Source organism: Ralstonia sp. RRA (assembly GCF_037023145.1).
GTDB lineage: Bacteria > Pseudomonadota > Gammaproteobacteria > Burkholderiales > Burkholderiaceae > Ralstonia.
The window spans coordinates 2,953,615-3,180,308 of sequence record NZ_CP146091.1 but is presented as its reverse complement, the minus strand read 5'-3'; the positions used below and the strand labels follow the sequence as shown (position 1 = coordinate 3,180,308).

Below are 226,694 nucleotides of genomic sequence, written 5' to 3'. Positions count from 1 at the left end.
ACTGGAATTGAAGGAAGAGGAAAATCATGAAAGTGCTGGCTTCTGTTAAGCGCATTTGCCGCAACTGCAAAATCATCAAGCGCAAGGGCGTGGTGCGTGTGATCTGCTCGTCGGACCCGCGTCATAAGCAGCGCCAAGGCTAATTTCGCAAAGAGGATTGACGAATGGCACGTATCGCAGGGGTCAACATCCCCAATCACCAACATACCGTGATCGGCCTGACGGCTGTGTACGGTATCGGCCGCTCGCGCGCTCAGAAGATTTGCGAAGCCACCGGTGTCCCGACCAACAAGAAGGTCAAGGACCTGACGGACGCTGACCTCGAAAAGCTGCGTGACGAAGTCAACAAGTTCACCGTCGAAGGCGATCTGCGCCGTGAAACGACGATGAACATCAAGCGCCTGATGGATCTGGGCTGCTACCGTGGCGTGCGCCATCGCAAGGGCCTGCCGATGCGCGGTCAGCGTACCCGCACGAACGCCCGTACCCGTAAGGGTCCGCGTAAGGCCGGCGTCGCGCTCAAGAAGTAATCCGTCGGGTAAAGGATAGGAACTATGGCAAAAGCAGCGAATACCGCCGCCCAGCGCGCGCGTAAGAAGGTTCGCAAGAACGTCGCCGACGGCATCGCGCACGTTCACGCGTCGTTCAACAACACGATCATCACGATCACCGACCGTCAAGGCAATGCTCTGTCGTGGGCAACGTCGGGTGGCCAGGGCTTCAAGGGCTCGCGTAAGTCGACGCCGTTTGCAGCTCAGGTCGCTGCTGAAAGTGCTGGCCGCGTGGCGCAGGACCAAGGCATCAAGAACCTGGAAGTGCGCATCAAGGGCCCGGGCCCGGGTCGTGAGTCGGCCGTGCGTGCGCTGAACAACCTGGGTATCAAGATCCAGGTGATCGAAGACGTGACGCCGGTGCCGCACAACGGCTGCCGTCCGCCGAAGCGTCGTCGTATCTAAGTGATTCGACCGGCCGCGCCAGTTGCTGGCGAGGTCGGTCCGCGGGTGCTATACTTGCCCGCTTGCCTGTCTTCCGGGTTTCTCTGGAAGGCGGGTTTCGTCTTTTCATAAGCCCACTGTTCGTCACGATTCCATTGGGAACCTGGTGATGAACCATCCGCGGAGTTTGTGCTGCGGATGACTGAAAACAAAGGAACGCAACGTGGCACGCTATACCGGCCCCAAGGCGAAACTGTCTCGCCGCGAAGGTACTGACCTTTTTCTGAAGAGCGCACGTCGCTCGCTCGCCGACAAGTGCAAGCTGGACAGCAAGCCTGGCCAGCACGGTCGCACTTCCGGCGCCCGCACCTCCGACTACGGCAACCAACTGCGCGAAAAGCAGAAGGTCAAGCGCATCTACGGCGTGCTGGAGCGTCAATTCCGCCGCTACTTCGCTGAAGCCGACCGCCGCAAGGGCAACACGGGTGAAACCCTGCTGCAACTGCTGGAATCGCGCCTGGACAACGTCGTCTACCGCATGGGCTTCGGCTCGACCCGCGCTGAGGCGCGTCAACTGGTGTCGCACAAGGCGATCCTGGTGAACGGCGTGGCACTGAACGTGCCGTCGGCACAGATCAAGTCGGGCGACGTGGTTGCCATCCGCGAAAAGTCGAAGAAGCAAGTGCGTATCGCTGAATCGCTGACGCTGGCTGAGCAAAGCGGTTTCCCGACCTGGGTGGCTGTGGACGCCAAGAAGATGGAAGGCACGTTCAAGCAAGTCCCGGATCGTGCGGACATCGCCGGCGATATCAACGAAAGCCTGATCGTCGAATTGTATTCGCGTTAATGACGACGCCCGTGCCGAAAGGTGCGGGCTTCTTGCGCTTTTTGGGGACGCTCATCGTCAACAAAATTGTGTTCGCGCGCCTGCCGTATCTTGGCGCCGTCCCAATCTGGTTCGTTACGTGCCGCAACGCGATTGCGGCACGCGCGTCTTCCGTCGCGGTGGACGCGACGGAATCTTTCCAGTCCAATCCGTCAGCCTTATCGGTGTAACGAGCCGAGGGTATTGAAACAGGACAACCTACATGCAAACAGCACTCCTCAAGCCCAAAATTATTGCGGTTGAGCCGCTTGGCGATCATCACGCGAAGGTCGTCATGGAACCGTTCGAGCGCGGCTACGGCCACACGCTCGGTAACGCGCTGCGCCGCGTGCTGCTGTCGTCGATGGTCGGCTATGCCCCGACCGAAGTCACGATCGCTGGGGTCGTCCACGAGTATTCCACCATCGATGGCGTGCAGGAAGACGTCGTCAACCTGCTGCTGAACCTGAAGGGCGTGGTGTTCAAGCTGCACAACCGTGATGAAGTCACGGTGTCGCTGCGCAAGGAAGGCGAAGGTGTGGTGACCGCTGCCGATATCGAGCTGCCGCACGATGTCGAGATCATCAACCCGGGTCATGTCATCGCCAACCTGTCGGCTGGTGGCAAGCTGGATCTGCAGCTGAAGGTCGAGCAAGGCCGCGGCTATGTGCCGGGTAACGTGCGCAAGTTCGGCGACGAGTCGAGCAAGGTCATTGGCCGCATCGTGCTGGACGCCTCGTTCGCGCCGGTGCGCCGCGTGTCGTACGCCGTTGAGTCCGCTCGTGTGGAACAGCGTACCGACCTCGACAAGCTGGTGATGAACATCGAAACCAACGGCGTGATCTCGCCGGAGGAAGCGATTCGCCAGTCGGCTCGCATTCTGGTCGACCAGCTGTCGGTGTTCGCCGCACTGGAAGGCACCGAGAGCGCTGCCGAAGCCGCCGCCGCCCGCGCACCGCAGATCGATCCGATCCTGCTGCGCCCGGTCGACGACCTGGAGCTGACGGTGCGTTCGGCCAACTGCCTGAAGGCCGAAAACATCTACTACATCGGCGACCTGATCCAGCGTACCGAGAACGAGCTGCTGAAGACCCCGAACCTGGGTCGCAAGTCGCTCAACGAGATCAAGGAAGTCCTCGCTTCGCGTGGCCTGACGCTCGGCATGAAGCTCGAGAACTGGCCGCCCGCAGGTCTCGAAAAGTAATTGCAAGTTGTCGGCCGGTGCGTGTGCATCGGCCGGTTTTCCCGCCGTTGCTGTCTGAGCGGCCTATTGTTAAAGCTACCGGCCCGCGCCTCGCAAGGGGTGATAGAAGAGCTGGTCAAACACTCTTAAGAAGGAATCATCATGCGTCACCGTCATGGTCTGCGGAAACTGAACCGCACCTCGTCGCACCGTCTCGCGATGCTGCGCAACATGTCCAACTCGCTGCTGCAGCACGAGTTGATCAAGACCACGCTGCCGAAGGCCAAGGAACTGCGCAAGGTTGTCGAGCCGCTGATCACGCTGGCCAAGAAGGACACCGTTGCCAACCGCCGTCTGGCATTCGCCCGCCTGCGCGACCGCGACATGGTCACCAAGCTGTTCACGGAACTGGGCCCGCGTTTCGCGACCCGTCCGGGCGGCTACACCCGTATCCTGAAGTTCGGCTTCCGTCAGGGCGACAATGCGCCGATGGCACTGGTCGAGCTGCTGGACCGTCCGGAAGTTGCTGAGGCAGTGGACGCCGAAGCCGCTGAGTAAGATCAGCCGAGGTTTGCCGGTGCGACACGTCGTCGCGCCGGATGCGCCGAATGTCCCTTTCGAGCGCGCATTACAATGAAGCCAGGATACGTATCCTGGCTTTTTTGTTGTCTGCGCTCGGCTATTTGGCCATGGGAGCGCATCTGTGGAGTTTCCATGTCTGCCGGAACCGATGTGCTGCTGGTGCTGACCAATCTGCCAGATGCCGACAGCGCCGACCGTGTGACCAAAGTCGTGCTCGAATCTCGGCTGGCCGCATGCATCAATCGCTTGCCTGCCTGCGCGTCGACATACTGGTGGAATGGCGCGATCGAACAGGCGACCGAGATCCCGCTGTTGATCAAGACCACGCGTGCGACGTATCCCGCGCTCGAGGCGGTGTTGCGCAAGGCGCATCCTTATGAGGTGCCAGAGATCATCGCCGTGCCGGTAGCTGTGGGCTTGCCGGCGTATCTTGCGTGGGTGGCTGACGAGACACGCCCGTCTTCTGTTTGAAGTTTGATAGCCGTTGATATGACCGCCTCTTCGTTCCTACCGATGCGACGTGTGCTGCAGTTGCTGATGCTGCTGGTCGCTGCGTTGATGCTGCACGCACCGGCGCACGCTGCCGACGATTTCCTGCCGCCCGAGCAGGCGTTCCGCTTCTCGGCCAAGCAGCTCGATGGGCAGACTGTCGAGGTCAAGTTCGGCATTGCTGACGGTTACTACATGTACCGCGAGCGCTTGGCCGTGGCGGCGGACCCCGCAACAGTCACATTCGCGCCGCTTGAACTGCCTGCGGGCAAGATCAAGCACGACGAGAACTTCAACAAGGAGGTCGAGACCTATCGCCATGCGCTCGTCTTCCACGTGAAGGCGCAAGACGCATCGGCACCGTTCACGCTGGTCGTCACCTCACAAGGCTGTGCGGACCAGGGCCTGTGCTATCCGCCGATGAAGAGCCGCTTCCAGGTGGAGCCGGCCTCTGCGTCGAGTGCGCCAACGGCACCAGGCGCCGCAGTCGTCAGCGGGACCGAGTCCTCTTCCGACGACAAGCTCGGCCGCATCGCCAGCACGCTGGGCAGTGGCAACCTTGGGGCGATTGCCTTGCTGTTCTTCGGCTTTGGTTTGCTGCTGACATTCACACCGTGCGTGCTGCCCATGTTGCCGATCATCTCGGCCATCGTGGTGGGCGAGCATGCCACGCGCATGCGTGCGGCGTTGGTGTCGGTGGCATATGTGCTGGGGATGGCGACGGTCTATACGGCGCTTGGTGTGGCGGCGGGCTTGGCGGGGCAGGGGCTTCAGGCTGCGCTGCAGAACCCTTGGGTGTTGGGCGCGTTTGCGCTGCTGATTGCATTGCTGTCGCTGTCGATGTTCGGCTTGTACGAGTTGCAGTTGCCGGCGTCGTGGCATCACCGGTTGACGCAGGCATCCAACAAGCTGAGCGGCGGCCAGATTGCGGGCGCCGCCGTCATGGGGGCGCTGTCGGCGTTGATCGTTTCACCGTGCGTGACGGCACCCTTGGCGGGGGCGCTCGCCTACATTGCACAAACCGGCAACGCGGCCACGGGGGGTACAGCACTGTTTGCCCTGTCCATGGGGATGGGCGTGCCGCTGATTCTGGTGGGCGTGGGCGCCGGCAATCTGCTGCCGCGCTCGGGGCATTGGCTGACCGTCACCAAGGCGATCTTCGGTTTCATCCTGCTCGCTGTGGCTCTGTACATCGTGCAGCCGGTCTTGCCTCCGTGGGCCGCGATGGTGGCCTGGGGCGCATTGCTGATCGGCGCGGCCGTGTTTCTGCGGACGTTCGATTCGCTGCCAGACGGTGCGAATAACGTGCAGCGTCTGGGCAAGGTGGTGGGCGTGGTATTGGCGCTGGCGGGGGCGGCGCAACTGGTGGGCGTGGCCGCAGGTGGGCGTGATCCGCTGCAACCGTTGGCCGGCGTGCTGCGCGCGTCGACCGGTGCATCCGCGCAAGCCGAGGTGCATGGCCTGACCTTCAAGCGCGTGAAGAGCACGGATGAACTCGATGCCGAGGTACGCAACGCCAGTGCGTCGGGTCGCGCGGTGATGCTCGACTTCTACGCCGACTGGTGCGTGAGCTGCAAGGAAATGGAGCGCCTGACCTTCACGGATGCGCGGGTGCGCACGGCGCTCGCCGATGTGGTGCTGCTGCAGGCCGACGTGACGGCCAACAGCGCGGATGATCAGGCGCTGCTCAAGCGCTTCGGCCTGTTCGGCCCGCCCGGTACGATCTTCTTTGATACGCAGGGCCGCGAGGCGCAGGCCCGTGTGGTCGGCTTCGAGCATGCCGACACCTTCCTCGCCAGTCTGCGCCGCGCGCTGGGCGCAGCACAGACGGCAAAAACTTCTACCTGATCAGCCGCGCAGCAAGCGGGCGGCGTCCAGCGCGAAGTACGTCAGGATGCCATTCGCCCCGGCGCGCTTGAATGCCAGCAGCGATTCCAGCACGACCTTGTCGTGATCCAGCCAGCCGTTCTGCGCGGCGGCCTTCAACATCGCGTATTCACCGCTGACCTGGTAGACGTAGGTCGGGAAGCGGAACTCATCCTTCACGCGGCGCACGATGTCGAGGTACGGCATGCCGGGCTTGACCATCACCATGTCGGCGCCCTCGGCGATGTCGAGCGCCACTTCGCGCAGCGCCTCATCCGAGTTGGCCGGGTCCATCTGGTAGGTCATCTTGTTGCCCTTGCCCAGGTTGGCCGCCGAACCCACCGCATCCCGGAACGGGCCGTAGAACGCTGAAGCGTACTTGGCCGCGTAGGCCATGATGCGCGTGTAGATGTGGTCTTCGTGCTCCAGTGCCAGGCGGATGGCGCCGATGCGGCCGTCCATCATGTCGGACGGCGCGACGATGTCCACGCCGGCCGCGGCTTGTACCAAGGCCTGCGCGGAGAGGATCTCCACCGTCTCTTCGTTCAGCACATAGCCATTGGCATCGAGCACGCCATCCTGGCCGTGACTCGTGTACGGATCGAGCGCCACATCCGTCAGGATGCCCAGCTCGGGAAAGCGCGCCTTGAGTGCCTTTACCGCGCGCGGGATCAGGCCGTCCGGGTTGGTGGCTTCAATGCCGTCGGGCGTCTTGATCGACGGCTCGATCACCGGGAACAGCGCCAGCACCGGAATGCCCAGTTGCACGCATTGCTCGGCCACGCCCAGCAGCACATCCACCGAGACGCGCTCGACGCCCGGCATCGACGGCACGGCCTGGCGCACGTTGGTGCCTTCGAGGATGAAGACGGGGTAGATCAGATCGTCGGGGGTGAGGCGCGACTCGCGCATCATGCGGCGGGAGAAATCGTCGCGGCGCATGCGGCGCGGGCGATGGTCGGGGAAGCTCGAAATCATGTCAGCGGACTCTAAGAACACACTGTGAAGTTTGAAAACTTTCGTGGCGATTATCCATCCTATGCACGGACAATGCGCCCGCGACGCTGGTGCAGCGTCCCCCGCGGCTCCTCCCTGACGCGGGTTCCCATCGATGGCTCGATGGGGTCGTTACCCCCGTTGCGCTTTTGGCGACGGGGTTTTTTTTGCCGGTTCGCTTTGCGGCGCCGGTTCCAGGGCTTCGGGCAGGCACAGCCAGCCTGCGACAATTCGCTGCGCCTCTTCGATGCCACGACGCTTCAGGCTCGAGAACAGCTGCACCGTGAGCGACACATCGCCATCGATCTGCGCGCGGTAGTCGGCCAGCACCTTGCGTGCGGCCATCAGCGCGCGCGAGGCGTCGTTGTTGGTCAGCTTGTCCGCCTTGGTGAGCAGCACATGGATCGGCTTGCCCGTCGGCAGGAACCACTCGACCATCTGGCAATCGAGGTCGGTGAAGGGGCGGCGCGCGTCCATCATGATGACTAGGCCGGCCAGTTGCTGGCGCGCCTGGACGTAGTCGCCCAGCAGGTGGACCCAGTGCGACTTGGTTTCGCCGGGCGCTTCGGCATAGCCGTAGCCGGGCAGGTCGACCAGGAAGCCGAGCGGGTCTTCCGCCTTGGCCGGCATCACCGAGAAATAGTTGATGTGTTGCGTGCGCCCGGGCGTCTTGCTCGAGAACGCCAGCCGCTTCTGATTGCACAGGATGTTGATCGCGGTGGATTTGCCTGCGTTGGAGCGGCCCGCAAACGCGACTTCCGGCACGGCGGTTGCCGGTAAATCACGCAAATGATTGACGGTGATGAAGAAACGGGCTTGATGCAGGAGCGACATGCGCGGCAGTACCTGTAGACTGCAGTTCAGAACTGCGTGGTTGCTGCGCCGCGAGGTCGCATTGCAGAGGCGTTATTGTACAATACGCCGGTTTACGGACGTCCCCACCAGATCCGTCGCAGGACCGCCCCGAGGCCCGGGCCGGTCCGTTTTCATGCACGGTTCCGGTACGAGGAGAAGGGGATGCCCGGCGCCGCAGGGTCCGGCATTGGGCGGCGCACGCAGCATTCGAAAACAATCTAAACAAGGTGTGCGAATGAACCGCATCGCGAACGTTTTTGCTGTCGCAGCGCTGTCCCTGGCTTCGGCCTTCTCCGTGGCCCACGCTGAAGAACAAAAGATTGCCAAAGCCGATGCTGCACGCGGCGAAACGCTCTTCAACGCCGGCGTCCCTGCCAATGGCGTGCCCGCGTGTACCAGCTGCCACGGCGCCGGCGGTAACAGCGCCATGAACGTCAACCCGAAGCTCGCCGGTCAGCACGCCGAATACATCGAAAAGCAACTCAAGGATTTCAAGGCCAAGACCGATCGCAATCACGCGGTCATGTCGCTGTACGCGGGCGCGCTGTCCGACCAGGACATGAAGGACATCGGCGCGTACCTGGGCAAGCAGGCCGCTTGGAAGCCGGGCTCGGCCAAGAGCAAGGACACCATCGAGCTGGGTCAGAAACTGTATCGCGGCGGTGACGCCAAGCGCGGCATCGCAGCCTGCGCAGGCTGCCACGGCCCGACCGGTGCCGGTATCCCGGCGCAGTATCCGCGTATTGCAGGTCAGTTCTCCGAATACACCGAGGCACAACTGGTGGCGTTCCAGAACGGCACGCGCAAGAACAGCGTGCAGATGCATGACCTGGCCAACCGTATGACGACCGAGCAGATCAAGGCTGTGGCCGATTACGTCGCCGGTCTGCGTTAATCTGCCGCACCCGACCGTCTGGCAGGCGGTCGCACAATCAACAAGAAGAACAGGGTGGCAATGCGCCTGGCATCGCCGCCCTGTTTTCGTTCCTGAACAGGCTTTCTTCGCATGTCTTCGGTCTCCACTTCCGGCGTCCAGATCCGCTCCCGCCGCCGCGCACTGCGCGAGACGGTCGAGCTGCTGTCGTCGATGCGTTTTGCGATCAGCCTGCTGACGGTCATCGCTATCGCCAGCGTGATCGGCACGGTGCTCAAGCAGAACGAGCCGTACCCGAACTACGTCAACCAGTTCGGGCCGTTCTGGGCGGAGGTGTTCCGCTCGCTGACGCTGCCCACGGTGTATAGCGCGTGGTGGTTCCTGCTGATCCTGGCATTTCTGGTCGTATCGACCTCGCTGTGCATCGTGCGCAATGCGCCCAAGATGCTGGCCGACATGCGTGCCTGGCGCGAGAACGTGCGCGAGGGCAGCCTGCGCGCGTTCCATCACAAGGACGAATTTGACACGCCTGCCGACGCGGCCACCGTCGCGGCGCGCCTGGCCGCACTGGCGCAGAACCGGGGCTTTCGCATCAAGGCGTTCTCGCGCGACGGCGGGGCCACGCTCATCACGGCCAAGGCCGGCGCCGGCAACAAGATCGGCTACATCCTGGCGCACTCAGCCATCGTCATCATCTGCATTGGCGGGCTGCTCGACGGCGACATGATGATCCGCGCGCAGATGTGGTTTGGCGGCAAGTCGCCCATCAAGGGCAACGCGGTCATCAGCGAGATCGGGCCGGAGCACCGGCTCTCGGTGTCCAACCCGGGCTTCCGCGGCAATGCGTTTGTGCCGGAGGGCTCGACCGTCAGCACGGCGATCCTGAACATTGCCGACGGCGCGTTGATTCAGGACCTGCCGTTCATGATCACGCTCAAGAAGTTCACCGTTGAGCATTACTCGACCGGCATGCCCAAGCTGTTCGCCAGCGACATCGTCGTGACTGACCGCCGCACCGGCAAGCAGGTCGACGCGCGTGTCGAGGTGAACAAGCCGTTCGTGTATGACGGCGTGGCGATCTACCAGTCGAGCTTTGAAGACGGTGGCTCCAAGCTCAAGCTGACCGGTTTCCCGATGTTGGGGGGCGACGCCAAGACGTTCACGCTGTCCGGCGTGGTTGGCCAAGACACCAAGCTGACCGACCACGGGGCGGATTACACGGTCGAGTTCACCGATTTCCGCCTGATGAACATCGAGACGGTGACGGATGCCTCCGGCAAGCCCGACGCGCGCGGTGTCGGCAAGAAAGGGGGCAATGAAACCGGCCTGCGCGCCGAACTGGGCAACGTCACCAAGATGACCCATGACCGCGACCTGCGCAACGTCGGCCCCTCGGTTCAGTACAAGCTGCGCGATGCAAACGGCCAGGCGCGCGAGTTCAGCAACTACATGCTGCCGGTCACGCTGGATGGTCAATCGGTGTTCCTGGCCGGCATGCGCACGCAGCCGGACGAGCCGTTCCGCTATCTGCGTATCCCGGCGGATGCGCAGGGCACTGTGAACGATTGGATGCGCCTGCGCGCCGCGCTGCAGAACCCGACGATGCGTGCGGAGGCGGCGCGCCGCTTTGCGCTGCTCTCCATGCCCGGCGACGATCGGGCCGCACTGCGCAGCCAGCTGACCGACAGCGCCCGTCGCGCGCTCGACCTGTTCGCTGGTGCGGCTGCTGACCTGAAAGACACCCCTGCTGAGGCGCAAGGTGGTTTTTCGGCCATCGCTACCTTCCTGCAGAAATCGGTGCCCGACGGCGAGCGCGAGAAGGCGGCCGACGTGCTGATGAAGATCATCAACAGCGCGATGTGGGAGCTGTGGCAACTGGCCCGCGCGCAGGATGGCCTGCCCGCGCCTACTGTCGATGCGACGAGCAGCCAGTGGCTGCAGACCGCCATCAACTCGCTGTCGGACAATGTTTTCTACGGCGCACCTGTGTATCTGCAGCTTGCCGACTTCCAGCAGGTGCAGGCCAGCGTGTTCCAGCTCACCCGTGCGCCGGGCAAGAACATCGTGTATCTTGGGTCGCTGCTGCTGGTGCTGGGCGTGTTCTCGATGTTCTACGTACGGGAGCGCCGCTGGTGGCTGTGGATCAAGCCGCAATCCGGCCAGACCAACGAAAGCACCTCCGGCGCACATGTGCTGACCGCCATGTCGACCATGCGCCGCACGCTCGACTTCGACCGGGAGTTCGAGCGCCTCAAGCAAGATGTCCGCGCCGTGACGGGCGCCCCCGCGATCCCCGGTTCTGCCAGTGCAGCAGACACCGACCCCAAACCAATGAAGTGAGCAGGTGATGGAAGCGACCAATCCTCCCCAAACGACCGTGGCGAGCGCTGATCTGGGTGCACTAGAGCGCCCGTCGTATTTCCGCCGGCTGGGCTGGTTCGACTGGCTGTTTGCTGTGTTGCTGGCCGCCGGTGCCGGTTTTGCCTTCTCGCGCTATGGCGCTTACATGGACGGCTACGAGCGCGGCATCCTGATTGCCGCTGTGCCGGCCTTCGCGTGGCTGGGGTGGACGTGGAAGCCGGTGCGGGTGCTGATGATCGGCATTGCCGTGCTGTCGCTGTTCGGTATCTCGCAGTACGGCGGTGCGAACGGCCCCGAACTTGCCCGCGCCGAGCACGCCTTCTTCCTGAAGTACTTCCTCGCCAGCCAGTCGGCCATCCTGTGGATGAGCGCGCTGATCTTCCTGTCCACGCTCTTCTTCTGGGCGGGCCTGGCGTTGCGCTGGGAAGCGGGCGGCTCGATCGGCAGCAAGCTGTGCTGGGCCGCTGTGGTGCTGGGGCTGACCGGCATGCTGGTGCGCTGGTACGAGTCCTACCTGGTGGGGGCGGATATTGGCCACATCCCCATCTCGAACCTCTACGAAGTCTTCATCCTCTTCACGCTGATCACGTCGCTGTTCTACCTGTACTACGAGCAGCGCTACAAGACGCGCTCGCTCGGTCCGTTCGTGATGCTGGTGGTGTCGGCGGCAGTGGGCTTTCTGCTGTGGTACACGGTGTCGCGCGGTGCGCAGGAGATCCAGCCGCTGGTACCGGCGCTGCAGAGCTGGTGGATGAAGATTCACGTGCCGGCCAACTTCATCGGCTACGGCACCTTCTCCCTGGCGGCCATGGTGGGCGGGGCCTACCTGCTCAAGGAACACGGCATCCTGGTGGACCGCCTGCCGTCGCTCGAAGTGCTGGACGACGTGATGTACAAGGCCATCACCGTCGGCTTTGCGTTCTTCACCATCGCAACGATTCTTGGTGCGCTATGGGCGGCTGACGCCTGGGGCGGCTACTGGAGCTGGGACCCGAAGGAAACCTGGGCGCTGATCGTCTGGCTGAACTATGCCGCCTGGCTGCATATGCGCCTGATGAAGGGCCTGCGTGGCCGCATGGCGGCGTGGTGGGCGCTGATTGGCCTGCTGGTGACGACCTTCGCCTTCCTGGGCGTGAACATGTTCCTGTCGGGCCTGCACAGCTACGGCGAACTCTAAGTCACAAAAAATCCTCAGCGGACTGGAATAACGACGCGCCTAGCGTGTTTACTGCTCTGTGAGGGCGCCTCATTTTTTCCCTTCCGGCGCCCCTCCCACCCAAGGAGAACAAGATGAGCCAGTCCGCAGCTTCCCCCCGGTTGTTTAACGCACGCCTGGCATTTGCCGGGGCCGTGGCGCTTGCCGCGTTCGGCTTGGCCGGTTGCAGCAGCATGGGCATCGGGATGTCGTCCACGCCGATGGCAGTGAAGGTGACCAACGGCGCGCTCACCGACGAGCACGGCATGACGCTCTACACATTCGACCGCGACACCATGGCCGGCAAGAGCGCCTGCAACGGCAACTGCCCCAACGTCTGGCCGCCGCTGGCCGCCAATGACGCCGACAAGCCTTCCGGCGACTACGCCATCATCACGCGCGATGACGGCAAGAAACAGTGGACTTACCGCGGCAAGCCGCTCTATCTGTTCAGCAAGGACAAGATGCCCGGCGATCAGACCGGCGATGGCTTCCTGAACATCTGGCACATCGCCAAGCCGTAAGCACGCTGACTGCGCTAGCGCGCCCATGACCGACCTTGCCGGCCGCCTGATCGCGCTGACACCGCGCTTGCGTCGTCACGCGCGTGGCCTGGTGGGTGACGCCACCCGCGCCGATGATCTCGTGCAGGACACGCTGGAACGCGCCTGGCGTTACCGCTGGCGTTTCCAGTTGCGCCCGAGGTTTGGTGCCGCGAGCGGCGAGAGCGACGGGCTGTTCGCGTGGCTGCTGACCATCATGCATCGCCTGCACCTGAACGCCGTGCGCCGGCCGGATCAAATTGACCTGACCGATACTCCACCCGACATCCCCGTCGACGAAGACCCCGGTCTGCGTCGTGATCTGCTGCGTGCGTTGGCCTCGCTGCCGGAAGACCAACGTGCCGTGCTGCTGCTCGTCGGACTGGAGCAGCTCGCCTACAAGGAAGCCGCCGACGTGCTCGGCGTGCCGCTGGGCACGGTGATGTCGCGGCTGTCGCGGGCGCGCGAGCGGATGCGTGTGGCGCTGGAAGGGGCGTCCACCGCGCCGAGGTCTTCCGGTGATGGCAGCACCGCGCTGCATCGAGTGAAGTGAGGCCGACCATGTCTGCCGATGTTTCCCACACCGCCATCCACATCGACGAGCTCCACGCTTACGCCGACGGCCGCCTGGCTGCTGCGCGCCGTGCTGTTGTGGAGGCGTATCTTGCCGCACACCCCGGCGCCGCCGCCGAGGTGGCCGGTTGGCGCAAGACCGATGCGCAGCTCCATCGCGCGCTTGATCCGCTGCTCAATGCGCCAGTGCCGCCGCGGCGCATTCCGGCAGCCATCCTGGCCGCTGCGCAGCAACCGCAGCCTGCGCGCGGCTTCGGCACGATGCGCGGTTGGAGTGTGCTGGCGCTCGGCGTGGCGTGTCTGATGATCGGTACCGGCGCGGGCTGGCTAGGCCGGGGTGCTTTGGACCACACTGTGCCGATGCAACGTTTCGCCAACGACGCGCTGGTATCGCACGTCGTCTACTCGCCCGAGTCGAAGCATATGGTGGAGGTGCCGGCCAACGAAGAGGCGCATCTCGTCACATGGCTGTCGCGGCGGTTGGATGCACAACTGCACATCCCCGACCTGACGCCGCTCGGTTATCGGCTGATTGGTGGGCGCCAGACCGTATCGGCGGATATGCCCACGGCCATGCTGATGTACGAAGGGCCGGACGGCACGCGCATCTCCGTGCAGTTGCGGCGCATGCCGAACAACCGCGATACCGGCTTCCGGCTGGAGACGCTGGCCCCAGACAACCGCGTGCTGCAAGCGATCCACCCGGCGGTCGATCACCCGCCGCCGATGGCGTTCTACTGGGCCGATCACGGGCTGGGGTTTGCCGTGTCTGGGCCGCTGGCGCGAGCGCAGTTGCTGGAAGTGGCGCAGGCGGTGTACCGGCAGTACAGCGAGTTCACGGGACCTGCGTCCAAGAAGGAATAGCACCGCAGTTTTTTTTGCCGCGCGCTGTCAGGTCGGCGGCGCTGGCACGACCAAAGCACATGGGACAGCGTTCCCGACAACGAGGACCGATCATGCTGATCAAGACCGACCGCTGGCTGCACGGTGAAGACATCCCCGCCAGCGAGATCACCCCGCAGCACATCTTCGAGCAGCGCCGCCGCTTCCTGGCCGCTGCTGCCATGGGCGCGGCTGGCGCGACGCTGGCGCCGTGGGCATCGCGCGAGGCTTTCGCCGCCAATGCGCCGCTGGCCAAGCTGGCCGCCAAGTCCAACCCGGCCTACACCACGGTCGAGAAGGCTACGCCGTACGACCAAGTCACCACGTACAACAACTTCTACGAGTTCGGTACCGACAAGTCCGACCCGGCGCGCTATGCCGGCACGCTGCGCCCGCACCCCTGGCAGGTCAGCGTGGAAGGGCTGGTGAAGACGCCCAAGACGTATGACCTGGACGACCTGATGAAGCTCGCCCCGATGGAAGAGCGCGTCTACCGCCTGCGCTGCGTCGAGGGCTGGTCGATGGTGATTCCGTGGGTCGGCTTTCCGCTGGCGGAGCTGATCAAGCGCGTGGAGCCGCAGGGCAGCGCCAAGTACATCCAATTCATCTCGCTGGCCGACAAGCGCCAGATGCCCGGCGTCACCAGCCCCGTGCTGGAGTGGCCGTACAGCGAGGGCCTGCGCCTGGACGAGGCGATGCATCCGCTCGCGCTGCTCACGTTCGGCCTCTACGGTCAGGTGCTGCCGAACCAGAACGGCGCGCCCGTGCGCGTGATCTTGCCGTGGAAGTACGGCTTCAAGAGCGCCAAGTCCATCGTGAAGATCCGCTTTGTCGACAAGCAGCCGCCCACCAGCTGGAACATCGCCGCGTCCAATGAATACGGCTTCTACTCCAACGTGAACCCGACCGTGGATCACCCGCGCTGGAGCCAGGCCACCGAGCGCCGCATCGGCGAGGACAAGGGCGGCTTCGGCGGCCTGTTCGCGCCCAAGCGCAAGACGCTGATGTTCAACGGCTACGACCAGGTCGCGCCGCTGTATGCGGGTATGGACCTGCGCAAGAACTTCTGAGGACGACATGAAACTGCTGCCGCCCATGCTGTCGCCCAAGCAACTGCGCGTGATGAAGATCGCCGTGTGGCTGCTGGCGCTCGTGCCGTTCCTGCGCATCGTGTTCCTGGGTGCGACTGATCAGTTCGGGGCGAACCCGCTGGAGTTCGTCACGCGCTCGACCGGCACGTGGACGCTGGTGCTGCTGTGCTGCACGTTGGCCGTCACGCCGCTGCGCCGGCTCACGGGCATGAACTGGCTGATCCGCATTCGTCGCATGCTGGGTCTGTTCACGTTCTTTTACGGCACGATCCATTTCCTGATCTGGCTGCTGGTGGATCGCGGGCTCGACCCGGCGTCGATGTTGAAGGACATCGTCAAGCGTCCGTTCATCACGGTGGGCTTCGCGGCCTTCGTGCTGATGATTCCGCTGGCGGCGACGTCCACCAACGCGATGGTCAAGCGCCTGGGCGGCAAGCGCTGGCAGTGGCTGCACCGTCTCGTGTATGTGACCGGCGTGCTCGGCATCCTGCACTACTGGTGGCACAAGGCCGGCAAGCACGACTTTGCGGAAGTGTCGATCTACGCTGCGGTGATGGCGGTGCTGTTGGGGCTGCGTCTGTGGTGGGCATGGCGTGGCGCGCGGCAAGGTGCGATGGCGGCCGGCGCAATGCCCGCGCGTGATTGACCGGCGCGGATCGCCAAAGAAAAAGCCTCGCAACTGCGAGGCTTTTTCTTTGCGGTGATGCTGCCTTATGCCGGGAGCAGATGCTCGCCGCGGATCTGGTCTTCAAAGCGCTCGCGTTCACGCGCCAGGTGCACCTTGTCGCCATCCACGATGACTTCCGCCGCGCGATTGCGCGTGTTGTAGTTCGAGCTCATCGTGAAGCCGTACGCGCCGGCCGACAGGATCGCCAGCAAGTCACCTGCCTGCACCGCCAGCGAACGATCACGGCCGAGCCAGTCGCCCGATTCGCACACCGGGCCGACCACGTCGTAGACGACCGGTGCGCTCTCGCCTTCGCGCACCGCAACGATGTGGTGATACGCCTCGTACATGGCTGGGCGGGCCAGATCGTTCATCGCCGCATCGACGATGCAGAAGTTCTTGGAAGCGCCAGGCTTGAGGTATTCCACGCGTGTGAGCAGCAGGCCGGCGTTGCCGACCAGCGAGCGGCCCGGCTCGAACAGCACGGTGCGATCGCCAAAACCACGCTGTTCGACGCGGTCCAGCAGCGTGCGTGCGAAGGCGGTGATGTCCGGCGGCGTCTCGTCGGTGTAGGTGATGCCCAGGCCGCCGCCCACGTCGATGTGCGACAGGCGGATGCCCTCGGCATCGAGCTTGGTCACCACGTCGAGCACCTTGTCCAGTGCATCCAGGTACGGCGACACCTCGGTGATCTGCGAGCCGATATGGCAGTCGATGCCGACCACGCGCAGGTTCGGCATGGCTGCGGCGGCGCGGTAGGTCGGCAGCACTTCGTCGAAGGCCACGCCGAACTTGTTGCCCTTCAGGCCCGTCGAGATGTACGGGTGCGTCTTGGCGTCCACGTCCGGGTTGATGCGCAGCGACACGGGTGCGATCTTGCTCATCGATGCGGCCACGTCGTTCAGGCGGTGCAGCTCGGGAATCGACTCCACGTTGAAGCACGCCACGCCGACTTCCAGCGCGAAGCGCATTTCATCCGCGCTCTTGCCCACGCCCGAGAACACCACCTTCGAGGCCGGTGCGCCGGCAGCCAGCACACGCTTGAGTTCACCGGCCGAGACGATGTCGAAGCCCGCGCCCAGTTGCGCGAAGACCTGCAGCACGGCCAGGTTCGAGTTGGCCTTCATCGCGTACTGCACATGCGCGTTGCGACCCTCGCACGCAGCGGCGTAGGCGCGATAGTTGGCTGTGAGCGCAGCGCGCGAATACACGTAGGTGGGCGTGCCGAACTGCGCGGCTATCGCGTCGAGCGCGACGCCTTCGATCATCAGGGCGCCGTCCTGGCGGATCAGGGACTCGGACATGGGTGAGGGGGCAATCAGGGCACCGTCTTGCGTAAGGCAGGCAGCGCCGGTTGAAAAGAGAAGCGGATCAGCGGTTGGCGGGCACCGCACTGGCGGCGTCTGCCGCAGGTTTGGCGCCAGGCACCGGCGGCTGCGGTACGGCGTTCGGGCCAGCGATGCCAGGGTCGGTTGTCTGGGGTGCGGTCGGCGCCGGCGGCACCTTGGGCATGTAAAGCGGCCCGCGAATCCCGCAGCCGGATAGACCTGCGGCCGTCAGGGTCAGGCCGACAGTGGCTACAATGGCGGCGATTCGTGTCATCGGATGGTGGTGCGGAAAAGAGCCACAAGGGAGCAACCTTGCGGCAATCAGAGTCACATGGGGCGAGGCGCCAAACGGTCGAAAAAGGCCGCGATGCCGCGCCCGCGCAAGATTTTGGAGTGTAGCATGCCCCCCCTGACCGAATCGGAGTTCCTGGCGCTGGCCGACGCGGAGCTTTCCCGCATCGAAAGCATCGTCGAGATTGCCGCTGACAAAGCTGACGCCGACATTGAAGTCAGCCGTGTCGGCAACGTGCTGACGCTCGAATTCGACGATGGCTCCAAGATCATCATCAACAGCCAGGCGCCGATGCAGGAACTGTGGGTGGCTGCGCGTGCCGGCGGATTCCATTTCCGCCACACCGACAGCCGCTGGACGGACACCCGTAGTGGCGAAGAACTGTACGTTGCCCTATCGCGTTATGTCAGCCAGCAGTGCGAAGTGGATGTGACGCTGGCGGCCAACTAAGCGCCAACGGCATCCGCCAGACAAAAGAAAAGCCGCCCCGAAGGGCGGCTTTTTCGTGGGTGGTCAGCCTCAGTTGCCGCGGAACATGTCGAGAATCTTCTGCTTCTCCTGTTCCGGCGTCGGCGCCAAGTTGACGCCCGGCTGCTGCTGTTGCGGCTGGTCGCCGCCCGGTGCCGAGGCGCCCGGCATCGCGTCGCCCAGGCCCACCGAGGCGATACCTTGGCCGTTGGCGTATTCCTCATAGGCCCAGTCGCCGGCCATCTGCACCACACCTTCAGGCGCTTGGCGATCCGTCTCGGGCTGGCCCTTCAGGGCGTAACCCATGTAGTTGATCCAGATCGGCAAGGCCAGGCCGCCACCGGTTTCGCGGTCGCCCAGGCTGCGCGGGTTGTCATAGCCCATCCAGGCCACGCCGACCAGCTTGGGCGTGTAGCCGCAGAACCAGGCATCGAACGAGTCGTTGGTGGTGCCGGTCTTGCCGGCCATGTCGGTACGGCCGAGCTTCTGCTTGGCAAGGTAGCCCGTGCCGTTCGCTACGACACTGCGCAGCAGCGAGTCCATGATGAAGTCGTTGCGCGGATCGATCACACGCACGGCGTCCTTGGCGGCCGTCATCGGGTGTGCCTGCTGGATGACGGTGCCGCGCGCATCAACCACGCGATCGATGATGTACGGATTTACGCGGTAGCCGCCGTTGGCGAACACCGAATAGGCACCGGCCATCTGCAGGATCGTCACCGAGCCCGCGCCCAGTGCCATCGGCAGGTAGGCGGGGTGTTTGTCAGCCTCAAAGCCAAAGCGTGTGATGTATTGCTGTGCGTACTGCGTGCCGATGGTGCGCAGGATCCGCACGGACACCAGATTCTTCGACTTCTGCAGCGCGCGGCGCATCGTCATCGGGCCGTCGTAGCCGCCGCCGTAGTTCTTCGGCTCCCACACTTGGCCGCCGGTGTCGCCGGTCGGGATCGACAGCGGCGCATCGTTGATCACCGTGGATGGCGAGAAGCCCTTGTCCACCGCCGCCGAGTAGATGAACGGCTTGAAGCTCGAACCCGGCTGGCGCCACGCCTGCGTGACGTGGTTGAACTTGCTGCGGTTGAAGTCGAAGCCGCCGACCATCGAGTAGATCGCGCCCGTCTGCGGGTCCAGCGAGACAAAGCCCGAGGCCACTTCCGGCAACTGCGTGATCGACCACTTCTGCGTCTTGGTGTCCTGGATGACGCGGATGACCGCGCCCGCACGCAGCTTGATCTTCGGCTGTGCGTTGGCCGACAGCGCAGCCTGTGCGAATTTCAGGCCATCGCCCGCCAGATCGATTGTTTCGCCCGACAGCATCGTCGCGCGCACCAGCTTCGGCGCCACGCTCACCACAACGGCGGATTGCAGATCGTCGCTGCTCGGGTGCTCGAGCAGGGCGTCGTCGATGGCCTGTTCGCGGTCATCCGCGTCTGCCGGTAGATCAATGAAGGCCTCGGGGCCACGGTAGCCGTGACGGCGCTCATAGTCGAGGATGCCGCGGCGCACCGATTGGTAGGCCACGTCCTGATCGCCCTTGCGCAGCGTCGTGTAGACATTCAGGCCGCGCGTGTAGGTCTCTTCGCGGTACTGCGCATACATGAGCTGGCGAACCATTTCCGCCACGTACTCGGCGTGCACGTCGAATTCATGGCCCTCGCTGCGCACCGGCAGTTGCTCGTTGATGGCCTGGGTGTACTGCTCCGGCGTGATGTAGTGCAGGTCGCGCATGCGCTGCAGGATGTATTCCTGACGCACCTTGGCGCGTTTCGGGTTCACCACCGGGTTGTACGCCGACGGCGCCTTGGGCAGGCCGGCCAGCATGGCAGCTTCGGCCAGGGTGATGTCCTTGATGTTCTTGCCGAAGTAGATCTGCTCGGCGCTGGCAAAGCCGTACGCGCGCTGGCCGAGGTAGATCTGGTTCATATAGAGCTCGAGGATCTGATCCTTGCTCAGGCTGGCTTCGATCTTGTACGAGAGCAGCATCTCGTAGATCTTGCGCGTGAACGTCTTCTCGCTCGAGAGGAAGAAGTTGCGTGCCACCTGCATGGTGATGGTCGACGCGCCCTGCGACAGGCCGCCGTGCAGGTTGGCCAGGCCCGCGCGCAGCACGCCAACGAAGTCCACGCCGCCGTGCTCATAGAAACGGTCGTCCTCGATGGCGAGCACCGCGCGTTTCATCACGTCGGGGATCTGCGCGATGGGCACGAAGCTGCGGCGTTCTTCGCCGAACTCGCCAATCAGGACGTTGTCGGCGGTGTACACGCGCAGCGGAATCTTCGGCCGGTAATCGGTGATGACGTCGAGCGACGGCAGGTTCGGCGCGGCCACCAGCAGGGCATAGCCCACCAGCAGCGCCCCGACGACCCCCATGGCAACGAACAGGCCGAACATCCAGAGGAGCAGGCGCGCCCACAGCGGGCGGCGGGCTTTGGGCGGCTTGGGCGAAGCTGGGGTGGTTTGGGCAGTAGCCATTACAGGTGGGCACCGGGGGTGTCAGTCAGCGTGGCGGGGATTATATCTTCGCGACCCAAGGGGGCCGCCTGATGAGGGGGTAACAGCGCGTAACGGCTGTCACGGCTGCAGCGTTTGCTGCACATGAGTGACGTATAAGTCACTGATTGTGCGCGGATTGTGCGTCTGCGATAGCCTGATTCAAGGCGGAGAAGAATCCGCCGTTAGAAGTAGACGAAGCGGAAAGCAAGTCAGACGAAAGGGGTATCCCCCGATCGTGGGGTTTTGACAACGCTTTACGAATCGGCGCCTGCGAAATGCTTCGTGGCCAGTCGGAGCGTTTGCCTGTTCTAAAGGATTTTGTGAGAATCCAGCAGCAAATCCATGCAGGCTATGGCGCACGTTGGACGTGGAGCGGGCGCCAGGGTTCAAAAATATATAAACGGTGGGGTGTCTCTGTGCGACGGGGTTTGTTGTCCGGCCTGCTGCGCCGCAATATCGTCGGGATTGATATCGGGTCTTCCAGCGTCAAAGTGGTGGAGCTATCCGCCAATGGCAAGCAGGGGGATTTCCGTCTCGAAAAATGCGCCAGCGAGCTGATTGAACGCAGTGCCGTCGCTGACGGCAATCTGGTCAATATCGATGCGGTGGGCAGCGCGCTCAAGCGCGCCATCGCCAAGGCTGGCATCCGCAGCAAGGATGCCGTATTGGCCATTCCTTCCAGCCTGACGGAATCGCAAACCGTCAGCCTGCCTGACAACCTGACCGAAGACGAGCTCTTCGTGCAGGTCGAGAGCGAGGCCAACCGGCTGTTTCCGCCCTCACAGAACGTCAATTTCGACTATGTCGTGATCGGTCCGGCCGAAACGGAGGGCGGGATCGGCGTGCGCGTGACGGCAACGGTGTCCGAGCGTGTGACCGAGCGCGTGACCGCTGCCGAGATGGCCGGCCTGAAGCCGGTTGTCATGGATGTGGAAGAAAACGCCATCCAGCGCGCCATGACCCATATGCTCGCGGTCAAGCAGGACGCCGCCGAAACCGAGATGCGCGACATGCCCGTAGTGGCGATGTTCCATCTGGGCGGCGCCCGTTCGCACGCACTGTTCTACCAAGGCTGGAAGGAGCTGTATGAGCAACCCCTGTCTGGCTCGGGCGACCAGCTCACGCAGAGCATCTCGCGCCTGTTCTCGCTCGACCTGCTCAAGGCTGAGGTGAAGAAGCGCAAGAACACGCTGCCCGACGAATACCGCAGCCAACTGCTCAAGCCGTCGCTGGAGACGCTGGCGATGGAAATCAGCCAGGCCATCCAGAACTTCATGTCGACCTCGAGCGTTGGCCGGGTCGATGAGATCGTGCTCTCGGGCGGCCATGCATCGCTACTGGGCGTGCAGACCGCCATTCAGCAGCAGACGCAGATCAACACGACGCTGGCCAACCCGTTTGCCAACATGGGGGCGGCCAAGAACGTCAATGCGCGCTATCTGCAACGCGATCTGCCGGCGTACATCGTCAGCGCGGGCCTGGCCCTGCGCGGGCTGCAATAAGGAGGGGCGATGGCCAACGAAAGCGTCAACGCGCTCCCGAGCGTCAACCTGCTGCCGTATCACGCCGAGCGACGTGCAGACAAGCGCAAGAAAGTCTTCATGAGCCTGGGCGCCGCGGCGGCTGCGGGCGCTGTGATGGTGTTCCTGGGCGGCATGGTGATCGATCACCAGACCGAAGAGGCGCAGCGTATCAATGGTGTTCTCACGCAGAAGAACGCGGAGATGGACAAGCAGATCGTCGAGGTGAACACCCTCAAGAAAGACATCGAAGATCTGCTGCAGCGCCAGCAGGCCGTCGAGAGCCTGCAGAACGAACGCAACCGCCCGGTACAGTTGCTGGAAGAGCTGGTGCGTCAGGTGCCGGAAGGTGTCTACCTGACCGCGCTTAAGCAGGACGGTGACAAGTTCACGATTTCCGGTGTGGCGCAGTCGAACGAGCGCGTGTCGGACCTGCTTCGTAACTTGGGTTCGGTGCCTTGGCTGGATCACGCCGAGCTGGGCGAATCCGTCGCCACCACGATGACGAACAACCTGAAGGAGCAGCGTCGCCTGTTCAATTTCACCGTTCGCTTTCAGTGGAAGGCTGAGCCGGCAACTCCGGCCAAGCCCGGTGCGGCCGGCGTAGGGGCAGGGAAATAATCATGGCGCTTTCGACTGATATCTCGCTGGAAGACCTGGTCAGCCAGTTCCGTGGGCTGAACCTGAACGAGCCGGAAACGTGGCCGATCGCGCCACGCATCCTGTTCATGATCCTTGCTGCTGTGCTTGTGATCGTGCTGGGCTGGCAGTTCTACTGGAGTGGCAAGTTCGACGAGCGCGATGCCAAGCGCACCGAGCAAGAGCAACTGAAGTCTGCCTACCAGAGCAAGCTCGCTCAGGTGGTGAACCTCGAGGCACTGCGCAAGCAGAAGGCCGAGGTGGAGCAGCGCGTTGCCAAGCTCGAACTGCAGCTGCCCAACAAGACCGAGATGGATGCGCTGCTGGCCGACGTCAACCACGCCGGTATCGCGCGCGGGCTGACGTTCGACCTGTTCCGTCCGTCTGCTGCTGTGGTCAAGCCGTATTACGCCGAGATCCCCGTCGCCGTGAAGGTCAACGGCCGCTATCACGATATGGCGTTGTTTGCTGCTGACGTGGCCGCGCTGTCGCGGATCGTCACGCTGCAGAACGTGTCGCTGACCGGCAACAAGGACGGCAGCATGGTGATGGAAGCGCGCGCAGAAGCGTATCGCGCGCTCGATCCGGATGAGCAGGCTGCTCAGCGCAAGGCCAACGCAGCCGCCAAGGGAGGCGCCAAATGATGGGGCAGACCATGAGCCGCCACCGGATGCCGCATCTCGCTCGCATTGCGCCGCTGTGCCTGGTTGTTGTGCTGGGTGCCTGCGGCGCGAACGCCGATGACGAATTGCAGCAGTGGATGCAGCAAGCGCGCCAGAACATCAGCACGACCGTGCCGCCGCTGCCGCAGCCCAAACCTTACGCGCCGCGCGAATACACAACCACCAAGCAGACTGACCCGTTCAGCGTGCAGAAGGTGGCGGAACTTTCGCGCGCGCAGAACGAATCGCCAGAACCGAACCGCCGTCGCGAGCCGCTGGAAGACTATCCACTGGAGGCCTTCAAGCTGCTCGGGACGATGAAACGCAACGGCGAGACGGAAGGCGTCGTGTCTGTCGGGGACAAGACGCAGCACGTGCATGTGGGGCAGTACATCGGACAAAACTATGGTCGTATCGTCCGCATCGGCGATCAGGAACTCACCCTGCGTGAGCTGGTGCGTGAAGGCACGACCGAATGGAAAGAAAAAATGACTACCCTGAAAGTTCAGGAGGGCGCGCAATGACGATGCGTCTCGTGAAGGGCCGCCTGGCGCAGGCAGCTCGAGTGGCCCGGGGGGGCGCAGCTGCATGGCTTTCGCTGTGCATGTTCATGGTGGCGGGTCAGGCGCTCGCGCAGCAGGCCGCCGTCGCTGGCAACGCTATCGAGAAGGTGGAGCAGGCCACGGCCGGTGAGTCCACCGTCGTGACCGTCACCCTGAAGGATGCACCCGCGCAGAAGCCGGTCGAGTTCAGCACGCAGCAGCCTGCGCGCATTGCGATCGACTTCTTTGGCGCCGGTTTCGCCCAGGGGCGTGCCAACTATCAATATGGCGGCAAGCTGCTGCGCTCGGCTAACGTCGTGCAGATCGGCGACCGTACGCGTGTCGTGCTCGATCTGGCGCGCCAGACGCAATACAAGTCAGAGGTTCGTGGCAACCAGTATGTGTTGACGCTGGAAGCGGCTCCTGTGGCAGCCGCCGCAGCCGCACCGACGTTCTCCGCTCCGGTACCCGTCGCAGGTGCCCAGCGTCCGGCCGTGCGCAACGTTGATTTCCGCCGTGGCGATGATCTGGCCGGCCGTGTGGTGGTCGACCTGTCGACGGCCAACTCGGCGATCAACATCGCCCAGCAAGGCCAGAATCTTGTGGTCGACTTTGTTGGCGCGACGCTGCCGCAATCGCTGCGCCGTCGCTATGACGTGAGCGACTTCGGTACGCCCGTGCAGGCCATGCGTGCTACCGATAGCGGTACCGGTGCCCGCTTGGTGATTGAGCCGCGTGGTAACTGGCAATACAGCTCTTATCAGACCGACACGCAGTTCGTGGTGGAAGTCCGCCCGACCAAGGACGACCCGAACAAGCTGATCTCGGGCCCGGGCTACCGCGGCGAACGCCTGTCGCTCAATTTCCAGAACATCGACGTGCGCTCGCTGCTGCAGGTCTTTGCTGACTTCACCAACCTGAACATCGTTACCAGCGACAGCGTGACAGGCACCCTGTCCCTGCGTCTGAAAGACGTGCCGTGGGACCAGGCGCTGCAGATCGTGCTGGACTCCAAGGGCTTGGCCTCGCGCCGCAACGGCAACGTGCTGTGGGTTGCGCCGCGTGGTGAGCTGGCAACGAAGGAGAAGGCAGAGCTGGAATCGCAGCAGCAAGTCACCGAGCTGGAGCCGCTGCGTAGCCAGGTGTTCCGCCTGAACTATCAACGTGCGGATGACGTGCGCAATATGCTGTTGGGTAGCGGGGCCGCTGGCGGCGGCGCTGCTGCAGGTGGTACGGCATCCCGGATTCTCTCCAAGCGCGGTTCGCTGACCTCGGATGCGCGCACCAACCAACTGTTTGTGTCGGACATTCCGAGCAAGCTGGAAGAGGTCCAGGCGTTCCTGCTGAAGATCGACATCCCGGTTCGCCAAGTGATGATTGAGGCGCGCATTGTCGAGGCTGATGACACGTTCAGCCGCAATCTGGGTGCCAAGCTGGGTTTTGCTTCCAAGACCAACGGTGCAGGCTACGGCAACACCTATACCAACGTGGTGTCGCCGGTGACGCAGGGCGCCACGTGGGATAACAGCCCGGCCATCAGCTTCCCGGCCAACGGTATCAACGGCGTGAACGCTGCCAGCGTGGCAGTGAGCCTGTTCAACGCCGGCGCCGGTCGATTCCTGGCGCTGGAGCTGTCTGCGCTCGAAGCCGATGGTCGCGGCAAGATCGTCTCCAGCCCGCGCGTCGTGACTGCAGACAACATCAAGGCGCTGATCGAGCAGGGCACCGAAATCCCGTATCAGCAGGCAACTTCTTCTGGTGCAACCTCTGTTTCGTTCAAGAAGGCTAACTTGAAGCTGGAGGTGACGCCGAAGATCACGCCGGACGGCAACATCTTCTTGGACGTGGATGTGAACAAAGATAGCGTGGGCATCCAGACCACCAACGGTTTCGCTATTGACACCAAGCACGTGCAGACCCAGGTCTTGGTTGAGAACGGTGGCACGGTCGTCATCGGCGGTATCTACACCCAGAATGAGCGGACCGACATCAATAAGGTGCCGCTGCTGGGCGACATTCCGGTGCTAGGCAACCTGTTCAAGAGCACGGCAAAGATCAACAACCGCACCGAGTTGCTGGTCTTCCTGACACCGCGTGTGCTGTCCGACCAGCTCTCGCTGAAGTAATCGGCAGTCCGGAACTTTTTCCGCCAAGCCCGGCCCCCCGTGTGGAGCGCCGGGCTTTTTTGTGTTCTGCAGCCGGGTTTGCGCTGGATGATGGGCAAATGCCACTACAATCAGGCTCAAATTCCTGATTTCACGCGATTTTGTCTGTTTCCAACGTTTTTTTCGTCGGCCTGATGGGCGCCGGTAAGACGACGGTCGGCCGCGCGGTGGCTCGCCGGCTCGATCTGCCGTTTTTCGACTCCGACCACGAGATCGAAGCGCGTTGCGGCGTTCGCATACCGGTCATCTTCGAGCACGAGGGCGAAAAGGGTTTCCGTGATCGGGAAACTCACATCATTGACGAGCTTACCGCGCGCAACGGCGCGGTCGTAGCGACCGGCGGTGGCGCCGTGCTGCGGCCCGAGAATCGCGCCTTCCTGCGCGAGCGCGGCACGGTTATCTATCTGCGTGCCAATCCGCATGACCTGTACCTGCGCACGCGCCACGACAAGAACAGGCCGCTGCTGCAAACCGAAAACCCGCGCGCCCGGCTCGAAGAGCTGCACGCGATTCGCGATCCGCTGTACCGCGAGGTGGCACACTTTGTCATCGAGACCGGTAAGCCCACCGTCGCCCAGCTTGTTAATATGGTGCTGATGCAACTTGAGGTGGCTGGCATCGTGGCGCCGCCTGCGGACTCCTCCACCCCCTCGCAAGTCTCCCCCCAGTCATGATTACCGTCGATGTCGACCTCGGCGAGCGCGCCTATCCGATCCATATTGGCTCGGGGCTGATCTCCCAGGCAGCGCTGTTTGCCCCCCATATTCGCGGCGCGCGTGCCGTGATCGTCACCAACGAGACCGTTGCGCCGCTGTATGCCGCCAAGGTTGAAGCGGCTGTCCGCTCGCTCGGCAAGGCTGTCGATACGGTTGTGCTGCCCGATGGAGAGTCGTTCAAGAAGTGGGAAACGCTCAACCGCATTTTTGATGCACTGCTGACGGCGGGTGCCGACCGCAAGACCACGCTCATCGCCCTGGGGGGCGGCGTGATCGGTGATATGACTGGATTTGCCGCCGCCTGCTACATGCGCGGTGTGCCGTTCATCCAGGTGCCGACGACGCTGCTGTCGCAGGTGGACTCCTCCGTGGGAGGCAAGACGGGGATCAACCACCCGCTGGGCAAGAACATGATTGGCGCATTTCACCAGCCGCAGGCGGTGCTGGCCGACATCGATACGCTGCGCACCTTGCCTGCCCGTGAACTGGCCGCCGGTATGGCCGAGGTCATCAAGCACGGCGCGATTGCCGATGCCGATTACTTCGCCTGGATCGAGCAGAACATCACCGGCCTCAACAATTGCGATACCGACCTGATGGCCGAGGCCGTGCGCGGCTCGGTGCGTATCAAGGCATCGGTGGTAGCGCAGGATGAGCGTGAGACCGGCCTGCGTGCCACGCTCAATTTCGGCCACACCTTCGGGCACGCCATCGAGGCCGGCTTGGGCTACGGAGAGTGGCTGCATGGCGAGGCTGTCGGCTGCGGCATGGTGATGGCGGCCGACCTGTCGCATCGCCTGGGCTTCATCGATATCGACACGCGCAACCGCATCACAGCGCTCACGCGGGCGGCCAACCTGCCGACCGTGGCGCCGGACCTGGGTGTCGATCGTTTCATCGAACTGATGCGCGTCGACAAGAAAGCCGAAGCCGGCGAGATCAAGTTCGTGCTGCTGCGCAAGCTGGGCCAGGCGTTCGTGACCACCGTGCCCGACAGCGACTTGCGCGCCACCCTGCAGCATGCCGTGCTGCGCCCACCCACCGAGGCGCCCGTCGCCTGACGCCAGAAGAGATGGCCCGATGAACGATCGACTCGATTTGCCGCCCGCGCCGTTCGATCTCGAGGGCCATCTTGCTCCCTACGCCGCGCATGCGGCGCAGACGCGCGGCCGCATGTACGCCGAGCCGCCATCCACCTCGCGCACCGAGTTCCAGCGCGATCGCGACCGCATCATCCACAGCACCGCCTTTCGCAGGCTCGAATACAAGACGCAGGTCTTCGTGAACCACGAGGGCGACCTGTTCCGCACGCGTCTGACGCACAGCCTGGAAGTCGCGCAGATCGCCCGCTCGATCGCGCGCAGCCTGCGGTTGAACGAAGACCTGGTCGAGGCGATTTCTCTGGCGCACGACCTGGGGCACACGCCGTTTGGCCACGCGGGGCAGGATGCGCTCAACGATTGCATGAAGCCTTACGGCGGATTCGAGCACAACCTGCAGAGCCTGTTGGTGGTGGATCGGCTGGAGGAGCGCTACGGCGGCTTTGACGGCTTGAACCTCACGTTCGAGACGCGTGAGGGCATCCTCAAACACTGCTCACGCAACAACGCCGCCACGCTGGGCGATCTGGGGCGGCGCTTTCTCGAAGGGCAGCAGCCCTCGCTCGAGGCGCAGCTCGCCAACCTGGCCGATGAAGTTGCGTACAACAATCACGATATCGATGATGGCCTGCGCTCCGGCCTGATCTCGCTGGAGCAGATGGAAGGCGTGCCGCTGTGGGCCGTCCATCGCCGCGAGGCGGAGGCTGCGTTTCCCAGCGCAGGCGGCCGACGCCTCATCAACGAGACGATCCGCCGGATCATCAATGCGCTGATCGTCGATCTGATTGCCACGACGCGCGCGGGCATCGCCGAGGTTGCGCCGCAAAATATCGATGACGTGCGTGCGGCGCCGGCACTCGTGGCGTTCTCTGAGCCGATGCGTGAAGAGGCGCGCGTGCTCAAGCGCTTCCTGTTCGACAACCTCTACCGGCACTACCTCGTGATGCGCATGGCCGCCAAGGCGCGCCGCATCATCGATGACCTGTTTGGCGCGTTCCTCGACGATCCGCGTCTGCTGCCGCCGCAGTACCAGGCCAAGGCCAACCCCGAAGAGCAGCCGCGCTGGATCGCGCACTACATCGCTGGCATGACGGATCGGTATGCCATCAAGGAGCATCGCCGCATTTTTGCGGTGGATGCGGTCTGAGTTGAGTATCGGACAATTCTGAGTGACCGGCTGCAGGGCGGCGCCTACGATGACTGCCAATCTGTCATCAAGCCAATCTCATGCGCCGTTTTCTCTTGCCGCTGTTGATCGCCTCGGCGTTCAACGCTCATGCCGCCAGCCCGGCGGATCATTTCGATTACCAGCACCAAGCCGAATGGCACGCGGTGCATGATGCATTTCAGTCGCCCATCGACATCCATACCGCTGATGCGGTGGCCGTGGATGAAGATGAGCCAGATGCCGTGCAACCGCACTACGGTACGCTTGCCGGCATGGTTGTCGATACGGGGCACGCCCTGCAGGTGAACGTGCCCGGTGGTGATGCAAAGATCCGTGGCCGTCGCTTCATGCTGCGCCAGTTCCACTTCCACGCACACAGCGAGCACACCATCGACGGCAAGGCGTTTCCGGCCGAGGTACACCTCGTACATGTGGCCAAGGATGGTCGCATGGCGGTGATCGGCGTGATGCTGGAAGAGGGCGCTGCCAACCCCGCGCTCGACGCCGTTCTCAAGGCTGCGCGCGAGGGCGCGGCGCACGAAGTGCCTGCCGTCGCCCCGGCTGATCTGCTGCCCAAGAGCGACGCCTACTATCACTACCTCGGCTCGCTCACCACGCCGCCGCTGACCGAGAACGTCGAGTGGTATGTACTGAAGCAGCCGATCACGGCGTCGCGTGCACAGCTGGATGCGCTGCGTGGCTTCTACGCAGACAACTTCCGCGCGCCGCAGCCGATCGAAGGCCGCGTCGTCACCCGGTTCGATCCGGCACCGCTCAAAAAGTAAGCGCCCAAAAAAAATGCCCGGCCGCCCCAACGCATGCCGGGCCGAACGTGCCAACCACCGTCGACGAGCGCCCCCGCCGTCGACGACCCCTGCGGCACGTCGGAAAAGTCGATCAGAAGAAGGTCTGTTCGCTGATCGTCTCCCTAAAGTTAAAAGCGGTAGCCCAGGCCGATACCCAGCAGCCACGGGTCGACCTTGACCTTGCTGATGGTCTGGCCGGCCATCTTCACGTCGGCGCTGATCCAGGTCTTCTTCAGGTCCATGTTGAAGTAGATGCGATCAGTCAGGCGGTAGTCGAAACCCACCTGCAGCGCAGGGCCGAAGCTGTTCTTGCTCAGGTCCAGTTGGCCGACGCCAGGCACCTGCAGGTTCACGTTCGAGATGCGCGTGTAGTTGATGCCGGCGCCCACGTACGGCTTGAAGCGCGGGAGTTGCGATGGCGGCGTGAAGTGGTATTGCAGCGTCAGGATCGGCGGCAGATGGCGGAAGTCGCCGATCTTGGTCGGGCCGCCCAGCGCGCTCTTCATGACCGTTACGTCCTGTTGTTGCGGATAGGTCAGGATCAGCTCGGCCGCGATGTTCGGCGTGAAGAAGTACGAAACGTCCAGCTCAGGGAATGCCTTGTTGTTGATCTGGATGGCGTCGGACGGAATGGCCAGCGCGCCGACCGGATCCGATTTGTTGGCAGCCGTCAGGTTGACGGCGCGCAGGCGCACCATCCAGTTGCCGGTGGCCGGCGGCAGGTCTGTGCTCTGCGCAAACGCGGTTGGGCTGAAGATGCCAGCAAGGGCACCGGTGATTGCCGCAGCAGTGGCGAGGCGTGCAAAAGCCATGAAACGCTCCCTCTCGATATCGTCTTGTGAATGTGACGGGAGCCAGTCTCGCGGCAATGCGGGCCGGCTGATTTGCGCGGGATCAATTCGAGGCGCGGGCCGAAGCGCTCACGCCTCGCGGTTTGATATCGGGCAAATCCGGTGGCGAATGTGGTCGATTCTCGTTGCGCTCGGGCGACAGCCGAAACGCAACCGTTTGCTTTATGAAAAATTGGGGACAGATTCCGCGCTATCACGCTAGGATGTGCGCTTTCTCTGCCCGTTTTTCTGTCATGGCACGTCTGCCTCGCCTTAGCCCTATCGATGTTCCTGTGCACGTGTTGCAGCGCGGCAACAATCGCCAGGCCGTGTTTCGCACGGACGAGGATTACGCCTTCTACCTCGACACGCTGCGCATGGCCGCGCGCGAGCACGATTTCGCCATCCACGCTTTCTCGCTGATGCCCAATCACGTGCACCTAGTGGGTACGCCCAAGGTGGCGGAGAGCCTGTCGCGCACGCTGCAAGCCGTGGGGCGGCGCTATACGCGGTACTTCAATGGCGCGGCCGACCGCAGCGGCACGCTATGGGAAGGGCGCTTCCGCTCGACTGTGCTGGACCCGGCCGAATGGGTGCTGCCGATGCTGTTGTACGTGGAGTCCAACGCCACGCGTGGGGGGCTCGTCACCTCGCCGGAGGACGACCGATGGAGCACCTATCGTCACCACGTCGGCATCCAGTCGATTCCATGGGTGAGTGATCACTACTGCTACTGGCGGCTTGGGAATACGCCTTTCGAGCGCCAATCACGCTATCGGACGCTCTGGCATGAGGGGCTCGGCTCCGATCAACTCACACAGATCCGCCAGCACGTGCATAGCGGCTGGCCGCTAGGCGGCGAGGCTTTCCTGGCCACCCTGGCGCGTTCAGGCGGTCGCCGTGTCGCGCCGCTGCCCAAAGGTCGTCCGCCACGTAAAACCGCAGAAGTGGGAGCAGAGGACGCGGCACCTGTGGAATAGCCTGGCGCCAAGGCGGGTTGGTGCAGGGCGCATCAATCCGCACCAAATTAATCTGTCCCCATTTATAAACCCGCACTGCAAACGTGCATTTATTAATTTACTCCGACCCCATTTAAAACCTTTTGCGTGTTACGGAACGCTCTTTTATATTCGTTTCACCCCGCATTCATGGTGCGGCGCGCCATTGGTTGTTTTGCCCGCATCCGCACCACTGCGAGGGCCTTCTACGGCGTGCTGTACCGACAACATCGGAAGATCGCCGTGGAACAACACTCTTTCCCCACTCAGCCGTCGGCGCCGTCGGCCCAGGGTCTGTACGACCCGACCAATGAACACGACGCTTGCGGCGTCGGCTTCGTCGCCCACATCAAGGGCAAGAAGAGCCACGAGATCGTCCAGCAAGGCCTGCGCATCCTGCACAACCTCGACCACCGGGGCGCCGTGGGCGCCGACCCGCTGATGGGCGACGGCGCGGGCATCTTGCTGCAGATTCCCGATCAGTTCTTCCGCGAAGAGATGGCCAAGCAGGGCATCAACCTGCCGCCGGCCGGCGAATACGGCGTCGGCATGATCTTCCTGCCGAAGGAACACGCGTCGCGCCTGGCCTGCGAACAGGAACTCGAGCGCACCGTGCGCCTGGAAGGCCAGGTCGTGCTGGGCTGGCGCGATGTGCCGGTCGACAAGACCATGCCGATGTCGCCCACGGTGCAGAAGACCGAGCCGGTGATCCGCCAGATCTTCATCGGGCGCGGCCGCGACATCATGACCACCGATGCGCTGGAGCGGAAGCTGTACGTGATCCGCAAGACCGCCAGCCACGCCATCCAGGCGCTCAAGCTCAAGCACGGCAAGGAATACTTCGTGCCGTCGATGTCGGCGCGCACGATCGTCTACAAGGGCCTGCTGCTGTGCGAGCAGGTGGGCCGCTACTACCAGGACTTGGCTGACCCGCGCACGGTGTCGGCGCTGGCGCTGGTGCACCAGCGTTTCTCGACCAACACGTTCCCGGCCTGGGAACTGGCGCACCCGTACCGCATGGTTGCGCACAACGGCGAAATCAACACCGTCAAGGGCAACGTCAACTGGATCAACGCCCGCACGGGCGGTATCTCGTCGCCGGTGCTGGGTGATGACTTGCCGAAGCTGTGGCCGCTGATCTATCCGGGCCAATCAGATACGGCATCGTTCGATAACTGCCTCGAACTGCTGACGATGGCCGGCTACCCGCTGGCCCAGGCGATGATGATGATGATTCCGGAAGCGTGGGAACAGCACACGCTGATGGACGACAACCGTCGCGCCTTCTACGAATACCACGCTGCGATGATGGAGCCGTGGGACGGCCCCGCCGCCATCTGCTTCACCGACGGCCGCCAGATCGGCGCAACGCTCGACCGTAACGGTCTGCGTCCGGCGCGCTACTACGTGACCGACGACGACATGGTCGTGATGGCTTCGGAAGCCGGCGTGCTGCCGATTCCCGAGTCGCGCATCGTCAAGAAGTGGCGCCTGCAGCCGGGCAAGATGTTCCTGATCGACATGGAGCAGGGCCGCATCATCGACGACAAGGAACTCAAGGACAACCTGGCCAACGCCAAGCCGTACAAGAGCTGGATCGACGCCGTGCGCATCAAGCTCGACGAGCTCGAGGCCAAGCCGGAAGACGTGGCCGCCGAAACCAAGCCGGCCGCCAAGCTGCTGGACCGTCAGCAGTCGTTCGGCTACACGCAGGAAGACGTCAAGTTCCTGATGGCGCCGATGGCCGCCAACGGTGAAGAAGCCGCCGGCTCCATGGGCAACGACAGCCCGCTGGCCGTGCTGTCGAGCAAGAACAAGACGCTCTACAACTACTTCAAGCAGCTGTTTGCGCAGGTCACGAACCCGCCGATCGACCCGATCCGCGAAAACGTGGTGATGTCGCTCGTCTCGTTCATCGGGCCGAAGCCGAACCTGCTCGAACTGAACAACATCAACCCGCCGATGCGTCTTGAAGTGAGCCAGCCCGTGCTGGACTTCAAGGACATGGCGAAGATCCGCAACATCGAGCACTACACCGGCGGCAAGTTCATGGCTTACGAGCTGAACATCTGCTACCCGGTGGCCTGGGGCAAGGAAGGCATCGAAGCACGCCTGGCCTCGCTGTGCGCCGAGGCGGTGGATGCCGTCAAGTCGGGCTACAACATCCTGATCGTGTCGGACCGCGCGGTCGACGAGAAGCAGGCCGCCATTCCGGCGCTGCTGGCCACGTCCGCCATCCACCATCACCTGGTGGAGAAGGGCCTGCGCACGAGCACCGGTCTGGTCGTCGAAACGGGTTCGGCGCGCGAAGTGCATCACTTCGCCCTGCTGGCCGGCTACGGCGCTGAGGCCGTGCACCCGTACCTCGCCATGGAAACGCTGGCCGAGTTGGCCCCGGGCCTGGGCGTGACGCCTGAGAAGGCCGTCTACAACTTCACCAAGGCGATCGGCAAGGGCCTGCACAAGGTGATGTCGAAGATGGGCATCTCGACATACATGTCGTACACCGGCGCGCAGATCTTCGAAGCGATCGGCCTGTCGCGCGAACTGGTGGACAAGTATTTCCACGGCACGGCATCGAACGTGGGCGGCATCGGCATCTTCGAGGTAGCGGAAGAAGCGCTGCGCCTGCACCGCGACGCCTTTGGCGATGCGCCGGTGCTGGCCAACATGCTGGATGCCGGCGGCGAATACGCCTACCGTGTCCGCGGCGAAGAGCACATGTGGACCCCGGATTCGATCGCCAAGCTGCAGCACGCCACGCGCGCGAATTCGTATCAGACGTACAAGGAATACGCCAACCTGATCAACGACCAGAGCAAGCGCCACATGACGCTGCGCGGTCTGTTCGAGTTCAAGGTGGACCCGGCACGCGCCATTCCGCTGGAAGAAGTGGAATCGGCCAAGGAGATCGTCAAGCGCTTTGCTACGGGCGCCATGTCGCTGGGCTCGATCAGCACGGAAGCGCACACCACGCTGGCCGTGGCGATGAACCGCATCGGCGGTAAGTCGAACACCGGCGAAGGTGGTGAAGACGAGCGCCGTTATCGCAACGAACTGCGCGGCATTCCCATCAAGCAGGGCACCAAGCTGTCGGACGTGATCGGCCGCGAAGTGGTCGAGCGCGATCTGGAACTGCAAGAGGGCGATTCGCTGCGTTCGAAGATCAAGCAGGTGGCATCGGGTCGCTTCGGTGTCACCGCTGAGTACCTGGCTTCGGCTGATCAGATCCAGATCAAGATGGCCCAGGGCGCTAAGCCCGGCGAGGGCGGTCAACTGCCCGGCCACAAGGTCACGGACTACATCGGCAAGCTGCGTTACGCGGTGCCGGGCGTGGGCCTGATCTCGCCGCCGCCGCACCACGACATCTACTCGATCGAAGATCTGGCGCAGCTCATCCACGACCTGAAGAACGTGAACCCGCGTTCGGACGTGTCGGTCAAGCTGGTGTCGGAAGTGGGCGTGGGCACGGTGGCTGCCGGTGTCGCCAAGGCCAAGGCCGATCACGTGGTGATCGCTGGTCATGACGGTGGCACGGGCGCTTCGCCGTGGTCGTCGATCAAGCACGCCGGTACGCCGTGGGAACTGGGCCTGGCCGAGACGCAACAGACGCTGATGCTCAACGGCCTGCGCAACCGCATCCGCGTGCAGGCGGACGGCCAGATGAAGACCGGCCGCGACGTCGTGATCGGTGCGCTGCTGGGCGCTGATGAGTTCGGCTTCGCCACCGCACCGCTGGTGGTCGAGGGCTGCATCATGATGCGCAAGTGCCACCTGAATACCTGCCCGGTGGGCGTGGCGACGCAGGATCCGGTGCTGCGCAAGAAGTTCTCGGGCAAGCCCGAGCACGTGGTGAACTACTTCTTCTTCGTGGCCGAAGAAGTGCGCGAAATCATGGCGCAACTGGGCATCCGCTCGTTCAACGAGCTGATCGGCCGCGCCGACCTGCTCGACACCAAGGCCGGCATCGAACACTGGAAGGCACGCGGTCTGGACTTCGCGCGCATCTTCTACCAGCCGGCCAAGAAGGAAGGCGAGCCGTGCTACCAGGTCGACGTGCAGGACCACGGCCTGGACCGCGCGCTGGATCACCAACTGATCGAGAAGGCCAAGGCTGCGCTGGAGAAGGGTGAACGCGTGTCGTTCATCCAGCCGGTGCGCAACGTCAACCGCACCGTGGGCGCGATGCTCTCGGGCGAGGTCGCCAAGCGCTACGGCCACGAAGGTCTGCCGGATGACTCGATCCACGTGCAGATGCAGGGCACGGCCGGTCAGTCGTTCGCGGCGTTCCTGGCGCACGGCATCACGCTGGATCTGGTGGGTGACGGCAACGACTACGTGGGCAAGGGCCTGTCGGGCGGCCGCGTGATCGTGCGCCCGCCGCATGAGTTCCGCGGTGAGCCGACCAACAACATCATCGTCGGCAACACTGTGCTGTACGGCGCGCTGGCCGGTGAGGCGTTCTTCAACGGCGTGGCCGGCGAGCGCTTCGCGGTGCGTAACTCCGGCGCCACCACGGTGGTGGAAGGCACCGGCGACCACGGCTGCGAATACATGACCGGCGGCACCGTCGTCGTGCTGGGCACCACCGGCCGCAACTTCGCGGCAGGCATGTCGGGCGGCGTGGCCTACGTCTATGACGAAGACGGCCTGTTCGACAAGCGCTGCAACACGGCGCAGGTCGCGCTGGAATCCGTACTGTCGGCGGCGGACCAGGAGAAGGCGCATACGCAGGCGACCTGGCACAAGGTGGGCGGCGAGCGCGTGCTCGACGAGCAGTTGCTCAAGGCGCTGGTGGAAAAGCACTTCCGCTACACCGGTTCCGAGCGCGCCAAGGAGCTGCTGGCCGACTGGAGCAACGCACGCCGCCGCTTCGTCAAGGTCTTCCCGACCGAGTACAAGCGCGCGCTGACCGAGATGTACGAGCGCGAACAGGAAGCGGGCCGCGAACAAATCGCCGCCTGAACCTGATTCCAAGCGACTGGGCGGGCGATTGATCCCACAAGACCAATCACCCGCCACTACTGAATCAACGCAACCTCACAAGACAGGCCCGAGCGCCCGGCAAGCGATGCTGTGCCGGAAAGAATCGGGTCAGGAAGGACACCATGGGCAAGGCGACTGGTTTTCTCGAATTTCCCCGCCAGAACGAGGGATACGAAGCGCCCGAAGCGCGCGTGAAGCACTACAAGGAGTTCGTGTTCGCACTGGCGGATAACGAAGCCAAGATCCAGGGCGCACGCTGCATGGACTGCGGCATTCCGTTCTGCAACAACGGCTGCCCGGTCAACAACATCATTCCGGACTTCAATGACCTGGTGTATCGCCAGGACTGGAAGACCGCGATCGAGGTGCTGCACTCGACCAACAACTTCCCCGAGTTCACGGGCCGCATCTGCCCGGCACCGTGCGAAGCGGCTTGCACGCTGGGCATCAATGAGCTGCCGGTGGGCATCAAGTCGATCGAGCACGCCATCATCGACAAGGCCTGGGAAGAAGGCTGGGTCGCACCGCAAGTGCCGAAGCACAAGACCGGCAAGACCGTGGCCGTGGTCGGCTCGGGCCCCGCAGGTATGGCTGCTGCGCAGCAACTGGCACGCGCCGGTCACGACGTGACGCTGTTCGAGAAGAACGACCGCATCGGCGGCCTGCTGCGTTACGGCATCCCCGACTTCAAGCTGGAGAAGGCGCAGATCGACCGCCGCATGCAGCAGATGGAGGCCGAAGGCGTGACGTTCCGAACCGGCGTGATGGTGGGCGACAAGACCGTGCCGGCTGGCATCGTCAACGACGCACGCGAAACCATCGCTGCGGACGACATCCTCAAGCAGTTCGACGCCGTCGTGCTGACGGGCGGTTCGGAAGTGCCGCGCGATCTGCCGGTGCCGGGCCGTGACCTGGACGGCGTGCACTACGCGCTCGAATTCCTGATTCCGCAGAACAAGGAAGTGGCCGGCGATGCGCCGAACCCGATCCGCGCCGACGGCAAGCACGTCATCGTGATCGGTGGCGGCGACACGGGCTCGGACTGCGTCGGCACGTCCAACCGCCATGGCGCCGCATCGGTCACGCAGTTCGAACTGCTGCCGCGTCCGCCGGAAGAAGAGAACAAGCCGCTGGTGTGGCCGTACTGGCCGATCAAGCTGCGCACGTCGTCGTCGCATGACGAGGGCTGCGAGCGCGACTGGTCGGTCGCCACCAAGGAACTGATCGGCGAGAACGGCCGCGTGACGGGCCTGAAGGCAGTCCGCCTGGAATGGAAGGACGGCAAGATGAGCGAAGTCGCTGGCAGCGAGTTCACGCTCAAGGCCGACCTCGTGCTGCTGGCGATGGGCTTTACCAACCCGGTCGGCGGCGTGCTGGATGCCTTTGGTGTGACCAAGGACGCGCGCAACAACGCACGCGCCTCGACCGAAGGCGACAACGCCTACGCCACCAACGTGCCGAAGGTGTTTGCCGCCGGTGACGTGCGCCGTGGCCAGTCGCTGGTCGTGTGGGCCATCCGCGAAGGCCGTCAGGCTGCACGCTCGGTGGACGCGTTCCTCATGGGCCATACGGAACTGCCGCGCTGACCACGCGGTTGACTGTCTGACCCAGGGCTCGCTTCGGCGAGCCTTTTTCTTTGCCGCGCGCGAGTTGCGTTGTGACAGGGCCGTTATGCCTCATGGTTTACATCGACATGGTTTACCGGGGTTCAGCGCGGCAGGGCGGATTTCTAGAATGAAATGCCCCCCGACCTCCAAGCCACGATGCGAGCCTGCGACAGCAACTTGCGCGCAGATGTGCCCGATACGCCCGACCCGCGGCGACGCCGGGCTATTGCCTGGCTAGGTGCGCTGCCGGTTGCACTGGCACTGCCGGCGCGCGCGGAGCTGTTGGGCTACCCCTCGCATCCGCTGCGATTGGTTGTGCCGGCCGCCGAGGGCAGCGTGTTCGACGCGGTTGCCCGGGCGCTGGCCACGCAATTGCAGCAGCAGATCGGTCGCCTGGCCGATGTGGACGACCGTCCGGCCGCCAACGGCATGGCCGCCGGTGATTTGGTCGCGCGTGCGCCGGCCGACGGCCATACGCTGTTGCTCCAGCAAACCACCTTTGTTGTTCAGCCCGCGCTGGAGCCGGCGCCATACGATCCGCTGCGTGACTTCCAGCCGGTGGCCATGGTGGCCACGCTCCCGTTGTTCCTGGCCGTCGATGCGCGATTGCCCATCACCACGGTCACCGAACTGATCGCCCAGGCGCATGGGGAATCCGTTTCCGTCAATTGCGGTTCGGACATCATCGGCACCTGGTCCCACCTCGTTGCCGAGCAGTTTGTGCGTGACTACGCCTTCCACGCACCGCATGTGGCAGTCCGCGGCGAAGCTGGACTCGTGCAGCAGGTGCTGGCGGGGCGCATGGCTGCGTGTTTCGCCTGCTATCCGAGCCTGTCGACAGGGGTGTCCAGTGGCCAACTGCGGCTGTTGGGCGTGACGGGGTCGGCGCGTTCGTCGTTCGCGCCCACCACGCCGACCTTGCGTGAGACGGGGCTCGCCGGGTTCGACTACAGCGCGTGGGTTGGGGCGTTCATGCCAGCACGCACGCCCAAACCGCTGTTGATACGCGCAGCAACGGAATTCCGCCGCGCGCTGGCTTCAAGCGATGTTATCGCCACATTGCGCGCGGGAGGCTTCGAGCCGGAGTGGAGCGCATCCGATGCCCTCGCCCAGGCCGTACGCCGCGACGCCAACCATTGGCAAGGACTGATCCGCCAAGTGGATTTACGCGTCGATACCGGCGAGTGATTTTTCCGTCGTCTCGCTTTGTGCACCACTTTCAGCGGGCAGCAAGGCCGCGCGCCAACAGCGCGGCGCTCAAGCCACACTAACTGTAGGTAAGCGTGGAGTGACTGACGGGCTGCACGGGTTTCCACCTATAATGGCGGGCCGTATCGAGCCGGTACGGCTAGCGAACATAACAAGATGCGGCCCCGCCTCAAGCGTCACCCAGGGCCGCAAATCGACCGCAAACGAGCCGAGCCCTCAGCACCGAACTCCACCGTGTCCACCCAGCCTACCAACGCCGTCGTCGAGCTTGATCAGGTCGATTTCGCCTACCAGCCAGGCGAGCGGAGCATCTTGTCCGGCCTCAGCATGCGCGTGCCCAAGGGCAGCGTGGTGGCCGTCATGGGCGGTTCGGGCTGCGGCAAGACAACAATCCTCCGCTTGATCGGCGGGCAGGTCGGGGCGGCGGCCGGCACCGTGCGCGTGCACGGCCAGGATATCGGTGCCATGGACAAGCCGGCGCTCTACGCCGCGCGCCGCCAGATGGGGATGCTGTTCCAGTTCGGTGCGTTGTTTACGGATATGTCCGTGTTCGACAATGTGGCATTTCCGCTGCGCGAACATACCGAACTGCCCGAGCCCCTCATCCGCGATCTCGTGCTGATGAAGCTCAACGCCGTCGGCCTGCGCGGTGCGCGTGACCTGATGCCCTCGCAGATTTCCGGTGGCATGGCCCGGCGCGTGGCACTGGCGCGCGCGATTGCGCTGGACCCGTCGCTCATCCTCTACGACGAGCCGTTCGCCGGGCTGGACCCGATCTCGCTGGGCCTCACTGCCTCGCTCATCCGCAAGCTGAACGACGCGCTGGGCGCGACCAGCATCATCGTCTCGCACGATGTGCAGGAGACGTTCCACATCGCCGATTACGTCTATTTCATCGCCAACGGTGGCATTGCCGCCGAGGGCTCGCCGGCCGAGTTGACGGCGTCGACGGACCCGTTCGTGCGCCAGTTTGTGCACGGCGAGGCGGACGGTCCCGTGCCGTTCCACTATCCGGGCGTGCCGCTGGCCGAGGACTTCGGCCTGGGCAAGAACGGAGGTGGGCGATGATTTCCTCCATCGGCTTCCTCGTCCGCGGGCTGATCAGCCGTCTCGGCTATGCGACCCGTACGCTGTTTGCGCTGTTCGCCGCCTCGGGCGATGTACTGCGCCGTCCGCGCCTGGTGATCGAGCAACTGCGCTTCATTGGCAACGATTCGTTCATCATCATCGCCGTGTCGGGGCTGTTCGTCGGCTTCGTGCTGGGGCTGCAGGGCTACTACACGCTTAACCGCTATGGTTCTGAGCAGGCGTTGGGGCTGCTGGTGGCGCTGTCGCTGGTGCGTGAACTGGGCCCGGTGGTGACGGCACTGCTGTTTGCCGGCCGCGCGGGTACGTCGCTCACCGCTGAAATCGGCCTGATGAAGGCCGGTGAGCAACTGATCGCCATGGAGATGATGGCCGTCGATCCGCTGGCCCGTGTGCTGGCGCCGCGCTTCTGGGCGGGTTTCATTGCCATGCCGCTGCTGGCCGCGATCTTCAGCGCGGTCGGTATTCTGGGCGGATACTTTGTCGGTGTAGGCCTGATCGGCGTGGACCCTGGCGCGTTCTGGTCGCAAATGCAGGCCGGTGTGGATGTGATGGACGACGTCGTCAACGGCGTCATCAAGAGTGTGGTGTTCGGCGTGGCCGTGACCTTCATCGCGCTCTATCAGGGCTACGAGGCCAAGGCGACGCCCGAAGGCGTGTCGCGCGCAACGACCCGTACCGTGGTGATCGCGTCGCTGGCCGTGCTGGCGCTGGACTTTGTGCTGACGGCGCTGATGTTCAGCTGACCCGTCAGACATTCAACGAGAAAGAATCATGCGTAAGAGCCTCCTCGATTTCTGGGTCGGATTGTTCGTGCTGGTGGGCATCGTGGCGCTGCTGTTCCTGGCGCTCAAGGCCGGCAACATGAGCGCGTTCTCCTTTGCCAAGACCTACCAGGTGAAGGCCGCCTTCGACAACATCGGCGGCCTGAAGGTGCGTGCGCCGGTCAAGAGTGCGGGCGTGGTGGTCGGCCGGGTGTCGCAAATCCTGTTCGACGACAAGACCTACCAGGCCAGCGTCGTGCTCGACATGGACCAGCGCTACCAGTTTCCGAAGGACAGCTCGGCCAAGATCCTGACCTCGGGCCTGCTGGGTGAGCAATATATCGGCATCGAGCCGGGTGGCGACGAGGCCATGCTGGCCAGCGGCAGCAAGATCACGATGACGCAGTCGGCGGTGGTGCTGGAGAACCTGATCAGCCAGTTCCTGTACAGCAAGGCCGCAGATGCCGGTGCGGGCAGCAACGGCAGTAGCGCTGGCGGAGCCAAGCCGGCCGAGGGCAGTGGGAGCAAATAAACCATGAGAACAACAACGTCCATCCACACATTGCGCAGTCTTGCATTGGCCCTGGCGACAGGTGCTTCGCTGCTGGCAGGCTGCGCCACGGGCCCGAACGCCAATCCGGCCGACCCGATCGAGCCGTTCAACCGCGAAGTCTTCCGTATCAACGAAGATCTCGACAAGGGTGTGCTCAAGCCCGTCGCGCAAACGTATGTTGACGTGGTGCCGTCGCCGGCGCGCACGGCAGTGTCGAACTTTTTCTCCAATGCGGGTGACGTCTACTCGGCCGTCAACAACCTGCTGCAGCTCAAAGGCACCGCCGCGCTGGAAGACACCATGCGCGTGGCGATCAACACCGTGCTGGGTCTGGGCGGCTTGATCGACATTGCGTCGGACGCCGGTCTGCCCAAGCACAAGGAAGACTTCGGCCAGACGCTGGGTGTGTGGGGCGTGCCGGCCGGCCCGTATGTGGTGTGGCCCCTGCTGGGCCCGAGCACCGTACGTGACACCGCAGGCTTCCTGGTCGACTGGCAGTTGGATCCGCTGACGTACTGGCACAACAGTACGGTCACGTATTCGTTGGCTGCGCTGCGCGTGGTGGACGTGCGTGCCAGCCTGCTCGGCGTGAGCAACGTGCTGGAAGAGGGCGCCGTCGATAAATACACCTTCATGCGCGATGCCTACCTGCAGCGCCGCCGCTACCTGATTTACGACGGCAATCTGCCGGAAGATCAGGACAACAGGACATCGTCGGACAAGTCGTCCGATTCCGGCGATGCAACCGTGTCGCCGTATCACCGCTTCACACCCAACTGGCCTGTATTCCGCCGCTGATCGCCACACGTAACAGCATCGCCTCAATGGTGACAAGGCGTAAAACTGACCGCCTTCGGGCGAACTCCCGACCGGGCGGTCTGTTCTAATCGCCAACAAGATTGTGGCCAGCGTGCTGCAAGCGATCCATAAATCACACTAGAAGGACGCGCTATGTTGAAGAAACTCCTCCGCTCCCTGTTCACTGGCTTGGCGCTGACGGCTGCCGTGGCAACCGCGCCCGTGCACGCTCAAGAGGCTGACGCGCAAACCACCGTCAAGACCGCTGTGGACGACGTGCTGACCACCATCAAGGGCGACCCGGACCTGCGCGGCGGCAACATGACCAAGGTCTTCCAACTGGTCGACCAGAAGATCGTGCCGCGCGCTGACTTCCATCGCACCACGCAGATTGCCATGGGGCGCTTCTGGAGCCAGGCATCGCCCGAGCAGCAGAAACAGATTCAGGACGGCTTCAAGACGCTGCTGATCCGCACCTACGCTGGCGCGCTGTCCAACGTGAAGAACCAGACCGTCACGTACAAACCGTTCCGTGCAGACCCGGCTGACACTGACGTGGTGGTGCGCTCGACCGTCAACAACAACGGCGAGCCGGTGGCGCTGGACTACCGCATGGAAAAGACGGCCAACGGCTGGAAGGTCTATGACATCAATATCAGCGGCCTGTGGCTGTCGGAAACGTACAAGAACCAGTTTGCCGACGTGATCAGCAAGAAGGGCGGCGTGGCTGGCCTGGTGCAATTCCTGGATGAGCGCAACGCGCAGCTCGCCAAGGGCCCGGCAAAGTAAGCCGGACTCCGGTAGAATCCGAGCAGCGGTCAATTTGGCCGCTGTTTCTTTTTCTAACTTGACCATGTTGACCTTGTCCGGCCCGCTGACTCAGCTCGAAGCGCCGCGCGTTCTGCGCGAGGGCGAGGCACAGCTCAGCCAAGCGCGCGAGGCCGGTACCGCCGCGCTGCGCGTCGATTGCGCAGGGCTGTCACAGGTCGATTCTTCCGCGCTGGCGGTGCTGCTGTCGTGGCAGCGCACAGCGCAGTCCGCCGGTATCGCCTTCGATATCGCAGGCGCCCCGGAGGCGCTGTCCAATCTCGCCACGCTTTACGGCGTCGAATCTCTGCTGGTCACCGTGCCGGCGTCTGCTGAACACCACCACCACGCACGACATTGAGGCGGCGTCCGGTGCGGGGCTGTGTCTTCCCCAACATCGCGATGCCGCGCCCCGGCCAGGGCGCCGCGCGCGCTTCTGGCAGCTCTGGTGCCATGCTGTAAGCCGCGCCGCCGTCTGTTGGTGCAGTTCCCCTATAATTCTGGGTTTGTCGCTCTGCCGTCGCCACGTGCGATGTCTGCGTCCGCGAGGATCGTGTCGATCTACAACCGCGAGATGCGCAGGGTAGTTCACTTTGTCGGCCATGAAAGCCATCGAAATCGCTGACGTCCGCAAGCGCTACAAGTCGTTGCAAGCGCTCAAGGGCGTGAGCCTGTCTGTCGAGCAGGGCGAGTTTTTCGGCCTGCTGGGCCCCAACGGCGCGGGCAAGACCACGCTGATCTCCATCCTCGCGGGCCTGAATCGTGCCGATTCCGGCAGCGTGCGCGTGCTCGGCCACGACGTCGTCTCCGATTACCGCACGGCGCGCCGCAAGCTCGGCGTGGTGCCGCAGGAACTGGTGTTCGATCCGTTCTTCACGGTGCGCGAAACGCTGCGCCTGCAGTCGGGCTATTTCGGCCTGACCAAGAACGATGACTGGATCGACGAGGTCATGGCCAACCTGGACCTGACCAACAAGGCTGATGCCAACATGCGCGCGCTGTCCGGCGGCATGAAGCGCCGCGTGCTGGTCGCGCAGGCCTTGGTACACCGCCCGCCGGTGATCGTGCTGGACGAGCCGACCGCCGGCGTGGACGTTGAGCTGCGCCAGACGCTGTGGAAATTCATCTCGCGCCTGAACCGCGAGGGCCACACTGTCGTGCTGACCACGCACTACCTGGAAGAAGCCGAATCCCTGTGCGACCGCATCGCCATGCTCAAGTTTGGCGAGGTGGTGGCGCTGGATCGCACGGCCAATCTGCTGTCGCAATTTGCTGGGCTGCAACTCGTGCTGAGCTTCTCGAACGGCACGTTGCCTGCGTCGCTCGAGGGCCTGCGTCAACCCGGCAACCACGGTGAGCGCAGCGTGCGCCTGCGTCTGTCGGGCTACGGCGAAGTCGAGCAGATTCTCTCCACCTGCCGCCAGGCCGGCTGCGAAATCGACGACATGGAGATCGCCAAGGCTGACCTGGAAGACGTGTTCGTGCAGATCATGCGCCGCGAGGGCGGTATCTCCGCCGTACCGCAAACACCCGAGACTGCGCTGGAGCCTGCCGCATGAACGCCATTCCCGAGACGCTGCCGGGCCGCTGGGTCGGCTTCCGCACGCTGCTGTACAAGGAAGTGCTGCGCTTCTGGAAGGTGAGCTTCCAGACCGTGGCCGCGCCGGTGCTGACCGCGCTGCTGTACCTGCTGATCTTCGGCCACGTGCTGGAGGACCGCGTGAAGGTGTTCGACCAGTTGAGCTACACCGCCTTCCTGGTGCCCGGCCTGGTGATGATGAGCGTGCTGCAAAACGCGTTTGCGAACAGCTCGTCGTCGCTTATTCAGTCGAAGATCACCGGCAACCTGGTGTTCATCATGCTGCCGCCGCTGTCGCACTGGGAGATGTTCGGCGCGTATGTGTGTGCGTCCGTCATTCGCGGGCTAGCCGTGGGCACGGGCGTGCTGATCGTGACGACGTTGTTCGCGCACCTGCACTTCGCACAGCCGCTGTGGATCATCGTCTTTGCCGTGCTGGGCGCTGCGGTGCTTGGCACGCTGGGGCTGATCGCCGGCATCTGGGCTGAGAAGTTTGACCAGCTCGCGGCGTTCCAGAACTTTCTGATCGTGCCGGCCACCTTCCTGGCGGGCGTGTTCTATTCGATTCATTCGCTGCCGCCGTTCTGGCAGGCGGTGTCCCACGCCAACCCGTTCTTCTACATGATCGACGGCTTCCGTTACGGCTTCTTCGGCGTGTCCGATGTGCCGGTGGCGACGAGCCTCGGCGTGATGTTGATCGCGCTGGTCGTGGTGGGGGGGATTGCCCTGCAGATGCTGCGCACGGGCTACAAGCTGCGCCATTGATACGTCCATAAAACCAACACGACGCACCACCCTAACGTTTTGCAGGAGAGGGAAGGCCATGTTGCCCACACCCGAACAAGTCAAGCAGTACATCGAAACCGGCCTGCCGTGCCAGCACCTCGAAGTCGAGGGCGACGGCCAGCACTTTTTTGCCACCATCGTCAGCGCGCAGTTTGAAGGCAAGCGGTTGATCCAGCGCCACCAGCTCGTCTATGCCGCATTGGGTGATCGCATGCGCGCGGAGATCCACGCGCTGTCCATGAAGACGCTCACCCCGGCGGAGTGGCAATCCTGATGGCTGAGCTTGATCCCGCTGTTGTTACCGCTGAACCCGATTCCGACCTTGCGCTTGCTGAGCGCCCCACCCAACGTGATCGACGAGACGTCTCGCTCATGGACAAACTGCTGATTGAAGGCAACGGCCCGCTGTCGGGCGAAATCCGCGTGTCTGGCGCCAAGAACGCTGCGCTGCCCATCCTGTGCGCCGCGCTGCTGACGCCTGAGCCACTGGTGCTGCACAACGTGCCCAATCTGCAGGACGTGCGCACGATGCTCAAGCTGCTGCGCCAGATGGGCGTGGAGGGCACGCTGGACGGCCACGAGGTCACACTCAACGCTGCCGTCATCCACTCGCCGGAAGCGTCGTACGACCTGGTGAAGACCATGCGCGCGTCGATCCTGGTGCTGGGCCCGCTGCTGGCGCGCTTCGGCCATGCGCGTGTGTCGCTGCCGGGCGGCTGCGGCATCGGCGCGCGTCCGGTCGATCAGCACATCAAGGGCCTGCAGCTGATGGGCGCCGAGATCGTCATTGAGCACGGCTACATCGAAGCCAAGCTGCCTGAAGGCGCCAAGCGCCTGCGTGGCGCACGCATCGTCACCGACATGGTGACGGTGACCGGCACCGAAAACCTGCTGATGGCCGCCGCGCTGGCCGACGGCGAGACCGTGCTGGAAAACGCCGCACGCGAGCCGGAAGTGACCGACCTCGCCAATCTGCTCGTGAAGATGGGCGCGCGCATCGAAGGCATCGGTACGGACCGCCTGGTGATCCAGGGCGTGGAAGCGCTGCACGGCGCGGCGCACACGGTGATTGCCGATCGCATCGAAGCCGGCACGTTCCTGTGCGCGGTGGCTGCTGCTGGTGGCGATGTGACGCTGCACGGCGTGCCGCCGGGCATCCTCGACGCGGTGCTCGACAAGCTGCGCGAAGCCGGCGTGACGCTCACCACGGGCGATGACTGGATTCGCGTGCAGATGTCGGGTCGCCCGAAGGCTGTGAGCTTCCGCACGTCCGAATACCCAGCGTTCCCGACCGACATGCAGGCGCAGTTCATGATGCTCAACGCCATCGCCGAGGGCTCTGCCACGGTGACGGAGACCATCTTCGAAAATCGCTTCATGCACGTGCAGGAGCTCAACCGCCTGGGCGCCAACATCGTGATCGACGGCAAGACGGCCGTGGTGACGGGTGTCGAGCACCTGTCGGGCGCGACCGTCATGGCGACCGATCTGCGCGCCTCCGCCAGCCTGGTGATTGCCGGCCTGATCGCGCAGGGCGAGACGCTGGTCGACCGCATCTATCACCTCGACCGCGGCTACGACCGCATCGAAGACAAGCTCTCCGCTGTCGGCGCGAAGATCCGACGCATCCAAGGGTAAGCAGGCCATGAACGCATTCCAGTCCGCCTCCAACCAGCTCACGCTGGCGCTCTCCAAGGGGCGCATCTTTGAAGAGACGCTGCCGCTGCTGAAGGCCGCCGGCATCGAGGTGACCGAAGATCCGGAAACCTCGCGCAAGCTGATTTTGCCGACGTCAGACCCGGCGCTGCGCGTGATCATCGTGCGCGCCTCTGACGTGCCGACGTATGTGCAGTACGGTGCAGCGGACTTCGGCGTGGCCGGCCGCGACGTGCTAATGGAGCACGGCATGGCGGGCCTGTATGCGCCCATCGACCTGAACATCGCCCGCTGCCGCATGTCGGTGGCGGTGCCCAAGGGCTTCGATTACGCCAACGCGGTGCGCCAGGGCGCGCGCCTGTCGGTGGCGACGAAGTATCTGAACACCGCGCGCGAGCACTTCGCCAAGAAGGGCGTGCACGTTGACCTGATCAAGCTGTACGGTTCGATGGAACTGGGCCCGCTGGTGGGCCTGGCCGATGCCATCGTCGACCTGGTCAGCACCGGCGGCACGCTGCGCGCGAACAACCTCGTCGAGGTGGAGGAGATCGTGCAGATCTCGTCCCGACTGGTCGTCAACCAGGCTGCGGTGAAGTTGAAGCGCGAGCGCTTGGCGCCGATCCTCGACGCTTTCGAGCGTGCTTCTGCCCAGGACGCGCTTGTTGGGGAAACCGCATGAGCTTGAGTATCCGTAAGCTGGATTCGGCCGACGCCGGATTCGCGGCGCAACTGCGCCAGGTGCTCGCTTTCGAGGCGAGCGAAGATGAAGCCATCGACCGCGCCGCCGCGCAGATTCTGGCCGACGTGAAAGCCCGCGGTGACGCCGCCGTGCTGGAAGCCACGCAACGCTTCGACCGCATCGAAGCCGACAGCGTGGCCGCGCTGGAACTGTCGCCAACCGTGCTGCAAGCCGCGTTGGATGGCCTGGAGCCGAAGCGCCGCGCCGCGCTGGAGGCCGCTGCCGCCCGCGTGCGTGCCTATCACGAGAAGCAGAAGCTTGAGTGCGGCACGCATAGCTGGGAATACGCAGAAGCTGACGGCACGGTGCTCGGCCAGAAGGTGACGCCGCTCGATCGCGTTGGCATCTATGTGCCGGGCGGCAAGGCGGCGTATCCGTCGTCGGTGCTGATGAACGCGATCCCGGCGCGCGTGGCCGGCGTCAAGGAAATCATCATGGTGGTGCCCACGCCGGGTGGCGTGCGCAATGAATTGGTGCTCGCTGCGGCCTGCATCGCCGGGGTGGACCGTGTGTTCACCATCGGCGGCGCGCAGGCTGTGGGTGCGCTGGCTTATGGCACCGACACTGTCCCCGCCGTCGACAAGATCGTCGGCCCGGGCAACGCCTATGTGGCTGCCGCCAAGCGCCGCGTGTTCGGCACGGTCGGCATCGACATGATTGCCGGGCCGTCGGAAATCCTCGTCATCTGCGACGGCACGACCGACCCGGACTGGGTGGCGATGGACCTGTTCTCGCAGGCCGAGCACGATGAGTTGGCGCAATCGATCCTGCTGTGCCCCAACGCCGAGTTCATCGCGCAAGTGGAAGCCAGCATCAACCGTCAGCTTGAAGAGATGCCGCGCCGGAACGTGATCGCCGAGTCGCTGTCGGGCCGTGGCGCGCTGGTCAAGGTGCGCGACATGGAAGAGGCGTGCGAGATCGCCAACGACATCGCGCCGGAGCATCTGGAGATCTCTGCCGAGAACCCGCGCCAGTGGGCCGAGCGCATCCGCCACGCGGGCGCAATCTTCCTTGGCAAGTACACCAGCGAATCGCTCGGCGACTACTGCGCGGGCCCGAACCACGTGCTGCCGACCTCGCGCACGGCGCGCTTCTCGTCGCCGCTGGGCGTGTACGACTTCATCAAGCGTTCGAGCTTGATCGAGGTCAGCGAAGCCGGCGCGCAGATGCTGGGCGAGATCGCCGCCGAACTGGCCTACGGTGAAGGTTTGCAAGCCCACGCCCGCAGCGCTGAGTATCGTCTGACTCCCAAATCCGAATAACGCCTGCCGCATCACAATGACCGCCGCTCCAGCCCAGCCTTCGCTTGATGATCTGCTCGCCCGTATCGTGCGCGACGACGTGCGTGCCATGGGCGCGTACCACGTGCCCGACGCTACCGGCATGGTCAAGCTGGACGCGATGGAGAACCCGTACCCGCTGCCGGCCATGCTGCGCGATGCGCTGGGCAAGCGCTTGGCCGATGTCGCGCTTAACCGCTACCCGGTGCCGACCGCCGACGCGCTCAAGGCGCAGCTCAAACGCGTGATGCACGTGCCGGCCGGCGCCGAGGTGCTGCTCGGCAACGGTTCGGACGAGATCATCAGCCTGATCGCCATCGCAGCCGCCAAGCCGGGGGCGACGGTCATGGCGCCCGTGCCGGGCTTTGTGATGTATGCGATGTCGGCGCAGTTGCTGGGCCTGAACTTCGTCGGCGTGCCGCTCAAGGCGGACCTGACGCTCGACCGCGAAGCGATGCTGGCCGCCATGGCCGAGCACCAGCCTGCCGTCATTTACCTGGCGTATCCGAACAACCCGACCGGCAACCTGTTTGACGCGGCCGACATGGACGCGATCATTCGCGCTGCGCGCGGCCCGGTCTGCCAGAGCCTGGTGGTGGTCGACGAGGCGTATCAGCCATTCGCGCAGCACAGCTGGATGCCGCGTCTGCGCGACTTCGACCACCTGCTGGTGATGCGCACGGTCTCCAAGCTGGGCCTGGCCGGTATCCGCCTCGGCTACGTGGCCGGCCACCCGAAGTGGATTGCCGAGCTGGACAAGGTGCGCCCGCCGTACAACATCAATGTGCTGACCGAGGCCACCGCCCAGTTCGTGCTCGATCACGTGGATGTACTGGATGCCCAGGCAGCGACCCTGCGCGCCGAGCGAACCAAGCTGATCGACGCGCTGGCTGCGCTGCCGGGTGTTGAAGTCTTCCCGAGCGCCGCCAACTTCATCCTAGTGCGCGTACCCGATGCAGCGGGAATGTTCGATCGCCTGCTAAAACGGCGGGTTCTCATCAAAAACGTCAGTAAAATGCACCCGTTGTTGGCCAACTGTCTGCGCGTGACGGTCAGCAACCCCGAAGAAAACGCGCAATTTCTCGATGCCTTTGCCGCATCGCTGCAGGAAGCCCCATGAGCCGTCGTGCCGAGGTCACTCGCAACACCTCTGAAACGCAGATCCGCGTCGCCCTTGATTTGGACGGCACGGGCAAGCAGACGCTGAACACCGGCGTCCCGTTCCTCGACCACATGCTCGACCAGATTGCCCGCCATGGCCTGATCGATCTGGACGTTTCGGCCACGGGCGACACCCATATCGACGATCACCATACCGTGGAAGATGTCGGCATCACGCTGGGCCAGGCCGTCGCCAAGGCTGTCGGCGACAAGAAGGGCATCGTGCGCTACGGCCACAGCTACGTGCCGCTGGACGAAGCCCTGTCGCGCGTGGTGATCGATTTCTCGGGCCGTCCGGGCCTGGAGTTCCACGTGCCGTTCACGCGTGCGCGCGTCGGCAATTTTGATGTGGACCTGTCCATCGAATTCTTCCGCGGGTTCGTCAACCATGCCGGCGTGACGCTGCATATCGACAACCTGCGCGGCGTCAACGCGCATCACCAGATCGAAACCGTGTTCAAGGCCTTTGGCCGCGCACTGCGCATGGCGGTCGAGCTGGACCCGCGTGCCGCCGGCACCATTCCGTCGACCAAGGGCGCGCTCTGATCCACCGCATCGGCCTGGCCGAGCGTTTCTGACTCTACGACCCGGCCACCGATCCCATGGATCTGACCAAGAGCTTTTTCTCGCTGCTCGCGCTGATCAACCCGATCGGCGCGATCCCGTTCTTCATCAGCCTGACCGAGAGCCAGACGGATGAAGAGAAGCGCCGCACCATCAAGGTCGCGTCGATTTCGGTGGCGATCGTGATTGGCTTGTCGGCGCTGTTGGGCGAACAGATCATCGGCTTTTTCGGCTTTTCGGTCGGTTCGCTCCAAGTGGGCGGCGGGATCATCATGATCATGATCGCGCTGAACATGCTGAACGCGCAGACCAGCCGCACCAAGGCCACGCCCGAAGAAGAGGACGAGGCCGGCGCCAAGGCCAGCATTGCCGTCGTGCCGCTGGCGATTCCGCTGCTCACGGGCCCGGGTTCGATCAGCACGGTGATCGTCTATGCAGGTAAGACCCGCCACTGGTGGGAACTGTTTCTCCTAGCCGGCGTGGGCGTGGCGATCGCGCTGGTGGTGTGGATTGTGCTGCGCGCTGCTGAGCCGATTGCCCGTGTGATTGGCCGCACTGGCATCAACGTTGGCACGCGGTTGATGGGTTTGATCTTGGCGGCGCTGGCCGTGGAATTCATTGTTGACGGGCTGAAAACCCTGTTGCCTGTTCTCAAATCATGACTACGATTGCAATTGTCGATTACGGCATGGGCAACCTGCGCTCGGTAGCGCAGGCCCTGCGTACGGTGGCTCCGGAAGCCGATGTGCGCATCAGTGCGCAAGCTGACGAGATTCGCGCGGCTGACCGCGTGGTGCTGCCAGGGCAGGGAGCCATGCCGGATTGCATGGCCGCCTTCGACCAATCCGGCTTGCGCGAAGCTGTGCTCGAAGCGTCCCGTACCAAGCCGATGCTGGGCGTGTGCGTGGGTGAGCAGATGCTGCTGGAGCGCAGCACCGAGGCGCGTGTTGGTCAGCAATACACCCCCGGCCTCGGCCTGATCAAGGGCGAGGTGATCCGTTTTGACCTCGACGGCCAGTTGCAACCGGACGGTTCCCGGTACAAAGTGCCTCAAATGGGCTGGAACCGCGTGCACCAAAGCCGGGCTCACGCCCTCTGGGAAGGCGTGCCCGATCAGAGCTACTTCTATTTCGTGCACAGTTACTACGCACGCCCGGACAATCCCGAAGAATCGGTTGGAGAGACCGAATACGGCGTGCGGTTTACCTGCGCCATCGCCCGGGATAATATTTTTGCCACACAGTTTCACCCGGAAAAAAGTGCGCAGGCCGGCCTGCAGATCTACCGGAATTTCGTGCACTGGAACCCGTGAACTCGGCCTCACAGTCGCAACCGAATCCTTTTTTGCCCGCTTCTTTTCCCGTTTAACCCCACCCCCTCAACTTTGTCGTTACGACTATGCTGCTCATCCCGGCCATCGACCTGAAGGACGGTCAGTGTGTGCGCCTCAAGCAAGGCGATATGGATCAAGCCACCGTGTTCTCGGAAGACCCCGCTGCCATGGCGCGGCATTGGGTCGAGCAGGGCGCGCGCCGCTTGCATCTCGTCGACCTGAATGGCGCTTTCGCGGGCAAGCCGCGTAACGAGGCGGCCGTCAAGGCCATCCTCGCTGAGGTGGGCGACGAGATTCCCGTGCAACTCGGCGGCGGCATCCGCGATCTGGGCACCATCGAGCGCTGGCTCGACGACGGCTTGTCGTACGTGATCATCGGCACGGCGGCGGTCAAGGACCCGGGCTTTCTGCGGGACGCATGCACGGCGTTCGGCGGCCACATCATCGTCGGACTCGACGCCAAGGACGGCAAGGTGGCGACCGACGGCTGGAGCAAGCTCTCCGGCCACGAAGTCGTGGACCTCGCCAAGAAGTACGAGGACTACGGCGTCGAAGGCATCATCTACACCGACATCGGCCGCGACGGCATGCTGCAGGGCATCAACATCGATGCCACCGTCAAGCTGGCACAGTCGGTGAAGATTCCAGTCATTGCCAGCGGCGGCCTGTCGAACTTGAAGGACATCGACCACCTGTGCGCGGTCGAAGAATATGGCGTCGAGGGCGTGATCTGCGGTCGCGCGATCTACTCCGGCGACCTGAACTTCAAGGAAGCGCAAGCCCTCGCGGACAAACTCGGCGCGGCATAAGCCGTGCTCAACGGGTGCTGTGGCACCCGACTCATCATGCTAGCCAAACGAATCATCCCCTGCCTGGACGTGACCAACGGCCGGGTGGTCAAGGGCGTCAACTTCGTCGAATTGCGCGACGCGGGCGACCCCGTTGAAATCGCGCGCCGTTACGACGAGCAGGGCGCCGACGAAATCACCTTCCTCGACATCACCGCCACGTCTGACGGGCGCGACCTGATGCTGAACATCATTGAGGCGGTGGCGTCGCAGGTCTTCATTCCGCTGACGGTGGGCGGTGGCGTGCGCGCGCTGGAAGATGTGCGCCGGCTGCTCAATGCCGGTGCGGACAAGATCAGCATGAACTCGTCGGCCGTGTCGAACCCGCAGCTCGTGTCGGACGCCAGCGCCCGCCATGGCGCGCAGTGCATCGTTGTGGCCATCGATGCGAAGAAGGTCTCGGCTGAAGGCGAAACCCCGCGTTGGGAAGTCTTCACGCACGGTGGCCGTAAGGGCACTGGCCTGGATGCCGTAGCCTGGGCACGTGAGATGGCGCAGCGCGGCGCCGGCGAGATCCTGCTCACCAGCATGGACCGCGACGGCACCAAGGCCGGCTTCGACCTCGAACTCACGCGTGCCGTGTCGGATGCTGTACCGGTGCCGGTGATCGCCTCTGGCGGCGTCGGCAACCTGCAGCACCTGGCCGACGGCATCAAGCTCGGCCACGCCGATGCGGTGCTGGCCGCCAGCATCTTCCACTATGGCGAATACACCGTCGGCCAGGCCAAGCAGTTCATGGCCGAACACGGCATTCCGGTACGGATCTGATCATGACCAAGAAGTGGCTCAACAAGGTCCGCTGGGACGACAACGGACTTGTGCCGGTGATCGTGCAGGAGCAGGGCAGCAACGACGTGCTGATGTTTGCCTTCATGAACCGCGAGGCGCTGCAGAAGACCGTGGAAACCGGCGAGGCCGTGTTTTGGTCGCGCTCGCGCAAGCGCCTGTGGCACAAGGGCGAGGAGTCCGGCCACATTCAGCAGGTGCACGAGATCCGCCTGGACTGCGACGAAGACGTGGTCTTGCTCCGCGTCACACAGGTTGGCGGCATCGCCTGCCATACTGGTCGCCACGCGTGCTTCTTCCAGAAGTTCGAAGGCAGTGCGGAAGACGGTGACTGGCTCACCGTTGAACCCGTGCTCAAAGATCCCGACGACATCTATGCCGGCAAGCCCGGCCACAACCATGAGTGACACCCTGCGCCGCCTGGGCGAGGTGCTCGAATCCCGCAAGCTCGCCAACGGCGGTGACCCGGACAAGAGCTACATCGCGCGCCTGTTCAATAAGGGCGATGACGCCATCCTCAAGAAAATCGGCGAAGAAGCCACCGAGACGGTCATGGCCGCCAAGGACGCCCGCGCCGCCGGCATGACGGACGAGGCGCGCGGCAAAGTCGTCTACGAAGTGGCCGACCTGTGGTTCCACACCATGGTGCTATTGTCGCACTTCGACCTCACGCCGGATGATGTGGTTAATGAACTGGCACGCCGCGAAGGACTCTCGGGGTTGGAAGAGAAGGCGTTGCGCAAGTCGCAGGCTCGCGACGCTGCAGGTGACTGATCGGTGACGCATCGTCGCAGGGAGGCAGCGTGGACAACTACGGATCAGCGGTGACAGTGACGACAGACGAAGAACGTCTGGCCGGGCTGCGGCGGCTGACGCATATCCTGTATGCGCTCTACGCCATTTTTTGGCTGACCGGCGGCATCACTGCATTGATTGCCATCATCGTCGGGTATGTTAAGCGCGACGATGTGCGCGGCACGCTGTACGAGTCGCACTTTCGTTGGCAGATCCGTTCGTTCTGGTGGTGCGTACTATGGGGTGTGGTCGGCGTGATGCTCATTCCGCTGGCCTTTATCGGCTTTGCGGTGCTGTGGGTTCTGGGCATCTGGATGCTGTATCGTATTGTGAAGGGCTGGCTGTACCTCAATGACAGCAAGCCGATGTACGCCAATCAGTAAAATCAACCAATGGCGCCGCCACCGTTGCGGCGTGACGGCACCAATCGCAGCCGTATTTACGTGGGAGTAGGACATGGGTTCCTTTAGCATTTGGCACTGGCTGATCGTGCTGGTGATCGTCATGATGGTGTTCGGCACGAAGAAGCTGCGTAACATCGGTTCGGACCTCGGCGGTGCCGTGAAGGGCTTCAAGGACGGCATGAAGGAAGGCGCCGCGGACGACAAGCCGGCCGCCCCGCAACAGACCGCCGGCCAGCCGCCGCGCGAATTGCACGACTCGACGACGATCGACGTCGAGGCGCGCGAAAAGTCCAAGCAAGGCTGAGCACTGTCGTACGCTGACCGATGATCGATCTCGGCATTTCCAAGCTGGCGCTGATTGGCATGGTGGCGCTCGTCGTCATCGGGCCGGAGCGCCTGCCCAAAGTGGCGCGCACGGCCGGCGCATTGCTTGGCCGCGCGCAGCGTTACATTGCCGATGTGAAGGCCGAGGTGAGCCGCGAAATCGAACTCGAAGAGCTGCGCAAGATGCGCACCGATTTCGAGCAGGCCGCGCGCAATGTCGAGCAGACCATCCACCAAGAGGTCAGCAAGCACACATCGGAAATCAACGAACGCCTGAACGAGGCGCTCGGCGATCCGGCATTGCGTGAGACCTCCACTTCCGCCCCCGACTGGCGCCCAGCACCGGGCAAGTCGCGCAACGGTCGCAACAGCTGGCGCAACAAGCAGCTCTCGATGCCCAAGTGGTACCGGCAGAAGCAGGGCGTGCGCATGTGGGCGCAATCAGGGGCGGCACGCGTTAAGCGCCATCGTCCGCCCATCGTTGCCGCGCAGTCGCGTGGGCGTTCCTTCTTCGAATGATTCTCCGAGCACCCACCGCTGGGTGCTCTGACCGCATCCCCCTTCAGCCGACATGAGTGCCGCTCCGCTCGATCCGCAATCGCCCGAGGACGGCGCGCAGGAAACCTTCATCTCGCACCTAGTAGAGCTGCGCGAGCGCATCGTCAAAGCCGGCGCGGGTGTTCTGCTGATCTTCCTGGGCCTGGTCTACTGGGCGCCGGACATCTTCAACCTGTTCTCGCGGCCGCTCATTCAGGCGCTGCCCAAGAACGGCCACATGATCGTGACGGATGTCACCGGCTCGTTCTTCGTGCCGATGAAGGTGACGCTGCTCGCGGCCTTCCTGATCGCACTGCCGTGGGTGCTGTACCAGATCTGGCGCTTCGTGGCGCCGGGGCTGTATGCGCATGAGAAGCGCATGATCATGCCGCTGGTGGTCAGCACCTACATCCTGTTCCTGTGCGGCGTGGCGTTTGCGTACTTCCTCGTCTTCCCGACCGTGTTCAAGGTGATGGCGCACTACAACGCGCCATTGGGCGCGGAGATGTCGACCGACATCGACAAGTACCTGAGCTTTGCCATGACGACGTTCCTGGCCTTTGGTATCACTTTTGAGGTGCCGGTGGTCGTGATGGTGCTGGTGCGCTTTGGCATCGTGAGCCTCGACAAGCTGCGTCAGGCGCGGCCGTATGTGGTGGTGGGCGCGTTCATCATTGCGGCCGTGGTGACGCCACCGGACGTGATGTCGCAGTTGCTGCTGGCTGTGCCGCTGTGGCTGCTGTACGAGTTGGGGCTGATCCTGGCGGCGATCTTCCTGCGCAAGACGGTTGCGCCAGAAGAGACCCCGGAGCATCTACCAGCGGTGAAGGACTAACGGGCCGATTCAACGATCGCCCAAAGAAAAAGGCAGCCTCGGCTGCCTTTCTCATTTCTGCGATGCCTGCTTACGCGGCGTACAACCAGAATTGCTCGCGCGGGAACGTCAGCGCATATTGGCCCTCGCTTGGCGCGCTGCTGGCATAGGCGCGCAGACCCGTGCCAGCATCGCCCGTTGCGCGGAACAGGCATTCCCAGCGGTCGCCAAGATACATGCGCGTCGCCAGCGGCAGGCGGATGGTGTTGTCGGCGTTATCCACACCTACGCGCACTTGTTCCAGGCGGATCACCCCGTGGGCCGATGCACCCGGCTTCAGATCGCCGCGCGCCACACCCCACAGCGACCAGCCGCCCGCCTCATCGACCAGGCGGGCCATGCCGTCACGCACCTCGGCGATCTTGCCGTTGACGCGGTTGTTGCTACCCATGAATTCGGCGGTGAAGAGGGTTTGCGGCGCGCCGTACATCTCTTCGGGCGTGCCTTGCTGCTCGATCACGCCGTTGTTCAGCAGCAGGATGCGGTCGGACATGGCCATCGCTTCGCTTTGGTCGTGGGTGACCATCAACGCCGAGAGCCCTAGACGCACAATCAACTCGCGCAGGAAGGCACGGGCTTCTTCACGCAGCTTGGCGTCGAGGTTGGAGAGCGGCTCGTCGAGCAGGATCACGGGCGGGTTGTAGACCAGTGCACGGGCGATTGCCACGCGCTGCTGCTGGCCGCCGGAGAGCTGGCTCGGGAAGCGCTCGCCCAGGTGGCCGAGGCCGAGTTGCTGCAGCACGGCTTGCACGCGTTCCTTGATCTGCGCAGACGGCGTCTTGCGTAGCTTGAGCGGGTAGGCGACGTTCTCGGCCACGGTCTTGTGCGGCCACAGCGCGTACGACTGGAACACCAGGCCCAGGTTGCGCCCTTCGGCTGGCACGTCGAGTTTCTTGGCGCCGTCGAACATGACGCGATCGCCGATCTGGACGGTGCCCTGGCTGGCTTGTTCCAGGCCGGCGACGGCGCGCAGCAGTGTGGTCTTGCCCGAACCGGACGGGCCCAGCAGCGAGACGACCTCGCCCTTCTGCAACTGCATCGAGACACCCTTGAGAACCGGGTTGTTGCCGTATTGCAGGTGCAGGTCGTTGACAGTGAGTTCAATCATGGAGCTTTACCCCGAAACGCAGTGCGATGCCGAGGCCGACGGCCACCAGCACGATATTGACGAAGGACAGCGCGGCGACGATATCGATGGCGCCGCCTGCCCACAGGGAAACCAGCATCGAGCCGATCGTCTCGGTACCCGGCGACAGCAGATACACACCGGTTGAGTACTCGCGCTCGAAAATCAGGAAGATCAGCAACCACGCGCCGAGCAGGCCATAGCGCGTGAGCGGCACGGTCACATCACGCGTGGTGCGGGCACGGCTAGCGCCCACCGAGCGCGCGGCTTCTTCCAGCTCAGGGCCGACCTGCAGCAGCGCGGCTGAGATCAGGCGCAGGCCGTAAGCCATCCACACCACCGTATAGGCGATCCACACGCTGAAGATCGTGCTGCGCAGGTCGCGCAGACTCGGCACGACGTGCTCGATGATCCAGTTGGCGAAGGGCAGGCTGCTGTCGGTCAGCAGGGTTTCGATCCAGTTCGGTACGAACAGGAACACCCACAGGAAGGCCAGACCGGCCAGCAGGCCCGGAATGGCGCGGGGCACCAGCACGCTGTAGTCGAGGAAGCGCGTCCAGCCGTCCGGCTTGCGGTGCATGGCCAAGCCGATGCACGTGTAGCAAGCCACGGCGATGGCGCCGCCGATCACGCCGATCAGCACCGTGTTGATCATCGCGCGCAGGAACTGCGGCTGCTCGAAGATCTGGTGGAACGCGGTGAGCGACACGGCTTGCGTCAGCGACACGCCTTCGCCCCAGTTCGACACGAATGCGCGCAGTGCAATGCCGGACAGCGGCACCACCACCGAGACGAAGAACCAGAACACCACGATCGCCCAGGCGGGCCAGCGCCACTTGCCCAGCGGCAGCGGGCGGCTGCGCGTGACCTTGCCCTTGACGGTGACGAAGCGGTTGGCCGAGCGCAGCATGTAACGCTGCAGCAGCACCAGCGGGAACGTCACCATCACCAGGCAGACCGCCACGGCCGCCATCAGGTGATAGGCCGGCGTGCCGAGCTTGTTGGTCAGCTTGTACAGATACGTCGCCAGCACCAGGTGGCCTTCCGGATCGCCCAGCACGAGCACCAGGCCGAACACCTCGAAGCCCAGGAAGATCACCAGCACGGCTGCGTACAGCAGCGCGGGGCGCACCATCGGCAGACTCACGTTGAGCGCCACCGACAGCGGCGATGCACCCGCGATGCGCGCGGCTTCTTCCACGTCCGAGCCCAGGCTGCGCAGCGCCGATGAGACATACAGATACACGTGCGGCACGTGCGTCAGACCCGCGATGATGATGATGCTGGTGAACGAATACACGTTCCAGGGCACGCCACCGAAGATCTGCTTGAACCAGATCGTGTAGAAGCCGACCGGGCCGGCCGACACCACATAGCCGAACGCCAGCACCATCGGCGAGACGAACACCGGGATCATCAGCATCGGCTCGATGATGCGGCGGCCCGGCAGGTCGGAGCGCACCATCAGGAACGCCAGGATGCCGCCCAGCGGCACCGAGATCACCGCCAAGCCGAGGGCCAGCGCGGCGGACTTTTCGAACGCGTGCCAGAAGTCCGGATCATCGAAGATGAAGCGGTACGCATCGAGCCCTGCCAGTGCGTCCGGCATGAAGAACGGAGCGGACAAAAAGCTCTGGTAGAAGATCAGCGCCAGCGGCGTGAAAATCGCCAGCGCCGTCAGCAGGATGACCACGCCGCGCGGCAAAGCCTGTCCCACACGCGTCCAGGGCGAGCGCTTGGGGAGGGCTTGGGCAGCGGCGGCACGGTCTTGCGCTAGGGAACGCATGGTGCCTCCAAGAGGAGCCGGCGCCAGATACGGATGGCGCCGGCAGGTCGGTCAGATAAGAGGAGTCGTGATCCGCAGGTCAGTAGATCAACGGCCGGCGGCAGTGCGCCATTGCTTGATGAAGTCGAGGCGCTTCTTCGGCTCCAGGAAGGTCAGGATCGACTCATCCACCGGAATCGGCTTGATGGTGTTGCCGAGGATTTTCTTCAGGCCGGCGGCGGTGGCTTCGCCCGTCACGTCGTCGCGCAGCGAGTGCAAGTCCGACTTGTTGGCGAGGATGTCCTGGCCGCGTTTGGATAGGATGTAATCCAGCCACAGCTTGGCGGCGTTCGGGTTCTTCGCTTTCTTGGCGATCATCGCCACGCGCGAGACCACCAGCGTGTAGTCCTTCGGATACACGATGCCGATCGACGGGTCCTTCTTGGCACGCGCCAGCGCATACGAACCGAGGATGTTGTAGGCGATCAGGTTTTCGCCCGAGGCCACGCGCTCCATCATCGTGCCGGTGGACGACTGCAGCACCAGGTTGGGCCCCACCGCCTTGATGAAGTCGAAGTACTGCGGCGAATCCTGGTTGTCCTGCGCCGCCATCATGAAGCCCACGGCGGACTTCTCGATGTCGTACGTCGTGACCTTGTTCTTGAAGCGGTCGCCCTGGCTGCCGACCAGCTTGGCGAGGTCAGCGTGGGTTTGCGGGACTTCGCTGTCCTTGATCAGGCGCTTGTTGTACAGGAACACGGCCGGCTCGTACGTCGTGCCGTAGGCCAGGCCCTTGTAGATGGCCCACTTCGGCAGGCTCGGTACTTCGGGCGAGTCGTACTTCATGGCGTAGGTCTGCGCGAGCTTGAGCTGCGAGTCCATCGACGAGTTCCACATCATGTCAGCCGAGGCGCCGCCGGCGGCCTGCTCGCTGATGAAGCGGTTGTACAGCTCGCTGCTGTTCATGTCGTTGTACTCGACCTTCACGCCGGGGTAGAGCGACTCGAAATCCTTGATCAGCGGGTCGGCAGCCTTGGTGTCGGTCGTAGCGTAGACCACCACTTTGCCTTCTTTCTTGGCGGCGGCGATGGTGTCGGCGTAGCTGGCGGGATAGCCAGCCGGGACTTGCGCGAGTGCAGCGGTGCTGAGGGTCAGAGCGGCAGCCGCAATCGAAACGAGAGCGGCGTGCGCGGGCATAGTGCGGCCACGAAGCATGGGTTTGTCTCCTGTTTGCTTGGTGATGTGGGGCCGGCTACTTATGGCGATGTGCGTGTAGCTCGGACGGATGGCCCCAGGTGCGGCGCAGTATAGAAGTCGCGCGCTTTCGTCACGCTTTCATTAAGGTTGCTGCGTTGCAGCATGCTCAGGAGATGTTGTGGATGGCGTGCGCGGCACACGAATCCGCGCAGATAGGCCCACGCCGCCATGCCCGTTGGGCTCACCATCGGCCAGTTCGATTTGCCCGCCGCTGCGCGCCGCATAAGCCCGCGCGATCGCCAATCCCAGGCCGGAGCCTTCGGCCGCATAGCGCGCATCCTTCGGCGCGCTTTTGGGCGCATTTTTCAACTTCGCCGCACGACCACCGCCTTCGTGCGCGCGCCGGAAACGCTGAAACGCGTGCGCGCGTTCGTCGGCGCTCATGCCGGGGCCGGTGTCGTCCACGCAGACGAGCGCGGTATCGCCGTCGGCAATTGCCCGCACGGTGATGCGTCCACCGGCGGGGGTGTAGCGGATCGCGTTGTGTACTAAGTTGGACAGCGCCTCACGCAGGAAGGCGGGGTAGCCCGTGACGGACAGGGTTGCAGCAAGCCCCGCATCGTCCCAACCAAGGTCCTGCTGTTTCTCGCGCGCTAGCGGCAATGCATCGACCACAACGTCGCGCGCCAATTCGCCCAAGTCGAATACCTCGGCGGGCGCGTCCTGCCCCGCATGGCGGGCACGGGCGAGCGCAAGCAACTGCGAGGTCAGCCGGTTGGTCGACTGCAACCGCGCGATGATGGCCGTGAGGCTTTCGCGCACGCGCGCTGGATCGGTCTCGCGCAGTGCGTATTCAGCCTGCGTGAGCAGCACAGCCAGCGGCGTGCGCATCTGATGCGATGCATCGGCGAGGAACTGGCTCTGGGCCTCCGCCAGTTCTGCGTAGCGCTGGATGTGGTGGTTGATCGCTTGCACCAGCGGGCGCACCTCGGCAGGTACGTCTGCGGCATCGAGTGGCCGCAAGTCGTCAGAAGCGCGGACTGCGATGCTCCGCGCCAGACGATTCAGCGGCCGCAGCGCCACGGTCACGCCCAGCCAGAGCAGCGCCGCGCTCACCACCACCAGCGCCGCATCGCGCAGCAGCGTGCCACGCCAGACGGCCTGCTGCAGCGCACGTCGCGTCTCGATGGTCTCAGCCACCTGGATCACGATGCGCGCCGGCAGCCCCGGTTGATACAGCGGCTTGGCGACGGCGGCCACGCGCACCGGTTCGCCGTGATACAGCGCGTCGTAGAAGAACTCGGTGTCGTTCTCCAGGCGCGCGGTGGGCAGCGGCAGGTCGTCATACCCGGTGAGGGCGGCTTCGGGCGCCTTACCCGGCGCGGGCTCGAAGGCAACGCGGTAATAGACGCTGCTCTGCGCGGTCGACTCGAACATCGACAACGCCACATACGGCACGTTGACCTGCACCTGGCCGCGCTCGATCGTCACGCCGTTCTCGATGGCGCGCACCGAGCCGAGCAGGGCACGGTCGTACGCGCGGTCGGTGGCGCTGCGCAGCGCCTGGTACGCGCTCACGATGTCGATTGCCAGCACGCCGATCAACCCGGGCAGCAGTAGCCACAGCAGCGTGAGTTTCAGACTGCGCGGCAGCAGGGCAAGCCGTTGCGTCATGAGGCGGTGTTGTCGCCGACGGTGCTGGCGTCACTCGCGCCCGCTTCGAGCATGTAGCCCAGGCCCCGCACCGTGACGATCTGCACGCCCGTGCCTGCCAGCTTCTTGCGCAGACGGTGCACGACCACCTCCACCGCGTCGGGGCTCGAGTCGCTGTCGAGGTTGAAGACCTTGTCGAACAGATGCACCTTGGCGATCGGCTGACCGGTCTTGTGCAGCAGCGCCGACAGCGCGGCGTGCTCGCGCGGCGTAAGCGACAGCGGCTCGCCTGACAGCAGGAACGCCTTGCGCCCGGTGTCGAACTCCAGCGGTCCGCAACGCAGACGCGGGAACGCCCGGCCGCGGCTGCGCCGAATCAGCGCCATCAGTCGCGCTTCCAGTTCAGACAGCGCGAACGGCTTGGTGAGGAAGTCATCCGCGCCCGCGTTCAGGCCGCGCACGCGCTCATCCAGCGCACCCTGCGCTGTGAGGATCAGCACCGGCGTCCGGTCATCCCGCGCGCGCATGTCGGCCAATACGGCAAAGCCGTCCTTGCGCGGCAGGCGCAGGTCCAGCACCACCGCGTCAAATTCTCCGGAGCCGAGGAAGGCTTCCGCAATCACGCCATCGGCTGCGCGCTCGATCACGAAGCCGCTTTGCGCCAGCGCGCGCGCCAGCCACGCCGCCAATTCGTCCTCATCCTCCACCAGCAAGATCCGCATCGGGTGTCTCTCAATATCGTTCTGTGTGCTTTTTCATGATAATGCGTGCGCCCGTATCTCGATTACACCGTCGAATCACACCAACTCATGGATGCGGGCGGATCTGCATGTCGTCCATCCCAAATTCCCGTCGCCGCTGGCTGTGCCAGACCGCCGCGCTGTTGGCCGCGGGTGGCGCCGTTTCGCTTGAGAGTCATGCGCAATGGCTGGCGAGCTCCGCGCCCGAGCTGCCGTCGTACTACCCGCGCGATTACGGCGCGATGATCGACGCCGCCCGACGCGAAGGCCGCGTCACGGTCTACTCGACGACGGACTTTGCCGCGGCGCACCCGCTCATCCGCGCATTCGAGGCGCGCTACCCCGGCATTACCGTCGACTACCGCGAGCAGAACAGCGACGACATCTACCGACGCTTCCTCGCAGAACTTGCCTCCAAGTCGCCCGGCGCCGACGTTGTGTGGAGCTCGGCGATGCCCGAGCAGTTCAAGCTCGTCAACGACGGCCATGCCTTGTCATATGCATCACCCGAGCGGCCCTACTTGCCGTCGTGGGCCATCTGGAAGAACGAGGCCTACGGCACGAGCTACGAGCCGGTCGTCTTCGTCTACAACGCGCGCCAGTTGTCCGCCGATCTGGTCCCCTCCACGCACGCCGATTTCGCTCGCATTCTCAACGGCCATCGCGACTTGCTGCGCGGCCGCGTCGCTGCGTACGACATCGAGCACTCGGGCTCCGCCTTTCTGTTCGCCGCTGAAGATGCGCGCACCTCCCCGGTGTTCTGGGATGTTGCCCGGGCATTGGGTGGCGTCAACGTCAACCTGTACATCACGACGGCCGCCATGCTCGAGCGCGTGGCCTCTGGCGAAAGCTTGCTCGCCTACGATGTGATCGGTTCATACGCCGCGCGCTACGCCGATCGCAATCCCGCGCTCGCCATCAAGATGCCGTCCGACTACACGCTGGTCGCCACCCGCGTCGCCTTCATTGCTCGCCGCGCTGCCCGGCCGAACGCTGCGCGCCTGTGGATCGACTTCATGCTCTCGCGTGACGGCCAGAGTGTCATGGCCGACCGCGCGTTCCTTTTCTCGCTGCGCCAGGACGTCGAGACCGGGCTGACCGCCAAGCGCCTGCTCGCCGAACTCGGCAATACGCATCGGCCCATTCCGGTTGGCCCGGGTTTACTCGCCCATCAAGATCAGCTGCGTCGTGCCGATTTCCTGAAAAGATGGCGCGCCGCACTCGGTCGCTAGGGAAAAGGGATTTAAGGGTCTCTTTTTGAGTGGGCGTGGCGAGAAGGCGACAATTTCTGTCGGCACCCGGGTGACAAAAATGGCACGTCGCCAGCCCCCGACAATAGCCCGCCAACCCCCGCGCCATCGCGCCAAAAGCCCGTCTCGGCCCCTGTCCGAGGGGGGGTCCTGCGTGTTGCCCATGAGCAACAACTTGGCCGCAAATCGTGCTCCAGAGCCAGAAAGGGTTTCCGGAATCTGTCAACGCTGGCCCATAATGCGGTCAGACGTGAGGTATCTGCGTCGTCCATAAGGACAGTCAAGATTTCCCAATCAGTTGACAAGGAAAGTGTCGATATGAAGATGAAACTGTTTGCAGCTGCTGTTGCAGCTCTGGCCGCCGGTGGCGCCTATGCACAATCCTCCGTGACCCTGTACGGTGTGGTCGACGCTGGTCTGACCTACGCAAACAAGGTGCCGGGCGCAACCGCTGGTTCGAGCGGCTCGCGTATTGGCCTGGATTCGGGCGGCCTGTCGGGCTCGCGTTGGGGCCTGCGTGGCGTTGAAGACCTGGGCGGTGGCCTGAAGGGTATCTTCAACCTGGAAAGCGGCTTCAACATCGACGACGGTCGGTCGGCCCAGGGTGGCCGTCTGTTCGGTCGTAACGCTTACGTCGGTCTGCAAGGCCAGTGGGGTCAACTGACCCTGGGTCGTCAGCAAAACCTGCTGTACGACTTCTCGCTGATCTATGACCCGATGGCAATCGCCACGCGTTACTCGCTGGCTTCGCAAGACGCCTTCTTCTCGGGTCGTGCTGACAACGCCGTCAAGTACATCGGCACGTTCGGTGGTCTGAACGTTTCGGCTCTGTACGCGTTCAACTACAACGGCAACGAAGTTGCTGGCAGCAGCAAGACCGGCCGTGAGTGGAGCCTGGGTGCTAACTACGCTGGCGGCCCGCTGGGCATCGGCGCAGTGTACGACCAAACCAACTCGACGACCGTTGGTAGCGACAACAAGGAACAACGCGCCACGATCGCTGGCACGTACGCCTTCGGCCCGGCCAAGCTGTACGCTGGCTACCGTTGGTACAAGGCTAACTACGCAACCGTTGCTGGCAATGGCAACCTGCGTTCGAACCTGTACTGGGCAGGCCTGGGCTACCAAGCTACGCCGGCTCTGACGCTGACGGGTACGGCTTACTACCAACAGTTCAAGAACAGCGGCACGGGCAACCCGTGGCTGTTCGTGGTCGGCACCGACTACGCTCTGTCGAAGCGCACCGACGCTTACTTCAACCTGGCCTATGCTAAGAACAGCGGCGGTTCGGGTCTGGGCGTGATCGGCCTGAACGACGCTAGCTACGCTGGCACGACGCTGACGAACGGCAGCCAAGTGTTCTCGGGTCCGAACAACAGCAACAACCAGTTCGGCGCTACTGTCGGCCTGCGTCACAAGTTCTAATTTGACGCGCTCGTAAGGGCGCATCGAATTAAACGGTTAAACGCCGATCCCGAAAGGGGTCGGCGTTTTTCTTTGCGTGAGCGATTTGTGTAGGTGGCGAACAGTCAGGGTAGGGCGGCAATGGGATTGTTGGTTGCGTTTGCTGTCGCAGGATGCAAGGCAGGCTCACTCGCGAGCCCCACGTGGGGTGTGGGTGGGTGGCACAGGGCGTTATTTCGCTTGCGCAAGCGTGAGTTGACCAGCCCAGAGCTCATGCTTCAGCCGCGATGGAGCATGTGCGATTGCGTGACGCCTGGGGCGAAGAGCAGGGTCTGTGCTCCGGCCGGCGCTCCAGGGGGAGCGTGCGCTGGTCGTGCCGAGCGACGATTTTCACTTTCCCGGTCGCGCGACATCTCATGGGTCGGCGTTCATAGAAAACGGCGGCACATTGGCCGCCGTTTGCGTGTTTTCACTACGTACGCTGCTTACTGCTCTTCTTCATCCTGAGAGGGCATCGGTACGTTGCGTCGTGTCGGTGCTGGGCGCTTACCGACGACGATTGTCAGTTCGACCGCCTTGCCCTTGCGCGACACCGCCACCTTGGTTTCGGCGCCAGGCTTGAGCTGAGCGATGCTGTTCAGCAGCGCGGTCGTGTCGGCGATCGGTTGGCCATTCACGCTGGTGAGGATGTCACCGGGGCGCAGGCCCGCTCGATCTGCCGGCCCCCCCTGGACTACCGCAGCGATCAGTGCGCCATCCTTGCGAGACAGGCCAAACGACTCCGCAATCTCCGGCGTCACGTCTTGTGGTTCAACGCCGATCCAGCCGCGTACCACGCTGCCGGTCGATATGATCGACTCCATCACCTGCTTGGCCAGTGACACGGGAATCGCGAAGCCAATCCCAAGCGAGCCGCCCGAACGTGAATAGATGGCCGTGTTGATGCCGAGCAGGTTGCCATCAGCGTCCACCAGCGCGCCACCCGAGTTACCCGGGTTGATCGCCGCGTCGGTCTGGATGAAGTTCTCGAACGTGTTGATGCCCAGGTGGCTGCGGCCCAGCGCCGAAACGATGCCCATCGTCACCGTCTGGCCCACGCCGAACGGATTGCCGATGGCGAGCACCACGTCGCCAACGCGTACGTTCTCCAGGCGGCCCAGCGTGATGGCCGGCAGATCGGGCAGGTTGATCTTGAGGACCGCCAGGTCGGTTTCCGGGTCAGAGCCGACCACCTTGGCGTTGGCCTTGCGGCCATCGGTGAGCGCCACTTCGATTTCGTCGGCGCCTTCCACCACATGGTGGTTCGTTAGAATGTAGCCTTCTGAACTGACGATCACGCCCGAGCCCAGGCTGGCCGTGGGCTCCTGGCGTTGCTCAGGGGCGCGGTCGCCGAAGAAGAAGCGGAACCACGGGTCTGTGCTGGCCTGCGGGTTGTTGTTGCGCTTCGGGGCGTTCTTGCTGCTGAAGATGTTGACCACCGCCGGCATTGCAACCTTGGCGGCTTCCGCGTAGGAGTTGCTGGAAGTGCCGCCGTGGCCGATCGGCGCGACTTCTTTCAGTGCGACGATGGGCGAGCCGGACTGCACAGCCATCTTGCCCCGCTGCAGCCACTCGGGCTTGAGGGTGGCAATCACAAACCAGACGGCCAGGACGACCGTGACGGCTTGTGCAAAAAACAGCCAAAAGCGGCGCAACATAGGGCGAAATTGAGTCGAAATGGATCGAAAAGAACTTGAATTGTACTTGAACGACCTGTTGCAAGCGGCCCGTTTTCGGGACTATTGCCCGAATGGTCTGCAAGTGCAAGGTCGCGAAGACGTCACCCATATTGTGACGGGGGTCACTGCCAGTTTGGCTTTGATCGAGGCGGCGATCGATGCGCGTGCCGACGCCATCCTCGTGCATCACGGCTACTTCTGGAAAGGTGAGGACGCCCGCATCGTAGGTCAGAAGCACGCGCGTCTGAAACAGCTTCTTGCGAACGACCTGAATCTCTTCGCCTACCACTTGCCGCTGGATGCACATCCTGAGTTCGGTAACAACGCGCAACTGGGCGCATTGCTTGGTATCGAGCCCAAGGGCCGCTTTGGTGATGATGAGTTGGGTTGGATCGGCTCGTTGCCCCAGGCGACTACGCTGGGTGTGTTTGCCGAGTCGGTCGCGGCCCGGCTGAACCGGGTGCCGCTGGTGCTCGGCGAAGCCGAGCGGCCAGTGCGTACGGTCGGTTGGTGCACGGGCGGCGCGCAGGGCTGGTTTGAGGCGGCGGTCGCGGCGGGGGTGGATGTCTACCTGAGCGGCGAAGCATCCGAGCAGACCACGCATCTGGCGCGCGAATCCGGTGTGGCTTACATCGGGGCGGGCCACCATGCCACCGAGCGCGGTGGCGTTCAGGCGCTCGGCAACCACCTCGCCGAGCGCTTTGGCGTGCGTCACACCTTCATCGATATTCCGAATCCGGTGTGATGCCGTGAGTGCTGATTAACTCTTGGCCTTGAGGCTGTCGCGGATCTCGCGCAGCAGCACGGTGTCTTCCGGTGTTGCTGGGGCGGCTTCGGGCGCCTTGTTGGCCTCGGTCACGCGCGTGATGGCACGCACCATCAGAAACACGATAAACGCCAGGATCAGGAAGTTGACCGCCACGGTGATGAAGTTGCCGTAGGCGAAGACCGGCACGCCTGCCTTCTTCAGATCGGCCAGCGTCTGCGGCACGCCTGCAGGGGCGTCGGCCAACTGGATATATAGATTCGAAAAATCGAGCTTGCCGACGATGCGGCCGATCAGCGGCATGATCAGGTCATTGACCAGCGAATCGACAATTTTGCCGAACGCCGCACCGATGATCACACCGACTGCCAGGTCGATGACGTTGCCGCGCATCGCGAATTTTTTGAAGTCTTGCACAAGTGCCATCGGTTTTCTCCGGATTGTTTGATTCGACACAAACGGTCAAGCTGTGGATCGGTTGACCTGAATTGTTGAAAACGAGTTTATAGGAGACACTCCGAAGCCGCGCTGGCACTGGGCTGGCGGGCGATCGGTAGGTCAACTATATCCGCAAGCAGCGTGCCCCGCGACGGGTATCGTCGGCTTCGTACGCTCGGGTATAATTTTTGGTTGACGCGAACCTATCTTGATTTCTCACCCTGGGGTCTTGAATGAGTGACCAGCAAAACGTCGATAAAGGGCGCCGCAATCTGTTGATTGCGACGTCCGTCGCTGGTGGTGTGGGAGGGGTTGCAGTTGCGGCCCCTTTCGTTTGCACATTCGCACCATCTGAAAAAGCCCGTGCAGCGGGCGCGCCCGTAGAGGCGGACGTGAGTGACCTGGCTCCTGGCCAGATGAAGGTGGTGGAATGGCGCGGCAAGCCGGTCTGGCTGCTCAAGCGCACGCCCGAAATGCTGGAATCGCTCAAGAAAACCGACGCTGAAGTCGCCGACCCCAAGTCCGACGTGCCCTTCACCATGAAGACGCCGGACTACTGCAAGAACGAAACCCGCTCCCGCGCCGAACATAAAGACCTGCTGGTCGTGGTCGGCATCTGCTCTCACCTGGGTTGCTCTCCGTCCGGTCCGTTTCCCGCAGGCGCCAACGTGCAGCTTGCCGGTGACCCCGGTTTCGTCTGCCCGTGCCATGGCTCCACGTTCGACCTGGCGGGTCGCGTGTTCAAGAACAAGCCCGCGCCGCAGAACCTGGACGTTCCGCCGTTCATGTTCCTGTCGGACACGAAGCTGGTGATCGGTAAAGACGAGAAAGGAGAGGCTTGATCATGGCCGAGAAGAAGGTGGAGACAACCGGGCTGCTGGGCTGGATCGATGCACGCTTCCCGGCATCCGAGCTGTGGAAGGCGCATCTGTCGGAGTACTACGCGCCCAAGAATTTCAACTTCTGGTATTTTTTTGGCTCGCTGGCACTGCTGGTGCTGGTGATCCAGATTCTGACCGGTATTTTCCTGGTGATGAACTACAAGCCGGACGGCACGCTCAACGCTGCCGGCATCCCCGTCGCCTATGCGAGCGTGGAGTTCATCATGCGCGAGGTGCCGTGGGGCTGGCTGGTGCGCTACATGCACTCGACCGGCGCTTCAGCGTTCTTCGTCGTGGTCTACATGCACATGTTCCGCGGCATGCTGTACGGCTCGTACCGCAAGCCGCGCGAGCTGGTGTGGATCTTCGGCTGCCTGATCTTCCTGTGCCTGATGGCCGAAGCCTTCATGGGCTATCTGCTGCCGTGGGGCCAGATGTCGTACTGGGGCGCGCAGGTGATCGTGAACCTGTTCTCCGCCATTCCGCTGATCGGCCCGGACCTGTCGCTGTGGATTCGCGGTGACTACGTGGTGTCGGACGCCACGCTGAACCGCTTCTTCTCGTTCCACGTGATTGCCGTGCCGCTGGTGCTGCTGGGCCTGGTGGTGGCGCACATCATCGCGCTGCACGAAGTGGGCTCGAACAACCCGGACGGCGTCGAGATCAAGGCCAAAAAGGACGAACGCGGTATTCCGCTCGACGGCATTCCGTTCCACCCGTACTACTCGGTGCATGACATCGTGGGCGTGGCGGTGTTCCTGTTCATCTTCAGCGCGATCGTGTTCTTCGCGCCGGAAATGGGCGGCTACTTCCTGGAAGCCAACAACTTCATCCCGGCAGACTCGCTGAAGACGCCGCCGCACATTGCGCCGGTGTGGTATTTCACGCCGTTCTACTCGATGCTGCGTGCGACCACGTCGGACTTCCTGCCGGTCCTGTGGGGCTTCCTGGCCATCATGCTGGGCCTGCTGTTCGTGCGTTCGAAGAGCATGAAGGTCAAGGGCGTGGCGGTGGCGGTGGCCGTGATTCTGGCATTGGGCTTTGCCTTCATCGATGCCAAGTTCTGGGGCGTGGTGGTGATGGGCGGCTCGGTCGTGATCTTCTTCTTCCTGCCGTGGCTGGACCAATCGCCGGTCAAGTCGATCCGCTATCGTCCGGGCTTCCACAAGACGCTGCTGATCCTCTTTGTGATCGCCTTTGCGGTGCTGGGCTACCTGGGTATCCAGCCGCCGAGCCCGATCGGTTCGATCATCTCGCAGATCGGCACCATTCTGTACTTCGCGTTCTTCCTCGCGATGCCGATCTGGAGCCGGATCGGGACGTTCAAGCCAGTGCCTGAGCGCGTCACGTTCACGCCGCACTGATAGAACCCGCGCACAAGGACCCATGAAGGACACAAGAATGAAAAAGCTGCTTGCGATTTTCGCCTTGGCCGGTCTCGTGTTTGCCGCGCCTGTGATGGCCAATGAGGGCGGCGTGCCGCTCGATTCGGCGCCCAACCAATCCAGCGACACGTCCGCGCTGCAGCGCGGTGCCAAGCTGTTCGTCAACTACTGCCTGAACTGCCACGGCGCAAGCGCGATGCGCTACAACCGCCTGCGCGACATTGGCCTCTCCGAAGAGCAGATCCAGAAGAACCTACTGTTCACGTCGGACAAGGTCGGTGACCTGATGCATATCGCCATGTCGCGCGACGACGCCAAGAAGTGGTTCGGCGCCGTGCCGCCGGACCTGTCGGTGATCGCCCGCGCGCGCGGCAGCGATTGGCTTTACACCTACCTGCGCACGTTCTACCGTGACGATACACGTCCGACCGGCTGGAACAATCTGGTGTTCGACAAGGTCGGTATGCCGCACGTGCTGTGGGAGTTGCAGGGGCAGCAGGTGCCGAAGTACGCCGAAGTGAAGTCCGAGCACGGCGAGGTCGAGAAGAAGCTCGTCGGTTTCGAATTGGCGGTGCCGGGCAAGATGAGCAAGGTCGAATACGACCAGGCAGCGGCCGATCTCGTCACGTATCTGGACTGGATGGCCGAGCCCGCCGGTAACCTGCGCAAGCGCCTGGGCGTGTGGGTTCTGTTGTTCATTGGCGTGTTCTTTGTGCTGGCCTGGCGCCTGAATGCGGCCTATTGGAAGGACATCAAGTAAAATCCCTGTTTTCCGGGCAAGGGCTAGGCCGGTGAAGAACTGGTCCTAGCCCTTGCCTTTTGGCTTTTTGTGCCGTGGCGGTAAGGTTTGCCGCCACGGTTGTACCGTCATCGGGCCGCCCCCGGCCCATGCGTCAAGGAACTACAACCATGATGGTCTTGTACTCGGGCACCACTTGCCCGTTCTCGCAGCGTTGCCGCCTCGTCCTGTTCGAAAAGGGCATGGATTTCGAGATTCGCGACGTCGATCTCTTCAACAAGCCGGAAGACATCGCGGTGATGAACCCGTACGGCCAGGTGCCCATCCTGGTCGAGCGTGACCTCATCCTGTACGAGTCGAACATCATCAACGAGTACATCGACGAGCGCTTCCCGCACCCGCAGCTGATGCCGGCCGATCCGGTGCAGCGCGCGCGCGCTCGCCTGTTTCTGTTCAACTTCGAAAAGGAACTCTTCACGCACGTGTCCGTGCTGGAGAACGAAAAGGGCAAGGCTGCCGAGAAGAATCACGAGAAGGCGCGCGCCGCCATCCGTGACCGCCTCACGCAGCTCGCTCCGATCTTCCTGAAGAACAAGTACATGCTGGGCGAAGAGTTCTCGATGCTCGACGTGGCGATCGCACCGCTGCTGTGGCGCCTGGATCACTACGGCATCGAAGTCTCGAAGAACGCCGCCCCACTGATGAAATACGCCGAGCGTATCTTCAGCCGTCCGGCGTATATTGAAGCGCTGACGCCGTCGGAAAAGGTGATGCGCCGTTGATCGCCGCTGGGTTGCCGGCCGCGCGACTGGTTTGAGCCCGCGCACGGCCGTGCCCCACGGTTACTGATTTCATCATGCCGGAAACTTCGACCAAGCCCTATCTGATCCGGGCCATTTACGAATGGTGCACGGACAACGGCTTCACGCCGTACATTGCTGTCTTTGTCGACAACAGCACCAACGTGCCGCGCGAGTTCGTCAAGAATGACGAGATCGTGCTGAACGTGAGCTTTGACGCGACCAGCCAGCTCGACATGGGCAACGAGTGGATTACGTTTCAGGCGCGTTTCTCGGGCGTGTCGCGCAAGATCGAAGTGCCGGTTGAGAACGTGCTCGCCGTCTACGCGCGCGAGAATGGGCAGGGCATGGCCTTCCCGGTTGAGCGTAGTACGCCGACCACGCAAGCCGCCACCGAACGCGAGAACAATCCGCCTCCCAAGTTGGCTGCAGTGGACTCCGAATCGGCGCCCGCACCGGTCGCCGCAGAGGTGGATGGCGGCCCGGAAGACGAGCCGCCGCCGAATGTGCCACGAATTGGTGGCAAACCTGCACTGAAGGTCGTCAAGTAACGCGTGTTAGGTTAGAATCGCGTTTCTTTGCCGGCTTAGCTCATCTGGTAGAGCAGTTGATTTGTAATCATCAGGTGGCGGGTTCGAGTCCTGCAGCCGGCACCAAATGCAAAAGCGGCTTCCGAAAGGAAGCCGCTTTTTCTTTGCGTGCTCGCCAACTGGTTCGGCGTACGCCACGCCTTACTGAGCGGGCTGGCCAGTCGCATGTCCTCTTTGCTGGTGCAGGTGAGGGCATCTTAGCCATTTGTCCGCGCTCCCCTCCCCATCCTTCTACTTCGCTGTGAGCGCATCCAGCACGTCTCGTACGGCCGGTTCGCGATCCCGCCCGGGTTTCCAGAGTGCGACCAGCGTCTGGCTCAATCCATCGGTGCCGATTTCGGCCACGATCATCCGCACGTTCGGCCATTGATCCATGCGCAAGTGGGTCGGCAGGAATGCCCACCCGTGCGAGCGATCCAGCATATGTCCAACCATCTCGACTTCGTTGGTCAACAACACGCGGTCGGAAATTCGCAGGAGCTTGGCCTGCTGCTCGTCGAGCGCACGATGCATGAGGATCTGCGGCTTGGACGCGAGTTCCGCCAGCGCGACGGGCGAGGTGTGAAAGAACGATTCAGCGGCATAGAGCGCCATGTCGATCGTTCCAACGCCGTACCACTGCATGTCGCCGCCGATGCTGTGGTTGCGTGCGAGGCTGATGGCGAGATCTGCCTGCCCGGATTTCAAGGCGTCTTCGGCGTCGATCCGGCAGGTGCTCCATGCGCTCAGGCGGATGCCGCGATCCGCTGCGCGATCGACGAGTGCGGCGATGCGCTCGCGTGGCACGAAGGGGTCGTAGGCTAGGCTGATCTCGGCGTTGAAATCCTGCGCGACACCCGTCGCAAATTCACCAAACGCATGCGCGCTGCGCAAGAGCAACTTGGCCTGCCGCTGCAGTCGCAAGCCGGCCTGTGTCAAAGCGAGGTTGCGGCCGTTGCGCTCGAAGAGGGCGTAGCCCAGGTCGTCTTCCAGAAACGCGATCAGTTCGCTGAGGGTTGAGCGGTCTTTGGCGAGCGTTGTGGCGGCTTTCGAGATGCTCCCCAATTCGGCGACGGTGGCGAACGCTTCGATTTGCGCAAGCGAGAAGTTGAGTCCGCTCATGGGTCTCCCGGGCGAGGCGTGGGCTGGGTGTGGGGGATTTTCCCACGGGTCTTGCTTTGACCGGGTCGCGGTACGGAAAAGATACTGCGGGCACTTCCAGCAGGTGCATCGCGCGCAAAGGCGATACCTGCCATGGAATTTCCCATTCGCGCTTCTTAACCGCAACCCATCATGAAGTTCACTCGATCTGCAACTCTGGCCGCTTGTGCGGCGCTCGTAGCCTCTGTGGCCGCGCTCGCCCCGTTGGCGGCGATCGCTCAAGATGCCGCTTCCTGCGGCGGTGTGCCGCTGTCGGCGTGCCCGACGCCATTCGATACGTCGCTGCCGGACACCAAGCACATGCTCACGTGGAATCAGGCAGAGCGCGTCATCGGCTTTCGCAACGACTACCGGAACTACGCCGGCGATGTGTTCCACCACGGCGGCACGTCGACGCCGCTGCCCCGCGCGCAGCGGCAACTGACTGACGTCAGCTATGCGATGCACGGCCACACCTATGGCATTCAGGACTACCTGAAGCACCAGAATGTCGCCGGCATGCTCGTACTCAAGGACGGCAAGATCGCCTACAAATACCTGGGCGACGGCAATACCGACAGCACGCTGTGGACCTCGCGCTCAGTCGGCAAGTCGGTGGTGTCGACGCTGGTCGGCATCGCGCTGAAGGAGGGCAAGATTCGCTCGCTGGACGATCTGGTCACGGACTATGAACCCGATCTCAAGGGCACGGCCTGGGATGGCGTGACGCTTCGGTCGTTGATTCAACACACCTCGGGCGTGGCCTGGAACGAGGACTACACGAATCCGAACTCCGATTTTTCCAAGTTGACCCAATGCGAGGCAAAGCCGGGCACGTATCAGTGCGTGCGTACGTTGGTCTCGGGCCTGCATCGGGCGCATCCGGTGGGGCAGTCCTGGTCGTACTCATCGGGCGGCGCATGGCTGCTGGGTGATGTACTGGAGCATGCGACCGGCATGCCGCTGGCCGCGTACCTCGAACAGAGCCTCTGGAAACCCTACGGCATGGCTAACGACGGCGTGTGGCATTCCTACCAGGCGGGTCAGCATGACGTTGGCGCGCATGGATTCAATGCCACGCTGGAAGACTGGGGGCGCTTTGGTGAGTTCATCCTGAACGAGGGGCGATTGCCCAACGGCAAGCAAATATTGCCCGCCGGCTGGGTCGATGATGCCTCGCGTTGGACGCATGCCGCGAACTCCGTTTCGCCCTCGCACCCGGATGGCACTTATGGCTATCAGTGGTGGAACAACGCGGTGCCGATGGACACACAAAACGTGACCCCGGCACCGGCGCAGACGATGCGCGACGCCCTCTGGGCGCTGGGTATCTTCGGGCAAGTGATCATGGTCAACCGCAAGGAAAACCTGGTGATCGTGCAGTGGTCGACGTGGAAGCAGGCGGAGCCGTCCTTTAGTGCGCAGCCACTGGAGGCATCCTTGTTCTACAGCGCGATCGCGAATCAACTGCGTTAAAAGTCAGTGCTGCTGTAGCGCAAAGCGGTTCACGCGCTGAGCGGTACTCCTATGCAAACGGCTTCCTGGTGGAAGCCGTTTTTTCTTGAGGACCCGCTCAGATGAGGGTCAACCGCGCCGCACCCAGATCACCTTGCCGCTCTGGATGCCCAGATTGCGGCGTTCCTCCCGATAGTCCATCGTGCCCGGCAACGCCTTGCCGTCCCGCTCACTGACGCGCCACAGGCAGCCGTTCAACAACGCCGTGGCGTCCTGCTCGGATTTGCCGATCAGCGTGTCATCGGGCACGGAAGCGGCCTGGCACGTGCTTGCCGGTTGCATGTGCTCAGCCATGGGCGCCTCGCCTCCGTTCTTGATTTGTCCTGTGCCGGCTGTCGAGCATCCGGCCATGCCTGCGATGGCGGCAATCGCCGTGAGCATCGTTGCTAAGCGCGTCATGCAACCTCCTGTTTGATGTTGGATGTGGTGTGCGATCGAGCACCGCACTGTGCGCTCGGATTCGTGGCGGTAGTGTATCCACCCGGTCAGTTAAGCAGGCGCAGCAGCGAGGTGCGAATGCCCTCTATGCGAGGTCTGCTCATCATGAGTAGGCGCGTGCTGCATGTGGTTTTTCGCGTACTAGGGGGCAGTATTTTCTGATGCGACCAAGATGCCCGCAAATGGCGCCGGCAAGCCAATTCCGCGCCAGCCTTGGGTTTGCGGGGCATGCCTATGTTGCCGGCGTGCAAAGTGCCTCCCACCCCCTCCAAAAAACGCTTGCTGACTCCAAGAACACTTTGTTACTCTGCGCCCCGTCATCACTACGGAGATGTTCTCCATGGACAGTTGTTCTAGTCGATCTTCGATCGCACTCTGAACGGCTAGACAGTCTCGGCGCATCGCTTTCGCTTTGCGCCCCTCCACTGCCTAGCCGTATGCACGGCGGGTAGTGGCACTTGTGCGGGTTCTCCGTACAAGCCTCTTCCCACAATTCGATTGTTTTACCGACACGGCCATGTGGCTGCGTGCGCGCTCGCGTTCGTGGTCTCCTGGGAGGACCGTGGTCGGCTCATGCCTACGTTCGTCATAGAAACGAACGGGGGAGGTCTCATGCTGTTTCTCTCGATGCTGCAATACGTTTGGGTTGCGGTGCGTCCGCTGGTTCTGGTGCGCGCCGCTGCATTGCGTCGTCCGGCTTTTCTGGCCGTGATGGCACTGTTGTCTGTTTCTACCCAAGCTGCCCGTGCAGAGGATGCGCCCACTTCTGCCCCGGCCGCCGATGCGCTGCCGATCGCCGGCGGTGAGCTGGATGACCGCTTCGGTTTCCACGGCCAATCGACCTGGGTGTGGCAAGCCAAGCCCGCGTTCAAGTCGCCGTACAGCGGCGACAACAGCCTGACTGGCGACCGCGCGATCAGCTACTCGTTCAGCACTACGCTCGATCTGGGTATGCGGTTGTGGAAGGGCGCCGAGTTCCACTTCAACCCGGAAGTCATCATGGGTAAGGCATTCTCCGAGCTGCACGGCTTGGGTGGCCCGACCAACGGAGAGCTGGCGAAGGTGACGGGCACCGACCCGACGCTGTACCGCGCCCGTGCTTTCCTGCGCCAGACCTGGGGCCTGGGCGGCGATACCGAAAAGATCGACGCCGACTTCAATCAGTTTGCCGATGTGGTCGACAAGCGCCGTGTAGTGCTGACGGTGGGCAACATGCCGGTGCTGGATGTATTTGACGGTGTGGAGTATTCGCACGATCCGCGCACGCAGTTCCTGAACTGGTCGTTCATGGCGAGCCCGTCGTTCGACTACCCCGCCGATGCGCGTGGCTACAACTGGGGCATCGCGCTGGAATACATCGACAGCGAGCTCGGCTGGGCTGCGCGCGCAGGCCGCTTCCTGCAGCCGATCGAATCGAATGGTTTGGCACTGGATTCCGCCTTCATGAAGCACTACGGTGACATGGTGGAACTGGAAAAGAGCTACACGCTGTTCGGCCAGGACGGCAAGGTACGGTTGATGGGCTGGCGCAACAAGACGCGCATGGGCCGCTTTGATGACGCCATCGCACTCGGCCAGGCCACCGGCAGCGCGCCGGATCTGAGCCAGGTGCGTAAGGAGCACGCCAAGGTGGGTGTGGGCCTGTCGTTCGAGCAGAAGGCGGGCGAGAACCTGGGTCTGTTTGCACGGCTGAATTGGTCGGATGACAAGACCGAGACGTACGCCTTTACTGAAGTGGGTCGCAACGTGTCGTTCGGCGGTCTGCTGAAGGGCACGTCGTGGGGTCGCCCCAATGATGTGGTGGGTGCGGCATTTTCGCTGAACATGTTGGGCCCAGATCACAAGGCCTACCTGGCGGCAGGCGGTAGCGGCGCGTTCCTGGGCGATGGCGCGTTGAACTATGGCCACGAGCGCGTACTCGAATTGTTTTACAGCTTTCAACCGGTCAAGGGCATCATGCTCAGCCCCGATTTTCAATTGATCCAGAACCCCGGCTACAACCGGGACCGCGGCCCTGCCAAGTTCTACGGCATGCGCGTCCACGCCGAGTTCTAAGACCTACGGAGGACCCATATGGACAGTCCGAGTCGACCTTACCCGACATTTCTTTCCTACTAGGCGAGTCCGCCGCACGGTTGTTCCCTGCTGCTGACTTGCCGCCCCGGCAAGGCAGCGGTGTCTGCATCGCTCCTTGATTGTTTGAATCTGCCGCCTTGGGTACGACAACCCATGCGCGGCGATTGCCGCATGCCGTGCACGCATCGTGCCCATGCGGCCAGGAGTTGTTATGCGCAAATTCAACATTCCCGCTCGTCGTTTCTCGGCCATTGCTCTGCCGTTCAGCTCGCCGTTCGTGCAGGCCCGTGCTGGTGCGCCGGAGCGTGCCAACGCTGCGCCGGCCACGTCCAACCGCCGCGCTGACGACGGTGGCCAATCGCTCTCCAACCACGGCTACGCAGCCGCCGCCATCCGGCTGTCGCGCACCTACTGGTAATCCAACGACGGGTACATCCCTCACCCAATAACAAATCGGAGGTCGATATGACCCAAATTGCTTCTGGCATCGACGCACCACCACGTCATGCCGCGCTTGATGAGGCCCATGTGGGCGACATTCGTGGCGCGCTAGGCACCATTGCGCACCACGATACCGGTGCGCGTGACGGCTGGCGTGCACGTTTCCGCACGCTGCTGGCCATCCTCGGCCCCGGCCTGATCGTGATGGTCGGCGACAACGACGCCGGCGCCTTCGGCACGTACACGCAAGCCGGGCAGAACTACGGCACCACGCTGTTGTGGACGCTGATGCTGCTCATCCCCGTGCTGTACGTGAACCAGGAGATGGTGCTGCGCCTGGGTGCCGTCACGCGGGTCGGCCACGCGCGGCTGATCTTCGCGCGCTTCGGCAAGTTCTGGGGCAGCTTCTCTGTCATCGACTTATTCCTCGTCAATGCGTTGACGCTGGTGACGGAGTTCATCGGTATCAGCCTTGCGCTGGAATATCTCGGCATTCCGCGCCACTGGGGTGTGTGCGCTGCAGCGGCGCTGGTGATGTTGGCCGCATCCACGGGTGACTTCCGACGGTTCGAGCGCTTTGCACTTGCGCTGGTGGCGGGCAGTCTCACGCTCATTCCGATCTTTCTGGTGGTGCATCCGCCGATGGGGCAGGTGGCGCGCGATTTCTTCGTGCCTGCTCTACCGGCCGGTGCACCGCTGGCGGAAGTGATGCTGCTGATCATCGCCATCGTCGGGACGACCGTGGCGCCGTGGCAGTTGTTCTTCCAGCAAAGCTACGTGATCGACAAGCGCATCACTGCGCGCTTCATCCGCTATGAGCGTGCGGACCTGTGGCTGGGCATCGTGCTCGTGATTGCCGGCGCGGTGGCGATGATTGCCTTCAGCGCGCAGGCCTTCCACGGTACGCCTGAGTTTGGCAACTACACCGATGCACTGGGCACGGCGAAGGGGCTGGAGGCCTATTCGGGCCGCTGGGCGGGCATTCTGTTTGCCATTGCGCTGCTGGACGCCAGCATCATCGGCGCGTGCGCGGTGTCGCTGTCGACCGCCTATGCGATTGGCGATGTGTTTGCCGTGCGCCATTCGCTGCATCGCAAGCCGACCGAGGCCAAGGGCTTCTACGCCGTCTACTTCGGTTTGACGCTGCTGGCCGCAGGCCTGGTGCTGACGCCGGGTGTGCCGCTGGGCCTGCTGACCAACGCGGTGCAATCGCTCGCGGGCGTGCTGCTGCCGAGCGCGACGGTGTTCCTGCTGCTGCTGTGCAACGACAAGGCCGTGCTCGGCCCGTGGACGAACGGTCGCGCGATGAACATCTTCACCGGCGGTGTGGTGGCGGTGCTGGTGATGCTGTCGGTCATCCTGACGGCGGCGGTGCTGTTCCCGGGTATCGGCGAGTTCGAGATCGGTGCGATCCTGATCGGCGGTTCGGTCATCGCCGTGGTGATGTCGCTGGTGCTGTGGCGCATCGAGCAGCGCAATCACCGGCCGCATCATCCGCAACGCGTGAGCGTGCTGGACCGCAATCACTGGACCATGCCGCCGCTGGAGCAGCTCACGCCGGCACGCTGGACGCCGCTCAAGCGCACGTGGATGTTCGTGCTGCGCGGCTATCTGGTGGTGGCCGCAGGGCTGGTGCTGGTGCGCATTGCCGGATTGGTGGTGCAGTAAAGAGAACGGGCCACCGATGTGGCCCGTTTTTCTTTGGCGATGGCGATGCGCGTTACCAGGCGTACTTGGCCGTCGCCAGCACGGTCCGCCCATTGCCGTAGATGCAGCGCGTGGCGTCGTAGCAGCCGGAGATTACCTCGCGGTTGCCGAGGTTCGTACCGTTGAGCGCAAAGCGCCAGTGCCCGACGGTGTAGAAGATGGACGCATCAAACAGCGTGTAGCCCGCCACCTTGAGCGAGTTGTCCGGCGCACCGGCCGTCGGGCTGATGTAGCGCACGCCCGCACCAATTCCTACGCCTTGCAGCACACCCGAGCGGATGCGGTAGTCCGTCCACAGCGATGCCATCTGGCGCGGAATCGGAATGGCGATCGGCCACTTGTTGAGCGTGACGTCGTTGGCCTTGGTGTTACGCACGTCCTGATACGTGTAGCTGGCAATCACGTTCCAGCCCGGCAGCAGTTGCGTCGTGCCTTCCAACTCGATGCCCTGCGAGCGGATTTCGCCCGACTGTGCGTTGTGCATGCCGGTCGGGTCGTTCAGGTCGGGCGTGAGCACGTTGGTCTGGTGGATCTGGAACACCGCCGCTGTGATCGACGTCTTGCTGCTCGGCGCAAACTTGATGCCCACCTCGATCTGCTTGCCCTTGGTCGGCTTGAACGGCTGGTTGTTGCGGTCGGTGCCGATGGTCGGGTTGAACGACGTCGAGTAGCTCATGTACGGCGATAGCCCAAATGGGCCGAGGTACACCACGCCCACGCGGCCGGTGAAGGCGGAGTCGCGCTGGCTGGTGTTGGTGCCGGCGAGCAGGTCGTCGGTGCGCAGATCGCTCCAGTCGTGGCGGCCGCCGAGCGTGAAGACCCAGCGCTCGCCCAGCTTGATCTGATCCTGCAGGTACACGCCCAGCTGCGTCTGCTTCTGGTGGATGTCTTGCGGAGACGCGCCCGAGCCGTTGAAGATCGACCAGTCGAACGGCGCATGCACCGGGTTGTACAAATCCAGCGATGAGGTGAGAGCATAGGTCTCCGGGTCCTTGGTGGTCTGGCGTTGATAGTCCACGCCGGCCAGGAAGGTGTGCCGCGCGATGCCGGTGGCGAACTTCGCCTGCACCTGCGTATCGACGTCGAATCGCCCGTAGCTCGGCTGGGCGATGCCGGCGTAGCGCCACATCATGCGCTGCGTCGGGTCGCTCGGATCCAGGCCCACGCCGTAGGTCATGCGGTCGTCCAGCTTCAGGTGCATGTAGCGCGTGTTCTGCCGCACCGTCCACGTGTCGTTGAGCTTGTGCTCGAACTGATAGCCCAGCGAGTACTGCGTTTTTTCGTACGCATCGAAATCCGGCGAGCCTGTGAACAGCCTGGCCGGAATCTTGCCGTTCGGGTTGGGCAGGATGGTGCCGCTGGCCGGGAGGAAGTTGTCTGAGGAGTTGGTCTTGTCGCGCAGGTAGGTTGCCAGCAGCGTGAGCGTGGTATCGGCCGATGGCTTCCAGGTGAGCGAGGGCGCCACCATCAGGCGTTGGTCCTTGAACGGGCCGAAGGGCAGGTTGCCGTCGCGCGCAACGGCTGTCAGTCGATACGACAGCTTGCCGTCGGCATCGAGTGCGCCGGCAAAATCCCCCGCCACCTGTTTGCGCGCGTGGCTGCCGTATTGCACTTCAATCTCGCGGATCGGCTCTGTGGTGGGTTGCTTGGTGACGATGTTGACGGTGCCGCCCGGATCGCCCTGGCCATACAGCACGGACGACGGCCCGCGTAGCAGTTCCACGCGCTCGATCTGCCACGGGTCCACGCGCCAGCTCGCCAGGTTGATGGTGTTGGGCAACTGCAGACCGTCGAGGTACGTGGCCGGCACGAAACCGCGCACGGCGGTGTACCAGTCCGAGCGCGTGCCCGCGCCATACGACGACACGGATGCCGAGTAGCGAAGCGCCTCGTTCACGCTCTGCGCACCCTGCGCCTCGAAGCGGTCACGCGACACCACGCTGATCGACTGCGGAATCTCCGCGAGCGGCACATCGGTCTTGGTGCCGGTGGCGCTGCGCTGAGCGATGTAGCCACGCACGGGGCCCGTGGCCGATTCCTGCTGCGCACTGGCGGTCGCGACGGTGGCTGGCAGCGTGACTTGCGCGCTGCCGCCACTCGGTTCGATGGTGAACGTGTTGCCACCTTGCTTGCGTGCCACCAGCCCGGACTCTGCGAGCAACCGGTCGAGTGCATCTTCCACGCGCATCTGGCCCTGCACGCGCGGGGCCGTCTTGCCTGCCGTCAGCGAGCTGGCGAAGACGAGCTGCGCGCCTGCCTGCCGTGCCAGCGCATTGAGCGCGGCATCGAGCGGCTCGGCAGGAATGTCGATAGTCAGGCGGGCCTGTGCGAAGGCGGCGTTGGTCAGCAGCGTGGCTGCGGCCAGCGCGATCAGGCGCGGCACGCGTCGTTGTGTGCGAATCACTGAGAAGCTCCCCGTGTTGAATCTGTGGATCTGCGGATCCGTTGGTCTAGGTCACAGGGGAGTAGACGAACCGCGCACCGGGCATCCCTACCTCGGCGTGCCATTTTTTTAGCGTGTGATGCCGCGGGCGAGAATGCGCACGGTGTCGTTGGCCTCACGGTGGACGGCAACCGGCAGGATGGACGGCAGCAGATCGAGCAGTGCATCCGTGCGCGCGCTGTCGAACACGCCCGAGATCTGCAGGCGACCCAGTGCCGGATCGGTCAGCACGGCGGGCGTTGCGCGATAGCGGTTGATGTCGGCCACGGCCTGGGCCAGCGGCGTGCGGTCGAACATCAGCTTGCCGTCTTTCCAGGCGATGGCGGCGCCGGGGTCGGGCGCGGCGCGCGCGGTGAGTGTGCCGTTGAACGACTCGGCTGCCTGGCGGGCGGTCAGCAGCACGGCATCGCCCGAAGCCTCTTCCATATGTACGCGGCCGCGCAGCACCGTCACCGTGACACGCGGATCGGCGCGTCGCACGTTGAAGGCGGTGCCAACCACGCGCACGGTCGTCTTGCCCGCGCGCACCACAAAGGGTCGCCACGTTGAATGCCTCACGTCGAACAGCGCCTCACCGTCGACGAGACGAACTTGCCGCGACCGCAGGTGCCATTCCACTTCGGCAACCGTGCGCGTGTTGAGGGTGAGGTCGCTGCCGTCCGGCAGGGTGAGGTGCTGGCGTTCGCCTGCGGCCGTGACATAGCGCTGCGTATGCCAGGCCGGATCCGCCCACAGCACCGCACCGAGCAGCGCGACGATACCGGCCGCGACCATCGGTGCCCGCCGACGCGGCGCGTGCGCCGGCAATTCCGGCATGGCAAAGCGCGCCCGGAGCGTGCTGCGGTGGCGCGCCAGGCTGTCGTCCTCGCGGGAGAAGTCGTCGGGTGGGGGGGGCATCAGGAGCGTATGCGTGTTCAGCGCGGCGGTGCGGCTGCCGGGCGGTCCAGCGCCGTACGGCAGGCCATCATGCCGAGCCGGATGTGCTTTTCGACCGCCTTGCGCGAAATCCCCAATCTTATCGCCACCTCGGCCTGCGGCATCTCGTGGATCTTATGCAGCACAAACACCTGCTGGCAGCGCGGCGGCAACAGAGCGATGGCTTCCGACAGGCGATCCAGCTCACGGCTGGCGTCGATGTGGCGGTCGTGGCCGGGGGCTTCGTCGGCGGGTTCGGGCAGTTCGTCGGCGGACTCGACCCACGCGCCACGGGCCGTTTCCACGCGGTGCCGGTCGATCGCCAGGTTGACGGTCGCGCGCCGCAGGTAGGCCACGGGCGCCGTGACCGGCTGGCGCGGCGGCTCCGCAAGCAGGCTCACGCACACGTCATGGACGACATCCCGCGCAAAGCCTCGGTCCGCGCCAAAGCGCCGGCGCAGCAGATCGACCAGCTCGTCGTAGTGACGGACCAGCACGGCAAGCAAGGGCGGGGCGGAGGAATCGCAGGACACCGGGCGGTGATGCGGAGCGGGAAAGTGTTGAATTGTAAATGAGAAGTATTCTTATTATCAATTCAACATTTGGGCGCACATTTGGGGGCTGCGTCGGGTGCGCACCACTGTGGCTGATTGTCGCAGTGCAACAACAGGCACTTTCGATTTGCTTACCCGCAAAACCGCGTAAACCCTAGCCGCGCAACGCTGGCGGCACTTGTCAATCGGCCTCGATTTCTATTTGCCTGAGCATCTATCGCGATCCGAAGCGCTGTCTGGCGGTAAGATCGCGCCCGCATTCCACTCCAAACCGCGCTCCCCAATGAGCGCTTGACGTAGTGCCTGCATCGAATCCTTCCGCCCCCGATCTGTCGTCCGCTGCCTTGTGCAGTGCGGCGGCGCTCAGCCTCGTCCATGCCAGTCATGGCCGAAGTCCGCCTCTGTGGCAGGGTGCGCTGGGTTCAGCTTTTCCCTGACCGGCGCCTGATGTGATCGAAGATCCGCTATTGCACCCGGGCGTTTTCGAGGTGCCGGTAGCTCGGTCTTTTCTCATTTCCCGCGTTTTTCTGCCTGTGGCCGCTGTCTGGGCTGCTTGGCTCCCGTGATGTTGGTAAGCATTGCCGGCGCAACTGTGCAAGACATGAAGAACACACTCGTTCCACATATGAAGCGGCTCCTGGCCGCAAGCCTCCCGCTCCTGCTGGCGGGCTGCAACCTGACGGTCCTGGATCCGAAGGGGATGATTGCGGCGGAAGAAAAGACGCTGATCCTGGTGGCGACCGGCCTGATGTTGCTGGTGGTCATTCCCGTGATCATCATGACGCTGGTGTTTGCGTGGAAGTACCGCTCCACCAACACCCGCGCGCGTTATGAGCCGGACTGGTCGCACTCCAACGCTATCGAGGCGGTGGTGTGGCTGATCCCGTGCCTGATCATCGTCGTGCTGGGCTGGATCACGTACAAGTCCACGCATGCGCTGGATCCGTACAAGCCTATCCAATCCGACGTGAAGCCGATCACCGTCGAGGCCGTCTCGCTCGACTGGAAGTGGCTGTTCATCTACCCGGAACTGAAGATCGCGACGGTCAACCAGCTCGCGATCCCGGCCAACACCCCGATCAACTTCAAGATCACGTCCGACACGGTGATGAACGCGTTCTTCATCCCGCAGCTCGGCAGCCAGGTGTACGCCATGGCGGGCATGCAGACCAAGCTGCACCTGATCGCCAACGAGACCGGCGTGTTTGACGGTATGTCGTCGAACTACAGCGGCCAGGGCTTCACGGGCATGAAGTTCAAGGCCACGGCGATGACGAACGAAGAGTTCGATGCCTGGGTCAAGCAGGTCCGCAGCGCCCCGCAAGTGCTGACCAAGGAAGGCTACGCCGAGCTGGCCAAGCCGAGCGAGAAGGTGCCGCCGGCGGTGTACGCCTCGGTCGATCCGGCGCTGTATCACAGCATCCTGCACAAATACATGGGCGACTCGGACAAGGTCCTGACGCTCGACGAGGCGCTCCAAGGCGCCAACTGCACGGTGGAAACGGCTGACGCGGCAACGCGCCCGCTGCCGGTGCAGTCCGCCCTGCCGGCGCCCAAGAGCGCGGCCAAGAATTCCTAGGAGTTGACGATGTTTGGCAAGTTGAGTCTGGAGGCCATTCCGCTGCACGAGCCCATCGTGGTCGTGACGGTCTCGGCCATTCTGCTGGGTGGTGCGGGCGTATTTGGCCTGATCACCTATCTGAAGAAGTGGTCGTACTTGTGGAATGAGTGGATCACCTCGGTCGACCACAAGAAGATCGGCGTGATGTACTGCATTCTGGCCATCGTGATGCTGCTGCGCGGCTTTGCCGACGCCATCATGATGCGCTCGCAACTGGCGGTCGCCTCGGGCGGCGGTGCCGGCTATCTGCCGCCTGAGCACTACGACCAGATCTTCACCGCGCATGGCGTGATCATGATTTTCTTCATGGCCATGCCGCTGATGACGGGCCTGATCAACCTGATCGTGCCGCTGCAGATTGGCGCGCGCGACGTGGCGTTCCCGTTCCTGAACACGCTGTCGTTCTGGCTGGCTGCTGCCGGCGTGGTGCTGATCAACGTGTCGCTGGGCGTGGGCGAGTTCGCCCGCACCGGTTGGCTGGCGTACCCGCCGCTGTCGGAGCTGGCGTACAGCCCGGGCGTGGGGGTCGACTACTACATCTGGGCCTTGCAGATATCCGGGTTGGGCACGTTGCTAACCGGGGTGAACTTCGTCGCGACCATCTTCAAGATGCGCGCGCCGGGCATGACCCTGATGCGCATGCCGATCTTCACCTGGACGTCGCTGTGCTCGATGATCCTGGTCGTCGCCGCCTTCCCGGTGCTGACCGTGGCGCTGGCCCTGCTGGGTGCTGACCGTTACCTGGACATGCACTTCTTCACGAACGAGCTGGGCGGCAACGCCATGCTGTACGTGAACCTGATCTGGATCTGGGGCCACCCTGAGGTGTACATCCTGATCCTGCCGGCGTTCGGCATGTTCTCGGAAATCGTCTCGACGTTCTCGCGCAAGAAGCTGTTCGGCTACACGTCGATGGTGTGGGCAACCGCCGGTATTACCGTGCTGTCGTTCCTGGTGTGGCTGCACCACTTCTTCACCATGGGTTCGGGTGCGAACGTCAACGCGTTCTTCGGTATCGCGACGATGATCATCTCGATCCCGACGGGCGTGAAGATCTTCAACTGGCTGTTCACGATGTACCGCGGCCGCGTCGAGCTGAACTCGATGATGCTGTGGACGATCGGCTTCATGATCACGTTCGTGATCGGCGGCATGACCGGCGTGCTGCTGGCTGTGCCGGGCGCTGACTTCCTGCTGCACAACAGCCTGTTCCTGATCGCGCACTTCCACAACACCATCATCGGTGGCGTGGTGTTCGGTTACCTGGCCGGTATCACGTACTGGTTCCCGAAGGCCTTCGGCTTCAAGCTGGACGAGAAGTGGGGCAAGCGCGCCTTCTGGTGCTGGTTCGTGGGCTTCTACACCGCGTTCATGCCGCTGTACGTGCTGGGCTTCATGGGCATGACGCGTCGTCTGAACCACACCGACAATCCGGCATGGCAGCCGTGGCTGTACGTTGCCGTGGTTGGTGCTGCGATCATCGCCTGCGGTATCGCTTCGCAACTGATCCAGATTTTCGTCTCCATCCGCAATCGTCATGCGCTGGCTGACCTGACGGGTGACCCGTGGGGTGGCCGTACGCTGGAGTGGGCGACCTCGTCGCCGCCGGCGCACTACAACTTCCCGGTCCTGCCGGTGGTGCGTGACATCGACGCCTTCGCCGACATGAAGGCGCGCGGTGAAGTGCCGACGCAAGTGGCGGCCAGCTACGAGAAGATCCACATGCCGAAGAACACCGGCGCTGGCTTCTTCATCGGCATGTTCTCGATCGTGATGGGCTTTGCGCTGATCTGGCACATCTGGTGGATGGCCGTGCTGGGTCTGGTCGGCATGATCGGCAGCTTCATCCTCCGCAGCAACGACGACGACGTCGATTACTACGTGCCCGCTCACGAGGTTCACGAGACCGAGTCGGCCTACTTCCAACGTATCGGTTCGCAGGCTTAAACCATGGCTTCCAATGTTCTAGACGGTCACGCCGCGCACGCTCAAGCGCACGGCCACGACCACGCGCATGACCATGCGCACCACCACGACGTCGCAGACACCAAGGTCTTCGGCTTCTGGGTGTACCTGATGAGCGACTTGATCATCTTCGCGTCGCTGTTCGCTACGTTCTGCGTGCTGCGCGGCGCGACGGCGGGCGGCCCGACGGGCAAGGAGCTCTTCGATCTGTCGTACGTGGCCATCGAAACCGGCATCCTGCTGGTGTCGTCCATTACGTACGGCATGGTGATGATCAGCGTGCAGAACGGCCGCAAGGATCACGTGATGCTGTGGCTGGGCATTACCTTGCTGCTGGGTGCCGCGTTCGTCGGCATGGAAATCAACGAGTTCCACCACCTGATCGCTGAAGGTGCGGGCCCGAACCGCAGTGCGTTCCTGTCGTCGTTCTTCCTGCTGGTTGGCACGCACGGCCTGCACGTGGCCAGCGGCATGCTGTGGATCATCGTCATGATGTGGCAGATCGGTGCCAAGGGCCTGACCCCGACCCAAACGACCCGCCTGTCGTGCCTGAGCCTGTTCTGGCACTTCTTGGACGTGGTGTGGATCGGCGTGTTTACCGTCGTCTATCTGTTGGGAGCGATGTAAATGGAACAGACCAACGTTTCGATGGGCGGCGCCCACGGTGACGCCCACGGCCATGCTGCCGGCGGCGCCGGCCATGCCACCATCAAGGGCTACCTGATCGGCTTCGTGCTGGCGGTGATCCTGACGGCCATCCCGTTCAAGATGGTGATGGACGGCGGCTACTCGCACGGTACCGTGCTGGTGACGGTGATGGCCCTGGCGGTCGTGCAGATCGTCGTGCACCTGATCTACTTCCTGCACTTGGACGGCTCGTCCGCCCAGCGCTGGAACGTGATGGCCTTCCTGTTCACGCTGCTGATTCTGGCGATCGTCGTTGTCGGCTCGCTGTGGGTCATGCACAACATGAACGCCAACATGATGACGATGTAACGAGAGCTGCCTCTTGCTGCATCGGAAGGGCGCCCCTGGTGGGCGCCTTTTTTATTGCCCGAAGCGGATGGCGTGTGCGGAGCAATCCGCTGCGGCAAAGGCCAGCAGTTGTGCGCCTTCCTCCTCCAATGCCCGCGTGTCCGGTTTGTTCAGCTTCGCAAACGGTGACAGCGTGAGCGTGGCCTGCTCGCGCACCACCTCCAGCTTCCAGGTGCCGGCAACAAAGCCGTCGATCAGCAGCGTCGGTGGCAGGATGCCGTTCTTCGTGTAGATCGCCTTGCGATGACCATCGTCGAGAATGCGCGCGCGGTCGGCATGTGCGAGCAGCGCGCAGTCCAGCTCGGGAAGAAAGCGCACCGGAGCCGGTGTGTCGGCATCGGGCCGTGGGGCGCGTGGCAGATCGAACAGCTCGACGCCATGTTCGTCGGTGAAGGTCTTCAGCCGGGGGCGCAGCGCCTCGAACGCCGCCGACAATCGCGTGAGTCCTGACCACGCCTGCGCATCCGCCACCGAGGCGGGGCCATAGCCGGCGAGGTAGCGCAGCACCAGAGCCTCGGCCGTGGCGGCAGGTTCGATGGCCTCGCCCAGCCAATCGGCGGCAGCGGCCAGCGTAGCTTGCCCGGCGCCGCGCCATAGGCCGCGCGGCGGCACCTGCACCAGCGGCTCCAGGAACGGAATCGCGCGTGCGAGGGCGGTCGTATCATGCTTCGGCCACAGCGGCTGCAGGTGCTCGCCAAGCTGGACGGCGGTGAGTGGACCACCGGCCAGCGCCGCTCGGGCCGCTGCGCGCAAGGCGGCAGGATCGATGTCGGCGACGCTTTTACTGCCATTGCTGAAGGCCTGGCGCAGCATCTGCGCATCCAGCAGCGGGCGCAGCGCCAGGTAGTCGCGTGCGCTCGCGAGGTGCAACGTGCAGCGCATCATCGCGCCGCGCACGGCACGGCGCGTGGTCAGCAGCGTGTCGAGCGTCTCGGTGCGAAACCCTTCCAGCCGCGACCACAGCCCGTAGTGCGGCGCCTGCGGAATCTGCGATTGCATCGCCACCAACCGTTCGACGGCCGCCAGCGGCGTCATGCGAGTGCGGCGTAGAAGCAACTGGCGATCGAGCAGCGCGCGGTTGAGGGCGCGGCGAGTCAGCAGCGGGGCGGGGAGCGATGAGCGAGGCATGGCGTTGTTCTGAGCCAGATTGTGCCGACTGCGCCGATTGTGCCGCAAACGCCGCGCGTTCGCGCCCGCTGCGGGTCGTGCCTTTGCTACACTCCGCGGGTTCCCAATTTCACGCGCTTTCCCCCGCGTTTACGCCATGTCTCAGTACGTTTTCACCATGAACCGCGTGGGCAAGATCGTTCCGCCCAAGCGCCAGATTCTCAAGGACATCTCGCTGTCGTTCTTCCCGGGCGCCAAGATCGGCGTGCTGGGCCTGAACGGCTCGGGCAAGTCGACCGTGCTCAAGATCATGGCCGGCCTCGACAAGGACATCGAAGGCGAAGCCACGCCGATGCCCAACCTGAACATCGGCTACCTGCCGCAGGAGCCGCAGCTCGACCCCGCCAAGACGGTGCGCGAGGAAGTCGAGAGCGGCCTGGGTGAGGTGGTGGACGCACAGAAGCAGCTCGAAGCGATCTACGCCGCGTATGCCGAACCCGATGCGGACTTCGACAAGCTGGCCGAAGAACAGGCCCGCCTGGAAGCCATCATCGCCGCCGGTTCGGGTGACAACGTTGAACTGCAGTTGGAAATCGCCGCCGACGCGCTGCGCCTGCCGCCGTGGGACGCCAAGATCGAGCACCTCTCGGGCGGTGAAAAGCGCCGCGTGGCGCTGTGCAAGCTGCTGCTCTCGCGCCCCGACATGCTGCTGCTCGACGAGCCGACCAACCACCTGGATGCCGAATCGGTGGACTGGCTCGAACAGTTCCTCACGCGCTTCCCGGGCACTGTGGTGGCCGTGACCCACGACCGCTACTTCCTCGATAACGCCGCCGAGTGGATTCTCGAACTCGACCGTGGCCACGGCATCCCCTGGAAGGGCAACTACAGCTCGTGGCTGGATCAGAAAGAGACCCGCCTGAAGCAGGAAGAGTCGAGCGAATCGGCCCGCCAGAAGGCGCTGAAGAAAGAACTGGAATGGGTGCGCCAGAACCCGAAGGGCCGTCAGGCCAAGTCGAAGGCGCGTCTGGCCCGCTTTGACGAGCTGAACAGTCAGGAATACCAGAAGCGCAACGAAACGCAGGAAATCTTCATCCCGGCCGGCGAGCGCTTGGGCAATGAAGTGATCGAATTCGAGAACGTCAGCAAGAGCTACGGCGATCGCCTGCTGATCGACAATCTCAGCTTCACGATTCCGCCGGGCGCGATCGTCGGCATCATCGGCCCGAACGGTGCGGGTAAGTCGACGCTGTTCCGCATGCTCACGGGCAAGGAGCAGCCGGACTCGGGCACCATCAAGATCGGCCCGACGGTCAAGCTGGCTTACGTGGACCAGAGCCGCGATGCACTGTCCGCCGACAAGACCGTGTTCGAAGAAATCTCGAACGGCTCCGACATCCTGACGGTGGGCCGTTATGAGACGCCGTCGCGCGCCTACATCGGCCGCTTCAACTTCAAGGGTGGTGACCAGCAGAAGCACGTCGGCACCCTATCGGGCGGTGAGCGCGGCCGTCTGCACCTGGCCAAGACGCTGATTTCGGGCGGCAACGTGCTGCTGCTGGACGAACCGTCGAACGACCTCGATGTGGAAACGCTGCGTGCGCTGGAAGACGCGCTGCTGGAGTTTGCCGGCAGCGTGATGGTGATCTCGCACGATCGCTGGTTCCTCGACAGGATCGCCACGCACATCATCGCGTTTGAAGGCGATTCGCACGTCGAATTCTTCCCGGGCAACTACCAGGAATACGAAGCCGACAAGAAGAAGCGTCTGGGCGAAGAGGGTGCCAAGCCCAAGCGCATCCGGTACAAGCCGGTCGTGCGTTAAGCGGGACGCGGGCGGCTTTGTTCCCGCATGCCCGCACCCAGGCCTACGGCGAGCGGTCTGCCTCGACCGTGGGCGGCGCGTCGAGATCGCTATCGAACTCGGCGCGCTTGTGCGAGCCGTCGCAGAACGGCTTGTTCAACGAGTGCCCACAGCGGCACAGCCATACCTGATCACCCTCGATCGCCAACTCGCGCCCACCCTGGGTGACGATGCGAAAGCTTCCCTTGATGTGATACGGCCCGTTGTTGCGGGCCGTGACGATGACTTCGTCGGCCATGGCGGCCTCCTTCGCAGACAAAGGCAGTGCGCTCAGAAGAGGATGCCCTGCATGCGGTAAGCGAAGTGCGCGGTCTTGGCGTCGCGCATCAGCGCCATGAACTGATCCATGTCCATGTGCACGACATTCTCGTGGTCGCCGGCTTCAAAGTAGACGTCGCGATGGGTCATCAGGCTGCTGTCGAGATACGTCGGCATGCCGTAAGCCATGCCCACTGGCGGCACGGCGCCGGCGTCGCAGTCCTTGAAGACTTCGCGCAGCTCGGATTCATCGGCCAGCGTCAGGTCATCGCGGCCCGATGCCTTCTGCAGTTCCGATAGATGCAGGTGATAGGTGGATGGCAGCACAGCCGCCACGTAGCCGAGCTTGTCCTCAAGCAACAGCGTCTTGGCCAGACGGTCCCCCGGGACATGCGCGGATTGCGCGGTTTCCGTGCTGGTGTGGGTATGCGGATGGCGAATCACCTCGTACAGGCAGCCCTTGCTGCGCAGGCAGTCGTCGAGGGTGGTGGAGATCGACATGGCGTCCTCCCGTGTGCTGTGCGGCCGGCGGCGGGATTGCGGTGGCCGCTACGTCAGCATAGGTCGGTTTGCGATGCATGCAGGGCGTCGCGTGCAAAAGCAACGGGCCGCTCGTGTGAGCGACCCGTTTGCCAGGTTCCGTTGATCAGCGGGTCTTAACGATCCCAGCCGCGGTGCCAGCCGCGATCCCCATCGTGATCGTGGCGCCATTCGCGTTCGCGCCACTCGTGACGGCGCCATTCGCGCTCACGCCAGTCGTCGCGGTCACGCCAGTAGCCACCGCCGTAGACCACCGGTGCCGGCGCGTAGTAGACCGGCGCCGGACGATAGACCGGGGGCGGTGCATAGACGGGTGCCGGGGCCACGTAGACCGGCGCAGGTACGCCGATCGCCACGCCGACATCCACATGCGCCAGCGCCGCCGTCGAGGCGCACAGCGCGGCGCCACCCAGAACGAATGCGAGCAGTGTGCGTTTCATGATGCTTCTCCTTCGGTTGCGAGGCCGGGGCAGGATTGCCGGCGACTTCGTGTATCAGGTTCGTGAAGCCATTCTATGAACCGCAAGCCCGATCAGGTGATACGCAAATCCTACGGATGTAACGGAAAGTAAAACGCCCCACCGGCAAGACGCGGGTGGGGCGCGGTATTTCGCGGGTTGCGGGTTGCTCAGCCTTGCGCAGGCTCCCCCGGTCCCCATGCCGCACGCTGCTCAGGTGACGACCACACCGCCAGGTGCAGCGCCGACAACGAGAACGGATCCGACAGCAGCACCAGCTTCTGCTTGCCCGTGAGCTTGTCGGGGCCGACTTCCAGCGCGTGGCGCACGTGCGCTTCACGCACCGCCACCAGACGCTTGTCTTGCGGAAAGCGCGTCGTCGCCACTGCGCACATCAGCGCGTTGGTCACGGGGTCGACCACGGCTTGGCGGAAGTCCGGCGTTGGCGGCGCGTTGCGCAGATGCTTGCGCGTGGCGCGTAGCTCGCGTGGCGGACGCACTTCCTCGGGGATCATGAACAGCCGCAGGCGACGCATGCGGCGGCCCAGGCTCACGCGGCTGGAGAACACCGACAGCGGAATCGACACGATCAACGCCCCCACCACGGGCGACAGCCACCACAGGAAGCTCGGGTTCAGCCAGTACACGATCGCAGCCCAGACGATGCCAATGACCGTATGCAAGCCATGGCGGCGCACGGCATCGCCCCAGTGCGTCTGCGCGTCTTCACGCGGTGGCGATTTCCAGTGCACCTTCCAGCCGAGGAACGCGGCCGTCACGAAGCGCGTGTGGAAGAGCATGCGCACCGGCGCGGCGAGTACGGAGAACGCCGCCTCGATCGCCATCGACAGCGCCAGATGGATCGCGCCACCGAAGCGCTTCGGGCCCTGCGCCCACAGCACCAGCACGCTGAGGATCTTCGGCAGGAACAGCACGGTGGCGGTGGCCGAGAACAGCGCGGCAGCCTTCTCCGGATGCCACTCCGGCCAGATCGGGAAGATCTGGTGCGGCTGGGTGAAGTACTCCGGCGCAATCAACGTGTGCTTGGCCAGCAGCGCCGTGGAAAGCAGCAGAAACAGGAACCACAGCGGCGCCGACAGATAGGCCATCACGCCCGTGATGAACACCGCGCGGTGCACGCGGTGAAAGCCCGGCGCGCCGAACAGGCGGAAGTTCATCAGGTTGCCGTGGCACCAGCGGCGGTCCCGGCCCAGCTCGTCGAGCAGGTTGGGCGGCATCTCTTCGTAGCTGCCGTCCAGGTCATAGGCGATCCACACGGCCCAGCCGGCGCGGCGCATCAGCGCGGCTTCGACAAAGTCATGCGACATGATCTCGCCCGAGAGCGAGCCCTTGCCCGGAATCGGCGCGAGTGCGCAGTGCTTGATGAACGGGTCGAGCCGGATGATGGCGTTGTGGCCCCAATAGTGCGATTCGCCCAATTGCCAGTAGTGCAGGCCGGCGGTGAACAGCGGCCCGTACACGCGCGTGGCGAACTGCTGGATGCGCGCATACAGCGTGTCGCGGCCGGCCGCGCGGGGCGCGGTCTGGATGATGCCTGCGGAGGGTGCCCCTTCCATCAGCTGTACCAGACGCGTCAAGCAATCGCCGCTCATCACGCTGTCGGCGTCGAGCACGATCATGTAGCGGTACTTGCCGCCCCAGCGCCGGCAGAAATCGTCGATGTTGCCGCTTTTGCGCTTCACACGGTGACGGCGCCAGCGGTAGAAGATGCGGCCGAAGCCATCGAGCGCGCGGCAGATGTGCAGCCACGCGTCGGCTTCTGCAGTGCGGATGTCGGGGTCACCGGAATCCGACAGCACGAAGAAGTCGAAGTGCTCCAGATGGCCCGTGCGCTGCAGCGATTCATACGTCGCACGCAGCCCGGCAAACACGCGCTGCACGTCCTCGTTGCAGATCGGCATGACGATGGCGGTGCGCGCATCGTCCGGAATCACCGCATCGGGCGAGGCGCGGCGCGAGATGACGAAGCGATCCCCATGGAAGGCCAGCAGCAGGAAGCCGGTGATGGCCGTCCAGAACCCCGCCGACACCCAGCAGAACAGCACCGCAAACAGCACGATGATGATGGCTTCGAGCCAATCGGCGCCATGGTATGGCAGCACCGTGCTCATCGCCCAGGTGGCGGCGACGGTCTGCGCGATCATCAGTGTGAGCAGCGTCAGGCGACGGCGTGCGCCGACAAAGCGCCAGATGCCTTTGGGGTCGGGCGAGTCGGGCTTTTCGTAGGGCACGGGCGCCTTGCCGCCGTGCTGCCACCGGTGGATCGCGTTGCGCATGCGCCAGATCGGCCCGAGCACCCACGGCCACGGCACCATCGAGCGGCGGGCGGGTGTGGGACCGGTGTCCAGGTGGATGCGGCCTTCGCTGTCGTGCGCAAGCGGCGGCGCAGGTTCGGCGGCGGGTTCCGTGGATGCGGCATCGGCGCGCGTGGCGCCGTAGGCGGCGTCCAGGCGCGACCCCACTGATGCGTAAGCCGGGGCTGTTGCTTCGAGCGAGGTCGTTTGCGCCGGGTCGAGCTTGGCCAGCGCGCGGTGCAGCTTGGCCAGCGCCGCCGCGTCATCGTCACCCGCTGCAATGCCAGCGTCGCGCACCAGTGCAGCGCGTGCCTCGGCAGCGAGCGGAAGCGCTTCAAGATAGCGCTCGGCCACGGACTCGGGGGAGGGCATTGTGGTTGGGCTGGCGGAGGCGGCAGCGCCGCCATTCTGGGCCTTCGTCACGTTTAGCCCGGAGGTAGCAGGTAGCTCCACGTCTCAGAAATTCCGGTACCGCCGCTGCGCAGGTAACCACGCAGCTCGATGGGTTTGTCGTCGTCGACCCGCTTGAGGCGCACAGTCACGCGCCAGCCGCCGGTCGCGGTGTTGGGTTGGCCGAAGATCGATTCGATCTTGCCGTTGGCATCTGCCGAGAACACGGGTTCGACCGGTGCATTGGGCGGCAGCTTGGCCAGCGCCGGGCCTTCAAAGTCGACCACAAAGGCGATCGTGTCGTCGGGTTTGCGCTCATCCGGGCGCTTGGTGGTCCAGCCGTGCGAGCGGCGTGTCTGCGTGACCCACGACAGGGCCGGCTTCTTGTCGCCATCCTTTTGCCACAGCATGCGGTACTCGAAGTTGTACGGTTGCTGCGGCTTGGGCGGGGTCTCGGGCACCCAGTAGGCGACCACGTTGTCGTTGGTCTCGTCGGGCGTCGGAATCTGCACCAGTTCGACACGGCCGGCGCCCCACTTGCCCACGGGCTCGATCCAGGTGCTCGGGCGCTGTTCGTAGCGATCGCCGATCTCTTCGTAGCTGGAGAACGCGCGGTCACGCTGCATCAGGCCGAAGCCGCCGGGGTTGGTGGTCGAGAACGAACTGACCAGCAGGCGCTTCGGATTCGTCAGCGGGCGCCAGATCCATTCACCGGTGCCGGAGAGCACCGACAGGCCGTCGGAGTCATGCACCTCGGGGCGGAAGTCCAGATTGGCGGCCGGCTGGTTCTCGCCAAAGAAGAACATGCTGGTGAGCGGCGCGATCGCCAGCTTGCTGACGTTTTCGCGCATGTAGACCTGCGCCTTCACGTCGACCACCGTGTCGGTGCCCGGCTTGATGACGAAGCGGTACGCACCCGTGGCGCGGCGCGAGTTCAGCAGCGCGTAGACCGTCAGCTCCTTGGCGTTGGCCGCCGGGCGCTCGATCCAGAAATCGGTGAAGCGGGGGAATTCCTCGCCCGAGTTGAGCGCGGTGTCGATGGCCAAGCCACGTGCAGAGAGGCCATAGACCTGGTTCTTGCCGATTGCGCGGAAGTACGACGCGCCCAGGAAGACGATCACTTCGTCCTTGTACTTGGGCGTGTTCATCGCGTAGTGCACGCGGAAGCCGGCAAAACCCAGGTGCTGCAGCTGTTTCGCATCCAGCTTGACCGGGCCGTAGTCGAACAGGCGCGGGTCGAAGCGGATCTCGCGCACACCGGCCGGCGAGACCTCGTTGATCTTCACCGGCTGGTCGTAATACGAGCCTTCGTGGAAGAAACCGAGTTCGAACGGCAGCTTGTCGCGGCGCCAGTAGGCTTGATCCGACTTGAAGCGGATCTCGCGGTACTGGTCGTAGCGGAGCTCGCGCAACTGGCGCGGCAGCGTTTCGGTTGGGGCCTGGTAGGGCTTGGTCGCCAGTTGCTTGGCGCGTACGGCCACGTCATTGAAGCCGAAGGCCAGTGCCGCATGTGCCGAAGCCAGTGCCAGCAGGCCCACCGCCAGCCGTGCATAGCCGGCAAGCGAGCGGGTCAGGCGGGACGGGCTGGAATGGAAGGGAACAGCGTCGGGAGTGTTCAAAATGAGATCGCGTACTGTGCGGCAGGTTGGGGGGAGGCGTGATGCTTGGGCCTGCCGATCATTCGTCTGTGCCCCCGGGATTTTACCCGCCGGATCTTTACGAGATCAAAACCGGCAACATTTTGATAACGTTTTCGCCGGCATTCCGTCCATAACCGCGTCAAGTTGCGTGTAAACCTCGTCTTTTCGTTGGGCCAGCCTTTTGGGCGAGGGAACGCGACTCCGCCTATCGGGTCAGAACCGCGTTCGCCATCGCCCGCCATGCGTGCATGGCACACTCTCGGCTCTTTCCTTCATGGAGTTCGCATGACTTGCTGGACGCGCGGCGCCGTAGCGCTCGTTTTCTCGACCTCGCTGCTGGCACCAGTGGTGTTTGCTGCACCTGCGGCCAAGACGGCACCGAAAGCGGAGGCACCGGCCAAGGCGGTGCGCGACCCGGGCGATGTGGCCGTGCTGCTTGATGCCTTCCCGCTCGGCAAGCCGCTGCGCAAGCTGCCCTCGTGTGAGGACGTGCGCAGCGCGGGCGGCAAGGATGTCTCCGAATACTGTTCCGATACTCTGGAATCGCACGGGCGCACGCGCTCGTTGGGCGTGCCATCGGCTAAGCGGCCTGAACTGATGGACGGCCCGCAGGCGGTGCTGCTGATTGACCAGGACGGCAACATCGCCGGCATGTTCGTGCCGACGCGCGGTGTGGATACTGAGCAGCGCGTGTTCCAGGCGCTGTCTGATCGCTACGGCAAGCCTGCGCAGGAAGGCAAGGCGCCGCTCAAGCTGAAGTCGGGCAAGACGGTCGATTCACTGCGTGCGCGCTGGGCGGGCCACCAGACCATCATCACGATGTACGCGATTCCGGAAGAGCCGCAGAACGGCACGGTGGAATTCCTCTGGTCGCCGCGCGCTGGCGCGGTGATGGACCAGATGCGCGCAGAGGTGGATCCGGACGCCCCCAAGCCGGCTTCCGGCGTGGCCGCTTCTGCGCCTGCCGCGGCAGCTAAGCCCGCCGCAGGGAAGCCGACGCCACAGAAGTGACCTCGCGGTGATGACGAACACACGTTCGTAGTCTTCCGTTACATCCCTTACACCCGCATGACCCCGGCGTCGCGTGGCGGCGCTTATAAGGTCCGCATGGCCTCATTGGAGGGGTCAAAGGACGCTAATCATGAAAATCGTGGCTTTGGCCCCGCTTCTTGCACTGACGGCCGCGACGCTTGGGGGTTGTGCGGTGTATCCGGCACCGGTGGCGGTTGCGCCTGCACCGGTCTATGCGGCTCCGGCCTATCCGGCCTACTACGGCGGTTATGGGTATTGGGGACCGTCGGTGTACTTCAACTATCACCACCGCTGATCGGCGGCGCGCAGGTGAGTTAGCCCGCTGAATGCAGCCCGGGCCAGCCCGGCGCCAGCGTCTGCGGCAGGCCCAGCAAATCGAGCACGCGCCCGACCGTATGGTCGACCAGGTCGTCGATGGTCTTGGGGCGCTGGTAGAAGCCCGGCACGGGCGGGAAGACGATGCCGCCCATCTCCGTGACGGCCGTCATGTTGCGCAGGTGCGCGAGGTTCAGCGGTGTTTCGCGCACCATCAGGATCAGGCGGCGGCGCTCCTTGAGCGTCACGTCTGCCGCGCGGGCGATGAGGTTGTCCGACAGGCCGTGCGCGACGGCCGCCAGCGTCCGCATCGAACACGGCGCCACCACCATTGCCTCGGCAGAAAACGAACCGCTCGCGATAGTCGCGCCGATGTCGCGCACGTTGTGCACCACGTGCGCAAGTGCTTCCACCTCTTCGCGCGCCATGTGCAGCTCGTGCTGCACGTTCATCAGCCCTGCCGGAGACATCAGCAGGTGCGATTCCACCCCCGCCGATTCACCCATGCCCTGCAGAACCTGCAGTAGTCGCACGCCATAAATTGCCCCCGACGCGCCCGTGATCGCAACGATGATGCGGCGCGCACGTGGGGTTTCGGTCGAGGCGGTTGCCGGCAAGGTCACGCTGAATTGAGGACGCGGATGGCGATCGGCAATCAGGCCGCCAGCAGCGGCTGCAGTTCACCGCTCTGGTACATCTCCATCATGATGTCCGAGCCGCCGATGAATTCGCCCTTGACGTAGAGCTGCGGAATGGTCGGCCAGTTGGCATAGTCCTTGATGCCCTGGCGGATTTCGTCGTCTTCCAGCACGTTGACGGTGTGCGGCTTGTCCACGCCGCAGGCCTTCAGGATCTGGATGGCGCGGCCCGAGAAGCCGCACATCGGAAATTGCGCCGTGCCCTTCATGAAGAGGACGACGGGGTGACCTTTGACGATCTGGTCGATTTTTTCGTGCGTGGTGCTCATGGGGAGACTCGATTCGATTTGGGGTGCGATTGGGGAGCAGCAGGACGCCGCGTCCGCATTGGAAAACTCATCTATTTTAGCGAGATTCGGCCTGCGCCGTTTTAAGCCGCTGGGCGGCGCCCGCCGCTGCAGCGGTCGTGACCGGCCAAGTCCTGCGCGGTGAAGACGTCGGCAAAGCCCGCCTCCGTCAGCAACGCGCGCACGGCCTCGCCCTGATCGTAGCCATGTTCGAGCAGCAGCCAGCCATCGGTCGCCAAGCGTGCCGGGGCGCCGTTGATGATGGTGCGCAGTTGGCGCAGGCCGTCGTCGTGATCGGTGAGGGCGCTGGCGGGTTCGAAGCGCAGGTCGCCCTGGCCGAGGTGTTCGTCGGTGGCGGCGATGTAGGGCGGGTTGCTGACGATCAGGTCGAACACGTGCGGGGCGTCGGCTTCAGCCAGCGCGCCGTACCAGTCGCCCAGCGCGGCATGCAGATTCGTGGCGCCGAGCGCTTGCGCGTTGCCCATCGCCACGGCCAGTGCATCGGCAGACGCATCGGTGGCCCATACGCGTGCATCGCGCCGCGCGAGCGCAATGGTGATGGCGATGATGCCGCTACCGGTGCCCATGTCCAGCACATCGGGGGCGTCGCGTTCTTCGATGCGATCCAGTGCCTGTTCGACCAGCAGCTCCGTATCGGGACGCGGGATCAGCACGGCCGGCGTCACCTTGAACGTGCGGCCGAAGAATTCACGCTCGCCGAGCAGATAGGCCATCGGCTCGCCAGCCAGGCGGCGTGCGGCGAGTTCGCTGATCTGTTGGCGCACGGCTTCGTCGATGCCGTAGGTGTCTTGCGTGATGAGCTGAACGCGCGACAGGCCGGTCGCATGCGAGACCAGCATGCGTGCTTCCAGCGCAGGCAGGCCGCTGCGGGCTAGCGCAGCCAAGGTCACAGCGACGGTAGAAAGCGAATCGGGCGAGAGCGCTGACACGGGGCAAGGTAGGCGTGATTGGGCCGCCAAAATAACACGGGCCCGCGTCGTGTGGCGCGGGCCCGTGTGAGGTGCGGCGCAGTGCGGGTTACGGCTTCTTGGCGCCCTCGACTTCCTTGGTGGTGGCGTCGATGGCCTTGTTCGTGGCCTCTTGGCCGGCTGCTACCGCGCTCGATACGGCGGCCTTCGTGTTCGAGGCTGCGTCCAGCAGGCTGGTCTTGGCGGCTTCCTTGGCCTGGTCAGCTGCTTCAGTGGCCTTGCCGGCGGCGTTGCTGGCGCTGTCGACGGCGCTCTTGGCAGCATCGGCCGATTGTTGGATCGCATTCTTGGCGGCGTCAGCCGGGGCTTCGTCCTTCTTGCCGCAGGCGGCCAGGCCGAGGGCGAGGGTGGTGGCAACGGTGATGGCCAGCAGTTGGGTACGCATTGAGATTCTCCTAATCGTCGTGGTGGTTGCCGCGCCTGTCAGGGGAAGATGACCGCCGGCTGCGACCGGCGGCGCACTCGGCGCGATCGAAGTCGATTATAGGAACGGGTGGTCGATGCGCCACCACGCAAAGCTGTATCAAACGCAAGCGGATGTTACGAGGCGGCCGCTTTTTAACAATCGGGCGCGTTAGCTGTCCTCGCCCAGGGCAGCAAGCTGCTCGGCCTGGTGCTCGGCGGCCAGTGCGCCCACCAGTTCATCCAGGTCGCCGTCCATGATCGCGTCGATCTTGTACAGCGTCAGGTTGATGCGGTGGTCGGTCACGCGGCCCTGCGGGAAGTTGTACGTGCGGATGCGGTCGGAACGGTCGCCCGAGCCGATCAGGCTCTTGCGGGCACTGGCCTCCTTGGCCTGCGCCTCGCGCTCCTGGCGGTCTTTCAGGCGTGCAGCAAGGACTTGCATGGCGCGGTCCTTGTTGCGGTGCTGGCTGCGGTCGTCCTGACACTCCACCACCAGGCCGGTCGGCAGGTGGGTGATGCGCACGGCCGAGTCGGTCTTGTTGATGTGCTGCCCGCCCGCGCCGGACGCGCGGAAGGTGTCGATGCGCAAATCCGCCGGGTTGATCTGGATGTCGGCCAGCGCGTCGGCCTCCGGCATGATCGCCACGGTGCAGGCCGACGTATGGATGCGCCCCTGCGCCTCGGTGGCTGGCACGCGCTGCACGCGGTGGCCGCCCGATTCGAACTTCAGCCGCGAATACGCGCCTTCGCCCACCAGTCGCGCGATCACTTCCTTGTAGCCGCCCAGGTCTGACGGCGACTCGCTCACGATCTCCACTTGCCAGCGCTGGCGCTCGGCAAAGCGCGTGTACATGCGTAGCAGATCGCCCGCGAAGAGCGCGGATTCATCGCCGCCCGTGCCCGCACGGATTTCCACGAAGATGTTGCGGTGGTCGTTCGGGTCTTTCGGCAGCAGCAGGCGTTGCAGTTCGCCTTCGAGCGACTCCAGCCGCTCGCGTGCGGCGCGGAGTTCGTCTTCGGCAAACGCCTTCATGTCCGGATCGGCCAGCAGTTCCTGCGCGGTGGCGACGTCGTCCTCAGCCTGCTTCCACGCCGCGAATTGCGCGACCACGGGTTCCAGCTCGGCGTGTTCGCGCGTGAGCTTGCGGTATTGATCGAGGTTGGCGGTGGCGTCTTCACGCGCGAGCAGCGCGTTGATTTCGACGGTGCGCTCGGCCAGTTGGTCGAGCTTGGACAGCATGCTGGGCTTCATTCGGGCAGTCGCTGGTGGAAACGCTAAGGCGAGGGCGGCGCAGGATACCGCGCCGGAACATGCGCCACGGATGGGCGCGTGCGGACGAGGCGCCGCTAGCGCTCGGAGTGGCTGGACTGGCGGAACAGTGCCGGCAGCAGGTCGATGAGCTGTTCGCGGCCTTCACCCTGCGCGTGGTTGAGCGCATGCGTCGGGCCGTGGAGGAATTTCTTGGTCAGCGCTTGCGACAGCGCTTCGAGCACCAGCGCCGGGTCATCGCCGCGCGCGAGCATGCGCTGGGCGCGCTCCAACTCGCCCTGGCGCAGCGTTTCGGCCTGCGCGTGCAAATCGCGGATGACGGGCACCACGCTGCGTGCGTCGAGCCAGTGCATGAAGTTTTGCACGCGCGTCTCGATGATGGCCTCGGCCTGTGCGACGGCGGCCTGCCGCAGTGCGTTGCCCTCGCGCACGATGGCGCCGAGATCGTCCACGGTATAGAGGAACACGTCGGACAGGCGTGCGACTTCGGGTTCGATATCGCGCGGCACGGCCAGGTCGACCATGAACATCGGGCGGTGGCGGCGCTGCTTGATGGCGCGTTCCACGGCGCCCAGGCCGATGATAGGCAGCGTGCTTGCCGTGCACGAGACGACGATGTCGAACTCAGCGAGCTTGGTCGGCAGTTCAGCCAGGCGGACGGCGTGGGCGTTCAGGCCCTGGTTCGACAGGGCTTCGGCCAGTTTCTCGCCGCGTTCCAGCGTGCGGTTGGCGATCACTACTTCGCGCGGCTTTTGCGCGGCGAAGTGGGTGGCGCACAGTTCGATCATCTCGCCGGCGCCGATGAACAGCACGCGCTGCTCGGCAATCGATTCGAAGATGCGCTGCGCCAGACGCACGGCGGCAGCGGCCATCGACACGGAATGCGCGCCGATCTCCGTCGTGCCGCGCACTTCCTTGGCCACCGCAAAGGTCCGCTGGAATAGCTGATTCAGGTACGTGCCCAGTGCGCCTGCTTCCGTGGCGGTGCGCACGGCGTCTTTCATCTGGCCGAGGATCTGTGTTTCGCCCAGCACCATCGAGTCGAGCCCGCTCGCCACGCGAAATGCGTGGCGCACAGCCAGCGATTGGCCCAGCGAATACACGTGGGGCGCGAGTTCGCTGGCGTCGACGTTGTGGTGCTGCGCCAGCCAACGAATGGCGTGCTCATGCGCGGTCTCTTCAGGCAGGTTGCCGTCGGTCGCGCAGTAGATCTCGGTGCGGTTGCAGGTGGAGAGGATGGCGGCTTCGGCCGTGCTCTTGAGGTGCGGCAGGTGTTGGCGCAGCGTGCCCAGCGCGGGCTTGAGCTGTTCGAGCGGAAACGCCACCTTCTCGCGCAGGGAAAGCGGCGCAGTGTGGTGGTTGATTCCGAGCGTCAGCAACTGCATGTGGGGCGGCCGGTTAAGAAGGAACGGCACGAATTTTGAGCACTCGTGATTATAACGCCGGGCCCGACGCTCGACAGGACACAGGGCAATAGGACTGTCGTTCGGCGTCAAAATGTTGGTTATGCATCACTTGATGGCGGGTGCGCTGCGGTTGCCTTCCGTGTGGTTTTCCGCCCGGCCTTGCGCTAAGGTACGCGTCCAATTGAACCGCGACCTATCGCGAAATCGCGCACGGCAACACGGAGAACAGGCAAATGGGGTGGATCGCACCGCTATGGATCGGGCTGGCAGTGGGCGCGGCGGCGCGTTGGCTGCATCCGAGTGGAAAACGCCTCGGCTGGCTGGCCGCGCTGTTGGCCGGCGTGTTCGGCGCGTTGGTTGGCTACTACGGCGGCCAGTTTGCGCACCTGTATGCCGACGGGCAGATCATGGCGTGGACGGCAGCGGTGATCGGCGCAATGGTGGTGCCGGCCGCGTGGGGTTTGCTGCGGGGCGGCCGCTGATGCGGCGTGCATGGCGGGCCGGTTTGCTCGTGGCTGGCGCGATGTTGTTGGGGCTGCCGGTGGCCAGCCAGGCCTATACGGTGCGGAGCTGCACCGAGCATTGGTATCCGCCCGCCAAGCCTGGGCAATCCATCTCCGATCTGCGGCCAGAGCGCACCAACGCTTGCCGCAAGCATGCGATCGAGATGCGCAGTGACCGCTTTGGCGTGATCGACGGCCAGGGCTACTTCATCACCACGGATGTGAACACGTCGCGTGCGTGCGCCGGCGGCGGGCCGGCGTTCAACCCGTCATGCCTGATTCCCGGGCCGCTTCAGCGCAATGAGCTGTCGGAGGTCCGCAACTACTATCGGCTGACACCGAACGGCGCGAGCCTGCGCCCGCTCGGTCAGGGTTATGCGACGGATGGCCGCACCGTGTTCTCGTACACCTCGCCGATTGCCGGCGCGGATGCGGCCAGCTTCCAGGTCTTTACGCCGCAGGGCGCGGCTGCCGATGCCGCCTGGGCCCGGGACCGCACGCACATTTATCACGACGAGACACCTGTGCCGGGGATGGCGCCGGGGCCGGTGACGGTGTTTGACGAGACCTTTGCCGTCAACGGTGGGCGGGTCTTTGAGATCAATGCGCTGGACGGCATCAAGCCGCGCCCCGACGTGCGGCCCAACCTGACCGTCCTGGCTTTTGCGCAGCCGCTGTACTCCAACGTGATCAGCGACGGCCAGCACATCTACGTGAAGGGCAAGCCGCTGGATGGCGTGCGTGCGGCCTCGTTCCAGATGCTGCCGCCGACGTGCCCGGTGCCGGGGCTGCCCGAGCTGAAATGCCGGGCCGAACTCGTGCGCAACACTACGGCATCGAACTTCCGCATCGCGCGCAGCGGCAATGACATCCTGTACTTCGGCGAGGTCTACAAGGTCATGCACATCCGCAACGTGCCGGACTTCGTCTACTTCCAACTCGCCGACAGTGATGAACTGCTGGGTATCGGCGGCCATCGCGTGTTCCAACTCGAGAAAATGGGTTCGGTCGTGGGCGATGCCGTGGTCGACCTCCGCTACACGGGCCGCCTGAGCGGGCCGGTCGCCGGTTACCTCGTCGACGAGACCGGCTTTATCTCGCTGCATGATCTGGAGCGTGGCAGTGGCCCGCTGTGCGGTCAGGTGTCTGATCTCGCCACGCCCGAGCGCGATGGCGTGTCGCGCTTCGGCCCGATGAAACGCTTGCCCGAGGACCAGGTGCCCGCTGGCTTCAAGATCGCGTTCGAGAACACGCGTTACCGCTACCTGTTCGCCATCCCGCAGCAGTCGACCGAGTTCGACACGGTGATCGACCTGCGCGATGGCCGCCGCATGCGGGCCAACTGGTGCGGGGACGGCATCCAGCCGCAAGTGGTGCGGCGTTAGAACGCCAAGCGTGGTTACGGGCTGCGCTAGTCGCCGTCGCCACGGTCACCGGACATGAAAGAAGCCCCGCAATTGCGGGGCTTGTTCGTTGCGCTTGCCTGACAGACGTTGAACAGGATGTGCCGCACATCGCCAAAGCTGCCGTCTCGGCCGGCATGCCTGTAAAAAAGTGATGCTTAATCGCCTCAACGTCGCCATGCCCGCTGGATGCCGTTTGACTTGCGCCAGCGCGTGGCGGTAACCCAGGCGCCGGCTCCCGCCCCATTTTCGGCACCTTCACGGCGCGCCAACTGTGGCCGACCCGCATTTTTGTGTGGCAGGTGGAGGAGTATCATCAGCGCCCTGTTCACCACACCCGCCGGGAAGATTCAACATGCTGATCAAGCGCTTCGTCATGGCCGCCGCTGTTCTGACCACCTTCGCCATGGCGCCGGGCGGCGCATCGGCGGAGCCCACCTACACCGTTGGCGCTGGCGGCACCTACCGCCCGTTCGAGTTTGAAACCCCGCAAAAGGAACTGACCGGCTTTGACATCGACCTCATCAAGGCGATCGGCAAGGCCGGCGGCTTCAACGTCAAGCTGATCAGCACGCCGTGGGAAGGCATCTTTGCCACGCTCAACCAGGGCGACCGCGACATCATCGTTTCCGGCATCACCATCACCGACCAGCGCAAGCAGATGGTCGATTTTTCGGCACCGTACTTTCCGGCCGGGCAGGTGATCATCACCGCGCCGAACGCCAAGATCGGCGGCCTGGCTGACCTGAAGAAGCGCCAAGTCGGTGTGGTGGCATCGAGCGCGGGCGACACCGCTGTCTCGGAAGAGCTGGGCCGCACGAGCTCGGCCATCAAGCGTTTCGACAACACGCCGCTGATGCTCGAAGAGCTGTACCGCGGCGGCGTCGACGCGGCGGTGGGGGATGTGGGCGTGATCAAGTTCTACATCAAGAGCCACCCGGAAAAGCCCTTCAGCCTGGTCTCTGACGCCAAGTTCAAGCCGCAGTACTTCGGCATCGCGGTCAAGAAGGGCAACAAGGTGGTGCTCGACCAGATCAACACCGGCCTGAAGAAGGTCGTTGCCGACGGCACCTACGCCAAGATCTACAAGCACTGGTTTGACGACAACGTGCCGACGCTGCCGCAGCAATAAGCGCGATTTCGCCATCAGGCGTTTTTCCCGGAGCCGGCACTGCCGGCTCGTTTCATTCTGTTGCTCCAGTAAAAAAAGGTGGTCTCCATGGGTGGGTTCCAGTGGAACATCATCGGCGAATATCTGCCGCTCTTCGTCGAGGGCACGCTGATGACGCTCAAGTGCACGGTGATCTGCGTGATCGCCGGCACGCTGCTCGGGCTGGTGCTCGGCGTTGGCCGGCTGGCCGAGGCGCGTCATGGCTTCTACAAGTATTTCCTGCGCTATGCGGTGCAATATCCAGTGCGCTTCTATGTCAGCTTCTTTCGCGGCACGCCGCTGTTCGTGCAGATCCTGCTGATCCATTTTGCGCTGATGCCGCTGCTCATCAACCCGGCAGATGGCTGGCTCATCAGCGGTGAGCTGGCGCGTGATGTGCGGCAGCAATACGGCGCGTTCACGTCGGCGGTGCTCGCCATCTCGCTCAACGCGGGCGCGTATGTGTCGGAAATCTTCCGCGCCGGCATCCAGTCGATCGATCGCGGTCAGGCAGAGGCGGCGCGCTCGCTGGGCATGACCTACATGGAGACGCTGCGCCGCGTCGTGCTGCCGCAGGCGTTTCGCCGCATGCTGCCACCGCTAGGCAACAACGCCATCGCCATCGTCAAGGATTCGTCGCTGGCGTCAGCCATCGGCCTGGCGGAACTCGCCTACGCCGCGCGCACCGTGTCGGGCGCGTATGCGCGCTACTGGGAGCCGTATCTGACGATCTCGCTCATCTACTGGGCAATCACGCTGGTCTTGTCGGCCGGGGTTCAACATCTGGAAGCGAGGTACGGCAAGAATGATCGTCGTTAACAACCTGCAGAAGCAGTACGGCAACGCGCACGTGCTGCGCGGCATCACCTGCCGCATCGAAGAGCGCGAAGTGGTGTGCGTGATCGGCCCGTCGGGCTCGGGCAAGAGCACGTTCCTGCGCTGTCTGAACGGGCTGGAAACCGTCTCGGGCGGCGAGGTGCTGGTCAATGGTTTCCACGTGGAAGACCCGAAGACCGACCTGAACAAGATGCGCGCCAGCGTGGGCATGGTGTTCCAGCGCTTCAACCTGTTCGCGCATATGTCGGTGCTCGACAACCTTGTGCTCGCGCCGATGCAGGTGCGCGGCATGAAGCGCGACGAGGCCGTCATCGTGGCCGAGCAACTGCTGCGCAAGGTCGGCCTGCTCGACAAGATCGACGCACACCCGAGCCAGCTCTCGGGCGGTCAGCAGCAGCGCGTGGCGATTGCCCGCGCACTGGCGATGTCACCGACGGTGATGCTGTTCGACGAACCCACCTCTGCGCTGGACCCGGAACTCGTCGGCGAGGTGCTGGAGGTGATGAAGTCGCTGGCCGAGGAGGGCATGACGATGGTGGTCGTCACGCATGAAATGGCGTTCGCACGGGAAGTATCGGACCGCGTGTTCTTCATCGACCAGGGCGTGATCATGGAAGAGGGGCCGCCGGAGCAGATCTTCTCCGCGCCCAAGCACGAGCGCACGCGCGAATTCCTGCGCAAGGTGTTGTAGGAGCGACCTGATGGACGCGAACGCAAGCGCATCGCCCGCTGGCGCCGGTACCGCGGCGTCGCATCCCGCGCAGACCTCGGCCTACGCCTGGAAAGCGTTGGCCGGCTCGACCATCGGTTATGCGATGGACGGTTTTGATCTGCTGATCCTGGGCTTCATGCTGCCCGCCATCAGCGCGGCGCTGGCCCTGACACCGAGCCAGTCCGGCGCCCTGGTGACCTGGACGCTGATTGGCGCAGTGGCTGGCGGCATCGTGTTCGGCGCGTTGAGCGATGTGTACGGCCGCGTGCGCGTGCTCACCTGGACCATCGTGCTGTTTGCCGTGTTCACGGGCCTGTGCGCATTCGCCCAAGGCTTCAGCGATCTGCTGGTCTATCGCACCATCGCCGGGATCGGCCTGGGCGGCGAATTCGGGATCGGCATGGCGCTGGCGGCCGAAGCGTGGCCTGCGCACAAGCGCGCGCGGGTGTCGTCGTATGTGGCGCTGGGTTGGCAGTCGGGCGTGCTGTTGGCAGCGTTGCTCACGCCGATGCTGCTGCCGGTTATCGGCTGGCGCGGCATGTTCGTGCTGGGGATGGCGCCTGCGCTGGTGGCCTGGCTGGTCCGCAAGACGCTGCACGAGCCGGTCGTCTTCGTCCGCCATGTGGATACTGCGCGCCCGAAGCCCAATGCCTTCCGGCTGCTGGTGGCCGATGCCCGCACTACGCGCACCAGCCTGGGCATCGTCATCCTCTGCGCCGTCCAGAACTTCGGCTACTACGGCATCATGATCTGGCTGCCGACGTACCTGGGCAAGACGCTGGGCTTCTCGCTCACCAAGTCTGCGGTGTGGACCTCCGTCACGATCCTCGGAATGATGGCCGGCATCGTTGCGTTTGGTCATCTGGCCGACCGCATCGGGCGCAAGCCGACGTTCCTGATTTTCCAGGCGGGTGCCGTGGCCATGGTGCTGACCTATGCGCAGCTGACCGATCCGGTGACGATGCTCTGGACCGGCGCGCTCATGGGCATGTTCGTCAACGGCATGATCGGCGGATACGGCGCGCTCATCTCCGAGGCCTATCCGACGGCGGCCCGGGCCACCGCGCAGAACGTGCTGTTCAACATCGGCCGTGCCATCGGCGGGTTTGGGCCGGTGGCGATTGGCAGCTTGGCTTCGGCGTATTCGTTTCCGGTGGCGATTGCGCTGCTGGCCGGCATCTACGTGCTGGATATGCTGGCAACGTTCTTTCTGATCCCCGAGCTCAAGGGTGCGGAGTTGGGCTGACAGCAAACCACGGGTGCGTGCGTTGCCCATGAAAAAAGCCCCGCACTGCGGGGCTTTTTCGTTGCGCTTGTCGGATCAGACGTTGAACAAGAAGTGCAGCACATCGCCATCCTTGACGATGTATTCCTTGCCTTCGGCGCGCATCTTGCCGGCTTCCTTGGCGCCTTGTTCACCCTTGAACTGGATGAAGTCGTCGTACGAGATGGTCTGGGCGCGGATGAAGCCGCGTTCGAAGTCCGTGTGGATGGCTGCAGCCGCACGCGGAGCCGTGTCGCCAATGTGGATCGTCCAGGCGCGCACTTCCTTCACGCCGGCGGTGAAGTACGTCTGCAGGCCCAGCAGCTTGAACGCCGCGCGGATCACGCGGTTCAGGCCCGGCTCCTCCATGCCGATGTCGGCCAGGAATTCGGCCTTGTCGGCGTCGTCCAGGTCGGCAATTTCGGCTTCGATGGCGGCGCACACGGCCACCACCGGTGAATTCGTCTGGGCAGCGTAAGCGCGCACGGCATCCAGGTGCGGGTTGTTCTCGAAGCCGTCTTCACGCACGTTGGCCACGTACATGGTCGGCTTGGCCGTGATCAGGCACAGCGGCTTGATCGTCGCCCATTCCTCATCAGTCAGGTTCAGGCCGCGCACGGGCTTGGCTTCGTCCAGCACCTTCTGGGCCTTTTCCAGCACGGCGACCAGCTTGGCGGCTTCCTTGTCGTTGCCCGACTTGGCGGCCTTGGTGTAGCGCTGCAGTGCCTTTTCCACCGTACCCAGGTCAGCGAGAGCCAACTCGGTGTTGATGACTTCGATGTCGGCGATCGGGTCGACCTTGCCGGCCACGTGGATCACGTTGTCATCTTCGAAGCAGCGCACCACGTGGGTGATGGCGTCCGTTTCGCGGATGTTGGCGAGGAACTGGTTGCCCAGACCTTCACCCTTGGATGCGCCTGCCACCAGGCCTGCAATGTCGACGAACTCGACCACTGCCGGCAGCACGCGCTCGGGCTTGACGATGTCAGCCAGCGCAGCCAGGCGCGCGTCCGGCACTTCCACCACGCCCACGTTGGGTTCGATCGTGCAGAACGGGTAGTTCTCGGCGGCGATGCCGGCTTTGGTCAGGGCATTGAACAGGGTCGACTTGCCGACGTTCGGCAGGCCGACGATGCCGCATTGGAGGCTCATGGTGAAAAAGGCTCTAAATCAAGGGGTTACGTGACGCTGAGGCGGCGGCAGCACAGCGGAATCGGGGCTGTGCGCGTCGTTCACGGAAAGGCGTGATTGTAACCGCTCCGGATGGGGTCTAGCCCTGCGACGCCGCCTCGTTCCGCTTGCGCTGTGTACGGCTCGCCAGCACCAGGGCGATCCCGCCCAGGATGGCGGCGGAGGCCGTCGCCAGCCTTGACGTGAGCGGCTCGGCCAGGAACAGCACCGCGCCGAACGCTGCAATGGGCGGCACCGCCAGTTGCACCGCCGCCGCGCGGATCGCCGACAGCCCCTTCAGAGCGGCATACCAAATCACATAGCCGATGCCCGAAGTGATCGCGCCCGAGGCCAGCGCCAGCACGATCCCGCTGGGCCTGACGTGTGCGCGGCTGGCCAGCACCGCGCTCAAGGCCAGCGCCATGGGGGCCGCCCGCAGGAAGTTGCCGGCAGTGGCGCCCAGCGGATTGTCGAGCCCGCGCCCGCGCAGCGAATACACGCCCCAGGCCACACCGGCTACGCTCATCAGCGCGGCGCCCAGTGGCGTTGGCGCCGTCACGCCCGGCGATACCAGGTAGACCAGCCCGCCCAGCGCCAGCGCAAAGCCGACCCAACCGAGTGGCTCGAACCGTTCGCCCGCAGCCAGGCCCGCGCCCAGCATGGTGATCTGTACCGCACCGAACAGGATCAGCGCGCCCGTGCCTGCGCTCAGGGTCAGATACGCGAACGAGAAGAACGCCACGTAGGCGAACAGCATGGTTGCGGCCGCCCAGTCCACGCGGGCCGGCGGCGCCCGGCGGGCACCCGCTCGCGCCAGGATGGCCAGCACGACCGCACCCGACACTAGCCGGATGCTGGAGAAGCTCGCCGCATCGATGGCCGCATGCTGCAACGCCAGCCGGCACAGCAGCGAGTTGGAGGCGAACGCCACCATCGCGATACTGGTGAGCAGCACCGTGCGCAGGGCGAGTTGGCCGTCGCTGGTGGTATCCATGGCATCCGTGGCAGCCATCACGCGATGCGCGCTGCGCCCCAGAGGTGCGTTGCCGCAAGCACGGCGGCGCCTGCCAGCAGCGCCACGCCCAGCGGCGCAGACAACCGCCGCCCCCACGCGACGTTCTTTTCGATGGCCATGGCGGCGGCCAGCACCAGCATCCAGCCGAGGCTGCCCGCGCCCACCACGAACATCAGCAGCATCAGCGCCCAGCAGCACCCCACGCAGAACAGCCCGTGGCGCAGGCCCAGCAGGAACGCCTGCCGTTGCGGCCCGGGGCCGTGCCAATGGCTGATGACGAAGCTCAGCGGCGAGCGGCACTGGTCCAGGCATCGATACTTCAGCGCGCTGAACTGGAACGCCCCCGCACCCGCCAGCGTGGCCGCGCCGATCAGCCAGCCATACCAGCCCAGCAGCGGCACCCGCGCGACCCCGGCGAGCAGTAGGGCATGCAGCCCATGCGCTAGTAGGCCGAACGCGCTCCAGGCAACCAGATAGCCCACGCCCAGCAGCACCAGCAAGCGCTGGCGATCCGCCCGCCCCGCAACGACGCGGTCAAACGCTTGGAACAGCGGCAACGTGGTCGGCAGCATCATCGCCAGGATCATCAGCGTCCAGGCCAATGCGTAGAGCGCTGCCGGCACGACGAGCGAACCTGCCGGCACCACCCGGCACAGCCACGCCGCCGGGCCAGAGGCCGTCCAGTCGCCATGATCCAGATAGCGGCCATACGGGCTGCGCGCCCACAGCCACAGCGTGAGCCAGGCAAGCGTCACCAAGCCGGCCAGTACCGGCAGGAAGACGCGTTGGTGGCGCGATGCGGCAACGCGCACGATCGCCACCGTTCAAGCGTCGAACAGGAACGTGCTCTGCAGCGCGTTGTGGTTCTTGATGTCGACGTTGATGCCGATATCCGCGTTCTTCGAGCGGTAGACCGGCGCCTTGCCCACGAACACCGGCGCACCCGGCACGGTCGAGAACACGGTGTCCGACAGCGTGGTCTGCTGGCCGGTCGGGCCCACGTACGGTTCGAGTTCGGCGTAGTAATCAGTGCCGATCTTGAGCGTGCCCTTGGCCCCGACGATGTCGAATGTGATCGCTGCGCGCTCGACCGAGACGACCTTGCCGATCAGCTTGGCCAGTTCGGCGATCGGCCCGCCGGCCTGGCCGGTGTAGACCTTGAGCAGCGCTTTCTCCTGCGCATCGGTCGCGCTGTCGTTAAGGAAGATCGCCGCTGTCCAGTTGCCTTCCAGGATGTTGCCCGGGACGTGCGCGACGGCTGCAATGGTGCAACCGGACACGTCGACGCCGTCGATCGTGCCGCGGTCCATGTGCCACGCGACGATGGTGTCGCAGGTGCCGAAATCGGGGTCTTCGCCGATCCAGCACGGGCACAGGACGCGGCAGTTGCAGACTTCGAGCAGCCTGCCTTCCAGGTGATAGGACATGGTTTCCTCCATCCGACGTAGTTGACGAATGCGCGCACGACCACGGCAATCAGCCGGGGCGGACGTTGTCAGGGCTTGGCCCGGATGGAGGGTCGGAAACGGGCGGGCAGACAGCCGGCCGTATCGAAGACAAGCGGACGAAAGCGGCCCCGCAATCCGTCTGCGGCGCGCCACTGTCAAATTCTAGGAAGCCTCATTGGGTACGCAAGACGATTCCCGGCGGGCCGAGGGCGTGGGCTGAAAACGCGTTACGGGGCCGTTACGCGTTACGTTCCAGAAACGTAACAACTTTGCGCAAAACCCAGCCCAGCGTGGGTGTCGGCAAGGGGGTAGGGAAGTCCCCAGCCCGCCTGTCAACCCAGGCTGGATAAGGCTTTTGGCCAACTTCGGTCCGGCAAGGACGGGGGCTGCCCGGACCGGGCATACCTATTGCACTGTCTTGCTCCAAACAACAAATCTGAGTGGGGAGCACAGCATGTCCTGGACCGTTACCACCGCCGCCCGCCCGACCCACGCGGTCGCCAGCAACGACAGCCTGTTCGCCAGCTATGAGGCGATCGCCACCCTGTCCGCAGAAATGGTCGTGGCGGCCGAGATGGGCGATTGGGACGGCGTGAGCGCCCTGGAGCGCGAATGCGCGGTCTACATGGAACGCCTGGGCCACGCCCAGCGCCCGGCCTTGTCGCACGAAGAACTGCAACGCAAGCGCGACCTGATGATGCGCATTCTGGCCAACGACGCCCGCGTGCGTGCGCTGGTCTGCCCGCGCCAGGATGAACTGATGCGCCTGGTCAGCGGTGAACGCCGCTCGATCGGCGCACGTCAGGCGTACGCCACCGTCTCGTACTACTAAGAAGGAAAACGATCGGCAGCTAGCCGATCAGCGGGGCTGCAACTCCCCCCACGACACCAGCACACGCTGGATGCTGCGCGCGTAGGAATCGCGTTGCGCCGGTGTTTCGGAGTGATACGCCCCGATCGCGCGCCACGTGTTTCCGTGGCGAACCATCTTTTGCTTGAGCAGCCAGGCCGCCACAAACACGTTGACGCAGGCATCGGTCAGCGCGTGGCGCGGCACCCCGTAGCGCGCCAACGTACTGAAATGAATCGAGTTGATCTGCGCCTGGCCAATGTCGACCGAGCCGTCGGCGTTGCGGTGCACGGCATTCGCATCGCCCTTCGATTCAAACCACACGATCGCGCGTAGCACCGTCGGGTTGACGCCCTGGTAGGCGCCAGCCTGCTCGAAGCAATCGCTCGCAGCGTGTGCGGCAAGGCTGCACAGCGCCAGCAGCAGCGCCGCGCCAAGTTGTGCCCAGATCAAGCGAAGGGTGTGGGTGGCATGCATGGCGGCTCCGGCGGACGGTCGTTGGTTGGTTACTTCTGCAGAGCCGCTTCGAGCTGGTGCTCGATGCCGGCCAGATATGTGTGCGACGCCTCCGACACCACCATGCGCGGCACCGGGTCGGCCGCCTTGCGCACCTGGACGAAGGTGGCCTTGCGCTTGCTGCCACGTGTGCGCGCAGCGGGCGCAGGCTCGATTTCGCTACCACCACCGCCTGGCGGCAGCATCGCCAGCGAGGGCAGGGGCGGATAGACCTTGTCAGCCGCCGCGGCCGCAGCCGTTGCCGGCATCAGAGAATCGGGCGGTGCGGCAAATGCAGACGCCGGCACGGCCAGCAGGCCGACGGTCAGCGGGAAGAGTAGATGGGTCATACGCATGACATTCCTCTTAATCCTGCGTGCGGATCGTCACGCTATACGGCTGGCTGGCGTTGACGGTCAGGTTTTCCAGGTGGACGTAACTGGCACGCTGCGCAGGCACACCATTCCACAGCGCCTGGTTCAGGTAGCGGAAATCCTGCGTCAGCGCCGCGACTTGGATCGTCGCCGGGCGCTTCTGCGCGGCAGCCAGCGCGCCGGCCTTGGTCAGCACGGCGGTCAGTTGCGGGTCATGCGCACCCAGTGCATCAGGCGGAATGGTGAAGCTCATGACCTCGCCTGCCGGTGCGGTGCGGGCGTTGGGCGTGGCCTTCGTCTGCGTCTGCAACTGTGCGCAGCCAACCAGCGCCAGCAATGCGGCGCCGGCAATCAGCCTGGGCAATGGTGTCATATGGGAGAGAGTCCACATGGCGGTCAGGAATCCATGGATCGGACCTGCACTCTATCGGCGGGTCGCGCACGTCAAAACGTCGAATTGCCCGGCTTTTATCGTCCATCCCGGGCGATGACTTGAGCGCTGTTTTTCAGGTGGAAATGGCGTCACATTACGAACTGACAGACATGCCAAGACGTGACCACTTTCGGGATGCAGGGCGCACTTCGGAGGGCCGGAAAATGCATCCTGCGCCGCAATCCCCATAAGTGATTCAGGCGCACCACGGCATCTGCTTAGGCGTAAACACCACCGACCCCATTTCAGCGTCACGTGCTGGCCGTGACACATTTGCGCGGCCGCAAAGTCGCGGCTGCCCCCGCCGCTATAATCGGCGCACCATGAATACACCCGCGTTTTCCTCTCCCAAGGCGGCTTCCAAGGAGGCACCGGCCTACCATCTGGCGGTGGTTGGCGGCGGTATCGTCGGGCGCGCGTGCGCGCTGCGGCTTGCGCAGATCGGCTTGCGCGTGGCGCTGATTGCGCCGCCTGCGCCGTCGCCCGCGCCGTCTGTTACAACTGCGGGGCCCGATGCCTGGGACGCACGCGTCTACGCGTTCTCGTCCAGCTCGCAGGCGTTGCTGGAACAGTTGCGCATCTGGCCTGCGCTCGACATGACGCGCGTGCAGCCGGTGCACGACATGCGCATCTTCGGCGACGATGCCGCCGCGCGTGGCGAGCACAGCCATCCTGACCTGCATTTCTCCGCTTACGCCGCCGGCGCGCCGCAATTGGCGTGGATTGCCGAGTCGTCGCTGGTCGAGCGCGCGCTGGAAACCGCGCTGCGCTTTGCCCACACCGTGCAGATCTTCCCGCACGCTGCCACCGGCTTCGAGATGGAAGCCGACGCCGTGCGCCTGACGCTGGCCGATGGGCAGGTGATTCGCGCGGAATGCGTGATCGGCGCCGACGGCAAGCACTCCTGGGTGCGAGAGCAGGCCGGTATCCAGGCCGAGGCGAAGCCGTATCGCCAACTGGGCGTGGTCGCCAACTTCCAGGCCGAGCACTGGCATCAGGACACCGCGTGGCAGTGGTTTCTCGGCACCTCCGCCGAGCAGGCCGCCGCAGCCGACGACGCCACCCCCGCACGCGGCGAGATCCTCGCGATGCTGCCGTTGCCTGATCGCCGCGTCTCGATGGTGTGGTCCGCCGATGAAGCGCACGCGCGTGAACTGCTGGCCCTGTCACCCGATGCGCTTTGCCGTGCCGTGGAGGCCGCCGCAGGTGGCGCCATCGCCGCTCGCTTTGGGCGTCTGTCGAACATCACCCCCGCGCAGGGCTTCCCGCTGATCCTGCAGCACGCCAGCCGGGCGGTCGCGCCGCGCGTGGCGCTGGTGGGCGATGCGGCCCATGTGATTCATCCGCTGGCCGGGCAGGGCATGAACCTGGGCCTGCGGGATGTCGCAGAAATTGGCAAGGTGATGGCGGAACGTGAAACCATGCGCGATCATGGCGATCTGAGGTTGTTGCGCCGTTACGAGCGTGCCCGCCGCGAAGACCTGCTTTCGCTTACGGCCGCCACAGATGGTCTGCACAAGCTGTTCGCCCTGCCGGGCGCACTGCCCCGCACAGTACGCAATGCGGGCATGCGCATGGTGGGCATGACGCCATTTATCAAACGCTTACTCATTAAGCACGCGCTGGGCTGAGGCAGTTCTCGGGCATCATCAGCGTTTTCTGGGGTTTCAGGAGTTGTTATGTCGTTTCGTGTTCGGGTGGCGGCCATCGCCTCTGCGGTGGCTGTGGCTGCGATTGGCGCGGGTTATGTACTGAGCGCCGGTGCCGCCGAGCCCGCGCTAGAGAAGGTCAAAGCCAGCGTGCAGAAGGCCCTGGGCTCCAACGTGGAGATCAAGAGCGTTGCCAAGTCGCCGCTGGCCGGCCTGTACGAGATCAACCTCGGCAGCCAGGTCGTCTACACCGATGCCACCGGCCGCTACGTCCTGAATGGCGATCTGCTCGACACGCAAACCGCCACCAACCTCACGCAAGAGCGCCTGGCCGAGCTGAACCGCATCAAGTGGTCCGACCTGCCGCTGGACCGCGCCGTGAAGTGGGTCAAGGGCAACGGCGCGCGCAAGATCGCCGTGTTCTCCGATCCGAACTGCCCGTACTGCCACAAGCTGGAGCAGATGCTCACGCAGGTCGACAACATCACCGTCTACACCTTCCTGTTCCCGATCCTGTCGGAAGATTCAAACACCAAGTCCAAGCAGATCTGGTGCTCGGCTGACCGGGCCAAGGCCTGGCGCGACTGGATGACCGCCAAGACCGCCCCGTCCGGCGCCGGCACCTGCGACACGCCGCTGGAAGCCAACCTGAAGCTCGGCCAGTCGCTCAACGTGACTGGCACGCCGGCCATCATCTTCCCCGATGGCTCGCGGGCCCCGGGCCTGATCGATGCGGCCACGCTGGAGCGTAAGTTCGCCGCGCTCAAGAAGTCGTAAGCCACCCCATGAAAGCGCCGGTTCTTCCGGCGCTTTTTCTTTGGGCGCTCACATCACAACAATCACAACCCGATCGGAGACCAACATGTCGTTTCGCGCGCTGATGCTGGAAAAGCAGGATGGCGGGCCGCTGGCCCACATCGTTGACCTGGATGACGCGGCGCTCTCCACGCCCGAGGCGCTCGCCAACGACGTGACCGCGGGTGACGTGCTGATCCGCGTGGACTGGTCGACGATCAATTACAAGGACGGCCTGGCCATCACTGGTCGCGGCCCCGTCGTGCGCAAGTGGCCGATGGTGGCCGGCATCGACGGTGCGGGCGTGGTGCTCGACTCCTCGCATCCGGAGTGGAAGACGGGCGATGCGGTCATCCTCAACGGCTGGGGCGTCGGCGAGGCGCACTGGGGCTGCCTCGCGCAACGTGCACGTCTGTCTGGCGACTGGCTGGTTGCACTGCCAGCCGGGCTCGATGCGCGGCAGGCCATGGCGATCGGCACGGCGGGTTACACGGCGATGCTGTCGGTGTTGGCGCTGGAGCGTGCCGGCGTGAAACCGGGCGACGGCGAGGTGCTCGTGACGGGCGCCTCGGGCGGCGTGGGCTCGATCGCCATCGCATTGCTGGGCAAGCTGGGCTACCGCGTGGTGGCCTCCACCGGCAAGACGAGCGAGGCGGACTTTCTGCAAGCGCTGGGCGCCACGGATGTGATCGACCGCGCGGAGCTGTCCGCCCCCGGCAAGCCCCTGCAGAAGGAGCGCTGGGCTGCGGTGGTGGATTCGGTGGGGTCGCACACGCTGGCCAATGCCTGCGCGCAGGTCCGCTACGGCGGCGTGGTCACGGCCTGCGGATTGGCGCAGGGGATGGATTTCCCGGCGACGGTCGCCCCGTTCATCCTGCGCGGCGTGACGCTGTGCGGCATCGACAGCGTGATGGCGCCGCGTGCGCTGCGTCAGACGGCATGGCATCGCCTGGCCACCGATCTGCTGCCCGACCGCCTGGCCGCCATCACCCGGGAGGTGACGCTCTCGGAGGCCATCGACGCAGCGCACGACATCATGGCTGGCAAGATGCGCGGGCGCGTGGTTGTGGACGTCAACCGTTAGTCTGACAGACCGGTTTCCAGACGAATTCGGCATCGGCAGCATGGGACGGCAACGCTACAATGTCCGCCATGAAGCCGATCCGCTACACCATCGCCCCCGCCGCCCCCGAGGCGCATGTTTTCACCGTCACCGTCACGGTCGATTCGCCGGATCCACAGGGGCAGCGTTTCTCGCTGCCGGCGTGGATTCCGGGCAGCTACATGATCCGGGAGTTTGCGCGCAACATCGTGCGCATCGAGGCGTCGTCTGGCGACCGGCCTGTACGCCTGACCAAGGTCGACAAGGACACCTGGTGGGCCACGCCGTGCAGCGGGCCGCTGACGGTGTCGTATGACGTCTATGCGTGGGATCTGTCAGTGCGGGCCGCGCACCTGGACGCCACGCACGGCTTCTTCAACGGCACATCGGTCTTCCTGCGGGTGGAAGGTGCAGACGATCAGCGTTGCCTGATCGACATCCAGCCGCCCGCCGGCGAAGCCTACCGTGGCTGGCGCGTCGCCACCGCGCTGCGTGAAGCCACCGGCCGCATCCAGGGCAAGGCCGGCGCCAAGCGCTACGGGTTCGGCTGGTACGAAGCCGCCAACTACGACGAGCTGATCGACCACCCGGTCGAGATGGGCACGTTCACGCTGGTCTCGTTCGAGGCCTGCGGCGCGCAGCATGACGCCGTCTTCACCGGCCGCGTGCCGAACCTCGATCTGGAGCGCATCGCCCGCGACTTCAAGCGCATCTGCGAAGCGCAGATCCGCCTGTTCGAGCCGCAGACGGCCACCGCGCCATTCCTGGATAGCAACCGTCGCTACGTCTTCATGACGATGGTGACGACCGACGGCTACGGCGGCCTGGAGCACCGTGCCAGTACCGCACTGATGTGCGCACGCGGCGATCTGCCCGTGACCGGCCGCGACGAGACCACCGAGGGCTACCGCACCTTCCTCGGCCTCGTCAGCCATGAGTATTTCCACACCTGGAACGTCAAGCGCATCAAGCCGGCCACCTTCGTGCCGTACGCGCTCGACCGCGAAGTGCACACGCCGCTGCTGTGGCTGTTCGAAGGCTTCACCAGTTACTACGACGATCTGATGCTGGTGCGCTCGGGCCTGATCTCTGAAGCGCAGTACCTGGAGATGGTTGCCAAGACGTGGAACGGCGTGCTGCGCGGCAGCGGGCGCCTGAAGCAGAGCGTGGCCGAAAGCTCCTTCGATGCGTGGACCAAGTACTACCGCCAGGACGAGAACGCGCCCAACGCCATCGTCAGCTACTACACCAAGGGTTCGCTGGTGGCGCTGGCGTTGGACCTGACGATTCGCACGCAGACCGACGGCGAACGTTCGCTCGACGACGTGATACGCGCCCTGTGGGTAACGTACGGCCGCGACTTCTACGCCGACGGTCACGCGCAGCGCGGCGTGACCGAAGCCGGGCTGACTGCCTTGATGGAAGAGGTCACGGGCCTGCGCCTGCGCACGCTGGTGCGCCAGTTGACTGAAGGGCGTGATGATCCGCCGCTGCCCGCGCTGTTCAAGGCGATGGGCGTGAGCGCGACGCGCAAGGCGGCCGAGACGGCGCTGGCCCTGGGCGTCAAGTCGGGCGCCGAGAACGGCTTCGTCAAGCTGCAGCAGGTGTTTGACGGCGGCCCGGCGCAACGTGCCGGCTTGTCCGCTGGCGACCTGATCGTGGCGGTGGACGGCCTGCGCGTGCCGGCCGGCCAGCTCGACAAGACGCTGGCGCGCCATCGCGCCGGCGATACGGTGTCCGTGCACGTGTTCCGCCGCGACGAACTGATGGCGCTGGAGGTGACGCTCGCCACCGACACCACACCGCAGTTCACGCTGGCGCTGGCGTCCGACCCGTCGCCGTTGCGCTCGGCATGGCTGGGCAAGCGCGCTGCCGGCCGCAAGGTAGTGCGCGATGCGCGCACCGTACGCGGCAAGTCGGCCGCCTGATCCGCGCAGCCGATGGACTACGCCCACGATCCACGCACCTTCCTCTACAGCCACTACGTATCGCGCGGCATCCGTACCGCCACCGGCGTGATCGGCCTGACGCTGCTCGCGCTGCTGGTGATGGATCTGCAGGGCGCGATGGTGGTGTCGATCGGTGCGCTGTGCACCAGCCTGATGGACTTGCCCAGCCCGCTGCGGCACAAGTTCAACGAGATGATGGCGTGCGTGCTGCTCACCACGGCCATCACCTTCATCGTGGCGGTGGCCACGCCGTATTCGATCTTGCCGGTGGTGATCGTGCTGGTCACCTTCCTGGCCGGCATGATGGTGGCGTACGGCAACAAGACGATGCCGCTGCAGTTTGCGGCGCTGTTCGTCATGACGCTCACCTTTACCGAGGAGTTCGCCTTTCGCGAAGCGGTGGAGCACACCGCGCAGTTCTTCCTCGGCGCCATGGGCTACATGGCTTTTGCGATGGCAGTGGCGTGGGGGCAGCGGCGTCGTATCAAAGAGCAGGTGCTGGCCGAGTGCCTGTATGAGCTGGCCGTGTACGTCGAACGCAAGGCCGGCTTCTACGATGCCTCCAAGGATTTCGACGAGCAGTTCAACTTGCTCGTGCGCCAGCAGATTTCGGTGGCCGACAAGCAGCAGGTGGCGCGCGACTTCGTCTTCCGCGACAACCGCACGGCCAGCGACGGGCGCCTCGTGCAGATCCACATGCGGATGCTCGACATCTACGAGTACCTGCTGTCGTCCAACACCGATTACCCGCTGCTGCGCCAGTATCTGGCCGACGCCGAGATCCTGCGCCTGCTGCACGGGATCATTGAGCGCCTGCGCCAGGACATCGAAGGCGTTGCCTACGCCGTGGGCCGCGACCGGCCATCGCCCACGCCGATGTCGTACGAGCAGGAGATGGCCGCCATCGACGCCGCGTTCGACGAGGTGCAGCACGGTCACCACGGCATCCCAATCGAGGCCATCGCCGCGCTGGAAGAGTCGATTGCTACCGTGCGCGGCGCGATCCGCCTGATGGCGCAGTTGCACGCCGCCACGGCCACGCCGGTGGAGTTGTCCAAGGTGCTGCTGCGCCCGGACATGACCCCGTTCCTGACGCGCCAGAAGTACGAGCTGCGGCTGGTGCTGGAAGAACTGACGTGGCGCTCGCCGGTGCTGCGCTTTGCGCTGCGCATCTCGATGGCGGTGGCCGCCGGGCTGTGGATTGCCGACCATCTGCCGTATTCGTCGCACGGCTACTGGGTCTTGCTGACCATCGTCGTGATCCTCAAGCCGACCTTCAGCATGACGCGCCAGCGCAATTTCGATCGGGTGCTCGGCACGCTGATCGGCTGCGTGATTGCGGCGGTGATTCTGCGGTTCACGCATTCGACGTGGATCCTGATGGGCGTGCTGTACCTGTCCACCGCCGCCAGCGCCGCGTTCGTCACCATCAAATACCGCTACACGGCCATTGCCGCGTGCGTGCAGGTGCTCATCCAGATCAACCTGCTGCTGCCCGGCAGCAAGGGCGCCATTGGTGAACGGCTGGTCGATACGCTGATCGGCGCGGCCATCGCCACCGCCTTCAGTTACGTGCTGCCCGCCTGGGAATACCGCAACCTGCCCAAGCTGGTGGACGACGTGCTGCGTACCAACCGGCGCTTTATCGAAGCCGCACGCGACTTGCTGCTCGGCACGCTCAAGGACGACTTCGCCTACCGCGTGCAGCGCAAGCAGTACATGGAAGCGCTGACCGGCTTGATCTCCGCCTTCGCGCGCATGCTCGATGAGCCCAAGAGCCGCCACCGTGCCGTGGATAACCTGAACCGCTTCATCGTGCAGAACTACCTGGTGGCTGCGCACGTGGCGGCAGTGCGCATTCTGGTGCGCCAACGTACGCAGGAGCTGGACGAAGCCGATACGCGTGCACTGGTCGAGCAGACCGTGGAATCCGCGCTGGAAAGCCTGACGCGCGCCAAGGAGCGCTTCGATCAGGCGGTGCACGAAGGCGGCTGGGGCGTGCGCCCGCGCGACACACAGGAACTGGGCGCGGCAGACTTCGCGGATCAGGCGGCGCGTTCGCGCATGGTGGATGCCGCTACCGAAGCGGATTCCTTGTCCGCCATGCACCTGCTGGAGCGGCGCTTGCAGGCGCTGCGGGCGGATACCGCCAAGATTGCGCTGCGGTGTGGGGCGCTGGGGCGGGCGTTGCGGGTGTCGCGGGATTGAGTTGCGGCGCGAAGAGGCCCAGTGATGGGTCTCGAAGGCGCACGCGCGAGGCACCAGGCCCCACCGATGCACCTGAAAGCGTCACGGTTGGGCCTCAAACCGTCAACGTCGAGTCTTGAACACGCAACGTTGACTCCCAAACACGCACTGTTGGGCCTCAGACACTCAACGTTGATTCTCAAGCACTCATCGATGGGTCTCAGACAGTCATCGATGGGTCTCAGACAGTCATCGATGGGTCTCAGACAGTCATCGATGGGTCTCAGACAGTCATCGATGGGTCTCAGACAGTCATCGATGGGGCGCAAAGGGTTGCGCCTGAGTCTTAAGCCGCCTGTGGCCTCAACCAATCAATCGCCGGCTGACCTTGCGTCGCCAGCCAATCATTGGCCATCTTGAAATGCCCGCACCCCAAGAACCCTCGATGCGCCGACAACGGCGACGGGTGCGGCGCCTCTAGCACCAGATGCCCCTCCGGCAGCAACGCCCGCTTGGCCTGCGCGTGGCTGCCCCACAGCATGAATACGCGCTTGTGGCCGATACGTGCCAGATGTTCCAGCAGGCAATCGGTGATGCGTTCCCAGCCGCGCTTGGCATGGCTGGCGGCCTGGCCTTGTTCGACGGTGAGCACCGTGTTGAGCAACAGCACGCCTTGCTGCGACCAGCCTTCCAGGTTGCCCGAAACGCTCGGCAGCTTCTGGCCGAATTCCGCTTCGATTTCCTTGTAGATGTTGCGCAGGCTCGGCGGCACGCGCACGCCGGCCGGCACAGAGAACGCCAGCCCATGCGCCTGCGGAATCTCGCGGCCATCGACGGTGCCTGTGCCGTGATACGGGTCCTGGCCGAGGATGACGACGCGCACATCGTCGACCGACGTCAGGTGCAGCGCGCGGAACACACCCGTCGGGAAGATCGGCTTGCCTGCCGCCCGTTCGCCATCGACGAACGCACACAGCGCGGGCCAATTGGTCTGCGCGATGCAGGGTGTGAGGAGCGTCTTCCAGTCAGCCGGTAGTGCATCGAATTGTTCGGCCAGCGGGATGAAATCGCCGCTCGGCGCTTCTGCAGCCGGTTCGTCGAAGAGGGCGCTTTGGGCGGGATCGGCGCGGCGCTTCATGCTTGGTCTCCGGTGACCTTCGCGCGTAGTTGGTAGCCGCGCTGCGCCTTGCTGATGTCGAGCGGTGCCAAGTCCGGCACGGCGGCGCGTAGCGTCTGCGTCCAGGCGTGCAGGCGCTCGGCAATCGCGTCTTCGCTGAGTGTGCTACCGGCGGCCGGCTTCCACTCAAGCTCCAGCTCATCGATGGGCTCGCGCGCCTCGGTGCCAGGGATCAGGATGGCGCCGGCATCCAGCGCGATCTCGATCTCGCCGTCGTCGGCCCCATCAACGGTCGCGTGCCACAGGCGGCGCGTGAAGTCGGTGCGGAACAGCGGGGCGAGGCGATGGGCGTGCGGACGCACATAGTCGGCCGCTTCGGCTGCGTTGTGTGCAACGAAGGCTTCGACCGACAACGCATCGCTTGGCAGCGGCACTTCCCACTCGTGGCGAGCGCTCAAACCGGCCGTACTCACTGCTGCGGTTTTGAGGGTTTGCAGCCACTGATTGCCATGTAGACGCACGCGTAGCGCGGCACGATTGCGTGCCAGTGCTTGATCGGGCGTGTCGTAGTAGACGTTCGCCAATTCCACCGAGCCGGCGGCTTGGGCGTGCGCATCCAGCCAGCTGACCAGCGCGTTGTGCGCGCCGGCAGGTACGGCCAGCTTCAATTCAATCTCGCGGGCCATCGGTCAAGCAAAGAGGCGGGCCAGTTCGGCACCGGGGTCGTCGGCGCGCATAAAGGCTTCGCCGACGAGGAAGGCGTTGACGGCGGCGGCGCGCATCTTGCGTACGTCGTCTTGCACGAGGATGCCCGACTCCGTCACGACAATGCGGTCATCCGGCATGTGCTTGAGCAGGCCAATCGTGGTGTCGAGCGAGGTCTCGAACGTGCGCAGGTTGCGGTTGTTCACGCCCACCAGCGGCGTTTGCAGGCGCAGCGCGCGGTCCAGCTCATGGCCGTCGTGCACTTCCACCAGCACGTCCAGGCCGAGTTCGAGCGCGCAGGCTTCCAGCTCCACCATCAGCCCTTGGTCCAGCGCGGCGACGATCAGCAGGATGCAGTCCGCGCCCCACGAGCGTGCTTCGTACACCTGATACAGATCGACCATGAAATCTTTGCGCAGCACCGGCAGTGTGCAGGCGGCGCGGGCTTCGCGCAGGTAATCGGCGTGGCCCTGGAAGAACTGCTCGTCGGTCAGGACGGACAGGCACGCGGCGCCATGCTCCGCATAGCTGCGGGCGATGTCGGCGGGCTTGAAGTTGGGGCGCAGCACGCCCTTGGACGGCGACGCCTTTTTCACCTCGGCGATGACGGCGGCGTGGCCGGCGGCGATCTTGTCGCGCACGGCCTGGGCAAAGCCGCGGGGGCCGAGGGTGCTGTCAGTGCGGTTGGCTTCGGCTTCAGCGCGCACGCTGGCGAGATCGCGATGCTTGCGCGCGGCGGTCACTTCTTCGGCCTTCACGGCCAGGATTTTGTTGAGGATGTCGGACATGGCTTGAACAGGCTTAGGCCTTGAACTGGTTGGTAACGCGCACGAGTTCATCGAGCTTGGCGCGCGCTGCGCCCGAAGCGATGGCCTCGCGTGCCAGCTTCATGCCATCCTCAATGGAACCGGCGATGTTGGCCGCATACAGTGCTGCACCTGCATTCAGCGAGACGATCTCGCGCGGCGTGCCAGGCTTGTTTTCCAGCGCTTCGATCAGCATGGTCTTGGATTCTTCCGCGTCGGCCACCTTCAGGCTGCGGTTCGAGACCATCTGCATGCCGAAGTCTTCCGGGTGGATTTCGTACTCGCGCACCTCGCCGTCCTTCAGCTCGCCGACCAGCGTGGCGGCGCCCAGCGATACCTCGTCCATGCCGTCCTTGCCGTAGACCACTACGGCGTGCTTCGCACCCAGGCGCTGCATCACGCGCACCTGAATGCCGACGAGGTCCGGGTGGAACACGCCCATCAGGATGTTCGGCGCGCCGGCCGGGTTGGTGAGCGGTCCGAGGATGTTGAAGATGGTGCGAACGCCCAGTTCCTTGCGGATCGGGGCGACATTCTTCATGGCCGGGTGGTGGTTGGGCGCAAACATGAAGCCGATGCCGGCCGTCTCGATGGACTCGGCCACCTGCTCGGGCGTGAGCATGATGTTCACGCCCAGCGCTTCGAGCACGTCGGCGCTGCCCGACTTGGAGCTCACGCCGCGTCCGCCGTGCTTGGCGATGCGTGCGCCAGCTGCTGCGGCCACGAACATCGACGCCGTAGAGATGTTGAACGTGTTGGCGCCGTCACCGCCCGTGCCGACGATGTCGACAAAGTGATTCGATACCTCTGCCGGCACCTCGACCTTGGTGGCGAACTCGCGCATCACGGTGGCAGCGGCCGCGATTTCGCCGATGGTCTCTTTTTTGACGCGCAGCCCCATGGTGATGGCGGCGGCCATGACGGGCGACATCTCGCCGCGCATGATCAGCCGCATCAGGTGCAGCATTTCGTCGTGGAAGATTTCGCGGTGCTCGATACAGCGGGTGAGCGCTTCTTGCGGTGAAATGGTCATGGTGGTTCCGTATTCAGTTGGGCGCCGCGGGTGCTGCCGCCGGGGTCGCCGGTGCTGCAGCCTCGCGCAGGGCGCCGATGCGCTCGCGCGAGAGATCGGCCTCGCATGCGGCTTCTGCCAGGTCGGCATCAGGCGTATTGCGGGCCAGGCGGCGGGACAGGTCGCATTCGGCCTGCCGATAGAGTTGGTGTGCACGCACGGTGCGGTCGAAGGCCATGGCGGCGCCACGGTCCGTACCGTTGTTGGCGGCGATGCGGGCGCGCAGTGCGGCGCGGCGCGTGGATTCGGCAGAGGCCAGTTCAACCGATGCCGCCTTGCGCGCGGCCTGCACGCATTGGGCAACGCTGCCGGCTTGGGCGGCGCGACAGGCTTCCAGCGTACCGGCCGTTGCCGGCAGGCCTGCCATCAGCGCCGTTATAGCCGCCAACGCAACCGCGCACGCCTGGCGCATCAGACGCGTTCCTTCAGGAAGTTGCCGAGCAGCGCGTGGCCGTGTTCCGACAGGATCGATTCCGGGTGGAACTGCACGCCTTCCACCGGCAGCGTCTTGTGGCGCACGCCCATGATTTCGCCGTCTGCCGTCCAGGCGGTCACTTCCAGGCAGTCGGGCAGCGTTTCGCGCTCGATCGCCAGCGAGTGATAGCGCGTCACCTTGAAATGGCGCGGCAGGTTGGCGAACACGCCCACGCCGGTGTTCTCAATGGTGTCGACCTTGCCGTGCATCACCTTCTGTGCGCGGATCACGCGGCCCCCAAACGCATCGGCAATCGCCTGGTGCCCCAGGCACACCCCCAGGATGGGCACGCGCCCCGCAAAGTGCTTGAGCGCCGGCACCAGAATGCCGGCTTCCGTCGGCGTGCACGGCCCGGGCGACAGACAGATGCGTTCGGGGTTCAGCTTCTCGATCTCTTCGATCGTGATCTCGTCGTTGCGAACGGTGCGGACATCCTGACCCAGCTCGCCGAAGTACTGGACGATGTTGTAGGTGAAGGAGTCGTAGTTATCGAGCATCAACAGCATGGTGGTCTCCTTCCCTCTCAGAAATCGGCGTCGAGGCCGTCTTGCACTTGCTCAGCGGCGCGCAGCACGGCGCGGGCCTTGTGTTCGGTTTCCCTCCATTCGGCATCCGGGTCCGAATCGGCGACGACACCGGCCGCAGCCTGCACGTAGAGGTTGCCGTCCTTGATGATGCCGGTGCGGATGGCGATCGCCAGATCCATCTCACCCGAGAACGAGAGATAGCCAACCGCGCCGCCGTAGATGCCGCGCTTCACAGGCTCCAGCTCGTCGATGATTTCCATCGCGCGCACCTTGGGCGCACCCGACAGCGTGCCGGCCGGGAAGGTCGCGCGCAGCACGTCCATGTTGGTCATGCCGGGCTTCAGACGCCCCTCGACCGAGCTGACGATGTGCTGCACGTGCGAATACTTTTCGATGACCATCTGATCCGTCACCTTGACCGAGCCGATCTCGGCGATGCGGCCGATGTCGTTGCGCGCCAGGTCGATCAGCATGACGTGTTCGGCGATTTCCTTCGGGTCGTTGAGCAGCTCGGTGGCGAGTTCGGCATCGCGCTCGGGCGTGTTGCCGCGCGGGCGGGTGCCGGCCAGCGGGCGGATCGTGACGATGCGGGCGGATTCGTCGGTACCGTTGCCTTCCCCATTCGCGCTGGCGGGCACGCGGCGTTCTTCTTGCCGCACCAGGATCTCGGGCGAGGCTCCGACGATCTGCATGTCGCCGAAGTTGTAGAAGTACATATACGGCGACGGGTTCAGCGAACGCAGTGCGCGATACAGCGACAGCGGCGCATCACGGAACGGCTTGACGATGCGCTGGCCGACCTGCACCTGCATCATGTCGCCGGCGGCGATGTACTCCTTGGCCTTGAGCACGGCGCTGATGTAATCGGCCTTGTCGAACTCGCGGATGCTGTCCGTGCGCACCGAGGCAGACGTCACCGGCACATCCACCGGCTGGTGCAGCTTGGTGCGCAGCGCACGCAGGCGCTGCTTGGCGCGCGAGTAGGCCTCGGGCTTGGACGGATCGGCGTAGACGATCAGGTAGAGCTTGCCCGACAGGTTGTCGATCACGGCCAGCTCTTCGCACAGCATGAGCTGGATGTCGGGCAGTTGCAGGTCGTCGGGCGGGGTGGTTTCGGCCAGGCGCGGCTCGATAAAGCGCACGGCGTCGTAGCCGAAGTAGCCCGCCAGACCGCCGCAGAAGCGCGGTAGGCCCGGGCGCAGCGCCACTTTCTGACGGCGCTCGAACGCGGCGATGAAGTCCAGCGGATTGCCCTCATTCGTCTCGACGACCTTGCCGTCGGTCACGACTTCCGTGTAGTTGCCCCTCACGCGCAGCAGCGTGTGCGCATGCAGGCCGATGAAGGAGTAGCGCCCAAAGCGCTCGCCGCCCACCACCGATTCCAGCAGGAAGGTGTTCGTGCCACGGTCGTGCGATTGCGCCAGCTTCAGGTACAGCGAAAGCGGCGTCTCCAGATCGGCCAGTGCCTCGGCAATCAGCGGGATGCGGTTGTAGCCCTGGTCGGCCAGCGATTTGAATTCGAGTTCGGTCATGAGCGGTCAGGTCGATTCGCCAGGCAGGCGGGGTGCGCTCGCCGGCATGCGTTCGCTCCACGGGGCAAACGCGGTTGCGCCGTCGGAACGTTAGCAGAACATCAGAGGTGGGAACGCGAAAAACCGTGCGGTCCCGCAGAGGTCATCCGCAAGCTAAGGGCCACGGAAGACCGGCGGGCGGTCAGCGTTTGGGGCAGGAGATACAGAGGTGGTTTAGGCAGAACGCGCCGAAACCAGGGGAAGAACGATCAGCAGCCGTGCAAACGCTTACGCCCGAGCGAGGGCGTGCCAGGGTCGCCAGGGCCAGGCCCCCCGGTCACCACGAGCGAAGATGCGTTTGCGATTCAGGAACATGGATCGTCAGTTGGAAGCGGCAGATGTTGCGTTGTGTGGCTCAGCGTAGGGCTGAATCAGCTGCGCTGCCGCAAAAAGTGTGTCGACTATAGCATCGGCTCCCGCGTGCTGTATAGGCTGGCCGTGGTTGTAGCCATACGGCACCGCCAGCACGCGCATGCCGGCGGCGCGGGCCGCGCGGGCGTCGTTTTCCGAGTCGCCGATCGCCACGACTTCAGCCGGATTCACGCCAAACGCTTCCGCCACCCGCAGCATGGGGTACGGATCGGGCTTGCGATACGGGAAGGCGTCGCCGGGGTAGACGAGGTCGAAATACGCATCCAGACCGAGCTGGGCCAGCAGCGGCTGCGTGAAATCGTGTGGCTTGTTCGTCACGCATGCGAGGGCGAGGCCCATATCGCGCAATGCCGCCAGCCCTTCGCGCACGCCGTCATAGACGTTTACATACTGGCCGTTGATGGCGATGTAGGCGCGCTGGTAGGCGTCCAGCGCCTCAGCGAAGCGGCTGTTGGCCTGGGCGGGCGGCAAGCGCGCGTCGAGCACGCGCCGTACGAGGTTCTCCGAGCCCTTGCCGACGTAGCCGACGATTTCCTCCGTCGACATGTCCGGTGCAGCGCCGAGCGCTTCCAGCATCGCGTTGATGGCGGCGTGGAAGTCGCCCGCCGTGTCGACCATCGTCCCGTCCAGGTCGATGATGACGGCGCGGATGGGGCCGCTCGGCAGGGTGCTGGTCATCACGACAGGCTGGCCAGCGCTTGGCGCAGCGCGCCCACGGTGCCGCGGTAGCCGCCGTCCGCATCAGGCTTGCCGAACACGGCCGAACCGGCGACGAACGTATCCGCGCCAGCCTTGGCGATTTCAGCGATGTTGTCAGCTTTCACGCCGCCGTCGATCTCCAGCAGGATCTTGCGGCCGGTCTTGTCCTGGTACGCGTCCAGCTTCTGGCGCACGGCGCGCAGCTTGTTCAGCGCTTCCGGAATGAACGACTGGCCGCCAAAGCCCGGGTTGACCGACATGATCAGCACCATGTCCAGGCGATCCATCACGTGGTCGAGGTAATGCAGCGGGGTGGCCGGGTTGAACACGAGGCCTGCCTTGCAGCCGTTGTCGCGAATCAGCGCGAGCGAACGGTCGATGTGCTCGGAGGCTTCCGGGTGGAAGGTGATCAGATCAGCGCCGGCCTTGGCGAAGTCGGGAATGATGCGATCGACCGGGCTCACCATCAGGTGCACGTCGATCGGCACCGGCTTGCCGTCCTTTTGCGCGTGTGGGCGGATCGCCTCGCACACCAGCGGGCCGACGGTCAGGTTCGGCACGTAGTGGTTGTCCATCACGTCAAAGTGGATCCAGTCGGCGCCCGATTCGAGCACGCGGCGCACTTCTTCGCCCAGGCGGGCAAAGTCGGCGGACAGGATGGACGGGGCAATGCGGAAACCGGACGGATCGATGGCGGCAGACATGATGAGAGGCGGATAAGGCGCAAGTACGCGAAGAAGGCCGCTATTTTAGCCGGATCAGCCGTCAGGTCGTGCCTTGCCGCTGCCACGACCATGCCGCACAATGGGCGCCATTCTTATAGTGGATCGTCATGCCGAGCTACGAACTCACCGTCCAGGTCCGGGCGCGCTATCTGTCGGAGCAATCCGAGCCGGAACAAGGCAACTACGCGTTTGCCTACACCATCACCATTCGCAATACCGGCGATGTGCCAAGCCAGCTGATCTCGCGTCATTGGGTGATTACGGATGCCGATGATCAGGTACAGGAAGTCAGCGGCTTGGGGGTGGTCGGCCATCAGCCGCTGCTGCCGCCGGGCGAGTCGTTCGAATACACGAGTTGGGCGACCATCAAGACGCCCGTGGGTACGATGCGCGGCGAATACTTCTGCGTGGCCGAAGACGGTCACCGCTTCGAGGCGCCGATCCCCGAATTTGCGCTGGTGATGCCGCGCATGCTGCACTGATCAGCTGGCGTCGGGCTTGGCCGGCTGCGAATCTTTTTGCGCGGCGTCGGTCGATTCCGGGGGCTTGACGGCTTCACCCTGGCGCGACGGATGGCTGGGCGGGGCGCGCAGCGGGCGCGGATGCTTCTTGGCGCCGGACATGGTCCAGATCACGATGAAGATCAGCAGGAACAGCGCCACGCCGGCCTCCAGGCCGAACAGCATCATCGGATGGTTTTCAAAGAATTCGCTCATGGTCGAGGCAAAAAGCGTGGGTGCCGGCATTGTAGCCAAGCCCCCCACCTCGCCGGACAGGATGAAACAGGCATGACAGCAGCAACCTTGGATGCATTGACGCCGGTCCGCACGGCACCCCGCCGCGGATGGGCCGGGCTGGCCGCTGCGCTGGTCGCCGTTTTGCTTGCAGCGTGCACCAGCGGTCCGCCGCCGCGCGTCGAAACGCCGCAGCCACCTACTGGCACGCTCGGTGGTCATCTGGACCAGGCCAACTGGGCCGACGTGACGGGCTGGACGACGGACGATCTCGCCTCTGCCTGGCCTGCATTGCAATCGAATTGCCAGGCCATGAAGCGCCGCGCCGAATGGGCACGCGTGTGTGCCGCCGGCCTGATGGTCGACGCCGGCGATCCGATCGCCATGCGCGTCTTCTTTGAAGAGAACTTCACGCCGTATCGCGTGGTGAAGGACGACGGCACCGACAGTGGCCTGGTCACCGGCTATTACGAGCCACTGCTGCGTGGCTCGCGCACCCGCCACGGTATCTATCAGACGCCGCTGTATCGCATGCCTGCCGCTTGGCGCGGCAAGACGTTGCCGGCGCGCGCGCAGTTGATCCGCAGCCCGGCGCTGCAGGGGCAGGAAGTCGTGTGGGTGGATGACCCGGTCGAGGCGGCCTTCCTGCAGATTCAGGGCTCGGGCCAGGTCCAGCTGGAAGAGGGCGGCATCATGCGTCTAGGCGTGGGCGGCACCAACAACCAGCCGTTCCGCTCGTTTGCCCGCTGGCTGCTCGACCAGGGCGAGATCACGCCTGTGCAGGCGACCATGCAAGGCATCAAGGCGTGGGCACGCGCCAACCCGGGCCGCGTTGAAGAGATGCTCAACATCAACCCGCGCTACGTCTTCTTTGCAGAAACCCCGGGCAACACCGGCGGCCCCATCGGCAAGCTGGGCGTGCCGCTCACGGACGAGCGCTCGATTGCGGTGGACCCGACGTTCATCCCGCTCGGTTCGCCGGTGTTCTTGTCGACCACCAAGCCGCTGTCGACCGAGCCGATCCAGAAGCTGGTGTTCGCGCAGGACGTGGGTTCGGCCATCCGTGGCGCCGTGCGTGCCGACTATTACTTTGGCCACGGCGATGCCGCGGGCGATCTGGCCGGGCGCATGAAGCAGGCCGGCCGGCTGTGGGTGCTGGTGCCGAAGGGCGGTAGCGTCGGCGTCGCCACCCGCTAATCGCGAGGATTATCCGCGCCGCAAGTCCACCACGCGGCGCGCCTTGCCGACCGAACGCTCGATGCCGCCGGTCGCCAGAATTTCAATCGTGGCTGTCACGCCAATCAGCGACTTGATGTCGTGCGCCAACTGGCTGCTTGCCGATTTGGCAACGTCCGCCGAGGCGCCCAGCGCAGCTTCTACTCGTACCGTCAACGTATCCAGAGGCCCTTCCTTGGCGAGCACGCATTGATAGTGCGGTGACAGCGCTGCGTGTTTCAGGATCAACTCTTCGATTTGCGAGGGAAACACGTTCACGCCGCGCACGATCATCATGTCGTCGCAGCGACCGGTGATCTTTTCCATCCGACGGAAGCCCGGGCGCGCGGTGCCCGGCAGCAGGCGCGTCAGGTCGCGCGTGCGGTAGCGAACCACTGGCATGGCTTCCTTGGTCAGCGACGTGAACACCAGTTCGCCGAATTCGCCATCGGGCAGCACCTCGCCGGTGTTCGGGTCGATGATCTCGGGGTAGAAATGGTCTTCCCAGATGGTCGGGCCGTCCTTGGTCTCAGCGCATTCGCTGGCGACACCTGGGCCCATCACCTCCGATAGGCCATAGATATCCACAGCCGACAGCCCCATGCGCGCCTCAATGGCCGCACGCATCTCGGGTGTCCACGGCTCCGCGCCGAAGATGCCGATCTGCAGGCTCGACGCGGCCGGGTCCATGCCTTGCCGTTCGAACTCGTCCGCAATCGCCAGCATGTAGCTGGGCGTCACCATGATGATCTGCGGCTGGAAATCGCGGATGAGCTGCACCTGCCGCTCGGTTTGCCCGCCGCCGAAGGGGATGGCCGTCAGCCCCGCGCGCTCGACGCCGTAGTGCGCGCCCAGGCCACCCGTGAAGAGGCCATAGCCGTAGCTCACGTGGACCTTGTCGCCGCGTCGCGCCCCTGCCGCACGAATCGAGCGCGCCACCAGCCCGGCCCAGGTGTCGATATCTGCCAGCGTGTAGCCGACCACGGTGGGTTTGCCCGTCGTCCCCGATGAGGCGTGGATGCGCGCAACGCGATCCTGCGGCACGGCAAACATCCCGAACGGGTAGTTGTCGCGCAAATCCGCCTTGGTCGTGAAGGGAAACTTCGCCAGATCGGCCAGCGACTGCAGCTCCGACGGATGCACGCCCGCCGCATCAAACTTGGCCCGGTACGCCGGTACGTTCTCGTACGCGTGGGCCAGGCTGTGCTTCAGGCGGTCGAGCTGCAGCGCCTGGATGGCGTCACGGCTGGCGGTCTCGATCGGGTCGAGCGGCAGGTCGGTCGAGCGGGGGCGCATGCGGGTCTCCTTGGGGCGCCGTCGTGCGGCATCCTCTTGTGTTGGCGCAATCAGGGGGCTCTACATATAGAGGGCAATCGGTGCCTACTATTCAGTGCTATCCGGGACGGGAATGACGTGGCCGCGAATCTGCGCAGACTTGCCGCGGAACATGGCGACCACCTCACCGCTTTGATTGGAAATGTGTACGTCGTACACGCCGTGCCGGCCGGACAGGACCTGTTCGGTTGCCTCGGCGGTCAATACGTCGCCGCCGTGCGCCGGGTGCAGGAATTCGACGCTGCAGCCTGCCGCCACCGTGTTGTGGTTGTGGCTGTTGCAGGCAAACGCAAAGGCCGAGTCGGCCAGCGTGAAGATCAGCCCGCCATGACATGTGCGGTGTCCGTTGAGGAATTCAGGCCGCACGGTCATGGTCAGGCGCGCATAGCCGGGGCCGACCGCCTCAATGCGCATGCCGAGCCAGCGGGTGCAGGCATCGGCGTCATACATGCTCTTGCTGGTCGCTTCGGCCAGTGCCTGTGCATCCTGGAGGGCGGTCTCGGTCACACGGATTCCTTTATTCACCAGTGAAGTGGGCGGGGCGCTTGTGGAGGAAGGCGTTCACACCCTCGGCATAGTCGTGAGAGTTGCCGAGTTCGCGCTGCAGGTCGCGCTCCAGATCAAGCTGAGCGTCGAGCGACTGCGTGGGCGCGGCATGCATGGCGCGCTTGATGGCGGCCAGCGCCCGCGTCGGCTGCTTGGACAGGTGGTCGGCCATGGCCGACACCTCGGTCATCAGAATTTTGGCATCGTGATAGACACCCCAGATCAGCCCCCAGGACAGCGCGGTCTTGGCGTCGAGCTTCTCGCCCAGCATCGCCAACCCCATCGCCCGTGCCACGCCGATGCGCTGGGGCAGGAACCACGTATCGCCTGAATCCGGCAACAGTCCGATCTTCACAAATGCCTGCAGGAAGCAGGCACTTTCCGCCGCCATCACGATGTCGCACGCCAGCGCCAGGTTGGCGCCCGCACCGGCCGCCACACCGTTCACCGCAGCAATGACGGGCAACGGCAGCGCCCGCAGCCGGCGCACCAACGGGTTGAACTGCTCGTCGATGAGTGCGCCCAGGTCCGTCATCTGCCCAGGCGTGAAATTGAGCTCGGAGAGATCCTGCCCCGCACAGAAACCACGCCCGGCACCGGTCAGGATCAGCGCCCGCGCGTGCTGGCGCTCCACCTTATCTAGCGCCTCGCGCAGTTCAAGGTGCATGCCGGCCGTGAAGCTGTTGAGCTGGTCGGGCCGGTTCAACGTGATGGTTGCCACGCGATCGTGCCAGTCGAGCAGAATGGTCGGGCTCGTCATCTTGTCTCCTCCTCAGTCATCGGTTGATTGATTAACCGACCGGTTGGTCGGCTAATATTACATCCATTCCAACTGGAGCTTCCATGTCCTACGAAAACATTCTGGTCGAAACGCGCGGTCGTGTTGGTCTTGTTACGTTGAACCGTCCGAAGGCGCTCAATGCGCTGAACGATGCGCTCATGGATGAATTGGGCGCTGCGCTGCTCGCCTTCGATGCCGACGCCAGCATTGGCGCCATCGTCATCACCGGCAGCGAGAAGGCGTTTGCCGCGGGCGCAGACATCGCCGCCATGGCCGACTACGACTTCGCTACCGTCTATAAGAACGAATACATCACCCGCAACTGGGAAACCATCCGCCGCATCCGCAAACCGGTGATCGCCGCGGTGGCCGGCTACGCCCTGGGTGGCGGCTGCGAATTGGCCATGATGTGCGACATCATCCTCGCCGCGGATACCGCCAAGTTCGGCCAGCCCGAAATCAAGCTCGGCACCATGCCTGGCGCAGGTGGTACGCAGCGCCTGCCGCGCGCCGTCTCCAAGGCCAAAGCCATGGACCTCTGCCTGACCGCCCGCATGATGGGTGCCGAAGAGGCCGAGCGCGCGGGCTTGGTCTCACGCGTCATCCCCGCCGACAAGCTGCTCGACGAAGCCATCCAGGCCGCAGAAACCATCGCCAGCTTCTCGCTGCCGACGGTCATGATGATCAAGGAGTCGATCAACGCCGCCTACGAGACGTCGCTCACCGAAGGCGTGCATCTGGAGCGGCGCCTGTTCCACGCCACTTTTGCCACGGAAGACCAGAAAGAAGGCATGCGCGCCTTCCTGGAGAAGCGGGCGCCGGCGTTCAAGCACCAGTAAGAGCGCGCTGGCCGAGTGATCTAGGGAATACCCGAGTAATCATCTCGGGTATCCTTTGGGTCATTTTGCAGCTGCTTTTGACCGGCAATCGTAGGCGCAGACTGGGCTGGCGGTGATTCTTTATCGGGTCGTCATCAACCCGTCACGACAAAGGTGTTGCCAACCTCCCGGAACCCGCCTATAGTTCGCCCCTCGCTGCACGACACAGCGCCGAAACGAAGGTTGAGGCGGTGGTGTTGGGGCGGTGGAGAAGTAGTGGTGGTGCGGGTTTCCGGCCGATTGGTAGTAGTGATCGGGTGGTGTCGCGGTAGTAAGTTAGCAGCGCGTTGAACGATAAAAATTCTTCAGCAAGTTGTTGACAGCGACGAAAAAGCTCTGCATAATCTCGTTTCTCTGCTGCAGCAAACGCAGCGACGCGGTGAACAAAGTTGATCGCGCAGTTCTTTAACAAGCAAACAGCCGATAAGTGTGGGCGCTTAATACTGGATGCGGCGAATGTAAATTCGCTAGCTTACAAGTAATGAAGTGCTCGCACAGAAGTAAGGTTTGAACGAAAGTTCAAGTCAGATTCTGAGAGTGAGCGACCGCTCGTAAAGAGCGAAAACAGCAGATTGAACTGAAGAGTTTGATCCTGGCTCAGATTGAACGCTGGCGGCATGCCTTACACATGCAAGTCGAACGGCAGCATGATCTAGCTTGCTAGATTGATGGCGAGTGGCGAACGGGTGAGTAATACATCGGAACGTGCCCTGTAGTGGGGGATAACTAGTCGAAAGATTAGCTAATACCGCATACGACCTGAGGGTGAAAGTGGGGGACCGCAAGGCCTCATGCTATAGGAGCGGCCGATGTCTGATTAGCTAGTTGGTGGGGTAAAGGCCCACCAAGGCGACGATCAGTAGCTGGTCTGAGAGGACGATCAGCCACACTGGGACTGAGACACGGCCCAGACTCCTACGGGAGGCAGCAGTGGGGAATTTTGGACAATGGGGGCAACCCTGATCCAGCAATGCCGCGTGTGTGAAGAAGGCCTTCGGGTTGTAAAGCACTTTTGTCCGGAAAGAAATCGCACTTACTAATATTAGGTGTGGATGACGGTACCGGAAGAATAAGGACCGGCTAACTACGTGCCAGCAGCCGCGGTAATACGTAGGGTCCAAGCGTTAATCGGAATTACTGGGCGTAAAGCGTGCGCAGGCGGTTGTGCAAGACCGATGTGAAATCCCCGGGCTTAACCTGGGAATTGCATTGGTGACTGCACGGCTAGAGTGTGTCAGAGGGGGTAGAATTCCACGTGTAGCAGTGAAATGCGTAGAGATGTGGAGGAATACCGATGGCGAAGGCAGCCCCTGGGATAACACTGACGCTCATGCACGAAAGCGTGGGGAGCAAACAGGATTAGATACCCTGGTAGTCCACGCCCTAAACGATGTCAACTAGTTGTTGGGGATTCATTTCCTTAGTAACGTAGCTAACGCGTGAAGTTGACCGCCTGGGGAGTACGGTCGCAAGATTAAAACTCAAAGGAATTGACGGGGACCCGCACAAGCGGTGGATGATGTGGATTAATTCGATGCAACGCGAAAAACCTTACCTACCCTTGACATGCCACTAACGAAGCAGAGATGCATTAGGTGCTCGAAAGAGAAAGTGGACACAGGTGCTGCATGGCTGTCGTCAGCTCGTGTCGTGAGATGTTGGGTTAAGTCCCGCAACGAGCGCAACCCTTGTCTCTAGTTGCTACGAAAGGGCACTCTAGAGAGACTGCCGGTGACAAACCGGAGGAAGGTGGGGATGACGTCAAGTCCTCATGGCCCTTATGGGTAGGGCTTCACACGTCATACAATGGTGCATACAGAGGGTTGCCAAGCCGCGAGGTGGAGCTAATCCCAGAAAATGCATCGTAGTCCGGATCGTAGTCTGCAACTCGACTACGTGAAGCTGGAATCGCTAGTAATCGCGGATCAGCATGCCGCGGTGAATACGTTCCCGGGTCTTGTACACACCGCCCGTCACACCATGGGAGTGGGTTTTGCCAGAAGTAGTTAGCCTAACCGTAAGGAGGGCGATTACCACGGCAGGGTTCATGACTGGGGTGAAGTCGTAACAAGGTAGCCGTATCGGAAGGTGCGGCTGGATCACCTCCTTTAAGAGCGTGCATCCGACGTTAGGCGTCCACACTTATCGGTTTGTTTGATGTTACAGCCAAGGGTCTGTAGCTCAGGTGGTTAGAGCACCGTCTTGATAAGGCGGGGGTCGTAGGTTCAAGTCCTACCAGACCCACCAAGTTACGGACGGTGGAAGAAGTTCTCTGCCGTGACTGGGGGATTAGCTCAGCTGGGAGAGCACCTGCTTTGCAAGCAGGGGGTCGTCGGTTCGATCCCGTCATCCTCCACCAATACCTTTTGGTTGCCAAATGCAAGCATCGACGATGCGTCGATGGTGTTTGCATTTGGCCTAGCCAAGACGAGCGTAAAAGTTCGGCTGTTCTTTAACAATATGGAATGTAGTAAAGGTGTCGCGGAGCATTGATGAGATGCTCGGTAGTAACGCGACACTGGGTTGTGATTGTATCAACCAGTATTACCAGAGCAATCGAAAGATTGTCTTGGAATACGGCACAACGCGAGAACTCAGCCTGTAACGAGACATACTCGTTATAGGGTCAAGCGAATAAGTGCATGTGGTGGATGCCTTGGCGATTACAGGCGATGAAGGACGTAGTAGCCTGCGAAAAGCTGCGGGGAGCTGGCAAACAAGCTTTGATCCGCAGATGTCCGAATGGGGAAACCCGGCCCGTATGGGTCATCCCTTGCTGAATACATAGGCAAGGGAAGCGAACGCAGCGAACTGAAACATCTAAGTAGCTGTAGGAACAGAAATCAACCGAGATTCCCAAAGTAGTGGCGAGCGAAATGGGATCAGCCTTGTACTCTTTAGCAGTATTGCTAGCAGAACGGAATGGAAAGTCCGGCCATAGCGGGTGATAGCCCCGTATGCGAAAGCAGTATTGTGGAACTAGGTGTACGACAAGTAGGGCGGGACACGTGAAATCCTGTCTGAAGATGGGGGGACCATCCTCCAAGGCTAAATACTCGTAATCGACCGATAGTGAACCAGTACCGTGAGGGAAAGGCGAAAAGAACCCCGGGAGGGGAGTGAAATAGATCCTGAAACCGCATGCATACAAACAGTCGGAGCCTGGAAACGGGTGACGGCGTACCTTTTGTATAATGGGTCAGCGACTTACATTCAGTGGCAAGCTTAACCGATTAGGGAAGGCGTAGCGAAAGCGAGTCCGAATAGGGCGTTCAGTCGCTGGGTGTAGACCCGAAACCAAGTGATCTATCCATGGCCAGGTTGAAGGTGCGGTAACACGTACTGGAGGACCGAACCCACTAACGTTGAAAAGTTAGGGGATGAGCTGTGGATAGGGGTGAAAGGCTAAACAAACTTGGAAATAGCTGGTTCTCTCCGAAAACTATTTAGGTAGTGCCTCGTGTCTCACCTTCGGGGGTAGAGCACTGTCATGGTTGGGGGGTCTATTGCTGATTACCCCGCCATAGCAAACTCCGAATACCGAAGAGTGCAATCACGGGAGACAGACATCGGGTGCTAACGTCCGGTGTCAAGAGGGAAACAACCCAGACCGCCAGCTAAGGTCCCTAAATATTGCTAAGTGGGAAACGAAGTGGGAAGGCTAAAACAGTCAGGAGGTTGGCTTAGAAGCAGCCACCCTTTAAAGAAAGCGTAATAGCTCACTGATCGAGTCGTCCTGCGCGGAAGATGTAACGGGGCTAAGCAATATACCGAAGCTGCGGATGCACGTAAGTGCATGGTAGGAGAGCGTTCTGTAAGCCTGTGAAGGTGTCTTGTAAAGGATGCTGGAGGTATCAGAAGTGCGAATGCTGACATGAGTAGCGATAAAGGGGGTGAAAGGCCCCCTCGCCGTAAGCCCAAGGTTTCCTACGCAACGTTCATCGGCGTAGGGTGAGTCGGCCCCTAAGGCGAGGCAGAGATGCGTAGCTGATGGGAAGCAGGTTAATATTCCTGCACCGTCGTATGATGCGATGGGGGGACGGATCGCGGAAGGTTGTCCGGGTGTTGGATGTCCCGGTCCCTGCATTGGAGATGGCACTTAGGCAAATCCGGGTGCGTGATTCAAGGGTGTGGGGCGAGCGACTTTAGGTCGCGAAGCAATTGGAAGTGGTTCCAAGAAAAGCCTCTAAGCTTCAGTCATACGAGACCGTACCGCAAACCGACACAGGTGGGCGAGATGAGTATTCTAAGGCGCTTGAGAGAACTCGGGAGAAGGAACTCGGCAAATTGGTACCGTAACTTCGGGATAAGGTACGCCCTTGTAGTTTGACTGGCTCGCGCCAGAAGGACGAAGGGGTTGCAATAAAATGGTGGCTGCGACTGTTTAATAAAAACACAGCACTCTGCAAACACGAAAGTGGACGTATAGGGTGTGACGCCTGCCCGGTGCCGGAAGATTAAATGATGGGGTGCAAGCTCTTGATTGAAGTCCCGGTAAACGGCGGCCGTAACTATAACGGTCCTAAGGTAGCGAAATTCCTTGTCGGGTAAGTTCCGACCTGCACGAATGGCGTAACGATGGCCACACTGTCTCCTCCCGAGACTCAGCGAAGTTGAAGTGTTTGTGATGATGCAATCTCCCCGCGGCTAGACGGAAAGACCCCATGAACCTTTACTGTAGCTTTGCATTGGACTTTGAACCGATCTGTGTAGGATAGGTGGGAGGCTTTGAAACCGGGACGCTAGTTTCGGTGGAGCCGACCTTGAAATACCACCCTGGTTTGTTTGAGGTTCTAACCTTGGCCCGTGAATCCGGGTCGGGGACAGTGCATGGTAGGCAGTTTGACTGGGGCGGTCTCCTCCCAAAGTGTAACGGAGGAGTTCGAAGGTACGCTTGGTACGGTCGGACATCGTACCTAAAGTGCAATGGCAAAAGCGTGCTTAACTGCGAGACCGACAAGTCGAGCAGGTGCGAAAGCAGGACATAGTGATCCGGTGGTTCTGTATGGAAGGGCCATCGCTCAACGGATAAAAGGTACTCTGGGGATAACAGGCTGATACCGCCCAAGAGTTCATATCGACGGCGGTGTTTGGCACCTCGATGTCGGCTCATCTCATCCTGGGGCTGTAGCCGGTCCCAAGGGTATGGCTGTTCGCCATTTAAAGAGGTACGTGAGCTGGGTTTAAAACGTCGTGAGACAGTTTGGTCCCTATCTGCCGTGGGCGTTGGAATCTTGACGGGGGCTGCTCCTAGTACGAGAGGACCGGAGTGGACGTACCGCTGGTGTACCTGTTGTCTCGCCAGAGGCATCGCAGGGTAGCTATGTACGGAAGAGATAACCGCTGAAAGCATCTAAGCGGGAAACTTGCCTGAAGATGAGGATTCCCTGGAGACTTGATCTCCCTGAAGGGTCGTTCGAGACCAGGACGTTGATAGGCTGGGTGTGGAAGCGCAGTAATGCGTTCAGCTAACCAGTACTAATTGCCCGTGCGGCTTGATCCTATAACCGGTATGTTTCCGGCTGGGTCTGCCTTGTGCCTGATACAAAATACACAACCTGAACTACATTCCCATATTGGCGGCGTTGACCATCGAGTCAGCGACGCGACAAGTCATAGCCTGGTGACCATAGCGAGTCGGTACCACCCCTTCCCATCCCGAACAGGACCGTGAAACGACTCCGCGCCGATGATAGTGCGGATTCCCGTGTGAAAGTAGGTCATCGCCAGGCTCTCCATAAAAACACCCCAGCCCTCATCCGGCTGGGGTGTTTGCTTTTACGCCTCCCAAACGCAGCACCACAGCCCTCCCCCCGTGCTCCAACCCAAAGAAAAGCCACCCAACGGGTGGCTTCTTGCGTTCTGAGGCTCCAAACAGCCTCAGCCCCGCGCCAGGAACCGCTCCACCAGCCTCACCCAGTACGTCGCGCCCAACGGCAGCAGCTCGTCGTTAAAGTCGTAGCTCGGATTGTGCAGCATGCACGGTCCTAGGCCGTGGCCTTGCTCGCGGTGGTCGCCGTCACCGTTGCCAATGAAGGCGAAGCAGCCTGGCTTCTCGAGCAGCATGAAAGAAAAGTCCTCAGCGCCCATGGTCGGGTCGATGTTGGCGTCCACGTTATCTGCGCCAACCAACTCACGCATGACTTGCGCTGCGAATTGCGTTTCCGATTCGCTGTTGACCGTGGGCGGGTAGTTGCGATGGAAGGCGAAATCGACCGTGCAGTCGTAAGCTGAGGCGATGCCCTTGGAGACTTCCTCCATGCGGCGCTCGATCAGATCGAGGACATCTGTGGAGAACGTGCGTACCGTGCCGCCGATCCAGGCCTCATTCGGAATGATGTTGGTGGCGTCGCCGGCGTGGAACTGGGTGACGGACAGGACGGCCGTGTCGATCGGACGCTTGTTGCGGGTGATGATGCCCTGCAGCGCCGAAACGACTTGTGCGCCAACGAACACTGGGTCATTGCCGTTGTGCGGCAATGCGGCGTGCGCACCCTTGCCCTTGATCGTGATGCGGAATTCGTTGCTCGATGCCATCAGCGCACCGACGCGCGTGCCGAATGCTCCGACCGGTACGCCAGGCCAGTTGTGCAGGCCAAACACGGCGTCGCACGGGAAGCGCTCGAACAGGCCGTCTTTGATCATTTCGCGTGCGCCGCCACCGCCTTCTTCGGCGGGCTGGAAGATCAGATGCACCGTGCCGCTGAAGTTGCGGTGCTTGGCAAGGTAGTGTGCCGCGCCGAGCAGCATGGCCGTGTGGCCGTCGTGACCGCACGCGTGCATTTTGCCTTCGTGCCTGGAGCGATGCTCGAACTGGTTGACCTCGGCTAGCGGCAGGGCATCCATATCGGCGCGCAGGCCGATGCGCTTGCCCTCGCCATTGCGAATGACGCCCACCAACCCGGTCTTGCCCAGCCCACGATGGACTTCGATGCCCCATTCGGTCAGTTTGGCGGCGACCAGGTCGGAGGTACGCCGCTCTTCGAAACAGAGTTCGGGGTGCGCGTGGATGTCGCGTCGCAGCGCCTGGATCTCGGGCTGCGCGGCTTGGATTTCTGGAATCAGCTTCATGGGATGCTCGTGCTTAGGCTGAAAGTTCGTAGTTACGACCGATGATACGCCGAAGGGCCGTTTTCGGCCCGCTGCAAGGCCGCATCGGCTGGATGCTCCCGGCCGCTGCCTTCGTTCCTTGCATGGAACGCTTCCTGCTTTTCCCATCCGCCCGCATGCTCGCGACTGCATCTTTTGACGTCCATTCCGGCGATTGCGGTACGGGTATGCACCAGTTTGCGGCACGCATGCGGGCGTCGTTATAGTCGGCGCGAGCGTTCTTCAGAAGCGCCGCCGCGCCGTCAGCGAAATCGATCCATCGATTCCTTCTTGGGGAGTAGAGCCGTGACCATGATTCGGACCTTGCGGCGCGTGGCCGCTGCGATGTGCGTGGCGGGATGTGTGATGGCGGGTGCCAGCCCGCAGGCGCGGGCTGCTGATCTGAAGATCGGCATGAGCTCGCCGCCGACGTCGATGGACCCGCACTTCTACAACCTGTTCTCCAACATCAACGTGTCGGAGCACATGTTCGAGTGCCTGGTGAAGATGGACGCCGACAGCCACATCATTCCTGGCCTGGCCGCGTCGTGGAAGATGGTCAACAACCTGACCTGGGAATTCAAGCTGCGCCCCGGCGTGAAGTTTCACGACGGCAGCGAGCTGACCGCCGAAGATGTGGCGTGGTCGCTCGATCGCCCGGCCACGATTCTCAACAGCCCCGGCAAGTTCGACACGTACACCAAGGCGATCCTCAACAAGAAGATCATCGACAAGTACACGATCCAACTGACGACGTCGCAGCCGTATCCGCTGATGCTGTCGGATCTGACGTCGGTGTTCATCGTGCAGAAGAAGGCGACGCAGGGGCTGTCGAGCGATGACTTTGCACAGGGCAAGGGCATGATCGGCACGGGCCCGTTCAAGTTCGTCAGTTATGCGCGCGACGATCGGGTCGAGCTGGCGCGCAACGATCAGTACTGGGGCCCGAAGCCCGCGTGGGAGCACGTGACGCTGCGCTTCATCCCGAACGGGGCAACGCGCATTGCAGCGTTACTGTCGGGAGATGTGCAAGCCATTGAGAACGTGCCGACACCAGATCTTGCGCGCGTGCGTGGCGATGCATCGCTGAACTTCTTCTCGAAGATCTCGCACCGCGTCATCTATCTGTACACCGACGACAAGCGCGACCCGACGCCCGAGGTGACGAGCAAGGACGGCAAGCCGCTCGATAAGAACCCGCTGAAGGATCCACGCGTGCGCCGCGCGATGAGCATGGCCATCAACCGCCAGGGCATCAAGGACCGCATCATGGAAGGCCTGTCGGAGCCCACCAACAACCTCGTGCCGCCGTCGCTGTTCGGTCACAACCCGAACCTGAAGACGCTCAAGTACGACCCGGACGGCGCAAAGAAGCTGCTGGCCGAGGCGGGCTACCCCGATGGCTTCGGTGTCACGCTGCACACGCCCAACAACCGCTACGTGAACGACGAGAAGATCGCGCAGACCATCGCGCAAAACCTCACACGCGTGGGCATCGCGACGCGCGTGGAAGCGGCGCCGATGGCGACCCACGCGGCCAAGGGCGGCCATCACGAATATTCATTCGGCTTGGTGGGATGGGGTGCGCAGACGGGCGAAGTCAGCTCGCCGCTGCGGGCACTGGTGGCGTGCGAGGATTCCAAGACCGGCTTCGGCACGGTCAACTGGGGCCAGTACTGCAATCCGAAGATGGACGCCGTGCTGACAAAAGCGCTCTATACGATGGACGATGGTGAGCGCTCCAAGCTGCTGCAGGAAGCGACGGCCATCGTGGTGGATGACGGTGGCATCATCCCGGTTCACTTCCAGGTGACGACGTGGGCGACGCGCAAGGGCATCAGCTACACGCCGCGCACGGATGAGCGCACGTACGCGCACGGCTTCAAGCCGCAATAACCCTCTCTCCACTGAAGCGAGCCTCAGATGCTGGTGTTCCTGATCCGAAGGTTGCTGGAATCCGTGGCGGTGCTGTTGGTGATGTCGATTCTGGTGTTTCTGGGCGTGTACGCCATTGGCAACCCGGTTGACATCCTCATCAACCCGCAGGCTGACCAGCAGGACATTGCGCGCACGATTGCCGCGCTGGGGCTCGACAAGCCGCTGTGGGAGCAATACCTGTACTTCCTGAAAGGCGCACTGCAGGGCAACCTGGGGGTGTCGTTCGCGCACGGCACGCCTGCGCTCAAACTGATCTTCGAGCGCATGCCGGCGACGCTTGAGTTGGCCATCTTCGCGATCCTGCTCTCGATCGTGCTGGGCATTCCGCTCGGCTTGTGGGCGGGGCTGCGGCCGAACGGCGTGGCCAACCGCACCATCATGACGATCTCGATTCTCGGCTTTTCGCTGCCGACGTTCTGGGTCGGGCTGATGCTCATCATGGTGTTTGCGGTGCAGCTCGGCTGGCTGCCGTCCAACGGGCGCGGCGAGACGCGCCTGCTGCTGGGCGTGCCGGTGAGCTTCCTGACGCTCGACGGCATCCGCCACCTGATCCTGCCGGGCGTGACGCTCTCGCTGCTGAATATCGCGATGGTGATCCGCCTCACGCGCGCGGGTACACAGGAGGCGATGCTGCAGGACTACGTGAAGTTCGCGCGTGCGAAGGGCCTGTCGAACACGCGCATCGTCGGTGTGCACGTGCTCAAGAACATCCTGATCCCGATCGTGACGGTCGTGGGGCTGCAGTTCGGCTCCGTCATCGCGTTCTCGATCGTGACCGAGTCGATCTATGCGTGGCCGGGCATGGGCAAGCTCATCATTGATTCGATCCAACTGCTTGATCGCCCGGTGATCGTCGCCTACCTGCTGGTGATCGTGACGCTGTTCATCCTCATCAACCTGGTGGTCGATCTCGTCTATGGCGTGCTCGACCCGCGCGTGCGCTTGTCTGAAAGCCGGGGCTGACATGACGACTTCTGCTACTCCCGCCACCAAACCGGCCGCCGAAGAAACGCCGCTGCGCCGCTTCGTGCGTCAGTTCTGCGCCAGCCGCATCGCCGTGATCGGCGTGATCGTGCTGGCCATCATCATCCTGCTAGCGATCTTTGCGTCGTGGATCGCGCCGCAGAACCCGTATGACCTTGCCAAGCTGGACGTGCTCGATTCGCGGCTCGCGCCCGGAGAGAAGGCCTCCGATGGCATGACCTTCCTGCTCGGCTCGGATGACCAGGGCCGCGATATTCTTTCCGCCATCCTCTACGGCCTGCGTATCAGCGTGGGCGTGGGTGTGGTGAGCACGGTGTTCGCACTGGTGCTGGGTACGACGCTCGGGCTGATCGCCGGTTTTGCGGGCGGTCGCATTGAATCGCTCATCATGCGCGTGGCCGATCTGCAGCTCTCGTTTCCACCGATCTTGCTGGCGCTGATTCTGCTCGCGCTGCTCAAGCCGGGCATCACCAATATCGTGATCGCGCTGGTGGCGGTGCAGTGGGCGTACTACGCGCGCACCACGCGTAGCGCCGCGCTGGTCGAGCGCCGACGCGAGTACATCGAGGCCGCGCAGGTGCTGGGCCTGCCGCCGTCGCGCATCATGTTCCGCCACCTGCTGCCGAACTGTCTGCCGCCGTTGATCGTGATTGCCGCGCTGCAGGTGGCCTCGGCGATCACGCTGGAGGCGACGCTGTCATTCCTGGGGCTTGGCGTGCCGATTACGGAGCCCTCGCTGGGTCTGCTGATCGCCAACGGTTTCCAATACATGCTGTCGGGCAAATACTGGATCAGTTTCTTCCCCGGGCTGGCGCTGCTCGTGACCATCGTGTCGATGAACCTGGTGTCCGACCAGCTCCGCGACGTGCTCAACCCGCGCCTGCAGACCCTATGACGACTGCCAACAGCAAACCGACGCTTGTCGTCGAGGGCCTGCAAACGCAGTTCACCACGCGCGGTGGCATCGCGCGGGCGGTGGACGATGTGTCCTTTACCGTCGGCCGCGGCGAGATCATGGGCCTGGTCGGTGAATCGGGCTCAGGCAAGTCGATGACGGGCTACTCCATCATGGGCCTGATCGACGAGCCAGGCCGCGTGGTCGGCGGGCGCATCGAGCTGACCGGCCGCGACGGCGTCACGCATGACTTACGTGCACTGTCTGCCCGGCAGATGCGCGACATGCGCGGCAACCGCATCGCCATGATCTTTCAGGACCCGATGATGACGCTGAACCCGGTCCTGCGGATCGACACGCAGATGATCGAGGCGGTACAGGCACATCAGCGCGTGAGCAAAACGCAGGCGCGCGACATGGCGCGCACGGCGCTGGCGAGGGTCGGTATCCCGTCGCCGGATGAACGGCTGACGGCGTATCCGCACCAGTTCTCGGGCGGCATGCGGCAGCGGGTGGCGATTGCCATTGCGTTGCTCAACAAGCCCGATCTCATCATCGCCGACGAGCCGACCACGGCGCTGGACGTGACCATCCAGGGCCAGATCCTGGCCGAGGTGCAAGCGTTGTGCCGCGAGAGCGGGACCGCGCTGATCTGGATCACGCACGATCTGTCGGTGGTGGCCGGCCTGGCGGACAGCGTGTGCGTCATGTATGCCGGCCGCATCGTCGAGCAGGGCAGCGTGCAGCAGGTGCTGGAGGCGCCGCGCCATCCGTACACGTTCGGCTTGATTGCCTCGGCGCCGTCGCGCAATCCACGTGGTGCGCCGCTGCGGCAGATTCCGGGCATGACGCCATCGCTGCTGGCGTTGCCCAGCGGCTGTGCCTTCCGAGAGCGCTGCGCGTTTGCCACCGAGGTCTGCAAGCAGGCGCCGACGCTTGAGGCGCTCGACGACGGTCGCGCACTGCGTTGCTTCCATCCCGTCACCGATCAACCAACCCCAGGCCCCGAGGAGACTGCCGCATGACCGCGATGCATCCCGAGCAAGATGCCATGGCTGTCACCGGGGCCACCGGGTCAACGTCCAGCGAATTGGCGGTGCCGATCCTGTCGTTGCAGGGCATGTCCAAGCGCTTCGTGAAGGGGTTGGATATCTCCTCGCGCATCGCCAACTGGTTCGGCGCGGGCCTGACGGAAGAGGTGGTACACGCGGTGGACCATGTCGACCTGGATATCGCTGCGGGCGAGGTGGTCGGGCTGGTGGGGGAGTCGGGTTGTGGAAAATCCACGCTCGGCCGACTGGCGGTTGGTCTGCACAAGCCAACCGCCGGCACGCGCCTGTGGAAGGGTGTCGATCTCGACCGCCTGCCGTCCGAGCGCCGCCGTGAAAAGCAACTCGCCATCCAGATGATCTTTCAGGACCCGTACGCGTCGCTCAACCCGCGCATGCGCGTGCAGGACATCGTGGGCGAGGCGCCGGTCGTGCATGGCATGGTTGAAGCAACCGCGCAGCGCGATTACGTGGCTGACATGCTCACGCGCGTCGGCCTGGACCCAAGCCTCATGCGGCGCTTTCCGCATCAGTTCTCGGGCGGACAGCGGGCGCGCATCGGCATTGCGCGGGCGTTGGCGGTCAAGCCGGAATTTCTCGTTTGCGATGAATCGGTGGCCGCACTGGACGTGTCGATCCAGGCGCAGGTGCTGAACCTGTTCATCCGCCTGCGCGAGCAACTGAACCTCACGTACCTGTTCATCAGCCATGACCTGGGCGTGGTCAAGCACGTGAGTGACCGCGTGGTCATCATGTATCTCGGCCGGGTGGTGGAGTCCGCGCCCACCGAAGCGATTTTCGCGTCGCCCAATCATCCGTACACGCAGGCGCTGCTGGCCGAAGCGCCTAAACTGGAGGTTCGCAAGAAGACCTACGTGGCGATCTCGGGCGAGATTCCCTCGCCGCTGCATCCGCCCACCGGCTGCCATTTCCACCCGCGCTGCCCGCATGCCATGCCGCGCTGCAAGACCGAGCAACCGGTGCTCAAGGAGATTGCACCACTGCGGTTTTCAGCCTGCCATCTGAACGATCAAGCCTGAACGATCCAGCCCAAATCGCGCGCTCACCACCATGTCCATCGCCATCCAGCAGCCGTCCGATGAGGTTCTGCAACTGATCCGTACGCTGGTGGCGTTTGACACCGTCAGCCGCAACTCCAACCTCGGCCTGATCGAATGGGTGCGCGACCGCCTGCGCGCCCAAGGTGCCGAGTGCCGCCTGACGTACGACGCGACCGGCGGCAAGGCCAACCTGTTCGCCACGCTCTCACCGGGGCGCAAACCGGGGCTGGTGCTCTCCGGCCATACCGACGTCGTCCCTGTGGACGGCCAGCCGTGGGAGACCAACCCCTTCGACGCGCAACTGCGCGATGGCCGTCTGTACGGGCGCGGCACTGCCGACATGAAGAGCTTCATTGCCGTTGCGCTTGCGCATGTGCCGGACTTCATGGCGGCGGAGGGTGATGCCAGCTTCCATCTCTCGCTCTCGTATGATGAAGAGATCGGCTGCGTGGGCGTGCGCGGCCTGCTGCGCGACCTGGAGGCCAACGGCATCAGGCCTGCCGGCTGCATCGTCGGCGAACCCACCTCGATGCGCGCCATCGTCGCGCACAAGGGCAAGCGCGAATATCGCTGCTGCGTGCGCGGCAAGGAAGCGCACTCGGCGCTGACGCCACAGGGCGTGAATGCCATCGAATTTGCTGCGCTGCTGATCGCGCATCTGCGCACCATTGCCGCGCGACTGGAAGCGGAGGAGGCACGCGACGGTGCCTTTGTCGTCCCGCATACCACGCTCAATACCGGCACGATCAAGGGCGGTATCGCTACCAATGTGGTGCCGCGCGATTGCGAATTCACCTTCGACTTCCGCTATCTGCCCGGCACCGATCCGGACCAGCTCTTTAGCGAAGTCGAGCGCTACGCCCACGACACGCTGCTGCCGCAGATGCGCCGCATCGCCAGTGACGCCGACATCAGCTTCGCCATCAAAGCCAACACGCCCGGCCTATCGATCGCGCCTTCGCATGAACTGGTGACGCTGGCGCAAGCACTGGCCGACAGCCGTGGTGCTGTGCCCGGCAAGGTCGACTACGGCACCGAGGCGGGCCTGTTCTCACGCGCCGGCATCCCAACGGTGGTGTGCGGCCCCGGCAATATCGAACAGGCGCACAAGCCCAACGAGTACATCGAACTGACGCAGATCGCGCAGTGCGAGGCGTTCATGCGGCGGCTGGCGCAAAGGCAGCCGCAGTTGCAGTTGGCTTGAGGGGGATGGTTTTTCTTGCTTGTGGTCCATCCCTGTTTCGTACCCTGCCGGGCACGACTCACTTTTCTTTGTCTTGCCAAAGAAAGTAAGCAGAAGAATGGCGCGCCCGAGATGGCGACTTCCCCTTGGATTTTTGTAACCGGGCGGAGACGGGGAAAACTCGCTTCGCTCAGACAGTTCCCCGTCTTCTTCCCGCCCGCTTACAAAAATCCAAGGCGCCATCAAGGGCAGGAACGTCAACGGCCAAACCGTTGGTGTGCATGCCCCTTCAGGCTCTTGTTTGTTGCTGTGTGCTGCTTCGCTTCGCTCGCGATCCTCGACTGCTTTTGCAGGCTTAGCTTCGCGTCTTGCCGCGTACCCACTACTGCGTTTGTGCTCCGATGGTGTGGCCGTACCTTGCCCTAGATGGCGCCTTGAATTTCTGTTGCAGGGAGGAAAAAGGAAGGGAAACTGTTTGAGCGAAGCGAGTTTTTCCCTTCCCCTCCCTGCGACAGAAATTCAAGGAGTCTTTCGCCATCTCGGGCGCGCCTTTCTTTGCTTACTTTCTTTGGCAAGACAAAGAAAGTGAGTCGGCCCCGGCAGGGGACGAAACGGAGGTGGACCACCAACACCAAACCGTGAGGCCCAACCAACCTACGGTGAGTCTTCGAGACCCGATCACGCCTCTCCAAGAGCCACCCATCGAGTCTCCGAGAGCCAATCGCAAGTCTTTCAGACCCAAGCACGGCACTCCGAGAGCCAACTATCGGGTCTCCGAGAGCCAACCGCGAGTCTTTGAGACCCAAGCACGCCTCTCCGAGAGTCACCCATCGGGTCTCCAAGAGTCGACGGCGAGTCTTGGAGACTCAGGCGCGACTCCCCGAAAGCCGAACCTGAGTCTGCGAGCACCAAGTGCGCGTCTCACACCGTGGCGTTCGGGACGCAGCGCCTCACGCACGCACAAAAAAACCGGGCACGCGGCCCGGTTTCTTTTTGGCGATGTGGATGCCCGCTCAGCGAATCACCTGCCCACTCGAATTGATGATCGTCATCTCGACGAACTTCGACCCGACATGGTTGCTCGGCGAGAAGTTGACGTTGAACCCGCCCACATCGTAGTTGCCCATCGACTCCAGCGCGCCGATGAACTTCTCGCGCGTGAGGTCGCGCCCTGCGCGCTTGAGGCCTTCCACAAACACGCGTGCGGCGACATAGCCCTCGATGCTGCCGTAGTCGAAATCGGTAATGCCCTCGGCCTTGAGCAGCTTCTGGTAATCGCGCACCACCGGCGACGCTCCGCTATACGGATACGGCATCACCTGCGAGATGACCACGCCGCCGCCGGCCTTGCCCAGTGTGTCGGCCAGAGCCTTGGTGCCCACAAACGACACGTTGTAGAACTGGCCCGCATAGCCCTGTTCCTGCGCACCCTTCACGAGCGCGGCCACGGTCTGATACGCACTGATGGCGACGATGGCGTCCGGCTTTTGCGCCAGCACGGTGCTGATGGCCGCCTTCACGTCCGTGGTGTTGCGCGCCACGGTGGCTTGCGCGACCAGCGCCACGCCCTGTCCGGCGGGCAGCTTCAGTGCGCGTTGTACGCCCTCGATGCCGGCCTTGCCGTAGGCATCGTCGTTGTAGACCACGGCAATGCGCTTGAGACCGGTCGTGTGGATCTGCTGGACGATGGCGGCGGTCTCGTCGTTGTAGCTGGCACGCACGTGGAACACGTTGCGCGCAAACGGCTCACGCAGCGCCATCGCACCGGAGTAGGGCGCGAAGAACGGCACGCCTGCGGGCGTGGCCAGCTTGAGCGCAGCCAGGCTGGTCGGCGTACCGACGTAGCCGAACAGGGCGAAGACCTTGGTGTCGTCGATCAGCGTCTTGGTATTGCGCGCGGCGGCGTCGGGTTCATAGAAGTCGTCGAGCACCTTCAGCTCGATCTTGCGGCCGTTGACGCCGCCCGCCGCGTTGACGGCGTTGAAGTACAGCTTGGCACCGCGGTTCAACTGCTGCCCAAGCTGGGCGGCTGGGCCGCTCATCGGCACGGATTGGCCGACGATGATGGTGTCGTTGGTGACGCCGGTTTCTGCCTGTGCCGTACTTGCGGCTGCCATTGTTGTGATGCCGATGGCGCTGACTACGAACGCCGCCAGCCGACGCGTGATGCTGCGTGCCTGCATGGCTCTTCCCCCCGAAGAAATTAACATTTGAATTGCGGGCATCATAGCGAAACGGGCTGGCCTGGCAAACCAAATCGGGGTGTTTACAGCAGCTTTGAGCGTTTTTGAGACACAGAAGCCGCGTGATGTGCGCGGCTCCTTTCAAGAACGAAGGGCGGGGCGTCAGCTTGCCTCGGCAACGCGGCGCTTCATCACCGCCAGCAGCACCGCCGTGATGACGGTGCCGGCCACCAGCGCGATCACGTAGCCGCCCAGGTGCGTGACGGCATTCGGAATCGGCAGCACGAAGGCGCCGCCATGCGGTACACGCAACTCCACCCCGAACAGCATCGACAGTGCCCCCGCGCACGCCGAGCCGATCACAAGGGCGGGAATCACCCGCAGCGGGTCACGCGCCGCATAGGGGATCGCGCCCTCGCTGATGAAGGCGAGGCCCAGCACGGCCGTCGCGCGGGCAGCCTGGCGCTCGTCGCTGGTAAAGCGCGAGGGGAACAGCCACGCTGCCAGCGCAATGCCCAGCGGCGGCGTCATGCCGGCGGCCATGGTGGCCGCCATCGGGGTGTAGACCTGCGCGCCGATCAGGCCCGTGCTGAAGGCATAGGCCGCCTTGTTGATGGGGCCACCCATGTCGAATGCCATCATGCCGCCCAGCAGCGCCCCCAGCGGGACGGCGTTTGCGCCCTGCATGCCGCGCAGCCAGTGGGTGAGCGAGCCAAGCAATGCCGCAACCGGCGCGCCCACCACATACAGCATCACTAGCCCGGTGAGCAGGCAGCCCAGCACGGGCAGGATCAGCACGGGCTTGAGCCCCTCCAGATTGCGCGGCAGCTTCAGCCAGCGGTTGAGCGCATCCGTGCCGTAGCCGGCCACGAAGCCCGCCACGATGCCGCCAAGAAAACCTGCCCCCAGACTGGCCGCCAGCATGCCGCCGACCATGCCAGGTGCAATGCCGGGCCGGCTGGCGATCGAGTACGCGATGTACCCGGCCAGCGCTGGCACCATCAGCGCAAAGGCCGACTTGGCACCGATCTGGAACAGCGCGCCGCCCAGCGTGCCGCTTGCCGATGCCTCGGTCACGTAGATGCCGCCGAGCGCAAAGGACAGCGCAATCAAAATGCCGCCCGCCACCACGAAGGGCAGCATGAACGACACGCCAGTCATCAGGTGCTTGTACGGGCCGGTGCGCTGTTGTTCGGCGGGGGCGGCGGCGTTGGCCGTGTTGGCCGACCCGGTGGTGGCGGCTTCCGCCGTGGCTTCGTCCAGCGCGCGGCGGATCAGCGTCTGTCCGTCGTGGATGGCCGCCTTGGTGCCGGCACGGAAGACGCGCTTGCCGCCAAAGCGCGACACGTCGACCTGCGTGTCCGCGGCAATCAAGACGAGATCGGCATTCGCAATGGCGTCGGCAGACAGCGTGTTCTGCGCCCCCACCGAGCCTTGCGTTTCCACGTGGATGGCGTGGCCGAGCGCGGCCGCGGCTTGCGTCAACGCTTCAGCCGCCATGAAGGTATGCGCGATCCCGGTCGGGCACGAGGTGATGGCGACGATGCGCTTTGGCGTTATGTGGGCGACCGGGGCCGGCGCGCCGTGCACCATGCGTTCGAGCACGGCGCGCGCATTGTCGAGCACCTCGTCGATCGTGACCTCGATCGTGCGCGGGTTGGCCTGGCGCGCGGCGTTGTCCGGAGAGACGCCCGCCCACACGACGGCATCGGCGGTCGAGAGCGCCTTGGTATCGACCGTGGGCAGGGTGTCGGGGCTGCGCACATCCACGTCGAGCTTGCAGCCGGATTCGCGCGCGGCGTGGCGCAGCGCGGCGCCGGCGAGCATCGCGCGCGTGGTGCGGCCGTCTGCGCCGAGAATTGCCAACAGGTTTGCCATGATCGGCTCCTTGATGATGTTGACTGCGGGCACTCAGGCCACGCGTTGCATGCGGACTGCGGCGGCTTGTTCGCGCACCTGCGCGGGTGCCGGCAGGTGGGGCCCCAGGCGCTGCAGCTTGCAGGCGGCAAAGGCCACGGACAGGCGCACGGTGTCTTCGGTGCTGGCGCCGGCATGCCAGCCGGCCAGCACGCCGGCCACCATGGCATCGCCCGCGCCGACGGTGCTGGCGGCGCGCACGGGGGGCAAGCTGGCCTGCCAGGTGCCGTCTGCGGTGACGAACAGTGCGCCATCTTCACCCAGGGAGACGATGACCTGTGCGACCCCGCGCGCGTGGATGCCGCGTGCGGCGTTGACGACGTCTGTCAGCGTGGGCAGCGTGGTGCCGGCCCACAGTTCCAGCTCGTGCCGGTTCGGCTTGACGGCCGTCGGCAGGGCATCGCGTGGTGCGGCCAGCGCCTGCGCGAGCGGTGCGCCGCTGGTGTCGAGCAGGGTGCGCACGCCACGTTGGTTCAATCGTGCAAGCAGCTGTGCATAGGTGTCGGCGGGCAGCCCGCCGGCCAAGCTGCCGCACAGCGCAACGCCTGCCACGTCAGCGATGGAATCGATGCGTTTGCACAGGGCTTCCACATCCGCTGGCGTGGCGTCGATGCCGGGGAGGTTGATGTCGGTGGTCTGCCCGTCGGAGGCATCGCTGATCTTGATGTTGGTGCGGTTGCTGCCCGGCACGCGGCAGAAGCCGTCGAGCACGCCCTTGCGCGCGAACAGCGCTTCGAACAACTCCGCATTGGCGTCGCCCAGCAGACCGGTGGCCACCACGGGCACTTGCCAGTCGGCCAGGCAGCCGGCCACGTTGACGCCCTTGCCGCCGGCCTGGTGCGTGACGCTGCGGCCGAGGTTGACGCGGCCGCGTTCGAGGTGGTCCAGCCCGACCGTCATGTCGATGGCCGGGTTGAGGGTCACGGTGACGATGCGTGCGCTTGCGCTTGTACTTGTCTTCGTACTCATGCTGCGGCCTGCTCCTTGCCGATGGCCTTGGGCATGGCGGCTTCCAGTGCGCGCACGTCCTGAGCGGACGCACAGGCGAGGGCGCGGTTGGCCAGCGCACTGAGCGCGGTGAAATCCGCCTCGCGCAGCCGCGCCTTGACGGGCGGAATGTCGCGCGGGCTCATCGACAGCTCGTGCACGCCCAGGCCGGTCAGCAGCAACGCGCCGAACGGATCGCCCGCCAGGCCGCCGCACACGCCCACCCAGCGTTTCTGGCGCGCTGCACCTTGCACAGTCTGTTGGATCAGGCGCAGCACGGCGGGGTGCAGGCTATCGGCCTCGGCGGCGAGATCCGGGTGCTGGCGGTCGATTGCCAGCGTGTATTGCGTGAGGTCGTTGGTGCCGATGGAGAAGAAGTCGACATGCTCGGCCAGCCGATCGGCCAGGAGCGCGGCGGCGGGCACCTCCACCATGATGCCGAGCGGCACGTGGGGCGCGTTCATCTGCGTGCGGATGCGCTCGCATGCGGCGCGCAGGGCGATGACTTCGCTCTCCGAGGTGATCATCGGGAACATGATCGACAGGGTGCTGCTGTCGCCATGCTCGCCGGCGTTATCGGCGCCATCGTGCGCGGCGCGATACAGCGCACGCAGTTGCGGCTCCATCAGGTCGGGCCGGCGTAGCAACAGGCGGGCGCCGCGCACGCCGAGGAAGGGGTTTTCCTCCGTGGGCAGGTTCAGGTGCGGCACCTGCTTGTCGCCGCCGATGTCGAGCGTGCGCACGATCAGCGGTCGGCCGTTCAGGGCCTTGAGCATCTCGGCGTAGACCGCGTACTGGGTGTCTTCGTCGGGCGTGTGGTCGCGTTCGAGGAAGAGGAATTCCGTGCGCATCAGGCCCACGCCTTCCGCGCCCAGCGTGATGGCCTCGGCGGCCTGCGCGGGCAAGTTGACGTTGGCGGCGATCTCCACCGTATGACCGTCGCGGGTGCGGGCGGGCAGGCTGCGTTCAGCCTGTTCGCGTTGCGTGCGCGCGGCGTCTTCTTGCAGCCAGGCACGCGCGCTGGCGACGGTGGCGGCGTCGGGGTCCAGCACCATCCGGCCGCCGGTGCCATCCACGATGACCTGCGTGCCGGGCGCCACATCCAGCACCGCAGGGCCGGCGGCCACGACGGCGGGAATGCCCAGCGTGCGCGTCAGGATGGCGGTGTGCGAGGTCGGCCCGCCTTGCGCGGTGACGATACCGAGGATGCGGCGCGTATCTAGCGCGGCCGTGTCCGACGGCGACAGGTCGGCCGCAACCAGGATGCACGGCGTGTCCGGCAGCGTCTGCGACGTGCCCCGCAACGCTGGATCGATGTGCCCCAGCACGCGCCGCCCCACGTCGCGCAGGTCAGCCGCACGTGCGGCCAGCAGCGGGTTGCCCAACGCGGCCAGCCGCTCGGCCAGCCGCTCCACCGCCTGATGCCACGACCACGCCACGCCGTGGCCTTCGACCATGGCCTGACAGGTCAGCGTCATCAGGTCGGTGTCGCCCAGCAATTCCGCTTGGGCCTTGAAGATGCCGGCTTCTGCCTCGCCGATGCGGGTGGCGGTGTCGTGGGCGAGGGCGGCCAGTTCGGCGCGTGTGTCGGCCAGGGCCTTGTCCAGCAGGTCGCCGCCCGTGGTGAGGGCGATGGGGTGATCGGGCACCGTGGTCGCGCCATGCTGCAGCACGTGGACGGGCCCGATCGCCAGCCCCGGGCTTGCCGCAATGCCGCCGATAGCGGGCGCAGCGGCATCGGCTTGCCAGCCGTGCGCGGTCTGGCGTGCGCGGGCGGCTTGCGTGTCGCGCGCGGCCTGGGCCCGTTCCTGCGCGGTCAGGCTGCGGATGGTCTGCTGCAGGCCGTCGAGCGCAGCGGTCGCGTCCGGACCTTCGGCGGACAGCGTCAGCGTGCTGCCAGCGGCGAGCCCTAGTTGAAGCAGCGCGACAAGGTTCTTGGCATCGGCCGTCTCATCGCCATGGCGGACCTGGATGCGCGCAGCAAACCGGCGCGCGGCTTCCACCCACTGCGCGGCGGGTCGGGCATGCAGGCCACTGGGGTACTCCAGCACGAGCGTGCGCTGCTCGGCGAGGTCCGTGCCCGGCGCGCTGGCCACTGGGGCCGGCACGTCGCTGGAGAGCGCGGCGACGATGTCTTCAGCGTCGCGCGTGGTGAAGAGCAGCCGCAGGCGTGCGTCATCGTTCAGCAGGCGCGTCAGCCGGCGCAGCAGTGCGATGTGCTCATCCGATTGCGCGGCAATGGCGAAGACCAGATGCGTGGTCTGCCCGGGGTGCCATTCCAGCCCCTCGGGAAACTGCAGCACGGCAATGCCCGTCTGGCGGATCAGGTGACGGTCTTCGCCCATGCCGTGCGGGATGGCGACGCCGTGCCCGAGAAACGTGTTGGCCACGGTTTCGCGGCGCAAGAGGCTGTCGATATAGGCGGGGTCGATGCAGCCGGAATCGGCCAACAACTGGCCGGCGGCGCGGATGGCGCTGGCCTTGTCGGTGGCGTGCTGCTGCAAGCGGATGCGTTCGGCGCAGATCAGGGCGGAAGCCATGCGGCGGAGTCTCCTGCGGCTGCCGGGCTCGTACGGCCCGGCATACGTGTCATCAATGATGGCGAATTGAAATCGATTACAGTTGGGGTGTCAATGTGCGCCGCCGCGTAAAGTGACGGTTATTCCGCTGTTTACGGGGTTTTCCCTGAGAGGCGTCGACATTGGTGGCGGTGTCGCCTTTCGCTATCATGAGGTTTTTGTGGAAACGATTTCAGCATGACGGTTCGGATCAAGGACGTGGCAGCGGCGGCGGGTGTGTCGGTGGCGACCGTGTCGCGTGCGCTGGCCGGCGGCCCGGTGAGCGTGGAACTGCGCAAGCGCGTCGATGCGGCCGTGGCGGCGTCGGGGTATCGGCCGAACCTGTCGGCGCGGCGGTTGCGCTCCCAGCAGGCGCAGACCGTCGGGCTGATCGTGTCGGACATCCGCAACCCGTTCTTCACCAGCGTCAGCCGCGCGGTGGAGGACGCCGCCTACGCCGCTGGCCTACGTGTGATCCTCTGCAACTCCGATGAAGACCCCGAGAAGGAAGCGATGTACCTGCGCCTGATGGCGGAGGAGCGTGTGACCGGGGTGATCCTTTCCCCAACGCGCAGCATTGCCGAAGCGCAGCAACCGGTGGACCTGGGCTATCCGGTGGTGCTGATCGACCGCGCCGGTCCGGCGTGTGGCGTGGATGCCGTGGTGCTCGACAACCAGCAGGCCGCGCAGGGGCTGGCTGAGCACTTGGCATCGCAGGGCTATCGCCGCATCGGCGGGCTGTTCGGGCGCACCAGTAGCACCGGCGCCGAGCGCCAGGCTGGGTTTGCCGCCGCACTGGCGCGCAATGGGCTGACGGCCGAGGCGCGCTTCATCCTGCCCACCGCCGAGGCCGCCGAGGCCGAGACGCTGGCGTGGCTATCGGCGAGTGAACAGTCGGGCGAACGCCCCGACGCGCTGGTCGCCAGTAACGCGCAATCGCTGCTGGGCATGCTGCGGGCGCTGCGCCGCCTGTCGCTGGAGGTGCCACGCGACATCGCCGTGGCGGGCTTTGATAACGAGCCGTGGACGGAACTGGCTGGCCCCGGCATCACCGTGATCGAGCAGCCGGTGTACGACATCGGCCGCATGGCGATGGCGATGTTGCAAGACCGCCTCGCGCAACCTGATTTGCCCACGCGTCGCGTCTTGCTGACGGGGCGCTTGGTGACGCGGGGTTCTACACCGCTGCGTGGCATGTAGCAGGCGATTACAATTTCCGGATCATCGCGGTCACGCACGTTATGCGGCCGCCACCCCACTCCGGAGCCCCCGATGTCCACCCAAGTCATCCGTGCCGCCTGCCCGCACGACTGCCCCGACACCTGCGCCTTGCTCGTCACCGTGGAAGACGGCCGCGCCACCCGCGTGCAGGGCGACCCGGACCACCCGACCACGGCCGGCGTGCTCTGCACCAAGGTCAACCGCTACACCGAACGCACCTACCACCCGAACCGCCTGCTGACGCCGATGAAGCGCGTGGGTGCCAAGGGCGAGGGCAAGTTCGAACCCATCACCTGGGACGAGGCGCTCGACACCATCGCCGCACGTCTGGGCGACATCGCGGCACGCAACCCCGAAGGCATCCTCCCGTACAGCTACGCCGGCACCATGGGGCTGGTGCAGGGCGAGAGCATGGCCGCGCGCTTCTTCCACAAGCTGGGCGCGTCGTTGCTGGATCGCACCATCTGCGCCTCGGCTGGGGCGACGGCGCTGCGGTACACGTATGGCGCGAGCCTGGGCATGGACATCGAGCACGTGCAGGACGCCAAGCTGATCCTGATCTGGGGCGCCAACCCGATCGCCTCGAACCTGCATTTCTGGACGCGCGCGCAGGAAGCCAAGCGGCGCGGCGCCACGCTGGTGGCGATTGACCCATACCGCTCGCTGACGGCCGAGAAGTGCCACCGCCATCTGGCCGTGCGCCCCGGCACCGATGCGGCGCTGGCGCTGGCGATGATCCACGTGCTGATCCGCGATGGCTTGCTCGACCACGATTACATCGCCAACCACACGCTCGGTTTCGAAGCACTGCGCGAGCGTGCTCAGCAATACACGCCGGAATACGCAGCCACGCTGTGCGGCGTCGATGCGGCGGACATCGAATGGCTCGCCAAGCTGTACGGTACGACGGTCGTGCGCGACAAGCAGCCGGCAGCCATCCGCCTGAACTACGGCATGCAGCGCGCCCACGGCGGCGGGCAGGGCGTGCGTGCGGTGGCGTGCTTGCCGTCGCTGGTGGGCGCGTGGCGCGATGCGGCGGGCGGGCTGCAACTCTCGACGTCGGGCTTCTTCCCGGTCGACACCGCCAAGCTGCAGCGCCCAGACCTGCTGCCCCATGGGCTGCCGCGCACCATCAACATGAGCACCATCGGCGACGCGTTGCTGCACACGGGCGACGCGGCATTCGGCCCGAAGGTGGAGGCGGTGGTCGTCTACAACAGCAACCCGGTGGCCGTGGCGCCGGACTCGCGCAAGGTGGCGGCTGGCTTCGCACGCGAAGACCTCTTCACCGTGGTGCTGGAACACTTCCAGACCGACACCGCCGATTACGCCGACATCCTCTTGCCCGCCACCACGCAGCTCGAACACGTGGACGTGCACAAGGCCTACGGCCACACCTACGTGCTGGCCAACAACGCCGCCATCGCACCGATGGGCCAGTCGCTGCCGAACACGGAGATCTTCCGCCGCATCGCGCAACGCATGGGCTTTACCGACGCGTGTTTCGCTGATTCCGACGACGAGATTGCCGCGCAGGCCATCCGCCGTGATGATCCGGCCGCCGCGCACATCGACTGGGCCACGCTCAAGCGCGAGGGCTGGCAGAAGCTGGCGCACCCCGCCGCGCCGCTCGCGCGTGGCGGCTATCGCACGCCGTCCGGCCGCTGCGAGTTCTATTCCGAACAGATGGCCAAGGACGGCCTCGACCCGTTGCCCGGCTACGTGCCGCCGTACGAATCGGTCATCAGCACGCCGGAGCTGGCCAAACGCTATCCGCTGTCGATGATCTCGCCGCCGGCGCGCAATTTCCTGAACTCGACCTTCGTCAACGTCGACAGCCTGCGCAGCACCGAGGGCGAGCCGCACCTGGATATCCACCCCGACGATGCACAGGCACGCGGCGTAGTCGATGGTGAACTCGTCTGCATCTTCAATGACCGCGGCACCATGCAGGCGCGCGCCCGCGTGACCGACCGCGCGCGGCGCGGCGTGGTCGTCGGCCTGTCGATCTGGTGGAAGAAGCTCGCGCCCGACGGCACCAACGCCAACGAGCTGACCAGCCAGCGCCTGACCGACATGGGCAGGGCGCCCACCTTCTACGACTGCCTGGTCGAGGTCGCGCCCGTCGCGCAGGCCGCCTGACGAGGCCGCGATGCGTGGCGTTCGCGCGCTGTGCGTGGTGCTGTCGCTGGCGGGTTCGGCATTGCTGACCGGTTGCGACACCCTTGGCTACTACTACCAGTCGGTGACCGGGCACCTTTCGTTGATGGCGCAGCGCGAGCCGATCGACCAGGCCATCGAAGACGCCCGCACCGCGCATAACGACAAGCTCGCCAAGCGGCTGGAGGATGCCCGCAGCATCCGCATCTACGCCTCACGCGAGCTGGCGCTGCCAGATAACGGCAGCTATCGCGTCTACGCCAACCTGAAGCGCCCATTCGCAGTGTGGAACGTGTTTGCCGCGCCGGAGCTGTCGGTCAAGCTCAAGGAGTGGTGTTTCCTCGTCGTCGGCTGCGTGACCTATCGCGGCTACTACGACCGCAATGCGGCAGAGGCCTATGCCGACACGCTGCGCGCCCAGGGTTTGGACGTGGACGTGGCCGGGATTCCTGCGTATTCCACACTGGGTTATTTCGATGACCCGCTGCTCAACACCTTCGTCGGCCTGCCCGAGGGCGAACTGGCACGCCTGATCTTCCATGAGCTGGCGCACCAGGTGGTCTATGCCAAGGGCGACACGGCCTTCAATGAATCCTTCGCCACCGCAGTCGAGACGATTGGCGTTGAACGTTGGCTGGCTGACGCAGCAACGCCCGAAGTCCGCGCGGAATACGCCACATACGATGCCCGCCGCGTACAATTCCGCGCCCTGTTGCTGGACTATCGCAACCGGCTTGAGACGCTGTACGCCAGCCCCGTGTCGAACGATGAGAAGCGCGCCGGCAAACGCGCCATCTTCGCGAGCCTGCAAGCGGATTACGCCAAGCTCAAGGCAAGCTGGGGCGGCTATACCGGCTACGACCGCTGGTTCGCGCAGCCGCTGTCGAATGCGCATCTGGGCGCCGTGGCGAGTTACCTGGAGTGGGTGCCGGCGTTCACGGCGCTGTATCACCGTGACGGTGGTGACTGGGCGCGCTTCTACGCTGACGTCAAAACCATGGCGCACGAGCCTAAGCCCAAGCGTGAGGCTACGCTGCGGGCATTGGCTCCGCCGGCGCTGCTTGGGGCAGATGGCGCGGTCACGCAAAAGTGATGCCAGCGGCGGTTTCTGCGCCGGTTTCAAGCATGCACGATGGGCTGAGGGAACCGTCTAAGTTATTGTTTTGACACAAACATCCGCGTACGATGCGGAAAAAATCGAACGACCATTCGAAAAAATCGACAATCGCCAGGAGACACGCCCATGGATAAACCGTGGCTGAAGCAGTACCCCGCCGGGGTGCCCGCCGACATCGATGCGTCGCAGTATCGATCGCTGGCGCATCTGCTTGAAGATTCCTTTCAGAAGAACCGCAATCGCCGCGCTTTCGAGTGCATGGGCAAGGTCCTGACCTACGGCGAGATCGATACGCTGTCGCGCCAACTGGCGGCCTGGCTGCAATCGCGTGGCCTGGCGCCCGGCGCCCGCGTCGCGCTGATGATGCCGAACGTGCTGCAGTACCCGGTGGCGCTGGCCGCTGTGCTGCGCGCCGGCTACGTGGTCGTCAACGTCAACCCGCTCTACACCCCGCGCGAGCTGGAACACCAGCTCAAGGACAGCGGCGCCGAAGCCATCATCATCCTGGAGAACTTCGCGACGACGCTGCAGCAGGTGCTGCCCAACACGCCGGTCAAGCACATCGTGGTGGCCAGCATGGGCGACATGCTGGGCGGCCTCAAGGGCATGCTGGTCAACTTTGTCGTGCGCAGTGTCAAGAAGATGGTGCCGGCGTGGGAGCTGCCCAGCTGCATCCGCTTCAACACCGCGCTGGAAGAGGGCGCCAAGCTGGCGCTCAAGCCGACCTCCGTCGGCCCGGACGATGTGGCCTTCCTGCAATACACCGGCGGCACCACCGGCGTGTCGAAGGGCGCGACGCTGCTGCACCGGAACATCGTCGCCAACGTGCTGCAGTCTGAGGCGTGGATGAACCCGGCGCTCACCAAGCCCGGCCGCGACGGCCGCATGCTGGGTGCCGACGAAGAGATCGTCACGATCACCGCGCTGCCGCTGTATCACATCTTCGCGCTGACGGTGTGCTGCCTGCTGTCGATGCGCAAGGGTGGGTTGGCGGTGCTGATCCCGAACCCGCGTGACATTCCGGGCTTCATCAAGGTGCTCAAGCAGTACCGCTTCCACATGTTCCCGGCCGTGAACACGCTGTACAACGCGCTGCTGAACAACCCCGAGTTCAAGGATGTCGACTGCTCCAACCTGCGCGTGGCCAACGGCGGCGGCATGGCGGTGCAGGAAGCCGTGGCCAAGAAGTGGCTCGAGGTGACCGGCTGCCCGATCATCGAAGGCTATGGCTTGTCGGAAACCTCGCCGTCGGCCATCTGCAACCCGACCAACACGGACACCTTCTCGGGCACCGTTGGCCTGCCGATTCCGGGCACCGAAATCGCCATCCGTGACGATGAAGGCCGCGATCTGCCGATCGGTCAGGCGGGCGAAATCTGCATCCGCGGTCCTCAGGTCATGGCCGGCTACTGGAAGCGCCCGGACGAGACCGCCAAGGTCATGTACGCCGACGGTTACTTCAAGACCGGCGACGTGGGCGTGATGGACGAGCGCGGCTACACCAAGATCGTCGATCGCAAGAAGGACATGATCCTGGTGTCGGGCTTCAACGTGTACCCGAACGAGGTCGAAGGCGTGGTGGCGATGTGCCCGGGCGTGCTGGAAGTGGCCGCCGTGGGCGTACCGGACGTGCACTCGGGCGAGGTCGTCAAACTGTTCGTGGTGCGCCGTGACCCGACGCTCACCGAAGAGAAGCTGCAGGAGTTCTGCAAGGAGCAGCTCACCGGCTACAAGCGCCCGAAGTTCATCGAGTTCCGCAACGAGCTGCCGAAGACCAACGTCGGCAAGATCCTGCGCCGCGAACTGCGCGACGAGGCGATGAAGAAGCGTGCCTGAGTCTGCGTAATTCTGCGTAGGCGCAAAGAAAAAGCCGCGAGAGATCGCGGCTTTTTTATTGATTGCGGTGATTCAGCCGACGGTCAGCCCACGTACAGCAGGATACTGATGAACTGGCACACACTGCCCGCCAGCACGAACAGGTGCCAGATGCCGTGGAAGTGCCGCACTTTTTCGTCGAAGAGGAAGAACCCGACGCCCGCGGTATAGAGCGCGCCGCCTGCCACCAGCCACCACAGGCCCGGCGCAGGCAATGCAGCCGCCAATGGTCCCATGGCAATCAGCACCAGCCACCCCATCACCACGTAGATCAGCAGCGAGAACAGGCGCGTGCGGCGGCCGATCCAGAGTTCCTGCGCAATGCCGATGGCCGCCAGTGCCCAGTTGATGCCGAACAGTGTCCAGCCCCACGGGCCGCGCAGCGTCACCAGTGCGAACGGCGTATAGCTGCCGGCAATCAGCAGATAGATGGCGCAGTAGTCCAGCCGCTGAAAGATGCCTTTGGCCGGGCCACGCAGGCTGTGATACAGCGTCGAGATCGTGTACAGCAGGACCAGCGTGGTGCCGTAGACCACGGAGCTGACCACCTTCCAGGCATCGTGGTGCAGCGCCGAGGATGTCACCAGCACCGCCATGCCGGCAGCGGCAAGGATGGCCCCGGCCAGGTGGCTGAAGCCATTGAAACGTTCTCCGTGATACATGCGTGGATCTCCGGGAAGCTCGGTTGGCGTGCATTCGCGCGAATGCAAAGGCTGTATTTTTGCACGCGATCGCAGGGTTCTGCTGCGACAGCCCTCAGGCAAGAGGGCCCTTGCCTGATGAAGGGCAAACGCGCGTTGCGTGCCTTGATCGCAAGGCCTCAAGGCGTTTGCACGACCTCAGCGATGGCGCGTCGCAGCCACTGGTGCGCGGGATCGTTCTGTCGGCGCGGGTGCCACAGATGCCCAAACGTGAACGGCTCGATCGGGAAGGGCGCGGCGAATACGCCCAAGCGGGCGTCGCCGCCCAATCGGTCGAGGTTTCGGCGCGCCACCGTCAGCACCAGGTCCGTTCCGGCGATCAGGTCATTGGCCACGCCCCAGTGCGGCAGGGTGATCGCGATGCGCCGCGTGTGTCCAAGGCGAGCCAAGGCACGGTCGATCTCGTTGTCGACGCCGCCGCGCATGGCGACCAGCGCGTGCGGGCGCGTCAGCCAGCTTTTCAGCGTGAGCGCGCCCGAGGTGGGCAGGGTGGTCGCATCGGCCGCGCAGGCAAAGGTGTCGGTGAACAGTGCCTCGGCCAGCAGCTCCGGCGGTGGCGAGGGGAATACGCCCAGCGCGAGATCCACCTCGCCGTCGAGTACCTGCTGCGGCATCAGCTCGCGCGTGGATTGTGTGACCACGAGGTCGATGCCCGGCGCTTCGGCCCGCAGCCGCCGGATCAGTTCAGGCAGAACAGTGCGTGCGCCGTAGTCCGACATCACCAGGCGGAACACGCGCTGCGCAGCCGCGGCATCAAAGGCCGGCGGTGCCAGCAGCGCGCCGAGTTGATCAAGCACATCTTCCAGCGGCTGCGACAGTTCGCGCGCACGCGCTGTTAGCGCTAGCTTGCCGCCACGCCGCACCAGCAGCGGATCGCCAAACAGCTCGCGCAGATGCGCCAGGGCGTGGCTCACCGCCGGCTGGCTCTTGTGCAACCGCACGGCCGCACGCGAGATGTGCTGCTCGTTCAGCAGCGCATGCAGGGTCACGAGCAGGTTCAGGTCGATGCGCTGAAGTGGATTCGCCATGCGAATAGCCTGGATGCGTAGTTCGAATTTCCATTCATATTATCGATAACGGAAAATGATCGGCAATACCTATGCAGGAGCCGATCTCATGTCGAATTCGCTTTCTCTATCTACCGCCGGGCTGGCGTTGATGGCGCTCATTGCCGGCGCGCTGGTGCCGTTTCAGGCCGGCAGCAACGCGACGCTTGGGCGTGCGCTTGGACACCCGTTGTGGGCGACGGTGGCGTCGCTGCTGGTCAGCCTGTTGATGGTGGTGCCGGTGCTGATTGCGCTGCGCGTGCCGCTGCCGATGGTCGGGCAGGCCATGCGGTTGCCCATGTGGGCGTGGTTTGGCGGCATCGCCGGTGTGATCTACCTCACCGCCGCGCTGACGATGACGCCGCGCCTGGGGGCCACCACCTTCATCGTCTGCGTGATCGCGGGGCAAATGCTGGCCTCGCTGCTGATCGACCACTTCGGGTTAATGGGGTTGGCAGTCAAGCCGATCAATGCGGGGCGCATTGCCGGGGTGGCGCTGATCTGCGTGGGGATGCTGCTGGTGCAGTGGTCTACGCAGCCACCCCAGCGAGCGCCACAGCCTGTGCCGGCCGAAGATGCGGCAACGGTGGCACAAGCGGTTCAGGCAGCGCCCCGGCCATAAGCAGCCGAGGCGGGGGTTGGCTTACATCAGGCTGGCGTCGCGCGTCTCACGCATGCACAGCACGCCAATCAGGCTGACGGCCGCAGCCGTCGACACATACATGCCCACCCAGCCCAGGCCGCCTTGCGAGGCCAGCACCTGCGCGATGTAAGGCGCAATCGAAGCACCGAGAATGCCGCCCAGGTTGTACGACACGCCCGCACCGGTGTAGCGCACGTGGGTCGGGAACAGCTCCGGCAGCAGCGCCCCCATGGGTGCGAAGGTCACGCCCATCAGGAACAGCTCGATGATGAGGAACAGCGCCACCAGCGGCGTCGACCCACTACCCAGCAGCGGCGCCATCGTGAAGCCCGACAGGATGGCCGCGATGATGCCGACGATCAGCACCGGCTTGCGCCCGAAGCGGTCGGATGCCAGGGCCGAGAGCGGCGTCGCCAGACCCATGAACACCACTGCCAGGCACAGCAGCCCAAGGAATTCGGGGCGCGAGAAGTGCAGCGTGCTCACGCCGTACGACAGCGAGAACACCGTCGAGATATAGAACAGCGTGTAGCAGACCACCATGGCCAGCGCGCCCAGCAGCGTCGGCCACCAATGGCGCGACAGCAGTTCGGCAACGGGTACCTTCACGCGTTCTTGGCGGTCGATGGCGGCTTGGAAGGCCGGCGTTTCCGCAATCTTCAAGCGCACATACAAGCCCAGCGCCACCAGCACCGCGCTCACCAGGAACGGCACGCGCCAGCCCCAACTGCGGAACTGCTCGTCCGACAGGGCGATGGCCAATCCGAAGAACAACCCGTTCGAAGCCAGGAAGCCCACCGACGGCCCCAACTGCGGGAACATGCCGAACCACCCACGCTTGCCAGCCGGCGCGTTCTCGGTCGCCAGCAACGCCGCGCCGCCCCATTCGCCACCCAGGCCGATACCCTGGCCAAAGCGCAAGATGCACAGCAGGACCGGCGCCAACGTGCCGATGCTGTCGTATCCCGGCACCAGCCCGATCAGCGTGGTCGAGATACCCATCACCAGCAGCGATGCGACCAGCGTCGATTTGCGCCCGATCCGGTCACCAAAGTGGCCGAACAGGAACGAGCCGATCGGCCGTGCGATAAAGGCAATGCCGAACGTGACGAAGGCCGAGAGCGCTTGCGCCGTGGCCGAGCCGTGCGGGAAGAACACGGGCCCGATCACCAGCGCTGCAGCCGTGGCGTAGACGTAGAAGTCGTAGAACTCGATGGCCGTGCCGATGAAGCTCGCAAAGATGATGCGCGAACGACTTGTTTCGGTGGTTGTGTCGGCAGTGGGTGTCGCCAAGGTAGAAGGCGTCGAAGAGGACATGCAGGTCTCCCGTGGGGTTCGCGTTGTTGTCGTTATGTGGGCCGCCCATCGTGCATCGGGCGGCCCGCCAGAGCATAGCGCGCGGCCATGCAAAAAGGCACCCGAAGGTGCCTTCCTGCGCCCGCCAAGGAGAGGGGCGGCGGGCAAAAACAGTCTGTGCTGCGCGTTAGAACTTGTGGCGCACACCAACCGCCACGCCCAACTGGCTGTTCGAGTCCGGCGTGATGAAGTACGTCTGCGATGCGGCCGGCAGGTAGCCAACGGACATCCCCGTGGGCGTGTAGCCGATCGAATCCCAGTTCAGCGAGCCGTTGCGCGAATACGCTGCGGTCAGGTACACGTCGGTGCGCTTCGAGAAGTTGTAATCGGCGATGAAGTTCCACTGCTGCGGGTTGCGCGGGTTGATCGACACGCCGCCAATGGTCGCTTCCTTGATCTTGTCGTAGTAGTACGACAGCGTCAGGCCCAGCGCCGTGGTTGCCTGGTAGTTCACGCCCAGCCAGTAGAGATCGTCGCGGTGCGGAATCAGGGCCGGCGTGCCGGTGCTCGGAGCCTGGGTGTTGCCGTAGCGGTAGCCGCCCATCACCTTGATCGGGCCCGTCGTGTAGCTGGCGGCCACGGCAGCGCGCTTGTCGCGGCCGTAGTCGTTGCCCGGGCCGCCGGCGAGTTCCTGCACCGACGGCACCTTCACTTCGTCATACGCCACGCCCAAGCCGAACGGGCCAGCAAAGTAGTTCGCGCCCACGCCATAGGCCGAGTTGGCCGTGTTGCTGCCCGCGCGCTCGCCGAAGGACCAGTGGCCCACGACCGTCAGCGGACCGAACGCGCCGGTGTACTTGATCACGTTGTCTTCGCGGAAGTTCGCGCCCAGCAGGCCGACCACCGGCTCCCACTGCGTGGCGTAACCGCTCGGCGAGAAGTTCGCCATCATGTCGAAGATCGTGGTGTATTGACGGCCCAGCGTGACCTTGCCCCAGTTGCCCTGCAGGCCCACAAAGGCTTGGCGGCCGAACAGGCGGCCACCTTGCTGCAGCTTGCCGTCATCCATCGAGAAGCCGGATTCCAGCACGAACAGGCTCTTGAGCCCGCCACCGATGTCTTCGACGCCGCGCAGGCCCCAACGGTTGGAAGACAGGCCGCCTGCCTGCATCGCAAGGCGCGAACCGCTGCTGCCCGGAATGGCGACGCCTGCCGCCGTTACGTTCTGCTCGTGGTTGACGTATTCGACGTTAGCGTCGACCACGCCGTACAGCGTCACACTTGACTGAGCCTGCGCAACACCCGCAAACGTGCCCAGCACTGCCAATGCCAGCAGCGATTTCTTCATCGGTCGGTCTCCAGATCCTTATTTATTGAACTTGGTGGCGGGCAGACCCTCCGTTCCCGTCTTCCCGCCCCACGACTTTCAAGTGAAGTCGCTGATTAATGTAGCAACGCGTTACAAGTCTCGGTCGAAATTTGCGAACGAATGTTCGCAAACGCCCGTTTGCTGTCTGATCCGGGCAACAGGCTGTTTCGAATTCAGAAATAGAAATGCGATGTGCGCTGGCGATTCCTTGCAATTTTGGATGCGATCCCAGTGCCAACAGGGTTATCCCGTACAGTTGTGTTTGGTAGTTCCGATTCTGATTGGGAGCAAGGTCGTGCCAGGCCGCGGCCTTACAATGGCGCACGCGCCGCACGTCAGTGCTGGCGGCGCCTGATCTCAGGATCGACCTGCATGCTCGACAATTTCCTTCCCGAATTCGACCGCGCCCTGCGCGCTGTGACCGGCGTTACCCGCGCCAGCCGACCGAACCCTGCCGATGCCGTCATCGCCTCCGGTGCCTCTGCCACTGGCCCCGGTGACGCGGCCAAGCTCTCCGAGGCAGAGCGTCGTCATGCCGCTGGCCTGATGCGCGTCAATCACGTGGGTGAGGTGTGCGCCCAGGCGCTGTACCAGGGGCAAGCGCTGTTTGCGCGTGACCCCGCCATCCGCGCGCAACTCGACGAAGCCGCCCGCGAAGAAGAGGACCACCTTGCCTGGTGCGCCCAGCGCTTGCAGGAATTGAACGACCGCCCAAGCCTGCTCAACCCGCTGTGGTACGCCGGTGCCTTCGCCATCGGTGCGCTGGCCGGCCGCCTGGGCGACAAGATCAGCCTCGGCTTCGTCGCCGAGACCGAGCGCCAGGTCGAGCATCATCTCGACGGCCATCTCGACAAACTGCCCGAACAGGACACCCGCTCGCGCGCCATCGTCGCCCAGATGCGCGACGACGAAATCCGCCACGGCGACAATGCCCGCGAGGCCGGCGGCATCGATCTCCCTGAACCTGTCCGCCAAGCTATGCGTGCTGCGTCGCGCGTCATGACGACCGCCGCCTACCGCATCTGAACCGCGTGCCGCCACCCGGCGGCAACCCGCTCTCCACCATTCGCCCGACTTGCGCCGCAGTGGCCCTTTGCCTGCCGCTGCGGGCTTTGTCGCGTGCCATTCTTTCACGTGGTTTCTACATAAATCACGCTATCTCCTTCATTTGATTGAGAAAAGTGGCTCGGATGCCCTGCCGGGACTCGCTAAGTCATTGTTCTGATTGCAAATTTTCCCTCTCGCAGCCTCTGACAAGCCTTGACCGCCTAAAATGGTTCCTCTAAAGTGGGAAACAGTGTCAGAAAGTGTAGTTTTGTGGTTTGAAGAGGCTGTTTTGTGGCCCAGTTGACGGCGCGATCGTGAACGTCGCCGCTGTCCGGAGAGAGAATCCAACGTGTTCCAGGGTGCGTCGGCGCTGACGCTGGATGCCAAGGGGCGGATGTCCATTCCGTCGCGGCACCGCGAAGCGCTTCAGCTGCAGGCCGAGGGCCGGGTGACTGTGACCAAGCACCCGGACGGCTGCCTCATGCTGTTTCCGCGCCCGGAGTGGGAACGCTTTCGCGAGCGCATTGCCGCGCTGCCGATGGAAGCCCACTGGTGGAAGCGGATCTTCCTGGGCAGCGCCGCTGACGTGGAGCTCGATACCGCCGGCCGCGTCCTCATTACCCCGGAACTACGCACCGCGGCTTCCCTTGAACGCGACGTGATGCTGCTCGGCATGGGCAGCCACTTCGAAGTCTGGGACGCCGCCACGTACACCGCGAAGGAGCAAGCCGCCATGGCGCAAGGCATGCCCGACGCCCTCAAGAATTTCTCCTTTTGATGACGCGAGATGACAACCCAAGCCAGTACGGGACTGCGCCATCAAACGGTGCTCTTAGACGAAGCGGTCGACGCGCTGATCTGGCGCGACGACGGCATCTATATAGACGGAACCTTCGGGAGAGGCGGGCACAGCCGACTCATCCTGGAACGGCTGGGGCCCGGCGGCAGACTTGTCGCCTTCGACAAGGACCCGGCAGCAATCTCCGAAGCGGGCACCATCCAGGATGCCCGCTTCGCTATTGAGCATGACAGCTTCGCGCAGATGGCCCAGTGCCTGGATGCGCGCGGCGTGGAGCGGGTGGCTGGCGTGCTGCTCGATCTGGGCATCAGCTCGCCGCAGATCGACGAAGGCGCACGTGGCTTCTCGTTCCGGATGGATGGCCCGCTCGACATGCGGATGGACACCACGCGCGGCATCACCGCAGCCCAATGGCTGGCCGAGGCTGATGAGCGCGACATTGCGAGGGTGATACGGGACTATGGGGAAGAACGGTTTGCTGTACAGATTGCAAAGGCGATTGTTGCTCGCCGGGGCCAATCCGGGGATCGAGGTCCTCTCGATCGCACATCCGAGCTTGCCGCGCTCGTGGCGCAAGCCGTCAAGACACGCGAGAAGGGTCAAGACCCTGCGACCCGCACCTTTCAAGCTTTACGGATTCACGTCAATCAAGAGCTTGCGGACCTCGAAACCGGTCTGAAGGCTGCCTTTGATCGCCTGGAACAAGGGGGACGTCTCGTCGTGATCAGCTTCCATTCGCTGGAAGACCGCATCGTCAAGCGCTTCATGCAGGCCCTGGCGCGCCCGGAGCAATCCGCCGCGCCGGAAATGCGTCGGATGCCGCTGCGTGCGCATGAGCTGCCGGCGCCGCAGTTGCGCTTGCTGGGCCGTGTGAAGCCGTCGGAGGCCGAGGTGTCGGCCAATCCGCGTGCGCGCTCGGCCATCATGCGCGTGGCCGAGCGCTGCTGAGCCGACGGAGACGCACGCCATGAACCGCCTGAACATGTTCCTGCTGACTGCGCTGGTGCTGTGTGCACTGTCGCTGGTCAGTTCGCAGCATCAGGCGCGGCAACTGTTTGTCGCGCTGGATCGCGCGCAGGCGGAAGAAAAGCAACTCAACACCGACTGGTCGCGCTTGCAATATGAGCAGAGCGCGCTGGGCAAGAGCGCTCGCATTGCTGACATTGCGAGCAAGCAATTGAAGATGTCGCCCGCGCAGGCGGGTCGTACGCAGTATCTGCAGGGGTTTGCCGATGTGCCAGTGGCGCCTGCCACGCCGGCCAGCGCGCCCACGGCTTCAGGAGTACAGCCATGAGCGGCGCACGCAAATCCAACGGCACCACGGCGCGCGCGCGCCTGGGCCAGTTCTCCGCCAGCCCAGTGCTGGGCCTGCGCCTGCCGATGTGGCGCTCGAAGCTGGTCGTCTTCCTGATGTTCGCGGCGTTCATAGCGCTGATCGGTCGTGCGTTGTGGATTCAGGGCCCGGGCAACCGCTTCTACGAGGCCGAAGGCAAGAAGCGCTTCCAACGCACGTTGGAGTTGCCGGCCACGCGCGGCAAGATCCTTGACCGTAACGGTTTGGTGCTCGCTACCAGCCTGCCGGTGAAGGCCGTCTGGGCCGTGCCGGAAGACGTTCCGAACGACGTGCCCGGCACCGACATGCAGAAGCTCGCCAAGCTGCTCGGCATGAACAATAAGGAACTGGCCACCAAGCTGGGCGAAGACAAGGGCTTCGTCTACCTCAAGCGCCAAGTGCTGCCCGAGGTGGCCGACCAGATTGCCGCGCTCAAAATCGACGGTATCTATCAGACACGTGAGTACAAGCGCTTCTACCCGGAAGGGGAGGCGATGGCACACATCGTCGGCTTTACCAACGTTGAGGACAAGGGCCAGGAAGGCATGGAACTGGCGCGCGAGGTGGACCTCGCGGGTGCGGCCGGCCAGCGTCAGGTGATCAAGGACCGCCTCGGCCGCGTGGTAGAAGACGTGGGTGTGCTCAAGGCGCCGCGCGACGGCCACGATCAGACGCTATCGATCGACGCCAAGATCCAGTATCTGACCTTCAATGAACTGAAGGCCGCCATCGAGCGCACCCATGCCAAGGCAGCCAGCGCCATCGTGCTGGACGCCCAGACCGGTGAAGTGCTGGCACTGGCGAACTATCCGACCTACAACCCGAACGATCGCACCCGTCTGTCGGGCGAGCAGTTGCGCAACCGCGTGCTGACCGACACCTTCGAGCCTGGCTCGATGATGAAGCCGATCACCATCAGCCTGGCGCTGCAGCTCAAGCGCGTGACGCCCACCACGCTGGTGCAGACCAACGGCAAATTCAACTTTGAAGGCGCGACCATTTCCGACACCAGCAACTACGGCACGCTGACGGTCGCGCAGGTCATCCAGCACTCGAGCAACATCGGCACGACCAAGATCGCGATGACGCTCAAGCCACAGGAAATGTGGGACATGTTCACCAGCGTTGGCCTGGGTCAGGCGCCCAAGATCGGCTTTCCGGGCGCGGTGGCCGGGCGCCTGCGGCCGGCCAACAAATGGCGCCGCATCGAGCAGGCGACCATGTCGTATGGCTACGGCCTGTCGGTGTCGCTGTTCCAGATTGCCCATGCGTACACGATCTTCGCGCACGATGGCGAGCTGATCCCGATCACCATGTACCGCACCAATGGTCAGCCGCCGCAGGGCGAGCGCGTGATCTCGCCGGAGGTGGCGCGGCAAGTCCGTCAGATGCTGGAAACGGTGACGGCGCCTGGCGGTACCGCACCCCAAGCGCAGGTGATGGGTTACCGCGTGGGCGGCAAGACCGGCACGGCCTGGAAGCACACCGGCCGCGGCTATGACCGCTCCAAGTATCGCGCCTCGTTTATTGGCCTGGCGCCGATGTCGAACCCGCGCATCATCGTGGCGGTGAGCGTGGACGAGCCCACGGTGGGTAACCGCTACGGCGGCGGGGCGGCCGGCCCAGTGTTCTCTCAGATCGTGGGCGGCACCCTGCGCGCCTTGAACGTGCCGCCGGATTCGCCCGTGCGTCAGCTCGTGATGTCTCCGGAAGTGCCGGAAGAACCTGTGGGGGGGCTGCAATGACAGCCTTACCGAACTCGGATCGCCCATCCATTGCCGCGCGCCTCACGCCGGTGCTGGACTGGCTGCGTGCGCAGGTGCCGGCCGGGGCCGACATCACCAGCGACACGCGCAAGCTCAAGACAGGCGATGTGTTTGTCGCCTACGTGCTGGGCAACGTGCGTCAGCATGGCGACGGGCGCCCGCATATTCCGCAGGCCATCGCGGCCGGCGCATCCGCCGTGCTGGCCGAAGCGCACGGCTACGCGATGCCGGCCGATGCACCGGTGCGCATCCTGCCGGTGGACGGCTTGGCTGAGCTGGCTGGGCCGCTGGCTGCGCAGTGGTATAGCGTGCCCGGGCCGGATACGCTGCGTGTGATTGGCGTGACGGGCACCAACGGCAAGACGTCGTGCTCGCAGTGGATCGCGCAGGCGCTCACCAAGCAGGGCGAGCGTTGCGCAGTGGTGGGTACGCTCGGCACCGGGTTTGTCGATGCGCTGGTGGCCACCGGCTTCACCACGCCGGATGCCATCCAGCTTCAGCACAGCCTGGCCGATCTGCACCATGCCGGCGCGCGCGCCATCGCGATGGAGGTGTCATCGCACGGCCTGGAGCAAGGCCGCGTGGACGGTACGCGTTTCGATATCGCGGTGTTCACCAACCTCACGCAAGACCACCTCGACTACCACGGCACCATGGCCGAGTACGAGCTCGCCAAGGCGCGTCTGTTCAACTGGCAGGGTTTGCGTGCCGCCGTCATCAACCGCGACGACGCGGCCGGCGTGCGGTTGCTGCAAAACGCCCGCGCCGGTATCGAGACCATCGAATACGGTATCGATGGCGACGCGGCCTCGCAGCACGGCGCCAAGCACTGGCTGCGTGCCACCAACGTGCGTGCACATCGCACCGGCACGACCTTCGATGTGGACGGTTCGTTTGGCCACGCGACGGTGCATGCGCCGACGGTCGGCCTGTTCAACGTCTCGAATCTGCTGGGTGTGCTGGGCGCCTTGCTGGCGGCCGGCGTGCCGTGGCAGGACGCCATCGCGCGCCTGGAAAAGCTGCAGCCGGTGAGCGGCCGCATGGAGCGCTTCGGCGGCGAAGACGGCCCGCTGGTGGTAGTCGATTACGCCCACACGCCCGACGCGCTGGAGCAGACGCTGCGTGCACTCGCGCCGATTACCGAGGCACGCGGCGGCAAGCTGTGGGCCGTGTTCGGCTGCGGCGGTGATCGTGACCCCGGCAAGCGCCCGCAGATGGGCGGTATCGCCGAGCGGCTGGCGCAGCACGTGGTGCTGACTTCCGACAACCCGCGCAGCGAAGACCCGCAACACATCCTCGACGAGATTTCTGACGGCATGGACAACCCGCGCGCCGCGGCGCAGATCGAAGACCGCGCTGCGGCCATCCTGCACGCGGTGCGCCACGCCGATGCCCACGACGTGATCGTCGTGGCCGGCAAGGGACATGAATCGACGCAGGAGATTGCGGGCCGCAAGCGTCCGTTCTCCGATCAGGAACACGTGCGCCTGGCACTGGCCGCCCGCGGGGTGAACGCATGAGCGCCGCCCAAACCGTGATGATGCAAGCCACTGACGCCGCTGCCTGGATGGCCGGCGCACACCTCGTCGGCCCGGACGCTGCCATCCGTCGCGTGACGACCGATAGCCGTGCTGTCGAGCCCGGCGACCTGTTCGTCGCGCTGATCGGCGAACGTTTCGATGCGCACGACTTCCTGCCGGATGTGATTGCGCGTGGCGCCGCCGCGGTGCTGGTGTCGCGCGCGCTGCCGGGCACGCTGGATGTGAGCAACGTCGCCGTGCTGACGGTGGCCGACACGCGTATTGCGCTGGGGCAGCTTGCCGCTGGCTGGCGCCGTCAGTTCCCGATTCCGGTGGTGGCCGTCACGGGCAGTAACGGTAAAACGACGGTCAAGGAGATGATCTCTGCGATCTTCGCGCAGGCCGTGGGCGAAGACGCCCGCCTGGCGACCGCCGGCAACTTCAACAACGACATCGGCTTGCCGCTCACGCTGTTCCGCCTGAACGCGCAGCACAAGCTCGCTGTGCTTGAGCTCGGCATGAACCACCCAGGCGAGACGGCGGTGCTGGCCGCCATTGCACAGCCGACCGTGGCGATGATCAACAACGCGCAGCGCGAGCACCAGGAGTTCATGGTCAGCGTGGAAGCGGTGGCCGAAGAGCATGCCGCCGTGCTGGCCGCGTTGCCGGCCGATGGCGTGGCGGTGTTTCCGCGTGATGCGGCCAACGGTGGTGAATACGCACCCGTGTGGCAAGCGGCGGCCGGATCGCGCCGCGTGCTGGATTTCGGTATCGAAGCGGGCGCGGTGACCAGTGTGGTGACGGACACCGCCAACGGTCAGCACATGGATGTGCAAGCGCCGGGGCAACACTTCGCCTTCACGCTGCCGCTGCTTGGCGTGCACAACGCGCGCAATGCGCTGGCGGCCACCGCGTGTGCGCTGGCGGCGGGTGTTGCGCCCCAGGTGATCGCGCAGGCGCTGAGCAACTTCGCACCGGTCAAGGGCCGGCTGCAGCGCAAGCCGGGCGCCCGCGGCGGTCTCGTCATCGACGACACGTACAACGCGAATCCGGATTCCGTGCGTGCGGCCATTGACGCGCTGATGACGCTGCCGGCACCGCGCTGGTTGGTGCTGGGCGACATGGGCGAGGTTGGTTCGCAAGGCCCGGCATTCCACGAAGAGATTGGCGCGTATGCGCGCGAGCACGGCATCGATGCGGTGCTCGCAACGGGCGAACTGGCAAAACACACGGTGGATGCGTTTGGCGCCGGCGCACGGCATTTCGCATCAGCCGAAGCATTGATAGAACAAGGCGTGCCGGACATTGCACCGGGCGCAACGGTATTGGTGAAGGGCTCGCGCTTCATGCGGATGGAACGCATTGTCGAAGCGCTGGTCTTGAAAGACCCGGCTGCAGCATCGCCGGCAGATTCCACCACGCAACAGAAGCATTAAGGGAAGCAAGAACCCATGTTATTGGCATTGGCGCAATGGCTGCAGAACGACTACGGCTTCCTGCGCGTCTTCAACTATCTGACGTTCCGGGCCGTGATGGCGTCCCTCACGGCGCTGGTGATCGGCCTCGGGTTCGGGCCGTGGGTGATCCGTCGCCTGACGGAAATGAAGGTCGGCCAGGCCGTGCGCAGCTACGGTCCGCAGACCCACCTGGTCAAGGCCGGCACGCCCACCATGGGCGGTGTGCTGGTGCTCATCGGCATTGCCGTGTCCACGCTGCTGTGGGCCGACTGGGGCAACCGCTTCATCTGGATCGTGCTGCTCGTCACGCTCGGCTACGGCGCCATCGGCTGGGTGGATGATTACCGCAAGGTCGTGCACCGCGACCCGAAGGGCATGTCCTCGCGCGAGAAGTTCTTCTGGCAGACCGTGATCGGCCTGTTTGCTGCCGCGTACCTGGCGTTCTCGGTGTCCGAGACCAGCAACATGCGCGTGCTCGAACTGTTCCTGGACTGGGTGCGCAGCGGCCTGTCGATCAACCTGCCGGCCAAGTCGCACCTGATCGTGCCGTTCTTCAAGGAAGTCAGCTACCCGCTGGGCGTGTTCGGCTTCATCATCCTCACGTACCTCGTCATCGTTGGTTCCAGTAACGCCGTGAATTTGACGGATGGCCTGGACGGCCTCGTCATCATGCCCGTGGTGCTGGTGGGCAGCGCGCTCGGCATCTTCGCTTACGTGATGGGCAGCGCGGTCTACAGCAAGTACCTGCTGTTCCCGCACATTCCGGGCGCAGGCGAGCTGCTGATCTTCTGCTCGGCGATGGCCGGGGCAGGGCTTGCCTTCCTGTGGTTTAACGCGCATCCGGCGCAGGTGTTCATGGGTGACGTCGGCGCGCTGGCACTGGGCGGGGCGCTCGGCACCATCGCCGTGATCGTGCGCCAGGAGATCGTGCTGTTCATCATGGGCGGCATCTTTGTGGTCGAGACCCTCTCGGTGATGCTGCAGGTGACGTGGTTCAAGTTCACCAAGAAGCGTTACGGCGAGGGCCGACGCCTCTTCCGCATGGCGCCGCTGCACCACCACTTCGAGCTCTCCGGCTGGAAGGAGACGCAGGTGGTCGTGCGCTTCTGGGTCATCACCATGATGCTGGTGCTGATCGGCCTGTCGACCCTGAAGCTGCGATGAGCACGGACATGACTGAAACCATCGCCCATCCCGACGACGACATGGAGCCGACGCTGACGGAAGTGGCGGCTGAGTCCGTCGTGGGTGCGGACGTGGAGGCCGTGGCCGTCACGTTCGACTCTACTGAGCCGATGCCTGCCGCCGAGACAGCGCAAGAACCGCGCATGTTCGGCGAGTTCGATGCACCTTTCGTGCTGGTGCTCGGCCTGGGCGAATCCGGCCTGGCGATGGCGCGCTGGTGCGCACGCCACGGTGCACGGGTGCGCGTGGCCGACACGCGCGAGGCGCCCGCCAATCTGCCGACGCTGCGTGCGCATGTGCCGGATGCGGAATTCGTGAGCGGCCCGTTTGCCGTGTCGTTGTTGGAAGGCGTGACGCTGGTGGCGATCAGCCCGGGGCTGTCGCCGCTGGACGCCAACGTCGCTGCGCTGCTGGCCGCCGCTAAAGAGCGCGCCGTGCCGGTGTGGGGCGAGATCGAACTGTTTGCACGTGCACTCGCCGGCCTCAAGTCCGCGCAGGGCTACGCACCGCGCGTGCTGGCCATCACCGGTACCAACGGCAAGACGACGACCACTGCGCTCACCGGCGCTTTGGCTGAGCGCGCCGGCAAGACCGTTGGCGTGGCGGGCAATATCAGCCCGTCGGCGCTGGACAAGCTCACCGAGTGTGTTGACGCCGGCACGCTGCCGGACGTGTGGGTGCTGGAGCTTTCCAGCTTCCAGCTGGAAACCACGCACACGCTGGATGCCGACGCCGCGACCATCCTGAACATCACGCAGGATCACCTCGATTGGCACGGCACGATGGAAGCCTACGCGGCTGCCAAGGGCCGCATCTTCGGCGCCAACACCGTGCGTGTGCTGAACCGTCAGGACGCCGGTGTGATGGCGTTCGCGAGCAAGGGCGGCGACATCACGTTCGGCACGGACGAGCCGACTACCCCCGATGCACTCGGCCTGCTGCGCGAAGGCGGTATGCCGTGGATCGTGCTGGCAGAAGCCGATGAGGATGATCTGCCGACAAAGCCGGTCCGCCGAAAGAAGGGCGATACCACGCCCGCCGCGCCGGTGCCAGTGCGTCTGAAGCGCCTGATGCCTGCCGACGCGCTACGCATTCGCGGCTTGCACAACGCCACCAACGCGATGGCCGCGCTGGCACTGTGCCGCGCCATCGGTCTGCCGGTGAGCGCGCTGCTGCACGGCCTGCGCGATTACGCCGGCGAGCCACACCGCGTGGAGCTGATCGCCGCGTTTGATGACATCGAATTCTTTGACGACAGCAAGGGCACCAACGTCGGCGCGACGGTGGCGGCGCTCTCAGGCCTGTCCAAGCACGTGGTGCTGATCGCTGGCGGCGATGGCAAGGGGCAGGACTTCTCGCCGCTGGCCGCGCCGGTCGCGCAGTACGCGCGCGCCGTCGTCCTGATCGGGCGCGATGCACCGCTGATCCGCGAGGCACTGGCCAATACCGGTGTCACGCTGGTTGACGCACCGACGCTGGAAGCCGCTGTACAGGAAGCTGCCGCACGCGCGCAGCCGGGCGATGCGGTGCTGCTGTCGCCGGCGTGTGCGAGCTTCGACATGTTCCGCAACTACGAACACCGCGCGCAGGTATTCCATGAAGCCGTGGTGGCGCTCGCCGCCGACCGAGGAGTCCTCCTATGAGCGACACCCAGATCAAACGCAGCGGCTTCATCGGCGCGACCATCGGCAATGCGTGGGGCGGCTTGCGCGACGCCGTCTCGGGCGTCAAGCCGACGCGCTCCAAGATGATGGAGTACGACCAGCCGCTGATGTGGGTGGCGATCGTGCTGCTGGGTCTTGGCTTGGTGATGGTGTATTCGGCGTCGATTGCGCTGCCGGATTCGCCCAAATATGCGAACTACAGCAACGGTCACTTTCTGACGCGCCACATGTTCTCGCTGCTGATCGGCGTGATCGGCGCGGTCGTGGCATTTCAGATTCCGATCAAGTTCTGGGACAAGTACGCGCCCAAGCTGTTCATCATCGCGCTGGTGTTGCTGATCATTGTGCTGGTCCCGCATGTGGGCAAGGGCGTGAACGGCGCGCGACGCTGGTTGCCGCTGGGCATCATGAACTTCCAGCCGTCGGAGTTGATGAAGCTGGCGGTGGTGCTGTACGCCGCCAACTACACGGTGCGCAAGCAGGACTGGATGCAGAGCGTGCGCAAAGGCTTCCTGCCGATGGGCGTGGCGGTGGCCTTCGTGGGTGCGCTGCTGCTGCTGGAGCCCGACATGGGCGCGTTCCTGGTGATCGCGGCGGTGGCCATGGGCATCCTGTTCCTGGGCGGCGTGAACGGCAAGCTGTTCGGCGGGCTGGTGCTGACGGCGGTGTCGACGTTCTCGCTGCTGGTGCTGCTGTCGCCGTGGCGGCGTGAGCGGATTTTCGCGTACCTGAATCCGTGGCAAGAGGAATACGCGCAGGGCAAGGCGTACCAACTCACGCACTCGCTTATCGCCTTCGGCCGCGGCGAGTGGACCGGCGTCGGCCTGGGCGGCAGCATCGAGAAGCTGCACTACCTGCCCGAAGCGCACACCGACTTCATCCTCGCGGTGATCGGCGAGGAGCTCGGCTTCATCGGCGTGCTGATCGTGATCCTGCTGTTCTACTGGATGGTGCGCCGCGCATTCGAGATCGGCCGTACCGCGCTGCAGCTCGACCGCACGTTCGCTGGCCTGGTCGCCAAGGGCTTGGGGATCTGGATCGGCTGGCAGGCGTTCATCAACATGGGTGTGAACCTGGGCTTGTTGCCGACCAAGGGGCTGACGCTGCCGCTGGTGAGCTACGGCGGCTCGGGCATTTTGATGAACTGCGTGGCGGTCGCGCTGTTGCTGCGTATCGACTACGAGAATCGCGTGTTGATGCGTGGGGGCAAGGTATGACGGCCAACGCGCCGCGCACCCTTCTCGTCATGGCCGGCGGTACGGGCGGCCACATCTTCCCCGCGTTGTCGGTGGCCAAGCTGCTGGCCGCGCGTGGCTGGAAGGTGGTGTGGCTCGGCAATGCAAACGGCATGGAAGGCCAACTCGTGCCCAAGCACGGTTTTCCGCTGGAATCGGTGCAGTTTGGTGGCTTGCGCGGCAAGGGCCTCGTCACCAAGTTCCTGCTGCCGCTGAATCTGCTGCGGGCGTTCTGGCAAAGCCTGGGCGTCGTGCGCCGTGTACGTCCGAACGTCGTGCTGGGCATGGGCGGCTACATCACCTTCCCGGGCGGCATGATGAGTGTGCTGCTGGGCCGCCCGCTGGTGCTGCACGAACAGAATTCGATTGCCGGCCTCGCCAATCGCGTGCTCGCGCGCGTGGCAGATCGTGTGCTGTGTGCATTCCCGAATGCGCTGGCCGGCGCCGAGTGGGTCGGCAACCCGATCCGCGCGGATCTGGCGACGCTGCCGTCGCCGCAAGCGCGCTATGCGGAGCGCACCGGCCCGCTGCGCGTGCTGGTGGTGGGCGGCAGCCTGGGTGCGGCCGCACTCAACGACGTGGTGCCCAAGGCGTTGGCGCTGTTGCCCGCCGACACGCGCCCGATCGTCATTCACCAAGCCGGCGCCAAGCAGATCGACATGCTGCGCGCCAACTACACCGCCGCCGGCATTGATGACACGCACGCGCAGGCCGTGCCCTTCATCGACGACATGGCTGCTGCCTATGCGCGTGCCGATCTCGTGATCTGCCGCGCCGGTGCAATGACTGTTTCTGAAGTGGCTGCGGCGGGTGTCGCGGCGTTGTTCGTGCCGTTCCCGCATGCGGTGGACGACCACCAGACCACCAACGCGCGCTTTCTGTCCGAACGCGGCGCGGCCTTGTTGGTGCCTCAGCCGGAACTGGGTCCGGCCTCGCTGGCAGATACACTCGCGTCCCTGACGCGTGCGCAATTGGCCGATATGGCGGCTAAAGCACGTGAACAGGCAAGGCCGGAAGCGGCCGAGCGTGTCGCCGACGTGTGTGTTGCGGTGGCACGGGCATAGGGAAGGAATCGACTGATGAAGCACATCGTTAAGAACATCCATTTCGTGGGCATCGGCGGCGCCGGCATGAGCGGCATCGCCGAGGTGCTGCTGAATCTGGGCTACCGCGTGACGGGCTCGGACTTGGGAACGAGCGCGGCGACGCAGCGCCTCGCCTCGCTGGGCGCGACCGTCATGCAGGGCCATGCGCCGGAACATGTGATCGGCGCCAACGCGGTGGTGGTCTCCACCGCCGTGCGCGGTGACAACCCGGAAGTGCTGGCCGCGCGCGCCAAGCGCATCCCCATCGTGCCGCGCGCGGTGATGCTGGCCGAGCTGATGCGCCTCAAGCAGGGCATCGCCATTGCCGGCACGCACGGCAAGACGACGACCACCAGCCTGGTCGCCTCTGTACTGGCCGAAGGCGGCCTGGACCCGACCTTCGTGATCGGTGGTCGCCTGAACTCCGCTGGCGCCAACGCGCGGCTGGGCACGGGCGACTTCATCGTCGCCGAGGCGGACGAGTCCGACGCGTCGTTCCTTAACCTGTTCCCCGTGATCGAAGTCATCACCAACATCGATGCCGATCACATGGAGACCTACGGGCACGATTTCTCGCGCCTGAAGCAGGCCTTCATCGAGTTCACGCAGCGCCTGCCGTTCTACGGCATTGCCGTGTTGTGCGTGGATGACCCGAACGTGCGCGAGATCCTGCCGTTCGTGTCCAAGCCAGTGGTGCGCTATGGCTTTGCCGAAGATGCGCAGGTGCGCGCCGTCAATACTCGCGCCGTGGATGGCCGCATGGAATTCACCGTCATCCGTCAGCTCAACGGCCACGCCGAGCCGCCGCTGTCGATCACGTTGAACCTGCCGGGCCTGCACAACGTGCAGAACGCGCTGGCCGCCATCGCCATCGCCACCGAGCTGGAAGTGCCGGACGAGGCCATCGTCAAGGCGCTGGCCGAATTCAACGGCGTGGGCCGCCGCTTCCAGCGCTACGGTGAAGTGCCGACCGCCGACGGCAAGGGCCGCTTCACGCTCATCGACGACTACGGCCACCACCCGGTCGAGATGGCCGCCACGCTGGCTGCCGCCCGTGGTGCATTCCCGGATCGCCGCCTCGTGCTGGCCTTCCAGCCGCACCGCTACACCCGCACGCGCGATTGCTTTGAAGATTTCGTGAAGGTGCTCGGCACCGTCGACGCACTGCTGCTGGCCGAGGTGTACGCCGCAGGCGAACCGCCCATCGTGGCGGCCGACGGTCGTGCGCTCACCCGCGCGCTGCGCGTGGCCAACAAGATCGAGCCGGTGTTCGTGGAACAGATTGAAGACATGCCGCAAGCCATTCTGGATGCGGCGCAGGACAACGACGTGGTCATCACCATGGGTGCAGGGACGATCGGGCAAGTGCCGGGCCAGGTGGTTGCGCGGCAGGCCGAGGTACGTGCCTCGAATGTGGTCGATCTGAATGGAGGCGCGGCAGCATGAGCACCGGTCCGTTCGTTCCGCATCCGACGATTGATCCGAAGTCCCTCGGCAAGGTTGGCGTGCTGCTGGGGGGGCGCTCGGCTGAGCGGGAGATTTCCTTGTTGTCGGGCAACGGCGTGCTGGCTGCGCTGCGTTCGCGCGGCGTGGATGCGCATCCGTTTGACCCGGGTGTGCAGCCGGTAGCCGATTTGGCCACGCAAGGTTTTGATCGCGTGGTGATCTCCCTGCATGGCCGCTTTGGCGAAGACGGCACGATCCAGGGGCTGCTCGAGCAGTTCGGCATTCCGTACACCGGTAGTGGCGTACTCGCGTCTGCGCTGGCAATGGACAAGGAAGCCACCAAGCGTCAATGGCAAACGCATGGCCTGCCCACGCCCGACTTCGTGATGCTGCACGCCGGTGCCGACTGGCAAGCCGTGGCCGACCGCCTGGGCCTGCCGCTGATCGTCAAGCCGGCGCGTGAAGGTTCGTCGATTGGCCTGACCAAAGTGACGAGCGCTGCCGAGTTGCCCGCCGCCTACGAAAAGGCCGCGCGCCTGGACCGCGACGTGATGGCCGAACAGTTCATCGACGGCGACGAACTGACCTGCCCCGTGATCGGCGAAGGCGAGAGCGCGACTGCGTTGCCGCTCATCCGCATCGTCGCGCCGCAGGCCAACTACGACTACCAGAACAAGTACTTCACCGACGACACGCGCTACGAGTGCCCGGCACCGATTCCGGCTGACGTGGCCGCCAAGGTGCAGTCGCTGGTGGTGCAGGCGTATCGCGGGCTGGGCTGCCGTGGCTGGGGCCGCGCCGACATCATGCTGCGCAAGTCTGACAACGCGCCGTTCCTGCTGGAGATGAATACGTCGCCGGGCATGACCGGCCATTCGCTGGTGCCGATGGGCGCGCGCGCTGCGGGCATCAGCTACGAAGATTTCGTGTTGCAACTGGCGGCGAGCGCGTCGCTGGAGCTGCACGCAAGCACCGATTGGAAACCTGAGTAAGCCGAACCGGCCAGCACAACGTTATGTGGCACAACACCCGTCTCCTCAACGCCGTCGCGAGTGCGCTGTATGCACTGCTCGCGCTTGGCGGCTTGGGTGTGGGGGCGGTCTGGCTGATGCAGCGTCCGATGTTCCAGTTGCAGCAGGTCCGCGTGATGCCGATGGCGGGTAGCGAAATGCGCCACGTGAACGCGCCGAGCCTTCGCGCCAACGCGTTGGTCAAGCTGCGCGGCAACTTCTTCACGCTGAACCTGGACGACGCGCGTCAGGCCTTCGAATCCGTGCCCTGGGTGCGCCACGCCAGCGTGCGCCGCGTGTGGCCCAACGGGCTACTGGTAGAAGTGCAGGAGCATGAGGCGCTGGGCACGTGGGGCGGCAACGACTCCGGCAAGCTGGTCAACACGTACGGCGAGGTCTTCGTTGCCAACCTGGCCGAGGCGGAAGACGACGCTGATCTGGTGGCCCTGGCCGGCCCCGACGGTACCGAGCAGGAAGTGGTCGACAAGCTGGAAACCATGACCGAGTGGTTCAAGCCGATGAACACCGAGCCCGTGAGCGTGACGCTCACCGACCGCTACGCGTGGCGCGCGCGGTTGTCCAACGGCACGGTCGTCGAGTTTGGCCGCGAGTTGAATGATGACGATCGCACCGCGCTGGCCGCGCGTGCCCGCCGCTTTGTGCGTGCGTGGCCGCAGGTAACGCAGCGCTGGGGCGGTCAGATTGAATACGCCGATCTGCGTTACCCCAACGGGTTCGCGGTTCGGGCGGCGGGTGTGCGCTTCCTGACCGATGCGCAGGCTGCGGTGCTGGCCAAGGGGGGCAAGTTGCCCGGCACCACGAATGGCACCAGCAGTGCCGCAAAGCCGAAAGCCACGCTGGGGGGTAAGCCGGTGGCCAACAACAAAGCAACGCGAAGCACAGAGAAAACGCGATGAGCAAGGAATACAAGGATCTTCTGGTCGGGCTGGACATCGGCACCTCCAAGGTAGTGGCGGTGGTGGCCGAACTGCGCCCCGACGGCGCCTACGAGGTCATCGGCATGGGCCAGACCGAATCGAAGGGGCTGAAGAAGGGCGTGGTCGTCAATATCGAGGCGACCGTCCAGTCGATCCAGAAAGCGCTCGAAGAAGCGGAGCTGATGGCTGACTGCAAGATCGGCGAGGTGTTCACGGGCATCGCCGGCAGCCACATCCGCAGCTTCAATTCGAGCGGCATGGTGGCGATCAAGGACAAGGAAGTCACCTCCACCGATGTGGCCCGCGTGATCGAGACCGCCAAGGCCGTCAACATCCCGACCGATCAGCAGATCCTGCACATCCTCACGCAGGAATTCATCATCGACGGTCAGGAAGACGTGCGCGAGCCGATCGGCATGAGCGGCATCCGCCTCGAGGTGAAGGTGCACATCGTGACCGGCGCGGTGAGCGCGGCGCAGAACATCGTCAAGTGTGTGCGCCGCTGCGGGCTTGAGGTGCACGACCTGATCCTGCAACCGCTGGCGTCGAGCCTGGCTGTGCTGACGGAAGACGAAAAGGAACTCGGCGTGGTGCTGGTCGACATCGGCAGCGGCACGACCGACATCGCCATCTTCAGCGAAGGCGCGATCCGCCATACGGCTGTGATCCCCATCGCCGGCGACCAGATCACCAATGACGTCGCCATGGCTCTGCGCACGCCGACGCCGGACGCCGAGGACATCAAGGTCCAGTACGGCATCGCCAAGCAGGTGCTGGCCGATCCGGACGAGATGATCGACGTGCCGGGCGTGGGCGACCGCGGCCCGCGCACGCTCTCGCGTCAGGCGCTGGCCGCTGTGATCGAGCCGCGCGTGGAAGAGTTGTTCTCGCTCGTGCACCAGGTGGTGCGCGAATCCGGTTACGAGGAACTGCTCTCCAGCGGCGTGGTCCTCACCGGTGGCACCGCCATGATGCCCGGCATGGTTGAACTGGGTGAAGACATGTTCTTGAAGCCCGTGCGGGTAGGTGTGCCCGAGTACCGCGGCAACCTGCACGAGGTGGTGAAGAGCCCGCGTTACGCCACGGTGATGGGCCTGCTGCAGGAAGGCCGGGTGCAACGCATGCGCGGGCGCAAGGTGGTGGTGCAGTCCGGATCGGCCAAGCAGATCTGGACGCGCATGAAGGAATGGTTCATCGGCAATTTCTAAGCACGCGTGTGCTGAGGATTGGCGATGCGCTCCCCGATGTGTTCACACACGGGAGCAAGTTGAGTTTCTTGTTTTGATGTTTTTTGTTCAGGAACCAGGGGTTGCGGCGGGGAGGCTGCATCGTCTGGGACTGATCACTTCTGGAGGCAACGATGGACTTCGACATGATTGAAACGGAAATGCAGGACGGCACCATCATCAAGGTGGTCGGCGTCGGCGGCGCGGGCGGTAACGCCGTGCAGCACATGATCAGCCGCGGCGTGCAAGGCGTGGAATTCATCTGCATGAACACCGATGCGCAAGCGCTCAAGCGCTCGACCGCCTCGCGCGTGCTGCAACTGGGCAGCACGGGTCTGGGCGCGGGCGCCAAGCCGGAAGTCGGCAAGCACTGCGCAGAAGAAGCCCGTGAGCAGATCGCCGACGCACTGCGCGGCGCGCACATGGTCTTCATCACCGCCGGTATGGGCGGTGGCACGGGCACGGGCGCCGCTCCGGTGGTCGCACAGATCGCCAAGGAAATGGGCATCCTGACCGTGGGCGTGGTCTCCAAGCCGTTCGACTTCGAAGGCGCACGCCGCGCCAAGATGGGCGAAGCCGGCGCGAATGATCTGGAAGGCAACGTCGATTCGCTGATCGTCGTGCTCAACGAAAAGCTCTTCGAAGTCATGGGCGACGACGCCGAGATGGACAAGTGCTTCCAGTGCGCCGACGACGTGCTGCACAACGCTGTGGCCGGTATTGCAGAAATCATCAACGTCGATGGTCTGGTGAACGTCGACTTTGAAGACGTGAAGACCGTGATGGGCGAACAAGGCAAGGCGATGATGGGCACGGCCACCGTGTCCGGCGTCGACCGTGCACGCCTGGCCGCCGAGCAAGCTGTGGCAAGCCCGCTGCTGGAAGGCGTGGACCTGTCGGGCGCACGCGGCGTGCTGGTCAACATCACGGCCAGCCGCTCGCTCAAGCTGTCTGAGACCAAGGAAGTGATGAACACCATCCGCAGCTATGCCGCGGAAGACGCTACCGTCATCTTCGGTACGGTCTACGACGATGCCATGGGCGACGCACTGCGCGTGACCGTGGTGGCCACGGGCCTGGGCCGCGCTGCACGCAACAAGCAACAACAGCAACAGACGATGACGCTGCTGAAGACCGGTACCGACAACCAGCCGGTGGCCTTTGGCGGTGGCGCCATGGGTCATTCGGTGGCGGCCGCGCCGGACTACAGCAGCTTCGACACCCCGGCCGTGTGGCGCAGCTCGCGTGAGTCGGCATCGGCGCACGTGGCAGCACTGCAGGAAAAGGGCGTCGACACGTACGACATTCCGGCATTCCTGCGCAAGCAGGCGGACTGAGTCAGGCAAAGCGCCCGCGCACGTCCGGCTGCCGGTGGCACCCCACGCCGCGTGCGGCTCACGGCTCCCCTCCCGTGACCGCCGTTGTGTGATGGTCTGCCGCTGAACAGTCGACAGCGCGCGACAGCAGTAGACGAATAGGACGCAGTCGTTGCCGCCGGGCGGGCTGGCCTCTGGCCGCCTCCCCGGAAGGGTTCAGCCCGCCCGGCGGGTGTGCCCGTTCGTCGTGTCGCATGTGGTGCCGTGTTCCTGATGTGGTTGTCTCCCAAGACCGCCCGCGTGATTCCCTCACGCGGGCGGTCTCGTTCTATGATCGCGGTATCGGTGCGCAACGATTCATCACCATCATGATCCAGCCTGGTCAACCACTTCCCGACGCAACGCTGTACGAGTTCTTTGAAGTGGAAAAGGACGGCTGCACGCTCGGACCCAACGCCTTCTCGGTCGAGCACCTGGCAGAAGGCAAGACGGTCGTTATCTTTGGCCTGCCCGGCGCCTTTACGCCGACCTGTTCGGCGCGGCATGTTCCCGGCTATGTGGCGAACTACGACGCGCTGCGTGCCAAGGGCGTTGACGAGATCTGGTGTGTGTCCGTCAACGATGCGTTCGTGATGGGCGCATGGGCACGCACGCAGGGCAGCGAAGGCAAGGTCCGCATGTTGGGTGACGGCAGCGCCGAGTTCACGAGCAAGCTCGGCCTCGACCAGGATCTCTCCAAGCGCGGCATGGGCGTGCGTTCGCAGCGCTACGCGATGGTCGTGAAAGACGGTGTGGTAACAGCGCTACAGGTGGAGGCGCCCGGGCAGTTCGTCGTTAGCAGCGCCGAATCGATCCTGGCGATACTCTGACGCCACGCCGGAACTTCCCCCAAATGGCGGAGTACCGCCCGCCATCCCGCCCCGTCTCAAGGCTGACGAGACAGTGGCGCCAAATCTGCGTGCGCTAAGGTTGAGCAGAGTGTGTGCACCCCTAACATCCCGATACAAAAGTCGTTTTGAAGGCAGGGGTGTGAAAATGGTATGCTTAGGGTTATCACCTATGCGGACCGCATAGATAAAAACAATCGCAAAGCATTTCGTGAGTTGAGGGCGGCCATGTTGAAACAACGCACCATCAAGTCCGTCGTCAAGACCGTCGGCATCGGGTTGCACTCGGGCCGCAAGGTAACGTTGACGTTGCGCCCGGCTGCTGCAGGCACGGGCATCGTGTTCACGCGTGTCGACCTCGACCCGGCTGTTGAGATTCCCGCCAGCGCCAGCGCCATTGGTGATACCCGCCTGGCTTCCGTGCTGCAGAAGGACGGCGCCCGCGTGTCGACCGTCGAGCACCTGATGTCGGCGTGCGCCGGCCTGGGTATCGATAACCTGTATATCGACGTCGATGAGGAAGAGATTCCCATCATGGACGGCAGCGCGGCCTCGTTCGTGTTCCTGCTGCAATCGGCAGGCATCGAAGAGCAGGGCGCTGCCAAGCGCTTCATCCGCGTGACCAAGCCGGTGGAAATCCGCGAGGGCGACAAGCTCGCCCGCCTGGATCCGTACTTCGGTTTCAAGCTCGCATTCACGATCGAGTTTCGCCATCCGGCCATCGACAAGACCGGCCGGACCTTCGAAATCGACTTTGCTGACACCAGCTACACGCGCGAGATCGCCCGTGCGCGCACCTTCGGTTTTGCGCATGAGTTCGAGATGCTGCGCGAAGTGGGCCTGGCGCGCGGCGGCAGTCTCGACAACGCCATCGTGCTCGACGAGCACCGCATGCTGAACAATGATGAACTGCGCTACGGCGATGAGTTTGTCCGCCACAAGATCCTCGACGCCATTGGGGATTTGTACGTGGTGGGCCATCCGCTGATCGCCGCCTACACGGCGCACAAGTCGGGCCACGGCCTGAACAATGCGCTGCTGCGCGCGCTGCTGGCAGACGAAACGGCTTACGAGATTGTCACGTTCGACAAGGTAGAAGAAGCGCCGCGCGCCTTCCTGCCGCAGTTGCAACCAGCGTTTTCCTGATCGGTTGTCGCAGTTGCAAGGATGAAAAAAGCGCCCTACGGGGCGCTTTTCATTTGGGTGCCGCGCGCGGCGGGACATGCCTCGCAACCATCTCCGCCAAGGCCTGGCGCAGCGGCGAATCAGGCAATTCGTTGGCCAGCGCCGCCAGGCTGTTGATCCCAACTGTTGTCATCTTGGCGCGTTTAGGCGGCTTTTCGGTCTCTTGTGGCCATAAGCTGTCATTTCCGCCCTGCGGTTGTACCCGTACACGAATTGCGGTAATCTGCGATCCCCGGCGCTGCAGACGCTCCAGCAAGGTGGGTACCACCTGCCGTAAGCGCGCCGCAGCCGCGCTATGTGCGGCGAGCAACACCAAGGTCGCTTCCCGGCTATCGCGCGCATCGTTCTTGATGCCGCCGATCGCCACGCCGCCGCCTAAGCCGGGCGGCAAGAGCGACAACACCTCCGCTTCCAACGACGCCAATTGCTTGGCCGCCTGCATCAGCGGGCCGACCGAGCCGGCACCCGAGAGCCAGTCCTGGACCGGTTTTGCCACGGGCGTCTTGAGAGCGGGATGAACAAAGATTCGCATGCCGGCATTGTAGGGCGCTTCATTGCGCTTTCGTGCCGTTGGGCGGCTTTTTTGTCCCTTCTTGGGGCCATGGGCGAGCGATGCAGATCATCCTGATTCATCCGCGCAAGACTGGCGCGGTGCACCTGTCGCGGCGCAGTGTCGTCGCGGCCATCGGTGTGGCGCTGCTGGCCGTTGCGGCGTTGTCAGGCGGGGCGATGTGGCTGGCGGTCAAGCAGGGCCTGGTGCCTGGCGCCGTCCTGTCCGGTACCTCCGGTGCCGACACCAGCGTGACCCGCGAAAACCTCAACCTGATGGCTGCACGCATCGGTGAAATGCAGGCGCAGATGGTGCGCCTGGATGCACTGGGTGCCCGCGTGTCGGGCCTGGCTGGCGTGCCGCCGCGCGAGTTCGACTTCAAGTCGCAGCCCGGACGCGGCGGCCCCCAGGGCGCGTTCTCGCGTTCAATGTCGATGCCCGAGATTCAATCCGAACTCGACCGCCTGACGCGCTCCGCAGACCAGCGTAACGATTACCTCAGCGTGCTCGAGAGTACCCTGATGGACCGCCAGATCCACGCCAAGATGATGCCGACGGTGCGCCCGGTGGCGGTTGGCTACGACTCGTCGGGTTTTGGCACGCGTATTGATCCATTCACCGGCCGGCGCACACAGCACGACGGCGTGGATTTCGTCGCGCCCGTGGGCACGCCCATCGTGGCGGCGGCCGGCGGCGTGGTGGTGGCCAGCGAATACCGCAGTGATTACGGCAACATGGTCGACATCGACCACGGCAACGGTCTGAAGACGCGCTATGCCCACGCATCCAAGGTATTCGTGAAGATTGGTGACATCGTTAAGGCGGGTGAGCGCATCGCGCTGGTGGGTCGCACCGGACGTGCCACCGGGTCGCACCTGCACTTCGAGGTGCACGTCAACGACGTCCCGCAGAATCCGGTGGCCTTCCTGGAGAATGCAGGTCAGCCCAAAATGGCTGCCACCAAGGCGCCGGCCCAGCGGGTCGCGGCGGCTGATATCGGCAAGAGCATGGCCGCCGCCGGCCACTGACTGCGCCGGGTTGCAATCGGGGTGCCCGTCCCCAAATCAGCGTGATTGCGCGGCGACCCGGGTCGGTTCCGGTGCGCCGCGAAAGTGCGGCGTTCCTGCCACATCCGGCCGGTTTGCTGCCATCAAACGGGGGTTTTGCGCATGCTAAACTCCCGCCTTTGCGCCAACCCTATTCGGGCCGTTGCGTCGCCTGTGTTTCGCCGTCTCTCGCGAAGCGTTTTTTCGGGTGGTTCGCCGGCCCTAGCCATCGATGATCACGGGCCTTCTCAAGAAGATTTTCGGCAGCCGCAATGAGCGGCTGATCAAACAGTACCGCCGCAAGGTGGCGCAGATCAATGCGCTCGAGCCCAAGTTCGAGGCGCTCTCCGATACCGAGCTTCAGGCCAAGACCGAGGAGTTCCGCCAGCGCTTCGCCAAGGGCGAGACGCTGGACGCGCTGCTGCCCGAAGCGTTTGCCGTGTGCCGCGAGGCCAGCAAGCGCGTGATGAAGATGCGCCACTTCGATGTGCAGATGATCGGCGGCATGGTCCTTCATGACGGCAAGATCGCCGAAATGCGTACGGGTGAAGGCAAGACGCTGACGGCGACGCTGGCGGTGTACCTGAATGCCATCTCCGGCCAGGGCGTGCACGTCATTACGGTCAACGACTATCTCGCGCAGCGTGATGCGGAGTGGATGGGGCAGCTCTACAACTGGCTGGGCCTGTCGGTGGGGGTCAACCTGACCACCATGGACCACGACCAGAAGCAAGCCGCTTACGCGTCGGACATCACCTACGGCACCAACAATGAGTTCGGCTTCGACTACCTGCGCGACAACATGGTGTACGACGCCGGCCAGCGCGTGCAGCGTCCGTTGAACTACGCCATCGTCGATGAGGTCGACTCGATCCTGATCGATGAGGCGCGCACGCCGCTGATCATCTCGGGCCAGGCCGAAGACCATACCGACCTGTACCGTCGCATGAACGGCATCCCGGCACAACTCACGCGCCAGATCGGCGAAGAGAAGGCTGACGGCACGGGCGTTGAGAAGCCGGGCGACTATTACGTCGACGAGAAGTCGCACCAGGTCTACCTGACCGAATCGGGCCACGAAAAGGCTGAGCAGATCCTGCTGCAGGCCGGCCTGATCGGCGAGGGCGAATCGCTCTACGCGCCGCAGAACATCACGCTGATGCACCACCTGTACGCTGCTCTGCGCGCGCACAGCCTGTTCTTCCGCGATCAGCACTACGTGGTGCAGAACGGCGAAGTGGTGATCGTTGATGAATTCACCGGCCGCCTGATGACGGGCCGCCGCTGGTCTGATGGCTTGCACCAGGCGGTGGAAGCCAAGGAAGGCGTGCAGATCCAGCAGGAAAACCAGACGCTGGCGACCATTACGTTCCAGAACTACTTCCGCATGTACACCAAGCTGGCGGGCATGACCGGCACGGCGGATACGGAAGCGTACGAATTCCAGGAGATCTACGGCCTGGAAACCGTGGTGATCCCGACCAACCGCACGCCGCAGCGCAAGGACTTGCAGGATCAGATTTACAAGACCGGGAAGGAGCGCTACGACGCCGTCATCCGCGATATTCAAGATTGCTACGAGCGCGGTCAGCCGGTGCTGGTGGGCACCACGTCCATTGAAAACTCCGAGCTGCTGTCGAACCTGCTGAACCAGGTCAAGCTGCCGCACCAGGTGCTCAATGCCAAGCAGCACGAGCGCGAGGCTGCCATCATCGCGGAAGCGGGCCGCCCCAAGGCGATCACCATTGCGACCAACATGGCCGGTCGCGGTACCGACATCGTGCTGGGCGGCAACGTGGAGAAGCAATCCGGCTTCGTGATGGCCGATGCATCGCTCTCCGATGAAGAGAAGGCCAAGCGCGTGAAGACGCTGCAGGACGAATGGCAATCGCTGCACGAGCAGGTGAAGGCGGCTGGCGGTCTGCATATCGTCGGCACCGAGCGCCATGAATCGCGCCGCATCGACAACCAGTTGCGCGGCCGTGCTGGCCGTCAGGGTGACCCGGGTTCGTCGCGTTTCTACCTGTCGCTGGACGACCAGCTGCTGCGCATTTTCGCGGGCGACCGCGTGCGCGCCATCATGGACCGCCTGAAGATGCCCGAAGGCGAGCCGATCGAAGCCGGCATTGTCACGCGCTCGATCGAATCGGCGCAGCGCAAGGTGGAAGGCCGCAACTTCGACATCCGCAAGCAACTGCTGCAGTACGACGACGTTGCCAACGACCAGCGCCGGGAAATCTACAAGCTGCGTAACGAGATCCTCGAGGCCGGTGATATTGGCGATGTCGTCAAGAACCTGCGCGAATCCGTGTTCACCGAGCTGTTCCGCACCTACGTGCCGGCCGAGACCATGGAAGAGCAGTGGGACGTCGCCGGTTTGGAGAAGACGCTGCGCGAAGACTGGGGCGTCGACCAGCCGCTGGTGAAGACGCTGGAAGCGGCCCAGTCGATCGAAGATGAAGAGCTGCTGACGATGGTGCTGGAAGCCGCCGAAGCGGTGTACGACGGCAAGGTGGCGCAGGTTGGTCGCGAGTCCTTCGCCGGCTTCGAGCGTTCGGTGATGCTGCAGAGCCTCGATACACACTGGCGCGAGCACCTGGCTGCGCTGGACATGCTGCGCCAGGGTATCCACCTGCGCGGCTATGCGCAGAAGGACCCGAAGCAGGAATACAAGCGCGAGTCGTTCGAACTGTTCGGCCGCTTGCTTGACACCATCCGCAACGAAGTCACGCGTATCGTCTTCACGGTGCGCATCCAGTCGCAGGAGCAACTGGAACAGGCTTCGGAGCAGATCGAAGAAGACCTGTCGGCGCTCTCCAACGTGCAGTACAAGCACGACGAGTTCAGCGAGTTGGCCGAAGTGGCCGCGGGCGATGCCGAGGTTCACGGCGCTGCTCCGGGTATGGCGGCGCCCCGTTCGGCGGCATCCGCTGCTGCGGCGGCACTGGCGGGCGAAGTGCCCAAGGTTGGCCGCAACGATCCGTGCCCGTGCGGTTCGGGCAAGAAGTACAAGCAGTGCCACGGCAAGCTGGCCTGACGCTGCTCACACGCGCCGCCTGTGCGGCGCCGCATTTCCTTGCCGTTTTCTGTTGATTCACGATGCCCGCAATGCGGGCATCCTCATTTGAAAGGTGTGCTCCATGGCTGTGAATCTCGTTGCGCCTGCCGCTGACTCCCTGTTGTCGATCGACGGCGTAGACCTTGGCTGGGCCGAGGCCGGTGTCCGCAAGGCCAATCGCAAGGACGTGCTGCTGGTACGTATTGCCGAGGGTTCGAGCGTGGCCGGCGTGTTCACGCAGAACCGTTTCTGTGCAGCACCCGTGCAGGTGTGCCGCGAACATCTGGCCAGTGGCAAGGGCGCACGCGCCATCGTTGTGAATACGGGCAATGCCAACGCTGGTACAGGCGCCCCCGGCCTCGCGCATGCACGCCAGACGTGCGATGCGGTGGCCAAGCTGCTAGGCGTATCGGCGGAGCAGGTGCTGCCGTTCTCGACGGGCGTGATTCTGGAGCCGCTGCCGGTTGATCGTATCGTTGCCGGTCTGCCGACTGCGCAGGCCAATGCCAAGCCGGACAACTGGCTGGCGGCCGCAGAAGCCATCATGACGACCGACACGGTGCCCAAGGCTGCGTCTGCCACGTGCACGCTGTCGGGCACGACGGTGCGCATGTCGGGCATCAGCAAGGGTGCGGGCATGATCCGCCCGAACATGGCGACGATGCTCGGCTTCATTGCCACCGATGCCAACGTGGACGAAGCCGTGCTGCAAGGCCTCGTGCGCTACGCCGCCGACCACTCGTTCAACAGCGTGACGGTGGACGGCGATACGTCGACCAATGACTCGTTCGTCGTCATCGCCACGGGCCGCGCCGGCACGCCGCGCATCGACTCCGAATCGCATCCCGACTATGCCGCGCTGCGCGATGCGCTGACCGGCCTTGCACAAGACCTCGCGCAGAAGATCGTGCGCGACGGCGAGGGTGCGACCAAGTTCATGGCCATCCAGGTGGAAGGCGGCCGCACTGTTGAGGAGTGCCGCCAGATCGCCTACGCGGTCGCGCACTCGCCGCTGGTCAAGACCGCGTTCTACGCATCGGACCCCAACCTGGGCCGCATCCTGGCCGCCGTCGGCTATGCCGGCGTGAACGACCTGGACGTGAACGGCGTCAACCTGTGGCTCGACGATGTGTGGGTCGCGCGCGATGGCGGCCGCAACCCCGACTACCGCGAAGAAGACGGCCAGCGCGTGATGAAGCAGGCCGAGATCACCGTGCGCATCGCACTCGGCCGTGGCGATGCCACCGCCACCGTGTGGACGTGCGATTTCTCGCACGACTACGTGTCGATCAACGCGGACTACCGTTCGTAATCCGGAGCGCGCCGCGATGTCGTCCGACCTTTCCGCACGGCTTGACCGCTTCCTGGGGCGGCTCGAGCAATGGCTGCCGCCCGAGTTGACCGAAGCCGACTGGAACGAGGCGGTCGCTTTCCGCTGGCGCAAGCGCCAGAGCCTGTTTGGCAACATCGGTTATCTCTCGCCGATCCGCCAACTGCCGCCGATTCATCTGAGCGATCTGCACAACATCGAGCGCCAGAAAGACGCCATCGTCGCCAACACGCGCCAGTTCGTAAGCAAGCTGCCGGCCAACAACGTGCTGCTCACGGGCGCGCGCGGCACCGGCAAGTCGTCGCTCATCAAGGCGTGCCTGAACGCGTTCGTGAAGGAAGGCCTGCGCCTGGTCGAAGTCGACAAGGATGACCTGGCCGACCTGGGCGATATCGTCGAGCAACTCGCGCAGCGCCCCGAGCGCTTCGCGATCTTCTGCGACGACCTCTCGTTCGAAGAAGGAGAATCGGGCTACAAGGCGCTGAAGTCCGCGCTGGATGGCTCGGTGGCCACACAGTCGGACAACGTGCTGATCTACGCCACGTCCAACCGGCGCCATCTACTGCCCGAGTACATGAAGGACAACGAGACTTACCAGCACACATCGGACGGCGAGATCCATCCGGGTGAAGTGGTGGAAGAGAAGATCTCGTTGTCGGAACGCTTCGGGCTGTGGCTGTCGTTCTATCCGCCCAAGCAGGACGAATACCTGACCATCGTCGGCCACTGGCTCAAACACTTCGGCTGCAGCGATGAGGACATCGCCGCTGCCCGTGGCGATGCGCTGGTGTGGGCGCTGGAGCGCGGCTCGCGTTCGGGCCGTGTGGCATGGCAGTTTGCCCGCGACTGGGGTGGCAAGCATGGGCGGCAGCATGTCGACTGACAACCTGACGCAAGTGCCGCCGAAGGGTGTGCCAACCCACACGCCCGACGGTCGCAAGATCACCGAAGTCGCCGTCGGCGTGCTCGTGCAACCGGACGGCCAGTTCCTGCTGGCGCAGCGCCCCGAGGGCAAGCCGTATGCGGGCTACTGGGAGTTTCCTGGCGGCAAGCTGGAAGCGGGCGAATCCGTGGAGGCTGCGCTCACACGCGAGCTGAAGGAAGAGCTGGATGTCACGCTGCGCACCTGCGTGCCGTGGCACACCATCGAGCACGATTACCCACACGCCTACGTGCGGCTGCACTTCTGCAAGGTCACGGCGTGGGAAGGCACGCTGCGTGCGCTGGAAGGCCAGGATTTCGCCTGGCAGACGCTGCCGATCAGCGTCGATCCGGTGTTGCCGGCGACGCTGCCCGTGTTCGAATGGATGCGCGAAGAAGCGACGGCTAGTTGAGCTTGCCGCTCGGATCACCGCCCGGAGTTTCGGGCGGTAGGTCGTCATCTTCTACCACAGGAATCGTGTACTGCTCGGCAGCCCAGGCGCCGAGGTCGATCTGTTTGCAGCGCTCGGAGCAGAAGGGGCGATAGCGGCTCTCCGGCACCCAAGGCACCGGCTTGCCGCAGGTTGGGCATTTGACGGTCTTCACATTCATGGCGCGGCTCAGAAATTGCAGAGCTTCAGCTGGAACGGGATATCCGCGTCGACCGGCTTGGGGCGCAGGTCACCATCCTGCTGTGTGAAGCGCACCCAGAGCATGTACTTGTTGGCGCTGATCTCGGGAATGAAGCCCAGCGCCGACTCATCCAGGCGCACCTGCATGAGCTGGTACACGCGGCCCGACAGCATCTGCTGATAACTACCGGCGTTAGCAATCACCTTGCCACTCTGGCCAGATTCGCGCAGCAGGCGCAGCACGATCATCGTGGCATCGCGCAGCGGTACCAGGGGCTGGGCCCATTTGATGATGTCGGCGCGACGGCGCTCGGCGGGGTGATGCTGCCATGCAAAATACGCCGGCAGATCAAATTCGCACGTACCGCCCGGGATGATGGCGCGGCTGCGGATGCTCGTCAGCCACTCGTTGTCGGCGATGAGCTGCCCGGCCTTGCCGTGTGTGGCGGTGAGGTTGCCCGAGGCGGTTTCCAACTCGCTGATAACGGCGTCGAGCGCGTCCTGGTCGATCTGCGGATTGGCGCGCAGCGCGGTGAGCGTCTGGCGCTGGCGATCGAGTTCTTTGAGCAGGTCGGATTTGAGGTCGGCGCGACCGGCCACGTCGACCACCTCGAACAGCGTGGTCAGCGCCACATGGTGCTGCAGCGGGTGTTCCTGCACGAGAAAGAAATCCAGCCGCTCGAACAGATCTTCGAGCCGCAGCAGCGTTCGAATGCGTTCGTTGAAGGGATATTCGTACAGGATCAAAACTTGGGTGCCCGATTTGGCTGGCACGAAGCCCGTTTGGCTTCGATCTGCCCGCATTCTATGCGAGACCCTCGCGCATCACAATGCAAAGGGGTGTGAAGCCGCCTTTCAGATGGTTTCAACTCGTCCGCCAGGCTTGGTCCAGTCGGTCGATCTGCGGGAGCAGGTCGGCCAGTGTTCCGCTGTTGTCGATCACGTCGTCGGCGGCAGCCAGGCGAGCTTCGCGCGAGGCCTGGCGGGCAATGATCGCCTCCACTTGCGTACGTGGCAGGCCATTGCGGGCGATCACACGGGCGATCTGGGTTTCGACGGGGCAGTCGACCACCAGAATGCGGTCGACCAGCGCGCGCCAGCTTTGATGACCGGCTAGCGATTCCACCAGCAACGGAACGACGTAGACAAGGTACGGATGTGCCTCCGATGCCTGCGCGGCTGCGCCACGTGACAGGGCGATCTCCCGGATCAGCGGATGCGTGATCTGCTCGAGCCGCGCCCTGGCTGTTGCATCGGAGAAAGCGAGGGCGCGCATGGCGTCGCGGTCCATGGCACCGTCGGCACGCAGGATGCCGGGGCCGAAGGCTTCGACCAGCTTGGGAATGGCGGCGCCGCCCGGCGCGCTGATCTCGTGGGCGATGGCGTCGGTGTCGACGATGGCGGCACCGCGCTCAGCCAGGCGGTCCGCCACATAACTCTTGCCGCTGCCAATGCCGCCGGTCAGGCCGATTACGCGCATGCTGGCGGCGTCCCTAGGGCGCGAGCAGGGGAGAGAGCCCTGTCAGCACGATCAACTGCGGGCCAGCCAGCAGGGCAATCACGCCCGCGCCGGCAATGAACGGCCCAAACGAGAAAGGCGATTCGCTGCTGATGCCGCGTGCCATGCGGAACAGCCCGAAGACCAACCCCACCACCGAAGACAGCAGCACGAGCAGCGGCAACGCCTGCCAGCCGAACCACGCGCCGAGTGCGGCCATGAGCTTGAAGTCTCCATAGCCCATGCCTTCACGGCCGCGCAGCAGCTTGTAGGCCCAGTAGATCGACCACAGGAAGAGGTAGCCCGCCATCGCGCCGATCACTGCGTCGTGCAGGTGCGCGAACATGCTGAACAGGTTCACGCCCAGCCCGAGCCAGAGCAACGGCTGGGTGATGGCGTCGGGCAGCAGTTGGGTGTCGGCGTCGATCATCGTGCCGGCGACCAGGAACCACAGCAGCACGGCCGAAGCCACCGCCACCCAGGTTGGCCCAAAGTGCCAGAAGCAGGCTCCCGTAAGCAGGCCGGTGACCAGTTCGACCGCGGGATAGCGCCACGAGATGGACGTCTTGCAGGCGCTGCAACGACCGCGCAGGGCCAGCCAGCTCACCACGGGGATGTTTTCGACGGCCTTGATCTGGTGCCCGCACGAAGGGCAGGCCGAGCGCGGCACGACCAGGTTGTACGCGTCAGGATGCGGGAGCGGTTCCTCGCGCAACTCGGCGATGTAGTTGGCCTCCTCGCGCTCGATCATGCGGGGCAGGCGGTGGATCACCACGTTGAGGAAGCTGCCGACGAGCAGGCCAACCAGCCCGCCCATCCCGATGACAAACCACGCCGGCAGTTGTGCCAGCGTGGGGATGACAAAGACATCAGGCATTGCGTCAGACCACCGTACCAAGCTTGAAGATGGGCAGGTACATCGCCACCACCATACCGCCGATCATCACACCCAGGAAGACGATGATGATCGGCTCGATCAAGGTAGAGATGTTGGCGACAGCATCATCCACTTCGCGTTCATAGAACTCAGCCACCTTGAGCAGCATATTGTCCAGCGCGCCGGATTCTTCGCCGATCTGCGTCATCTGCAGGACCATGTTGTCGAACACGTGGGTGGCCTGCATGGCATTGGTCAGGCTGGTACCAATGCGCACCGCCTGTTGGATCTCCAGGGTGGCATCGTGATAGATCCAGTTGCCGGCAGCGCCAGCCACGGAGTCCATCGATTCCACCAACGGTGTGCCTGCGGCAAACATGGTAGCCAGCGTGCGCGTCCACCGTGCGATCGTTGCCTTGCGGATGATGTTGCCGAAGATGGGTATTCTCAGAATGAAGCGATGCGTGGAGCGCTGAACGTTCTCAGACCTCTTGAACGCGCGTGTGAATAGTGCAATGCCGATGACTGGGCCCAGCACAATGGGAATCCACCACTTCACGAAGAAGTCCGAGATTGCGATCACGAAAAGTGTCGGGGCCGGCAGATCCGCGCCAAAGCTGGAAAACACGCCCTTGAACGACGGCACCACGAAGATCATCAGCACCACCGTCACCGCAAACGCCACCGTCAGCACCGAGATCGGGTAGATCAAGGCCGACTTGATCTGCGCTTTCAGTGCGAGCGACTTTTCCATATACATCGACAGGCGCTCGAGCAGGGCGTCGAGAATACCGCCCTGTTCACCCGCGTCGATCAGGTTGCAGTACAGCGTGTCGAAGTACTTCGGATGGCGCCGGAAGGCGGCGGCCATGCTGCTGCCAGACTCGATATCGGCACGGATTTCCGTCAGCAGTTGCGTGAAGTTCGGGTTGGCGTGGCCCTTCGCAATGATGTCGACGGATTGCAGCAGCGGCACGCCGGCCTTGAGCATGGTCGAGAGTTGGCGGGTGAAGTACGCCACGTCCTTCGGCGTGATCTTTTTGCCTCGGGCAGCGCGGCGGCGCTTGGACTTCGTGATCGACAGGCCCTGCTTGCGCAGGACGGCATTGACTTCGGTGATGCTCTCCGCGCGCATCTCGCCCTTGAAGATCTTGCCTTTGCGGTCTTTGCCTTCCCACTCGAAGATGTACTGCGTGGGCGCCTTCGTGGTGGCGGTCTTGCCGGCCGTGCGTTTGGGCGCGGCGGCCGCGCGGTTGGCGGCAGGTGCTCGTGTGGCCATGGTTGGTTCCTACCCCCCGGTATGGGAACGATTGATCGAGAAGGTTATTGGTTCGTCGTGGCCAGCACTTCCTCGAGGGAAGTCTGCCCCGCCTTGACTTTTCTCAGGCCCGATTCGCGCAGCGACAGCACGCCTTCCTTGCGCGCCTGCTCAGCGATCTGCAGCGCTGTGCCGTGCGTGAGAATGATTTCCTGGATCGCCTCGGTAATCGGCATGACCTGATAGATGCCGACCCGGCCCTTGTAGCCGCTGCCGTTGCAGGTCTCGCAGCCGACCGGGTGATACGGTTGCCACGAGCCGTCGAGATCGGCCTCTGTAAAGCCGGCGTCGAGTAGCGTTTCCTTAGGCAGTGGCCCCGGTTTCTTGCATTCCTTGCACAGCCGGCGCGCCAGACGTTGCGCCGTGATCATCAGCACCGACGATGCGATATTGAACGGCGCCACGCCCATGTTCATCAGGCGGGTCAGCGTGGTCGGGGCATCGTTGGTGTGCAGCGTGGAGAACACCAAGTGACCGGTCTGTGCGGCCTTAATTGAGATGTCCGCCGTTTCCAGATCCCGGATTTCGCCGACCATGATGATGTCCGGATCCTGACGCAGGAACGACTTGAGCGCCGCCGCGAAGGTCAGCCCCGCCTTGTCGTTCACATTGACCTGGTTGATACCGGGCAACTGGATTTCCGCCGGGTCTTCGGCCGTGGAAATATTGATGTCGCCCTGGTTCAGCTTGTTCAGGAAGGTGTACAGCGACACCGTCTTGCCCGAACCCGTCGGACCCGTCACCAGCACCATGCCGTACGGGCGCTTGATCACGTCGAGCAGCAACTGCTTCTGCTCGGGCTCATAGCCGAGCTGATCGATGTCGAGCCGCTCGGTGGACGACTCCAGAATCCGGATCACGATCTTTTCGCCAAACAGCGTCGGCAGCGTCGACACCCGGAAGTCGATGGCGCGCTCGATCGTTTCCTTGTTGTCCTTGTCCTTCTTGTCTTTCGGGACGGTGATGAGCAGCTTCATGCGGCCGTCTTGCGGCACACGCTTCTCGGAGATGTCCAGGCGCGAGAGCACCTTGATGCGGGTGGCAATCTTGTCGCGGATATCCAGCGGCGGCTGCGCGACCTGCGCAAGGATGCCGTCGATGCGGAAGCGCACGCGGTAAAACGTTTCAAACGGCTCGAAGTGCAAGTCCGATGCGCCGCGCAGCAGGGCTTCGGTAAAGAGCTTCTGCAGGAAGCGCACCACGGGGGCATCGTCGATGCCGTCGGCGGTGGTGCGGCGCGTGGCGGCAGCGGCGCCCGCGTCGTACTCGATCTGCTTGGCTTCCTGCATGGGGAAGAGCGACTTGATCTCGGCCGGCGCCTCGTTGGCAAGGCTCAGCTGGCGTACCAGCTTGTCGTGCTCGACGATGACCGTTTCGATCGCCACGTTCATCTTCTGGCGCAGCTCTTCGATCGGTTTCGGGTCGCTCGGGTCGGACGTGGCCAGGATTAGGCGGTTGTCGCGGCGGCCCAGCGGCAACAGGCGCATCTGGGCGAAGTGCTTGTTGGCCGTCAGTACGGCCGGCACGGTGTCGAGCTTGTACTGGGCCAAGTCCAGCAGCGGCATCTGGTACTTGCCGGCCACGAACACGGCCAGATCGTGCGCGCTCATGATCCCGCTGCCCACCAGTTCGTCGATCAGCTGCGTGCGCTTTTCGCGCGCGCTCTGCTCCAACTGGGTGAGTAGCGTCGGCGCGATTCGCCGGCTCTGTGCTAGAGCGAGTCCGAGTGTCATGAGTCCAGTCCGTCAGGCTGCCGCTGACCATTTCAGCGCACACCCAGCCCCACTGCCTTGCGTGTGCGCCCGCCCCCCAAGGCGAGTTTGTTCTATGTTTGCAGCCGGTACCCCACCCATTCGTGGGGGGTGGTGCCCGGAACCGGGGCAGTTTGCCGACCGCCCCTGGATTTGTAAAGCGCACATCAAAGCGCAGCTTGCATTTGTGCCACATCGGCAAAAAACCGCCCGGACTGAAGTTTTTGGCCCCGTTTCTGTCTTGCGGGTGGCCTCAGCTACGCTTGCTCGCCGCCGGCCGGTGCAGCCGCACCGTGCGGATCGATTGGTTGTCCATCTGTACGATGTCCATCACGCACCCGGCAATCTTGACGCTGACCGTCGCCTCGGGAATCTCTTCCAGCACTTCGAGTACCAGCCCGTTGAGCGTCTTCGGGCCATCGATCGGCAGGGCCAGGCCCAGGCGCCGGTTCAGGTCGCGCAGCGACATCCCCGCATCAGCAAGATAGGCGCCCTCGGCATCCCAGGCGAGCTTGCCGGCGTTCGGCAGCGTGGTGGTGAACTCACCAATCATCTCTTCGATGATGTCTTCCAGCGTCACGAGCCCCAGCATGTCGCCGTACTCGTTGACGATCAGGCCAATGCGGCGGCGGTTTTCCTGAAAGTACTGTAGTTGCCGAAACACAGGCGTGCCGCTCGGCACGAAGTACGGCTGCACCAGCAGTGCACGGAAGTCGTCATGTGTGAGCTCGGTGTCGCCCAGCAGCGACAGCACCTTGCGCACGTGCAGAATGCCAATGACCTGGTCGCTGTCCTGCTCGAACACGGGCAACTTGTTGTGATAGCAGGTCTCCAGTTGCTGGATCACCTCGTGAATCGGGCGCGACAGGTCGAGTGACTCGACACGGGCGCGCGGCGTCATCACGTCGTCGACGGTGATGGCGTCAAGGTCGAACAGGTTGAGCAGGATGCTGCGGTGCTTATGCGGGATGAAGTTGCCCGATTCCAGCACCAGGGTGCGCAGCTCCTCTGTGGACATGCGTTGCTCCGGCGCGGCTTTCGTGTTGATGCGTGCCAGGCGCAGCACCCCCATGGCGAAGGCGTTGACCACAGCCACCAGCGGCATCGTGATCTTCAGCAGTGGTGCAATGACGAAGCTTGCCGGAAACGCAATGCGCTCCGGGTAGGTTGCCCCGACGATCTTGGGTGCGATCTCGCAGAAAATGATGATGAGGAAAGCGACCACTGCCGTGGCGATGGACAGTGTCGTCCCGCTATTGCCAAAGTAGTGGATGGCAAGGGTGGTGATCAGCACCGGCACGGCCGTGTTGATCAGACTGTTGCCGATCAGGATGAACGAGAGCAGCTTGTCGGTCTTCCCCAACAACTGCTGGGTATTGCGCGCGCCCGAGACGTTGGACTTGGCGAGATGGCGCAGGCGATGGCGGTTGAGCGCCATCATCGCGGTTTCGGAAATCGAGAAGAAGGCGGAGCAGCACAACAGCAGCACGACGGCGCCGATTTGTGCCCAGAGCGGCCAAGAGTCCAAGGTGGGAGCGGAAGAAAAGCAAGGCGCCCACTATAACAGAGGGGTTTGTCGCGCTAATGCGGGCGGCGGCTGCGCGTGCCGTTGCCGCAGGCGGACGTCCAGAAACAAAAAAGCCCAGCAGTTGCTGGGCTTGATGTCCTTGATCGACAAGGGAATTTCTGGTCGGGGTGAGAGGATTCGAACCTCCGGCCTCTACGTCCCGAACGTAGCGCTCTACCAGGCTAAGCTACACCCCGATGCTTCTTCGTAGTTCTCGTGCTGGTCAGGACTGACGTTGCAGCGAGAAAGCACACAAGTCTATCAGCGTCTGGCGGAAAAGGGAAGGGGGTAATGCATTTGCTGCAGTTTCTGCGGCTGCGGCTTCGCGTTCAGCGGCTTGGCGCGTGTATTCCAGCGCGCCCGAGGCTTGAATCGCAGCGAAGATCGCGTCGAAATGTTCGGTGCCGCCTTGCTCGATGGCCTGGCGCACCAGAGCACGTTGCTCTTCCGTGCCGTTGCGTAGCAGATAGATAAGCGGCAGCGTCGGCTTGCCTTCGCGCAAATCGTCTCCGGCGTTCTTGCCCATCTGGTCGGCGGTGGCGGTGTAGTCGAGCAGGTCATCGACGATCTGGAACGCGGTGCCAATGCGGCGGCCGTATTCTGCGGCGGCCTCTTCGGTGGCGGCATCCGCGCCCGAGAGCACCGCGCCGATCTGCGCGGCGGCCTCGAACAGCTTGGCGGTCTTGTAGCGGATCACCTGCAGGTAGCGCTCCTCCGTCACGTCGGGGTCGTGCATGTTCAGCAGCTGCAGGACCTCGCCCTCGGAAATGATGTTGGTGGCATCGGCCAGGATTTGCATGATGCGCATGCTGTTGGCCTGCACCATCATCTGGAAGGCGCGCGAGTACAGGAAGTCGCCCACCAGCACGCTGGCTGCATTGCCGAACACAGCGTTGGCGGTCTTGCGGCCGCGGCGCAGGTCGGACTCGTCGACCACGTCGTCGTGCAGCAGCGTGGCGGTGTGGATGAACTCGACCACCGCGGCCAGCTCATGGTGATACTCGCCCTTGTAACCCAGCGCATTGGCCACCAGCAGCAGGATCACCGGACGCAGGCGCTTGCCGCCGGCGCTGATGATGTATTCGCCAATCTGGTTGATCAGCACCACCTCGGAGCCCAAGCGGCGGCGGATCACGGCATCGACGGCGCGCATGTCTTCAGCGACAGGGGCGAGCAGGACGGAGGCGGAGGTCTGGGTCAAGGCGAATTCCGGCGGAAGGCGGTGTGACGGATGATTGGCTTGCGCGCGTTCGATGCGGCGCAAAAACCGCGAGATTATAGAGCAAGCAGGTGACTTGCCCCGGCAGTGCGGCGACAGCCAAGTGGCGTGGCAGGCCGTTGCGCGGGCAATACGCGATTAGCCTTTGATTTGCTTGGGTTTTTCTTGTATAGTTGCGAGTTCTCTGTGTCCGCTTTCCGTGCAGACGGGTTGCAGGCGGCGCAAGAGTCACGTTTAGTTCAAGAATTAACGTTCTTTTATCGAGGTCCGACAATGTACGCGGTCGTAAAAACCGGCGGTAAGCAATACAAGGTTGCTGCTGGCGAAAAACTTAAAGTAGAACAGATACCGGCGGACGTTGGCGCAGAAATCACGCTTGACCAGGTGCTCGCAGTGGGCGCTGGCGACCAACTCAAGGTTGGTGCGCCTCTGGTGAGCGGTGCTGCCGTCAAAGCCACCGTCATCTCCCACGGTCGTCACGACAAAGTGCACATCTTCAAGATGCGCCGTCGTAAGCACTACCAAAAGCGCCAAGGGCATCGTCAAAATTACACCGAGTTGCGTATCGACTCGATCGTGGCCTAAGGCTGCATCGTCTACGTAACCGGATAGGAGTTCAGTCATGGCACAGAAAAAAGGCGGCGGTTCCACACGGAACGGCCGCGATTCCGAGTCGAAGCGCCTGGGCGTTAAGGTGTACGGTGGCCAAGCCATCAACGCTGGCGGCATCATCGTTCGCCAACGCGGCACCCGCACGCACGCTGGCGTGAACGTGGGTATGGGCAAGGACCACACCCTCTTCGCGCTGGTCGATGGCCACGTGAAGTTCGCCAACCGCGGCGAAGGCAAGAAGCAGTTCGTCGACGTTGTTCCGGCGGCCTGATTCAGCCTTGTAGTCAAAAGGCCCCGCACCCCGTGCGGGGCTTTTTCGTTTCTGACGCTAACAAAACGCGATGCCTGATCCTGGGCAGTACGATGTTCCAGGCGCGTTCTGTTAGCGATGGCGCAGCAGCGCCGATTCTTTTACCTGCCGTGCGCACGCCGCACGGGCGGAGACCTCCATGAAGTTCATCGACGAAGCCCGGATTGAAGTGATCGCTGGTGACGGCGGCAACGGCAGCGCCTCGATGCGCCGCGAGAAATTCGTCCCGTTCGGCGGGCCGGATGGCGGCGACGGCGGGCGCGGTGGCAGCGTGTGGGCGGTGGCTGACCGCAACATCAACACCCTGATCGACTACCGCTTCGCCAAGAAGCACCTTGCGCGCAACGGCGAAAACGGCCGCGGTGCGGATTGCTATGGCGCTGCTGGTGAAGACATCACGCTGCGCATGCCGGTCGGCACTGCCATCTACGACGCCGACACGGAAGAGCTGATCGCCGACCTGACGCTCGACGGCCAGCGCCTGTGCCTGGCGCAGGGCGGCGAGGGCGGCTGGGGCAACATCCACTTCAAGTCGAGTACCAACCGCGCACCGCGCCAGAAGACCGACGGCAAGGCCGGCGAGCGCCGCAACCTGCGCCTCGAGCTGAAGGTGCTAGCCGATGTGGGTCTGCTCGGCATGCCGAACGCCGGCAAGTCGACACTGATCACCGCTATTTCCAACGCGCGCCCGAAGATCGCCGACTACCCGTTCACGACGCTGCACCCGAACCTCGGTGTGGTGCGCACGGGCCCGTCGAAGTCGTTCGTGGTGGCCGACATTCCCGGCCTGATCGAAGGCGCTGCCGAAGGTGCGGGCCTGGGTCACCAGTTCCTGCGACACCTGCAGCGCACGCGCGTGCTGCTGCACGTGGTGGACCTTGCCCCGTTCGACGAGGCAGTCGACCCGGTAGCTGAAGCCAAGGCCATCGTCGGCGAGCTGAAGAAATACGATGCTGAGCTGTACGACAAGCCGCGCTGGCTGGTGCTCAACAAGCTCGACATGGTGCCCGAGGACGAACGCGAAGCCCGCGTGAAGGACTTCGTCAAGCGCTTCAAGTGGAAGGGCCCAGTGCACCGCATTTCTGCGCTGACGCACGATGGCACGCAGGCACTGGTGCACGCCATTCAGGAGTATCTCGACGAGCTGCGCGCCGAAGAGGACGCCGCAGCGGCTGCACCTGACCAACGTCTGGACCCGTCGCTGCACAACGTCAGTCATGACAGCGGCGACGACAGCGCCAACGCATAAAACACACAACACCAACATCCTTCGGAGACACGCCCACCATGGCCCTGCGTTCGCTGATTGCCGATGCGCGCCGCCTTGTCGTCAAGGTTGGTTCCAGCCTGGTCACCAACGATGGTCGCGGTCTGGACCAGGCGGCCATCGCCCGCTGGGCGGCGCAGATCGCTGCGCTGCGTGCGGCTGGTAAAGAGGTCGTGCTGGTGAGCTCTGGCGCCATCGCCGAGGGCATGCAGCGGCTGGGTTGGACCAAGCGCCCGAAGGAAATCCATGAGCTGCAGGCCGCCGCTGCCGTCGGACAGATGGGGCTGGCGCAGGTGTATGAATCCGAGTTCGCGCGGCACGGCATCCGTACGGCGCAGGTGCTGCTCACGCATGGCGATCTGGCGGATCGCGAGCGCTACCTCAATGCGCGTTCCACGCTGCTCACGCTGCTGAGCCTGGGCGTGGTGCCGATCATCAACGAGAACGACACCGTCGTCACCGATGAAATCAAATTCGGCGACAACGACACGCTGGGCGCGCTCGTCACCAACTTGATCGAAGGCGACGCGCTGATCATCCTGACCGACCAGCGTGGCCTGTACACGGCCGACCCACGCAAGGACCCGGACGCGCGCTTCGTCGATGAGGCACAAGCCGGCATGCCTGACCTGGAACAGATGGCCGGTGGCGCAGGCTCCAGCATCGGCAAGGGCGGCATGCTGACCAAGATTCTGGCGGCCAAGCGTGCGGCCAAATCTGGGGCGCACACCATCATCGCCTCGGGGCGTGAGGCCGACGTGCTCGCGCGGCTGGCCAACGGCGAGGCTATCGGCACGCAACTGCGCGCGCAGACCGGGCGCATGGCGGCTCGCAAACAGTGGATGATCGACCATCTGCAATTGCGTGGTCGCGTGGTGCTGGACGCCGGTGCAGTGGACAAGCTCACCGCGGGCGGCAAGTCGTTGCTGCCGATCGGCGTGACCGAAGTGCAGGGCGAGTTTGCGCGCGGGGAGGTGATCTCCTGCGTGGATGCGGCCGGTCGTGAGGTGGCGCGGGGGCTGACGAACTACTCGTCGGCCGAGGCCCGGCTGATTGCGCGTAAGGCATCGTCGGAGATTGAAGCGGTGCTGGGCTACGTCAGCGCTGCTGAGCTGGTGCACCGGGACAACCTGGTACTGCTCTGATCGCCGATGTGAGCTACCAGGGCTCAACGCGCAACAGCAAAAAATAAGGGGATGAACCCAACGGTCATCCCCTCAGATCAAGCCGTTATCTCTTACGGCCCGGTAATCCCTCTTCCCGAATCCTTCAGCCGGCGCACCAGCGTCGCGGGTTTTCCGTCCCCGGCTACCGACCGTACGTCACAGAAGTACGCGCGCATCAGCGCTGAGGCATAGTTCGTCGGGCCGCCGTTGCCGACGCGCTGCCAGTCGGTGGCAGGCTTGTAGGCGTTCATGCTGGCGGATTCCGCATTCGCGGTTTCGTTCATGTCGATGGCGCGGTTGCCGATCCACTGGTTGGTGTCGTTGCGCAGCGTGGCGTAGATGCGGCGCTCTGCCGTGTCGCAGCGCATGCCCTCGTAGTTGACGTTGCGCGCGCCGGTCTTGCTGGTGATCAGCACGGTGTAGCGCACCACATTGTCGGTACCGATCGACACCGACTTCGGGTCGATGGCAAAGCGCAGCGGCGAATCATTGCGACCACCCACATCGAACGGCACGGCATCACGATCGACCGGCGGGGCGGGGAAGGTGACGGCATCTTCCTTGAAGGGCTTGTCGTTGAACGGGTCCATCAACAGCTTGTCTTCGATGTTGCCGGTGGGGGCGTGGCCGCATGCCGTCAGCGCCAGCGCAGTCGCCAGCGCGAACGGCACGAGAGCGCGGCGCGCTCCCCGTGTCGTCGTCTTCACATTCACGAGTTGTCCTTGGGACGTGTGTCTTCGGGGTTGGAGGATGAGGCTGGCTCGGTCGTCGTCACCGTCTCGACGATGACCGTCGTGGTGGTGACCGTCATCACCGATTGGGGGCGAGGGTCGCGCGCATTTTGCCCGCCAGGGCGGTTGTCGCGGCCTTCGTTGCCGCCGCGATTGTCTGCCCGGTGGTCGCGGTGCTGCCCGCCGCGTCCATACGGAGACAGCGGCGCGCGATTCTGCCGCTGCACGAAGCGTGAAAGCTCCGACAGCGCCAGTTGATACACCTCGCGCTTGAACTCGATCACGGCTTCCAGAGGCACCCAGTACTGGCTCCACCGCCAGGCATCGAATTCCGGATGCTCGGTGGCGCGCAGCTGGATGTCGCAATCGCGACCGACCATGCGCAGCAGGAACCAGATCTGTTTCTGGCCCCGGTAATGACCGCGAATCTCGCGGCGGATGAACTTGTCCGGCACCTCATACCGCAGCCAGTCGCGTGTGCGACCGACGATCCGGACGTGTTCTGGCAACAGGCCGACTTCTTCGTGCAGTTCGCGGAACATCGCTTGTTCGGGTGTCTCACCGTACTTGATGCCGCCTTGTGGAAACTGCCAGGAGTGCTCGCCAATGCGCTTGCCCCAGAACACCTCGTTTCTTGCGTTGATGAGGATGATGCCGACGTTCGGGCGGAAGCCTTCACGATCGAGCATGACTGCACCTCGAATACTTTAGAATTACGCCGATTATAGAGCGGTGCATCGTCCTTCTGTGTCCTGATGGCCGGATGCCGCAATGTTGCCGCTCACTCGCGCCTCCTGGGGGAGGAGCGCCTCGCGTTCAGATGTGCGCCTGGCGTCTCGCCGTATCCCTTGATTCCGGTGGCTTTTGCCCTTGTCCTCGCGGCTTTGCATGGCCGCGCCATCCCTTATTGTCAGTCGCATGAAAGCGTCCCAGTTCTTCATTTCCACGCTCAAGGAAGCGCCCGCCGACGCGGAGATCGTGTCGCACAAGTTGATGATGCGTGCCGGCATGATCAAGAAGCTCGGCGCGGGCCTCTATACGTATATGCCCGTGGGTCTGCGCGTGATCCGCAAGGTCGAGCAGATCGTCCGCGAGGAAATGAACGCCGCCGGCGCGGTGGAAGTGCTGATGCCAGTGGTGCAGCCGGGTGAGCTGTGGCAGGAGACCGGCCGCTGGGACAAGATGGGCGACGAACTGCTGCGCTTCAAGGATCGCCACGAGCGTGACTTTGTCGTCCAGCCGACGTCGGAAGAGGTGGTGACCGACATCGCCCGTACCGAGATCCGCTCGTACAAGCAGCTGCCGATCAACTTCTACCAGATCCAGACCAAGTTCCGCGACGAGCGCCGTCCGCGCTTCGGCATCATGCGCGGCCGCGAATTCACCATGAAGGACGCGTACTCCTTCGACCGCGATGCGGAAGCCCTGAAGGTGTCGTACCAGAAGATGTACGACGCCTACACGCGCATCTTCCAGCGCTTCGGCCTGCAGTTCCGCGCGGTGGCGGCCGACAACGGCGCCATCGGCGGGTCGGGCTCGCATGAATTCCACGTGATCGCCGAGACGGGCGAAGACGCCATCGTCTACTGCCCGAATTCGGACTACGCCGCCAACATCGAGGCCGCAGAGGCCGTCGCGCCCGCCACGCCGCGCGCCGCTGCCGCCGAGGCGCTCACCAAGACGCACACGCCGGGCCGTGCCAAGTGCGAGGCCGTGGCCGAGCAACTGGGTATTCCGCTGCAACGTACGATCAAGTCGATCGTGCTGGCCACCGACGTCGAGGGCGGCGAGCCCCAGATCTGGCTGCTGCTGCTGCGCGGCGATCATGAACTCAACGAGGTCAAGGCATCGAAGGTGCCGGGCCTGGCCGATTTCCGCTTTGCGACCGAAGGCGAAATCCTGCGTGCGTTTGGCACGCGCCCCGGCTACCTCGGCCCGATCGGCACCAAGCTGCCGGTCAAGGTGGTGGCTGACCGCACGGCGGCAGCCATGAGCGACTTTGTCGTCGGCGCCAACGAAGAGGACTACCACTTCACCGGCGCCAACTGGGGCCGCGATCTGCCCGAGCCCGAAGTCCATGACCTGCGCAACGTGGTGGAAGGCGACGCCTCGCCGGACGGCAAGGGTACGCTGGCGATCTGCCGCGGCATCGAAGTCGGCCACGTCTTCATGCTGGGCACGCGCTACTCTGAAGCGATGAACGCCACTTTCCTCGACGAAAACGGCAAGACCCAGCCGATGGTGATGGGCTGCTACGGCATCGGCATCACGCGGATTCTGGGTGCGGCCATCGAGCAGAACTACGATGCGCGCGGGATCATCTGGCCGGCGTCGATTGCACCGTTCCAGGTGGTGATCTGCCCGGTCGGCTACGACCGCTCCGATGCCGTGCGCGAGGAAGCCGATCGCCTGCACGCCGAGCTGGTAGCCGCAGGCATCGACGTGATGCTGGACGACCGTGGCGAGCGCCCAGGCGCGATGTTCGCCGACTGGGAACTGATCGGCGTGCCGTTCCGCGTGGTGGTGGGCGACCGCGGCCTGAAGGAAGGCAAGCTGGAATTCCAGGGCCGCCGCGACGAAGCCGCCACCGCAGTAGCGCCGGCCGATGTGCTGGCGATACTGAAGGCGCGTCTCGCGCAGTAATGGAGCTGACCCGCATGCGCCGCTTCCTGTCTGCCCGCTCGATCGCCGCCGCGCTGTGCGCAGGGGCATTGCTTACGGGCACGCAGGCGGCGTGGGCGGGGGCCCAGAAAGAGGAATACCTGGCGGACTCCGTGCGCAGCGCGCTGTCTGCCGCCGTGGCCGACAGCCGTCCGCTGCGCCCGGTGTTCGCCAACAATGACGAGCAACTCGGCTACCTGCGCTGGCTGGCCGAGATGTCGGTGCGTATGTCGGGCAAGATCCCGCAGGCGTCGGTACGCGTTGAGCTGATCGAAACCGCGTATTACGAGGCCAAGCGTGCAGGGCTGGACCCGGCGCTGGTGCTGGGGCTGATGCAAGTGGAAAGTGGCTTCCGCAAGTACGCCATGAGCAGCGCGGGCGCCATGGGCCTGATGCAGGTGATGCCGTTCTGGACGCGCAGCATTGGCGACAAGGACACGCGCAAGCTCTTCCACCTGCAGAGCAACCTGCGCTACGGCTGCACGATCCTGCGACATTACCTCGACATCGAAGGCGGCAATCTTTATCTGGCACTGGGCCGCTACAACGGCAGTCGCGGTCAGCCGCAGTATCCGAATGCGGTGCTGGCGGCGTGGAAGCGCTGGCAGTATCAGGAGTCGAGTGCGCTGACCGTATCGGCACCTGTGCCGGCTGAGGCGCCGCCGCCGCGTGCCAAGGCGCTGCCGGATGTGCCGGCGCGCAATCCGTTCTCGCCGATGCGTATTGCAGCAGGTTCGGCGGGCGGTTCCTGATCGGTCTTCGTATTGTGGTCGGCCTACAATAAGGCCATCTTTTTCGTTCGCCGCATCCGCGTCACTCTGCATGACCACCACCCAACCTTACGCGACGATGTCCGACGCGCTGCACGACTGGCTGCAGCGTCACGTGGCAGAAGGCTTCGAGGCTGATCCGCTGGTCGCCTCGATGGTGCAGTCCGGCTACGACCGCGCTTTTGCGCGCCGCGTGGTGGACGAGGCGCTTGCCAAACGCCCGCCCGCGCCCGCCGTAGCACCCGTGCCGGCGCCCGCTGCCCAATCTGCGCAAGCTGCCGACGGGGCCGTCGAGAACAGCAACGCCGTGCGCACCGCCGATGGCGACATCCCCATCCTGTTTGCGCTGGAGACGCCGCGCATCGTGCTGTTCCAGCATTTCCTGTCGGACGAGGAGTGCGACCAGCTCATCGCGCTGGGACATCACCGCCTGAAGCGTTCGCCCGTGGTGAACCCGGAAACGGGCGAGGAGAACCTGATTTCCGCGCGCACCAGCGAGGGCGCGATGTTCCAGGTGGGCGAGCATGCGCTCATCGCCAAGATCGAGGCGCGCATCGCTCAGGCCACCGGTGTGCCGGTCGAACACGGCGAAGGTTTTCAGGTGCTGCACTACCAGCCCGGCGGCGAGTACCAGCCGCACTTCGATTTCTTCAACCCCGGCCGCAGCGGCGAGGCGCGGCAGCTCGAAGTGGGCGGCCAACGCGTGGCAACGCTCGTCATCTACCTGAACAGCGTGCAAGCGGGCGGTGCGACGGGCTTTCCGAAGCTGGGCCTGGAGGTGGCGCCGGTCAAGGGCAATGCGGTCTTCTTCGTCTACAAGCGCCCCGATGGCACGTTGGACGAGGACACACTGCACGCCGGCCTGCCAGTCGAGCGCGGCGAGAAGTGGATCGCCACCAAGTGGCTGCGCGAGCGGCCGTATCGTCGCGGCGCGTGAGTGGTGCGAATTCCCCGGGGACGTGGGGTGCCACCATCCCGGGAAACAAAAAAGGGCGACACATTGGTCGCCCTTTTTGTTTGCCCTGTGCGCCGCGTCAGGTGTTCTTCAGCGCGCGGATCGTCGGCAGGTTGCGCCAGTAGCCCTTGGCATCCATGCCACAGCCGAACACATAGCGATCCGGCACGTTGAAGCCGCAGAAATCCGGGTACAGCGGCTTGTCCTTGGCGAGCGTCTTCTCGCACAGCACGGCGGAGTAGAACTCGGCGGCGCCCATGTCGATGATGCGCGAGCGGATGGCGGCCATCGTTTCGCCTTCGTCGAGGATGTCGTCGAGCACCAGCACCGTGCGGCCCTTGACCGACTCGCGCGGCGCCACGCGCCACTGCATCTCTTTGCTGCCCACGGTCTGGTTGTTGTAGCGCGACAGGTGGATGTAGTCGAACTCCAGCGGGAACGCCAGCTTGGGCAACAGCATCCCGGTGAAGACGGCAGCACCGCCCATCACGGACAACACCATCGGAAAGGTATCGCCGATCTTCTCGGTGATCTCGGTGGCCATGCGGTCCAGCGAGCCGCGCACGGCGTCTTCGCTGACGATTTCTTCGGAGTTGGCCCAGAGTTCGCGGGCCTGTTCTGCGCTCAGCATCGTGTCAGTCAGTGAAACAAATTAAGTCGATTGGATCGGGGCAGGGTGGTCGGCTTACCGGCCGAGCAGGCCCTTCATGCCACCTTTCATGCCACCCATGGCGCGCATCATCTTCATCATGCCGCCGCCCTTGAGCTTCTTCATCATGCCTTGCATCTGGTCGAACTGGTTGAGCAGGCGGTTGACTTCCTGCACCTGTACGCCCGCGCCCGCAGCAATGCGGCGCTTGCGGCTAGCCTTGATGAGTTCGGGCTTGGCGCGCTCGGCCGGCGTCATGGCGTTGATGATGCCTTCCATGCGGCGGACCTGCTTTTCGGCCTGGTCCATGTTCGCGCCCTGAGCCTGCTGTGCAAACTGCGCAGGCAGCTTGTCCATCAGGCTGCCCAGACCGCCCATCTTCTTCATCTGGCCGATCTGGGCCTTGAAGTCTTCGAGGTCGAAGCCGCCGGTCTTCTTGATCTTGGCGGCAAGCTTCTGCGCCTCTTCCATGTCGACACCGCGCTGGGCTTCTTCCACCAGCGCGAGGATGTCGCCCATGCCCAGGATGCGCTGGGCCATGCGGTCGGGGTAGAACGGCTCCAGCCCGTCGAGCTTTTCGGCCACACCGACAAACTTGATCGGCTTGCCCGTGATGTGACGCACCGACAGCGCCGCGCCGCCGCGCGCATCACCGTCAAGCTTGGTCAGCACCACGCCGGTCAGCGGCAGCGTGTCGTTGAAGGCCTTGGCGGTGTTGACGGCATCCTGGCCGAGCATCGCGTCGACCACGAACAGCGTTTCGGCCGGCTTGAGCGTGGCGTGCAGCGCGGCAATCTCTTGCATCATCGCCTCGTCGATGCCGAGGCGGCCGGCCGTATCGACGATCAGCACGTCGTGATAGTGCTTCTTGGCCCAGTCCAGCGCGGCGGCGGCAATGTCCACCGGCTTCTGGTCGGGCTGCGAGGGGAAGAAGTCCGCGCCGACCTGCTCGGACACGGTCTTCAGCTGCGCGATAGCGGCGGGGCGATACACGTCGCACGACACCGTCAGCACTTTCTTCTTCTTGTTCTCTTTGAGCCACTTGGCCAGCTTGCCGACGGTGGTGGTCTTACCCGCGCCCTGCAGACCGGCCATCAGGATGATCGCGGGCGGCGTGACGTTCAGGTTCAGCTCTGCGGCGCGCCCACCCATGATGGTGGTGCCGGCGCCGTCGAGCGCTTCCTGGCCGCCGATGATGGCCGTCAGCTCGCGCTGCACGATGCCCACCAGCGCCTGGCCTGGCGAGAGGCTGGTGATGACGTCTTCGCCGAGCGCCTTTTCCTTGACGCGGGCAATGAACTCGCGCACGACCGGCAGCGCCACGTCGGCTTCGAGCAGCGCCAGGCGAACCTCGCGCAGCATCTCGGCGGTGTTGGCTTCGGTCAGGCGCGCTTCGCCGCGCATGGTCTTGACCACGCGCGCGAGCCGTTGGGTCAGGTTATCCAGCATGACAGTGTGAGGGATCCGGAATTGGGGACAGAAGAAGCCGGCGCATGCATCGCTCGCACCAGCTAGGAATGTGCGTTCCGCGTGGCCGCCCGACGAGGCTTTCGGCGGGGGCGGGCCCCAGCCAAAACCAGGGTGCGCTGCGGTAAACTGTGCAAATGGCAATTGTACTGTATGCGCTGACGGCGCTTCTCTATGGTGCCCTCGCTTCGGTAGCGTGGGCACGGCATGGCGAACTGCGGGGCGGGCTTGGAGCCCGGGCCCCTGCCGGTGCCATGGCGACGGGCGGGCAATCGCCGGGCGCCGCGGTGCTCGTTCCACCGCCGCCTGCCGCCGCTGATGCCGTCCCAGCCTGGTGGCGCTGGGCCTTGCTGGCGGCGCTGACCGCGCATGGCTTCCTGTTGCACGAGACCATCTTCCCAGCCAGTTCGATGGTGTTCGGTTTTGCCTATGCGCTGTCGGCCATGCTGTGGCTGGGCGTGGGCATCTTCTGGATCGAGAGCCTGTTCTTCTCGCTGGCGGGGCTGGGCGTGCTGGTGATTCCGGTGGCGCTGGTCGGTAGCCTGCTGCCGCTGGCCTTTCCCGGCACGCAGATCCTCGGCTATGCGGCCAGCCCGCTGTTCAAGCTGCACTTTGCCATCGCCAATGTCGCCTACGGGCTGTTCACCCTGGCCGCGTTCCACGCGATCCTGATGTTGGCCGCCGAGCGCCGCCTGCACACCATCAACCGCCCCGCAGAGGCGAGCTGGTTCAGCCGCTGGCTGGATCTGCTGCCGCCGCTGCTGACGCTTGAGAAGCTGCTGTTCCGCCTGATCGGCGCGGGCTTTGTGCTGCTCACGCTGACCATCGCTTCAGGCGCGCTGTTCTCCGAGCAGCTGTTCCACCGCGCCTTCCAGTTCGATCACAAGAACGTGTTCGCCGTGCTGTCGTGGCTCATGTTCGGCGGCATCCTGGTGGGTCGCCGTTTCCGTGGCTGGCGCGGACGCGTGGCGCTGCGCTGGGTGATGGCGGCATTCTCGATCCTGTTGCTGGCCTATGTGGGCAGCCGCTTCGTGCTCGAAGTCATCCTGCACCGCGTGTAGCGCGTTCTTGGCTCCTCCTGTTTCTCTTTCGCAGTCGTTTTCACTTCCATGGCCCGTCCTGTCCTGCTGATCCTGATGCTGCTCGCCGGTTTATGGTGGCTGAGCCGCTTGGGGACGCGTCCGTCGCGTTCATCGGAGGCGCCTGGGCAGGCGTCATCGCAGGGCGGCGCCAAGCGTGCCGCTGAACGCGCTGCTTCCCAGCCGATCGAGCAGTGCGCTGTGTGCGGCGTGCATGCCCCGCGCACCAGCATGGTGGCACTGCCCGGTGGCCGCTATCGCTGCCCGGAACACGCCGACCGGGGCGGCGCGTGATGCCCGAGGTGTCTGGTTCGCGGCCTGAGGTGCGGCCTGACATGCAGTCCAAGCCCGTTGCTCCGGACGCGGCACCCAACGTTTCCACCCGGTCTGGCTTCCGCACGCTGCTCTCACGCCTGAATGCGTGGCGTGCATTGCGCTCGGTCTGGCTCGAGCCGGATCCCCCTGAATTCCAGTGGCGTCTGCTGCGCTATTTCGCCTTCAGCCGTGCGGCCGTGGCGCTGGTGCTGCTGCTGTTCGTGATGGTGCCGCGCGAGCACAACGAAACGGCGGGGTTGCCCAACAGCGAAGCGTTGCTCAGCCTGGTGCTGCCGTACTTGGCCGTGGCCCTGTTCATTCTGGCTGCGGCCGGATGGTGGCGCTCGCGTTTCCAGTTCCGCGTACGGCTGGACGTGGTGCTCGACCTACTGTTCCTGGGGCTGGCGTATGCCGCGCTGTCGCGTCTGTCGGCGAGTGTGGCGATGGTGTTCCTGATGCCGGTGCTGGCTGCTGGTGCGCTGACCAGCCTGCTGTTCGCGCTGTTCACGGCGGCGGTGGCGTCGATGGTGGTGCTGGCCGATCCGTTCCTGCAGATGCTGGGCGATGGGGTGATCGCGCCTGGGTTGGCTTCGGCGGGGCTGTACGGCCTCGTCTACATGATGGCCGCGTCGATGATGTACGGCCTGTCGCACCGGCAGATTGCGCAGGAGCGCCTGACCATGGCGCGCGAGCGCGAGCTGCGCCTGCAGCAGTTGGTCAACCGCCTGATGGTCTATGACATGCAGGACGGCGTGATGCTCGTACGCGCCGATGGCCGTGTGGTGGCCGCCAACCCGGCGGCAGCCATGCTGCTGGGCGTGCCGCAGAACGCCTTCGTGAATAGCGGCGCGATGCTGTTCGACCTGAAGGACGTGCCGCACCTGCGTCCGTTGCTTGAAACGCTGCGTCAATGGCTGCGCCGCAAGAGCCGCCATCCTGGTGCCGGTGACGTCTCGGGCGACGACGATGCGCCGCGCATCCTCGATCTGCTGCCGGTTGCTCCGGGCGGTCGGCGGACGCTGCATGCCCGCTTGCGCCTGCGCTTCATTCTGCCGAGCCTCGCCAATCTGCGTAGTGTCTATATGGATAGCCTCGTCAGCTCCATCGGCCTGGGGCTGCCTGGGGAGGTTGGCGAGATGATGCGCCTGCGCAACCAGCCGGCCGAAGCGGCAACGCAAGGCTGGTCGGCCGACGACGAAGCCTTCCTGCGGCACGAGCTGCACGACACCGTGCTGGTCCACGTGGAAAGCTGGGAGCGCGTGGCTGAGCAGGCGCAGCAGGAAAAGCTCGCCTCGATGGGCCGGCTGGTGGCGAGCGTCGCGCACCAGATCCGCAATCCGCTGGCGGCGATCAGCCAGGCCGCTGAACTGCTGGACGATCCGGGCGAGGGGGAGCATGCGCGCTCGGTAGGCACCCACCCAGGCTCCGGCGTGGAAACGCGCCTGCTGCGTATCATCCGTGACAACGTGCGCCGGCTCGATCAGGTGGTCGCCGACGTGCTGATGCTGTCGCGCCGGCCGCGCGGCGAGCGTGTGCGCGTACAGCTCGCGCAGGTGTTGCCCGAAGTGGTGGAGCGTTGGCGCGCGGAAGCCTTGCGTCGCGCGGGCGAAGCGACCGAGATCAACCCCAATCTCGTGCGCGTGGCGGTGGATCTGGACAAGCCTGTGATGTTTGACCCGGCGCAGCTGCAGCAGGTGGTCGGCAACATGCTCGACAACGCGCTGCGCTATTGCCGGCACGTGCCGGGCTCGATCCTGCTGGCCGCCTATGCACTGGATGAGACCCACGCCGAACTCGTGATCTGGAATGACGGCCCCGAAGTGCCCACCGAGCAGCAGCGCAGCCTGTTCGAGCCGTTCTTCACGAATGACGCGCAAGGCACAGGCCTGGGCCTCTACATGGCGCGCGAGTTGTGCAGCGCCAACGATGCACAGATCCGATACGGCGCCATCGCGCTGGAATCCTTGCTCGATCGCACCGGAGCGTTGACCATGGAGGCGCGCGACACATTGCCGCGTCGCGCCTTCGTCATCACCCTGATGTTTGACCAACCTGCCGTGCTGACTGCGGAATGATCCGCCGGCCGACTTCTCCGCTGATCCATGTCCAAAGTCGCCATCGTTCGCGAACCCATTCTCGTCGTTGATGACGAAGCCGACCTGCGCGAGCTGTTGGAAATCTCCTTGCGCCGCATGGGGCACGACGTGGTGCTCGCCAGCGGATTGGCCGAAGCGCGCGAGGCCTTGTCCCGCCAGCGCTTTGCACTGGTGCTGACCGACATGCGCCTGGGTGATGGCCTGGGCATCGAACTTGTGCGCCAGCTCTCGGCCACGGCGGATCGCACGCCGGTGGCCGTCATCACCGCCTACGGCAGCGCCGAGAACGCCGTGGAAGCGCTCAAGGCTGGCGCGTTCGACTACATTGCCAAGCCGCTCTCGCTCGATCAGCTGCGCAGCCTCGTGCTCAACGCGCTGGGTCGCCAGCAGCGCGATCCCGACCCGGGCAGCTCCGATTTGGCCGAGCGCACCAACGACTTGCTGCCTGGGCACTCCGCCGCCATGCAGGAGGTGCGCCGCTCGCTGATGCGGCTGGCGCGCAGCATGGCGCCGGTGGTCATCAGCGGGGAGTCGGGCAGCGGCAAGGAGCGTGCGGCACGCGCCATCCATGCGCTGTCGGCGCGTGCGTCGCGGCCGTTCGTGGCCGTGAACTGCGGGGCGATTCCCGAGAACCTGATGGAAGCCGAGTTCTTCGGCTACGTGAAGGGCGCCTTCACCGGTGCCGACAGCGACCGCCAGGGCTTCTTCCAGGCGGCCAACGGCGGCACCCTCATGCTGGATGAAGTGGCCGACCTTCCGTTGACCATGCAGGTGAAATTGCTGCGCGCGCTGCAGGAACGCCGCGTGCGCAAAATCGGCGAGAGCCGTGAAGACCCGGTCGATGTGCGTGTGGTGTGCGCGAGCCACCAGAATCTGGCGCGCTTGGTGGCCGCCGGCCGCTTCCGCGAAGACTTGTTCTACCGCCTGAACGTGCTGGAACTGCGCATGCCCACGCTGCGCGAGCGCGGTGAAGACGTGCCCGTGCTGGCCGGCGTGTTGCTGGAGCAGCTTGCCAACCGCTACGGCGATCCGCGCCCCAAGCGCCTGACGCGTCCGGCGCTGCAGCAACTGTGCGCGTATCCGTTTCCGGGCAACGTGCGTGAGCTGGAGAACCTGCTCGAGCGCGCGTATGCGTTTGCCGAAGGCGAATCGATCGACGTGGATGATCTGGGCGCGCTCGGCGCCGAGATCGAGCGCTCGCCGCTGTTCCACCGTACGCGTGAGGCACAGGCCGCCGCGCAAGGTCTGCAGAGTGGTCACACGATGGCGCCGCCGCCCGTGACGGGCTGGCCCGATGCCGTCTATATGCCGGCGCCCGTGCCGAGTCCGATCGGCATGCCGCAGCCGATGGCACAGCCCGCTGAGCCCGCGCCTGCTTCCGCAGCAACGGAACCGTCGCTGCCGAACGTCGCCCTGCCGATCGACTTGCCGGCGTATCTGGAGTCGGTCGAGCGCAGCGTGATCCTGGCCGCGCTGGACCAGACCGGCTTCAACCGCACGGCGGCGGCCAAGCTGCTTGGCCTGTCGTTCCGTCAGTTGCGCTATCGCATGCAGCAACTCGGCATCCGTGACCCGCGTGACATCGAAGCGGCTGGCAGCTTGGGTGAAGTCGCTGGCAACGGCCTGAACGGCGATGCCTGATCACAACGCCTTGCGCGTCGATGCCGCTGGCTGGGTGGAAGGCGTCCGCCGCCATCCGTCACCCAATATCGACGAGCGGCCGGAAGGCATGCCGATCGACTTGATCGTGCTGCACAACATCAGCCTGCCGCCCGCGCAGTCCGCGACCGATTTCGGCACGGACGACGTGCTCGACTTCTTCACCAACACGCTCGACTGCGACGCGCACCCGTACTTCGATCAGTTGCGCGGCGTGCGCGTGTCGGCGCATTTCTTCGTGCGCCGTACGGGCGAGTGTGTGCAGTTCGCGCCGTGTGGTGCGCGCGCATGGCATGCCGGCGCGTCGGATTTTTTCGGCCGTACGCGCTGCAACGATTTCTCCGTCGGCATCGAGATCGAGGGCACGGATGATCTGCCCTTCACGCCCGAGCAGTACGCCACCACGGCGTCACTCGTGCGGGCGATCTGCGCGGCGTATCCGATTGCGGCGATTGCCGGGCATTCGGACATCGCACCGGGCCGCAAGACCGATCCAGGACCGTGCTTCGACTGGGCGCATCTGCGTGCGCTTGGTGGCTTCAACGCGGCGCTGTTTCCGTATCAACACGCGCTTTGAAATAGAAACGGGCGGCCCCTTGCGAAGGCCGCCCGCGTTCTCTTCCCTGCGGATATTTCTAGCGTTTAGTTCACCGTCTTAGGTGCCCATGGCCGGGTCGGACACGCTGTCCTTGCCGGTTTCCATGCGGCCGGCAAAGCGCCGCGTGAAGCCGCCCTGCGGCACCGTCACCGTGAAGTCGTACCAGTTGCCCTGGCGCGCGATCGGCCAATGCTGGTCGAGCTGCTTGCCGGCGGGGATGTCGTACGTCCACGGGCCGTCGGTGCGGTACGCGTTGGGCTTGACGGTGAAGGTGCAGCCGGTAGTGCCGGTGTTCATCATCGTCACGTAGACCTCGGCGTTGGCCAGGTCGTAGCACACGCGGATTTCCGGTGCGCTCGAACCTGCGGCCGAGACGGCACTCACGTCGCCCGAGAACGCGCGGTGGAAACCGTTGGGGCCGAGCACCCACAGGTCGTACTTGCCCTTGTCAGCGGTGTAGACATCCCATGCGTCGTCGAGCATCTTGCCGGGTTCGACGGCGTAGCGGCGTGGCACGCGGTCCAGATGCAGGCGGTCGTACACGTGGAACACGGCGGCGGCCGTGCCGGTGTTGCTGAAGATCAGGCGCAGGGCGCGGTTGGTGGCGTCTTCACGCGCGCTGACGTGCAGCTCGTACGGCAGGGCGCGCGAGGGGCGCGTGCCGGTGGCTTGCACGGGCAGTTGCTGTGCGGCCACGGAGGGCACCGGCACCTGCGGCTTCAACCCTTGCGCGGTGCGGATCGAATCGGCCGTCGCCTTGTCGCGGCTAGGCAGCGTCGGCAGCGTTTCGTTGTTCGGGTTGACGAAGTTGAAGGCGCTGGTCAGGTCGCCCAGTACGGCGCGGCGGTACGCGCTGATGTTCGGTTCCTTGACGTTGAAGCGCAGTTCTAGGAAGCGCAGCACCGAAGTGTGGTCGAACGCTTGCGAGTTGACCCAGCCACCACGGCTCCACGGCGAGATGATGTACATCGGTACGCGCGGACCGGGGCCGTACGGATTCTTGTCGGTGTGGTACTCGCCGGTGGTGCTCACAGTCGATTTGCCAGCCAGCACGCCGTTGTCATAGGCCGGAGCGGCAGGCGGCGGCACATGGTCGAAGAAGCCGTCGTTTTCGTCAAAGTTGACGATGAGTACGGTCTTGCTCCACACGGCCGGGTTGGCGGTCAGCGCGTTGAGCACTTCCTGCGTGTACCACGCGCCCTGCACGGGGCTCGACGGTCCGGGGTGTTCGGAGTAGGTGGCCGGCGCGACGATCCACGACACCTGCGGCAGAAGACCTGCGGCGATGTCGTCCTTGAGCGATTGCAGGAAACCGCCGTCGGGCATGGTGTTGCCGACGCCCTTGATCAGCGGGCTGATCGTCTCATCGGCCGGGGTGTACGGCGGGAACGGGCTGCCGTCCTTCAGGTTGCCGCGCGCGGCGTTGGCGTCGCGGTAGGCTTTGAAGCCGGCGAGCGGGTTGTCGGTGAAGTTGTCCGGCATGTTCTGGTAGACCTTCCACGACACGCCGGCGGTTTGCAGGCGTTCGGGGTAGGTCGTCCAGTTGTAGGTGACGCCGGCGTCGAGGTGGTCGCCGCTGTTGTCGATGACGGGGCCACCGGCTGCACCGGTCGGGTCATTGGTGCCCGTCCAGTGGAACAGGCGGTTGGTGTTGGTGCCGCCGTGGAAGCCGCAGTGGTATGCGTCGCACAGCGTGAAGGCGTTGGCCAGTGCGAACTGGAAGTCCAGCTCGGCCTGCTTGTAATAGCCCATCGACTGCGTCTGCTTGTAGGTCGGCCACTTGCTCATGCGGCCGAGGTCCCACGCGTTTTGCGCATCGGGGTAGCTGTGCGGTGTGCCTGAGACGCGCTGCGCGTTGCCGGCGCTGCTGTCCAGGTAGTACGGCAGTACCACGCGGCTCGGGCCACTGCTTGGCACGTAGGTCTGCTGCCAGACGTTCAGGCCGCCGGCCAGCGGAATCGGGAAGCGATCGCCAAAACCGCGTACGCCTTGCAGCGTGCCGAAGTAGTTGTCGAACGAGCGGTTCTCCTGCATCAGGATCACCACGTGTTCAATGTCGCGCATCGTGCCGGTCGCGTTGTTGGCGGGAATGGCCAGCGCGCGGCGGATCGACGGCGGGAAGGCAGCCAGCGCGGCGGCGGAAATCGCGCCCGTGCTGGCCAGTTTGAGGAAGTTGCGGCGGCTGCCGTTGTTGGTGTTGGAGGTCATGTCGGTCTCAAACGCAAGTCGATGGAGAGGCAGTGCGGCTTACGGAGCGCAGTGCAGGTTCGGCTTGTTGGCCGGCGGTTGGCCGGGCTGATCCGGCTGGGCCGTGCCGGGGGTGCCGGTGCCCGGCGTGCCGTCGTTCGAATCGCCGCCGCAGGCCGACAGCGACAAGGTGGCGGCGCACAGCAGCATGGCGGCCAGCCAGTGCGGCCGCGCAAGATGGTGGGTGAAAGGCTTCATGAGCGGTCTCGTTCGGGGTGAGGGTGGGGGGATCAGGGGCATCAAGGATTGAGCGACGACAGCGGCTGGTGCGAGCCGTTGATTGACTTGAGTTCGTCCAGCGTCAGGCGGCGCGTCCACATGGCCAGGTCGTCGTAGGCCATCACGCCCTTGAGCGCGCCTGGGTTGTTGGGCACGTAGTTGTGCGTGGCGTCGTCGTTCACGCCCCAGACCTTGGTGGCCAGGCCGTTGAGTTTGGTGACGTCGGTGTTGGCGATGGCACGGTCTTCGGTCTTCTGCACACCCAGTACCGGGTCGAGGATGTAGGCGCTGAACAGCTTGGCCTGCGTGTCCACCGACAGGGCCAGGTAGGCCCACTGGTTGGCGCTGAACTTCATGCCCTGGATGTCGTCGCGCTTGCCGCCGCTGCCCAGGTTGAAGCGCACCTCGCAGCCACCCCACAGGGCGATGGCAATGCCCGGGTTGGCG

Annotated in this window: 210 protein-coding genes, 4 tRNA genes and 3 rRNA genes (1 of these 217 running past the window's edge); 141 read left to right on the top strand and 76 right to left on the bottom strand. The window is 64.1% G+C overall.

Annotated features, from left to right (window positions below):
• Positions 1-26 precede the first annotated feature (26 nt).
• The 9 genes from rpmJ to dsbD all read left to right on the top strand — a co-directional run bounded on the left by rpmJ (position 27) and on the right by dsbD (position 5,902).
• Positions 27-143: a 50S ribosomal protein L36 gene (gene rpmJ, locus V6657_RS15285; protein WP_003264141.1), complete on the top strand. Its 117-nt coding sequence runs from the start codon at positions 27-29 to the stop codon at positions 141-143.
• Positions 144-164: 21 nt separating this feature from the next.
• Positions 165-530 carry a 30S ribosomal protein S13 gene (rpsM, locus tag V6657_RS15280; RefSeq protein ID WP_039598709.1) on the top strand — a complete coding sequence of 122 codons (366 nt, stop codon included), beginning with the start codon at positions 165-167 and terminating at the stop codon, positions 528-530.
• Between the two features lie 24 nt (positions 531-554).
• Positions 555-956 (top strand): 30S ribosomal protein S11, encoded by a 402-nt coding sequence (rpsK, locus tag V6657_RS15275; RefSeq protein ID WP_011002900.1) that lies wholly within the window; start codon positions 555-557, stop codon positions 954-956.
• 202 nt (positions 957-1,158) lie between these two features.
• Positions 1,159-1,782 carry a 30S ribosomal protein S4 gene (rpsD, locus tag V6657_RS15270; protein ID WP_021197570.1) on the top strand — a complete coding sequence of 208 codons (624 nt, stop codon included), beginning with the start codon at positions 1,159-1,161 and terminating at the stop codon, positions 1,780-1,782.
• On the top strand, positions 1,782-1,991 hold the full coding sequence (locus V6657_RS15265) for a hypothetical protein (protein ID WP_048935287.1): 210 nt from the start codon (positions 1,782-1,784) through the stop codon (positions 1,989-1,991). The genes rpsD and V6657_RS15265 overlap by 1 nt, the downstream gene beginning before the upstream one ends.
• A 32-nt stretch (positions 1,992-2,023) precedes the next feature.
• On the top strand, positions 2,024-3,004 hold the full coding sequence (gene rpoA / locus V6657_RS15260) for a DNA-directed RNA polymerase subunit alpha (RefSeq protein WP_004634508.1): 981 nt from the start codon (positions 2,024-2,026) through the stop codon (positions 3,002-3,004).
• A 141-nt stretch (positions 3,005-3,145) separates the two neighbouring features.
• The gene (rplQ, locus tag V6657_RS15255; RefSeq protein ID WP_031330213.1) at positions 3,146-3,541 is read left to right on the top strand and encodes a 50S ribosomal protein L17; all 396 of its coding nucleotides are present in this window, start codon (positions 3,146-3,148) and stop codon (positions 3,539-3,541) included.
• A gap of 156 nt (positions 3,542-3,697) precedes the next feature.
• Positions 3,698-4,036, top strand: a complete 339-nt coding sequence (cutA, locus tag V6657_RS15250) for a divalent-cation tolerance protein CutA (protein WP_048935288.1) — start codon at positions 3,698-3,700, stop codon at positions 4,034-4,036.
• 18 nt (positions 4,037-4,054) lie between these two features.
• Positions 4,055-5,902 (top strand): protein-disulfide reductase DsbD, encoded by a 1,848-nt coding sequence (gene dsbD / locus V6657_RS15245; RefSeq protein WP_048935289.1) that lies wholly within the window; start codon positions 4,055-4,057, stop codon positions 5,900-5,902.
• Here the strand turns inward: dsbD and hemB are convergent, their stop codons facing one another.
• Entirely contained in the window at positions 5,903-6,898 is a 996-nt protein-coding gene (gene hemB / locus V6657_RS15240) for a porphobilinogen synthase (RefSeq protein WP_048935290.1), read from the bottom strand.
• A gap of 150 nt (positions 6,899-7,048) precedes the next feature.
• The gene (gene yihA, locus V6657_RS15235; protein WP_048935291.1) at positions 7,049-7,750 is read right to left on the bottom strand and encodes a ribosome biogenesis GTP-binding protein YihA/YsxC; all 702 of its coding nucleotides are present in this window, start codon (positions 7,748-7,750) and stop codon (positions 7,049-7,051) included.
• 256 nt (positions 7,751-8,006) lie between these two features.
• Between yihA and V6657_RS15230 the strand changes: the two genes are divergently transcribed.
• From V6657_RS15230 to msrQ, 8 genes are all read left to right on the top strand, one after another.
• Positions 8,007-8,666 (top strand): c-type cytochrome, encoded by a 660-nt coding sequence (locus tag V6657_RS15230; RefSeq protein ID WP_048935292.1) that lies wholly within the window; start codon positions 8,007-8,009, stop codon positions 8,664-8,666.
• Between the two features lie 111 nt (positions 8,667-8,777).
• Positions 8,778-10,985 (top strand): cytochrome c biogenesis protein ResB, encoded by a 2,208-nt coding sequence (locus V6657_RS15225; RefSeq protein ID WP_048935293.1) that lies wholly within the window; start codon positions 8,778-8,780, stop codon positions 10,983-10,985.
• Between the two features lie 7 nt (positions 10,986-10,992).
• Entirely contained in the window at positions 10,993-12,183 is a 1,191-nt protein-coding gene (ccsB, locus tag V6657_RS15220; protein ID WP_048935294.1) for a c-type cytochrome biogenesis protein CcsB, read from the top strand.
• A 113-nt stretch (positions 12,184-12,296) separates the two neighbouring features.
• Entirely contained in the window at positions 12,297-12,725 is a 429-nt protein-coding gene (locus tag V6657_RS15215) for an ATP-binding protein (protein WP_048935295.1), read from the top strand.
• 25 nt (positions 12,726-12,750) lie between these two features.
• Positions 12,751-13,296 (top strand): RNA polymerase sigma factor, encoded by a 546-nt coding sequence (locus V6657_RS15210; protein WP_048935296.1) that lies wholly within the window; start codon positions 12,751-12,753, stop codon positions 13,294-13,296.
• A gap of 8 nt (positions 13,297-13,304) precedes the next feature.
• Positions 13,305-14,180, top strand: coding sequence for an anti-sigma factor (locus V6657_RS15205; protein ID WP_048935297.1), 876 nt, complete (start codon positions 13,305-13,307; stop codon positions 14,178-14,180).
• 92 nt (positions 14,181-14,272) lie between these two features.
• Positions 14,273-15,268 (top strand): protein-methionine-sulfoxide reductase catalytic subunit MsrP, encoded by a 996-nt coding sequence (gene msrP, locus V6657_RS15200; RefSeq protein ID WP_048935298.1) that lies wholly within the window; start codon positions 14,273-14,275, stop codon positions 15,266-15,268.
• Between the two features lie 7 nt (positions 15,269-15,275).
• Positions 15,276-15,935 (top strand): protein-methionine-sulfoxide reductase heme-binding subunit MsrQ, encoded by a 660-nt coding sequence (msrQ, locus tag V6657_RS15195; protein ID WP_048935299.1) that lies wholly within the window; start codon positions 15,276-15,278, stop codon positions 15,933-15,935.
• A gap of 65 nt (positions 15,936-16,000) precedes the next feature.
• Here msrQ and lysA read toward each other — a convergent pair whose 3' ends face one another.
• Positions 16,001-17,260, bottom strand: coding sequence for a diaminopimelate decarboxylase (lysA, locus tag V6657_RS15190; RefSeq protein WP_048935300.1), 1,260 nt, complete (start codon positions 17,258-17,260; stop codon positions 16,001-16,003).
• A gap of 67 nt (positions 17,261-17,327) precedes the next feature.
• A complete protein-coding gene (locus tag V6657_RS15185; RefSeq protein ID WP_048935301.1) occupies positions 17,328-17,558 on the bottom strand; it encodes a lipoprotein in 231 nt (76 codons plus the stop codon).
• Positions 17,559-17,684: 126 nt separating this feature from the next.
• Between V6657_RS15185 and cyaY the strand changes: the two genes are divergently transcribed.
• A complete protein-coding gene (gene cyaY / locus V6657_RS15180) occupies positions 17,685-18,026 on the top strand; it encodes an iron donor protein CyaY (RefSeq protein ID WP_048935302.1) in 342 nt (113 codons plus the stop codon).
• Positions 18,027-18,095: 69 nt separating this feature from the next.
• Here cyaY and V6657_RS15175 read toward each other — a convergent pair whose 3' ends face one another.
• A complete protein-coding gene (locus V6657_RS15175) occupies positions 18,096-20,516 on the bottom strand; it encodes a penicillin-binding protein 1A (RefSeq protein ID WP_048935303.1) in 2,421 nt (806 codons plus the stop codon).
• A gap of 452 nt (positions 20,517-20,968) precedes the next feature.
• Between V6657_RS15175 and V6657_RS15170 the strand changes: the two genes are divergently transcribed.
• The 9 genes from V6657_RS15170 to V6657_RS15130 all read left to right on the top strand — a co-directional run bounded on the left by V6657_RS15170 (position 20,969) and on the right by V6657_RS15130 (position 29,834).
• A complete protein-coding gene (locus V6657_RS15170; protein ID WP_171017992.1) occupies positions 20,969-22,039 on the top strand; it encodes a type IV pilus biogenesis protein PilM in 1,071 nt (356 codons plus the stop codon).
• Between the two features lie 9 nt (positions 22,040-22,048).
• Positions 22,049-22,678, top strand: a complete 630-nt coding sequence (locus V6657_RS15165) for a PilN domain-containing protein (RefSeq protein ID WP_048935305.1) — start codon at positions 22,049-22,051, stop codon at positions 22,676-22,678.
• A 2-nt stretch (positions 22,679-22,680) separates the two neighbouring features.
• A complete protein-coding gene (locus V6657_RS15160) occupies positions 22,681-23,340 on the top strand; it encodes a type 4a pilus biogenesis protein PilO (protein ID WP_048935306.1) in 660 nt (219 codons plus the stop codon).
• Positions 23,337-23,882, top strand: a complete 546-nt coding sequence (locus V6657_RS15155) for a pilus assembly protein PilP (protein WP_048935307.1) — start codon at positions 23,337-23,339, stop codon at positions 23,880-23,882. Before V6657_RS15160 ends, V6657_RS15155 begins: the two co-directional genes overlap by 4 nt.
• A 2-nt stretch (positions 23,883-23,884) precedes the next feature.
• Positions 23,885-26,026 carry a temperature dependent type IV pilus secretin PilQ gene (pilQ, locus tag V6657_RS15150; protein ID WP_282581272.1) on the top strand — a complete coding sequence of 714 codons (2,142 nt, stop codon included), beginning with the start codon at positions 23,885-23,887 and terminating at the stop codon, positions 26,024-26,026.
• Positions 26,027-26,166: 140 nt separating this feature from the next.
• The gene (locus V6657_RS15145) at positions 26,167-26,739 is read left to right on the top strand and encodes a shikimate kinase (RefSeq protein WP_137884820.1); all 573 of its coding nucleotides are present in this window, start codon (positions 26,167-26,169) and stop codon (positions 26,737-26,739) included.
• Positions 26,736-27,842, top strand: coding sequence for a 3-dehydroquinate synthase (aroB, locus tag V6657_RS15140; RefSeq protein WP_048935310.1), 1,107 nt, complete (start codon positions 26,736-26,738; stop codon positions 27,840-27,842). The genes V6657_RS15145 and aroB overlap by 4 nt, the downstream gene beginning before the upstream one ends.
• A 19-nt stretch (positions 27,843-27,861) precedes the next feature.
• The gene (locus tag V6657_RS15135) at positions 27,862-29,028 is read left to right on the top strand and encodes a deoxyguanosinetriphosphate triphosphohydrolase (RefSeq protein ID WP_048935311.1); all 1,167 of its coding nucleotides are present in this window, start codon (positions 27,862-27,864) and stop codon (positions 29,026-29,028) included.
• Between the two features lie 80 nt (positions 29,029-29,108).
• On the top strand, positions 29,109-29,834 hold the full coding sequence (locus tag V6657_RS15130; protein ID WP_048935312.1) for a carbonic anhydrase family protein: 726 nt from the start codon (positions 29,109-29,111) through the stop codon (positions 29,832-29,834).
• Between the two features lie 149 nt (positions 29,835-29,983).
• Here V6657_RS15130 and V6657_RS15125 read toward each other — a convergent pair whose 3' ends face one another.
• Positions 29,984-30,667 (bottom strand): OmpW family protein, encoded by a 684-nt coding sequence (locus tag V6657_RS15125; RefSeq protein WP_048935313.1) that lies wholly within the window; start codon positions 30,665-30,667, stop codon positions 29,984-29,986.
• A gap of 272 nt (positions 30,668-30,939) precedes the next feature.
• On the opposite strand from V6657_RS15125, the gene V6657_RS15120 reads away from it, so the two are divergent.
• The 28 genes from V6657_RS15120 to tatC all read left to right on the top strand — a co-directional run bounded on the left by V6657_RS15120 (position 30,940) and on the right by tatC (position 57,120).
• Positions 30,940-31,665, top strand: a complete 726-nt coding sequence (locus V6657_RS15120) for a transposase (protein ID WP_048935314.1) — start codon at positions 30,940-30,942, stop codon at positions 31,663-31,665.
• Positions 31,666-31,926: 261 nt separating this feature from the next.
• A complete protein-coding gene (locus V6657_RS15115; RefSeq protein ID WP_048935399.1) occupies positions 31,927-36,648 on the top strand; it encodes a glutamate synthase-related protein in 4,722 nt (1,573 codons plus the stop codon).
• A gap of 143 nt (positions 36,649-36,791) precedes the next feature.
• Positions 36,792-38,255, top strand: a complete 1,464-nt coding sequence (locus V6657_RS15110) for a glutamate synthase subunit beta (RefSeq protein ID WP_048935315.1) — start codon at positions 36,792-36,794, stop codon at positions 38,253-38,255.
• Between the two features lie 177 nt (positions 38,256-38,432).
• A complete protein-coding gene (locus V6657_RS15105) occupies positions 38,433-39,464 on the top strand; it encodes a tripartite tricarboxylate transporter substrate binding protein (protein ID WP_048935316.1) in 1,032 nt (343 codons plus the stop codon).
• A 255-nt stretch (positions 39,465-39,719) separates the two neighbouring features.
• Positions 39,720-40,553, top strand: coding sequence for an ABC transporter ATP-binding protein (locus tag V6657_RS15100; RefSeq protein ID WP_048935317.1), 834 nt, complete (start codon positions 39,720-39,722; stop codon positions 40,551-40,553).
• A complete protein-coding gene (gene mlaE, locus V6657_RS15095; RefSeq protein WP_048935318.1) occupies positions 40,550-41,317 on the top strand; it encodes a lipid asymmetry maintenance ABC transporter permease subunit MlaE in 768 nt (255 codons plus the stop codon). Before V6657_RS15100 ends, mlaE begins: the two co-directional genes overlap by 4 nt.
• Before the next feature lie 28 nt (positions 41,318-41,345).
• Positions 41,346-41,867 (top strand): outer membrane lipid asymmetry maintenance protein MlaD, encoded by a 522-nt coding sequence (gene mlaD / locus V6657_RS15090; RefSeq protein ID WP_021197535.1) that lies wholly within the window; start codon positions 41,346-41,348, stop codon positions 41,865-41,867.
• Between the two features lie 3 nt (positions 41,868-41,870).
• Positions 41,871-42,686 (top strand): VacJ family lipoprotein, encoded by an 816-nt coding sequence (locus tag V6657_RS15085; RefSeq protein WP_048935319.1) that lies wholly within the window; start codon positions 41,871-41,873, stop codon positions 42,684-42,686.
• Positions 42,687-42,839: 153 nt separating this feature from the next.
• A complete protein-coding gene (locus tag V6657_RS15080; RefSeq protein WP_048935320.1) occupies positions 42,840-43,475 on the top strand; it encodes a phospholipid-binding protein MlaC in 636 nt (211 codons plus the stop codon).
• A gap of 64 nt (positions 43,476-43,539) precedes the next feature.
• Positions 43,540-43,854 carry an STAS domain-containing protein gene (locus V6657_RS15075; protein WP_048935400.1) on the top strand — a complete coding sequence of 105 codons (315 nt, stop codon included), beginning with the start codon at positions 43,540-43,542 and terminating at the stop codon, positions 43,852-43,854.
• Between the two features lie 241 nt (positions 43,855-44,095).
• Positions 44,096-45,052 (top strand): ABC transporter ATP-binding protein, encoded by a 957-nt coding sequence (locus tag V6657_RS15070; protein ID WP_048935321.1) that lies wholly within the window; start codon positions 44,096-44,098, stop codon positions 45,050-45,052.
• Positions 45,049-45,837: an ABC transporter permease gene (locus V6657_RS15065; protein WP_048935322.1), complete on the top strand. Its 789-nt coding sequence runs from the start codon at positions 45,049-45,051 to the stop codon at positions 45,835-45,837. The genes V6657_RS15070 and V6657_RS15065 overlap by 4 nt, the downstream gene beginning before the upstream one ends.
• A 58-nt stretch (positions 45,838-45,895) precedes the next feature.
• A complete protein-coding gene (locus tag V6657_RS15060) occupies positions 45,896-46,132 on the top strand; it encodes a BolA family protein (protein WP_021197529.1) in 237 nt (78 codons plus the stop codon).
• Positions 46,133-46,230: 98 nt separating this feature from the next.
• Positions 46,231-47,496 carry a UDP-N-acetylglucosamine 1-carboxyvinyltransferase gene (gene murA / locus V6657_RS15055; RefSeq protein ID WP_048935323.1) on the top strand — a complete coding sequence of 422 codons (1,266 nt, stop codon included), beginning with the start codon at positions 46,231-46,233 and terminating at the stop codon, positions 47,494-47,496.
• A gap of 7 nt (positions 47,497-47,503) precedes the next feature.
• Positions 47,504-48,193: an ATP phosphoribosyltransferase gene (gene hisG, locus V6657_RS15050; RefSeq protein WP_048935324.1), complete on the top strand. Its 690-nt coding sequence runs from the start codon at positions 47,504-47,506 to the stop codon at positions 48,191-48,193.
• Entirely contained in the window at positions 48,190-49,515 is a 1,326-nt protein-coding gene (gene hisD, locus V6657_RS15045) for a histidinol dehydrogenase (protein WP_048935325.1), read from the top strand. The genes hisG and hisD overlap by 4 nt, the downstream gene beginning before the upstream one ends.
• A gap of 16 nt (positions 49,516-49,531) precedes the next feature.
• Positions 49,532-50,653: a histidinol-phosphate transaminase gene (hisC, locus tag V6657_RS15040; protein WP_048935326.1), complete on the top strand. Its 1,122-nt coding sequence runs from the start codon at positions 49,532-49,534 to the stop codon at positions 50,651-50,653.
• On the top strand, positions 50,650-51,240 hold the full coding sequence (gene hisB, locus V6657_RS15035) for an imidazoleglycerol-phosphate dehydratase HisB (RefSeq protein ID WP_048935327.1): 591 nt from the start codon (positions 50,650-50,652) through the stop codon (positions 51,238-51,240). Before hisC ends, hisB begins: the two co-directional genes overlap by 4 nt.
• 56 nt (positions 51,241-51,296) lie before the next feature.
• On the top strand, positions 51,297-51,920 hold the full coding sequence (locus V6657_RS15030; protein WP_048935328.1) for a MarC family protein: 624 nt from the start codon (positions 51,297-51,299) through the stop codon (positions 51,918-51,920).
• On the top strand, positions 51,917-52,570 hold the full coding sequence (gene hisH / locus V6657_RS15025) for an imidazole glycerol phosphate synthase subunit HisH (RefSeq protein WP_048935329.1): 654 nt from the start codon (positions 51,917-51,919) through the stop codon (positions 52,568-52,570). The genes V6657_RS15030 and hisH overlap by 4 nt, the downstream gene beginning before the upstream one ends.
• An 86-nt stretch (positions 52,571-52,656) precedes the next feature.
• Positions 52,657-53,400, top strand: a complete 744-nt coding sequence (gene hisA / locus V6657_RS15020) for a 1-(5-phosphoribosyl)-5-[(5-phosphoribosylamino)methylideneamino]imidazole-4-carboxamide isomerase (protein WP_045203048.1) — start codon at positions 52,657-52,659, stop codon at positions 53,398-53,400.
• Positions 53,401-53,436: 36 nt separating this feature from the next.
• Positions 53,437-54,207, top strand: coding sequence for an imidazole glycerol phosphate synthase subunit HisF (hisF, locus tag V6657_RS15015; RefSeq protein ID WP_048935330.1), 771 nt, complete (start codon positions 53,437-53,439; stop codon positions 54,205-54,207).
• Between the two features lie 2 nt (positions 54,208-54,209).
• On the top strand, positions 54,210-54,632 hold the full coding sequence (hisI, locus tag V6657_RS15010; protein ID WP_048935331.1) for a phosphoribosyl-AMP cyclohydrolase: 423 nt from the start codon (positions 54,210-54,212) through the stop codon (positions 54,630-54,632).
• The gene (locus V6657_RS15005) at positions 54,625-54,999 is read left to right on the top strand and encodes a phosphoribosyl-ATP diphosphatase (protein ID WP_048935332.1); all 375 of its coding nucleotides are present in this window, start codon (positions 54,625-54,627) and stop codon (positions 54,997-54,999) included. The genes hisI and V6657_RS15005 overlap by 8 nt, the downstream gene beginning before the upstream one ends.
• 29 nt (positions 55,000-55,028) lie before the next feature.
• Complete coding sequence (locus V6657_RS15000; protein WP_048935333.1) at positions 55,029-55,403, top strand: membrane protein; 375 nt, start codon at positions 55,029-55,031, stop codon at positions 55,401-55,403.
• A gap of 73 nt (positions 55,404-55,476) precedes the next feature.
• The gene (tatA, locus tag V6657_RS14995; RefSeq protein WP_021197517.1) at positions 55,477-55,728 is read left to right on the top strand and encodes a Sec-independent protein translocase subunit TatA; all 252 of its coding nucleotides are present in this window, start codon (positions 55,477-55,479) and stop codon (positions 55,726-55,728) included.
• A gap of 20 nt (positions 55,729-55,748) precedes the next feature.
• The gene (gene tatB / locus V6657_RS14990) at positions 55,749-56,267 is read left to right on the top strand and encodes a Sec-independent protein translocase protein TatB (RefSeq protein WP_048935334.1); all 519 of its coding nucleotides are present in this window, start codon (positions 55,749-55,751) and stop codon (positions 56,265-56,267) included.
• Between the two features lie 52 nt (positions 56,268-56,319).
• The gene (tatC, locus tag V6657_RS14985; protein WP_048935335.1) at positions 56,320-57,120 is read left to right on the top strand and encodes a twin-arginine translocase subunit TatC; all 801 of its coding nucleotides are present in this window, start codon (positions 56,320-56,322) and stop codon (positions 57,118-57,120) included.
• Between the two features lie 70 nt (positions 57,121-57,190).
• Here tatC and V6657_RS14980 read toward each other — a convergent pair whose 3' ends face one another.
• The 5 genes from V6657_RS14980 to V6657_RS14960 all read right to left on the bottom strand — a co-directional run bounded on the left by V6657_RS14980 (position 57,191) and on the right by V6657_RS14960 (position 63,622).
• Entirely contained in the window at positions 57,191-58,267 is a 1,077-nt protein-coding gene (locus V6657_RS14980) for an ABC transporter ATP-binding protein (RefSeq protein WP_021197514.1), read from the bottom strand.
• On the bottom strand, positions 58,260-60,071 hold the full coding sequence (locus V6657_RS14975) for an iron ABC transporter permease (RefSeq protein ID WP_082170284.1): 1,812 nt from the start codon (positions 60,069-60,071) through the stop codon (positions 58,260-58,262). The genes V6657_RS14980 and V6657_RS14975 overlap by 8 nt, the downstream gene beginning before the upstream one ends.
• An 87-nt stretch (positions 60,072-60,158) precedes the next feature.
• Entirely contained in the window at positions 60,159-61,265 is a 1,107-nt protein-coding gene (locus tag V6657_RS14970) for an ABC transporter substrate-binding protein (RefSeq protein ID WP_082170285.1), read from the bottom strand.
• A 123-nt stretch (positions 61,266-61,388) separates the two neighbouring features.
• The gene (locus V6657_RS14965; RefSeq protein WP_048935337.1) at positions 61,389-62,921 is read right to left on the bottom strand and encodes a sensor histidine kinase; all 1,533 of its coding nucleotides are present in this window, start codon (positions 62,919-62,921) and stop codon (positions 61,389-61,391) included.
• Positions 62,918-63,622, bottom strand: coding sequence for a response regulator (locus V6657_RS14960; RefSeq protein WP_048935338.1), 705 nt, complete (start codon positions 63,620-63,622; stop codon positions 62,918-62,920). The genes V6657_RS14965 and V6657_RS14960 overlap by 4 nt, the downstream gene beginning before the upstream one ends.
• A 107-nt stretch (positions 63,623-63,729) precedes the next feature.
• Here V6657_RS14960 and V6657_RS14955 point away from each other — a divergent pair, with 107 nt between their 5' ends.
• Entirely contained in the window at positions 63,730-64,872 is a 1,143-nt protein-coding gene (locus tag V6657_RS14955; RefSeq protein WP_048935339.1) for an ABC transporter substrate-binding protein, read from the top strand.
• 336 nt (positions 64,873-65,208) lie between these two features.
• Positions 65,209-66,315 (top strand): porin, encoded by a 1,107-nt coding sequence (locus V6657_RS14950; protein ID WP_048935340.1) that lies wholly within the window; start codon positions 65,209-65,211, stop codon positions 66,313-66,315.
• Between the two features lie 464 nt (positions 66,316-66,779).
• Here the strand turns inward: V6657_RS14950 and V6657_RS14945 are convergent, their stop codons facing one another.
• A complete protein-coding gene (locus V6657_RS14945; protein WP_048935341.1) occupies positions 66,780-67,991 on the bottom strand; it encodes a Do family serine endopeptidase in 1,212 nt (403 codons plus the stop codon).
• 19 nt (positions 67,992-68,010) lie between these two features.
• On the opposite strand from V6657_RS14945, the gene V6657_RS14940 reads away from it, so the two are divergent.
• A complete protein-coding gene (locus V6657_RS14940; protein ID WP_048935342.1) occupies positions 68,011-68,757 on the top strand; it encodes a Nif3-like dinuclear metal center hexameric protein in 747 nt (248 codons plus the stop codon).
• Positions 68,758-68,772: 15 nt separating this feature from the next.
• Here V6657_RS14940 and mscL read toward each other — a convergent pair whose 3' ends face one another.
• On the bottom strand, positions 68,773-69,204 hold the full coding sequence (mscL, locus tag V6657_RS14935) for a large conductance mechanosensitive channel protein MscL (RefSeq protein ID WP_048935343.1): 432 nt from the start codon (positions 69,202-69,204) through the stop codon (positions 68,773-68,775).
• A gap of 245 nt (positions 69,205-69,449) precedes the next feature.
• Between mscL and petA the strand changes: the two genes are divergently transcribed.
• The 6 genes from petA to V6657_RS14905 all read left to right on the top strand — a co-directional run bounded on the left by petA (position 69,450) and on the right by V6657_RS14905 (position 73,677).
• Positions 69,450-70,058, top strand: a complete 609-nt coding sequence (petA, locus tag V6657_RS14930) for a ubiquinol-cytochrome c reductase iron-sulfur subunit (RefSeq protein WP_031330196.1) — start codon at positions 69,450-69,452, stop codon at positions 70,056-70,058.
• Complete coding sequence (locus V6657_RS14925) at positions 70,058-71,461, top strand: cytochrome bc complex cytochrome b subunit (protein ID WP_031330195.1); 1,404 nt, start codon at positions 70,058-70,060, stop codon at positions 71,459-71,461. The genes petA and V6657_RS14925 overlap by 1 nt, the downstream gene beginning before the upstream one ends.
• Before the next feature lie 37 nt (positions 71,462-71,498).
• Entirely contained in the window at positions 71,499-72,242 is a 744-nt protein-coding gene (locus V6657_RS14920) for a cytochrome c1 (RefSeq protein ID WP_021197502.1), read from the top strand.
• 149 nt (positions 72,243-72,391) lie between these two features.
• Positions 72,392-73,003 (top strand): glutathione S-transferase N-terminal domain-containing protein, encoded by a 612-nt coding sequence (locus V6657_RS14915; RefSeq protein ID WP_004634649.1) that lies wholly within the window; start codon positions 72,392-72,394, stop codon positions 73,001-73,003.
• Between the two features lie 74 nt (positions 73,004-73,077).
• On the top strand, positions 73,078-73,572 hold the full coding sequence (locus V6657_RS14910; protein ID WP_048935344.1) for a ClpXP protease specificity-enhancing factor: 495 nt from the start codon (positions 73,078-73,080) through the stop codon (positions 73,570-73,572).
• Positions 73,573-73,601: 29 nt separating this feature from the next.
• Positions 73,602-73,677 (top strand) — tRNA-Thr (locus V6657_RS14905).
• Between the two features lie 165 nt (positions 73,678-73,842).
• Here the strand turns inward: V6657_RS14905 and V6657_RS14900 are convergent.
• Positions 73,843-74,712, bottom strand: coding sequence for a LysR family transcriptional regulator (locus V6657_RS14900; protein WP_048935345.1), 870 nt, complete (start codon positions 74,710-74,712; stop codon positions 73,843-73,845).
• Positions 74,713-74,883: 171 nt separating this feature from the next.
• On the opposite strand from V6657_RS14900, the gene V6657_RS14895 reads away from it, so the two are divergent.
• Positions 74,884-76,206 (top strand): serine hydrolase, encoded by a 1,323-nt coding sequence (locus V6657_RS14895; RefSeq protein ID WP_048935346.1) that lies wholly within the window; start codon positions 74,884-74,886, stop codon positions 76,204-76,206.
• Positions 76,207-76,314: 108 nt separating this feature from the next.
• Here the strand turns inward: V6657_RS14895 and V6657_RS14890 are convergent, their stop codons facing one another.
• Positions 76,315-76,644, bottom strand: coding sequence for a hypothetical protein (locus tag V6657_RS14890; protein WP_048935347.1), 330 nt, complete (start codon positions 76,642-76,644; stop codon positions 76,315-76,317).
• Positions 76,645-77,295: 651 nt separating this feature from the next.
• On the opposite strand from V6657_RS14890, the gene V6657_RS14885 reads away from it, so the two are divergent.
• The 3 genes from V6657_RS14885 to V6657_RS14875 all read left to right on the top strand — a co-directional run bounded on the left by V6657_RS14885 (position 77,296) and on the right by V6657_RS14875 (position 80,868).
• Positions 77,296-78,738: a carbohydrate porin gene (locus tag V6657_RS14885; RefSeq protein ID WP_048935348.1), complete on the top strand. Its 1,443-nt coding sequence runs from the start codon at positions 77,296-77,298 to the stop codon at positions 78,736-78,738.
• Between the two features lie 232 nt (positions 78,739-78,970).
• On the top strand, positions 78,971-79,177 hold the full coding sequence (locus V6657_RS14880) for a hypothetical protein (RefSeq protein ID WP_048935349.1): 207 nt from the start codon (positions 78,971-78,973) through the stop codon (positions 79,175-79,177).
• Between the two features lie 47 nt (positions 79,178-79,224).
• Positions 79,225-80,868, top strand: a complete 1,644-nt coding sequence (locus V6657_RS14875) for an NRAMP family divalent metal transporter (protein WP_048935350.1) — start codon at positions 79,225-79,227, stop codon at positions 80,866-80,868.
• A gap of 52 nt (positions 80,869-80,920) precedes the next feature.
• Here V6657_RS14875 and V6657_RS14870 read toward each other — a convergent pair whose 3' ends face one another.
• The 3 genes from V6657_RS14870 to V6657_RS14860 form a co-directional block, all read right to left on the bottom strand.
• On the bottom strand, positions 80,921-83,311 hold the full coding sequence (locus V6657_RS14870; protein ID WP_048935351.1) for a TonB-dependent siderophore receptor: 2,391 nt from the start codon (positions 83,309-83,311) through the stop codon (positions 80,921-80,923).
• A gap of 108 nt (positions 83,312-83,419) precedes the next feature.
• Positions 83,420-84,247, bottom strand: a complete 828-nt coding sequence (locus V6657_RS14865) for a FecR domain-containing protein (protein ID WP_048935352.1) — start codon at positions 84,245-84,247, stop codon at positions 83,420-83,422.
• 17 nt (positions 84,248-84,264) lie between these two features.
• Positions 84,265-84,798 carry an RNA polymerase sigma factor gene (locus tag V6657_RS14860; protein ID WP_048935353.1) on the bottom strand — a complete coding sequence of 178 codons (534 nt, stop codon included), beginning with the start codon at positions 84,796-84,798 and terminating at the stop codon, positions 84,265-84,267.
• 622 nt (positions 84,799-85,420) lie between these two features.
• Here V6657_RS14860 and cyoA point away from each other — a divergent pair.
• The 4 genes from cyoA to V6657_RS14840 are packed head-to-tail and all read left to right on the top strand — an operon-like array spanning position 85,421 to position 89,401.
• Positions 85,421-86,398, top strand: coding sequence for a ubiquinol oxidase subunit II (cyoA, locus tag V6657_RS14855; RefSeq protein WP_248694787.1), 978 nt, complete (start codon positions 85,421-85,423; stop codon positions 86,396-86,398).
• Positions 86,399-86,407: 9 nt separating this feature from the next.
• Complete coding sequence (cyoB, locus tag V6657_RS14850; RefSeq protein WP_048935355.1) at positions 86,408-88,387, top strand: cytochrome o ubiquinol oxidase subunit I; 1,980 nt, start codon at positions 86,408-86,410, stop codon at positions 88,385-88,387.
• 3 nt (positions 88,388-88,390) lie between these two features.
• Complete coding sequence (gene cyoC, locus V6657_RS14845; protein ID WP_048935356.1) at positions 88,391-89,032, top strand: cytochrome o ubiquinol oxidase subunit III; 642 nt, start codon at positions 88,391-88,393, stop codon at positions 89,030-89,032.
• Entirely contained in the window at positions 89,033-89,401 is a 369-nt protein-coding gene (locus V6657_RS14840; protein ID WP_048935357.1) for a cytochrome o ubiquinol oxidase subunit IV, read from the top strand.
• Between the two features lie 51 nt (positions 89,402-89,452).
• Here V6657_RS14840 and V6657_RS14835 read toward each other — a convergent pair whose 3' ends face one another.
• Complete coding sequence (locus tag V6657_RS14835; protein WP_048935358.1) at positions 89,453-90,568, bottom strand: winged helix DNA-binding domain-containing protein; 1,116 nt, start codon at positions 90,566-90,568, stop codon at positions 89,453-89,455.
• A gap of 136 nt (positions 90,569-90,704) precedes the next feature.
• On the opposite strand from V6657_RS14835, the gene ettA reads away from it, so the two are divergent.
• Positions 90,705-92,372, top strand: a complete 1,668-nt coding sequence (gene ettA / locus V6657_RS14830) for an energy-dependent translational throttle protein EttA (RefSeq protein ID WP_048935359.1) — start codon at positions 90,705-90,707, stop codon at positions 92,370-92,372.
• A 43-nt stretch (positions 92,373-92,415) separates the two neighbouring features.
• Here ettA and V6657_RS14825 read toward each other — a convergent pair whose 3' ends face one another.
• The 5 genes from V6657_RS14825 to V6657_RS14805 form a co-directional block, all read right to left on the bottom strand.
• Entirely contained in the window at positions 92,416-92,649 is a 234-nt protein-coding gene (locus V6657_RS14825; RefSeq protein WP_048935360.1) for a CDGSH iron-sulfur domain-containing protein, read from the bottom strand.
• A 32-nt stretch (positions 92,650-92,681) separates the two neighbouring features.
• On the bottom strand, positions 92,682-93,170 hold the full coding sequence (locus V6657_RS14820) for an aminoacyl-tRNA deacylase (RefSeq protein ID WP_048935361.1): 489 nt from the start codon (positions 93,168-93,170) through the stop codon (positions 92,682-92,684).
• A 155-nt stretch (positions 93,171-93,325) separates the two neighbouring features.
• Complete coding sequence (locus V6657_RS14815) at positions 93,326-93,649, bottom strand: PXPV repeat protein (RefSeq protein WP_048935362.1); 324 nt, start codon at positions 93,647-93,649, stop codon at positions 93,326-93,328.
• Between the two features lie 188 nt (positions 93,650-93,837).
• Positions 93,838-96,435, bottom strand: coding sequence for a glucans biosynthesis glucosyltransferase MdoH (mdoH, locus tag V6657_RS14810; protein WP_048935363.1), 2,598 nt, complete (start codon positions 96,433-96,435; stop codon positions 93,838-93,840).
• A complete protein-coding gene (locus V6657_RS14805; protein ID WP_048935364.1) occupies positions 96,408-97,991 on the bottom strand; it encodes a glucan biosynthesis protein G in 1,584 nt (527 codons plus the stop codon). The genes mdoH and V6657_RS14805 overlap by 28 nt, the downstream gene beginning before the upstream one ends.
• A 306-nt stretch (positions 97,992-98,297) precedes the next feature.
• Here V6657_RS14805 and V6657_RS14800 point away from each other — a divergent pair, with 306 nt between their 5' ends.
• Both V6657_RS14800 and V6657_RS14795 read left to right on the top strand, forming a co-directional pair.
• A complete protein-coding gene (locus V6657_RS14800; RefSeq protein ID WP_048935365.1) occupies positions 98,298-99,023 on the top strand; it encodes a hypothetical protein in 726 nt (241 codons plus the stop codon).
• 130 nt (positions 99,024-99,153) lie between these two features.
• Positions 99,154-99,339, top strand: a complete 186-nt coding sequence (locus tag V6657_RS14795) for a hypothetical protein (protein ID WP_048935366.1) — start codon at positions 99,154-99,156, stop codon at positions 99,337-99,339.
• A gap of 19 nt (positions 99,340-99,358) precedes the next feature.
• Here V6657_RS14795 and V6657_RS14790 read toward each other — a convergent pair whose 3' ends face one another.
• The 6 genes from V6657_RS14790 to hemA all read right to left on the bottom strand — a co-directional run bounded on the left by V6657_RS14790 (position 99,359) and on the right by hemA (position 104,393).
• Positions 99,359-99,982 carry a UbiX family flavin prenyltransferase gene (locus V6657_RS14790; RefSeq protein ID WP_048935367.1) on the bottom strand — a complete coding sequence of 208 codons (624 nt, stop codon included), beginning with the start codon at positions 99,980-99,982 and terminating at the stop codon, positions 99,359-99,361.
• 32 nt (positions 99,983-100,014) lie between these two features.
• On the bottom strand, positions 100,015-100,326 hold the full coding sequence (grxD, locus tag V6657_RS14785) for a Grx4 family monothiol glutaredoxin (protein ID WP_021197440.1): 312 nt from the start codon (positions 100,324-100,326) through the stop codon (positions 100,015-100,017).
• A gap of 101 nt (positions 100,327-100,427) precedes the next feature.
• The gene (gene prmC, locus V6657_RS14780) at positions 100,428-101,294 is read right to left on the bottom strand and encodes a peptide chain release factor N(5)-glutamine methyltransferase (RefSeq protein WP_048935368.1); all 867 of its coding nucleotides are present in this window, start codon (positions 101,292-101,294) and stop codon (positions 100,428-100,430) included.
• 88 nt (positions 101,295-101,382) lie between these two features.
• Complete coding sequence (locus tag V6657_RS14775; protein ID WP_048935369.1) at positions 101,383-101,718, bottom strand: hypothetical protein; 336 nt, start codon at positions 101,716-101,718, stop codon at positions 101,383-101,385.
• 189 nt (positions 101,719-101,907) lie between these two features.
• Positions 101,908-102,990 carry a peptide chain release factor 1 gene (gene prfA, locus V6657_RS14770; RefSeq protein ID WP_048935370.1) on the bottom strand — a complete coding sequence of 361 codons (1,083 nt, stop codon included), beginning with the start codon at positions 102,988-102,990 and terminating at the stop codon, positions 101,908-101,910.
• A 95-nt stretch (positions 102,991-103,085) separates the two neighbouring features.
• The gene (gene hemA, locus V6657_RS14765) at positions 103,086-104,393 is read right to left on the bottom strand and encodes a glutamyl-tRNA reductase (protein WP_048935371.1); all 1,308 of its coding nucleotides are present in this window, start codon (positions 104,391-104,393) and stop codon (positions 103,086-103,088) included.
• A gap of 254 nt (positions 104,394-104,647) precedes the next feature.
• Between hemA and V6657_RS14760 the strand changes: the two genes are divergently transcribed.
• The 6 genes from V6657_RS14760 (at position 104,648) to V6657_RS14735 (ending at position 110,265) form a co-directional block, all read left to right on the top strand.
• Positions 104,648-104,896: a GlsB/YeaQ/YmgE family stress response membrane protein gene (locus tag V6657_RS14760; RefSeq protein WP_048935372.1), complete on the top strand. Its 249-nt coding sequence runs from the start codon at positions 104,648-104,650 to the stop codon at positions 104,894-104,896.
• Positions 104,896-106,302 carry a DKNYY domain-containing protein gene (locus V6657_RS14755; protein WP_048935373.1) on the top strand — a complete coding sequence of 469 codons (1,407 nt, stop codon included), beginning with the start codon at positions 104,896-104,898 and terminating at the stop codon, positions 106,300-106,302. Before V6657_RS14760 ends, V6657_RS14755 begins: the two co-directional genes overlap by 1 nt.
• A 373-nt stretch (positions 106,303-106,675) precedes the next feature.
• Positions 106,676-107,452, top strand: coding sequence for a basic amino acid ABC transporter substrate-binding protein (locus V6657_RS14750; protein WP_137884792.1), 777 nt, complete (start codon positions 106,676-106,678; stop codon positions 107,450-107,452).
• Between the two features lie 87 nt (positions 107,453-107,539).
• Complete coding sequence (locus V6657_RS14745) at positions 107,540-108,289, top strand: amino acid ABC transporter permease (protein WP_021197431.1); 750 nt, start codon at positions 107,540-107,542, stop codon at positions 108,287-108,289.
• Entirely contained in the window at positions 108,276-108,998 is a 723-nt protein-coding gene (locus V6657_RS14740) for an amino acid ABC transporter ATP-binding protein (RefSeq protein ID WP_048935374.1), read from the top strand. The genes V6657_RS14745 and V6657_RS14740 overlap by 14 nt, the downstream gene beginning before the upstream one ends.
• A 10-nt stretch (positions 108,999-109,008) precedes the next feature.
• Positions 109,009-110,265: an MFS transporter gene (locus V6657_RS14735; RefSeq protein WP_048935375.1), complete on the top strand. Its 1,257-nt coding sequence runs from the start codon at positions 109,009-109,011 to the stop codon at positions 110,263-110,265.
• A 75-nt stretch (positions 110,266-110,340) separates the two neighbouring features.
• On the opposite strand, the gene ychF is transcribed toward V6657_RS14735, so the two are convergent.
• The 4 genes from ychF to V6657_RS14715 form a co-directional block, all read right to left on the bottom strand.
• Positions 110,341-111,435 carry a redox-regulated ATPase YchF gene (gene ychF / locus V6657_RS14730; RefSeq protein ID WP_048935376.1) on the bottom strand — a complete coding sequence of 365 codons (1,095 nt, stop codon included), beginning with the start codon at positions 111,433-111,435 and terminating at the stop codon, positions 110,341-110,343.
• 118 nt (positions 111,436-111,553) lie between these two features.
• A complete protein-coding gene (locus V6657_RS14725; RefSeq protein WP_048935403.1) occupies positions 111,554-112,447 on the bottom strand; it encodes a DMT family transporter in 894 nt (297 codons plus the stop codon).
• 17 nt (positions 112,448-112,464) lie between these two features.
• Positions 112,465-113,280, bottom strand: a complete 816-nt coding sequence (locus V6657_RS14720; RefSeq protein ID WP_048935404.1) for a DUF2182 domain-containing protein — start codon at positions 113,278-113,280, stop codon at positions 112,465-112,467.
• Positions 113,281-113,292: 12 nt separating this feature from the next.
• Positions 113,293-113,895, bottom strand: coding sequence for a DUF1326 domain-containing protein (locus V6657_RS14715; protein WP_048935377.1), 603 nt, complete (start codon positions 113,893-113,895; stop codon positions 113,293-113,295).
• Between the two features lie 475 nt (positions 113,896-114,370).
• Between V6657_RS14715 and V6657_RS14710 the strand changes: the two genes are divergently transcribed.
• Entirely contained in the window at positions 114,371-114,748 is a 378-nt protein-coding gene (locus V6657_RS14710) for a flagellar protein FliT (protein ID WP_048935378.1), read from the top strand.
• 27 nt (positions 114,749-114,775) lie between these two features.
• Here V6657_RS14710 and V6657_RS14705 read toward each other — a convergent pair whose 3' ends face one another.
• The 3 genes from V6657_RS14705 to V6657_RS14695 are packed head-to-tail and all read right to left on the bottom strand — an operon-like array spanning position 114,776 to position 116,026.
• Entirely contained in the window at positions 114,776-115,243 is a 468-nt protein-coding gene (locus V6657_RS14705; RefSeq protein WP_048935379.1) for a lytic transglycosylase domain-containing protein, read from the bottom strand.
• Positions 115,244-115,272: 29 nt separating this feature from the next.
• Positions 115,273-115,617 (bottom strand): hypothetical protein, encoded by a 345-nt coding sequence (locus V6657_RS14700; protein ID WP_048935380.1) that lies wholly within the window; start codon positions 115,615-115,617, stop codon positions 115,273-115,275.
• Between the two features lie 10 nt (positions 115,618-115,627).
• Positions 115,628-116,026, bottom strand: a complete 399-nt coding sequence (locus tag V6657_RS14695; RefSeq protein ID WP_048935381.1) for a hypothetical protein — start codon at positions 116,024-116,026, stop codon at positions 115,628-115,630.
• Between the two features lie 365 nt (positions 116,027-116,391).
• Between V6657_RS14695 and V6657_RS14690 the strand changes: the two genes are divergently transcribed.
• The 5 genes from V6657_RS14690 to V6657_RS14670 all read left to right on the top strand — a co-directional run bounded on the left by V6657_RS14690 (position 116,392) and on the right by V6657_RS14670 (position 123,771).
• Entirely contained in the window at positions 116,392-117,699 is a 1,308-nt protein-coding gene (locus tag V6657_RS14690) for a UbiH/UbiF family hydroxylase (protein ID WP_048935382.1), read from the top strand.
• Positions 117,700-117,747: 48 nt separating this feature from the next.
• Complete coding sequence (locus V6657_RS14685; protein WP_048935383.1) at positions 117,748-118,494, top strand: DsbC family protein; 747 nt, start codon at positions 117,748-117,750, stop codon at positions 118,492-118,494.
• A gap of 85 nt (positions 118,495-118,579) precedes the next feature.
• The gene (locus V6657_RS14680; protein ID WP_048935384.1) at positions 118,580-119,596 is read left to right on the top strand and encodes an MDR family oxidoreductase; all 1,017 of its coding nucleotides are present in this window, start codon (positions 118,580-118,582) and stop codon (positions 119,594-119,596) included.
• 68 nt (positions 119,597-119,664) lie between these two features.
• Complete coding sequence (locus tag V6657_RS14675; RefSeq protein WP_048935405.1) at positions 119,665-121,542, top strand: M61 family metallopeptidase; 1,878 nt, start codon at positions 119,665-119,667, stop codon at positions 121,540-121,542.
• A 12-nt stretch (positions 121,543-121,554) separates the two neighbouring features.
• Complete coding sequence (locus tag V6657_RS14670; RefSeq protein ID WP_048935385.1) at positions 121,555-123,771, top strand: FUSC family protein; 2,217 nt, start codon at positions 121,555-121,557, stop codon at positions 123,769-123,771.
• A 325-nt stretch (positions 123,772-124,096) separates the two neighbouring features.
• On the opposite strand, the gene V6657_RS14665 is transcribed toward V6657_RS14670, so the two are convergent.
• The 9 genes from V6657_RS14665 to rpe all read right to left on the bottom strand — a co-directional run bounded on the left by V6657_RS14665 (position 124,097) and on the right by rpe (position 131,798).
• Positions 124,097-124,888 (bottom strand): uracil-DNA glycosylase, encoded by a 792-nt coding sequence (locus tag V6657_RS14665; RefSeq protein WP_048935386.1) that lies wholly within the window; start codon positions 124,886-124,888, stop codon positions 124,097-124,099.
• Entirely contained in the window at positions 124,885-125,553 is a 669-nt protein-coding gene (locus V6657_RS14660; protein WP_048935387.1) for a CYTH domain-containing protein, read from the bottom strand. The genes V6657_RS14665 and V6657_RS14660 overlap by 4 nt, the downstream gene beginning before the upstream one ends.
• 3 nt (positions 125,554-125,556) lie before the next feature.
• On the bottom strand, positions 125,557-126,360 hold the full coding sequence (trpC, locus tag V6657_RS14655; RefSeq protein ID WP_048935388.1) for an indole-3-glycerol phosphate synthase TrpC: 804 nt from the start codon (positions 126,358-126,360) through the stop codon (positions 125,557-125,559).
• 13 nt (positions 126,361-126,373) lie between these two features.
• On the bottom strand, positions 126,374-127,411 hold the full coding sequence (gene trpD / locus V6657_RS14650; protein ID WP_048935389.1) for an anthranilate phosphoribosyltransferase: 1,038 nt from the start codon (positions 127,409-127,411) through the stop codon (positions 126,374-126,376).
• Positions 127,412-127,424: 13 nt separating this feature from the next.
• Positions 127,425-127,862, bottom strand: coding sequence for a lysozyme inhibitor LprI family protein (locus V6657_RS14645; protein WP_048935390.1), 438 nt, complete (start codon positions 127,860-127,862; stop codon positions 127,425-127,427).
• Positions 127,862-128,431, bottom strand: coding sequence for an aminodeoxychorismate/anthranilate synthase component II (locus V6657_RS14640; RefSeq protein WP_039598864.1), 570 nt, complete (start codon positions 128,429-128,431; stop codon positions 127,862-127,864). Before V6657_RS14640 ends, V6657_RS14645 begins: the two co-directional genes overlap by 1 nt.
• 17 nt (positions 128,432-128,448) lie before the next feature.
• The gene (gene trpE, locus V6657_RS14635; protein WP_048935391.1) at positions 128,449-129,984 is read right to left on the bottom strand and encodes an anthranilate synthase component I; all 1,536 of its coding nucleotides are present in this window, start codon (positions 129,982-129,984) and stop codon (positions 128,449-128,451) included.
• Between the two features lie 360 nt (positions 129,985-130,344).
• Positions 130,345-131,073: a phosphoglycolate phosphatase gene (locus V6657_RS14630; protein WP_048935392.1), complete on the bottom strand. Its 729-nt coding sequence runs from the start codon at positions 131,071-131,073 to the stop codon at positions 130,345-130,347.
• Positions 131,073-131,798: a ribulose-phosphate 3-epimerase gene (rpe, locus tag V6657_RS14625; protein WP_048935393.1), complete on the bottom strand. Its 726-nt coding sequence runs from the start codon at positions 131,796-131,798 to the stop codon at positions 131,073-131,075. The genes V6657_RS14630 and rpe overlap by 1 nt, the downstream gene beginning before the upstream one ends.
• 128 nt (positions 131,799-131,926) lie before the next feature.
• Between rpe and apaG the strand changes: the two genes are divergently transcribed.
• Complete coding sequence (gene apaG / locus V6657_RS14620; protein WP_021197406.1) at positions 131,927-132,301, top strand: Co2+/Mg2+ efflux protein ApaG; 375 nt, start codon at positions 131,927-131,929, stop codon at positions 132,299-132,301.
• Here apaG and V6657_RS14615 read toward each other — a convergent pair whose 3' ends face one another.
• Positions 132,302-132,535 carry a hypothetical protein gene (locus tag V6657_RS14615; protein WP_048935406.1) on the bottom strand — a complete coding sequence of 78 codons (234 nt, stop codon included), beginning with the start codon at positions 132,533-132,535 and terminating at the stop codon, positions 132,302-132,304.
• A gap of 72 nt (positions 132,536-132,607) precedes the next feature.
• Here V6657_RS14615 and V6657_RS14610 point away from each other — a divergent pair, with 72 nt between their 5' ends.
• A complete protein-coding gene (locus V6657_RS14610; RefSeq protein ID WP_048935394.1) occupies positions 132,608-133,750 on the top strand; it encodes a murein transglycosylase A in 1,143 nt (380 codons plus the stop codon).
• A 9-nt stretch (positions 133,751-133,759) separates the two neighbouring features.
• Here V6657_RS14610 and paaK read toward each other — a convergent pair whose 3' ends face one another.
• The 3 genes from paaK to paaG all read right to left on the bottom strand — a co-directional run bounded on the left by paaK (position 133,760) and on the right by paaG (position 136,409).
• A complete protein-coding gene (gene paaK, locus V6657_RS14605; protein WP_048935395.1) occupies positions 133,760-135,064 on the bottom strand; it encodes a phenylacetate--CoA ligase PaaK in 1,305 nt (434 codons plus the stop codon).
• An 87-nt stretch (positions 135,065-135,151) separates the two neighbouring features.
• Positions 135,152-135,616, bottom strand: coding sequence for a hydroxyphenylacetyl-CoA thioesterase PaaI (gene paaI / locus V6657_RS14600; RefSeq protein WP_248694788.1), 465 nt, complete (start codon positions 135,614-135,616; stop codon positions 135,152-135,154).
• A 4-nt stretch (positions 135,617-135,620) separates the two neighbouring features.
• Positions 135,621-136,409 carry a 2-(1,2-epoxy-1,2-dihydrophenyl)acetyl-CoA isomerase PaaG gene (gene paaG, locus V6657_RS14595; protein WP_048935397.1) on the bottom strand — a complete coding sequence of 263 codons (789 nt, stop codon included), beginning with the start codon at positions 136,407-136,409 and terminating at the stop codon, positions 135,621-135,623.
• 83 nt (positions 136,410-136,492) lie between these two features.
• On the opposite strand from paaG, the gene V6657_RS14590 reads away from it, so the two are divergent.
• From V6657_RS14590 to rrf, 6 genes are all read left to right on the top strand, one after another.
• Positions 136,493-137,269, top strand: coding sequence for an enoyl-CoA hydratase (locus V6657_RS14590; protein WP_048935398.1), 777 nt, complete (start codon positions 136,493-136,495; stop codon positions 137,267-137,269).
• Positions 137,270-137,882: 613 nt separating this feature from the next.
• Positions 137,883-139,418: ribosomal RNA gene (locus V6657_RS14585) — 16S ribosomal RNA — on the top strand.
• A 60-nt stretch (positions 139,419-139,478) separates the two neighbouring features.
• Positions 139,479-139,555, top strand: a tRNA-Ile gene (locus V6657_RS14580).
• 36 nt (positions 139,556-139,591) lie between these two features.
• A tRNA-Ala gene (locus V6657_RS14575) sits at positions 139,592-139,667 on the top strand.
• Between the two features lie 265 nt (positions 139,668-139,932).
• Positions 139,933-142,811 (top strand): 23S ribosomal RNA (locus V6657_RS14570).
• Positions 142,812-142,927: 116 nt separating this feature from the next.
• Positions 142,928-143,040, top strand: a 5S ribosomal RNA gene (gene rrf, locus V6657_RS14565).
• Together the 16S, 23S and 5S rRNA genes with 2 tRNA genes alongside form the textbook arrangement of a ribosomal RNA operon.
• 148 nt (positions 143,041-143,188) lie before the next feature.
• On the opposite strand, the gene V6657_RS14560 is transcribed toward rrf, so the two are convergent.
• Positions 143,189-144,379 (bottom strand): M20 aminoacylase family protein, encoded by a 1,191-nt coding sequence (locus V6657_RS14560; RefSeq protein WP_048933164.1) that lies wholly within the window; start codon positions 144,377-144,379, stop codon positions 143,189-143,191.
• Between the two features lie 384 nt (positions 144,380-144,763).
• Here V6657_RS14560 and V6657_RS14555 point away from each other — a divergent pair, with 384 nt between their 5' ends.
• From V6657_RS14555 to argE, 6 genes are read left to right on the top strand one after another with little or no spacing between them, the layout of a single operon-like run.
• Complete coding sequence (locus V6657_RS14555) at positions 144,764-146,293, top strand: ABC transporter substrate-binding protein (RefSeq protein WP_082170148.1); 1,530 nt, start codon at positions 144,764-144,766, stop codon at positions 146,291-146,293.
• Positions 146,294-146,320: 27 nt separating this feature from the next.
• Positions 146,321-147,298: an ABC transporter permease gene (locus V6657_RS14550; protein ID WP_048933163.1), complete on the top strand. Its 978-nt coding sequence runs from the start codon at positions 146,321-146,323 to the stop codon at positions 147,296-147,298.
• Between the two features lies 1 nt (position 147,299).
• Entirely contained in the window at positions 147,300-148,214 is a 915-nt protein-coding gene (locus tag V6657_RS14545) for an ABC transporter permease (protein ID WP_048933162.1), read from the top strand.
• Positions 148,211-149,239, top strand: a complete 1,029-nt coding sequence (locus V6657_RS14540; RefSeq protein WP_048933161.1) for an ABC transporter ATP-binding protein — start codon at positions 148,211-148,213, stop codon at positions 149,237-149,239. Before V6657_RS14545 ends, V6657_RS14540 begins: the two co-directional genes overlap by 4 nt.
• On the top strand, positions 149,236-150,303 hold the full coding sequence (locus V6657_RS14535; protein ID WP_048933160.1) for an ABC transporter ATP-binding protein: 1,068 nt from the start codon (positions 149,236-149,238) through the stop codon (positions 150,301-150,303). The genes V6657_RS14540 and V6657_RS14535 overlap by 4 nt, the downstream gene beginning before the upstream one ends.
• 31 nt (positions 150,304-150,334) lie before the next feature.
• Complete coding sequence (argE, locus tag V6657_RS14530) at positions 150,335-151,528, top strand: acetylornithine deacetylase (protein WP_048933159.1); 1,194 nt, start codon at positions 150,335-150,337, stop codon at positions 151,526-151,528.
• A 992-nt stretch (positions 151,529-152,520) separates the two neighbouring features.
• Here argE and V6657_RS14525 read toward each other — a convergent pair.
• The 4 genes from V6657_RS14525 to ptsP all read right to left on the bottom strand — a co-directional run bounded on the left by V6657_RS14525 (position 152,521) and on the right by ptsP (position 159,134).
• Positions 152,521-153,690: an ABC transporter substrate-binding protein gene (locus V6657_RS14525; RefSeq protein WP_048933158.1), complete on the bottom strand. Its 1,170-nt coding sequence runs from the start codon at positions 153,688-153,690 to the stop codon at positions 152,521-152,523.
• Between the two features lie 162 nt (positions 153,691-153,852).
• A complete protein-coding gene (locus V6657_RS14520; RefSeq protein ID WP_048933181.1) occupies positions 153,853-155,568 on the bottom strand; it encodes a fructose-specific PTS transporter subunit EIIC in 1,716 nt (571 codons plus the stop codon).
• A gap of 33 nt (positions 155,569-155,601) precedes the next feature.
• The gene (gene pfkB, locus V6657_RS14515; RefSeq protein WP_048933157.1) at positions 155,602-156,576 is read right to left on the bottom strand and encodes a 1-phosphofructokinase; all 975 of its coding nucleotides are present in this window, start codon (positions 156,574-156,576) and stop codon (positions 155,602-155,604) included.
• On the bottom strand, positions 156,573-159,134 hold the full coding sequence (ptsP, locus tag V6657_RS14510; protein ID WP_048933156.1) for a phosphoenolpyruvate--protein phosphotransferase: 2,562 nt from the start codon (positions 159,132-159,134) through the stop codon (positions 156,573-156,575). The genes pfkB and ptsP overlap by 4 nt, the downstream gene beginning before the upstream one ends.
• A gap of 216 nt (positions 159,135-159,350) precedes the next feature.
• Between ptsP and V6657_RS14505 the strand changes: the two genes are divergently transcribed.
• From V6657_RS14505 to V6657_RS14490, 4 genes are all read left to right on the top strand, one after another.
• Positions 159,351-160,352: a LacI family DNA-binding transcriptional regulator gene (locus V6657_RS14505; protein WP_048933155.1), complete on the top strand. Its 1,002-nt coding sequence runs from the start codon at positions 159,351-159,353 to the stop codon at positions 160,350-160,352.
• A 72-nt stretch (positions 160,353-160,424) separates the two neighbouring features.
• Positions 160,425-162,515, top strand: a complete 2,091-nt coding sequence (locus tag V6657_RS14500) for a molybdopterin oxidoreductase family protein (protein ID WP_048933154.1) — start codon at positions 160,425-160,427, stop codon at positions 162,513-162,515.
• 10 nt (positions 162,516-162,525) lie between these two features.
• On the top strand, positions 162,526-163,626 hold the full coding sequence (locus tag V6657_RS14495; protein ID WP_048933153.1) for an aminopeptidase: 1,101 nt from the start codon (positions 162,526-162,528) through the stop codon (positions 163,624-163,626).
• 150 nt (positions 163,627-163,776) lie between these two features.
• Positions 163,777-165,486, top strand: coding sequence for a long-chain fatty acid--CoA ligase (locus tag V6657_RS14490; RefSeq protein WP_048933152.1), 1,710 nt, complete (start codon positions 163,777-163,779; stop codon positions 165,484-165,486).
• A gap of 83 nt (positions 165,487-165,569) precedes the next feature.
• Here V6657_RS14490 and V6657_RS14485 read toward each other — a convergent pair whose 3' ends face one another.
• On the bottom strand, positions 165,570-166,187 hold the full coding sequence (locus V6657_RS14485) for a hemolysin III family protein (RefSeq protein WP_048933151.1): 618 nt from the start codon (positions 166,185-166,187) through the stop codon (positions 165,570-165,572).
• A gap of 158 nt (positions 166,188-166,345) precedes the next feature.
• A complete protein-coding gene (locus V6657_RS14480; protein ID WP_048933150.1) occupies positions 166,346-167,254 on the bottom strand; it encodes a LysR family transcriptional regulator in 909 nt (302 codons plus the stop codon).
• A gap of 88 nt (positions 167,255-167,342) precedes the next feature.
• Between V6657_RS14480 and V6657_RS14475 the strand changes: the two genes are divergently transcribed.
• A complete protein-coding gene (locus V6657_RS14475; protein WP_048933180.1) occupies positions 167,343-167,894 on the top strand; it encodes a DMT family transporter in 552 nt (183 codons plus the stop codon).
• Positions 167,895-167,915: 21 nt separating this feature from the next.
• Here V6657_RS14475 and V6657_RS14470 read toward each other — a convergent pair whose 3' ends face one another.
• Both V6657_RS14470 and V6657_RS14465 read right to left on the bottom strand, forming a co-directional pair.
• Positions 167,916-169,232, bottom strand: coding sequence for an MFS transporter (locus V6657_RS14470; protein ID WP_048933149.1), 1,317 nt, complete (start codon positions 169,230-169,232; stop codon positions 167,916-167,918).
• A 166-nt stretch (positions 169,233-169,398) separates the two neighbouring features.
• Positions 169,399-170,559 (bottom strand): porin, encoded by a 1,161-nt coding sequence (locus tag V6657_RS14465; RefSeq protein ID WP_048933148.1) that lies wholly within the window; start codon positions 170,557-170,559, stop codon positions 169,399-169,401.
• Between the two features lie 393 nt (positions 170,560-170,952).
• Between V6657_RS14465 and coq7 the strand changes: the two genes are divergently transcribed.
• The 18 genes from coq7 (at position 170,953) to lpxC (ending at position 191,640) form a co-directional block, all read left to right on the top strand.
• Positions 170,953-171,606, top strand: coding sequence for a 2-polyprenyl-3-methyl-6-methoxy-1,4-benzoquinone monooxygenase (coq7, locus tag V6657_RS14460; protein ID WP_048933147.1), 654 nt, complete (start codon positions 170,953-170,955; stop codon positions 171,604-171,606).
• Between the two features lie 370 nt (positions 171,607-171,976).
• Positions 171,977-172,405, top strand: a complete 429-nt coding sequence (gene mraZ, locus V6657_RS14455; RefSeq protein WP_024979191.1) for a division/cell wall cluster transcriptional repressor MraZ — start codon at positions 171,977-171,979, stop codon at positions 172,403-172,405.
• A gap of 9 nt (positions 172,406-172,414) precedes the next feature.
• Positions 172,415-173,374 (top strand): 16S rRNA (cytosine(1402)-N(4))-methyltransferase RsmH, encoded by a 960-nt coding sequence (gene rsmH, locus V6657_RS14450; RefSeq protein WP_048933146.1) that lies wholly within the window; start codon positions 172,415-172,417, stop codon positions 173,372-173,374.
• Positions 173,375-173,393: 19 nt separating this feature from the next.
• Complete coding sequence (gene ftsL / locus V6657_RS14445) at positions 173,394-173,720, top strand: cell division protein FtsL (protein ID WP_048933145.1); 327 nt, start codon at positions 173,394-173,396, stop codon at positions 173,718-173,720.
• A complete protein-coding gene (locus V6657_RS14440) occupies positions 173,717-175,504 on the top strand; it encodes a penicillin-binding protein 2 (RefSeq protein WP_048933144.1) in 1,788 nt (595 codons plus the stop codon). The genes ftsL and V6657_RS14440 overlap by 4 nt, the downstream gene beginning before the upstream one ends.
• On the top strand, positions 175,501-177,045 hold the full coding sequence (locus V6657_RS14435; RefSeq protein WP_048933143.1) for a UDP-N-acetylmuramoyl-L-alanyl-D-glutamate--2,6-diaminopimelate ligase: 1,545 nt from the start codon (positions 175,501-175,503) through the stop codon (positions 177,043-177,045). The genes V6657_RS14440 and V6657_RS14435 overlap by 4 nt, the downstream gene beginning before the upstream one ends.
• Positions 177,042-178,481 carry a UDP-N-acetylmuramoyl-tripeptide--D-alanyl-D-alanine ligase gene (gene murF, locus V6657_RS14430; RefSeq protein WP_048933142.1) on the top strand — a complete coding sequence of 480 codons (1,440 nt, stop codon included), beginning with the start codon at positions 177,042-177,044 and terminating at the stop codon, positions 178,479-178,481. Before V6657_RS14435 ends, murF begins: the two co-directional genes overlap by 4 nt.
• 15 nt (positions 178,482-178,496) lie before the next feature.
• Entirely contained in the window at positions 178,497-179,666 is a 1,170-nt protein-coding gene (gene mraY / locus V6657_RS14425; RefSeq protein WP_048933141.1) for a phospho-N-acetylmuramoyl-pentapeptide-transferase, read from the top strand.
• Positions 179,667-179,830: 164 nt separating this feature from the next.
• Positions 179,831-181,330 (top strand): UDP-N-acetylmuramoyl-L-alanine--D-glutamate ligase, encoded by a 1,500-nt coding sequence (gene murD, locus V6657_RS14420; protein WP_171017966.1) that lies wholly within the window; start codon positions 179,831-179,833, stop codon positions 181,328-181,330.
• On the top strand, positions 181,327-182,568 hold the full coding sequence (gene ftsW / locus V6657_RS14415; RefSeq protein WP_048933140.1) for a putative lipid II flippase FtsW: 1,242 nt from the start codon (positions 181,327-181,329) through the stop codon (positions 182,566-182,568). Before murD ends, ftsW begins: the two co-directional genes overlap by 4 nt.
• On the top strand, positions 182,565-183,650 hold the full coding sequence (gene murG / locus V6657_RS14410) for an undecaprenyldiphospho-muramoylpentapeptide beta-N-acetylglucosaminyltransferase (RefSeq protein WP_048933139.1): 1,086 nt from the start codon (positions 182,565-182,567) through the stop codon (positions 183,648-183,650). Before ftsW ends, murG begins: the two co-directional genes overlap by 4 nt.
• 15 nt (positions 183,651-183,665) lie before the next feature.
• Positions 183,666-185,117 (top strand): UDP-N-acetylmuramate--L-alanine ligase, encoded by a 1,452-nt coding sequence (gene murC, locus V6657_RS14405; protein WP_048933138.1) that lies wholly within the window; start codon positions 183,666-183,668, stop codon positions 185,115-185,117.
• Entirely contained in the window at positions 185,114-186,109 is a 996-nt protein-coding gene (locus tag V6657_RS14400; RefSeq protein ID WP_048933137.1) for a D-alanine--D-alanine ligase, read from the top strand. The genes murC and V6657_RS14400 overlap by 4 nt, the downstream gene beginning before the upstream one ends.
• 23 nt (positions 186,110-186,132) lie before the next feature.
• Entirely contained in the window at positions 186,133-187,044 is a 912-nt protein-coding gene (locus V6657_RS14395; RefSeq protein ID WP_048933136.1) for a cell division protein FtsQ/DivIB, read from the top strand.
• Entirely contained in the window at positions 187,041-188,273 is a 1,233-nt protein-coding gene (gene ftsA / locus V6657_RS14390) for a cell division protein FtsA (RefSeq protein ID WP_021196099.1), read from the top strand. The genes V6657_RS14395 and ftsA overlap by 4 nt, the downstream gene beginning before the upstream one ends.
• A 152-nt stretch (positions 188,274-188,425) precedes the next feature.
• On the top strand, positions 188,426-189,628 hold the full coding sequence (gene ftsZ / locus V6657_RS14385; RefSeq protein WP_048933135.1) for a cell division protein FtsZ: 1,203 nt from the start codon (positions 188,426-188,428) through the stop codon (positions 189,626-189,628).
• Positions 189,629-189,975: 347 nt separating this feature from the next.
• The gene (locus V6657_RS14380) at positions 189,976-190,476 is read left to right on the top strand and encodes a peroxiredoxin (RefSeq protein ID WP_048933178.1); all 501 of its coding nucleotides are present in this window, start codon (positions 189,976-189,978) and stop codon (positions 190,474-190,476) included.
• Between the two features lie 246 nt (positions 190,477-190,722).
• Positions 190,723-191,640, top strand: a complete 918-nt coding sequence (gene lpxC, locus V6657_RS14375) for a UDP-3-O-acyl-N-acetylglucosamine deacetylase (protein ID WP_021196096.1) — start codon at positions 190,723-190,725, stop codon at positions 191,638-191,640.
• A gap of 49 nt (positions 191,641-191,689) precedes the next feature.
• Here the strand turns inward: lpxC and V6657_RS14370 are convergent, their stop codons facing one another.
• Positions 191,690-192,211: a DciA family protein gene (locus V6657_RS14370; protein WP_048933134.1), complete on the bottom strand. Its 522-nt coding sequence runs from the start codon at positions 192,209-192,211 to the stop codon at positions 191,690-191,692.
• Between the two features lie 80 nt (positions 192,212-192,291).
• Between V6657_RS14370 and V6657_RS14365 the strand changes: the two genes are divergently transcribed.
• The 5 genes from V6657_RS14365 to V6657_RS14345 all read left to right on the top strand — a co-directional run bounded on the left by V6657_RS14365 (position 192,292) and on the right by V6657_RS14345 (position 198,997).
• Positions 192,292-193,257 (top strand): M23 family metallopeptidase, encoded by a 966-nt coding sequence (locus tag V6657_RS14365; protein ID WP_048933133.1) that lies wholly within the window; start codon positions 192,292-192,294, stop codon positions 193,255-193,257.
• Positions 193,258-193,507: 250 nt separating this feature from the next.
• Complete coding sequence (secA, locus tag V6657_RS14360) at positions 193,508-196,312, top strand: preprotein translocase subunit SecA (protein ID WP_048933132.1); 2,805 nt, start codon at positions 193,508-193,510, stop codon at positions 196,310-196,312.
• 103 nt (positions 196,313-196,415) lie between these two features.
• A complete protein-coding gene (gene argJ, locus V6657_RS14355; RefSeq protein ID WP_048933131.1) occupies positions 196,416-197,645 on the top strand; it encodes a bifunctional glutamate N-acetyltransferase/amino-acid acetyltransferase ArgJ in 1,230 nt (409 codons plus the stop codon).
• A 16-nt stretch (positions 197,646-197,661) separates the two neighbouring features.
• Positions 197,662-198,546, top strand: coding sequence for an ATP-binding protein (locus V6657_RS14350; protein ID WP_048933130.1), 885 nt, complete (start codon positions 197,662-197,664; stop codon positions 198,544-198,546).
• Positions 198,524-198,997: an NUDIX domain-containing protein gene (locus V6657_RS14345; RefSeq protein WP_048933129.1), complete on the top strand. Its 474-nt coding sequence runs from the start codon at positions 198,524-198,526 to the stop codon at positions 198,995-198,997. The genes V6657_RS14350 and V6657_RS14345 overlap by 23 nt, the downstream gene beginning before the upstream one ends.
• Here the strand turns inward: V6657_RS14345 and yacG are convergent.
• From yacG to ispB, 9 genes are all read right to left on the bottom strand, one after another.
• Complete coding sequence (gene yacG, locus V6657_RS14340; RefSeq protein WP_048933128.1) at positions 198,990-199,196, bottom strand: DNA gyrase inhibitor YacG; 207 nt, start codon at positions 199,194-199,196, stop codon at positions 198,990-198,992. The genes V6657_RS14345 and yacG overlap by 8 nt on opposite strands.
• An 8-nt stretch (positions 199,197-199,204) precedes the next feature.
• Complete coding sequence (zapD, locus tag V6657_RS14335) at positions 199,205-199,963, bottom strand: cell division protein ZapD (protein WP_004633038.1); 759 nt, start codon at positions 199,961-199,963, stop codon at positions 199,205-199,207.
• Between the two features lie 118 nt (positions 199,964-200,081).
• Positions 200,082-200,696: a dephospho-CoA kinase gene (gene coaE / locus V6657_RS14330; protein WP_048933127.1), complete on the bottom strand. Its 615-nt coding sequence runs from the start codon at positions 200,694-200,696 to the stop codon at positions 200,082-200,084.
• Positions 200,697-200,709: 13 nt separating this feature from the next.
• A complete protein-coding gene (locus V6657_RS14325; protein WP_048933126.1) occupies positions 200,710-201,591 on the bottom strand; it encodes an A24 family peptidase in 882 nt (293 codons plus the stop codon).
• Between the two features lie 4 nt (positions 201,592-201,595).
• Positions 201,596-202,870, bottom strand: coding sequence for a type II secretion system F family protein (locus tag V6657_RS14320; RefSeq protein WP_048933125.1), 1,275 nt, complete (start codon positions 202,868-202,870; stop codon positions 201,596-201,598).
• Between the two features lie 44 nt (positions 202,871-202,914).
• Positions 202,915-204,642: a type IV-A pilus assembly ATPase PilB gene (gene pilB, locus V6657_RS14315; protein ID WP_048933124.1), complete on the bottom strand. Its 1,728-nt coding sequence runs from the start codon at positions 204,640-204,642 to the stop codon at positions 202,915-202,917.
• Positions 204,643-204,913: 271 nt separating this feature from the next.
• The gene (locus V6657_RS14310) at positions 204,914-206,188 is read right to left on the bottom strand and encodes an HlyC/CorC family transporter (RefSeq protein WP_048933123.1); all 1,275 of its coding nucleotides are present in this window, start codon (positions 206,186-206,188) and stop codon (positions 204,914-204,916) included.
• Between the two features lie 159 nt (positions 206,189-206,347).
• Positions 206,348-206,424, bottom strand: a tRNA-Pro gene (locus tag V6657_RS14305).
• Between the two features lie 26 nt (positions 206,425-206,450).
• Complete coding sequence (ispB, locus tag V6657_RS14300; protein ID WP_048933177.1) at positions 206,451-207,380, bottom strand: octaprenyl diphosphate synthase; 930 nt, start codon at positions 207,378-207,380, stop codon at positions 206,451-206,453.
• Positions 207,381-207,719: 339 nt separating this feature from the next.
• Here ispB and rplU point away from each other — a divergent pair, with 339 nt between their 5' ends.
• From rplU to proB, 4 genes are all read left to right on the top strand, one after another.
• The gene (gene rplU / locus V6657_RS14295) at positions 207,720-208,031 is read left to right on the top strand and encodes a 50S ribosomal protein L21 (protein WP_004633023.1); all 312 of its coding nucleotides are present in this window, start codon (positions 207,720-207,722) and stop codon (positions 208,029-208,031) included.
• Between the two features lie 37 nt (positions 208,032-208,068).
• Positions 208,069-208,329 carry a 50S ribosomal protein L27 gene (gene rpmA, locus V6657_RS14290; protein WP_004633021.1) on the top strand — a complete coding sequence of 87 codons (261 nt, stop codon included), beginning with the start codon at positions 208,069-208,071 and terminating at the stop codon, positions 208,327-208,329.
• 178 nt (positions 208,330-208,507) lie between these two features.
• Positions 208,508-209,617, top strand: a complete 1,110-nt coding sequence (gene obgE, locus V6657_RS14285) for a GTPase ObgE (RefSeq protein ID WP_048933121.1) — start codon at positions 208,508-208,510, stop codon at positions 209,615-209,617.
• 38 nt (positions 209,618-209,655) lie between these two features.
• Positions 209,656-210,780, top strand: coding sequence for a glutamate 5-kinase (gene proB, locus V6657_RS14280; protein ID WP_169341068.1), 1,125 nt, complete (start codon positions 209,656-209,658; stop codon positions 210,778-210,780).
• A gap of 92 nt (positions 210,781-210,872) precedes the next feature.
• On the opposite strand, the gene V6657_RS14275 is transcribed toward proB, so the two are convergent.
• Both V6657_RS14275 and V6657_RS14270 read right to left on the bottom strand, forming a co-directional pair.
• Complete coding sequence (locus V6657_RS14275; RefSeq protein ID WP_082170147.1) at positions 210,873-211,514, bottom strand: CNP1-like family protein; 642 nt, start codon at positions 211,512-211,514, stop codon at positions 210,873-210,875.
• The gene (locus V6657_RS14270; protein WP_048933120.1) at positions 211,511-212,221 is read right to left on the bottom strand and encodes an RNA pyrophosphohydrolase; all 711 of its coding nucleotides are present in this window, start codon (positions 212,219-212,221) and stop codon (positions 211,511-211,513) included. The genes V6657_RS14275 and V6657_RS14270 overlap by 4 nt, the downstream gene beginning before the upstream one ends.
• Before the next feature lie 229 nt (positions 212,222-212,450).
• Here V6657_RS14270 and V6657_RS14265 point away from each other — a divergent pair, with 229 nt between their 5' ends.
• The 3 genes from V6657_RS14265 (at position 212,451) to V6657_RS14255 (ending at position 215,900) form a co-directional block, all read left to right on the top strand.
• A complete protein-coding gene (locus tag V6657_RS14265) occupies positions 212,451-214,175 on the top strand; it encodes a proline--tRNA ligase (protein WP_048933119.1) in 1,725 nt (574 codons plus the stop codon).
• A gap of 14 nt (positions 214,176-214,189) precedes the next feature.
• Complete coding sequence (locus V6657_RS14260) at positions 214,190-214,945, top strand: lytic transglycosylase domain-containing protein (RefSeq protein ID WP_048933174.1); 756 nt, start codon at positions 214,190-214,192, stop codon at positions 214,943-214,945.
• Between the two features lie 70 nt (positions 214,946-215,015).
• Positions 215,016-215,900 (top strand): 2OG-Fe(II) oxygenase, encoded by an 885-nt coding sequence (locus V6657_RS14255; RefSeq protein WP_048933118.1) that lies wholly within the window; start codon positions 215,016-215,018, stop codon positions 215,898-215,900.
• A 97-nt stretch (positions 215,901-215,997) separates the two neighbouring features.
• Here the strand turns inward: V6657_RS14255 and V6657_RS14250 are convergent, their stop codons facing one another.
• Both V6657_RS14250 and ffh read right to left on the bottom strand, forming a co-directional pair.
• Positions 215,998-216,549: a hypoxanthine-guanine phosphoribosyltransferase gene (locus V6657_RS14250; RefSeq protein WP_048933117.1), complete on the bottom strand. Its 552-nt coding sequence runs from the start codon at positions 216,547-216,549 to the stop codon at positions 215,998-216,000.
• A gap of 54 nt (positions 216,550-216,603) precedes the next feature.
• Positions 216,604-218,016: a signal recognition particle protein gene (ffh, locus tag V6657_RS14245; RefSeq protein ID WP_048933116.1), complete on the bottom strand. Its 1,413-nt coding sequence runs from the start codon at positions 218,014-218,016 to the stop codon at positions 216,604-216,606.
• 155 nt (positions 218,017-218,171) lie between these two features.
• Here ffh and ccsA point away from each other — a divergent pair, with 155 nt between their 5' ends.
• The 5 genes from ccsA to ampD are packed head-to-tail and all read left to right on the top strand — an operon-like array spanning position 218,172 to position 223,760.
• Positions 218,172-219,095: a cytochrome c biogenesis protein CcsA gene (ccsA, locus tag V6657_RS14240; protein ID WP_048933115.1), complete on the top strand. Its 924-nt coding sequence runs from the start codon at positions 218,172-218,174 to the stop codon at positions 219,093-219,095.
• A 48-nt stretch (positions 219,096-219,143) separates the two neighbouring features.
• Positions 219,144-219,407: a PP0621 family protein gene (locus V6657_RS14235; RefSeq protein ID WP_048933114.1), complete on the top strand. Its 264-nt coding sequence runs from the start codon at positions 219,144-219,146 to the stop codon at positions 219,405-219,407.
• A 41-nt stretch (positions 219,408-219,448) separates the two neighbouring features.
• Positions 219,449-221,503 carry an ATP-binding protein gene (locus V6657_RS14230; RefSeq protein WP_048933173.1) on the top strand — a complete coding sequence of 685 codons (2,055 nt, stop codon included), beginning with the start codon at positions 219,449-219,451 and terminating at the stop codon, positions 221,501-221,503.
• A 27-nt stretch (positions 221,504-221,530) separates the two neighbouring features.
• Positions 221,531-223,165, top strand: a complete 1,635-nt coding sequence (locus V6657_RS14225; protein ID WP_048933113.1) for a sigma-54 dependent transcriptional regulator — start codon at positions 221,531-221,533, stop codon at positions 223,163-223,165.
• Positions 223,158-223,760 (top strand): 1,6-anhydro-N-acetylmuramyl-L-alanine amidase AmpD, encoded by a 603-nt coding sequence (gene ampD / locus V6657_RS14220; protein WP_048933112.1) that lies wholly within the window; start codon positions 223,158-223,160, stop codon positions 223,758-223,760. Before V6657_RS14225 ends, ampD begins: the two co-directional genes overlap by 8 nt.
• A 78-nt stretch (positions 223,761-223,838) precedes the next feature.
• Here ampD and V6657_RS14215 read toward each other — a convergent pair whose 3' ends face one another.
• The 3 genes in view from V6657_RS14215 to V6657_RS14205 are tightly spaced (at most 41 nt apart) and all read right to left on the bottom strand, a layout consistent with a single transcriptional unit that may run on beyond the window.
• Positions 223,839-225,989 carry a phospholipase C, phosphocholine-specific gene (locus V6657_RS14215; protein WP_048933111.1) on the bottom strand — a complete coding sequence of 717 codons (2,151 nt, stop codon included), beginning with the start codon at positions 225,987-225,989 and terminating at the stop codon, positions 223,839-223,841.
• A gap of 39 nt (positions 225,990-226,028) precedes the next feature.
• Complete coding sequence (locus V6657_RS14210) at positions 226,029-226,226, bottom strand: hypothetical protein (protein WP_048933110.1); 198 nt, start codon at positions 226,224-226,226, stop codon at positions 226,029-226,031.
• Between the two features lie 41 nt (positions 226,227-226,267).
• A protein-coding gene (locus V6657_RS14205) for an alkaline phosphatase family protein (RefSeq protein WP_048933109.1) crosses the window boundary here: on the bottom strand, positions 226,268-226,694 show its end. Its footprint extends 1,595 nt past the window's final position; the window shows 427 of its 2,022 coding nt (coding positions 1,596-2,022); its start codon lies beyond the right edge, outside the window; the stop codon is at positions 226,268-226,270.

What these genes read in the sequence shown, in the direction of transcription:
- rpmJ (WP_003264141.1), top strand. Translation starts at nt 27, where the DNA reads ATGAAAGTGCTGGCTTCTGTTAAGCGCATTTGCCGCAACTGCAAAATC.
- rpsM (WP_039598709.1), top strand. Translation starts at nt 165, where the DNA reads ATGGCACGTATCGCAGGGGTCAACATCCCCAATCACCAACATACCGTG.
- rpsK (WP_011002900.1), top strand. Translation starts at nt 555, where the DNA reads ATGGCAAAAGCAGCGAATACCGCCGCCCAGCGCGCGCGTAAGAAGGTT.
- V6657_RS15265 (WP_048935287.1), top strand. Translation starts at nt 1,782, where the DNA reads ATGACGACGCCCGTGCCGAAAGGTGCGGGCTTCTTGCGCTTTTTGGGG.
- rpoA (WP_004634508.1), top strand. Translation starts at nt 2,024, where the DNA reads ATGCAAACAGCACTCCTCAAGCCCAAAATTATTGCGGTTGAGCCGCTT.
- rplQ (WP_031330213.1), top strand. Translation starts at nt 3,146, where the DNA reads ATGCGTCACCGTCATGGTCTGCGGAAACTGAACCGCACCTCGTCGCAC.
- cutA (WP_048935288.1), top strand. Translation starts at nt 3,698, where the DNA reads ATGTCTGCCGGAACCGATGTGCTGCTGGTGCTGACCAATCTGCCAGAT.
- dsbD (WP_048935289.1), top strand. Translation starts at nt 4,055, where the DNA reads ATGACCGCCTCTTCGTTCCTACCGATGCGACGTGTGCTGCAGTTGCTG.
- hemB (WP_048935290.1), bottom strand. Translation starts at nt 6,898, where the DNA reads ATGATTTCGAGCTTCCCCGACCATCGCCCGCGCCGCATGCGCCGCGAC.
- yihA (WP_048935291.1), bottom strand. Translation starts at nt 7,750, where the DNA reads ATGTCGCTCCTGCATCAAGCCCGTTTCTTCATCACCGTCAATCATTTG.
- V6657_RS15230 (WP_048935292.1), top strand. Translation starts at nt 8,007, where the DNA reads ATGAACCGCATCGCGAACGTTTTTGCTGTCGCAGCGCTGTCCCTGGCT.
- V6657_RS15225 (WP_048935293.1), top strand. Translation starts at nt 8,778, where the DNA reads ATGTCTTCGGTCTCCACTTCCGGCGTCCAGATCCGCTCCCGCCGCCGC.
- ccsB (WP_048935294.1), top strand. Translation starts at nt 10,993, where the DNA reads ATGGAAGCGACCAATCCTCCCCAAACGACCGTGGCGAGCGCTGATCTG.
- V6657_RS15215 (WP_048935295.1), top strand. Translation starts at nt 12,297, where the DNA reads ATGAGCCAGTCCGCAGCTTCCCCCCGGTTGTTTAACGCACGCCTGGCA.
- V6657_RS15210 (WP_048935296.1), top strand. Translation starts at nt 12,751, where the DNA reads ATGACCGACCTTGCCGGCCGCCTGATCGCGCTGACACCGCGCTTGCGT.
- V6657_RS15205 (WP_048935297.1), top strand. Translation starts at nt 13,305, where the DNA reads ATGTCTGCCGATGTTTCCCACACCGCCATCCACATCGACGAGCTCCAC.
- msrP (WP_048935298.1), top strand. Translation starts at nt 14,273, where the DNA reads ATGCTGATCAAGACCGACCGCTGGCTGCACGGTGAAGACATCCCCGCC.
- msrQ (WP_048935299.1), top strand. Translation starts at nt 15,276, where the DNA reads ATGAAACTGCTGCCGCCCATGCTGTCGCCCAAGCAACTGCGCGTGATG.
- lysA (WP_048935300.1), bottom strand. Translation starts at nt 17,260, where the DNA reads ATGTCCGAGTCCCTGATCCGCCAGGACGGCGCCCTGATGATCGAAGGC.
- V6657_RS15185 (WP_048935301.1), bottom strand. Translation starts at nt 17,558, where the DNA reads ATGACACGAATCGCCGCCATTGTAGCCACTGTCGGCCTGACCCTGACG.
- cyaY (WP_048935302.1), top strand. Translation starts at nt 17,685, where the DNA reads ATGCCCCCCCTGACCGAATCGGAGTTCCTGGCGCTGGCCGACGCGGAG.
- V6657_RS15175 (WP_048935303.1), bottom strand. Translation starts at nt 20,516, where the DNA reads ATGGCTACTGCCCAAACCACCCCAGCTTCGCCCAAGCCGCCCAAAGCC.
- V6657_RS15165 (WP_048935305.1), top strand. Translation starts at nt 22,049, where the DNA reads ATGGCCAACGAAAGCGTCAACGCGCTCCCGAGCGTCAACCTGCTGCCG.
- V6657_RS15160 (WP_048935306.1), top strand. Translation starts at nt 22,681, where the DNA reads ATGGCGCTTTCGACTGATATCTCGCTGGAAGACCTGGTCAGCCAGTTC.
- V6657_RS15155 (WP_048935307.1), top strand. Translation starts at nt 23,337, where the DNA reads ATGATGGGGCAGACCATGAGCCGCCACCGGATGCCGCATCTCGCTCGC.
- pilQ (WP_282581272.1), top strand. Translation starts at nt 23,885, where the DNA reads ATGCGTCTCGTGAAGGGCCGCCTGGCGCAGGCAGCTCGAGTGGCCCGG.
- aroB (WP_048935310.1), top strand. Translation starts at nt 26,736, where the DNA reads ATGATTACCGTCGATGTCGACCTCGGCGAGCGCGCCTATCCGATCCAT.
- V6657_RS15135 (WP_048935311.1), top strand. Translation starts at nt 27,862, where the DNA reads ATGAACGATCGACTCGATTTGCCGCCCGCGCCGTTCGATCTCGAGGGC.
- V6657_RS15130 (WP_048935312.1), top strand. Translation starts at nt 29,109, where the DNA reads ATGCGCCGTTTTCTCTTGCCGCTGTTGATCGCCTCGGCGTTCAACGCT.
- V6657_RS15125 (WP_048935313.1), bottom strand. Translation starts at nt 30,667, where the DNA reads ATGGCTTTTGCACGCCTCGCCACTGCTGCGGCAATCACCGGTGCCCTT.
- V6657_RS15120 (WP_048935314.1), top strand. Translation starts at nt 30,940, where the DNA reads ATGGCACGTCTGCCTCGCCTTAGCCCTATCGATGTTCCTGTGCACGTG.
- V6657_RS15110 (WP_048935315.1), top strand. Translation starts at nt 36,792, where the DNA reads ATGGGCAAGGCGACTGGTTTTCTCGAATTTCCCCGCCAGAACGAGGGA.
- V6657_RS15105 (WP_048935316.1), top strand. Translation starts at nt 38,433, where the DNA reads ATGCGAGCCTGCGACAGCAACTTGCGCGCAGATGTGCCCGATACGCCC.
- mlaE (WP_048935318.1), top strand. Translation starts at nt 40,550, where the DNA reads ATGATTTCCTCCATCGGCTTCCTCGTCCGCGGGCTGATCAGCCGTCTC.
- mlaD (WP_021197535.1), top strand. Translation starts at nt 41,346, where the DNA reads ATGCGTAAGAGCCTCCTCGATTTCTGGGTCGGATTGTTCGTGCTGGTG.
- V6657_RS15085 (WP_048935319.1), top strand. Translation starts at nt 41,871, where the DNA reads ATGAGAACAACAACGTCCATCCACACATTGCGCAGTCTTGCATTGGCC.
- V6657_RS15080 (WP_048935320.1), top strand. Translation starts at nt 42,840, where the DNA reads ATGTTGAAGAAACTCCTCCGCTCCCTGTTCACTGGCTTGGCGCTGACG.
- V6657_RS15075 (WP_048935400.1), top strand. Translation starts at nt 43,540, where the DNA reads ATGTTGACCTTGTCCGGCCCGCTGACTCAGCTCGAAGCGCCGCGCGTT.
- V6657_RS15070 (WP_048935321.1), top strand. Translation starts at nt 44,096, where the DNA reads ATGAAAGCCATCGAAATCGCTGACGTCCGCAAGCGCTACAAGTCGTTG.
- V6657_RS15065 (WP_048935322.1), top strand. Translation starts at nt 45,049, where the DNA reads ATGAACGCCATTCCCGAGACGCTGCCGGGCCGCTGGGTCGGCTTCCGC.
- V6657_RS15060 (WP_021197529.1), top strand. Translation starts at nt 45,896, where the DNA reads ATGTTGCCCACACCCGAACAAGTCAAGCAGTACATCGAAACCGGCCTG.
- murA (WP_048935323.1), top strand. Translation starts at nt 46,231, where the DNA reads ATGGACAAACTGCTGATTGAAGGCAACGGCCCGCTGTCGGGCGAAATC.
- hisG (WP_048935324.1), top strand. Translation starts at nt 47,504, where the DNA reads ATGAACGCATTCCAGTCCGCCTCCAACCAGCTCACGCTGGCGCTCTCC.
- hisD (WP_048935325.1), top strand. Translation starts at nt 48,190, where the DNA reads ATGAGCTTGAGTATCCGTAAGCTGGATTCGGCCGACGCCGGATTCGCG.
- hisC (WP_048935326.1), top strand. Translation starts at nt 49,532, where the DNA reads ATGACCGCCGCTCCAGCCCAGCCTTCGCTTGATGATCTGCTCGCCCGT.
- hisB (WP_048935327.1), top strand. Translation starts at nt 50,650, where the DNA reads ATGAGCCGTCGTGCCGAGGTCACTCGCAACACCTCTGAAACGCAGATC.
- V6657_RS15030 (WP_048935328.1), top strand. Translation starts at nt 51,297, where the DNA reads ATGGATCTGACCAAGAGCTTTTTCTCGCTGCTCGCGCTGATCAACCCG.
- hisH (WP_048935329.1), top strand. Translation starts at nt 51,917, where the DNA reads ATGACTACGATTGCAATTGTCGATTACGGCATGGGCAACCTGCGCTCG.
- hisA (WP_045203048.1), top strand. Translation starts at nt 52,657, where the DNA reads ATGCTGCTCATCCCGGCCATCGACCTGAAGGACGGTCAGTGTGTGCGC.
- hisF (WP_048935330.1), top strand. Translation starts at nt 53,437, where the DNA reads ATGCTAGCCAAACGAATCATCCCCTGCCTGGACGTGACCAACGGCCGG.
- hisI (WP_048935331.1), top strand. Translation starts at nt 54,210, where the DNA reads ATGACCAAGAAGTGGCTCAACAAGGTCCGCTGGGACGACAACGGACTT.
- V6657_RS15005 (WP_048935332.1), top strand. Translation starts at nt 54,625, where the DNA reads ATGAGTGACACCCTGCGCCGCCTGGGCGAGGTGCTCGAATCCCGCAAG.
- tatA (WP_021197517.1), top strand. Translation starts at nt 55,477, where the DNA reads ATGGGTTCCTTTAGCATTTGGCACTGGCTGATCGTGCTGGTGATCGTC.
- tatB (WP_048935334.1), top strand. Translation starts at nt 55,749, where the DNA reads ATGATCGATCTCGGCATTTCCAAGCTGGCGCTGATTGGCATGGTGGCG.
- tatC (WP_048935335.1), top strand. Translation starts at nt 56,320, where the DNA reads ATGAGTGCCGCTCCGCTCGATCCGCAATCGCCCGAGGACGGCGCGCAG.
- V6657_RS14980 (WP_021197514.1), bottom strand. Translation starts at nt 58,267, where the DNA reads ATGATTGAACTCACTGTCAACGACCTGCACCTGCAATACGGCAACAAC.
- V6657_RS14975 (WP_082170284.1), bottom strand. Translation starts at nt 60,071, where the DNA reads ATGCGTTCCCTAGCGCAAGACCGTGCCGCCGCTGCCCAAGCCCTCCCC.
- V6657_RS14970 (WP_082170285.1), bottom strand. Translation starts at nt 61,265, where the DNA reads ATGCTTCGTGGCCGCACTATGCCCGCGCACGCCGCTCTCGTTTCGATT.
- V6657_RS14965 (WP_048935337.1), bottom strand. Translation starts at nt 62,921, where the DNA reads ATGACGCAACGGCTTGCCCTGCTGCCGCGCAGTCTGAAACTCACGCTG.
- V6657_RS14960 (WP_048935338.1), bottom strand. Translation starts at nt 63,622, where the DNA reads ATGCGGATCTTGCTGGTGGAGGATGAGGACGAATTGGCGGCGTGGCTG.
- V6657_RS14955 (WP_048935339.1), top strand. Translation starts at nt 63,730, where the DNA reads ATGTCGTCCATCCCAAATTCCCGTCGCCGCTGGCTGTGCCAGACCGCC.
- V6657_RS14950 (WP_048935340.1), top strand. Translation starts at nt 65,209, where the DNA reads ATGAAGATGAAACTGTTTGCAGCTGCTGTTGCAGCTCTGGCCGCCGGT.
- V6657_RS14945 (WP_048935341.1), bottom strand. Translation starts at nt 67,991, where the DNA reads ATGTTGCGCCGCTTTTGGCTGTTTTTTGCACAAGCCGTCACGGTCGTC.
- V6657_RS14940 (WP_048935342.1), top strand. Translation starts at nt 68,011, where the DNA reads ATGGATCGAAAAGAACTTGAATTGTACTTGAACGACCTGTTGCAAGCG.
- mscL (WP_048935343.1), bottom strand. Translation starts at nt 69,204, where the DNA reads ATGGCACTTGTGCAAGACTTCAAAAAATTCGCGATGCGCGGCAACGTC.
- petA (WP_031330196.1), top strand. Translation starts at nt 69,450, where the DNA reads ATGAGTGACCAGCAAAACGTCGATAAAGGGCGCCGCAATCTGTTGATT.
- V6657_RS14920 (WP_021197502.1), top strand. Translation starts at nt 71,499, where the DNA reads ATGAAAAAGCTGCTTGCGATTTTCGCCTTGGCCGGTCTCGTGTTTGCC.
- V6657_RS14915 (WP_004634649.1), top strand. Translation starts at nt 72,392, where the DNA reads ATGATGGTCTTGTACTCGGGCACCACTTGCCCGTTCTCGCAGCGTTGC.
- V6657_RS14910 (WP_048935344.1), top strand. Translation starts at nt 73,078, where the DNA reads ATGCCGGAAACTTCGACCAAGCCCTATCTGATCCGGGCCATTTACGAA.
- V6657_RS14900 (WP_048935345.1), bottom strand. Translation starts at nt 74,712, where the DNA reads ATGAGCGGACTCAACTTCTCGCTTGCGCAAATCGAAGCGTTCGCCACC.
- V6657_RS14895 (WP_048935346.1), top strand. Translation starts at nt 74,884, where the DNA reads ATGAAGTTCACTCGATCTGCAACTCTGGCCGCTTGTGCGGCGCTCGTA.
- V6657_RS14890 (WP_048935347.1), bottom strand. Translation starts at nt 76,644, where the DNA reads ATGACGCGCTTAGCAACGATGCTCACGGCGATTGCCGCCATCGCAGGC.
- V6657_RS14885 (WP_048935348.1), top strand. Translation starts at nt 77,296, where the DNA reads ATGCTGTTTCTCTCGATGCTGCAATACGTTTGGGTTGCGGTGCGTCCG.
- V6657_RS14880 (WP_048935349.1), top strand. Translation starts at nt 78,971, where the DNA reads ATGCGCAAATTCAACATTCCCGCTCGTCGTTTCTCGGCCATTGCTCTG.
- V6657_RS14875 (WP_048935350.1), top strand. Translation starts at nt 79,225, where the DNA reads ATGACCCAAATTGCTTCTGGCATCGACGCACCACCACGTCATGCCGCG.
- V6657_RS14865 (WP_048935352.1), bottom strand. Translation starts at nt 84,247, where the DNA reads ATGCCCCCCCCACCCGACGACTTCTCCCGCGAGGACGACAGCCTGGCG.
- cyoA (WP_248694787.1), top strand. Translation starts at nt 85,421, where the DNA reads ATGAAGAACACACTCGTTCCACATATGAAGCGGCTCCTGGCCGCAAGC.
- cyoB (WP_048935355.1), top strand. Translation starts at nt 86,408, where the DNA reads ATGTTTGGCAAGTTGAGTCTGGAGGCCATTCCGCTGCACGAGCCCATC.
- cyoC (WP_048935356.1), top strand. Translation starts at nt 88,391, where the DNA reads ATGGCTTCCAATGTTCTAGACGGTCACGCCGCGCACGCTCAAGCGCAC.
- V6657_RS14840 (WP_048935357.1), top strand. Translation starts at nt 89,033, where the DNA reads ATGGAACAGACCAACGTTTCGATGGGCGGCGCCCACGGTGACGCCCAC.
- V6657_RS14835 (WP_048935358.1), bottom strand. Translation starts at nt 90,568, where the DNA reads ATGCCTCGCTCATCGCTCCCCGCCCCGCTGCTGACTCGCCGCGCCCTC.
- ettA (WP_048935359.1), top strand. Translation starts at nt 90,705, where the DNA reads ATGTCTCAGTACGTTTTCACCATGAACCGCGTGGGCAAGATCGTTCCG.
- V6657_RS14825 (WP_048935360.1), bottom strand. Translation starts at nt 92,649, where the DNA reads ATGGCCGACGAAGTCATCGTCACGGCCCGCAACAACGGGCCGTATCAC.
- V6657_RS14820 (WP_048935361.1), bottom strand. Translation starts at nt 93,170, where the DNA reads ATGTCGATCTCCACCACCCTCGACGACTGCCTGCGCAGCAAGGGCTGC.
- V6657_RS14815 (WP_048935362.1), bottom strand. Translation starts at nt 93,649, where the DNA reads ATGAAACGCACACTGCTCGCATTCGTTCTGGGTGGCGCCGCGCTGTGC.
- V6657_RS14800 (WP_048935365.1), top strand. Translation starts at nt 98,298, where the DNA reads ATGACTTGCTGGACGCGCGGCGCCGTAGCGCTCGTTTTCTCGACCTCG.
- V6657_RS14795 (WP_048935366.1), top strand. Translation starts at nt 99,154, where the DNA reads ATGAAAATCGTGGCTTTGGCCCCGCTTCTTGCACTGACGGCCGCGACG.
- grxD (WP_021197440.1), bottom strand. Translation starts at nt 100,326, where the DNA reads ATGAGCACCACGCACGAAAAAATCGACCAGATCGTCAAAGGTCACCCC.
- V6657_RS14775 (WP_048935369.1), bottom strand. Translation starts at nt 101,718, where the DNA reads ATGCGTACCCAACTGCTGGCCATCACCGTTGCCACCACCCTCGCCCTC.
- prfA (WP_048935370.1), bottom strand. Translation starts at nt 102,990, where the DNA reads ATGAAGCCCAGCATGCTGTCCAAGCTCGACCAACTGGCCGAGCGCACC.
- hemA (WP_048935371.1), bottom strand. Translation starts at nt 104,393, where the DNA reads ATGCAGTTGCTGACGCTCGGAATCAACCACCACACTGCGCCGCTTTCC.
- V6657_RS14760 (WP_048935372.1), top strand. Translation starts at nt 104,648, where the DNA reads ATGGGGTGGATCGCACCGCTATGGATCGGGCTGGCAGTGGGCGCGGCG.
- V6657_RS14755 (WP_048935373.1), top strand. Translation starts at nt 104,896, where the DNA reads ATGCGGCGTGCATGGCGGGCCGGTTTGCTCGTGGCTGGCGCGATGTTG.
- V6657_RS14750 (WP_137884792.1), top strand. Translation starts at nt 106,676, where the DNA reads ATGCTGATCAAGCGCTTCGTCATGGCCGCCGCTGTTCTGACCACCTTC.
- V6657_RS14745 (WP_021197431.1), top strand. Translation starts at nt 107,540, where the DNA reads ATGGGTGGGTTCCAGTGGAACATCATCGGCGAATATCTGCCGCTCTTC.
- V6657_RS14740 (WP_048935374.1), top strand. Translation starts at nt 108,276, where the DNA reads ATGATCGTCGTTAACAACCTGCAGAAGCAGTACGGCAACGCGCACGTG.
- V6657_RS14735 (WP_048935375.1), top strand. Translation starts at nt 109,009, where the DNA reads ATGGACGCGAACGCAAGCGCATCGCCCGCTGGCGCCGGTACCGCGGCG.
- ychF (WP_048935376.1), bottom strand. Translation starts at nt 111,435, where the DNA reads ATGAGCCTCCAATGCGGCATCGTCGGCCTGCCGAACGTCGGCAAGTCG.
- V6657_RS14725 (WP_048935403.1), bottom strand. Translation starts at nt 112,447, where the DNA reads ATGGATACCACCAGCGACGGCCAACTCGCCCTGCGCACGGTGCTGCTC.
- V6657_RS14715 (WP_048935377.1), bottom strand. Translation starts at nt 113,895, where the DNA reads ATGTCCTATCACCTGGAAGGCAGGCTGCTCGAAGTCTGCAACTGCCGC.
- V6657_RS14710 (WP_048935378.1), top strand. Translation starts at nt 114,371, where the DNA reads ATGTCCTGGACCGTTACCACCGCCGCCCGCCCGACCCACGCGGTCGCC.
- V6657_RS14705 (WP_048935379.1), bottom strand. Translation starts at nt 115,243, where the DNA reads ATGCATGCCACCCACACCCTTCGCTTGATCTGGGCACAACTTGGCGCG.
- V6657_RS14700 (WP_048935380.1), bottom strand. Translation starts at nt 115,617, where the DNA reads ATGCGTATGACCCATCTACTCTTCCCGCTGACCGTCGGCCTGCTGGCC.
- V6657_RS14695 (WP_048935381.1), bottom strand. Translation starts at nt 116,026, where the DNA reads ATGTGGACTCTCTCCCATATGACACCATTGCCCAGGCTGATTGCCGGC.
- V6657_RS14690 (WP_048935382.1), top strand. Translation starts at nt 116,392, where the DNA reads ATGAATACACCCGCGTTTTCCTCTCCCAAGGCGGCTTCCAAGGAGGCA.
- V6657_RS14685 (WP_048935383.1), top strand. Translation starts at nt 117,748, where the DNA reads ATGTCGTTTCGTGTTCGGGTGGCGGCCATCGCCTCTGCGGTGGCTGTG.
- V6657_RS14680 (WP_048935384.1), top strand. Translation starts at nt 118,580, where the DNA reads ATGTCGTTTCGCGCGCTGATGCTGGAAAAGCAGGATGGCGGGCCGCTG.
- V6657_RS14675 (WP_048935405.1), top strand. Translation starts at nt 119,665, where the DNA reads ATGAAGCCGATCCGCTACACCATCGCCCCCGCCGCCCCCGAGGCGCAT.
- V6657_RS14670 (WP_048935385.1), top strand. Translation starts at nt 121,555, where the DNA reads ATGGACTACGCCCACGATCCACGCACCTTCCTCTACAGCCACTACGTA.
- V6657_RS14665 (WP_048935386.1), bottom strand. Translation starts at nt 124,888, where the DNA reads ATGAAGCGCCGCGCCGATCCCGCCCAAAGCGCCCTCTTCGACGAACCG.
- V6657_RS14660 (WP_048935387.1), bottom strand. Translation starts at nt 125,553, where the DNA reads ATGGCCCGCGAGATTGAATTGAAGCTGGCCGTACCTGCCGGCGCGCAC.
- trpC (WP_048935388.1), bottom strand. Translation starts at nt 126,360, where the DNA reads ATGTCCGACATCCTCAACAAAATCCTGGCCGTGAAGGCCGAAGAAGTG.
- trpD (WP_048935389.1), bottom strand. Translation starts at nt 127,411, where the DNA reads ATGACCATTTCACCGCAAGAAGCGCTCACCCGCTGTATCGAGCACCGC.
- V6657_RS14645 (WP_048935390.1), bottom strand. Translation starts at nt 127,862, where the DNA reads ATGCGCCAGGCGTGCGCGGTTGCGTTGGCGGCTATAACGGCGCTGATG.
- V6657_RS14640 (WP_039598864.1), bottom strand. Translation starts at nt 128,431, where the DNA reads ATGCTGTTGATGCTCGATAACTACGACTCCTTCACCTACAACATCGTC.
- trpE (WP_048935391.1), bottom strand. Translation starts at nt 129,984, where the DNA reads ATGACCGAACTCGAATTCAAATCGCTGGCCGACCAGGGCTACAACCGC.
- V6657_RS14630 (WP_048935392.1), bottom strand. Translation starts at nt 131,073, where the DNA reads ATGACCAGCACCCTGCCGAGCGGCCCCATCCGCGCCGTCATCATCGAC.
- rpe (WP_048935393.1), bottom strand. Translation starts at nt 131,798, where the DNA reads ATGTCTGCCGCCATCGATCCGTCCGGTTTCCGCATTGCCCCGTCCATC.
- apaG (WP_021197406.1), top strand. Translation starts at nt 131,927, where the DNA reads ATGCCGAGCTACGAACTCACCGTCCAGGTCCGGGCGCGCTATCTGTCG.
- V6657_RS14615 (WP_048935406.1), bottom strand. Translation starts at nt 132,535, where the DNA reads ATGAGCGAATTCTTTGAAAACCATCCGATGATGCTGTTCGGCCTGGAG.
- V6657_RS14610 (WP_048935394.1), top strand. Translation starts at nt 132,608, where the DNA reads ATGACAGCAGCAACCTTGGATGCATTGACGCCGGTCCGCACGGCACCC.
- paaK (WP_048935395.1), bottom strand. Translation starts at nt 135,064, where the DNA reads ATGCGCCCCCGCTCGACCGACCTGCCGCTCGACCCGATCGAGACCGCC.
- paaG (WP_048935397.1), bottom strand. Translation starts at nt 136,409, where the DNA reads ATGACGAGCCCGACCATTCTGCTCGACTGGCACGATCGCGTGGCAACC.
- V6657_RS14590 (WP_048935398.1), top strand. Translation starts at nt 136,493, where the DNA reads ATGTCCTACGAAAACATTCTGGTCGAAACGCGCGGTCGTGTTGGTCTT.
- V6657_RS14560 (WP_048933164.1), bottom strand. Translation starts at nt 144,379, where the DNA reads ATGAAGCTGATTCCAGAAATCCAAGCCGCGCAGCCCGAGATCCAGGCG.
- V6657_RS14555 (WP_082170148.1), top strand. Translation starts at nt 144,764, where the DNA reads ATGGCGGGTGCCAGCCCGCAGGCGCGGGCTGCTGATCTGAAGATCGGC.
- V6657_RS14550 (WP_048933163.1), top strand. Translation starts at nt 146,321, where the DNA reads ATGCTGGTGTTCCTGATCCGAAGGTTGCTGGAATCCGTGGCGGTGCTG.
- V6657_RS14545 (WP_048933162.1), top strand. Translation starts at nt 147,300, where the DNA reads ATGACGACTTCTGCTACTCCCGCCACCAAACCGGCCGCCGAAGAAACG.
- V6657_RS14540 (WP_048933161.1), top strand. Translation starts at nt 148,211, where the DNA reads ATGACGACTGCCAACAGCAAACCGACGCTTGTCGTCGAGGGCCTGCAA.
- V6657_RS14535 (WP_048933160.1), top strand. Translation starts at nt 149,236, where the DNA reads ATGACCGCGATGCATCCCGAGCAAGATGCCATGGCTGTCACCGGGGCC.
- argE (WP_048933159.1), top strand. Translation starts at nt 150,335, where the DNA reads ATGTCCATCGCCATCCAGCAGCCGTCCGATGAGGTTCTGCAACTGATC.
- V6657_RS14525 (WP_048933158.1), bottom strand. Translation starts at nt 153,690, where the DNA reads ATGCAGGCACGCAGCATCACGCGTCGGCTGGCGGCGTTCGTAGTCAGC.
- V6657_RS14520 (WP_048933181.1), bottom strand. Translation starts at nt 155,568, where the DNA reads ATGGCAAACCTGTTGGCAATTCTCGGCGCAGACGGCCGCACCACGCGC.
- pfkB (WP_048933157.1), bottom strand. Translation starts at nt 156,576, where the DNA reads ATGAGTACGAAGACAAGTACAAGCGCAAGCGCACGCATCGTCACCGTG.
- ptsP (WP_048933156.1), bottom strand. Translation starts at nt 159,134, where the DNA reads ATGGCTTCCGCCCTGATCTGCGCCGAACGCATCCGCTTGCAGCAGCAC.
- V6657_RS14505 (WP_048933155.1), top strand. Translation starts at nt 159,351, where the DNA reads ATGACGGTTCGGATCAAGGACGTGGCAGCGGCGGCGGGTGTGTCGGTG.
- V6657_RS14500 (WP_048933154.1), top strand. Translation starts at nt 160,425, where the DNA reads ATGTCCACCCAAGTCATCCGTGCCGCCTGCCCGCACGACTGCCCCGAC.
- V6657_RS14495 (WP_048933153.1), top strand. Translation starts at nt 162,526, where the DNA reads ATGCGTGGCGTTCGCGCGCTGTGCGTGGTGCTGTCGCTGGCGGGTTCG.
- V6657_RS14490 (WP_048933152.1), top strand. Translation starts at nt 163,777, where the DNA reads ATGGATAAACCGTGGCTGAAGCAGTACCCCGCCGGGGTGCCCGCCGAC.
- V6657_RS14485 (WP_048933151.1), bottom strand. Translation starts at nt 166,187, where the DNA reads ATGTATCACGGAGAACGTTTCAATGGCTTCAGCCACCTGGCCGGGGCC.
- V6657_RS14480 (WP_048933150.1), bottom strand. Translation starts at nt 167,254, where the DNA reads ATGGCGAATCCACTTCAGCGCATCGACCTGAACCTGCTCGTGACCCTG.
- V6657_RS14475 (WP_048933180.1), top strand. Translation starts at nt 167,343, where the DNA reads ATGTCGAATTCGCTTTCTCTATCTACCGCCGGGCTGGCGTTGATGGCG.
- V6657_RS14470 (WP_048933149.1), bottom strand. Translation starts at nt 169,232, where the DNA reads ATGTCCTCTTCGACGCCTTCTACCTTGGCGACACCCACTGCCGACACA.
- V6657_RS14465 (WP_048933148.1), bottom strand. Translation starts at nt 170,559, where the DNA reads ATGAAGAAATCGCTGCTGGCATTGGCAGTGCTGGGCACGTTTGCGGGT.
- coq7 (WP_048933147.1), top strand. Translation starts at nt 170,953, where the DNA reads ATGCTCGACAATTTCCTTCCCGAATTCGACCGCGCCCTGCGCGCTGTG.
- rsmH (WP_048933146.1), top strand. Translation starts at nt 172,415, where the DNA reads ATGACAACCCAAGCCAGTACGGGACTGCGCCATCAAACGGTGCTCTTA.
- ftsL (WP_048933145.1), top strand. Translation starts at nt 173,394, where the DNA reads ATGAACCGCCTGAACATGTTCCTGCTGACTGCGCTGGTGCTGTGTGCA.
- V6657_RS14440 (WP_048933144.1), top strand. Translation starts at nt 173,717, where the DNA reads ATGAGCGGCGCACGCAAATCCAACGGCACCACGGCGCGCGCGCGCCTG.
- V6657_RS14435 (WP_048933143.1), top strand. Translation starts at nt 175,501, where the DNA reads ATGACAGCCTTACCGAACTCGGATCGCCCATCCATTGCCGCGCGCCTC.
- murF (WP_048933142.1), top strand. Translation starts at nt 177,042, where the DNA reads ATGAGCGCCGCCCAAACCGTGATGATGCAAGCCACTGACGCCGCTGCC.
- mraY (WP_048933141.1), top strand. Translation starts at nt 178,497, where the DNA reads ATGTTATTGGCATTGGCGCAATGGCTGCAGAACGACTACGGCTTCCTG.
- murD (WP_171017966.1), top strand. Translation starts at nt 179,831, where the DNA reads ATGTTCGGCGAGTTCGATGCACCTTTCGTGCTGGTGCTCGGCCTGGGC.
- ftsW (WP_048933140.1), top strand. Translation starts at nt 181,327, where the DNA reads ATGAGCGACACCCAGATCAAACGCAGCGGCTTCATCGGCGCGACCATC.
- murG (WP_048933139.1), top strand. Translation starts at nt 182,565, where the DNA reads ATGACGGCCAACGCGCCGCGCACCCTTCTCGTCATGGCCGGCGGTACG.
- murC (WP_048933138.1), top strand. Translation starts at nt 183,666, where the DNA reads ATGAAGCACATCGTTAAGAACATCCATTTCGTGGGCATCGGCGGCGCC.
- V6657_RS14400 (WP_048933137.1), top strand. Translation starts at nt 185,114, where the DNA reads ATGAGCACCGGTCCGTTCGTTCCGCATCCGACGATTGATCCGAAGTCC.
- V6657_RS14395 (WP_048933136.1), top strand. Translation starts at nt 186,133, where the DNA reads ATGTGGCACAACACCCGTCTCCTCAACGCCGTCGCGAGTGCGCTGTAT.
- ftsA (WP_021196099.1), top strand. Translation starts at nt 187,041, where the DNA reads ATGAGCAAGGAATACAAGGATCTTCTGGTCGGGCTGGACATCGGCACC.
- ftsZ (WP_048933135.1), top strand. Translation starts at nt 188,426, where the DNA reads ATGGACTTCGACATGATTGAAACGGAAATGCAGGACGGCACCATCATC.
- V6657_RS14380 (WP_048933178.1), top strand. Translation starts at nt 189,976, where the DNA reads ATGATCCAGCCTGGTCAACCACTTCCCGACGCAACGCTGTACGAGTTC.
- lpxC (WP_021196096.1), top strand. Translation starts at nt 190,723, where the DNA reads ATGTTGAAACAACGCACCATCAAGTCCGTCGTCAAGACCGTCGGCATC.
- V6657_RS14370 (WP_048933134.1), bottom strand. Translation starts at nt 192,211, where the DNA reads ATGCGAATCTTTGTTCATCCCGCTCTCAAGACGCCCGTGGCAAAACCG.
- V6657_RS14365 (WP_048933133.1), top strand. Translation starts at nt 192,292, where the DNA reads ATGCAGATCATCCTGATTCATCCGCGCAAGACTGGCGCGGTGCACCTG.
- secA (WP_048933132.1), top strand. Translation starts at nt 193,508, where the DNA reads ATGATCACGGGCCTTCTCAAGAAGATTTTCGGCAGCCGCAATGAGCGG.
- argJ (WP_048933131.1), top strand. Translation starts at nt 196,416, where the DNA reads ATGGCTGTGAATCTCGTTGCGCCTGCCGCTGACTCCCTGTTGTCGATC.
- V6657_RS14350 (WP_048933130.1), top strand. Translation starts at nt 197,662, where the DNA reads ATGTCGTCCGACCTTTCCGCACGGCTTGACCGCTTCCTGGGGCGGCTC.
- V6657_RS14345 (WP_048933129.1), top strand. Translation starts at nt 198,524, where the DNA reads ATGGGCGGCAGCATGTCGACTGACAACCTGACGCAAGTGCCGCCGAAG.
- yacG (WP_048933128.1), bottom strand. Translation starts at nt 199,196, where the DNA reads ATGAATGTGAAGACCGTCAAATGCCCAACCTGCGGCAAGCCGGTGCCT.
- coaE (WP_048933127.1), bottom strand. Translation starts at nt 200,696, where the DNA reads ATGCGCGTAATCGGCCTGACCGGCGGCATTGGCAGCGGCAAGAGTTAT.
- V6657_RS14325 (WP_048933126.1), bottom strand. Translation starts at nt 201,591, where the DNA reads ATGCCTGATGTCTTTGTCATCCCCACGCTGGCACAACTGCCGGCGTGG.
- V6657_RS14320 (WP_048933125.1), bottom strand. Translation starts at nt 202,870, where the DNA reads ATGGCCACACGAGCACCTGCCGCCAACCGCGCGGCCGCCGCGCCCAAA.
- pilB (WP_048933124.1), bottom strand. Translation starts at nt 204,642, where the DNA reads ATGACACTCGGACTCGCTCTAGCACAGAGCCGGCGAATCGCGCCGACG.
- ispB (WP_048933177.1), bottom strand. Translation starts at nt 207,380, where the DNA reads ATGCGCGCCGTCGATGCCGTGATCCGCCGCCGCTTGGGCTCCGAGGTG.
- rplU (WP_004633023.1), top strand. Translation starts at nt 207,720, where the DNA reads ATGTACGCGGTCGTAAAAACCGGCGGTAAGCAATACAAGGTTGCTGCT.
- rpmA (WP_004633021.1), top strand. Translation starts at nt 208,069, where the DNA reads ATGGCACAGAAAAAAGGCGGCGGTTCCACACGGAACGGCCGCGATTCC.
- obgE (WP_048933121.1), top strand. Translation starts at nt 208,508, where the DNA reads ATGAAGTTCATCGACGAAGCCCGGATTGAAGTGATCGCTGGTGACGGC.
- proB (WP_169341068.1), top strand. Translation starts at nt 209,656, where the DNA reads ATGGCCCTGCGTTCGCTGATTGCCGATGCGCGCCGCCTTGTCGTCAAG.
- V6657_RS14270 (WP_048933120.1), bottom strand. Translation starts at nt 212,221, where the DNA reads ATGCTCGATCGTGAAGGCTTCCGCCCGAACGTCGGCATCATCCTCATC.
- V6657_RS14265 (WP_048933119.1), top strand. Translation starts at nt 212,451, where the DNA reads ATGAAAGCGTCCCAGTTCTTCATTTCCACGCTCAAGGAAGCGCCCGCC.
- V6657_RS14260 (WP_048933174.1), top strand. Translation starts at nt 214,190, where the DNA reads ATGCGCCGCTTCCTGTCTGCCCGCTCGATCGCCGCCGCGCTGTGCGCA.
- V6657_RS14255 (WP_048933118.1), top strand. Translation starts at nt 215,016, where the DNA reads ATGACCACCACCCAACCTTACGCGACGATGTCCGACGCGCTGCACGAC.
- V6657_RS14250 (WP_048933117.1), bottom strand. Translation starts at nt 216,549, where the DNA reads ATGCTGAGCGCAGAACAGGCCCGCGAACTCTGGGCCAACTCCGAAGAA.
- ffh (WP_048933116.1), bottom strand. Translation starts at nt 218,016, where the DNA reads ATGCTGGATAACCTGACCCAACGGCTCGCGCGCGTGGTCAAGACCATG.
- ccsA (WP_048933115.1), top strand. Translation starts at nt 218,172, where the DNA reads ATGGCAATTGTACTGTATGCGCTGACGGCGCTTCTCTATGGTGCCCTC.
- V6657_RS14235 (WP_048933114.1), top strand. Translation starts at nt 219,144, where the DNA reads ATGGCCCGTCCTGTCCTGCTGATCCTGATGCTGCTCGCCGGTTTATGG.
- V6657_RS14230 (WP_048933173.1), top strand. Translation starts at nt 219,449, where the DNA reads ATGCAGTCCAAGCCCGTTGCTCCGGACGCGGCACCCAACGTTTCCACC.
- V6657_RS14225 (WP_048933113.1), top strand. Translation starts at nt 221,531, where the DNA reads ATGTCCAAAGTCGCCATCGTTCGCGAACCCATTCTCGTCGTTGATGAC.
- ampD (WP_048933112.1), top strand. Translation starts at nt 223,158, where the DNA reads ATGCCTGATCACAACGCCTTGCGCGTCGATGCCGCTGGCTGGGTGGAA.
- V6657_RS14215 (WP_048933111.1), bottom strand. Translation starts at nt 225,989, where the DNA reads ATGACCTCCAACACCAACAACGGCAGCCGCCGCAACTTCCTCAAACTG.
- V6657_RS14210 (WP_048933110.1), bottom strand. Translation starts at nt 226,226, where the DNA reads ATGAAGCCTTTCACCCACCATCTTGCGCGGCCGCACTGGCTGGCCGCC.